We start from the raw sequence: 228,452 nt of genomic DNA on the forward strand, positions 1-228,452 counted from the left end.
CCCGAGGTCGTAGCGGGCGGGCTCGGCGTCGAACCGCTCGCGCATGAGCGCGGCAACGGCCGGTGCACCGACGACCACGTCCGGGGTCTGCTCCGTCGTGATCCGCAGCAGCTCGGCCGGCGAGGGGTGCGGCCCGGGAAGGACGAGGCGGGCGCCCTGCAGGACCCCCGCGTGTGGAACACCCCAGCTGTGGACGTGGGACATCTGCGTGGCCAGCAGATACGAGCGTGACCCCTCGATCGCGACACCACCGGACGCACTGATCGCCATGGCATGCAGCACGGTGCTGCGGTGGCTGTACACCACTCCCTTGGGCAACCCGGTGGTACCGGAAGTGAAGCAGATCGACGACGCGGTGGTCTCGTCGAACTCCGGAAACTCCTCGATCGGTACGGCATCGTGCAGGAGGCGATCGAACGACCACCACGTCACTGTCGCAGACAGTGCGCGATCGAGGCGGTCGAGCGTGCCGAAGACGACCACGTGCCGGATGCGCGGCAGGCGCGGGAGGACTTCGGTGAGCACGGGCAGAAGGTCGGCGTCGATCAGGACCACCTCGTCCTCGGCTTTGTCCATCGTATAGGCGATGTGGTCGGGCGACACCCGGTGGTTGACGGTGTGCAGGATCGCCCCGGACGCCGGGACGGCATAGTAGGCAACGAGGTGTCCGAAGGTGTTCCACGCCAGCGTCGCAACCCTCGTCCCGAACCCGATTCCCAGGTCGTCGAACGCACCGGCGAACCGGCGGGTGGCCGCGCCGAGATCGCGGTAGGTGAACTCCCGGTCGCCGCGGCCGGCGTCGCATGAAACCCCGACCCGGTCGGCGAAGACGTTCTCGGCGTGCCACAGCAGCGAGCTGATCAGCAGTGGACGATCCATCATCGTGGTGAGCATGGCGGTATTCCTCCGGATCCGGTGGGTGAGCGTGCGACCAGCGTCCATGCCGAACCGCCCTGCAGACCGTCCGAATTCGCGACAGCACCCGGATCCACACGCCGCTCTGCAACGCACTGTTGCGTTGTGGGACACCCACACCACAGCGCACGTCGCAAGACTGGGCTCACACCACCCGTACGGGTCAATCGACCTTCGGCGGATGGCACGGCACGTGGCACGAGCAGAACCCAGGAAAGAGGTACCGACATGTCCGATCGTCAGCTCACCGAGATCGCGGCGGGCTTCACCTACACCGAGGGACCCCGCTGGCATGAGGGCCGGCTGTGGTTCGTGGACTTCTACACCCACTCGGTCAACGTCGTGAACGCCGACGGATCCATCGAACGGGTCTGCACCGTCGACCACCAGCCCTCCGGTCTCGGCTGGCTCCCCGACGGACGCATGCTCGTCGTCTCGATGAAGGACCGCAAAATCCTCCGCAGAGAACCCGACGGCTCGCTCGTCGAACACGCCGACATATCCGCCCACTGCCGCGGCTACGCCAACGACATGGTGGTCGCCGCGAACGGACAGGCATACGTCGGCGAATTCGGGTTCGACCTCATGGGCGGCGCCGACCACGAGCACGGCGTCGTCGTCCTCGTCGACACCGACGGCACCTCCCGCGTGGCCGCCGACGGGCTGTCCTTCCCGAACGGCATGTGCATCTCCCCGGACGGAAAGACGCTCTACGTCAACGAATTATTCGGCAACCGCATCTCCAGGTTCGACATCGCAAGTGTCGGAACACTCGGCCACCGAGAAGATTTCGCCTCCTTCGGAGACCTCGGCGACGAACCGAACGTCGAGAAGCGGCTCGCGGCATGCACGATCGCCCCCGACGGCCAGGCCCTCGACGCCGAGGGCGCTATCTGGATCGCCGACTGCGTCAACCAACGCGCCGTCCGATTGGGTGAGGGCGGAGTCGTCCTCGACGAGGTGAGCACCGCACCGCTCGGCGTGTTCGCGGTCGCCCTCGGCGGAGACGACGGACGAACCCTGTTCCTCTCCGTCGCACCGGATTTCGACGAGGCCAAGCGCAGTGCCGCACGGGAGGCCAAGGTCCTCTCGACGACCGTCGACGTTCCGCACGCAGGAAGGCCGTGACGATGCTGAATACACGTTTCACCGAGGCCTTCGGTGTCGAACACCCCGTTGTGTGCGGGGGTATGACCGGCGTGGGCACCGCGGAGCTGATCTCCGCCGTCGCCGAGGCCGGCGGACTCGGGTTCCTCACCGCATTGACCCAACCCACACCCGAAGCACTCGCGGCCGAAATCGTCCGGTGCCGGGAGATGACCGACAAGTCGTTCGGCGTGAACCTCACGCTTCTCCCGACGGTCAATCCCGTCCCCTACGACGAGTACCGCGCTGCAATTATCGACGGCGGCATAACTATCGTCGAGACCGCCGGCAGCAATCCCCAGGAGCACGTCGCCGCGTTCAAGGCCGCAGGGATCAAGGTCATCCACAAGGCGGTGGCAGTTCGGCACGCCGTGAAGGCCCAATCAATGGGCGTCGACGCGGTGAGCATCGACGGGTTCGAGTGCGCCGGCCACCCTGGCAACGAGGACATCCCGGGGCTCATCCTCGTCCCCGCCGCGGCCCGCGTCCTCGACATCCCGATCATCGCCAGCGGCGGGTTCGCCACCGGGGACGGGCTCGTAGCAGCACTCGCCCTCGGGGCTTGCGCGATCAATATGGGCACCCGGTTCGTCGCGAGCGACGAAGCCCCGGTGCATCCGAACGTCAAGGCCCAGATCGTCGCGAACGACGAACGCCAGACCATCCTCGTGTTCCGGGAGTTCCGCAACACCGCTCGTGTGGCCCGGAATTCGATTTCCGAGGAGATCGCAGCCCTTTCGGCCCGGCCGGGCGCAGAATTCGCCGATGTCGCGGACCTCGCATCCGGGGTACGCGGACGCACCGAGGTGTTGCAGAACGGCGACATGGACGGCGGAATGTGGTGGGCTGGCCAGTCCCAGGGCCTCATCGAGGCCGTCCTGCCCTGTAAGACGATCATCTCGGACATCGTGAGCGACGCCGAAGCCGCCATCCGCAGGATCGCCGCCGACCTCACCTGACATGTAGGCAAGGAACAATCATGGAATACACGACCATCCGCCACGAGATCGAGGACGGCATCCTCACTGTCGTGCTCGACCGTTCCGACCACCTCAACGCATTCACCGTCGAGATGGCCGACGAAATCGAGCACACCTTCGTGTCGGTGAACGATAACGACGAGGTCCGAGCGGTGATTGTCACCGGGGAGGGACGCGCGTTCTGCGCCGGCATGGACCTGTCGAGCGAAGGAAACGTGTTCGGTCTCGACGAGTCGAAAAGGCCGTCCCTCGCCGACATGCACGATCTCCACGACCCAGGGCTGCGCCGGATCCGCGACACCGGTGGCCGTGTCACCCTCGCGATCCACGGCTGCCGCAAACCGGTGATCGCCGCGATCAACGGTGCGGCTGTCGGAATCGGCGCGACTATGACGTTGGCGATGGACGCGCGTCTATTGTCGAGCAGGGCGCGATTCGGGCTGGTGTTCGGCACGCTCGGAATCGTGCCCGAAGCCTGCTCGACCTGGTTTCTGCCCCGGCTCGTCGGCCTGCCCGCAGCACTAGATCTGGTATACCGCGCAGAGATTCTCGATGCCGCCGCCGCGCACGAGGCCGGGCTGGCGCAGGCCATTCATGAACCCGATGCGCTGCTCGGTGAAGCACGGGCACTGGCGGACGCGTGGACACTCGACCGGTCCGCGGTATCGGTCGCACTCATGCGCCAGATGCTTCTGCGGAATTCGGCGGCACCGCATCCTGTCGAGGCCCATCGCGTCGATTCCCTGGCCATGTTCCACACGAGCATCGGCGACGGCGACGAGGGCGTGCGAGCCTTTCTCGACAAGCGCCCACCCCAGTTCCGCGGGAGGGCATCCGAGATGCCGCCGTTCTACGAGGCGTGGGTCGATGCCCCTTCCTCATGAACGTCCGACCGAGCGCAAACAGACACAGAAGGGCTACTGGCAGATGACCACGGAACGAATCGTCGTCGTGGACGGTGCGCGTACGCCTTCACAAACAGGTTATTCGGTTTCGTTTATCGGAAACGAGGCATAACCGATACCCGTCACCATGGAAAAGCTTCCTGGCGTGGTCCGGATCCGTCTCGACGGCTCCCACGTTCCGGGAAGGAAGGAACCGCAGTGCTGCTCGTAGGACCCTCATCGCCGCCCACCGAGGAGATCACCCCCGGCGACCGGGACTGGCGGGAGGACGCCGCGTGCCGCGGTGTCGAATCGTCGGTGTTCTTCTCCCCCGACAGCGAGCGCGGGACCGCCAGAGCCCGCCGCGAATCCAGCGCCAAACAGATCTGCGAGGGGTGCCCGGTTCTCGTGCAGTGCCGCGATCACGCGTTGAGCACCGGCGAGCCTTACGGCGTCTGGGGCGGCATGACCGAAACCGACCGACGACACGCCCGCCGGCTGCGTCGCGGCGAGCACCGGCCCCTCCCGCCGCGGCACCTCGACCGACCGACCTCCGCCGGCACCCGGGGACGCGGCCTCCTGGTAACCAGCGGCCTCCCGATAACTACGCGGGACGAGCGCGAAGCCCCCTGCGGAGTGCCCGACGATGATGCGATGCGGCTAAAGTGTCACGAGCAACTCGGCGACCTGACCGGCCGGCTGGCGTCGATGTGCCACCCGGCCGGGGAGGCCATCGCCGCCCTCATCCGGACCGACCTACCGCTGACCGAGCGGGTGTTCGACCTCACCGAGCAGATCGAGCAGTCACACGGTCCGTGCGAGGAGCAGGCCCTGGCGCTGCTGGCGTTGCAGGCCCCGGTCGCCCGGGACCTGCGCCAGGTCGTCACCGGAGTGAACCGTCTGTAAGTGTTTGTAGTGGCTGGCCCGGGGCTGGCTGGCAGGATCGGTGTCGTCGTCGCGACTGGGTGTGACCCCTGAACCGCATGGCCCTTTCGGGGTGCACTTTCCAGGATCTGTCCACTCGGTCGAGACGGCGACGCCGACCCGGTCTCGCTTCGGTGGCTTGATCAGAAGCCTGACCTACCCGTGTGCGCGGGTCGTGGCCCGTTACAGGCCTGCCTCGAAGTGTTCTTCCCGGGCAGACGCCGACACGACGTCACCCTCTGGGAAGGAGATCCGTCGCAATGCCTATCGTTGCGGATCAGTACGAGGGGGGTTCCCCCCTGAATGAGGACATCGTGAACACTGGGTCGTGAGGGCCCAGAGGAAGAGATGTCACCAATGGTCATGAAGGCGTACTCGGCGGAGTTCAAGGCCGATGCCGTCGCACTGTATCTGTCCGATCCGAGCCACACCTTCGACGGCATCGGCAACGACCTGGGAGTCAGCCGCGAGACTCTGCGCAACTGGGTCCGCGCGGAACGCAAACGCACCGGTATCTCCACGGCTGAGCTGCGGGCCAATGGGGCGGCGCGGCCGGCATCGCGGGCAGGCGAGGTATCGTCCGAGTCCGTGTTGGAGGAAGAAAACAAGCAGCTTAAGGCCCAGATCCGGAAGCTCGAAACCGAACGGGAGATCCTGCGCAGGGCCGCGAAATATTTCGCGGGCGAGACCAACTGGTGAGCCGCTTCCAGTTCGTCGACGACCACCGCGACACCGCTCCGGTGAAGTGGCTGTGCCAGATCCTCGAGGTGTCCCGGTCCGGCTTCTACCGGTGGCTTGCCGCCGCACCGGCCCGTGCTGAACGCGCCCACGCCGACGAGGAGCTCGCGACGCGCATCCGCGCCATCCACGACGACTTCGATGGCACCTACGGGGCCCCACGCATCACGGCCGAGCTGCGCGATGTCGGGATCGAGGTCAATCACAAGCGGGTGGAACGGGTGATGCGCGAGAACGGAATCGTCGGGGTGCACCTGCGCAAGACGGTCCGCACCACGGTCCCCGAACCCTCCGCGACTCCGGTGCCGGACCTGATCCGGCGCGATTTCACCGCGAGCGCACCGAACACCAAGTACGTCGGGGACATCACCTACCTTCCGGTCGGTGACGGGCAATTCCTGTACCTGGCAACAGTATTGGATCTGAACTCGAAACGGCTGGCGGGTTGGTCGATCGCCCCACACATGCGCACCGAGCTGGTCACTGACGCGCTGCGGGCGGCGGCCGCCGCCCGTGGTGCCACCGGTCTCGACGGGGCAATATTTCACAGCGACAACGGCGCCCAATACGTCTCGCAGAACTTCGCGGATGTTTGCCGCGAGCTGGGAGTGACCCGGTCGCGAGGCGCGGTCGGAACGTCAGCGGACAACGCCGCCGCCGAATCGTTCAACGCGACGTTGAAACGGGAGACGCTCCAGGGCCGGAAGCGCTGGAACAGCGCGGGTGAGGCCCGCGCCGCCGTCTTCCGTTGGATCACCCGCTACAACACCAGAAGGAGGCACTCCACTCTCGGCCAGATCTGTCCGATCGACTTCGAGCAGCGATCGGCTACGCTGGCCACCGCCGCATAAGAATTGGTGTCCACATCTCGGGGGGAAGCCCCGTGGGAGTGGTCCGACATCGTGGCCCGTATGCACGGATACCGGCCGGGTGAGGTCGAGCCGACCACCGAGTTGTTGCTCTCGCACAAACATCCCGAGGACCATCCGCAGGTCGCCCGGGTTCTCGATCGGATGGTCACCGATGCCGAACCGTTCAGCAGCAAACACCGCATTGTCGATACCGTCGGCAGGATCCGGCACGTCGTCGTCGTCGGTGACCGTGTGCACGACGACACCGGCCGGGTGATCGGCACGAGCGGGTTCTACATCGACATCACCGATTCCCACACCAGCGATGTGAAGGACTCCGTCGACGAAGTGGTCGCCGAACTCACGCAGTCACGGGCGGTGATCGAGCAGGCCAAGGGGGCACTGATGCTGGCCTACGGCATTTCCGCGGACCGGGCGTTCGACATCCTCGCCTGGCGATCCCAGGACACCAACATCCGGCTGCGCACGATCGCTGAAGCGTTCGTCGCCGGTCTTGCCGACCTCGACCCCGACGAGGCCGGGCTCCGCCACCGCGTCGATCACCTGCTGCTGACCGTGCACAGCCGCGGCCGCTGACCTCTCCCCGCGGCCGTGACGGTGACCATACCGGTGGGGTGGCCGCTGCGGCCGAGGCTCCTGGTGTGGCCCACTACCGCGGAGTTTCCACCCAACGCGGTCGGGCAGGCGAGGAGGCAGCGGCGCCGTAGATGCTGCCGGGAGATCCTTCTGTTGACGCAAACCGGGTAGCCGCAGTGTCGTTCCAGCGGGCGCCGTGCACAGCAACACGCCGTCCGCGCGCGAAATGGGCTACTTGAGGGAGCATTCGCAAACCCCGGTCGCGAAGTATTCAGATTGCGAATTGTGGTGGAGAAGGACCGGGTCGAGGTCAGCCTCGACCCGGACACCTCCTCGCGCACGTAGCCGTGCCATCGCAGCGCGGCGCCGCTGATGCATGAGTTGTTTGTGACACATCCGCACGCGGAGCGGAGGGTGGGTTGCCCGAGATATCGGCGGTTTCGGCCTGCCCCGATTGATTCATACTGGAGTATGATTGCGGTATGACGACGAGGTTCACGATCAGTTTGCCCGACGAGGACGCGCGCGTCCTCGACGCATACGTTCGCGACCACGGTCTGGGTGGCCGGTCGGCGGGGATTCGAGCGGCGGTTCGGATGCTCGGGGCGGTGGGTCTCGAGCGCGACTACGCGGCGGCTTTTGTCGAGGGTGGTGTCGACGACGACTGGGATGTCACTTCGGCAGATGACGAATGATCCGCCGGGGTCATGTGCACTGGGTTGATCTTGATCCGGCGCAGGGGAGTGAAGCGGCCAAGCGTCGACCCGCTGTTGTGGTGAGTAATGATCGCGCCAATGCGACAGCGGAGAGGCTCGGTCAGGGGGTGGTTACTGTGGTGCCGTTGACGAGTAACACTGCACATGTGTTCGCGTTTCAGGTTCTCGTCGACCCTGACGAATCGGGTATGCCGCGTGAGTCGAAGGCTCAAGCGGAACAGGTGCGTTCGGTTTCGGTGCGTCGTCTCGACCTTGAGCCTGTCGGGAAGCTTTCAACGAGAACGCTTGCCGCGCTAGAGGAAGCTTTGCGGCTGCATCTTGATCTGCGCTGATCACTGCCGCACATCTCCGCCACAGATCTTGCTGGCACCGTAGAGGTGCTTGTTGGCCGCGTACACCGTGTGACGGCGTGAACGGCGTATGCTCGCTCAGGTCGGTGCCCGAGATGGGTCCGCGCTGCTTGGCCGCAGTTGGTGGTCGACCTCCGCCGCCGCAAAAACGCGTTCGCGGTCTTCAAAATCTCGTTGGCTCTGCGTAATTCGGATACTTCTCGGCGAAGTCTGGCGATCTCGGCCAACACGTCAGGTGCCGAAGACGATGCGCCGGGGGCCTGGCGGCTCTCCTCCCGCTCGATCCAGTTCCGCAGGGTCGCCGGTGCGATGCCGAGCAGCTCGCCCGACGTGGTGACGGACGGCGACCTTCGAGCCGCCGCGCTCGGCGATCCGGTCCCGATACATCCGGACGGCCCGTCCCTGGGTCTCGGCGGCGTACTCTTCGGCGCAGGCATGACCAACATTCCCCTGATAGATCAACTGCCTCCACTCGATCCAGGATGCTTCTATATCCGTCAAGTCATGCTGGGGCCGGGTATGCAGCGGTCAGTGTTCGGAACAGTTGCCGGGTGATGTACCTCTTCAGGCAGCGCATGATCTCCTTGGTCGTGCGACCCTCGCGGCGGCGCCGGGCAACATACGCGCGGGTGTCGGGGTGGGTACGCATCCGGACGAGGACGATGGTGGTCAGCGCCCGGTTCAGTCGTCGATCTCCGCCACAGCTCGAGTCTGTGACGCATCGTGTTCCCCGACGACGCCGGTATCGGGCAGGTCCCGGCGAGGGCTGCGAACGCGGCTTCGGAACGGACACGGCCCGGATGAGACCAGGCGATGAGCACGGAGGCCGCGACCACCGATCCGACGCCGGGTAACTCCGGCAGTTCCGGTGCGACCGAGCTCACGGCAGAGTCGAGTGCCTTCCTGTTGTCGATCAACTCGGCATCCAGGGCGCGGATTCGCTTCGCCAGTCGGACCGCTTCCGGCCGGCACGTTTGCATGGTGACGTCCTCCGATCGGGAACGCCAGGTAGATATCGCATCAATCTGTTTGCGCGTCAGAGCTTTGCGCGCATCGATGCCGAGGTCGGTGATCCGGAGCAGGGCGGTGAGCGCATTGACTGCTCGGGTCCGCTCGCCGGCCATTTGCTCTCTGGCCACGACCAGGACCCGAAGCGCGGCGCGGGGATCCTCGGCGCGCGGCCAGCGGAGCCGGGAGATGTCGACCGCGAGCACCGACCGGGCGATCCGGACGGCGTCGAGTGAGTCGGTCTTGCCGATTCCGCGTCGGTGCGCCGCCGGCATCGCGGCGGGTTCGACGACGGCCAATCCGGAACCGAGGACCCGCTCGGCGAGACCGGCTCCGTAGGAACCGACGCCTTCGATGACCACCAGAGCCGCGTGCTCGCCCACGCGACGACTGATCCATGTCACCGCTCGCTCGAGCCCGGATGGGTTCGTAGGAAACATTGATTGGTCGACGACTGCACCGGTCGCGGCTGTGACAACCGACAGCGAGTGGGTAGCGGCATGGGTATCGACCCCGATGACGAACTCGGGGGCTTCCCCCCGAGATGTGGACACCAATTCTTATGCGGCGGTGGCCAGCGTAGCCGATCGCTGCTCGAAGTCGATCGGACAGATCTGGCCGAGAGTGGAGTGCCTCCTTCTGGTGTTGTAGCGGGTGATCCAACGGAAGACGGCGGCGCGGGCCTCACCCGCGCTGTTCCAGCGCTTCCGGCCCTGGAGCGTCTCCCGTTTCAACGTCGCGTTGAACGATTCGGCGGCGGCGTTGTCCGCTGACGTTCCGACCGCGCCTCGCGACCGGGTCACTCCCAGCTCGCGGCAAACATCCGCGAAGTTCTGCGAGACGTATTGGGCGCCGTTGTCGCTGTGAAATATTGCCCCGTCGAGACCGGTGGCACCACGGGCGGCGGCCGCCGCCCGCAGCGCGTCAGTGACCAGCTCGGTGCGCATGTGTGGGGCGATCGACCAACCCGCCAGCCGTTTCGAGTTCAGATCCAATACTGTTGCCAGGTACAGGAATTGCCCGTCACCGACCGGAAGGTAGGTGATGTCCCCGACGTACTTGGTGTTCGGTGCGCTCGCGGTGAAATCGCGCCGGATCAGGTCCGGCACCGGAGTCGCGGAGGGTTCGGGGACCGTGGTGCGGACCGTCTTGCGCAGGTGCACCCCGACGATTCCGTTCTCGCGCATCACCCGTTCCACCCGCTTGTGATTGACCTCGATCCCGACATCGCGCAGCTCGGCCGTGATGCGTGGGGCCCCGTAGGTGCCATCGAAGTCGTCGTGGATGGCGCGGATGCGCGTCGCGAGCTCCTCGTCGGCGTGGGCGCGTTCAGCACGGGCCGGTGCGGCGGCAAGCCACCGGTAGAAGCCGGACCGGGACACCTCGAGGATCTGGCACAGCCACTTCACCGGAGCGGTGTCGCGGTGGTCGTCGACGAACTGGAAGCGGCTCACCAGTTGGTCTCGCCCGCGAAATATTTCGCGGCCCTGCGCAGGATCTCCCGTTCGGTTTCGAGCTTCCGGATCTGGGCCTTAAGCTGCTTGTTTTCTTCCTCCAACACGGACTCGGACGATACCTCGCCTGCCCGCGATGCCGGCCGCGCCGCCCCATTGGCCCGCAGCTCAGCCGTGGAGATACCGGTGCGTTTGCGTTCCGCGCGGACCCAGTTGCGCAGAGTCTCGCGGCTGACTCCCAGGTCGTTGCCGATGCCGTCGAAGGTGTGGCTCGGATCGGACAGATACAGTGCGACGGCATCGGCCTTGAACTCCGCCGAGTACGCCTTCATGACCATTGGTGACATCTCTTCCTCTGGGCCCTCACGACCCAGTGTTCACGATGTCCTCATTCAGGGGGGAACCCCCCTGCCCGAGCGCTGAATGCACGGCCGCTGCCCCTCGACGCGGGCAGCGTTGGCGGTGGCCACCGGTATTCGCAACCTCGCCACGCGGGCACGGCGCACGCCACGGCAGCCCCATTCGGCCACGGAGGTCGCACACAAATTGTGCCCTACCGCGGTCAGGCAGCGGTGAATTCCTGGCGGGTGGGTGGGACGTCCTCGCCCGGTGCCCACAGGTCGGTGGGCACCGCCACGGTGCCGGGGCCGGCGACCTCGAAGACGAAGGTGAACTGTGTCGTCAACCCCGGGCGCAGCCCGCCGGGCACGGTGAGCGCCACGGTGATCGGCTCATCTGGGGCGGCCGGTTCGGTCAGCTGCTCGACCGGTTGCCCGGCGGCCAACACCGTTCCCGGTGCCAGCGTGAGCGCATCCGGCGGTGCGAGAATGTTCACGGCGGCGGCCGGGGATTCGATGGACACCAGCCGGTCGGTGAGGCCGCGGCTGGTGTTGACGACGGTGAACGCCAACCGGGCCCGGTCGGCGGGATCGCCCGGATCGTGGTCGAGGTAGATGTTGTGCACTTGGATGTGCCCGACCTCGAGGCTGCTGCCGTTCACCGCGGACACCTGATCGGAGGTCTGGGTGATCTGCCCGGCACCACAACCCGCCGCGGCGAGAGCGGCCACCGCGACCGCGAGCAGGCGCGCCCACCCGCCGCGGACGCGGCGGGGACCCCGGGGTCGAGGATGCAACGCGTCCATGTCAGAGGGCTACCCCACTCCCCATCTGGTAAACGTGGAGTAAAGGAATCCGGCACGCACGTTTTTCATGCATCCTCACGGCGGGCGAAACATTCGGTGGCCAGCGAACCCGGCTGATGGCCGCGCAGCCGTCGTCACCGAACGACACGACCGAGTCGGTGCGCGCCGGACAAGGCGGAGATTCTCCGAGCCGAGTTTCGAGGCCCCTGAGCTGTCCCGCCATAACTACTGTGATGGGGACAGACCAGGAAGCGGTCGCGGTCACCGGTTCAGGAAGGGTTTGTGCGGGTGTTGGCACGATGTCCGCGTGTGAGCAGGATTCCGAGCATGACCATTCCGGCGCCGAGGGTGAAGTGGAGCCAGTCGTCGGCGGTGTTGAGCGGAATGAAGTTGGCGGATTCGTCGTCATCGAGTACCAACCCGAAAACCCACAGTCCCAGGTAGATGAAGCCACCGAGGAGCAAGTAGATTCCGGCGGCTGACGCCAGGCGGGCAGCGGTGATACCGGCAACACCGAAGACCACGTGGACGATGTTGTGGAGCACGGATACCTGGAACAGACCCACCAACATCGCGCCGGAGTCATGCCCAGCGCCCGCCAGCTGGTCGAGGTTGGAGGTGATTCCAGGAATGAAACCGAGGATGCCGACGAGTAAGAACACCACACCGAGAACCAGCGAGGCGGTCTGCACTGGGGTGGAGGTCAGAGTCGGACGAGATCGGGGAGTTGCCATCAGCGTCCCTTCGCACAGTCGGTGCAGGATATGTCCCTTCTCACGAGGTTCCCTCTGCGTGTCGTGGACAAACCGTCAGTGGGCCAAAGCTCATCGCCGAACGACTGCTCTGGTCGGGAGACGCAAATCGTCCGATTGCGTCCCGCCTCGATGGGAGCTGAGTCGATGGGTCACGATATCTACCGCCTCTTGCTGACAGCCGCGAGGTGTAGTGAAGTAGGCGAAGCACCGCCTCGGCCCTCGCCACCTTGTCGAGATCGGCAGACACAAGCAACAGCGCGACGTCCCGGGCAGCGCCATCCCGGCTGAGGAGTAATCCGGACGGATTCGGGTATCCGATTTGTGTGCTGCCGCGTTATCACGGACTGCAACCCGCGACAGCCACTCCCTCCGGCCGTCTAACCCCTTCGGCCGGAGGGTCTTGCAACCTTGCACAGAGACACCGTCCCAGCCCGGCAGTTCAGCGAAACAAGCGTTTCGGCGTTGGCAGTGGGCGGGAGGGCGGTGGTCCAATACCGCGGAACGTTGCAGTACCCATTCCCTTTCCACACCAGTGGTGGGTAAGCAGCATGTCGTACAGTGCTGCGGAGCGACGTCGGCACCGCCACTACGATGTATGAGAGCTCGAGGCAGCTCGACGAGATTCCTGCCTCGGATCAGTCACCGCTTCTCGAGTACCGACCGCCGGCCTGGACGGACGGCTGTGGGTTGTTATTAATCGGTGGTCGCGTGGTCGGCGAGTAGTGCGGTCAGCTCCTCGGCGTAGGCGACCTGACGCCGAAGTTTGCGACAGCTTTCCTCCGCCCGGGCATGGCAGTCGGTGACGAACGCCTGCGCCTCTTCCCGATCCTCGCCGGATCGTGAGGAGTCGAGGATGTCGAGCGAGTCGAGGAGTTGGCGCATCTCGTCGAGGGTGAATCCGAGCGGCTTCATCCGCCGGATGACGAGCAGGCGTTGGACATCGGTTTCGGTGTAGAGGCGAAAGCCCCCGGCACTGCGTTCGGAAGGCCGTACCAGGCCGACCTCGTCGTAGTGGCGGATCGTCTTGATCGACAGTTCGGTGCGTTCGGCGACCTCACCGATCTGCATGTGCCGCACTGCCGAACCCTCGAGGCGGTCCGTCATCTGCTCACCCTTCTTCGCATTCGTCCGGGCACTGATGTCAGTGCTCGGCACCCATTCGCCCGCTCAGGCGCACGTGGCGTTCGGCGGAGGCGGCGTTGAGGCCGACGATCTCCGCCTGCTTGCCCCTGGCAGCGTATTTCGTGGTGATCGCGTCGAGGGTCGCGACGGTCGAGGCGTCCCAGATGTGGGAGTCGGACAGGTCGATGATGACGTTCTCCGGATCGCCGACGTAGTCGAATTGGTAGATCAGGTCGTTGCTCGAGGCGAAGAACAGTTCGCCGCGCACCTTGTAGATGCGGGTGTTCTCGTCGGGGTGGGCGACGTCCACGACCTCGGTCAGGTGCGCGACCCGGCGGGCGAAGAGCACCATTGCGGTGATCACACCGACGATCACCCCGTAGGCGAGGTTGTGGGTGGCGACGGTGACCGCGACGGTCGCAAGCATGACCACTGTTTCGCTGCGGGGCATGCGCCGCAACGTCTTCGGGGCGATGCTGTGCCAGTCCAGGGTGCCGACCGAGACCATGATCATCACCGCGACCAGGGCGGCCATCGGGATCAGGGCGACGATGTCGCCGAGGCCGACGACGAGGATCAGCAGGAACACCCCGGCCAGGAAGGTGGAGATGCGGGTGCGGGCTCCGGAGACCTTGACGTTGATCATGGTCTGGCCGATCATGGCGCAGCCGCCCATGCCGCCGAAGAACCCGGTGACAATGTTCGCCACACCCTGCCCCCAGCCTTCGCGGGTCTTGTTCGAGTGGGTGTCGGTGATGTCGTCGACCAGCTTCGCCGTCATCAACGATTCCAGCAACCCAACCAGGGCCATCGCCAACGCGTAGGGGGCGATGATCGATAGGGTGTCCATGGTGAGCGGCACGTCCGGGATCAGCCAGGTCGGCAGGCTGGACGGGAGTTCGCCTTCGTCGCCGACGTTCGGGACGTTCAACGCGAAGATCACGGTGGCAGCGGTGAGCAGCACGATGGCCACCAGCGGGGCGGGGATCGCGGTGGTGAGCTTGGGCAGCAGCACCATGATCAGCAGTCCGGCCGCGACCATCGGATAGACCAGGGTGGGCACGTCGATCAGGTGTGGGAGTTGCGCGGTGAAGATCAAGATGGCGAGGGCGTTGACGAAGCCGACCATCACACTGCGCGGGATGAATCGCATCAGTTTCGCGACCCCGAGCAGGCTCAGGACGATCTGCAGCACTCCGGCCAGCAGGACGGCGGCGATCAGGTAGTCCAGACCGTATTCACGCGAGAGCGGCGCGACGACGAGGGCGATCGCACCGGTCGCCGCAGAGATCATCGCGGGGCGGCCGCCGACGACGGCGATGGTCACCGCCATGGTGAAGGAGGCGAACAGACCCACGCGGGGGTCCACGCCAGCGATGATCGAGAACGAGATCGCTTCCGGGACCAAGGCCAGCGCAACCACCAGTCCGGCCAATACCTCGGTCTTCAATCGGCGCGGGGACCGCAAAGCGGCCCGCACCGAGCCTTCATCACGAACATGGTTGTCCAGCTGTTGTGTTGCCACCAAGGCTCCGTTCACATGGCGCGGTGACGCCGATGCCGTAGATGTTCGGACGGCGCATCGCTGCACCCGTCCCGGGGAAGCGACATCACCGTCGAGTGACAGATTCTGTCGCAGCCCGCGCGTGTGGCGGGTCTTCGCCGGATTCACCGACTCGGAAGCACTCTACTCTCCCGTAAGGGTAGAGTGTGAATCGGTGCCCGCGTCGGTGGGTTGAGCGTCTCCCGTAAGAATTCGTGTGGGTGCCACCGGCTGGGGGCACAGTGCAGGAAGATCGCGCGGTGTCGCGATAGGGTGAAGTCGGTGCGCCGGGAAGTCTGGTCGGCAATGGTTTCGCGACATCCCGACCAGGACAGGACCGAGCATGCGTACCGAGCCATCTGTAGCGCCCTCCCACCCGGCGAACACCATGCCGTCTGCGATCGGGCGGCGGACATGAAGCGCCTTCCCATCGCCACCCACGGGATCTACCGCGACGACGAGGACTGTGTTCCGGTCCGCCGTGCATGCCGCGAGAGACTCGAACGCTGGCACGTGCCGCACGCCCTTCTGCGACTCGAAACCTCACTGGGGGCAACGACGGTCCTGACCGCCGGCACCAATACGGGCAGGCCACCGATCGTGTTGCTACCCGGTGCGGGCCTGAGTGCCGCGAGCGCCTTGGCGACTGTTTGTGCATTGCATGAGCACCACCGGGTTCTCCTTCCCGATCTGCCCGGGGAACCTGGATTGAGTTCGTCGCGGCGCCCGCACCGGCACGCGTACGACGTGTACGGGCGTTGGCTCGACGAGCTGATCCCGCAGCTGCGCCCGGATCCGGTGATCGTGGTCGGCCACGCCCTCGGTGCCGCCATCGCACTTGCCGCCACTCCGAGTGACCGCATCGCCGGACTGGTTCTGGTCAACCCCGCAGGCATCACCGCGACCAAGCGCACCTGGCAACTGACCCGGTTGCGCGCGAAGTGGATGCTGCACCCGACCCTCGACAACAGCGAACAACTCCTGAGGTACCTGAGTGGATCCCCGTTCACCCCGGACATGAGCCTGGTCTGTTGGTACAGCATGATCGCCGAGCACTGTTTCCCCGGCAGACTCCCGCGCCGACTGCCCGCTCGGATGATCCGCCGCTGGGCCGGAGAAGTCCCGGTCATCGTCGCCGACGGTGAGTGCGATCCACTGCTCGACCGGAACCGCCTGCGCCGACGAGTACGGTCCCTGCTCGGGGCCGAGGTTCAGCTCCTACCCGGGTGCGGGCATCTCGGTCTACGTGAGGCGCCCGCATCGGTGGCCAGCCTGATCTCCGCACTTCCTGCTGCCCCGTTCGCACCGTAAGGAGGCGTGTGAACACTCGTCAACCGGCCCGGGCTCCCCTGTTTCCGCGCGGATCGTGGGCGGAAACCTCCCGCATCGCGGAAATTCTCCGGAAGGAAACCGTCGGCGGTGCGCTGCTGCTCGTCGCGACCGTCGTCGCGATGGTGTGGGCCAATTCCCCGTGGTCCGCCGGCTACGACGGGGTGCGTGATTTCATGGTCGGGCCCGAGGCGCTGCACCTGCATTTGTCGATCGGCACCTGGGCCGCGGACGGGCTGCTCGCGATCTTCTTCTTCGTCGTCGGTCTCGAACTCAAACGCGAGTTCGTGGCCGGGGACCTGCGTGATCCACGGCGGGCCGTGCTGCCGATCGCCGCGGCGGTCGGGGGAATGGTGGTGCCAGCAGTAATTTTCGTGGCCGTCAACCTCCGCACCGGCGGGAATGCCCTGCAGGGATGGGCCATCCCGACGGCGACCGACATCGCCTTCGCCCTGGCGGTGCTGGCGGTGATCAGTACCCATCTCCCCGCGACCCTGCGTACGTTCCTGCTCACCCTGGCCGTGGTGGACGACCTGCTCGCCATCACCGTCATCGCGATCTTCTACACCGACACCTTGTCGGTGGTGCCGCTGCTCGGGGCGCTGATCCCCCTGGCAGTGTTCACGTTTGCGGTGCAGCGCCGGATCCGGGCGTGGTGGGTGCTGATTCCGCTCGCCGCCCTCACGTGGGCGCTGGTGCACGCCTCCGGGGTGCATGCCACCGTCGCCGGCGTGCTGCTGGGCTTCGCGGTCCCGGTCATGCGTCGCCGCGCCTCCGGTGGTCCGGATGCCGGCCCGGGGTTGGCCGAGCATTTCGAGCACCGCATCCGTCCGATCTCGGCCGGGTTCGCGGTCCCGGTGTTCGCGTTCTTCGCCGCCGGCGTCACTGTCGGCGGTCTGACCGGGTTGTCGAAGGCCCTGTCGGATCCGATCGTCCTCGGGATCATCGCCGGGCTGGTGGTGGGCAAGGCCGTCGGCATCTTCGGCACCACCTATCTGCTGTCCCGGTTCACCCGGGCGACCCTGGATTCGGGGCTGCGCTGGATCGACGTGCTCGGGGTCGCGGTCCTCGCCGGGATCGGATTTACGGTGTCACTTTTGATCGGTGAGCTCGCCTTCGGTGCGGCCAGTGCGGCGGACGATCACGTCAAGATCGGTGTGCTGTTCGGGTCTGGGATCGCCGCGTTGGTCGCCTCGATCATTCTGCGGATCCGTAACCGCGCCTATCGCATCATCGCCGAGGACGAAGCGCTCGATGCGGACGAGGACGGCATTCCCGACGTCTTCACCGACAACGGCCAGGGCAGGCGGCCGGGCGCGTCCCCCTGACCTGACCGTGGGCGCCACGGCCACGAGAGGCTGTCGTCGGCCACCGGGACGATGGCGAAGAATGTTGAAGACCCGTCCCCGGATCGGTCGGACAACGGGCGCGATTGAGGGTGTCCGACACGATCTCCGTGTCACGGGTCCGTGTCGGCGTCTTTCGCGAGGAGCTGGTCGAGTACCTGGGTCGCGGCGTCGGCGGCGAGGGAGAAGGGTTCGAGGATCACCTCGGTACCAGCGGCGAGCAGTTGTTCGGCGTCGTGGACGGTGTGGGCGGTCAGGGCGATGTGTCCGCGGTATTGGTGGTGGTGCAGGGCGTGCAGGAGCGCCAGATTGGTATCGAGCAACGGGATGGTGCTGATCACGAAGCGGGCCTGCGCCAGGGGCAGGGTTTCCAGAAAATGCACGTCCTCGGCGCTGCCGTAGACGGCGGTGACCCCGTCGCGGCTGTTCGCACCGACCCGGTGGGGGTCGAAATCGACCGCCAACACCGAGTGCCCGGCACGGCTGAGATGATCGGCGACGTGCCGGCCGAAGCGGCCCAGCCCATAGAGAATGGCGTATACCTCGGCATCCTCGTCGGCGATGTCGACCTTCCGGGTTTCGGTTCGCTCGAACACCTTCAGCCACCGCGCGAGCCGGGCGTAGAGCTGATGCGAGTACAGGATCAGGTAGGTGGAACCGCCGATGGTGAGCAGCCCGACGACGGTGATCAGGCTGACCGTGGCACTGCTGATGTGACCCAGGCTCAACCCCAGCGCGGCCAGGATGAGGGAGAACTCGGAAATCTGGGCCACGGTCAACCCGGCGAGGAACCCGACCCGCACCGGGTAGCGCATCACGGCCATGATGAGCACCACGATCAGCGGGTTCCCGATGAGCACGAACAGCGAGAAGATCGCCGCCTCGGGAATCTGATCGGCGGCGTGGGTGAATTCCAGCCGGGACCCCAAATCCAGGAAGAAGAACAGCAACAGGAAGTCACGCAGGCTGACCAGCCGCGCCCCGAGAGCATCCCGGTACGGGGTGCTCGCCAGCGATACCCCGGCCAGGAAGGCCCCGACCTCGGAGCTGAAACCGAGTGTGTCGCTCACCGCGGCGATCGAGACCGCGTAGGACACCCCGAACAACACGAGCAGTTCCTGGGATCGGGCGATGTGGTGCAGCAGCCAGGGCAGCACGTAACGCATCAGCACGGCGATCGCTGCGAGCAGGCCGAGGCCCTTGACGATGACCAGGATGATGTTCAGGGCCAGGCTGTCCCCGCTCTGCCGTCCGAAGACGTTGAGCGCGATCATCACCAACACCACCACGATGTCCTGGACGATCAGGAAACCGACCGCGATCCGCCCGTGCAGCTGTTCTAGCTCACGTTTGTCCGACAGCAGCTTCACGATGATGATCGTCGAGGAGAAGGTCAGGGCGACCGCGACATACAGTGCGGTCACCGAGTCCATCCCCAAAGCGATCGCGATCAGGTACCCGACCACGGAGGTGAACAGGACCTGCCCGAGACCGGTGGCCAGGGCGACCGGCCCGGTGCTGCGGATCAGGTGCAGGTCGAGCTTCAACCCGACCAGAAACAACAAGATGGCGATGCCCAGGCGCGCCAGAAGCTCGATCGTGCTGTCGGCGACCACCCAGCCGGTTCCGGCCGGCCCGACCAGGATGCCGACTCCGATGAAGGCGACGATCATCGGCTGCCGCAGCCGGGTAGCCAGCAATCCTGCGCACGCGGCGATGGCCAGGATGACCGCGATCAGCGCGAACTCGTGTAGATCCGCCATGCTCGATCCCTTCACACCCGCCCGATCGACGCGGCAAACCCCAGCGGCCGCGTCACTTCCGGGGAAAACGTCAATTCAGGCTTCCCCCGGCGGCGAGGTAGCCGTCGATGGCCCGTTGCAGGCGGTCGAGTGCGGTGCCGTAGGCGGTGAAGTCCCCGGTGTGCTGCGCTTCGCGCAGGCTGGACAGGGCCTCGTTGAGTTCGAGGACCGCGGCGGTCAAGTCCGCCGGCCCGGCCGGCGGCGCGGGAATCGGCGCCGCTCCTTCTACCGGCGGCGCGGGAGTGGCCTGCGGGTCCGATGGTGGTGCGGTGGCCGCGTCGCCGCCGGGCGCGGTCGCCGCGCGCCCGGTTCCGGCGCCGAATACCTGGTCGAGGGCTTCGGCGAGCGTGGGTGCGTACCCGACGCGCACTCCCCCGGTTCCCGGTTCCCGGTAGCTGACCAGGACGCGGGACAGTTGAGGGAACGTGGAGCCGTCGACGTTGGTGGACAGCCGCTCGGTGAACAACGGTTCGACGTAGAGGAAGCCGCCGTCGGCGATCGGCAACGTCAGCAAGTTGCCGTAGTGGATACGGTTCGACCGCTCGAGCAGAGTGCGTTCCGATGCGACGCGGGTATCGGAGATCATCGAGTTCTGGGTTTGCTGCGGGCCCTGGGTTTGGGTGTCCGTCGGCAGCTGCAGTATGTGCATTTTCCCGTACCCCTCCGGGTCCGAGCGGACGGAGAGATAGGCGGAAAGGAACTCGCGGTTGAATCCGACCATCGCACTGGTGAGGCGGAAGGAGGGTGCGGCGGTGTCCTGATCGCCGAGGAGAACGTAGTACGGCGGTTGCTGTCCGTCGGTGTCGGAGGTGGGGTCACTGGGCACCGACCAGAATGCATTGTTGGTGAAGAACTCGCGTGGATCGTTGACGTGATACTTCGCCAGCAGTTCCCGCTGCACCCGGAACAGGTCCTCGGGATAACGGAAATGGGCGCGCAGATCGGCCGAGATCGTGTCCTCGGGCTGCACCGTTCCGGGGAATACGTTCATCCACGCTTGCAAGACAGGGTCGTCTCGGTCTACTTGATACAGGGTGACCGTGCCGTCGTAGGCGTCGACGGTCGCCTTGACCGAGTTCCGGATGTAGGAGACCTGCTCACGTGCGAGTGTCAGGCCCGTCTCGGTGGTGACGGGTTCACTGAGGAACGCCGCCTGTGCGTAGGGGTAGTGCTCGAGGGTGGTGTACGCGTCGACGATCCAGGTGATGCGCCCGTCGACGACCGCGGGGTAGGGGTTGGCGTCGGTGGTCAGCCACGGTGCGACATGCTCGACGCGGGTCTTCGGGTCTCGATTGAAGATGATCTTCGAATCGGCCCCGATGGCACCGGAGAACAAGATATTGCGTTCACCGTACTTGGCGGCGAACGCCAGCCGGTTGATCCAGTTCCCGACCGGCACCCCGCCGGCACCGGTGTAGGTGTACGCCGAGGTGTCCGTGTCGTATTCGCGAGGCTCGGCCCCCGGCTGGGCGCCGACGATGGCGTAGTCCGGGCTCGCCTGCGCGATGAGTTCACCGAAGTAGATGCGGGGTTGCTGCACAGGGATGAGTTGCTGACCGGCGGCCTGGGAGGCAATGTCGCTCACGGTGTAGATCGGGTACCCGCTGTCGCTGCTGGCACTCTGGCCGGCGGCGTCCCGCACGGCGGCATTGACCCGGTTGGCCGGGGCGGCGACGAATCCATTGCCGTGGGTGTAGACGGTGTGCCGGTTGATCCACTGCGTCTGGTTGCCGCTGAGGCTGTTCGGGGACAGTTCCCGGGCAGCGACGATGTAATCGCTGAGCTCCCCGTCGATCGCGTAGCGGTCGATGTCCAAGGTCGGGGTGAAGCCGTAGAAATTCTTCAGCTGTTGCTGCTGCGTGAAGGTGCGTGAGAGCACGTTCGGGTCGAGCAGTCGGGCGTTGGCGATGGTGGTGACGTCGGCCGGCAGATCTCGTGGTGGCCGGGTGCCCACACCGGGGTAATCCTCGTACTCGACCTTCTCGGAGCCGATCCCGTAGGCCAGCCGGGTCGCGTCGATGTTGCGTTCGATGTACGGGCTCTCCCGGTCGGCGGCGTTCGGGCGCACCGAGAACTGCTCCATCAGCGCCGGAAACAGCCCACCCACGAGGATCGAGGACAGCACCAGCAGTGCCGCGGCCATCGCCGGGATCCGGAGATCGCGCACCACGATCGCCGCGAAAAACGCTGCCGCGCAGATGATCGCGATCGAGAACAGAATCAGCCGCGCCGGGAGCACGGCGTGGATATCGGTGAACCCGGCCCCGGTGAAGGTGGGTTCCTTGCGGCTGCTCCACAACAGCGAATAGCGGTCGAACCAATACGCAACCGCTTTCAACACGATGAAGCTTCCTGCCAGCACCGCGAGCTGGATCAGCGCCGACCGCGTCAACGCGGACGTGGCGACGTCGGAGTCGGTCTTCTCCTTGAACGAGAGCCGTATCCCGCCGAACAGGTAGTGAGCGCCCACGCTGACGACGAACGCCAGGAACACCGCCACCAGCAACCACGTCAACACCAACCGGTAGAACGGTAAGTCGAAAACGTAGAAGCCGATGTCGTGCCCGAACTCCGCATCCACGATCCCGAAGCTGCCGCCGTGCAGGAACAGCTGCACCCGTTCCCAGTTCGCCTGGGCGTTGAGGCCGAACGGCAGAGCCAGCACCAGCGGAATGCCGATCGCGAACACCCGGAGCCGGCTCATCACCACGGTCCGGTACTGCTCGATGGGATCCTTCCCCGCGGCAGCCGCGGCGTCGGCGAACAGGGGCCGCGACCGGTACGCCCCGAACAACGCCGCGAAGATCACAGCACCCACGAGCACGGTGACCAGCGTGAACAAAATCAGTCGGGTGACAAGGACGGTGCCCCACACACCGCGGTACCCGACTTCCCCGAACCACAACCAGTCCGTATAGACGGCGATCAGACGGGGCCCAATCACCAGCAGCGCCGCGACGATCAACAGTGCCGCAATCCATACGATCGCACGGCGAGACAACGGTCGCACCCGTTCGGACGGTTGCATTGCCCACCTCCCGCGGCGGCACTTGATCTGGGCGGCTGAGACGACGAGAACTACCCGCGCCCAGAAAGCACCTGTCCGTGTGTTCCTTAGTCTAGGGTTCCCGGGCGCAAGCCCAAAGCCGCACAAAGAACCCCTCCGGGCTCCCACGGCCACGCCCATCCGCCGTGAAAATCCCGTGGTGCACTAGTTCTCGGTGACGGTGATCTTCACCTGATCGACGTTGACGTTGTCCGGGTTTGCGATGCCCTCCGCAGAGAGCCGCTCCCGGTCGATCCCCTTGCTTTCGAGGACGTCCGCGACCGTGTTGGCCCGCCGTTCGGCCAGATCCGTCGCCGCGTCTTCGTCACTGTTCGTCGCATAGGCCTCGATCTGCACGTCACCTTCGGTTGTCTTCAAGGCAGTAGCCACCGCCGTGATCGTGGCATCGGAGGCTGCGTTCAGGTCGGCGGCGCCGGGCGCGAACGCGATCGGTACGGCCTCGACAGCGGCGTTGATCGCGTCCTGGGCCGCCTCCCGAGCCGTGGTCAACGCCGCAGAGGCGGTCGCTTCGACACTGGTCATCGTGTCTTCGGTGGTCTCTGGCATCGATGTCGGGGTGTTCGCTGGGGTGGTGTCATCGGCATTGTCGGAACATCCGGCAGCTCCCGCTCCGGCGAGAGTGATGGCCGCAGCAGCGCATGCACTGGCAATTTTTCTCCGCATTGCGTTTCTCCTTCGTACCCGTTCGGGGTGAGTGATTGTTGTGCGTCCTCGGCCGGTGCCGCAGTGGATGCAGACCCGGCCTTCTTACGGCGAGGTGGGCGCGGCGGCCGTGTGTTTCGCTCGACCGGAGGTGAGGAGTCCGAGGCCGAGCATGGCGATGCCCAGGCCCAGATGAAGCCAATTATCTGCCGTGTTGACCGGAATGAAGTTCGCGGCCGAGTCCTGATCGATGATCAGCCCGTAGAGCCACAACAGCAGATAGATCAGGCCACCGCCGAGAAGGAATAGCCGCGCTGCGGCGGCGGTGCGCGCCATCACGACGCCGGCGACCCCGAAGAGCAGGTGGACCGCATTGTGCAGGATCGATACCTGGAACACTCCGAGGATTTCCGCTTCGGAGTGGTGGCCGGCCCAGTCGAGGGTGTCGTAGCCGGTGGTGGCACCGGGAAGGAATCCGAGGATGCCGACCACGAGAAAGAGTGCCCCGACAGCGAAGGCGGCGATCCGGGCAAGCGGTCTGCTGGTGTGGGTCGAGTGTTCAGTCATCAACGTCCTTTCGATCGGCCGATCGTCATCCGGAGAAAATCGCCAACGGACGGCGGTCACCCTCTGTCCGTTTTGTCCCTATTTTCGGCTACGGTGGCCGCCTACCCGCTTTCGTCTCGGTCAAACAGGGAACGGCGAGAAGCGCGGGACCCGTCGGTGCTCCCCCTCTATCTCGGCGCGGGCGGCCGCCGCTACGAACGGTGTACCCGTGAACTGCGCATTCAACATCAATTCGCCATGGCAATTGTGACCGACGCTGGAGTGGGGTTCGACGGACGTACACGAGTCCGAGGGGCCATTCGGTGCTCCTGCGGCGCGCCGGATGCGTGCCTACCGGTGGAACAGCGGGCGGTGCCGGTGGTCCTGGGCGAACGCGTCGAATACCTCGCGTGTCCCTGCCCCGGTATGGAGGTACTGGGCGTCGAGGCGGCGGGCGAGGCGCTCTGCCTGGGTGTCGAGCATGTCCGCCGCCCAGCGCACTTCCCTCCAGGCGGAGCTCGATCCCGCGGCCGCCAACTCGGGCACGAACGAGAGTGCAGCGGCAAGGGAGAGGGCGGGTTCGGCGTCCCGGAAGAAGTAGGTTTCCTGGTACTGCATCACATCCAGCTCGATGGTGGTCAGGGCTTCGGTCACCGAGCCGAGTAATTGTATTGCCGTCCCCGGCTCAACGCGTGGGAGAACCGCGACCACTCCCGTGTCGGCCATCATGGTGATACGTTGCGCGGCCGCGCGCCGTCGGCTCAGCGCTGGATAGATTTGCAGCACCCAGGAGATCGCTGCGGTGAACAGGACGAACCCGATGAGGGCTTGGACCGGGATCAGCATCCGCAGGGCGGGGTAGGCGGGAGTGATATCTCCATATCCGAGCGTCGCGACGGTGACGAGCGAGAGGTAGAGTGCCGCCACGGGTTCGGATGCCACCGTCGGTGGTAGCGCCGTACTGAAGTAGAAGCCGTCGGGCATATGGGGCAGATAGATCGCCGCCCATCCCAGCACCATCATCGCCGACCACGCCAGCACTGTGCTCACCATGGCCACCGGGCCCGCTGAATTCAGCAGTCTGCCTCGGCCGTCGAGTGCACCGAGCACACGCCAGACGAGGGAAAACAGCAACCGGCAGATCGTGCCCAGTCCGCGCGGGTGCCACAGGGTGGAGAAGATGTCACGCAGGGCTGCGCCGATGAGCAGAGAGCCGACCGCGGTCAGTGGCCATGTCATCGGTAGCGGTGCTCCTTACCCGGCAAGACGGCCGACGTGTGTACTTATCCTGTCGGAACAGTCCTCTCATGAGTGGTTCATCGCCGCTCGAGGGTGTTGCGGAGGTGTTGGGCGAGTGTGTCGAGTTCTCTGCGCTCGGCGGCGTCGAAGTTCTGCTGAGAAGCGGTGCGCTGTATCCGGTCGAGTTGGTCGGTGATTGCCCTCGTGTGATGGGAATGTGCGGTGTGCCAGGCGGCTTCGCGTAGCAGCGACAGCAGTCGGCCCAGCACCACCGGATCTTGGGCACCGTAACGCCGTGGCTGGCTGCACACGAGATCGAGGAGTTCGGGCCAGGTCGGGCGCTGCAACCGCACGCGTGGGGTGCCCGCCTCGTCGTCGAGTGTCACAGGGCCGAGCTGATATCCGGCCAGCTCGCACAGCAGGGCAGAACAGGAACCGAGCGCATGGATCGCGGTGGTCGGGTCGTTGATTCCCGGTGACAAGGCCCTGATCGCGACGTCGACGAGTTGCTGCAACCCGTACCCGACGTCCTGGGTGGCGGTGCGTTCGAGACCGGTCCCGAGCGAACGGGTCACCCGTTCGCGCAGAGCATCCAAGCTCTGCGGGTCGAGCGGATCACCGCGGCCCGCTGGATGACAGTCCGCGATCGGTGTACCGGCAACGAGAAAATCCCCGACCGCTCGGTCCATCCATATCACCACGCCGGCGTCGGCGGCGGCGCGAAGAAGCGCCTGTTCGTCGATGCTGACCAGGAATCCCGACGTAGCAGATTCAACAGGGTGCGATGGTGTCGACGGTAGTCTGGTGGCGCTGCCGTCCCCGCCGCGGCGGGGACCGAGGAGGCGCCGGACCACATCCATGCTGTCGGTATAGACATGGTGGAGCATCGTTTCGATGCGAATCTGGCGTACCAGGTGCGCCAGAAACAGCACCAGGGCCACGACGCTGAAAATGGTCAGGACGGACGCGAAGGTGACCGCGATCCTGGGGACGAAAGCAGGGTCGTCGCCGCTGCCACTTCGGACGGTGCGCAGTACCGTCAGTGCATAGACGAACGTCGCCAGAAACAGGGCGAGCGTGCGTTGGACGAAACGATCGGCCGCGAAGGTACGGAGCAGCCGCGGCGTGTACTGGCTGCTGGCCAATTGCAACGTCACCAGGGTCAGTGAAAACGTCAACGCGGTGACGGTGATCAGGGACGAGGCGATTGCCCCGAGGACCTCGCGTCCCGCATCGGCGCTGCCGCCGAACAGGAGGTTTACTGCCGTAGGCGGCAGCGTGTCGTCGACGACGGCATCGAGTTCCGGGAGGAAAATACCGGCGATGAGTGCGGCGGTGACGGCGGCTGCGGGAATCGGCCACAGACGCGTGTGTACGGCGTCCGCGAACAACCGTCGGCGAGATCCCCCCATTCTAAGAGCCCACCGGGGGATGATTGCCGTGACATGCCGCGGACAGCCGTGGGGTGAGCGGTCTGAAGTGCATCATGGGACTCTCTCCGGGAAGCAGGATCACTGGCTCAGCGATGGCCATCGAGGGACATCCGAGAGTGCCGAACCATCACCGACCGAGGCGCGGGAGATGACGCTCATGCTCCCATCGGATTCGAGGACTACCGCCGCGACGGCGGCCATGTCCCCCGCACCCGAGCCGCGAATCGCCTGGCGCACCTGGGCCGCAGTGACCCGCTGCGCGGCCAGTGCATCGTCCAATAACTTCCCGTTGATCAGCAGGAGCGTCGGCGCGGCCGTCATCACCGCCCGAATCGGGCGCACGCGGGAGGACACTGCCGCAGCCAGATACTGCAATGCCGCCAACACCGTCAGCGCCATGACCCCTTCGGTCCACGACACCTCGGAACTGAGCAGAATCGTCGCCAGCGTCGAACCGAGCGCCACCGTCACCACGAAGTCGAACGCATTGAGCTTGGCCAGGGTTCGCTTGCCGGACAACCTGAGTATCGCAATCAACGCAACATACGCGGCAGAACCCACCACCGCCGTGCGGGCTATATCGGACCACGAGTCGAACCACATCCTCTCGGCGTACCCGAGTGCTTCCGCACGAAACCGCATCGCGGTAACCGGAACCGACACGCCCAGTGCACGCTCGATACCACGCAGGATCTCATCACTTCTCAACTCGGAGCGGAGTCGCCGAGTTGAGTGACCTGCTTGCCCTGCGCGGTGGCCCGCCGGTACAGCACCCGACCGAGCACTCCGGTCACACCGAAAGCGACTGTGCTGCAGACAAGCACCAGCGAACCTGCCGCCAGGACCGTGTCCTGCACGCCGATCCGTTTCGCTTCCAGCGTCAGGTAGAACAACGCCGACACACCCACCGGGCCGAACCAACCGAGATAGAGGGCATCGGGCATCGGTAGACGCAGCGGCCGTCGCAGCAACAGCACGATCGGAATTCGCCGCAACACCAGCACCGCCAGTACAAGAACCGGGCCACGCCAACCGAGCTCACCCCACTGCGACCACGGCAATGCCGCCCCGAGCAACACGAACAACGGCAACACCGCGAAGCGGTTGACGGCCTCATCGATAGGTACCTCTGCTGCCCGTTCGGCGCCCGTCCCGGTGCGATTGAAGGCAAGTCCACCGACGAATACGGCCAGAATTCCGTCCACGTGGATCAGGCCGGCGATCCCGAGAATGCCCAAGGCCAGAACAACGGTGAAGAACAGTGCCGGTGCATGCGCTGTCGCCCCATGCTTCTCACCCGAGCGCAGTGCCCGCCCACCGAGCCACCCCATCAGCGCGCCCATCACGGCGGCACCGAGAATCTGCCACAGTGATTCGCCCACCGCCTCGGCCGCGGACAGTGACCCCGCCGCCGCGATCGCGACGATGACCAGTGGTAGCGCCAACCCGTCATTCGCCCCGGACTCGAGGGACAGGATCTGGCGATCGCGGGCAGGCAGATCTGCTTCGGCTGCATCGCCGGTGACCACACTGGACGCCAAGACCGGATCGGTGGGGCTCAGCGCGGTTCCGAACAGCAACGCCGCCGCTATCGGCAGGCCGAGGATGGCCCACGCCAACCCGGCTGAGACGGCCGCCATCACGGGCATCGCGATGATCAACAAGATGACCACGTCCCGCCCCCGGGGGCGAATGTCGCGGATCGGATAGCGTAAGGCGACCGCCATCACGGAGATGGCCAGGAGTATCCGGCTCACCTCGTGTAACAGGGTGTGCTCGACGGTGAGTGGGGGCATCGCGAGGGCCCCGGCGAGGTGCGGCCCCAACAGCACGCCCGCGGCAAGGCCGAGAAGAGGTTCCGAGATCGGCAGGCGACGCATCTTGGCCGATATCGCCGCCACCATGACCCCGAGCACCCCGACTACCGCGAGTACGACATCGAGCTTCATTCGTCACGGGTACCCCGAGTGCGGTCTCGCTCACCCCGGCGAGAGGAGCGATACCGATACTCCCCTCGAGGGGCCGGGAGTGTCGGGGTCAACGCGCCGGTGTGGTTGCGGCATCGGCACAGTGCGTATTACCAGCGGCCCCGTGGGGCGTAGCCGGGCGCCCAGAACGGCATGTACCCGTAGTAGCCGTACAGGCCCGCGTAATACTCGGGCGCGTTCTCGAGTTCCGGATCGTAGGGGGAGCTTCCCGCAACGTTGTCCTTGGTGCGATCGATGTGGACTTCACCGGCTTCTCGCCGGGTGATCGCATCAACGGGTATCAACCTTTTCGTCTTGCCCAGTCCGAGGAATCCACCCGAACCGATCCGCAGGAATCTGACCCTGTTCTCCTGCTCGTCGACGAGCAGCCCGTCGACGTTGCCGATCTCGTGCCCTTCGCGGTCATACACCTTCTCCCCCCTGATGTCCTCGAGCGGATTCGCCAGTGTCAATGTCGTGTCGTCGAGATCGATCAGCGTGGGGTAGTTTTCTGTTTCCATCTGCCTCTCCTTTTCTCGTGGTTCGCTCGAATAACCTGGAGGCCAGGACGATTGATCCGAGGTGATCGATGCCCGTCGAGGCGGTGCCGACGGTGCCACGGCCTGTAACGGAATGGTGGGTACCCGCACGCCGATGGCGGGACCGGCGTCGAAACCGTCCCGGCACCTGCCACGTTTCCGCGGTTCGGACGCGATGTCAACCGACGAGCGTCGGGCGATTTGTCCGGTTTATCCGAATGGGCGTGGGGGTACGCCTCGGGCAGACCACCAATGACCCTACAAACGACGATGGGAGGTGGAGCAGATGTTCCGGAGGATCGCCTATGCCGCTGTGGTCGGTGTCTGTGCCGCAACGTTAGTGGCCTGCGGATCCGACGAACCGGACTACTGCCGCCCTCACGGTGCGATCGGTACCCGCTATGCCGAAATCGGCGCCGAGGCCGGTCCCCTCGGCCGTTGCACCGGTGACGAATACCAGGTCGACGGCGGCCGCATACAAGACTTCGAGCACGGCGCGATGTACTGGACCAGCGACACCGGGGCGTGGGAAGTCTACGGCGACATCGGAAAGAAATATGCCGGCGACGGTGGTCCCGCTTCGCCGGTCGGATGGCCGGTCAGCGGCGAGCTTTCCACGCCCGGCGATGCGGGACGATTCAACCGGTTCCAGCACGGCAACATCTATGCCTCCGCCGCGGGCACTCATCCGGTGTATGGCGCCATCTTCGACGAATGGGGTCGGCACGGCTTCGAACAGGGCCGGTTCGGGTTCTCCACCACCGACGAGTTCGACATTTCCGGCGGCCGGCAAACCAACTTCCAGGGAGGCTGGATCCGATGGCTCGACGAGGGCAACCGAATCATCACGTCCTGACCGGCAGTGATCCTTCCCGGACGGCCCCGCCCCTCCGGAAACGGTTACCTGCGCCCACTCTTGCCGTCCTTGTTGCCGCCGTACTGGTGACTGGCTGCTCGACCGACGCTGAACCCACCGAGACGACGGGAACCGTCCCACCGGTGTGGACCGGTTCTCCTGCCCCATTGACCACCGGTGAGATACCCGGCCACCCTGGCCATTCACCGGGCGGCAATGTCCTCTCCACCGGGTTTCTCGACGCGGACGGCGGACCTGCGGGGACGGTGACCTTCGTTGAACGGGCCGGTTTCGTGGAGGTCCGAGCCGAGGTTTCCGGTCTCGAGCCGGGTTTTCACGGCTTCCACATTCACGAACGAGGACTGTGCGAACCCGACCCGACACCGCCCGGCGGCGGCGAGCCGGGCGATTTCCTGTCCGCCGGTGGACACATGCAGGTCGGCGGCCATACGGGCCACCCCGCCAGTGGCGACCTGACCTCGATCCACGTTCGCGAGGGCGGCACCGGAACTCTGGTCACCTCGTCGGAGGCGTTCACCCTCGACGATCTGCGCAATGACGGGCAAGGGCGGGCAGTGATCGTCCACGCCGACCCGGACAACTTCGCGAACATCCCTACCCGCTATTCGTTGCCGGGCGCTCCGGTCCCGGACGAGCACACGCTGTCGACCGGTGACGCCGGTGCCCGAGTCGCGTGCGCGGTCATCAAGTAAAACGCACTCCCTCGGTCGACGGTGCCCCGCCCGAAACATGAAGAGGTGACAATCATGAATCCGTACTATCCCCTGGCGATCGCGCTGTATGTTGTCGCCGCGCTTCTCCACGGGAATCTGGGGACCATCCTGTGATGGAAGACAACGAGCCTGTCGATTCGGCGGCAGGCCACATGATGGCAAAGGAGCGTAAAAGGTGACTACGAAAGGACCCGGTGGCAATCCGACTGCGGATGAACCGAATTCCGCGAGAAAGGATGCCGATGATCGCGGCACTACCGCACCCACGTCCGCCAAAGTAGATTTGGCGCCCACGCGAACCGGGAGGATGTGGGTGGCGGTGACCGTCGGCGCACTCATCCTCCTCGCTCTGCTGATCTTCATTCTTCAGAACACCGAGCGCACCGCGATTACCTTCCTCGGCTGGAACTTCTCCCTGCCACTTGGCATCGCCCTGCTGTTCGCCGCCATCGCCGGACTGTTGGTGATGGCTTTAGTTGGCGGTGCCAGGATCTGGCAACTGCGACACGCGTACAACAAACGCTGAGCCGGGCGGCCAAGCAGCCCGGCCTCCCGGGGCCCGCACTGCCGAGTAGCCACCTGGAGCACACGCGAGCTGTATTGCGCCGGGCTTCGTCTCGTACAGGTAAGCAGCGACGGCGCGCCCTCACCCGTGCGCCCGGCCCACTCCCGGAGGCCGAGACTGGCGCCGATGTCGCGCTGCCGGTGTCCTGGATCTACCTCTGCAGAACACCGACCAGGCGGTGCCGCCCCGCCGTGAGGACGTCCCCTCGGTCTCGACCATCTTCGCCTTGAAATGTGTGCCCGGGCCCGTACCGTGGGTGTCAAGACCTACCCCAGGCAGGCTCCCAGATATACCCGAGGACTGGAAAACGGACTTCATGACCGACACCTTCAGAACACTGCGTACCTCCACCTCCGCGAGCACCGAATGGATCAAGTCCCACCTGGATCGGATGGACCAGGCAGCGGCGCGGCCGAACCCAGAGAATAATTTTGATGTCGGCAGTGAGTCGCCTGGCCCGAGGGGCGAAAGACGCCCTCCGGCCGAATAGGCCCCACCTCGCACACCGGCGTTCATCCCTTGCCCTGTGCTGCACGAACCACACTCGGCGGCACTGTAGACCGTGGGCCTTCACAGATCAGCGTGGTGGCCGGCGCCAGTGTGGGTATCCGCTCGTTATGAGCATCATCACCGAATCCATCGACGTCGAGGTTCCCATTCGCGTCGCCTACGACCAGTGGACACAATTCGAATCGTTCCCCCAGTTCATGAAAGGGGTCGAGGAAATCCGGCAGATCGACGACACCCACACCCACTGGACGATCGACGTGTCCGGTCATCTCCGCGAATTCGACGCCACCATCACCGAACAACACCCCGACCAGCGGGTGGCATGGAAGTCCGATTCGGGGCCGACCCATGCCGGGGTGATCACTTTTCACCGCCTCAGCGACACCACCACCCGGGTGACGGCGCAAATGGACATCGACCCTGACGGGTTCGTCGAGAATGTCGCAGACGCACTCGGTGTCCTCGATCGCCGCGTCAAGGACGACATGAAGAGATTCAAAATCTTCGTCGAGGACAAGGACACCCTCACCACCGGATGGCGCGGCGACATAGACCGGCCCACAACCTGACGCATACGAGGGTGGTCGAGCCTTACCAGCTGCATTCTGCCCCGCGCTCGGACGGCACTCGGAAGATCCATTCAACCCAGACCGGTCTGTCGCAACCCGCGCGGGTGTGGTGCGGCGCCGCGACCGATGTGACGACCCCTCGCCATCAGCCGGCGGCACCACCTCCACGGTAACTCGGCCACCGTTCGTGAGCCACCGAATCGGCGCAACCGAGAGTCAGCAGGCGTGCGCTGTGCAATTGTTGCCGTGAGGGTGCATGGTAGGAAGATGCCACGGAGGGTAACTCAGCACAGTCCCAAGACCAAGCCGGCTACGGGCACTGCAACAGGCCCGGTGGAGACCGTCGACGCGATAACAGACGCGATGTTGACGGCGTCGCGCCTGCTGGTGTCGCTGTCGGCCCGCTCCATTGCGTCGGTGGACGATTCGATCACTATTCCGCAGTTCCGGGTCCTGGTCGTCCTCGAAACCCACGGCCCGATCAACCTCGCCTCGCTGGCACAAAATCTCGACGTGCAGCCGTCCACCGCTACCCGGATGGTCGATCGACTTGTCTTCGCCGACCTGATCACGCGGGAAGCCAGTCCGCACTCGCGCCGCGAGCTGATGGTCGGGTTGACCAGACGTGGCGCGGCGGTGGTGCGGGAGGTCACGACCCGCCGTCGGCGTGAGATCGCAGCCGTGGTCGAGAAGATGCCACCGACCACCCGCGTCGGCTTGGTACGGGCACTGAAAGCATTCACCGCGGCCGGCGCGGAACCGGACGCGCAGACTTCCCTGGATATGTACTGGGTGTGATCGCCTCGGGCGGCGCAGCCGCTGCCCCGTGCGGCACTGCCCGGTGGTTCACCGCAACGAGGAGGCCCTGCCGTCAGCTCTCGTTCTCTGGATAGCGGCCTTCAATTTGCAGATAGCGACCCGTAGGGGGACTGCGGTCGGCTGGAACTGTGCCGCGGTCATCCCCGATCTCTGAGGTTTCCACTCGCCGGCTCAGTGCACGTCGAGTCGTCGAACTGGAACGCTGGCGGTCAGGGGTCGACGCTACCGCCGAACCTTCGACCTGTATCGGCGCCTGCGAGGAAATACGGACATTTGCGACATAGTTTTTATATGGCACTATGCAATTGTTGCTGTAACGGCGAAACCGCTCGGTCGTGCCGAGCGGGCGAGAGGAGTCCGAACGTAACGACGAAAGCGCGGCACTGAGCTGGGCTTTTCATCCGCACGGCGATTCGCCCCGACCCGCGGGCGCAGGTCCACATGGGTCGGGAAACGTCGCTGTGCAGATCACGACACCGGATCCGCTGTGTCGCCGTGCGGCGAGCGCCCGGTGACCTTGACGAGCCGGACGGTACGACGACGCACCGCCCGGTCCCGACATCGAAATGCAGGTGCTGCTGGAATGACCACGATGACCGATCCGTACACGTCCCGCGTGTCAGGGAGACCGCAGGTGCTCGAACGTCCGCACCCCGTCGTGTGGGGCACGTCCACGACGCCGGATGTGGCGCTCTTCGCCGAACGCGGATATCTTCAGCAGGACCACGCGCTCAGCACCGAGTCCGTCGAGAACTGTCTCGCCGAGATCGACCGGCTCCAGAACGATCCGGACGTTCGCGGCGATGCACGGATCGTCCGGGAAGAAGGCACCAGCGCGGTGCGGTCGATCTTCGACATCGTCGAGTTCAGCGACATCGTGCGGGACGCGGTCGCCGAATCCGGTGCCGAGGACATTGCCCGAGAGATCCTCGGATCCGAGGTCTACATTTATCAGAGCCGACTGAACTACAAACCGGGCTTTCACGGCGGCGCCTTCTACTGGCATTCGGATTTCGAGACCTGGCACGCCGAAGACGGAATGCGGCACCCCCGCGCGGTGAGCGCGTCGATCGCCCTGACCCGCAACGAGACCTACAACGGACCGTTGATGATCATGCCCGGAACGCATCGTTCGTTCGTGCAGTGTGCCGGCGCCACCCCTGAGGACTACTATCGGGAGTCCCTTGTCACCACTGCCCCCCGGGCCGGTGCCCCCGCCGAAAACATCATCGCCGACATGGCCGACAGCCACGGCATCGACGTGCTGACCGGCGCAGCAGGATCGATGACGGTCTTCGACTGCAACGCCCTGCATGCGTCGGGCGGAAACATCAGCCCGTTGCCGCGCGCGAACATCTTCGTGGTGTTCAACAGTGTCGACAATCCGATCGACCGACCGTTCTCCGGCTCGGTCCCACGTCCGTCCTTTCTCGCCAAACGTCCCCCTGCGACCGGGATGGCGGCTGTCGAGTCGTCGACGGCCGCGGACATCTGTGCCACGCGCGAGGGTGGGAACCGCCGGTGAGCGCCGGTCTACGCCCCTCCGTCTTCGACGAACTCGAATCCGAGGTCCGCAGCTACTGCCGGCGTTGGCCGACCATCTTCGCCACGGCGTCGGGTTCGTGGTTGACCGACGAGACCGGGCACGAATACCTCGACTTCTTCGCCGGCGCCGGATCGCTGAACTACGGGCACAACAACCCGGTGCTCAAATCCGCGCTCGTCGACTATGTCGCACGCGACGGAATCACGCACTCGCTCGACACGTATACCGTCGCCAAGCGGGAATTCCTCGAAACGTTCCATCGTGTGGTCCTCGGGCCCCGCGATCTCGACTACAAGGTGCAGTTCCCCGGGCCGACCGGAACGAATGCCGTCGAGGCTGCGCTCAAACTGGCGCGAAAATGCACCGGCCGTGAAACCGTCATCAGCTTCACCAACGCCTTCCACGGGATGACACTGGGCGCGCTGGCGGTGACCGGTAACTCGATGAAACGTGCCGGCGCCGGCGTACCCCTCGTCCATACGACCCCGATGCCGTTCGACCACTATCTGGGTGGGTCCGTCGACGACTTCCACTGGCTCGAGCGTGCCCTGGAAAATTCCGGGAGTGGGCTGGAAAAGCCCGCAGCGGTGATCGTCGAAACGGTGCAGGGCGAAGGCGGCGTCAATGTCGCACGGCCGCAATGGCTGCGGGCGCTCGCCCAACTTTGCCGCGACCGCGACATCCTGTTGATCGTCGACGATGTGCAGATGGGATGCGGACGAACCGGCCCGTTCTTTTCGTTCGAGGACGCCGGAATCGAACCCGACATAGTCACGTTGTCCAAGTCGATCAGCGGATACGGCCTGCCCATGGCACTGACACTCCTCAAACCGCATCTCGATATCTGGGAGCCGGGCGAACACAACGGGACGTTCCGCGGCAACAACCTCGCCTTCGTCACGGCGCGTGCCGCGCTCGAACACTATTGGGCCGACGACGGCCTACAGGATGCCACCCGCCACCGGGGCGACATGATGAGCGCGGCGTTCACCGATCTCACTGCCACACTCCCGACCGTGTCCTCCCGCGGTCGCGGGATGGTTCAGGGACTCGTTTTCGCCGACGCCGCGCAGGCCGCACGCGTGAGCACCCACGCCTTCGAACACGGTCTGCTGGTCGAGACCTCCGGCCCCCGGGACGAGGTCGTCAAATTGCTGCCGCCCCTCACCGCCACCGACGACGAGATCGCATACGGGGTCCGGATGCTCGCCGACGCGGCGACCGCGGCCACCAACCACCGCTGATGCCGCATCGGTCTTGGCGATCGTCGTAGTTCTCGTCAGGCTGATCGCGTTTCCGGTGAGCACGGAGCACGGAGGCTCGTCTGCATCACTGGTCCGACACAGCTGCGGGTTATTCTGCGCGCCCCGCACCGCGGTACCCCGTGTCTTTCGGTCGCTCGTGGTGTCGTCCCCAGATGCCGTCACCGTCCACGGTACGACGTCGTCACGGGCAGATGGGTGCTACCAGGCGGTAGATCTGCTGCGTCTGTTCCGGGGTGGGTAGGGTGCCCCGGTTTTCGGCCTGCGCTGTGATCGTCGCGGTCACGGTCGGCTCGTCGGCGCCGTTGGCGAGATCGATGCACGGTTCGATGGCGATATGCGCGATCGAGTCGTCGTTGCGGTTGCTGGCCAGCTCGGGATAGCGGGTACGGAATGCGGCGACGAACGCGGCGAGATCAGCATTGTAGCGGGCCATTTCGGCGGCACGGTCTCTCTCGTCCTGGGTGCCGGCGGTCTCAGGGGAAGCTGTGGTGGTGTCACGAAATTCGGTGTCTGTGCCGGAGCCGCAGGCAACCAGCACCCACAGGGCGGCGGCGACACCGCACGCGCGGGCGAACCTCATGAGCGCAGGGTTACCACCCTTACGGGGCGGCAAACACTGCCAACCGGCAACCGGTAGTGCGCCGGCACGGGCTGTCTAGGTGCTGGCGAATACGCGGGCTGAGATTCCGAGGTAGATCAGCATGAATACCAGTAGCGCCCAGCCGGTGCCGTGCCAGATCGGCCAGGTGCCCCCGGTCCGCCATGCGCGGTAGGCGCGGACGAAGGCGCCGAGACCGCCGAGGAGCAGGATGCCGGTGGGCACGAAGGCCAGGATGTAGCGGCCCGCGGTGGAGCAGACCATCGTCTGGGCGCCGGTGCACTCGTCCGTTTCCCCGGCGGCCGCCCACACGACGGTGACCACCATGACGGTCAGGGCGGCGCCGATTACCACGCCCGCATAGCGCGCGGCCCGGCGGAAGGTGGCCCCGTCGGACCAGCGTTTCTCGACGTCCTCGGTCATGGCGGACGACCTGTGGTTGCTTCAGCTACCGGCGGCGCGGTCGGCGAGTGCGCTGTGCCCGGATTCGCGGGCACAGTGCGCGCAGCAGTAGATCGTGTCGTCGGCTTCGACGCCGTGCCCGAGAATGCGGCAGCCGCAGTGCGCACACTGCGGCGCCATCGCCTGGGCGGCGCATTCGAAGCTGTCGAACACCGCGGACCGGTCCCCGCGGGTGATGGTGAAGGCCTTGTCGTAGTCGTTGCCGCAAGTCTCGCAGGTGGGCATACCTCTCAGCCCCTTCCGGGTTCGTTCGGCGTCGTGGCATAGACAGCCAGGAGGTCTACCCTCCGGGGTTACCCGACCCCCCGAGGCGTAAAACCGGTGCTCGTGTCAGCGGTTACGAGGCCCTGCTCCTTGCACCGCAGGATTTCCGGCTCCATGACGCTCAGGCTCGATGTCGTGGCGGGCTCAGGCGCACTCCCAGCCAATCCGGTCGGTCGAGGGTCGCGGTGAGGGTCATACCGGCGGTTTCGGCCGCCTCGGCGATCACGCTCGGGTCGACGAAGCCGTCATGGCCGGTTTTTGGGGTCAGCAACCACACGTACCCGTCCGGGCCGAGGAGGGTCTGTGCGTCGAGTAGTTCGTCGGTCAGGTCGCCGTCGGGTTGTCGCCACCACAACAGGGCAGCGTCGGCGAGTCCGTCGAGATCGTCGCCGGTGACGGTTGTGCCGCCGAGTTCGCGGATATCACCGCGTAATTCGTGGTCGACGTCCTCCCGGTAGCCGAATTCGGCAATCAGCATGTCTGAGTGCACGCCGAGCCGGTTCCCGGTGGCGGGTGCGGGGCGTTGTCGGTCGGTCATCATCCTCAGGGTCGTGCGTTTCTCGGGTGTGCCATGGTGCGCCAGGCAGCAGTCCCGGGCGCGGTCATCGCCACCCCGAGACCTTGGCGGGCCCGTGGACCTCTCGTCCGCAGACCCCGCTTATGCAACTCTTGCATAGTGCCATATTGTCGAGTTGTCGTAAATGTCCGATTCGACTGTTGCCGTCGATTCCCGTCCGTTCACGTGCCGGGACGGCGAAACGAAAAGGTGGTGAAGGCTTTGGCTGTGCCGGATCTGTCGCCCGAACAACGTGCCGACGCGCGCCGGGTCGCGCTCGAAGCCAGGACGGTGCGGGCGCGGGCCCTCACGGAGATTTCCGCCGGGCGGTGGACCGTGCCGCGGCTCCTCGCTGCGGCGCAGGCCGAGCGTGCGCTGGCACGGACCAAGGTGGAGGCGGTGTTGCGCGCGTTGCCCGGGGTGGGACCGGTGGGTTCTCGGGTGCTGCTCGCGCGGGCGGGAATCGCCGAGAACCGGCGAGTGGGGGCGTTGACCGAGCGGCAACGCCGGTCGCTGACCGAGATCACCGAGTACCCGATTCGATGGCGGTCGGATTCGGTCGGGTAGCGCGCGTGTAGATGCCGCACACCACGAGAGGCAGACGGCGGGTCTCGGCGCTATCTGCGGTGGCCGTCGCCATCATCCGGAACGGGTGCGAGAAGATTGCAAAGGGACCGATAGTAGTCCAGTAGCGAGATTCGCTGTGTCGGTTCGCCCCAGCGGGCGGGTACCCGGCGAGCGGGCCGTGTCTCGGTGTCGATGCGCCGTTGCCAGTAGGAGGCGAGCCGAGCCGATCGGTTCACCTCGGCTCCCGGCGCACTCATCACGACCCACTCTACTACCCGCATCTGCTACCGAGGCCCGACCGCGGCAGGAGAATGCATCACCGAATAACTGTAGCGGGCAATACTTGCAGTGGCGTTGATATCGCATGGTCTCGGGTTGACAGGCTGGCGAAGTGGGAATTCGGAGCGCGGTGACCCGGTCCTCCGCGGGCCGGGGTGGGGCATGACGGCGAAGGACTGAGGCAGATGACGGAGAGCGAGAACCAGCGCACGCTGATCGATCTGGACGAGGCCGCCCTGATGCTCGAGCATCCGGCCCAGGACATCCGTGGGCGCAGCGTCTACGACCGGGACGGACACGCGCTGGGGACGATCGAGGGTTTGATCGTCGACGAGGCGGAGCGGAAGGTGCGGTTCCTGCGGATCGGCTCGGGTGGGTTCCTCGGGTTCGGCAAGACCGCCCGGCTGGTGCCGGTGGACGCGATCACCCGTATCACCGATGACGCGGTCCACCTCGACCGGAGCAAGGAACACGTCGCCGGCAGTGACCCCTATGACCCGCAGGTGATGCCGGTCTCGGACTTCTACCGGCGCCTGTACGAGCATTACGGGTACGTCCCGTTCTGGGCAGCTGGGTATGTCTACCCGTATCCGCCGCCGCCACCGCCGTGGCCCTCGACCACCACGTAGTCCCCGGACCGGCGATTTCGGTCGGGGCGTACTCCTGCGAGCGCTACGCTCGCCGTCTGCATGCCCGGGACATCTGCAGGGCGCCGGCGCTCCGGTTGGTCAGGGTTCGCCGACGGCGGCCGATTGGGGGGTCTGGGCGGCGGAGGTAGATCGTAGGAAGGGGACGATGCGGTCGGCGATCGCCTCGTTGTAGGTGACCGGGTGCTGGTTGGGGTTGGCGTGACCGGTGCCGTCGAGTTTGACCACCAGCAGGGTGCCCTCCGGTCCGCCGGAGTGGTCGATGAGGATGCGCTGGCTGTAGTCGACGTCGACGACCCGGTCCGCGGCGGCGACCCGGGGACGCAGGAACACCATCGCGGGACGGGGTTTGGGCTCGCGCGGTGCGGCGAGCGCATCGAGGTTGTCGATGGCGCCGGAGGCGACGATGACTCTGAATTGGGACTCGATCAACCCATTGCTCGCCGCCCGCCGAGAGAGGATCTTCTCGCGCAGGACCTCGCCGAGAACCTCACGCAGCTCGGACGGGTCGATGCGGGGGTACCAACTCGAGGGGTCGACGAATCGGTGCTGTCGGGCGGCGACCTCCACGAACAGCCGCAGCACCCGACTTTCGCGGGCGCCGGGAATCCAGCCGATCCACCTCAGCAAATCTTCGCCGGCGTCCCGGCTCTGTGCGCGGACCGCGTGCAGATCGAGGGGCGTGCAATCGAGAATCACCGCGTCGACGGCCAGATCGGTGTCGCGGTAGAGGTGTTCGGCGACTTCGAGGGCGATGACGCCGCCCATGCTGTGCCCGGATACCACGACGGAGCCGACATTTCGGTCGCGGGCATGGGTGGTGATCAGGTCACTGATTACCTTGGTGTCGATACCGCTGTTGTCGTAGCGCACCGCCCACACCTGCCCGATGCGTGAGAGCGTGGGCAGTGAGGTGGCCGTGCGGGTGGCATCGAGGTTGCCCAGTCCGACCAGTTCGACGACCGCGGTGTCCCGTTCCGACGACTGCTGGGCGTCATAGACCGGGTGGATCTGCGGTTGAGTGGTGGCGAGCCGGACCTGCTGGGGCAGCACGTCACGCATCCAGTAGACACTGCTCGCGCACAGCACCGGTACCAGTACCCACACCGCCAGCCACACCAGCGCTCGGCGGGTGCGCCCGAACCGGACCCAGTGATGCCCGGTTCGGGTCTGTCGCAACCGTGCTCGGCGGCGCTCGTCGCTGTAGTCGGCGACGGTGGTGCGGTGGCGTGGGAGCAAGGCAGGCATGGGAATCGGTGCAACGGGCACGGTGGGCGGGAGCGTGGGACAGGTCGGTGGGGCTTTTCTTTCACTGTAGGACCCTTGGCAGGGGAACGCGTTCCCTGTGTCTGCGGCAAAAATGCGTAGCGCTCCAGCGCCACCGTCATCGGCCCAGGCCGTCACCGAGCTCGATGCGCGGCCGGTGTTGTGTGCGAAGCCGCGAGCACACCACCCAGAGGAGGCCGTCGATGGCGACGTTGAGCAGAGCCGGGCCCCAGTAGAGCGCATACCCGAAGGTTTGGGCTGCGGAATCGAAACGGTAGGGGTCGAGGATCACTGGCAGCGACCACGGCAGCCCCAGCGGTAGCAACGGCAAGAGCAGGATCCCGGCACCGATGTTCGCGCCGTCGGTGGGGGATGCGAGCTCGGCGACGAGTAGGAACAGCAGGAGCAGCCCGACCACCAGGGCCGCGTGCGCGCCGAGGATCCACCTCCAGGTTCGGCCGTGTCGCCGACCGGTCGCAGGTCGGGTATCACCCGGAATGGCTGCCGCGGCCGGCGCCGCCGTTCGTGCCGGGGCCGCCGGGTGCGGCGGTGGTTCGGGGTGATCGGTTGATCTCCGACGCCGGGCATGGTCGTGGATGTGGCTGAATCGACGGCGCACACGAGCGTTCAGGTTCATGTCTTCTCCGGGTCGTGCGCGTTCCGGGTGGTGGTGCAGCGGGAGACGCGGACGCGGCAGATGCGGCGGCCGTCGAGGGCGCTGACGGTGAGTCTGTGCCCATCGAAGGTGATGCTGTCACCGAGTTGGGGTACGCGTTGGAGCCTGTGCAGCAGGAATCCCGCGACCGTCTCGTACGGGCCGTCGGGCAGCGCGATGCCGGTGGCGGTCTCGAAATCCTCGATGAGCAAGAGCCCGTCGACGTGTTGGCGATTCGGGTGGCGAGTCGAGTCCGAGGCGGTAGGTGGGCCGAGATCATCGGCCTCGCCGCCGATCTCGCCGATGATCTCTTCCACGAGGTCTTCGAGGGTGACGATCCCGGCGGTGCCGCCGTACTCGTCGACGACGATCGCGATCCGATGATTGCCTCGCCGCATCTCGGCGAGAGCCGCCAGCGCCGGTTTCGATGTGGGCAATTGCAGCACCGGCTGGCAGATGTCCGCCGCGGTGGTGGCGTGATGCTCGTCGGCAAGAAGCAGGTCGCGGGTGTGGACGAATCCGACGACATCGTCAAGTGAGGTTGCGGTGACCGGGTACCGGCTGTGCCCCCAGTGCAGCGCCTGCTGCTGGGCCCGGGCGAGTGGGGTGTCGGCGGCGAGGAAGTCGACGTCGGTGCGTGGGCGCATGACCTCGATCAGGGTGCGTTGACCGGCATCGAACACCTCCGACACTATCTGGCGTTCACTCTCGGCGAGCGCACTGTGCCCGATCAGAAGGTCCCGCAGTTCTTCGTGGGTGATCGCTTGCCCTTTCGCTTTCGGGTCTCCTCCTACCAGGCGCACCAGCAGGTCGGTCGAAGCTGACAGCAACCAGATGACCGGACGCATCACCGTGGCGAACCGGTCCAGTGTCGGCGCCGTCAGCAGGGAGACCTCGGTGGAGCGTTGCAGCGCAATGCGTTTAGGGACCAGCTCACCCAGAATCAGCGACAGATAGGAGATCACCAGGGTGGTGCCGATCAACGCGGTTCCCGAGGCGGCCGCGGCCGGCAGACCCCATGTGCGGAACGTCGGCACCAGCGCGGGTGCGATGGTCGAGGCGCCGTAGGCGGCGGAGAGGAATCCGGCCACCGTGACACCGATCTGCACCGCGGAGAGGAACCGGTTGGGGTTGCGGGCCAACGCAGCGGTGCGTGCGCCGCGGCCACCACGCCGCTCGAGGCGCCGGATCTGCCCCTCCCGCAGTGACACCAACGCGATTTCGGTGGCGGCGAACACGCCACCGACCAGCACGAAAAGGAGCACCAATGCAACATTGACCACGGTGTCGTTCATCGCGGCAGCCTGGATCGGATCGGCCGGGGTCTGTGACGGTTGCCCATGTCCCTTCCTCCACGGAGTCCGTGATCAGCTCCTGGCGGGCTTCAGTGTACGACGAAACCGGACAAATCGGACACCTGGCGGTGCTGGTGATGTCGTCCCGTTTTACGGCCGAGCGCGGGTTGCGACGTTGCCGATTCTCCGCCACGCTCGCATCTGTGCCGCTCAGTGTGCTGATCCAGGTTGTGTGTGTGCTCGTGCTGGTGGCGGCGGGCACGATGATGATGGTCGTCGGGGCCTTCGGGTCGGGGTTGGGGTGCCTGCTCGTCAGCGGGACCTGGTTCTGGCGCCTCTACCGCGACGACAATCCGTGAACAGGGTTTTCGACGCGTCACCTCGTGGACACCGTTGACACCCCGCCGGTTATACGGGCAGGTAGCGTGATGCGGAGTCGACTCGGTGGCGCCCGGCACCGGGGCTCGCCTGTCATTGTCGGAGCGTGATGGGAGTCGACTCGGTGGCGCCCGGCACCGGGCGCGCCTGTCGTTGTCGGGTTGAGCAGAGCCGTCAGTCTCAACCCCTACGACGCCTGCCACGGGTATCGAATCTTGACGCCGCTGCCGGGTGTTTGTGGAAGGATGACTGCTGCCCGGGTCCCGCAATCTCCACAAGAGGTTCCGTGGTTTGCGTTCGGCATGTTCCGATCCATGACGCTTCACGCGCCTCGTCGGCCCACAGAGGAGACCGCCCATGCGCACCTTCGTTCATCTGGTGCTGTTCGTGTGTGCCATCGCGGTCGCGGTCGGCGCGTTCCTTCCCGTCGCCGGTGAAATACAGCCGAGCAACGTCGCGCTCGTAGATCTGCGTGACGGATTCTCCGCCGGGTTCACCGTCGAGCAGGTCGAGGATCAGGCCGTCGACTTCTACCGGTCGATGACGGTATTGCTGCTGGTGGCCGCGGTCCTGCTGCTGGTCGCCGCCGTGGTGGGTTCTCACGCGGCCGGCTGGTTGGCGGTGCTCGTCGGGGTCGGCACCATTGCGGTATTCGGGTGGCGGCTCTACGACCGCTTCGGCGATCTCGTCCGCGACAACTACGACACCTTGCTCGGCGGCCGCTGGGGGTTGTACCTCACCGGCGGCGGCCTGATCGTCGCGCTGTTTGCCCTGCTGGTGCCGAAGGAACGACCGGCCACCTGAGTCGAGGGCGTTCGACGGTGTGCGCGCAGCTCAGACGTTTTCGTCGATGCAGGCCAGCCGGTCACCGGCCATTCCGGCCTGGCCGGGACCGGTCATGGTGCGCTGCGCGTGCAGCACCACCGAGTGGGCCTCGTTATCGCGCACTTCCCAGTCGACGGTCGTCGTCGCCTGCGCGTTGCCGCTTTCGTCGGTGGTGATGTCGAGCCAGATCTCGTTCTGCGGGTTCGCGTAGGCCGGATCCGACGACGGGGATTGCGGTGTGGCGGCGGGATCGACGTCGTTCTGATAGTGCGGTCCCGAATCCGAGGGTGCCGGCCCGCACGGTTGGGTGTGTACATGCACACCGAAGTCGCGGTTGGGGGCCAGGCCGGTCGCGTCGAGGGTGACCGTGGTGCGGCCGTCCTGCTCCTCGGAGTCGATGGTCACGGTCGAACCCACGGGGACGGCGGCTTCGTCGTAAGTGAAGGCGTTATCGTCATCGCCGACTTCCCCAGGCAACTGAAACGCCGCGCCCGGTGTGCCGGGCAGCGGAGTCGGGATACCGGTATTCGTCGTGGTTTCGGCGGACATGGGGGGTGTTTCGACCGTCTCGGTCGATCCGTCGTCGCCGCACCCCGCGGCGACGAGCGCGGTCAGGGATATGCCCGCAATCAGGGCGGCTCGTGGTGTGCTCATATTCGGCGATTACCCCACGGCGAATGCTGGAATCACACGACATCGCAACTCGATTTGCCGGCCAGGAACCCGCGGCACGGGATGAAGAAGTAAGTTGCTCCGACGCGTCCCCGAGTAATGGTGGCGGTCACCCGCAGCGCCGGGTCAACCGGACGAGACTGAGGGCAGCACGCGTGGACCCGATCACGAACTCGTGCCAACCGAGCGGGATCACGAAGTTCGCTGCCATGCTGGTGCCAAAGGAACCGGGGCATCGCCGCCCAGACCCCGAACAGCATGGTGACGGCACCGACCATGCCTCTCGACGGACACGAGGAAGTCCCGGTCGGCCAGCCGTCGGTGTCAGCGGGCGTTTCGGTGTTATCGGGCGACGTTCTCCACGAGCGGCCGCGGACCCGCTTTCGCGGGTCCCTCTCACTGCAGAGACCGTGGCAGAAGCTCGCGATCTCTCCCGTGATTGCGGAGAGATGGTGTGCGGCACTATCCGACGCCTCGGTCACCGCGTGGATGCCATCGCTTGCGGATCCGTTGATGACGCACGCATGTGCCGGGATGTCCCGGGGTACCCGCACAAGAGAGGCCACCTGAATCGGATGTGACGGGCACCGCACCGTACGACGACCGCGTGGGGCAGCGGGAAAGGATCGCATGATGCTCGGATTGGGAATCATCGGCTGGATCGTCCTTGGCGGACTGGCCGGATGGATCGGTAGCAAGATCATGGGCACCGACGCCCAACAAGGCATTGTCCTCAACATCGCGGTCGGCGTCGCCGGCGGGCTGCTCGGTGGGCTACTGGTGGGGCTGTTCGGTGTCGACGTCGCAGGGAGGGGACTGATATTCAGCTTTCTTACTTGCCTGTTCGGAGCTCTGATCCTGCTCTTCGTGGTCAAAACCGTCATGGCTCGGCGCACACACCGCTAACAGCGCCGCCGAATCGGACCTTGCCGCCCCCGTCGATCGCTACGCTGTGGACCACCCGGGCGGTCGGCTCCCCTGTGCGGAGATGCTGGCACATAGTCGGGCTCCGACGTGGTCGACGAAACCAGGGCCTGCTGCGGATCGTCGCCCAGTGCGCGTCGGGTGGTGATATTTCGGCGATCATCCTGATCTCGGGTGCCGGAATCACGTAACACCGGAAGAGCCGGCAAGATCTTTGCGGCAATCTCTGTGCAGCGCGGGTCAAATCCCCTGCTGCGGCCATCGTGGTCGGGTCACCCGGTGTCGCCGGTGGTGGTGAGGGCGGCGCGGGCGTCGACGTGGCCGAGTGCTGTGACGGCGAGGACGGTCACACCGATGAGGACGTCGTTGATGGTGGCGGGGGTGGCCCCGCTACCGAATCCGTAGTCGAAGAGCAGCGGGGAGACGATCAACCAGCCCCCGGCCAGCCCACCGGCAGCGGTCGCGGTCAGCACCCGCAGCGGCCGGGTCAACCGGACGAGGCCGAGGACAGCGAGGGCGGATCCGACCAGGAGCTCGTTCCAGCGGGCGGGGGATAAGAAGTCGGTGCCGGGCTCGTGCCAGAGGAACGGCGACATCGCGACCCAGACGCCGAACAGCATGGTGATGGCGCTGACCATGCCTGGGGTCTGTGGGCCGGGGAGTCGTTGGTGCCAGCGGGCGCTTCGATCGGGGCGTTCGGCCGGATCGAACATCAGCCGTTCGACGAACCCGCGGTGGCCGCTCGCCTCGATCAGGGGTAGCGGTCCGGTCGGTGGGTGGTGGCTGCGGATCATGTCGTTCCTTGTCGATTTTCCCGATTGTCCCGGGGTTCGGGTGGTGGCCCGGCTCTGCGGTTGTGAAGCGCGCGGCGGGACATCTCAGTGGACGTCGACGACGACGGCATAGGTGCCGACCCCGACCAGGCGGACCCCCGCCACCTGCCCGAGGGAGCCGAGCAGGGCGGTGATCGCCCCGGAGCCGGGATCGAAATCGACGTCGGCGACGGTGCCCCACTCGTTCCGGCGGTGGTCAGCACCCGTTTGCCGATCAGGGTGTGGTCGCGGCCGGTCAGCGCGGCGATCGCCGCGTCGGGTTCACCGACCGCGTCCGGCCCGCCGACGATGACGGCATCGTCGCCGAATGTGCCGATGTTCGCCCACGGCACCATGGTGCCTTCTCCGGGTTTTTTCACCTGCACCGCGACCACCCGCCGCACCGCAGGGTCGACCACGAATCCGGCGACCTGCCCGATCGTGTCGGCGGCGTCGGAGCCGACGACCTGCCGGCCCACCGCGGCGGAGAAACGCATCAGGATGCACCTCGTAGTTGCGTCCGGAACGCGTCGACGGCGGCACCGAACCCGGCCAGGTCGTCACGGACGAAACCGGTCGCGCTCGCCGGCACGATCAGATGTTCCCCGGACGCGGCCAGCGTGTCCGGCAGCGGCAGCAGCATTTTGGTTCCTTTGCCCCGCACGGCCTGCGACGATTCGATTTCGTAGCCCACGACATCGCACCGTCCGCTGGCGGGGTCGCCGACCTCGACGATCACATCGACCACGGCGCCGAGCGCGGTGCCGGTGTCGGTGAGCACCTCGGCGCCGAGGACGTCGCTGCCGGATCCGCGGCGGGACGAGGCATGCGCGAGGGCACCCGTCAGCGGGCCCAACGCATCCTCGTCGGCGATCATGACCGCATCGGCGCCGAGCGCGGCCACACGCTCCCACCCCAGTCCCCGATCGAGGGGGCCGGAGAACGGTCCCCGCCCGGCGAGGGTGAACCCGGCGACCTGACCGCCGGTGGGCGCATAGACGATGTCCTTGACCTGGGCCACGGCCTCACCGGCCATCGTCACCACCGGGCGGGCGATGATCTCGCTGCAGCGCATCAGGACGCTCATCGCCTACCCCCACCGCCGGCGTCCTCCGGGTGGTCCGGGTGGTCCGGGTGGTCCGGGTGGTCCGGGTGGGCGATGATGACGCCACCGGCGCGGCGGCGGGCCTGCACGAGCAGGAGCACACCGATGATCACCGCGACCACCGCCGCGATCACGATCAGCCAACTCCACCACTGCATCAAGATCACCCTCCGCTTCGGGGGACCGATGTACCAGGTGTTTTCGAGCGTACTCTCCGCACCGCGGGCCGGGGCTCTCGAAAAGGTCGCGTTTTCACCGCTGGTGGCGGACCGGCGTCCGGAAAGGGCTATTGTGTTCTGCCATACCCTTTTTCGTGTGGGCGACAGGTGAAACAGCAGGACTGCGCGATCGCCGGGCATCCAGATCATGCCTGTGCGGACACGGGGCTGCTCCTAACATGGGTTTCATGGAGGGCATTTCGCCGCCTTCGACACCTCTCGGAGACGTTCTGAAGGTGCGACGACGCCGGACCTATGTCGGCCGCGAGGGTGAGCGTGAATTGGTTCGGGCGAGGCTGGAGTCGGCCGATCAGCAGCTGTCGGTGCTGTACCTGCACGGCCCCGGCGGCATCGGGAAGACGGCACTGCTCGACGTGCTGGCGGAGATCGCGGCAGACGCGGGTGCCACGGTCGTCCGGCTCGACGGCCGCGACCTTCCCCCCTCCCCCACCGCTGTTCTCGACGTACTCGGCGAAACCGTCGAGGTGCCCGTCACCGGGGCGATCGCGCGCGGCGAGGAACGACTCTGCGTCCTCGTCGACACCTATGAGGTGCTGGCGCCCATCGACGACTGGGTGCGTACTCGGTTGCTGCCCCGTCTGCCCGCGACGGCGCTCACCGTGATCGCGTCCCGGACGCCGCCCAGCCCGCAGTGGCGGGCCGATGCGGGTTGGTGCGATCTGTTGCGCGTGGTGTCGATGCGGAACCTCACCCCGCGGCAGTGCCGCCAGTATCTGCGTGAGGTGGCGGTGCCGCCGCAGGTGCACGAGCGGATCTGCCAGATCACCCACGGGCACCCGCTGGCGTTGTCGCTGGTGGCCGATGTCGCATCTCGGGGCGGTGAGGTCGCCGCCGACCCGTTGACCCCCGACCTCATCGGGGTGCTCATGCAACGCTTCATCGATGTGGTGCCCAGTCCGGTGCACCGGCGGGCGCTCGAGGTGTGCGCCCTCGCCCGGGTGACCACCGAATCCTTGCTGCGTGACGTCCTCGAACTCGACGACGCGCACGAGGTGTTCGCCTGGCTGCGGCACTTGTCGTTCGTCGACGCCGGCCCGGAGGGACTGTTCCCGCACGACCTGTCCCGCGACGTCGTGGATGCTGATCTGCGGTGGCGCGACCTCGACTCCTACACGACCGTGTTTCATCGCGTGTGGCGGCACCTCCGCCGCAGGCTGACGTTGTGTAGCGGGCGCGAACAGCAGCGGGTGATCTTCGACCTGAAGTTCGTGTTCCGGAATTTGCCCGGGGTCCTCTCCCCGGTGGACTGGGGTTCGTGGGGCCATCACTATCCGGAGCCTGCACGCGAGGAGGACCGTGAGACGATCGTCGGGATGGTCCGCTCACATGAGGGGGCGGAGTCGGCAGAGATCTGTGCCGCGTGGTTCGTCCGCCAACCCGAGGGGTTCTTCATCGTGCGCCGGCCCGACGGCGGCGCGCGCGGGTTCTTCGGCCTCCTCGATTTGAGTCGCGCGTCCTCCGACGACCTGGCCGCGGATCCCGGTGCCGCGGCTGCCTGGAACTTCGCCCGGGCGCATGCGCCGCCGAGAAGTGGGGAGGCGATCACCCTGACGCGGTTCGTGGTCGACGGCAGCACCTACCAGGACCCGTCGCCCACCCTGAACGCCATCCCGATCATCACCATGCAGCGGTACCTGTGCACCCCGCTGCTGTCCTGGGACTTCCTCACCCTGGCCGAACCGGACCGGTGGAACGAGTATTTCGCTGTCGCCGACCTTCCCCGGGCCGAGGGTGCCGATTTCGAGGTCGGTGCGCGCCGATACGGGTTGTTCGCGCACGACTTCCGGCGCGTCCCGGTCGATGCCTGGTTCGAGCAGGTCGCGGTTCGCGCACTGTCGGAGAATCCCACTGCGCCTGCCCTGCCGGCGGCGCACGTGCTGGTGCTGTCCCAGCCCGAGTTCGAGCAGGCGGTCCGGCAGGCGTTGCACGACTGGCACCGCCCCGACCTGCTTCGGCGGAATCCGTTGATGCGCACCCGGCTCGTCTGCGATCGCGTCGGCGCTGAACCCGATGTCGCCGAACTTGATTCGGTGCTCCGCGACGCGGTGGACGCCTTGGCCGGCGATCCCCGCGACGACAAACTGGTACGCGCGGTGGACCGGACGTATCTGCGCCCGGCCGCGACCCAGGAGGCCGCCGCCGAAATGCTCGGGTTGCCGTTCAGCACATATCGGCGTCACCTCACCCAAGGTGTCGCACAGATCGTCTCGTGGTTGTGGGATCGCGAAATCTACGGGCCCAGAAGTGAACAGAAGTGAGCAGTAATCGGACTGGTGGTTGAGCACCGAATTCTCGCATTCTCCTCGTAGTCGTCGGCCACATCCCCGAGGAGGCTCCCATGACAACGCACATCGGACACCGGACAGTCGTGCTCGGCGCCGGCATCGCCGGCCTACTCGCAGCCCGGGTGCTGTCCGAGGCGTACTCGCAGGTGATCGTGGTTGATCACGATCACCTCCCAGCCAACGCGGTCCCGCGCCGCTGTGTGCCCCAGGGGCGCCACACCCATGTCCTGATCGAACGCGGTCAACAGGTTCTCGAGGAATTATTCCCCGGTTTCACCGCGGAACTGATCGGGCAGGGGGCCCCCACGCTCGACAACGTGCGCGACGTGCGCTGGTGCCTGAGCGGGTACCGGTTTCCGCAGCCGAAGAGCGGAATGACCGTCGTCAGCGCCAGCCGGCCGTTCCTCGAGGACCGAGTGCGTGCCCGGGTGAGTGAACTGCCCGGTGTCACCATCGTGGACCGCTGCGAGTCCCTGGGCCTGGTCACCGCCCCCAACCGCCACCGCGTCACCGGTGTCCGGGTGGTGCGGCATGCCGACGGCAGCGCCGAGGAGGTGCTCGATGCCGATCTGATCGTCGACGCGACCGGGAGGGGGTCACGCGCCCCGAGGTGGCTGACCGAGCTCGGCTTCGAACAGCCGGCCGAGGACAAGGTGCATGTGGGTTTGGGCTACGCGACCCGGATCTATCGGGCCCCGGCGGCGGGGTTGGGCAGCGACCTCGGAGTCGTGATCGGTCCGACACCCGATGCTCCCCGGGGAGGGGCCCTGCAAATGCTCGAGGGTGACCGCTTCCTGGTGACGCTGATGGGGATGCTCGGCGACTATCCCCCCACCGACCCGGACGGTTTCCTCGATTTCGCCCGGTCACTGCGTCTTCCGGATCTCTGCGTGGCGATCCGGGGCGCCGACCCGATCGAGCAACCCCGCTCGTTCCGATTTCCGGCGAGTATCCGCCGCAGGTACGAGCGTCTGGCCCGACTTCCTGCCGGGTTCCTCGTGACGGGAGACGGCTTCTGCAGCTTCAACCCGATCTACGCGCAGGGCATGACCGTGGCCGCGCTCGAGGCCATCACGCTACGCCGGCACCTGAACCGCGGGCCGGAACCGGACGCACGGGCGTTCTTCCGCGACATGTCGAAGGTGGTCGACGTACCCTGGCGTCTGTCGGTCGGAGCGGACCTGGCCTTCCCGGAGGTGGTCGGAGATCGCAATCTCGGTGTACGGATCGCCAACGCCTACATCCCGCGGCTGCACGCCGCGGCCGCACACGATCCCGTGCTGGCAACCGCCTTCCTCCGCGTCGCCGCCCTGATCGATCGTCCCGAACGGTTGATGAGCCCGGGAAACATGCTCCGCGTTCTGCGGCAGAACCTGCCTCACCCCGGCCCGACCGCCCGCCACCGAGCACCGGATCAGGCCAGTGAGGTGAACGCCCCATAACCGGCATACCGACCCCTGGGCAACGCCCCGCCCCCGGAGGGCCACGCGCATACCGCACAGCGCATGGCAGCGCCCGCAGATCCTCCTCGATCAGCACCACCGGTACCGTCGGAAGACGTGGCGCCGGAAGCGGTGACGTAGCTCAGCACCAACCACAAGCCTGTGTGCACCGGGTGACGGCCTCGACGGCGGTCACCCCACAAAGGTTGTCGAGGCCAGACGGTCGGGATGCGATTCCATTCGCCGTCAGCCTGCAGGAGCGGGAAAGGTGGCGGACCAGACTCGCGCCTACGAGGCCGGTTGCGGGTATTGGCAGTCGACGGTGGGGTTCACGCCGGCGTAGTTCAGCGGCCCGGCCACGATGGTGACGGCGATGGTGCCGACGCTGGCGCAGTGGGTCGAGGCGTCATCATAGTATCCGCGTTGCCCGGCGGCGACGGCGCCGATGATCAGCCAGATCAGCACCAGCACGCCGAGTAGGCCGGAGAGCCGGCTTCGGGTTCGCATCGTCTTCTCCTGTCTACGAGGCTCAGTTGGGGATTCGGCGTGCTGCGGCAAGAGCGTCGTCGACCGTGTCGCAGCAGCCCAGCGTGGTGTCCAGGCCAGTTCGGTGCAGTATGTGGCGCACCTGTGGTTGCGCGGCCGTGGTGAGGGTGGCGTTCCGGCGGCGCACTCGGCTCGCGGCGCTGTCGAACAACGCCATACCAGTGCATCCGAGGAACGGCACACGCGTCAGATCGAGGACCAGATCACCGTTGTCGATGGTCACTTTCCGCAGGTACGGCACCAGCACGGGTGCGGTGGTGATGTCGATCTCGCCGCACACAGACAGCACCGCAATACCGTCGGTGCGGTGCTCGATACCGACCTGCAGCATGGGCTCCGTGCTGGCGGTCTTGGACACCGAGTGCGGCCACCCGCGCAGTTCTGGCGCGCATGCTGAAGAAGGTTCGGTGTTCACCAATATTCCGTTCGGTGCGAATCGGTGTGGGGAATCATCGCCCACACATGCAGACCCCCAAGGACACAGGGCTGGGGTACCGCGTGTGTAGATCGTCTCTGCCGTCCACGCTAGTGACCTGTGTCAACGATGGCCAACGCCGAGTGCCCGGTACCGGCGCATGGTTATGTGATTGCAATGCCGAGCCAGCTCTCGGTTCACCGTGGCCGGCGCCGTCCTCACCCCCGTGAGATCCACCGGGCTTCCGGTAAGGGTGCTGTATCGAATAACTGTATCGAGCAACATTTGCTGTGGCGTTCGTATCACCCGTTGCCCGGTTGATAGATCAGGGAATTAGGAACCCGGTGTGTGGTTTGGGGGCGTACTAACCCCGACGATGGCGTCGACCTTCACCGCAATGTCCAACGCGTCACCGTTCGAATGCAAAATCGACGCCGACTGCACCCCCCGATCCACTTCCACAGCCGTGACCCCCTCCGCGAGATGCGTATCCACCCGACTCGGCCACCGTTGGCCGGGTCGATAAGGAGTACGTGCTCCCCGCAGTTCGGCAATCCGGTCCCTCGACACCACGAATTGGTGCTTACCCGAAACATGCACAGGTATACAGTCCAGATTCACCTGCACTAACACCAAATTGAGAAACTGACCGATCGTGCGAACCTACGATCTGTAGGATCCACTGCTCGGTGTCATCAGCTGTGCATCCGACTGCAGGTTCGTAATGTCTTGTCACTGAGAAATTCTCACGAACTTGTCGGAGTCTTCGGGTCGAGGTTTGGCATGTTTACTCCACCATATGGGTACTGGGTCTGGCGGCTCTACCTCGAGGGCGAGCCCTGACGCGAGTCTGCGCCGCTCACGGCCCGCTGTGTGGGCCGCCGGTCAGGCGGCGGCACCGGTGGCCGGCAACAGCCGATGCAGCACGTCGGTGAGGGTGATCAGCCCGGTCACGTCACCTTCGTCATCGAGGACAAGTGCGAGGTGGCTGCGCGTCTCGCGCATGGCGGCCAGCGCCTCGTACACCGGGGTGTCGGCGGGCAGGGTGAGCACCGAGCGCATCAACGCCCGTGCCGTGTACGACGACGGTGCCTGCAGGCTGTCGCGCACGTGCACGACGCCCTCGACCCCGGTATCGCCGCGCACCAGCAGCCGCAGGTGCCCGCTGCGCTGTCCGGCCGCGCGGACCTCGCCGGCCGTCGCCTCCGGCGGGACACTACTCGGCGTCGGATTCGGCCGGACCATCTCGCCGACGGTCAGGGCCTCGAGTTCGAGTGCGCTGGTCAGCTGCCCGTGGTAGCGCTCATCGAGGGTGCCGACGGTCGCGGAATGCTCCACCAGGTGGCGCAGTGCGTCGGAATCCTGACCGGAGCCGACCTGGTCGACCGGCTGCACCCCGACCTTGAGCAGGCACCAGTTCGCCATCTGATTCAGCGCGTGCAGCACCGGCCGCGTCAGCCACATGAAGCCGCGCATCGGGATCGCCAGCATCGTCGCCGACTTCTCCGGATGCGCGATCGCCCACGACTTCGGTGCCATTTCCCCGACGACCAGGTGCAAGAAGGTGACGATGATCAGGGCGAGGACAAAACCGGCGACGTCGGCGAGCCACAGCGGTGCCCCCCACCCGGCGAAGGCGGGGGTGAGCCAGTGGTGGACGGCGGGTTTGGTCACCGCACCCAGGGCGAGGGTGCACACGGTGATCCCGAGCTGGGAGCCGGCCAACAGCACCGACAACTCCGAGGCGCTGCGCAGGGCAGCCCGCGCGGCCTTACTGTCGGGGGCGGCGTCCTCGAGGCGGTGCCGGCGGGCCGCGATCAACGCGAACTCGATCGCGACGAAGAAGGCGCTCCCGCCGATCAGTGCGATGGTGACGACCACGATGACCCAGGGATTACTCATGCCCGGCTCCTGCCTGCGCGGTGACGAGGGTGACGAACAGCAACGACGGAACGTGCTTGTCGATGGCGCGAACCTCGGCGATCAGGTGACGGTTCGGCGGTTCGCTCTCGTGCACCAGCTCCCCCGGATCAGGGGCCAGCCGGAGGGTGACGCGGTCACCGATGGCCGGAAGGCCACCGAATTCGGTGATGACGGCACCGGCGAGGGTTTCGACCTCCCCCTCGGGCAGTCGGTGATCGAGGAGGCGTTCGACTTCGTCGATATGCAGATCGCCGGGCATGAGCCAGCCGTCGGCCGGCGAGCCGGCCGCCGCGGCGGCGAGGACTGGGTCGTGTTCGTCGGCGATCTCGCCGACGAGTTCTTCGGCGATGTCCTCGACGGTGACGATTCCGGCGAAGCCACCGTACTCGTCGATGACCAGCGCCATCTCGTCTCCGACGGTGGACAGTTGGGCCAGCACGTCGGGCAGCGGCAGCGACGTCGGCACGACAACCGCACCACGGGAGCGGGACTGTGCTGTGCCCTGCGCCGGCTCGGTGAGCAGATCATGCAGGTGGATCACACCCCGCAGGTCGTCGGTGGAGGAGCCGACCACCGGGTACCGGGTGTGCCCCGAACCCATCTTCTGAAGCACCGCGGCGACCGGGTCGTCGAGATGGACGGTGTCGACATGCGCCCGCGGGATCATGGCGTGCTCCGCGGTGCGGGTGGGGAAGTCCAGAATCCGATCCAGCAGCGTGGACAACTCCGGCGGCAGTTCCCCGGCATCGCGGGACTGCGCGACAATGTGCTCGAGGTCACGGGGGGTCGCCGAGTGCTCGACGTCGTGGACCGGCTCGATCCGCAGCGCCCGCAGCAGCAGGTTCGAGGACTGGTCGAACAACCAGATCAACCACCCGAACAACCGCAGGTAGAGGGTGGTCGACAGTGCCAGCCACCGGGCGACCGGTTCGGGGCGGGCGATGGCCAGGTTCTTCGGGAACAGCTCTCCGAAGAGCATCTGGACGAAGGTGGAAAACAGGACCGCCAGGACGGCGCCGACTCCGATTCCGACCGCGGTCGGCACCCCGACGCCGCCGAGGAGTTCCCCGAGGCCCCGCCCGATCAGCGGTTCGGCCACATACCCCACCAGCAGCCCGGTGACCGTGATACCCAGCTGGGCACCCGACAGCATGAACGAGGTGCGGCGGGTCACCGTCAGGGCGCGGGCCGCCCCGGTATCCCCGGCCTCGGCGCGCGCCTTCAACCGGGAGCGGTCCACCGACATATAGGCGAATTCCTGGGCAACGAAGTACCCGGTCACCGCGGTAATGGCGACTACGACGAGGACACCGAACGCGATGCCCAGAACGGTCACCATCTGCTTGTCCGCAACCGGGATCGGTGGCTGCGGTCAGCACGGGGCGGGCGGGGTCTTCGAGGTGTGCGCGAAGCGCTGCTCATAACTCTCTCTACAACTCGGCAACAAGAGGTGTTCACCAGATACGACGAACACTGCAATGGTAAAGGTTCCCTTTACCATTGCAGTGCCCCATCCCCGGCGCGGCAACAAGGCCGCCACCCCGGCCCTCGCGGGCGACACGTGGCGGACACCGATCAGTCGAATCGTTCCGAGGGGATCTGCGAGCCGACACCTGTGCGCGACGGTAGAGATCGTGAAGTCGGTCAGAAGAGGCACGACATCAAACCCGATCGTGGTGCATCTAAGTCCGGATAGCGATCGCTGATCGGTTCTCTCAACGGCTGCCAGGGCGTTCTGGGCGGAAGTACTCCTCAGGCGTAACCTCGGGCGGAATCCTGGGAGCCTTGTGGTCAGGGTCGTCGTCGAGGGTGATCGTCAATGACGTGCTGAACGCACCGGTGTTAGGACTCTGGGGGCGGCGATACGGTTCGTCGCCGACGTACCATGCGCCGCTAGCGACGAAGTCGTAGCCTCCTGAACTCCCTCCCCAGGTAGGCGTTCCCATTCGAAGAACACTTGACGACCAAGATCCAAGCCCATGCAAGTCTTCGTCGACGGCGTCGTCGCGTGTATCCAGCAACCACCGGGCGTCTCGGCGGAGTCGATGACGCCCCAGCCCTCGTCGAGATTCCAGCTACGAACGGTTCCGATCGTCGGAGACATAAGTCGATACTGCATCACCACCACGAAACGTTCACTTGCCGATTTTCTACTCGGCCGGCGGCGGTGACGGAGTGATCCCGGTGATGGATCCGTCACTGGTCAGTATTGGCGGGCGGACGAGTTCGAGACGGCGAGCCGCGCTGACCGACTGGACCACCTGGGGTAGCGGCTCCCCTGTGTTCCACCACGCTCGACGCGGTCCTCACCTGGATTCGCCACCCCGGCGATCGCCGAAGACTGGTGTCGGAAAACGTCATATTCCGGGCCTTGTCGACACATCCTGAACAGCTCCGCACGTGTCTCCCGCCCGGACAACCGCCCGTCAGCCAGGCCCCCTTGACAACCAATCATGGTGTAAGCGAAGACTTACCGTTCGTAGACACTTACCAAGCTGGAGACGAATGGGGTGCACTCGCCGACCGCATGAGGCGCACGATCCTCGCGCGCCTGGCCGAGGGACCGTGCGCGGTCGGCGAACTCGCCCGCGAGCTGCCGATCAGCCGACCGGCGGTCTCGCAACACCTGAAGGTGCTCAAGGACGCCGGGCTGGTCCGTGACCGGGCCGTAGGCACCCGACGCATCTATCACCTCGACCCGGCCGGGATCAGCGTGCTGCGCACGCAGCTCGACCGGTTCTGGGCACAGGCCCTGACCGCGTACAAGGACGCGGTCGAACAACCCGCAGGAGAGGTCATGACACAGACACACGCCGAACCGGTGCAGCAGCAGATCGTGGTGAACGCAGGTTTGGAGCGCGCGTTCGCGCTGTTCGTCGAGCGATTCGATGCGATCAAGCCGCGTGAGCACAACATCATGGGGGTTCCGATCGCCGAGACCGTGTTCGAACCCCGGGTGGGCGGTCACATTTACGATCGCGGGGTGGACGGCAGCGAGTGCCGGTGGGCGCGGGTGCTCGCCTATGAGCCGCCGAACCGGGTGGTGTTCAGTTGGGACATCAACGGGCACTGGCAGATCGAGACGGATCCGGACAAGACCAGTGAGGTGGAGGTCCGGTTCATTGCCGAATCCGATCATCGCACCCGGGTCGAGCTCGAGCACCGTAACCTTCAGCGCCACGGCGAGGGTTGGGAAGCGGTCCGCGATGGTGTCGGGCACGACGCCGGGTGGCCGCTCTACCTGCAGCGTTACCTCGAGGTCGTCGCGAACGAGCGGTCCTGATGGCGCCGATCACGACCAGCATCGAGGTCGACCGCCCACCGGGGCAGGTGTTCGCCTTTCGTCACCGACCCGACTCGCTTCGCCCGGTGGCAGAAGGGTGTCGTTAGCGGCCACATGGACGGCGATGGGACCCCGCGGGTCGGCGGGGAATGCCTCACCACCCGCCGCATCATCGGGTTCGCCGAACGGTCGGTCACGTCCGAACTGACGCATGTCGATCCGCCCCGCGCCTGGGGTGTGCACGGGGTCGACTGCCCGATTCGGGCGGTCGTGGATGTGACCGTCGATCCGCTCGACTCGGGGCACCGCTCACGGGTGACGATCGCGGTGGACTTCGAGGGGCACGGGATCGGGAAGGTTCTCGTGCCACTGGCGGTGCGTCCACGGGCCCGCAAGGAGATGCCACGTAACCTGGCCATGCTCGGGCAGCGCCTGGAAGCGCAACCGGCACAGCAGAACTAGACGCCGCACCTCCTCGCCACCCGGAGATGGGGCTCATCCTCGCGGGGTGCGCGGGGTGTTCGTGCGGATGGGTGTGGGGTGGGTTTCGTACATGCGGACCGCGACGGCCACGGCGGCGGCGGTGCTGACCGCGGCGGCGCCCCACACTGCGGCGTGCATGCCCAGCAGGTCGGCGACGATACCGCCCAGGATGGCGCCGACGGCGTAGCCGCTGTCGCGCCAGACCCGGTAGATCCCGACGGCGCGCCCACGCCAGGCGGGGTGGGCGACGTCCCCGATCACGGCGAGGAGGGTGGGATAGACCATGGCGGTGCCGGCCCCGAGCAGCACCGTGCCGGTAGCCCACCCGAGGAAGCCGTGGGAGGCGGCGATCAGCGCCAAAGCTGCGGCTTGCAGGAACATTCCGGCGGTGATCAGGTGCTTGCGGCCGATCAGGTCCGAGAGGGCACCGGTGACCAATTGTCCGGCGCCCCATACCCCGGGATAGAGGGCGAACAGCAACCCGATTTGCCCGGCGCTGAGGTCGGCGGTGGCGAACAGCAGCGGGAACAGGCCCCAGGAAAGCCCGAAGTTGAGGTTGTTGACCAGACCCGCCTGGCTCGCCGAGGACAGGGCGGGCTCGGTAAAACTGGTGGCCACGGCGATCTGCCGGTCGGTCAGGTCCGCGTGCAGGTGATCGTGCGCACCGTCCGCGCGGGGGGTGTGCTGCGCGGCTTCCAGTCGCGCGTAGTCGCGGGTCTCGTGGATGAACACCCCGGACAGCAGCAGCGCGAGGGCGGTGTAGGCGAGTCCGAGCAGGAACGGGGCGGGCCGTAGCCCGTACTGCTCGGCGAGGTAGCCGGCCAGCAGTGAGCTGACGGCGACGGCGCCGTAGCCGGCGGCCTCGTTCAGGCCCATCGCCAGGCCGCGGCGGGCGGGCCCGACCAGGTCGATCTTCATCACCACGGTGGTCGACCAGGTCAGGCCCTGGTTGATACCCAACAGCACGTTGGCGGCGACGACCCACCACCAGTTGGGGGCGGCGATGAGCATCAACGGGACGGGGATGGCGAACAGCCAGCCCACCAGCAGCACCGGCTTGCGGCCGAACCGATCCGACCACGTTCCGGCGAAGTAGTTGGCGGCGGCCTTGGTGAGCCCGAACGCGGCGACATAGGTGAAGATGAATGTGTAACCGGTGAGGGCGAATTCGTTCGCGGCGAGGAGCGGCAGCACGGTCTGCTGTTGGCCGACCATGCCGCCGACGAGGGCGTTGACGGCGACGAGCAGGCCGAACTGGGCAAGGTTGGCGCCCAGGCCGAGCCGGATCGGCCTGGGCGCGACGGTGCTCAGGTGCCGGTCTCTGCTCATGCGCCGGTGGCGAGGGTGCGGCCGGTGGCGGCGGCCCAGTCGTCGGGTCCGCCCTCGAGCACGGGGGTTCCCCCCTGAATGAGGACATCGTGAACACTGGGTCGTGAGGGCCCAGAGGAAGAGATGTCACCAATGGTCATGAAGGCGTACTCGGCGGAGTTCAAGGCCGATGCCGTCGCACTGTATCTGTCCGATCCGAGCCACACCTTCGACGGCATCGGCAACGACCTGGGAGTCAGCCGCGAGACTCTGCGCAACTGGGTCCGCGCGGAACGCAAACGCACCGGTATCTCCACGGCTGAGCTGCGGGCCAATGGGGCGGCGCGGCCGGCATCGCGGGCAGGCGAGGTATCGTCCGAGTCCGTGTTGGAGGAAGAAAACAAGCAGCTTAAGGCCCAGATCCGGAAGCTCGAAACCGAACGGGAGATCCTGCGCAGGGCCGCGAAATATTTCGCGGGCGAGACCAACTGGTGAGCCGCTTCCAGTTCGTCGACGACCACCGCGACACCGCTCCGGTGAAGTGGCTGTGCCAGATCCTCGAGGTGTCCCGGTCCGGCTTCTACCGGTGGCTTGCCGCCGCACCGGCCCGTGCTGAACGCGCCCACGCCGACGAGGAGCTCGCGACGCGCATCCGCGCCATCCACGACGACTTCGATGGCACCTACGGGGCCCCACGCATCACGGCCGAGCTGCGCGATGTCGGGATCGAGGTCAATCACAAGCGGGTGGAACGGGTGATGCGCGAGAACGGAATCGTCGGGGTGCACCTGCGCAAGACGGTCCGCACCACGGTCCCCGAACCCTCCGCGACTCCGGTGCCGGACCTGATCCGGCGCGATTTCACCGCGAGCGCACCGAACACCAAGTACGTCGGGGACATCACCTACCTTCCGGTCGGTGACGGGCAATTCCTGTACCTGGCAACAGTATTGGATCTGAACTCGAAACGGCTGGCGGGTTGGTCGATCGCCCCACACATGCGCACCGAGCTGGTCACTGACGCGCTGCGGGCGGCGGCCGCCGCCCGTGGTGCCACCGGTCTCGACGGGGCAATATTTCACAGCGACAACGGCGCCCAATACGTCTCGCAGAACTTCGCGGATGTTTGCCGCGAGCTGGGAGTGACCCGGTCGCGAGGCGCGGTCGGAACGTCAGCGGACAACGCCGCCGCCGAATCGTTCAACGCGACGTTGAAACGGGAGACGCTCCAGGGCCGGAAGCGCTGGAACAGCGCGGGTGAGGCCCGCGCCGCCGTCTTCCGTTGGATCACCCGCTACAACACCAGAAGGAGGCACTCCACTCTCGGCCAGATCTGTCCGATCGACTTCGAGCAGCGATCGGCTACGCTGGCCACCGCCGCATAAGAATTGGTGTCCACATCTCGGGGGGAAGCCCCCACCGTCAGGTTCCGGTGCCCGGCGCGTTCGAGCAGGCTGGCGGCGCCCATCGCGCGTTCGCCGTGCCCGCACATCACCACGGTCGGTTCGCGGGGCAGGTCGTCGACCCGGCCAGGGAGGGCGCCGAGTTCGATGTGAACAGCGCCGGGCAGGTGCCCGGCCAGATATTCGGGGCGTTGACGGATATCGAGGACCCGCACGCCCTCGACCGCGTCGGGGCCGGTCAGCGCCGTGGTGGCCACCCCCCGTTCGGCGGCGGTCCACGCGGCGAGACCGCCGTCGAGTTCGCCGATCATAGTGTCGTACCCGATTTTCAGTCCCTGCCAAACGATCTCGGCCACGTCCTGATCTGGGTCGCGGACGATGATCAGGGGCCGGTCGGTCGGGGCGAGCCAGCCCAGCCAGCTCGCGAAGACCGGCCGCAGCGGGATCGAGAGGGCACCGGGGATGTGGGCGGCGGCGAACCGAGCCAGTGGGCGCACGTCAATCAGGGCGGCGCCCTCGGCCAACAAGGTCCGGACGGTGTCGACGGTCAGGGACGGCAGCACCGGTTCCCGGTCGAGCAGCGGTGGGCCGACCCGGTTGATCTCCCCGAGCCGGCGGAAGTACGGCGGATAGCTGCCCAGCGACCCCAGCAGCTGGTGCACGAACGCGTCCTCGTCCCGGGCGGCGAGCAATGGGTTCGTGGCGCGCTCGCGGGCGATGGTGCTGGTGCGGTCGGTGCCGGGTTGGGCCGAGCAGAACGAGCCCGCCCCATGCGTGGGCCAGACCGCGACGTCGCCGGGCAGTGCGACGAGCCGTTGCAGGGAGGCGTACTGGGCGCGGGTGAGGGCCTCGGTGCGCTCCGGGGAGATCAGGTCGGTGCGGGCGGCGGAGCCGACCAGCAGTGACCCGCCGGTGAACACCCCCACCTCCTTCTCGCCGTCGAGCAGCAGGAAGCACAAATGTTCGTGGGTGTGCCCGGGCGTCATCAGCGCCCGCAGCCGCAACCCGCCCAGATCCACCTCGTCACCGTCGCGCAACCCGGTGTGCGGGAACTCCCGGTCCCCGGCCGCCGAGGCCAGCACCCGCGTCCCCCCGGTGGCGCCGAGTTGATGTGCACCGGAAAGGAAGTCGGCGTGCAGGTGGGTGTCGGCGGCGAACGCGACGGTCACCCCGCGGCGGTCGGCCGCGGCATGCACCGCCCGAAGATCCCGGCTGACGTCGACTGCCAATGCCCGCCCGTCCCCCAGATCCACCAGATACGCGGAATTGCCGAGCCCCTCGTCGACGAGCGGCACCAGATCGATCCCGGCCATGGCCATCTCCCTGCCTCGGCTTCGCGGACATCCCGGGCGGAACATCCGATCCATGTTCTACACTATTCCAAAGATGATTGGAGAATGCTATGGGTGATCGGATGGCAAAGACGGAACTGTTCGACCAATTCGCCCGGGTCGGCAAGGCCCTGGGCAGCGGCAAACGACTCGAACTGCTCGATCTGCTCGCCCAGGGCGAACGCACCGTCGACTCCCTCGCCCGCGCCTGCGAGCTGGGGCTGACCACCGCGTCCGCGCATCTGCAGACCCTCAAGCAGGCCAACCTGGTCGCCACCCGGCGTGAGGGCACCAAGGTGTTCTACCGGCTCGCCGGAGTGGATGTGGCGCAGCTGTTCGCGCTGGTTCGCACGGTCGCCAACGACCACCTGCCCGATGTCGAGGCCGCCGCCGCCGCGTATCTCGGCCCCGCCGACACCGACCACGTCAGCAAGGACCAGCTGCTCGAGCGGGCCAGGACCGGGCAGGTGACGGTGCTCGACGTGCGCCCCCGCGAGGAATACGAGGCCGGGCACATCCCCGGCGCGATGTCGATACCGTTGGACGAGTTGGCCGATCACCTCGCCGAGCTGCCCGAAGATCAGGAGATCGTCGCCTACTGCCGCGGCGCCTACTGCGTGCTCGCCCACGACGCGGTCCGACTGCTGACCGGCCACGGCCGGGCCGCCTCGCGGCTGACCGACGGCATGCTCGAGTGGCGACTGGCCGCCCTGCCGGTCGACTCCCTGACCTGACCAACCCGCGTCACCGAATCCCCTGTCCCGGAGTCTGTGCGGGCCCACCCCCGAAACCCCGAGGTGATCGATGAGTTCGCAGCAGATCCCGCAGCAGCGCCGCACGCTCGCGGTCCTGGTCGGCGCCCAAGTGCTCAGCGGCGCCGGGCTCGCCGCCGGCATCACGGTCGGGGCGCTGCTCGCCCAGGACATGCTCGAGACCACCGGCCTCGCCGGGCTGCCCAGCGCCATGTTCACCATCGGCTCCGCCGCAGCCGCGGTCACCGTCGGACGCATCTCGCAACGCCTCGGCCGGCGGACGGGCCTGGCCCTCGGGTACGCGGCCGGCGCCCTCGGCAGCCTGGGCGTGGTGGCGGCCGCCGTCATTGACAACCTCGCCCTGCTGTTTATCGCCCTGTTCGTGTACGGCGCGGGCACCGCGACCAACCTGCAAGCCCGGTACGCCGGAGCGGATCTGGCGAGCGCGCATCACCGCGGCCGCGCGGTGAGCACGGTGCTGGTCGCCACCACCGTCGGTGCCGTCGTCGGCCCGAACCTGGTGACCGTGATGGGCAATCTAGCCACCCGGTGGGGCATCCCGGCGCTGTCCGGGCCGTTCCTGCTCTCCGCCGCCGCCTACGCGCTCGCCGCGCTGGTGCTCTGGGTGCTGCTGCGCCCGGACCCGCTGCTGCTGGCACGGACCCTGGCCGCCGACGAAATCGCCCCGGCCGCCCACGAGACCGCCCCGGCGGCGGCGCGGACCTGGTCCCCGGCGGTGGTGCTCGGGGCCACGGTGATGGTGGTGACCCAGCTGGTGATGGTCGCGATCATGACGATGACCCCGATCCACATGCAGCACCACGGACACAGCGTCGGCGCCGCCGGGATGGTCATCGCCGTCCACGTCGGCGCCATGTACCTCCCGTCCCCGCTGTCCGGGCTGCTCGTCGACCGTCTCGGGCCGCGGCCGGTCGCCGCCGCCGCGGCGCTCACCCTGCTCGCCGCCGGCATCACCGCGGCCACGGTGCCCGCCTCGTCGGTGCCCGGTCTTGCTCTTGCCCTCGGCCTGCTCGGCCTCGGCTGGAACCTCGGACTGGTCAGCGGCACCACGATCATCACCGACGAAGTCCCGCTGGCCACCCGGGCCCGCACCCAGGGCACCGTCGACCTGTGTATCGCAGTCGCCGGCGCCGGCGGCGGTCTGACCTCCGGAATGATCGTCGCGGCCACCGACTACACCGTCCTCGCCGTCACCGGTGGGGTGATCGCGCTGAGCATCGTGCCCGCCCTCGCCCTATCGGCCAGAGTGAAGGCGAAGACTGGGTCAGCACCGTCACCGGCGAACGAAACGGTCACCCACGAACTTCGATAGACCTGTCCACGAACATTTCCGATCTGTGCGCCAAGCGGATCGAAAGATTATCCGCTAGTCGACATGGCTCGTTCCCGGACTCGAGGATCGCCGGGTTCAACCCGGCGTGCGCGGAGGTGGTGGGGCCGGACTGGCTCCTACCGACGACGTCACGTTGTAGTTCTTCAATTCAGTTGTCCCCCAGGCGTCGGGTGATGGAATCGGTCGTGCGGTGGTTGGGGCTGCTGGCGGCGCCGATCAGGGCGGCGACCACGGCGGGCGGCGGCGAGGATCAGGTAGGTGTGGGCGTAGCTGCCCGTCCACGCCGACAACGCGGTCCCGACGTGTGCGGCGCCAGATTTGGCCGTCGCGTTCAGCTGCGCCCAGGCCGGCCCGATTCTCGAGTCATGTGCTGTGGTCGGCGCGGTCCATCACTCGGCGAATGTAGAGCAGCTTGTCACCGGCCTCGACAACATCGACTTCCGCCGTGCCGGCGCGGAGCAAGCGGCCGTCACGGACCACCCCGAGCACGATGTCCGGCAGATACCGCGGCGAACCACCGATCTCGTCCCGCTCGACGATGCGTTCAGCGATAGCGAGCCCCGATTCCGGGCCGCCCTCGCCGAGGGCATGCCGTGGGGGCAGGTCGCCAGCCGGCTCGGTGTGCTGCCACTTCTGGCCTCCGGCAGCCCACCCACGGATCCGAGACCGGCAGGATGCCATCGGCGGCCCACGAGAACCCTGGGGAACAGCGTAGCCACGCGGGTGAGAAGACCGTCACGGACGACCCCACCCGATCTCGCCCACAAACCTGAATCCGGCCGTACGTGTTGATGGGTGTCACTTCTCGGCGTCTCCGACCTGCCGGTTATCAACGTCGTGTCAGGGCGTGAATCTCACGAACTTGTCGCAATCCTCAGCCGGTTTCGCTCCATCCCGTAAGGGACGATCCCCGAGCGGCGAGGAACTGACGTCGGCGGGGCGGTTCTGCTGGGGCCGGAAAGACACCCATCTACGTAGGGTTTCCGAATCCGGGAATCTCGAGCCTAGCGGCGAACCACTGGCAGACCGCCAGCGCGTAGAGGTCGGGCGCCTCGACGGGAAGCAGGTGGCCAACGCCATCGATGGGTCGGGGTGTCCAGCCCGGCCGTCGGGCGTGCTGGATGAGCGAGATGGGGTCGACAAGGTGATCGTCCCTTCCCCACAGCACAAGTACAGGCACCCGCACGGAATCGAGCGCCTCGTTCGTCGACCTCTGCGTAATGAACATGGCCTTGACGATCGACGCGAACGCCGTGGCCGTGCCCGGGAGCCGTTCCGGGTGCTCGCGGGCCACTTCGAGGCCCTCGCGCCACAGGTCGACCTGCTCCGGTGAGACACGGCCCGGGTCTCCCCCGATAAGGTCGGTCCGGCCACCTGAGATCGAGCCCGCGTCTTCGAGAGCGGTGCGCTTGACGTCCAGAATGCGCCGGCCCGCCATTCGCAACACCATGCGTGTCGTTGGCGGACCCGCTGCGACGACGAGGCGCCCCAACGTCTGCCACCCGAGCGCCTCGGCTAGGGACGTCCGGCGCCACGGCAGCGCCGGGCCCACCAAGACGACTCCCAGCGTATTCTCGGGCATCATCGTGGCGGCCAGCGCCGCCACCAGGCCGGTAGACCAGCCGTGCAACACCACGTGCCCCTTGAGGCGGAGCTGCCGAACGAAGGCCGACACGAAGCGAGCGTCCAGGTCCGCGCGTGGCCCATGCCGATACGGATCACCGGTGTGGCCGACGATCCCCCCTGGGAGGTCGACGGAAATCACCGGCCCGAGCCGGCGCAGGTGAGGAACGAGATCGATCCACATGCTTGCGCTGCCGGTCATCGGGGGCACCAGCAGGTGAACTGGTGCGTCGGGAGGCGCGGTCGATGCAGGTTCCCCTCGGACATAGTGCACGGGCACGCCGCACACGCTCGTCGACACGCTGCGCAACCCCGCCCACTGCTGCGACCGGACGCCCCAGTCGTCGCATCGCACGGTGAATCCCTTCCTCCATTCCCATGGTATTCGCTAGTTCCCAACGTATTCGGAGGGGTGGATGAGGGCGACGATGGTCAAAGCCGTCCATGCCTGGAGACACGGATTAAGAAATCACGCCTCGTCGTCGCTCGAAGGGACCACCGTCATCCGGGACTCTCGACCCTTGTCGTGCCCGGTGACTACGAGGTTGTCCATTGCCATTTGAAGCGAGGCACGAGCGGTCGTCGACTTGGGTGCCTCAGCAATGTGGCGGAGCGGCTGGCTGATTCCCTGTCACATTATTGAGGTAACCAGCCGCCGGACGGTGCACCAAAGTTAACTAAACATGTAGGTCATGCCCATGAGACGCCTCATATTGGTGGCAGACGTCCCACACTTGCCTCGGACGCAATGGCAATGCATCAGGTCAACTGACAGAGGACACGAAGAATTTAAGGCGGGCCCTCCTTACCGCTTTTCTGCGCCGCCCCGTGTCACTCATGGTTTGTGAGCACTAGGCCGCGATAATTTCAATTATCGCAGCGTCGGGCCCGAAACTGCACGTCACCGCGTTTTTGCTCTGCAGAGCGTCGGTACGCCGATACCGTGCGCCGGTGACGATCGAACCGGTGAACGAGGCCCTGCACGGCCCGTAACAGCATCCGCGGGGCCTTGCTGCCCGGCGAGGTTGCTGACCCGGATCGCCGGCACCATGCAGCGGTCCGGGCCGAGGACCGCCGCGCCCACACCTCGGATTTGGAGCGTTTTGCTCGTGGTATTTCTCCCACGGGCACACTCCCCGGCCGGCGCACCCGACGGTGGTGGCGTGGTATCCGTTGCGTTGGCGTCTGATTCGTCACGGTTGGTGTCAGCCACGGAGACCTACACCGAGGCCGGCGACCGCGCCTACACGTGAGCGACGCTCTCGCGCTGTGTTGGCGCCTTGGGCATCCCGCCCACAGGGACGCCTTCATGTCCTTGACACGCCGCTAATCGTCGCGGCCCCGTTATAGACGTTGGAGGTGCTCGAGCGCCGCAACACCGCACTGCTGGGACTGTCATGACCAGTTCGAAGCCGTCGGCTGTCGGCGAATCCTCGGTGGCTCTGGCTATCGCGGAAGAGCACGGCGTGGCGTGGCGGTGCAGCGTCAGGGATGCAAGTTAACTTGCAATCCGTAATTCGGCAAGGTAACTTGGAATGATGCATCGGAGCCGGTCATCGCCGCGAGCGCCTACAAGCACGGGATCGACTCCGACGACATGGTGCACGCGTTCAACAACGCGATCACCGCGTTCGATCTCGGCGAGGGTTCATCATGCTCGTCGGACCAGCGCTCGACGCGACGTTGCTGGAGATCGGCTACGTCACCAGCACCGACGCCCACGTGATCGTCCACGCCATGAAGGCCCGACCAAACTACCTGAGGTGATGACTATGCCACGCACAACGAAGGACATCCTCGCGCACGCCGACGAACTCGCGAAGCGGTGCGAGGACTACGAACCCCGCGAGGGGGACCGCCGAGACCCGGCCGCGCTCGCCGAGCTGCGCGCCGCAGTAGTCGCCCGCGCCGAAGCCGAGCGTCAGCTCGTCGACCACATCGTCTCGGCCCGCAAGCGCGGCCTGCCATGGTCGACGATCGGCGCCGAGGTCGGCACATCCGGAGAGGCAGCCCGCCAGAAGTATGGGCCACTGCTCGCATCCTGAACGGATACGTCGATCGCCCGGGCGCAGCGATGTGATCACCCACCGGGGCGGCAACAAAGCAGCCAACCCTCGATCGATACGTCGACTACGACTGACACCGAGCGACCCAGCCCACCATCCTTTCCCCTTCTCCGCCCGGGACATCAACGTCGAGAAGGAATCTCGCCGGACCGGGGCACCTGAATTGCGGGCACCATCGTGTCCTGCCCGATCAAAGGCTCGGCGTCCTCATCGTGACCGCTAGTCCTTCCCCGCGAAACAAACCACCACCAACACCGTCAACATCGTCGGCCGAGTAGGGACACCCCGCAGTGCTGTCCGCACACCATTCCATGGGACCTCACACGAGAACGCCACCCACGTCTGCGGGGTGGCCCGGCGTGTGCCGGCGACCCGCAGGGACAGCAGCCGGTTATCGTCGGATACCTGTAGAGAACCAAGGGGGATCGATCATGGCATCACCGACCACGACCGACATGTCGACGCTGCTGATGATCGATTCCGAGTCTGCCCGGGACCGGGACGACGCCTTCTCGGTCATCCCGCTCGACGGCGGCGGGTGGGCGGTGGAGGTTCATATCGCCGGTGTCGCCGACGTCGTCGAATTGGGGTCGGTGGCTGACGAGCAGGCGTTTCTGCGGGCCGAGACCCGCTATCTGCGCAGCCGCACCATTGCGATGCTCGGCGACACGGCCGAACGGTCGGCGACCCTGACCACCGAAGCCGCGAGGACCAGCCTGCGGGTCACCGGCACCCTCACCCCCGGCGGCCGGCTGGTCGACACCGCCGTCGGCCGCGGGCACATCCCGACGGGCCGATGCGTGGCGGTCGATCACGCCGAGGTGCCGAACATCCTGACCGACCCGGCACATCCGCTCCACGCTCAGTTGGCTGCGGCGGATGCGGCCGCGCAGGTCCTGCTGACCGCCCGGCGTGACGGCGGGGCGCTGGCGTTCTACGACCTCACCCAAGGTTGGGCGAGCAACGAGGACGGCGCCATCGTGGCGATCGCCGCCGAACTGCGGACCGTCGCCTACGTCATCGTGCAGGAGATGATGATCGCCACCAACGAGGCGGTGGCGTTGTGGTGTGTGGAGCGGGGGTTGCCGATCCTGTTCCGCAACCACCGGCCCAACCCGGTTGCCGGCAGCACCGACGAGCTGGTGACCGAGATCGCCGCCGCGGCCGGGGACCCAGATCTGTTCGCGAAACTGCGGGGACGACTGCTGTCGACGTTGCGGGCCGCGACGTACGATCCGACGGTCCACGGCCACTACGGATTACGGTTGAGCGCCTATACCCATGTCACCTCACCGTTGCGGCGGGTGGCTGATCTGATCAACCAGCGGATCATCTTCGCCCACCTCGACCACGCTCCCGCCCCCTACACCCCGGATCAGTTGGCCGCCCTCGGCGGCGACCTGAACCGGCGCACCCGCGCCGCCCGGGAGGCGAAGAAGAATCACTTCAAGCACGCCGATCAACGCATCGTCGCCGAGCAGGCCACCGCCGATCTCACCACCCTCGATTCCCGCACCTTCCACAAGGTGCTCAAATCCGCAGCCACCGGACCGCTTCGGGCCGAAGTCGCCGCCGAGCTCGTCCGCCGTGTCGATGCCGACCTGCTGACCGCCCCGGACGTCGCGGTCCTGATCGATGCCGCCGACCCCAACTGGCATCCCCTCCAACTCCGCGTCATCGACACCCTCGCCGATACCCACCTGGAGATGGGCCCCAGCGTCGCGTCGGTGTGGCGGCAAACCCACCCCGACCAACCGGAACCCACGCTCGAGACCCGCCGGAACGGCGCCGTCCACCACCCACTGTTCGCCGCCCGAGCCACCCACCTCGGCATCCGCGGACCCTGGACCACCGCAACTGCGAAGAAACCGGCCGAACAAGCCGCCCTCTGGGCGGGCTTGCGCGCGCAACTGACCGGCACCGACCACGCCGACGCGGAACCGGACTGGCCCACCACCGCGCCATCCCCGCAGCCCACGTCTCCCCCACCGGCGCCGAAGGATCCCGGTTCCACAACCAGGACGGAACCGCAGGGGACGACCGCCCCGGCCGCCCTGAACCTGGACGGGGCAAAGAAGTCCAAGGCACTGTCCAACCCCACCGCCTGGCTGATGAGCCTCGCCCAGAACAACAATCAGCCTCCGCCCGTATGGGAGTTCCGCACCGACGGACCCGCGCACGCACCCCGCTTCACCGCCACCGTGCACCTCGCCGGCCACACCGCCACCGCGGAGGCGGCCGCGAAAACCGCGGCGAAGACCGCATCGGCCACCGCGCTCGTCGAGGCACTTTTCGGCCGGCGATGATGGCGGCGCGCGGTCTTGTATGTACCGCGGCAACACCGGTCGGGCGCCGGTGCGGCTGAATCGCTGCCGGTTAGTCTCCCGCGGGTAGCCGCCTGAGACGCCTGAGGCGCGCCGATGGAACGGGGACGGCCTTTCGTAGCGGCCCGGAGAAGTACGCCGTCGATCGATCGGAGCATCGACCTCCCGACGCCCGTCGGTCTGAAAACAGATGACGCAGGGACCCGTGCCGGGGTTCGGGCGAGCGCAGGTCGTCGGGCAGGCGGTCGAGACACCGCGGATGCGGGATTTCCGACCGATGTGTCAGGCAGTGTCCGCACCGCGGCGTTGCGGTGACGATGACGACCGACCGGTAGCGCCGACGTCGGCGCTACCGGCCTGATCGAGTGTCTTTGAACCCGTTTAGGTGCCCCTTTTCACCCTCACTCCCCCCGCATCGACAACTTGTTTAGCCCCGTTTACCTGCCACTATGCTGCCACTCCCCCACTCCCCACCAGCAATCGGCGCATCTCGGGAGTATGTGTCCCGGTTCGGTGACGATTACGGTGTCGGTTCTCGTCGGATCTGGCGAGTTCGCAGGCAAACTGTCGGAGTAGTGGCGAGTTCTCATCGAATGTGGCGAGTGGGATGCCTCTCGCGCGAGTGGTCTGCCGCTGACAGGGGTGGTGAGCAGGCCGCACTGCGGGCCCCCCGACCGTTCACAGCGACGACCAGTAGCCAACCGCTTGGCTTCGGCTCAGCCCAGGAGCGCCTGTACGACGTCCGGGCGATTCAGAGCAGCAGCACACCAGGCGAAGTGCCCGTCCCTGCCGCCGGCGTCGTACACGTTTGCGGTGATCAGCGAGTACGCCGCGCGGTAGACCAGAAGTGCCTCACGCGGGTATCCCAGGCGCTCCTCGATTTGTTTGTAGAGGCCGAGTTCGGTGTCCAGGGCGGATTCGCTGTACATATCGAAGATCGAGGCGGCCACGGCGGCGTCGAAGACCGGGTCGCCTTCCGTGGTGAAGAAGCCCCAGTCGAGGACTGCGATCGGGGCTCCGTTGTCGTTCACCAGGATGTTGTCCGGGATCAGGTCGCCGTGGATGACGGAGCGTTGTCCACTGTCGATCTCGCGCAGCCGGCGGCGCAGCGCGTCGATCTTCTTATCGAGTTCCTCGACGGCAGGGTCGAGAACCTGTCGGAATCGGGCGAGGCGGCGCTCGGCCAAGGTCCCGAGAGCCTCCGGGAAGTCCTCGGCCGCGTCGTAGAGCGAGATGTCCTCGTCCATCACTGACAGAGCGCGCCCCTCGGGCAGCGGCCCGCTTTCCGCCAGCTCGGCCAGTACGTCGTCAAAAGTGGACCGGGCCTTGTCGAGGGTGGTCCGACCGGCGTGGAGATGGTTGGTCATGTTCGTGCCGGCCAGTCGCTGCTCGATCGTGACGCAGCGGTCCTCTATGACGTGAACCTCGCGGATGCGAGGGGTCGCAAATCGGAAGGGCTTGCCGGCCAACGTGTCGTAGAAGACCTGATCCCGCTGCAGGGACGCCTCCGACTCGCCGAACCAGATCTTCGCGACTCGATCGTGGTCGATCTCGTACACCAGACCTCACGAACTCGGCTATATGGAACTCGACAAACGCGGCGGCGAACTGCTGTTCCAGTTTCTTACCGAGCGGGGGGAGAAGAATCCCGTGGCCATTGCCAGTAAAGACCTCCATCTCTGGCTGGACCAAGACTTTCACCGACTCAAGGCTTTTGCGCGGTTATCGTCGACCGCCTCACCTGGTGGACATAGGTCAGAATGATCCAATGTCACATTTCGGCGGGCTGGGCCGATATCGAGAGTGTGATCAACCGACGAGGACTCGCCGGCCTAATCGCGCTCGTCCTGCTTCCCGCCGGTTGCGCAGCGCCTGATCAGCTCGGGCCGTCTGGCGGCGGCCAAGTCACCACAATCGAGGTTCCCGGCGCCGACGCGAACGCCAAGGAGGGACCGTGCATGTTCTGTCCGAAGCCCCCGGTCGCGCCACCACCGGTGACACAACCACCCGAGCGTGCCCCCGTTCCGCCGACCATTCCCCGGACGCCGACTATTCCCCCGACGGCGGCACCCCTCCCCGGCATGCCGCGGACTCCCGCGCCAATCGACTCGTGGGAACCAACAGCCGTCACCGATATCCGCATCGAGCGCCACGAAGGCTATGACCGGATCATCTACGGATTCGGCGGCACGGCCGTGCCCAGCTGGCGCGCTGAATACCTCGCCGAAGCCACCCCACGAGGACAGCCGACAGCACTACAGGTCAGGGGCGTATCGATCCTGCAGATCTACTTCTTCGCAACATCCACAGCGACCGACACCGGCGGATACAGCGGCCCTACTCCGCTCACCGATCCCTACGCGCGTGCGGTTACTGAAGTGCACCTGGCCCCTAGCTATCAGAGCCACCCGCACAGCGCTGACCTGAGCACCCAGACGTTCATCGGCACGAGCAGCGACCGGCCGCCTTTCAAAGTTGAAGTGCTGTTCGACCCTCTTGCCATGGCCGTCGACATCTTCGGCTAAATGCGGGCCGTGATTCCTTTCGGAGCACTCCGGCCGGGACCGGAATTCGCCGTTGAATCGCTTCGTCCACTGCGCCCGAGGGAGCTACTGGTGAGGTGACAACATGATCAGATGCATGGTTTCGCCGAATTCGGGTGATGGGCGAGTCGGCGGGAAACGCTCTCGATACCTCGCGCGTAATGATCCGGTCCGCAGCAGCTGACCCGACACACCCGCCGGCCAACCTCGAAGATGCAGAACTTCACCGTCGCGGTCGACCCTCACGTCGCTCGGCGTCTTCCTTCGGTCATCGAGGCGCATATCCATCGTAGACCGAGCAGTCCTCTCCGCTCGACCGGGAACAGACGACTAAACGCATCCCGGATCGGGCTCAACGGCGTGCCCTCTTTCACGGCCCAGGTCTTCCATAGCCGCACTCTGCGCGCATAAATACGCTATATCGATGCGCCATTCCCCGTCCGCTTCCCGCACGAACGGAACCTTCCCTGGATCGGTCTCCACGACCTTTCCATTCGGAAATACGTACTTTATCGTCCTCGTGGCAACTAACCGATTTGGTCCAACTGCAGATACTTCTGTCACCTTATTTGTGACAGTAATCTCCGGCCCGATCCCTCTCGGATCCAACGCCGGTCGAGGAGCAGGCCCTGCGCCGGAGATGCTGTTCCCTCTGGCCTCAGCCGACACGCCAGCGCCGTCCACGGCGTCCAATTTCGAGGCCAGAACACTTGCTTCGGGAAGTTGCGGCGACTCGGTAGGTGGTTGAGCCTGAACCACTACAGCCATGGCGGCCGTGACGGCTAATGCCCCGAGACCAGCGGCGATGCTCTTACGTTTCATCATGGACCGCACCCCTTCTACTTCCTGGACCACACGAACAAGTCGATCTCCGTCATTTAGGCATCTCAACCGCGTGCGGAAGCGAGCTGGCCTCTCGCTCGCAATAATACCAAGTCTTGGTCAATGGCAATAGAACGGATTCCGATACCCTTGGGTGGGATCCCAAAGTAAAGCCCAACAACCGGAGTCGAACCACTGGTAGCGGAAAGCAGCGCCCGGAATGCCGAAGTCCGTACAACATCCCTCATTGGAATCGGGATATTGATATTTGCCCTGCTCATATCCGGCACCAGCCCAGAATTCCCATATCATTCCCCAAATTGAATACGCTTCTTGTTCGTAGTTTCTCCAGTATATGTTTCCACGGGTTCCAAAATGTTGGCGTTTGCCGGAGTTGCCCGGGTTGGTCAATTCATCGGTTGTGGGGCATTGCAGAATTCCGGGGACCTGGTCGTACCTGTTCTTTATGAGACCTTGTACCCAATGCCCGCAGAGGTACTGGTTATTGTGGTGATCTGCGCTTGCTACCGGCGTCACTGATGCATTTATTCCACAGGAAACAAGCAGGACGGTCAACAATGCGAAAATTCGCCGGGCCACGCTTCTTCCGAGACTACTCACGAGTTAGCCCTCCCCAGGTTGATTCCGTCGACACTTTTACCCCAAAACGACCGCACCCCGGAACGAAGGCGCCGCATACCGACCGCCAGCGTCGGTATGAGCACCGAGCCAGGCCCAATCGGAGCAACCGCGCCGAGCCGTTCGTGAAGCGAACCTTATGGGATTCGCTACCGGCGATACGGGAGGCTCGCCAGAATTCGACCGCTGGTTTCTCCAGATTGGGTTTCGCCCAAGCCCGGTTGCCCGGTTGCCGGTAGGACCGGACTCCACCTGAACAAAACACGGCGAGAAGACGATCGTTTGGGACTGCCACTGGGAAGATCCATTGATGGCTCTGACGCAAAAGGGAAGTTGATCTGGCGAGTTCTCGGGCCAGTGGTGGCGGCCGCGCGGGAATGGGAACGGCATCTGGTCGAGATCGAGACCGGGTTGCCTCCGGACGCGGCGGCGGATGCGCGGCCACGTCCGGAATACGACCCGATGACCCAGACGATGGCGGCAAGGGAGAAGGCCAAGGCCGCCGAGTTGACCGCGGCGGGGTCCAAGACCGGCGTCCGCACCGTGCAGCGGATGCGCGCCCGCTACCGCGACCAGGGGCTGTGGGGGCTGGTCGACACCCGCTCCGCCCGGGCCGCGAAGCCAACCGGGCATGTCGACGAGCGGGTGGTCACGGCGGCGGCCACGGTGGTCGCTGCGCAGATCGGGACCTCGACGGGCACCAGGTCGCGGGCGATCCGTCAGATCCGTGAACTGCTCGACGACGAGCACGGTCCGGGTGTGGTGGAGCTGCCGTCGCAGGCAACGTGTTACCGGCTGCTCGAGGTGTTGTCGAAGGGGCGGCACACGTTCGGGTCGGCGGTGACGCGTCGCCAGACCGCGAGCAAGCCGCCCCGGCCCTACACCGCGACGACGGCGGCGCGGCCGGGCGAGCAGGTGCAGTTGGACGCGACCCCGCTGGACGTGATGGCGGTGATGGATGACGGGGTGATCGGCCGCGCGGAGCTCGTGCTGTCGATCGACATCGCGACCCGCACGATCTGTTCGGGGGTGCTGCGGCCGGTCGGGGCGAAGGCAGTCGACGCGGCGTTGCTGCTGGCGCGGGCGACGGTCCCGGAGCCGATGCGTCCGGGGTGGGACCAGGCATTGGCGATGGCGGCGTCGCGGTTCCCGCACCAACGTTTGGTCGCGTTGGACGCGCGGATGGCGATGGCGGCCGCCAAGCCGGTGATCGTGCCCGACACCGTGGTCATCGACCACGGCAAGGTGTTCTTGTCGGAGGTGTTTCTGCGCGCCGCGGACACACTCGGCATCTCGGTGCAGCCGGCCCACCAGCAGACGGCGACCGACAAGTCGATCGTCGAGCGCACCTTCGCCTCGATCAACACCCTGTTCTGTCAACACGTCGCCGGCTACACCGGCCGGGACGTCACCCGCCGGGGCACCGATGTGGTCGAGCGCGCCGTCTGGTCGCTGCCCGAGCTGCAGGAGCTGTTCGACGAGTGGGTCATCTGCGGGTGGCAAACCCGCCCACACGAAGGCCTGCGCCACCCGTTCAACCCCGATCAGGCGACCTCGCCCAACGATGCCTACGCCGCGCTGGTCGCGGCCGCCGGCTACGTCCCGGTCGCGTTGACCGGAGAGGACTACATCGAGTTATTGCCCGCGGACTGGCGGGCGATCACCGACACCGGCATCCAGATCGAGTACCGCACCTACAACAGCGCGGAGTTGCGGCAATGGGCCAGACAGAGCTCCGGTGTCACGGCCAAGGGCGGCCGATGGGAGGTTCACTACGACCCCTACGACGTGTCGCGGGTCTGGGTTCGCAACCACCACGGTCAGGGCTGGATCATCGCGCCGTGGACCCATTACACGGTGGTGGGCCAGCCGTTCGCCGACTTCACCTGGCGGGCCTCCCGCAAGATCGCCCGCGCAGCGCGGTGTCGACGACACCAACGAGATGGCCGTCGCGGTGATCCTCGCGGCGCTGCTGCGCCGCGCGGAAACCGGCCCCGGCGCCGACCGGGTGTTGGCGCGCACCCGCACTGCCCGTGAGATGGCCAACCACCTGCCCGCCGAACTGACTGCTCCACCGGCGGCGGCGGTCCCGGCGTTGCCCACCGGGACCGCAGCCGCGCACGAGGGAGCCGGTGAGGAGTCCGGCGCGGTGGAGGTGGCGGTCGGCGAGGTGGTGCCGTTCGGGATGTTCGACCCGTTCGCCGACGACCCGTTCGCCGACGACTCGGGGATCCGCCGGTGACCATCACGCGAACAGAACCCGAGATCCGTCATCCGCTATCGACCAAGCAGGGGTGGGCCTCGTTCGCCGGCCAACCCAACCCCGAGCCGCCGCGCCTGCTGCCGGTGGAGGACTGGCAGCGCCTGGACGGGTTCGAGCGTGAGCTCTACAACGAGGCCCGCCAGGACTACCACTCGGCGTTGTTGCTGGTCGCGACCCCGGACATCCGCAGGGTCATCCACTACGGGTCGAAGCTGGTGGCCAACAACCGCGGCAAGCAGCTCGGCCGCCGCGGGCTGCTGGTGTCGGGCGCCAGCGGCACCGGCAAGTCGACCTCGATCACCCAGTTGGGCAAGAAGTTCCAGATCGACCTGCAACGCCGCTATCCGCCCAACCCCGAGCGAATCCCGGTCGTTTACATCGTCGTCCCTCCGGACGCGGACCCCCGGTCGTTGGCCCGGGAGATGGCGGCCTTCCTCGGGTTGCCGATCGGCAAGAATGACAACCCCCAGTCGATCGCCCACACCGTCGCCGAGGTGATGCGCCGGGTCGGCACCGGCATGGTCCTCGTCGACGAGATCCACCGGCTCGACCTCACCACCCGGAAAGGCCAAGACGCCTCCGACCAGCTGAAATACTTCTTCGACACGATCTCGGCGACATTCGTTTACTCGGGCCTGGACCTCGAGGAGTCCAACCTGCTGTCCGGGATGCGCGGCCGCCAGATCCTCGGCCGATTCGTCCCCATCAAGACAGGACCGTTCGCCTACCGAACCGACCAGGACAAACAGGACTGGGTCAAGCTCGTCGCCCGCATGGAGCAGACCCTGCGGCTGCACAAGCACCAAGCCGGAACTCTCATCCAGCGGGCCGACTACCTGCACGCCCGCACCGGCGGCATGATCGGCAGTCTCGACCAGCTCATCTACGAAGCCGCCAACGACACCATCACCGACGGCGCCGAAAGGATCACCAAGGCCCACCTCGACGCCGTGCTGCTCGACGGCGCCGCCGTCGCCCAGTTCCAGCAGCACCGGCCAGGGAGCGACCGATGACGCTATGGCAGCAACCCGCCCAACTCCTGCCCGTCCGAGTCCGTCCGATCGGCGGAGAAACCGTGGTGTCCTACGTCTTCCGACTCGCCGCCGCGAACGCGCTGAAACGGCCGACCACACTGCTGCGCGCCCTCGGCGAACCCATCAACGGCACCCCCTTCGCCTCGATGATCCACAACCGCGACCTCACGCTCAACGCGCCCGCACTGGCCCGGCTGGAAACCTTCACCGGCCTGCCCGCCGACCAACTGCGCAAAGCACTGCCTAGCCTGTCGAACCCCAGAGCCGACCCATTGCCCCAAACCGACCCGACGATCCGCGTCTTCCGCAGCGCGGCCATCCGCGACCACTGCCACCCCTGCATCGCCCGAATCCCCGGCCGTCCACAGGTCCGCGTGCACGACCGCGACGCACCGTCCATCTGCCGACGACATCGCCGCTGGATCGAAACCACCAGCTATCACCCCGACCAGATCGACCTGTCGGAAAACATCGAGATCATCACCGCCCACCGCCGACTCGGCCGACTGCGCTCGACTGTCGGAGACCATGCCTGGGTTCGTCAACAGCTCAGGCACGCGAGCTGGATCGCCCTGGACTGGCACCTCGCCCGCGCCCTCTTTCAGCCCCAACTACTACACCTTCAAAAACCTGCACACGCGAGGGGACAAACGCGCAGCCACCCTGCCCCAATCCCGAATCGCAACCACACTCCTGGTCATGCCCGAAACCGTCACGCTCGCCGAGATCCTTTGCGATCTCGAATGGAGACGCCATGTCGCCATGGCCGACGACGACCACCACGTGGCCCCGTTCTATCACCACGTCGGCCGACGCCTCGGACAACCCGAGCGATTCGGCGACCGGCTGTCCTCCTCCACCTGGATCGAACCACTCAAGAGCTGGGTCATCGAGCATCGCAACCTATTCCGAACATTCCGCGAGAAGCATTGGAAACGAGTCCACACCCACCGCCCCTACGACCCCTACTACAGCAACGCCATCCTCCCGACAATCCGCCACTTCAAGTGAGAAACGATGCCAATGACAACACCACCCCCAACTGGCGAGCCCCAGATCAACCGACATCAACCTCGCCAGAACAAACGAGAACCGACATACGGGATGGGAACCGGTGGCTGGAGAGTATGGCGCGGCTCGGCACAGGGAGAACTGGGTGTTTGCCGGTGGCCTCGCGCGGAAACCACTGGTGTCCTGTGACAGTCGATCGTCCTTTTTGTCAGTGAATCTTGCTCGTTCCCGTTTCTCTGCCAGTGCAATTTGCTCGGTTCGAGACCATCTCATCTGCAAGAGGGACCCTGGCGGCCAGGGCGCTCTCGTTAAAAGCGCCGGCCAACAGGCTCGATCGGCCTCACTGCGTTCAATCAGGATGCCCGAGTAACTGAGCGCTGAGAACGCCAGTTCAAGCAAGATCCAATGGCGAAATCCTCTGGATCCCCGGTCCAACAGCAGCGTCGACCTAGACCAGTTCGCCACTCAATATTCCTCACCCCAGGTCCAGGCGCCGGCTTCAAGGACGATTCGTTGGCACAGGACAACTGGCCACTTCGAACGTGTAGGAGCTCGAACGCCGGCATCGAAGGGCATCCTCTCCAGCCCAGTCCCACACGCTGGATGTCACTGATCGAGCGAATTCCGAGATCCCGACCTACGCCGCTCCCCGGCCGCGCTTGCGCACGACGTGGCCGCCGGGGTGAGGGTCTTGTCGTCGCCGAGCCTGCATACAGGCGTGATCGTCACCGGTAGGTGGGCGGTCATCGGCTCCGCCAACGCCTCCCACAGCTCCACGACCTCGGATCCCGGGATCATCACCGATGATCCCGAGGTCGTGGCCGCCGTCCGGACATTCATCGACGGTACCGACGAGATCACCGAGGTCGACCGAGTGTTCCTCGACAACGCCACCGCGATCTGGCAGATCTGCCGGGCCGCACCCCTACCCGGGATCGGCGCCCGCAACGGTGCCGAACCCGATTTCTTCCCCATCCCGGTCACTCGAATGTTCCTGTGGCACATCACCAACTACCTACCCGGCGCCGCGGAACAACACGAGCGGGCCGCCCACAGCGGCCGCCGCCGTACGTCCGCGGGGCCGGCGGCGAAGTACCAGCTCGAAGGGTTCCGCATCGACACCCCCGGCGGCCGCGGCCGGCTCCAGCGGGGCGATGTCCGGCTCCAGGTCACCGCCGACAACGAATGGCTCTGCCCGCCCGCGGTCGTGGACTCCGACCCCATCGCAATCCCCCACCCCCGCAAAGCAATCGCGTACCGACGGCGTACCCGAGTCGACCTGGAACCGACCGCGGTGACCGACGCGGAAGTACTGCTCGCGGACCTCGGGCACCCGGATCCCCGGCTGCGCGCCGACCACCCGCATCGTCTCCACCAGCCTGCGGGCCGCCCTGCTCCGACTCTGGAACCTGTGATCGGTCCGCACATTCAGGCAAGAAACCATGACTACGACATGCCCCGCATCGACACTCACCGACCTTGCCGCGGGCAGAGGCTGGAGTGGCCAGACCAACGCCAGCGCGGGGAGGGCGCTTCCCTGCACCGGGGGTACCCACAGATCCCCGGCCGACCGGTGCGCGAGGTCGGAGTAGTCCTTCGCGCTGTCGATTGCTGGTGGGTTCCACCAGTTGTCACGAACTGTGCACCAGGAGCACTCCAACACGCGTCGACTTCCGTGGCAGATCGTCAAAGAGGTTGACATACTCGAGTTAATGACTATCCGGGCAGTACGTGACGGCTTTCCTAAGGATGTGATTTCGATGCGGGCACACCGGTCCGCGGCCTCACCTCTGCAGCTCTACGCCGACTTTCGCCGCCGTCACCCCGCAATCCTGATGCCCGTTGACTACGTCACCGAATGCGGCTTCCGACTGGGACGCTGGCAGGACCGCCACCGAGTGGCCCGCATGCTCGGCACTCCGCCGCCGCAACGCATTACGCAACTCGATGCGATCGGCTTCGTGTGGACCGAGGACAGCGCGCCGCTCCCTGCCGTGCCACCGGCCGACGGTAGGCGGCGACGGATGCTCACCGAAATCGCCGCCTACCGCGAAGAACACGGCGACGCACTCGTCCCCGCAAACTACGTCACCGCAGACGGTGAGCAGGTGGGCCAGTGGCTCTACCGGGCAGTGAAAAAGTGGCGAGCCAACGCACTGCCGGACGACGAGCGGCGCCCCCTCGCAGTCCTCGGGGTGTCCCCCGGGCCGCGCCCACGGGGACCACGACTATCAGCACACCCGATGCGATAGCCCCCCATCACCAACTGTCCCTTAAGACATTTCGACGCTTGCGCCATGAGGTGGACAGGGCGGTAGCGCCTATCCCAGACGGCCACGCCCACGACGAGGTGAAGGGCACAGCGTCCGGACCAGCATCCCGCACATGCTCCGGTGCTCGGCGAGGTGAAGGACTGTCAGAGTCCCGTCGGTGTGGACGGATTCGATGTGCACGGAATGAATCAGAACTGGTCTGCTGCACTCCGGGACGGCTACTGACCGACCCTACGTCGGCCGCGTAGGCCTTCGGCACCCAGCCGGAGAAGTAGTCGTTGAATCACACGCAACTGTGCTCGTCTGTGTGCACGCACTGTGACACGCTCGTCGCCACGCACAGCTTCACGTAACTCAACACGCTGAGCGTCACGCAAATCTAACCGCAGCCTTTCACGCACGCCGTCACGCATATATCGGCTGGTCAGGGATACGTGTGATGACCGCATGGGGAAGTGCCGGCCCCCGGCGCACCCGGTGCCGGGGACTGCCGGCCGAACGGGTCCTTGGGACCGTCCAGCCGCCAGTTCTATTAGTCAGCGCCGTACAGTTCGGCGGTGTAGTGGACTGCTCCCCTTCGCTGCGCTTCGTCCCAGTCGACGCCCATCGCATCGGCCAGATGGTGCAGATCACGAGGAAGTCACCGAAGACCGTCATGGTCTCCTCCTGATCGGTATTGCATGTGCGGGCATAACAGATCAGTCCATCGCCTGCCCGCAGCGCGCGGACGCCGTTGTCGTGGACCTGAGAACCCTCGTCGTAGTCGTCGGTGAAGTTCGGTCGGGTCTTCCTCGCGGATGCGGTCGCCAGCTGAGCTGGCGAGTCGATGTCCGGCAGCCGTTCTGCGCGGAACTCGGTCATGATTTCATCGGACATTGCCCAAATCCCCTTTCATTGTGGTGGGTTGCTACACAGCGGGAGTGCGGTGCAGCGCGGCCAACAGGGTGGTACTGGCGGCGTGCGCGGTCGAGGGTTCGGTGTAGGCGAGTACATCGGCGCTCGCGTCATCGATGACGACGCTCATGTGGGCGCGGTGGCGGGAGAGCATCACGCAGGCGCGGCCCGGATCGAGGCTGAATGGCTCGGCGGTGCGGTATCCGGCCAGCGGATGCAACACCACCACAGCGGCACGCTCGAGCCCTTGCAGAGAGTTCGCGGTGCCGACCAGCACGTCCGGGTGATCAGACAGGAGGGCGCGGATCGCCGCCGCCTGCGTCACGTGGGGAACCACCACCGCGATATCGGCGGCGCTCATAGGTCGCTGGTCCTCGGCGGTGACCAGCTCCGCGCCCGCCAGCTCCTGCGCCCGCTGTGCGCACGCGGTCACCAGCGCCGGATCGGACGGGCCACCGGAAACCGTGACGGAACGGTGCGTCAGCTCGGGCAGCACGACTCCGCCAGCGTTGGTCAGGTGCTCCGGTGGTCGGCGGGAGGTGAACGGCAGGTCGGGGTAGAACAACGGTTGAATCAGGGCGGTGGTGTCCGGTCCGAGTCGCCAGGTGTGGCGCAGCCGGACCACGCCCACCGCGTCGCCGTGTGCGGCTTGCAGCGCGATCGGTCCCGGCAGGTTCGGGGCGGTATCGCTGCCGTCCCAGCGAGACACGTCGCCGGTCACCACCGGGTCGATCTGGCCGGGATCGCCCACACAGACCACCTGCCTGGCCATGGCGCCGAGTGCGCCCAGATCGGCGTAGGTGCATTGCCACGATTCGTCGACGATCAGCACGTCGGCGCCGACCCGGTCGGGGTCCGAGAACAGCCATCGGGCGGTCGTGCCGATCAGGATCGCGCCCACCTGACCGGGCCACCGCACCTTCTGCCCCGAGACCGCTGGCGTCTGCCCGCTGTCGGGTTTCGGCGGTTTCGCTTTCCACATCAGTGCGGCGCGATCGGTGAGGGTGCCGAAGCGCCGCGCGATCTCCACTGCCTGTTCGCGGGTCTGGGCCGCGATGCCGACACGCAGATCCGCACGGTGCGCCAATGCTGCCGCGAGAAGGGCGACCAGTCGGGTCTTACCCGCACCCGGCGGCGACGGGACGACAACGGCGGGATCACCTGACCACACCGAGAACAGCACACGAGCGGTGATCGGATCGGACATGATCTGCGATCCCGGCCACGCCGTGAGCGACGGCGCGCTCGGCCTGGGTGCCGGTGCGCTCGAGGGTGCCGGGTTGGGGATATCGGTTCGGGGGGCGAGGATGCGCATGACGATGGAACCTTTCACGAAAGGTGTTGTGAGGCAGACGGTTTTCGGGTGTCGGTGCAGGCTGCCGGGGCTAGTCCTCTGCTCCCGCGATCAGCACGTCGAGGGGGACCTCACGCCGTGAAGCGACCGGTGTTTGGCCGGTGGAGAGCCAGGAACGGCGGACACGGTAGAGCCGCCAGTATCGGCCCCGACCCGCGCGCATCGTCTGCGGGGACGGCGGCTGCGGCATCAAGCACACCCGCGCACCGGGTGCGGGGGCGTGTGCGCCGACCGAACCGAGACCGAGGACCAACTTTCCGTCCACGACGTGCGCCGAGGTGACCTCGACATAGAACCGCTCGAACGGCTTGTCCGCCGGGGTGCCCATCCAGCCGGTGACCTCGGAGCCGACGCGCAACCGTGAATCGAGCCGCTCACAGGTCACCGACAGCGATGCGTTGCGCCGACGCGATCCTTTCGGCGGCGGGGCCACCGATGCCACCCCCACCGCCACGTGCCCGGTATGGACTGCACGTTGCCGCCAGAGCGGATCATCGAGCAGAGCAGCAGCTTTCAAGTCGGCGGCATCGCATCGGGTGCGCAGTCCCATGGCGGCGCTGGCGGTGTTGTCCGGGCGCGACCAGTCATACCCGGCTGTCGCCGCCGACAACGCACGATCCCACGAATAACGGTCGTCCTCGTGAATCGGCTCCAGGAGTGGCAGCAGCGGTCCGCCGCCGATCCGCGCGGCCCACTCATGCAAGCCGTTAACGCTGTCATCCGAGATGCCGAACCACTGCCGCCACGTGGTCGCTGACCGTTCGGCCTCCGGGGTGGCGCCGAGGACGTACCGCGCCGACGACGCGGCCACCAGATTCACCACCGCCGAGGTGCCGGGATGGTCCGCCCGATCCGCCCACCACGCCACCATCGCCGCCGCACCGGCCACCTGCGGGTCCGGGTGGTGAGCGTGCGCCCGCGCCAAGGTCAGCAGCGCACGCAGGGTGCCGGTGTCGTCGGTGAGCAACGGGGCCGGATCAGTGCGCCCCACCATGGTGCCGCCGTGCACCGCGAGCAGCCCCAGGGCATCGACGTCGCGGGCGCGTTCCTCACCACCACCCACCCCGGACACCGACACCGACACGCCGCCGCCGCGTGCCACCGCACGCACCGCCAGCGCCGCCGCAGACGGGTTGAACGTGGTGTGCGTGAGCCGAGCGACCGGCGACCGGGTTTCGGCGGCATAGAGCCGCTGAGCGAGGTCGAACCATTCCACACTCATGCCGCACCCCGCCCCTCGCCGCTCCCCTGCACCGGATTCGCGGCGCAGTGCCAACCGGCGCGCAATGCCTCCGCCGCCGCATCTGTCGCCGTACCCGCCACTACCGCCGCGACCTGGTGGGCGGCGATCCCGGTACCGGCCAACACCCGGTCGGCGTAGCGGATCAGGTCGCCGCTTCCTGCCGCGCTCATGCGCGAACTCCCGCACCGACCGGCACGTACACCGTCGACGCCCACGACGGTGTACGCCCCGCAGCCGTGTCACTGCCGATCACCGCGCACACCAGATGCGACCGCGACGGGCGATCCGGCCACGGCGTATCCCCGTCCGTCAGGACGATCACCACATGCGGTGCCGGACGCGCAGCATTCGCCGCGTCGATACCCACCCGCATGTCGGTGCCGCCGCCGCCGATCAGTTTCACGTCCGCTATGGACCGCACCGGCTGCGCCGTTGTGCTCGACGCGTCACAGGCCAGAATCCGCACCCGATCACGTGCCACACCGCCAGCCCGCAGCACCCCGGCAACCTCACTCATCGCCGCATCCAGATCATCTGCCGACATCGATCCCGACGTGTCGACCACAATCGAGACCGTGATCGACGGGCCGCGCATCGCCGGGGCGATGATGCCCGGGATCCCGCGCCGCGAGGGTCGCGAATACGTGTAGTTCGTCCGCCCCGCCTGATCCGCCAAGACGCGCCGGATCACCGCACGCAACAACCGATCCCATGCCACCGTCGGCGGTGCCAGTACCTCACCGGCCCACCGCACCAACCCGGCCGGGGCGCTCCCCCGCCCCTTTCCCGAAGACTCACGAACGGCCTGCGCGACATACCGCCGCACCAGGTCGGCCTCCGCGCCGTCGAGACCCTCGGTGACCTCATTCCCGGCCGCACCCAACTCGCCGGGCACAGCAGGGCACCCCGCACCGGACCCGCACCCCGGATCACCATCGCCGTCTGCGGGTTCGCTCGCAGTCGGAGGGGCAGACGGATCTACCAGACTCATGTAGTAGTCCTCCGCGATGCCTCCCGATGCGCACCCGAACGACTCCGGGGTAATCACCCCCTCCGGCAGCCCGACACCGGCCGCGAGAAGGTCATCGTTGATTTCCGCATCGGCGGCGTAGTTCCACGCCAAGGGCGCGACCGGCTTCGGCAAGAACTCCGCGCGCGCGGCATGTGCCCGCAACAAGTGCCCAACCTCGTGCAACAGGACCGCACCCGCCACCGGGACCGGCCACGCGTTCGCACCGACCAACAACGCCGGATCGAGATACAACCGCCACTGCGCATCCACCGCGAATGTGCCCAGCCCCGGCGCAGCCACAGGCCTAGCCGCGAACAACGCCCGCATGAAGTACGGCATCTGTTCGGCAGAAACCAACCGGGCCAGGCGAAACGCGCTCAACTCGTCCGGTTCGAGTACCCGCACCGCGCTCACGCCGCCTCACCGACCAGACCCGCAGCCACCAACATCGGGGCAAACCGCCGCGCCGCAGCCGGAACAGCCGCCTTCGCGGGCCGTGCTTTCGCCAACGTCCGCGCCGCAGCGCCCGCCACATCCGGGGCACCCGCTTCCGCCGCCGCGATCAGCGGACCCCACGCGCTGCGCCACGCCTCGACGGTGCCCCGCCCCGCAGCCCACGCCGTCACACCCGACAACACCGCCCACACCAGGTCCGGACGAGACTGCCAGTCGAACGCCGTTTCCGGATTCTCGATCACCGCCACCGGGTCGGGCAGATCGGCGTTCCTGCGCCATTCCAAGAACTCGACACCGGCCCCCTCACCGATCAGCCCGAACACCGCCGCATTAATCGCCGCGTTGTCGTCGTCACGCAGATGCGGCAACACCGCCGCCAACATCGCCCACGTGCGCCGCGACGGCCACGCTCCCCCGGTCTGCGCCACCGACGACGGGAACGCGTCCAACGCTTCCGGGTTGCGCTGGACATATCCAGTGATCGAACTACGCACCAGCGCCACCCGCTGTTCGTCCGTCGCCACCGCACGCGAGGCGGGCGGCGTGGCCCACCCCGTCGCCATACCGTCCAACCACTCGTCCACAGACGGAGTGAACTCCACATGACAGAACCGATTCGCCAACGGCGCTTCCAGTTCATACCCACCGGCAGCACAATCGGGAGGATTCGCACCCGCAATCACCCGCGTTCCCTTCGGCAATTGCAGATCACCGACCTTCAGGTCCAACGCGACCGCGAGCATCGCCGCCTGCACCGCAGGCGGACTCGTCGTCAACTCGTCCAAAAACAGATAACCGCCACCCTCGGCGGAAATGCGCTTCGCCCAGTCCGGAGCCTCCAACGTCACCCCGTGCTCACGCACCACCGGCAGGCCAGCGAAGTCGGCCGGTTCACGCAACGACCCCAGCACCGTCTCGCACAACACCCCATCCGCCGCCGCCAACCCCCGCACCAGACTCGACTTACCCATACCCGGACCCGAAATCAACAACGACGGAACACCAGCCCGCCCATTCGCATCCAACACCGTCACAGCAGTCGCCAAATCAGCCACAGAAAATCCTCCAGAGTCGAGCGAGTTGGTCAGTCTCGCTACCGAATTAGACTCCTCGATTATACGATTTGACCTGCACAAACAGGAGGTTCTGCGCTCGTCCCGCGTCCCCGGCGCACCCTGTGCCGGGGACGCGGGACGAGGCTTCACTGGGGAACAAGGCAATCTGACAAAGCTCTCCCACCGACGCCACCCTTCATGCCTACAAGTGTGGTTCCGGCAGAACGCCGGCCCAGCCGCCCTCGCCTCGCGAAATTGGCGACGACGGCGGCCCACCGCCAGACTGCTGATCCGCCGATCACGGCTCGTTGGACGGCCAGTCACCGAATCTCCACGGCGACGGGGAGTTCAACACTCAGGCCCGCACGCGAGACCAATGGGTACCGCCCAGTGATCCAACACACAATGCGTGTCTGAACATCACACCGGCATTCGATTCGTACAGTGACACACATGAGGGGGAACGATGGGTAATGCGAAGAGCCGCAGGACCAAGCAGGACAGCCGCAAGACCAAGCAGGAGTGGAATCGACCGTTCGTAACGGGTGAGCAGTTCCGGCATGGCCTGCCGACCCGTCGGCGGGCACAGATGGCGTTGGCCGACTTGAAACCGGCGCAGATGCCGCTACTACTGGACGCACTGGACGAAGCTGCCACACCCGTCCTCAAACACCTCGAGCCGTATGCCTGGTTGGTGCCCGATCTCGAACGGTTCCGCGCCTCGCGAACGATTGGCACCACACTCGCGTGGTTCTGTGAATTCCACGGGCAATCCGCGGAATCGCTGCTGGCCAACGCCCCGCACTACTTCTGCTTCGGGCCGAAGGAGTCCGCCATTGGCGCCATTGAAGAGCGTGTGATGCTCGGGATGTACTGCGCGTATCGGTGCACAAGCGGAGCTACAGTCGATCGGCACGCGTACTACGCCTCCGAGGAAATGACAGCCCTCATCCTCGCCGGCAGTGAGACATCTGCCGAGGTGAGCGTGACTCCCGCAGACCTGCCAGCACCCTCCGGAGTTGCCTACCTCGCCCAAACCGACGGCGGACTCTTCTTACTATGGCAAATCCTGTACGACACCCTTCTGTCAGTTCAGCTCGTATCGGCAGCCGGAATGGAGGAGTTCATCGGCGACCAAGGCGAGCTACGCGAGGGCTTGGTCTACCGATACGTCAACCACGTCTACCTGCCGCTCCCGACCGCGGAAGCCGAACTCAGCCCTCCCGAAAGCGACACTCCGCCGAGCCTGCACTCGATCGGCGGCTTCGTGCCTGCCGCTATGGATTCGGATTTCCCGCAAGAATTCCTCACGATCTACCGCGGATGGACATCCGCCGAGATTCTCGAGGTCTTCATCTCCTTCACCCACATGCTCCGCCAGAAGACAACACAGGTCGAGTCCACGGCAGTGTCGGCCGGGAAGTCCGCGACAACTCGCCGACGTAAGAAGCCCTCACAGATCACGTATCTGTCCTACCGGTCCCGATCCTCAGCGCGACCCACCAATGAGGCAGCAACGCGCACATACTCGCATCGTTGGACAGTCCGAGGTCACTGGAAGAGGCAGTGGTATCCCAGCGAACAACGTCACCATCCGATCTGGATCTCGACCTATATCGCCGGACCGGAAGGCGCACCAATCAAGACGGCCGACAAGGTCACCTTGCTCTAAGCAGTCATGCGACCGCCACACCGGCGAAATTCCGGCTTCTGCGGCGCCAGCATGTGATGGCGCACAATTGGTTGATAGCTGAGTCGAAATTCCCGACCACCCTGCTCACACAGCACCAGGTGGAAGGTGTTCATCGCAGGTGAATCCGAGCGTTTGCCGGTAAGGGCGGCGCAGACGACGATGGCTACCATCGCCCCACCCGCGGCGACACCCCACACCACGGGTTCGACCGTCCCGCCCCGAGGCGGCACCGGACACCGTCGCGGAGGAGCCAGCTGCTGCCGGCCAGGATTCTCGCGCAGTCCACAAGCATCGACTCCGTGATAACACCGCTGATCATCACATTTCCTCTGCCCCAGCACCTTTCATGATTCAGGCTTTCCCGGTCTGCTTGTTCGTTACTTCGCTTACTGCACTCTTGAGCCACCACCGAAGCGTCCGGCTTCCTACCAACCGCGCCCCATCTCCGAACCGGCTTGGTGCCTGCGACGTGAACGGAACCGGATTGCCCTCGACCACAGGCTCTTGCGTCCAACGGTGCGGCGACCCGTAGATCGCATTCAGGGCATCACGGTCGTTTCCCAGCTCTACCAGCTCCTCTTCGGAGATTTCATGGTGATGGAGCGGATCGGGTGCACCGACAATTCCAGCTCGACGATTGAGTTCCGCGTAGAGCCTGACCAGCTCGCCAGCAGCCTCTCCCACCTCAGAATGTCCGCGCAGACGTTCGATAAGGAAGGGCAGCACAGGGATAAGCGCTCTTTCCTCGACGCGGTCGATCCAATCCACTTCCCAGCCGACGGCCCCATCAGGGCTTGTCCTTGGCTCCCCGAAGAGCTGACGCGCTCCATTGACCGTATATCCCTGGTCGTACAACTCTTGGGCAGTGATCCACGACAGCTCCGACATTTCATCTCCTGTTCCTGCTTCTTGGCGTAAAGGGGCACACCTTCATCGCTTCCCCCGTTCGCCGGTTCTCCATTACAACAGGTCCCCACCGGCCTCTGGATCCGGCTGCGCTGACGGGATCCACAATTCCCGCTCGTCCAAGCGGGCGTGAGCAGCAGCGGGGTGGTCCGGATGCGCCTGCGCCCACCGCGTCTTCCGCTCCAGCAACCTGGCTGTGACATAACAGGTTTCCGCCGAGCGCGGCGGATGAACGCCCACCGTCCGCGCAAGTCGACGAAGCTGTTCAGCCCGAAGTGACAGCAGGTCGGCCGGGGCAAGGCCCCGATCCCAGAGGTACCGGGCGAGGTGGATCGCTTTGGTGCGGCGCCGTCCTTCGGCGTGACTGGTGTGTGCGAAGTCCACGGCCATGGCGATCACCGGTGTCGCTTCGGGTAATGCTTGCGGCGCTCGGCCGCGGTCAGCCCACCCCAGATCCCGAACCGCTCATCATGGGCGAGCGCCTCGGCGAGGCAGGCGTCACGAACTTCGCATCTAGAGCACACCCGCTTCGCCGGGCGGCCGTTCTCCCCCGTCTCCGGGAAGAACGCTTCCGGATCGGTCACCCGGCACAGCGCGAAGTCTCGCCACTGGGGAGCGACCAAGGCCATCCTGGGCCGTGTGTCGGTATCGGTCATCTCGCTCATCTCCCTTTTCCCGCAGATGGTGTCTCGGTGGGGCGGACGGTATCCGCTGACCTGGACAGCGCGACTCGACTTCGCATCACGGCCGTCACGCCGTGATCGATGTCCTCCGTCACGGCCATTCGTGTCCTCTCTCAGCGGCCTTATCCCGTCATGAGGAGGAAGATCCGAAATGGATGAGTTGAGTGACATCGCGCGGAGAACATGCACCGAACCGGTACGCGCACAACACTCATCGAGGTAGATGGAGTTGCCTCATTCGGGTCGGATGCATGTACGGCGGCCGCAGACCGGCCAACCCGAACCCAGCGGATTCCGGTTCGAGCTCGGGTACACAGGCCGGTGGTGTGGTGCGCCCGAGAGTGCCGTCGCTATGCAGGTGCGCCGACGCCCACCGGTCGGCGGCGGGACAGTGTTCGAACTCCCACCGCAAGACCCGGCCCTCACCATGGGCCCGCTTCTTACCGATGACATCCAGGCCACCCAGGATCGTGGCGACGGCGTCGAGATCTCCGACTCCGCGCCACGTGACCGTGCGAGTGCTGGTGATCATCAGGGGCATGTAGCGGGCCCGGTAGCGGCCCTGCCGATCAGAGATCACCGCCGGCAGGGTGTGACTGAGTTGCTCGAGCCCGCGGTGATCGGCCCGCGACGCCCAGTGCCGCACCACCGGATCACCGGCCGGGTCCTCGGGGAACGAGCACGTCGCACACCAATGCCAGTCCTCGCCGGCGAGCTCGCATCGCGCCAGTGGTAGCTCGAGGTCGGGCGGGGCGCACTCGGGTGTCAGCGCCGGAACATCCTCGCCTCGGTCGAGTGCCGCGGCCTTGTGATCGGCCCACAGTTCGGCGGCGAGGATCCCGTCGAGACTGATTCCCCACGGCGTCGCATGCGCCAGTCCCGACGATAAGTGCGCCCGGACAACGAACGGTGCCATCTCCTCGGTGCCCGTCATGTCAGCCAGCACAGTGCTTCGATGACCTCATCGCGCAGTGGTGCGAGCTCGACGCGCCAGTCCACTGACTGCGGGTCCGGGCCGGCCAACACCACCCGATCCGATTCGGCGCGGACCCGCCCGTGACCAATCGCGCTGCGCCCTCCGAGGAATCCGTCACGCGCGAATCTGCCCCACACATCGGTGAAGAACGAGATTTCGAGTGAGGTGGCCCGGTCCAGCCGCAAGAAGGTTTCGAAACGGGTTCCCGCAGGGAGTGTTTCGATCTCGAATCGCATCAGCATCGACGAGCCGGCATCTTTACCGGCTCCGACCACCACCGCGGAGGATCCGGGGAACGCCCGGGTGTCGGTGTCGTCGAATCGGCTGTAGCTCTCCAGGGAAACCAACTCGAACTGACTCATCAGCCGGCCGTCATACGCCCGGGTCATGATCGTCTCCGTCTCACGCACCCGCGGGATGACCTTGCCCACCTTCAAGCAGCCGTCGATCGGTGGCTGACCTCCGCCGTTGCCGCCGAACACCCCGATCGGGGGAACCAGCTCCCGCAGTCGCTGCCGCCGGCGGCCGGTCAGACCCTCGCCGGTGACCTTCGTCAGAGAGCCACCGTTGCGTAGCGCGTGCGCGGCCGAGAGTGGGATCTGCTGTTCGTAGCCGATGACATCGCGGAACAGCTCCTCGGCGATCCTGCGTAACCCGCCGCGCAGGGAGTTCCCTGACACGATCGGCACCAGCACCGGCTTCCCGTCCGGCTGGATCACCGGCTCCCGGCGGAACAGTGTCGTCGTCGTTCCGGAGTCCTCCCCCTTCTGGGAGATCGAGGACAGCGCGGTCAGCTCGACATCCCAACGCACCGTCGACCTCATCGATTTTTCCTTCCCGAAGAGCGAGCGGCGGCCACGGCTTCGGCGACGATCCGTGTGCGCAACACGTACGACGTGGGACGCTCACGCAGCAACGTCAGCACCGGCTCGGACTCCTCACGCAACAGGGTCGCCAGTTCCAGCCGCTGGTCGGTGTTCGTCGGTTCCGATTCGAGGGACCGTGAGACCACCGACCACCACCGGTCGAGATCGCCGCCACCGATATAGGTGGCGACCCGAACACGGTTCGGCAGGTGCTGGGTCCAGTACGTTTCCCGTCGCCGGCCGACCCATCCCGAATCCCAGTCGATCCCGTAGTGCAACAACAACAGCAGGCGTTCTGCTGTCGACGCCGGACCCTCGAGCGGCGGCAGCCCCGCAGGTGCGGCCGCGAGCCATCGATCGGTCGGGCTGGTCATTTCGTTCCCTTCGCGCTCGCCGACACGGTGGCTCGCAGCGCGAGCTCCCACCACTGCCCGATCTGGCGGTACGGGGCGAGACGATCCCAGTCCGCGAAGACCGCCGGCCACCGCCTGGGAGCGATCCTCGCGAGCACCGGATACGGGGCCGCAGGCTCGGCGAGCATCCGGGCACCGAACCCCAGCGCCCGCAGTCGGCGCATCGCTGTCACCGCCGCGACATCACGCGCAGTCCACGGCAGGCACGTGTCGTCGACTTTACCGACCGCGGACACCGCATTTTGCTTCTGGCCTGCGCGTATTCGAAGCGTACATGTGCGCGATGATGTCACGGGTTGTTGATGCTGGCGTGTCGGACCACTTTCTCGTTCGAGCTCAGCCCAGCGGTGCGTCCACCGTCCCCAGGTATCCGGGCGCCGTTCGGTCGACAACGTCCCGTGGAGTTGAATCAGATTGTGCTGGAGCTAGATCGGTGATCGCTGGATGGTGGTCGGATCTGCCAGGCGGGTCTCGAGGTCGGCGATACGCCGATCTTGGAACCGCAGGTTGGAACGGGCAGCAGTCAACCGCTCATCGAGGTTGCGGTTGTCGGTGGTGAGTTGGCGGACCCGCTGTTTGAGTGTGGTGTTCTCGGTAGTGATGCGGTGGATGGCTTCCTCGCTCCATTCGGCTTCCATGTCGCGGATTCGGCCGAGGAGTTCGCCGATGCGGTTGCGTTGGGCCAGGATTTCGGCGTTCGCGGTCTTGAGCCCGTTTTCGGCGTTGAGAGCGCGCTCTCGCCAGGTCGCCTCGTGCTGGTCGTGCTGGTGGACAGCCGGGTGGCGGGACTGTTGGCCGGTGTCGGCTTTCGCGGTTTCTACTGCCGTTCTGGCCGCAGGGTTGGTGTAGAGAAACGTCCGAGAGACACCTGCGCGGCGGGCGACGGCGGCGACGGTGACCGGGGCCGGTTCTCGGTGCAGTCGGGCAATGGCCTCATGAACGCGGTCGACCGCGGCCTGAGCGTCGCGGCGCCGGGAGACCAGCGCGGCGGCGGTGCGGGTTTGGGGTGGGTTTTGGCTACTGCTCATGCGCTGGCTTCTCCGTCGGTCTCGTCGGTCTCGTCGGGTGCTGCTGTTATGGCATCGGTGAGGTCGGTGGCACGGAAGGCGGTTGACCAGACCCGGTGAAAGTAGTCCTGGGGTTTGCGAAGGTCCAGCGCGAGCGCCTGGTCGAGCAGGCCAAGCCCGGCCAGGGCCTTCTCGAGTCCGTCGATGGCGCGGGCGGTGGGCTCGAAGTGCTGGTGCAGGTAGTCGGCGGTGGCGTCGTCGGGTGCACCCTCGGCGAGTTGTCGCCATTGCTCGCGTTTGCGTCGCCAATACAGCAAGTCCGCTCCGGACAGGACGAACTTGTCGCAGCCGTGGCAGTTCAGCGCCCAGGGACAGGCACCGCCGTCGACGACGGGTTGGAAGGTGCAGAAGCCGCCTTCGGCAGGGGTGCTGCGCCGGGACAGGTCGATCGCCAGCGTCTGGGCCTGCGTGCGGGTCATCGGTGCGGTGTCGCCGGCGAGGAGTTCGCCGGGGTGGGCGGCGCCGGGACCGGCGACCCAGACCTGTTGCAGTACGTCCTCGAGATCCGAATGCGACAGGTGCACATAGTGTTCGGCCATCCGATCGCTGACCTGGCCCAGATAGGTGCGGATGTGAGTCAAGCTTGCGCCGGCGCGCAGCAAATTCGTGGCCAGCGTATGGCGGGCCTGGTGGGGCACCCATCGGCCGATTTCGAGCGAATCGACCCACGCGCTGAAGTTTCTGTGAAAAAAGGAATGGGTCAACGCGACGGTGCCTTCGGGGTTGCGCTGCGGCGTCGGGAACAGCGCCAGGCGACCGCGTTCGGTGTCGGTGGGTCGGCGCCCGTGCTCGGCGACGAATCGATCCAGGGTCTTGCGTTGGCGTTCAGCCAGCACCTCGTGGAGACGCTCGGGGATCCGGATCGCGACGTCATAGTTGCCGACCTTGGTCTGGTCGTGCCAGAACATCGGTAGGCCGCCGTAGCGGCCCAGACAGTCCCAACGGAGCTGCAGCACCTCTCCAATGCGACGACCGGTGGTGACGGTCGTTTCCCACATATCACGCAGCCCGCGGTCCAGCGGATCGTGGACCTCGTCGAGTCGCCGCAGATTCTCCGGATCGGCGAGCGCGCGAGCGACCTCGTCGGGAAATGGTCGCCGCGCGGTCCGGCCCGTTGATGCCCCGGCCGTAGGAAGTGCGACGATGAACTCCCGCCCCAGACCGATCCGGTCGGCGGCACCGCTGTCCATCGCGGCGCGCAGCATCTTGCGTAGCGCATTGAATACCGTCGACCGTGTCGTAGTGGTGACGACGCTGGCAGTCCCGTCAGGTCGCTTGATGGCCAGCGACGGCGACCCGTCGCGTTCACGGCGGCGTTGGTCGGTGACGAATCGACGCATGTGATCGCCCTGCAACAGGGTGGGATCGTTCCCGCCGTCGGGGGCATCGTGTTGCAGGAATGTGCCCAGTTCCATTGCTGCCCTGAGCAGCCCATCGTGAACGTGGCCGGAACGTGGGCAGCGCGGCGATTGCAGCAGGTCGGCGAGGTAGTCCCAGACCAGATCCCGCAACCAAGTTGGGCCGATGCCGGTGAGGTCGATGTGACTGGCCCGCCGCTTGAACCGCACCCCGAAGTGCTCGGTCTCGAGGAATCCGGCCTCTTTCGCCTGGGCAGGGGTGAAGTAGACCATCCGAAGCTCGTGCAGGATCTCCTTGACCATGGAGCCGGGAAACTCCACCGATCCACCGGCGCCGATCTCGAACCCGATCAACGACTCCACTTCGAGGGTTCGGCACGTCGCCACTAGTGAGCGAAGCCAGCCCAGTTCCCACCGGCTGGGTCGGACTCGCTGCGTGTGGATGAACAGGCCCCATTGAATTTCGGCCCGCACCAGTGGCCGCAACCCGAGCAGGTTGATCTGTCCCGGCCACGGGGATGCGCGCACGGTGGCGCACCAGCGACCGAACGCCTCCTCGTCGTCGTATCCGACCGGGACCGGCCGGCCGTACCGCTCGTAGCGGTGCCACCACGTCGGCGGCAACACCGCCGCGCCGGGTCGGTGCTCACGCTGGTACCGCCGACTGTGCCAGAGACACAACCCCAGCGGCGACTCGGCGAGGTTCACACACACCGCCACCAGGCAGGATCCGTAGCCCGGCAGCGGCCGCTGCCCGGAGAGCCATCCGTCGAAGTCGTCGGACTCACCGGCGGACTTCCGGTGCTCGCGCCACCGACTCATGTGTCGCTGGCACAGCAGCAGGTCGGACTGCGCGGCGGGCCGGTCTGGGCACACCCGGCAAATCAGCTCCTCGATCCGCACGTATCGCTCCAATCCCTCTGCGGCGGTGAGGAACGCGGCCTTACCGCCGCCACGTTCTCGGTCCTTCGCTCGCAACAAGAGATGTTCCGTGCAAAAGTCCGTGGAGTTGGCGCGGGTCCGCTCGCACCGCTCGACAACGCACTCCCACCGGTAGACAGGGTGTTGCTGCGGAATCCGGATCACGTCCAACCGGAAGATCGGGTCGAAGTCGGGGCCGCCGATCAGCGCCGTGAGAATCTCGAGCCGGTCGCGGCCGCCCCGGTCCGGACGATCCCGACACGAGTGCGGCGATCCGGCACGGGTTCTCCCGGCCGTCATCGCCCTTCTCCCCACACCCGCCGCAACGCCGCGTCAAAGGCCGGGTCGTGGACATCGACGTGCCCGTAAACCTCGTCGACCATCGTCGCCGAGGCCCAGCCGCCTGCGTCACGGGCGATCAACAGGTTGCCGCCGGAGGCGTCGAGCACGGCCGAGGTGAACGAATGCCGAAACGCATGGGGTTTCACCGGTCCCAGGCCGGCGCGGTCTCCGGCCCGGCGCAGCACCCGCCGGGCGGCGACCGGAGCCCACGGCCGCCCGACGGCCCTGCCGTGCAGCTGAACCAGCAGCATTCCGTGATCGGTTCGTCCACGCGGATATTCGGTGGTGATGTAGTCGAAGTAGGAGTGGATCATGGCGGGGCTGACCCGCTTGATCAGCCCGCCGGTCACCGTGCCGTTCTCGAGGCGCCAGGGATGCTTGGTCTTGGCCTCGGCCCGATTCGGGTTGCCGGGGCGGTAACAAACGTGCAGATGCGGGGAACGGCACTGGCCGCAGGCCGCGTTCTCCCGCAGGTGCAGGTCGACCAGGTGCAGCCCGCACAACTCGCCGATCCGCAGCCCGCCGTCGGCCAACCAGGTCACCACCATGCGGTCGCGGGCCGAGTTCACCGTCTCGAGCAGTTTCTCCCGTGCGCCGTCGGGCAGCATCTTCGGATGTCGGCGGCGAGGTCCCGTCGGCGCGAGCGGATTTGCCGGTATCGACGTCGTCGTGTGCCCCAAGAATGTGCGGCGTCGATCCGCCCGCGTCGGCAGCCGACTTCTATCCAGTCTCCGACCGAGCTCGGCGTTCACCCCGAGCGCCGCCTGATGCAGATAGAAGCCCTTCAGACAGGCTGCCGTGGTCGACAGCGCCGCATGCCCGTACGGGCGTTTCCCGACCCGCCACGGCTCGCCCAACGGCATCGCCACCTCGGCGCCGACGATGCCCATGTACCGCTCGAGATCCCGCAGCACCACTCTGTCCAACGCCAGGCACTCGCGCTCGAGCCAGCGCAGGTGATCCACCAACAAGTAGGAATAGGTCCGTTGGGTGCCCGACCCGTCGTGCTCGCGCAGGAACCGGTCCGCCTCGCGATGCTCCGTTCCCTCCGGCCAGACGATCGTCCACGACCGCCTCCCATTTCGCCGGTCGATCCGCTGAACCCGGAGGTCCCCTACCACCACTCGCATCGCCACACGCCCTTCGAGTCTCTGTCTGAACATGACGAACATCCCGAACCCTGGTCGGTAAACAACCACGGGACATCCCGAAAGTCGCGCAGGACGAACGGCGTGTACGGATATATCTGCGGTCGGTAAACTCCACAGCAATCCCACCCCACCGCGAGTGCGGCAGGATGTGCTTTCGACCGGGCCGCAAGGGCACCACCACGGCGGTGTCCGGCTCGAGTGGCCGCGACAAAATCCGTTCGAGATCCGCCGCGGTCACTGCCCTCATTGCTGGTCGTGTGGTGACCACATGCATGCTCCTGCGTAGATCCGGGTACTGGTAGGCCCAGGCGCACGACGTGCACAGCCCACCCTCCGCGGGTGCTTTCCACGAATCGAAACCCGTGAACGTTCGGGAGACCACCTTGGTCACCGCCTCCACCCGAACCGGGGACGCTGCGCATCTCGCACACCGACCCATCCTCGCCAGCTCGATTACCTCGCGTGTCTTCGTCGACGCGAACGCCGCGGCGACGACGTCCAGCCGGCCGGCCACCTCGCACAGTTTCCCCACACCACACTCCTCACATGCCCAGGCGATAAGAAACCGCCCCTACGACTGGAGGAAGATCCACCGGGCGGACACTGTGTGACAGAAGCTGCGAGATCTCGATACCGACCGGACAACGTGAGGAGGGCGTGTGGCGGGCAAGCCCGAACCCGACGGCCTGGACCTGAACATTCTCCGGGCACTGCGCCGGCCCCGCCGCGACCTCAGGGCCCTCACCGGGCGCATCGCCGGGCACCTCGACGACCACGACGGGTACCTCGCCTTCTCCGGCGGCAAGGACTCACTCGTCGCACTCCACCTCACCCGGCAGGTCGAACCGAACATTCCCGTCGTGTTCTTCGACTCCGGCCTCGAGTACCCCGAGACCTACACCTACATCACCGCACTCGCCGACACCTGGAACCTGAACCTCGAACCCCACCGAGCCGACCCACCACTGCTGACCGTCCTCGCCCAGTCCGGCGAATGGGACCACCAACAGCCCACCCGGGCCATGAGCCAGAAGCTGCGCGAGATCCTCATCGGTGCACCCTCCCGCGCGGCGCACGCGGCACACGGGCCGGGAGAAATCTGGGGCGTACGCGCCGACGAATCCCCGAAAGGGACCGGACGCTGGTCGCTCTACTACAACGCACTCAGCAGCCACGTCACACGCGACTGCGACGGCTGCTGCACCAACACCACCGAGCAACGCCGACACCACGGTGGCGTCATCGACCGAGCCGACGGAACCCGTGTCTTCGGGCCCGTCTGGGACTGGGACACCGACGAGATCTGGGCATACATCGCCACACACCAGCTACCGGTGAACCCCGTCTACGACAAACTCCGCCAACTCGGCACCCCCGAGGGGCACCTACGGGTCTCCCACATGCTCGACGGCGCCTTCCTCGAACACGGTCGCATCACCCGCCTACGCCGCGGATGGCCGGAGCTCTTCGAAGAACTCGCCCAAGTCCTCCCCCGGGTCCGCGAATTCGTCTGAGGGCGAGCGAGTATCACGGTACCGGGCCCAAGAGAGTCAGCGCGGTGGCGCGTCGTTTGTGGACCTCGGCCGCCCACCCGGCACCACCACCTGTCCAGGACCACCGGCCACCTCAGCCGGGGCCGGGGATTCGTGACGATCAGTGGCCGAACGGGGGCCTACTCAGGTGACCACACCCACCCAACCAGTGCCGCGACTGTGGTTCCGCCGTGAAGTTTGCGAGAATCTCGTGATCACGTAGGGGCTGGACTCACGTGTCGTCCCATTCGAGTCCGAGCAGCCGCATCGCCCGGATAAGGTCACTGTCGTCGGGTGCCACCGGCATCTGATCCAGTGCGGTGACGTGGGGGCTGACCACCGGGTCACCCGGTCGCTCGTAGACTGCCCACAGCCGCAGCCCGTCACCGTGGCGCGAGTCGAACTCGACACCGGTAATCGGATATCCGTCCGGACCGCCAAGGGTGTTGATCCACTTGGAGATTGCCTGTGTCAACGCCCGCGGGCGGCCGTCCCGAATCGCGGCGCCGTCGAGATCATCGAGTCCGTGCCGGATCGCGGCCGACCGAAACCCGACACGCAGCGTGGCCAGCGTCTCCGGATGCCCGGGGACCGCGAACCACCCCGTCAGCGCGCCGTGGGCGGCCAGGCGAGGCACGCACCACGACCGCGGCACCCGGCCGGGTTCGACAGTGGGGAACGCGGCTGCATCCTCGTCGTCGACGACGATCTCGTCCAGATCGGCGATCACCTGCGCGCTCGGCCGGGCGTAGGCGAGGACCTCGAGGTAGCAGGCCAATCGACTGGCACCGACATAGAGGGTGCGCCACACACCGTCCGGGTCGTCCCACCGGCCGGTGAACCGGCCGTCAGTGGCGTACACCCACGGTGTCCATTCCCACGGCGACGGCGCGAACCCCACCCGAAAGACCTCGCACCCATATCGGCGGGCGCACCACATCGACCCTTGCGCCGTGGCGACGAGGGCATAATCGCCCTGGGTCATCCGACCGCGGCGAACTGCCGGGCCGCGGCGAGGACCTGCGGGCCGACATCGGCGAGTTCCCCCTCGCGCAGCAACAAGGCGGGTGCGCGGTCGTCGAGTATCGGATTCAAACCCTGAAACCAGGCCTGCGCCACCGCTGGGGTGTCGCGGGCGGTGATCAGCCGTGCCGCCCGGTACGCGATCCGCAGCCGTTCCACATCCGAGTCGCTACCGATCGTCCGTGTGCCCTCCGCCCACTGGCGCACTGCACGGGTCTCCTTGACGCGCCCCAGATAGGCGACCAGCTTCGCGCCCAGCAGCTCCCGCAACGCGGTGACCAGCTCGGGCTGGGACATACGGGCGGCCTGGTTATACGCCTCCAGATCCGGCCGGGGATGTGCTGCGGTCATCACGAACCACCTCCAGATCCCAGGGTAAATCACAACCAGGAACCCAGCAAGGCACCAGCCGAGAGAGCAGACCCACAAGGGGACTGCTACCGGAACCGCCTCGAACGTGCGGCACGGTGGACTACGCCGGCCGATGGGAGGTAGTGGCGGGGTACACGGTCGTGGATGGCGCCGAGGTGCCCTCCGCGATGCCGAGCAAGACGGTGCGGGCGGCCGCGGCGTCGCTGCGGGCTCGGTGTCCGCCATCGAGCCGAATGCTCTTCTCGGTGCCCTCGGCCTGCGATCGCATCCGCATGATGCATCCCCACATCTCGGGGTCGGCGAGGTGCGCAGGGTCGAGACCGTGCCGAGCACAATCATGGAGAACGCGGCCCTTGTCGAACTCACTGTGGTAGCTGAGCGTCACTCGCCCAGCGGTCACCGCAATCAAAGCCTGGTGAACCGTAGACCAGCCGGGTGCGCCGATCAGATCGGCCGGGGCAATTCCATGCACGGCATACGCGTCCGGGTGGATCGCAACCTCGCCCGGATCGACCAGGGTATCGAGCAGTGGATCCCCGGTCGCGGCGTCCAAAACGCAGATTTCGATGATGCTGCCGTCCAAATTGGTCGATTCAACGTCCAGAACCGCGGCGCGGCCGGGGACGAGCATGCCCCGTGCCCACTGCTGCGGAGACGTCTGTGTACTGGTCATGCCACCTCCTTCTCGTGATCATCGTGACGGCACCCTCCGACATGTGGTACTGACTTCGACACCTGTTCCTGCCCGGGAAAGTTCCTGGTAGCGCTCGGGCGCCGTTCTTTCCGACCAGGATCGGAGGACGGCGCCCGAAAGGGCTGGGGCGCCACACCACCGGACTGCTTCCTAGCTGTAGGAATGCTCAGGTTCGCGCTCGCTGGAGACCTGCCCGTCGGTGCTGGGCGGCTGATCGCCTTCCTGCGGTGCAGCAGCATCTGCGACGTCGGTTGTCTCAGTCGCGTCCTTGCTGGCGCCACCACGCGCAGGCTTACCGGAGGTGTTCTTCCGCTTCTTCGGGGCGGTGTACCCCATGGCCGCGAGCTCTTTGGCTGTCCATCCGCCGTCGATCGCGTTCTCGTGGGCCGTCCTGATTGCCTCTACTGCTGCCTCGCGTGCGGAATCGAGTGCGGCAAGCTCTTCTACTGCTTCACCGATGGCTCCGACAAGCGCGACTCGTGTTTCGATTGCTTTCTGCGCCAGTGCTTCCGCATTCTTTCGTGCGGTCTCGATCGCCTTCTTGTGGGCTGCTGGCGTAATGGTCATGTGGCACTGTCTCCTTCGTCTCTGCGGTCGTGCCGCACGTCGCGACACGACTTGTTGCCGGTCTGGGTTTATGGTGGCGATCGTATTGTTCCGCTTCGGGATCAGCGCGGGGTACCGTCCCCGTTGGCCCGGTTGGGGTCACAGGAAGCGGGCAGGGATCATGTCCGGGCGGACGGCGCTGATCTGGATGCGCTGGCCGGTCTGCGGTGCCTCGATCATTTTTTCACCGCCGAGGTAGATCGCGACGTGGTTGGCTCCGTCTGCCTGCCAGTTCCCGAACAGCAGGTCACCGGGCTGGGCTTGGTCCATGCTGATCTGCTGGCCTGCCCGGAACTGTTCCTGTGAGGTGCGGGGCAAAACCTTCGTGCCTCCGGTGCCGATGTAGTAGGCGAAACGCGTAAGCCCCGAGCAGTCGTAACCGGCGGTAGCTCCTCCGGTGCCGTCGCCCATCGACGGTCCGGTGAGAAGGCCTCCGCCCCATTGGTAGGGCAATCCGATCGCACGTATCGCCTCTTCGATGACCGCACGCGCGAACTCGAGATTGCGGGGAAAGCGGGGATCGAAGGTCAGATCGCGGACTGCGGTCGGGGCGAGCATTCCTGTCAGGGAGGGGATGCCGGCCGCAGTGGTGGATGCCCCGCTGACGACAGGAGGCAGAACTAACGGATTCGTCTCCTGCTGCGGAGCCGATGACGATGCCTGAGCTGCGGGTCCTGCGGGGTTGGCGACACCGCCGGCGGGCCCGGGTCCTGGACTTGGGGCGGGCAGGACCACCTCGGGAATCAGGCCCTGCGCCTCGGGCGGGAGCTGCTCCCTGGCCCCTGCAGCGGCATCCTGGACTTCCGGTGGAATGGCGTTTTCGATCTCGGCATGCCACTCGGCGGGCAGCTGCTCCTGCGCCTGCTGTACTGCATCGACTGCGTCGTCGAGGTAGGGCTGCGGGTCCGGGACATACTGGACGAGAGCTGGCGCCTGGTCCTGTGCGACCGCCGTGACGCTGTCGGTGATCGCGGGGTCCACTCCGCCGCCCTGGGCGGCTGATGCGCCGGCCACTGCGACGCCGACGATGATCGATGCGAAATCCATGATGTCTCCTTTGCCGAGGATGTGGCGGCCAAGGGCGGAAGTACTGTCTCGATGACCGCGAGGGTGTCGTGCGATCACCGACAGTAGAGAGGGACCTGTACAACTCGACCGAACTCACAACCGCGCCAACCCAGTCCGGCATCCACATCGGCCGACAGCGCGTGGAGAATTGGACCGGATGCGAAAGATCAAATAGGGTATGGGTACTGAGAATGCACCGGGTGAGTCGGAGGCACACCATCTTGTAGGTGGCCTCCGACTTTTCTTTCTGCTCACAGCCCCTTGCCATCTCGTCGTCCGGTATGAGCGTCGGCGCCGGAGCCCTCCTTCCCTTGCGTTGTGTCCGCGGCCTGGTCCGCATCGTCGTGTGGCGCGGCTGTCACCACTCTGAATTGCGCGGGCGCAGCGAAGATATCGGGATGAAAGGTCAGGTCGGGGCGCCGGTGGCGCGGCTTGTCCGCAGTCATGTGTGTTCCTTCCGTGAGTTCAATCTGTCTCGAACGCCTGCCTCGACTCGTCATGGCGTCCCGTGATCGACGAGTTGGACGACCAAGCGCTCCCCCGGTGGCTGTCCGGGCCGCTCGTATGGGACAAAATGAGCCCCCACCACCTGAAGCTGCATTCCCCGTGGCAGCAGATGGTGCGAGTTGTCCACGCGGGAAGATTGCCCGTAGTACATGCCCCGGTCGGTCTGGATCTCGAAGACGACATCGGTGGGCCGGGCGGTCGAGTCCAGCTCGTGCAGCGAATGGGTTGCTGCAGTGAACCGGTCGAAGGACAGGACCGTCCCCGGCGATAGCGTCGAGGGCAGATCTGACGGGTTCACGACCGCGTTGGGAATGCTCACCGACGTGTACACGAGATGGCCTCGTCCGGATTCGCGTTCGTATCGTTGGATCGCCCGGTCCACTCGTTGGACCTGCTTACGGCGAGCATCGTCGAGCTCGACAGCGTCGCCGGCCACCGCGGAAAGGGCGTTGTTCGTCTCCCGCCAGGTCTTCGGGTCCGACGTCAACGCCGCCAGCGCCGTGTACTGGGCTTTCGGCATCGCGTCGAGGACGCGGCGCTTCGCCGCGGATCGGGTGTTCCGTTGTCGTGCCGAGAGGGTGCGACGGAGTTCGATCGCCGGTGGCAGCTGCGGGCGTAGCCGAGAGTTTCCGATTGCCGCCGGCGTGGGCCGCGGATAGGCGCGGTTGAGATCCCGTTGCGCCCGGGTCAATCCAGGTAGGTTCTCGGTGGCGTCGTCGAGTTCTCGTGCTCCGCTGCGGAGATCGGCGCGGGTGTCGTAGGCGTGCTGCGAGATCAGTTCGCCCTCCTTGCGGGTGGCGACGTCGCTGTCGCCCCGGTCGGGATCGAACACACCGTCGCCGCGATCTGGGCTGATCCGGTCATGGCTACGGCCCATCAGCTGCACCGATCGAAGCCGGTGACATCGCCGTGCAGCTGTGCCAGCGCCGCTTCCCGCGCCTGATGTAGATCGGCCAGGTCATTGGCCAGGTCACCGATCGCCGAAGCCGCGAGGTCATCGTCAGCCGAATTCACCAGCAATTCTCCGAGCGCCGGTGCGTGAGCGTCGATGCGACCGAGAGCCGCAGTACCGTCGATCGAGTCCTGGAGCATCAGTAGGTCTTGGTGATACGCCCACAACGCTGCGACCCGCCCGATCAGTGATTCTTTGACCTGCTCGAACCACCGTCGCTGCCCGTGGTAGGCGACCCGAGCCGCGTCAGCCTCGGCACTGACACCTGTCGTGGGTTCGCCGACGCTGACCCGGAAAGTTGCCAGCTCACCGCAGTGGCCGAGAATCGCTCGGAGTTGGTCCTCGACGTCGAGCCGGATGCGGTGGATGTAGAGGTCCTCGTGACTCCATCCCGGCACGTCACGAATATCGTCGACGATCGCGGACGCAGTCATGGCCAGACGAAGTTCGAAGAAGTCGCCGCCGGCCGAGACGTAGGCCTCGAGCTTGGCAATGCTGCCGCGGATCATCTGCTTGTCCGCCGCGGTCAGCCTGAGGGGATCGCGGCGGATCCACCACCACATCGCGAGGACCTCCACACCTGCAGCCACGAAGATGAATACCGTCAGATCCGTGATCGGAGACTGAAAAAGCGAATTCATGTTGAGTAGGACAGGAATCATGCCGATCAGAACAGGTGCGATCACGACGAGGGGAATCTCGACGACGACACCGCCGTTCGTCCGCCCGAACGGGACCTGCGTGCGCCACATATTGCGTCGGGGATAGGTATTCACGTCGTGGGCGGCAAAACCCAGCTCCGCTCGCCTTGCGACGATCGTGGCCACCATCGGCGAGAGGAGTTGCAAGTGGATACGGTCGAGCGCCGTCAGAAACTGGTCGCTCTCGGTGTCGATCTCGACGCGGTCGATCAGGTCCAGAACAGCGCGGGCCGCGCGGTCGCCGGCTTCTGCCGGGATCATCGGCGTAGCTCGCTTCGCCCGATGGGCCGCTTCTCGCTGACCTGCCGCGGTTCGGTGTCCATCTTTCCGGGATAGGTCCGTGGATCCGGCCGGCCCGAGGGGTGATGAGGGAAAACCTCGAATGCTTCTACGGCGGTGTCGAACTGCGCATGCTCGCCCGCCCACCGGATGTGACCGCAGCGGCAATAGGTGACGTCTTGCCACGGGTTGTAGGTCTTCGGTTCGTGATGCAGATCGATGCACCGGTGCCGCGCCCCGACCTGCACACCACACGCTGCCACCCGTTTCAGAACATGGCGGGTGTACAACCCCGCGCCGCGGTGAACGCGCTCGTCCGGCCGGTGGTGCGCCTGACCGGACGACAGGTCAACGTCCTGGTGAATACTCAACACTTCTCCCATCAGTGGTTGCCTCGGCAGGTGTCAGGCACGCGCAGATTTCACGCCCCGACGAGGTCGGATTTGGATCTGCGGGTGGTGTCCTGTTCGCGGCGCCCTACCGCGCGGCCGAGCAGTCGATCGAGACCCTCGCTCACCACATCGGGACGCTCGAGGCCGATGTGCCGCGCTCCGCTCACCGGGATCAGTTCGGCGAGGGGAAGAGCCGCGGCGAGTCGCTGTGAGTGCCCGATCGGGGTCACCCTGTCCCGGGTTCCACAGATGATCGACGCCGGCACCTTCGCGAGCACGTCGAGCGCCGGGGAAGCGTCGTAGATCCGCAGATCACGCAGGAAGGCGGCCACGGTGGGGATCGGCGTCGCGTGGACCATCCCGTAGGACGTGGCGGCGGCACGGACACTTGCACTCGGAGCAAGCGGGCACGTTGCGCCGACCACCGGCGACAAGATGCGACGTGAGAGATTCCAGCTGCGCCCGAGGAGCCCCGGGGCGTGAGCGGATGCCGTCCGCAGCACCGTCACCGCCGGCGTATTCAGAGCGCGCCCGATGCCGGCGCCGGCGACATTGTCGACGGCGGTCGAGATCAACCCGACTCCCACGATTTGCGCGGCCGCGGCCTCTTGGTGGTGGGCGACGTAGGACATCACGGACATCCCACCCATCGAGTGCCCGACGAGGACAATCGGACCCTGTGGCGCCACCGTGCGAATCACCACATCCAGGTCCCGTCCAAGCTGGCTGATCGTGTAACTGTCGGTGTCAGCCGCGCCGGATCCACCATGGCCGCGGTGATCGAAGAAGACCAACCGGGCACGCCCCCGCCAGACCTCGGCCAGGTAGGCCCGTTGCGGTGCCCAGGCGTCCATGTGGAGACAAAATCCGTGCGCGAAAATCACAGTGACCGGCGCCATCCGGGATCCGATCTCACGCACCGAAAGAGAGGTGCCGTCGGCGGTGAGGATGAGGTGTGTGCGATCCCCGGGGGCCCTCATCGCTGGTCATCCAGACCTCGAGCCAACCATCCGCATCCATACTGGTCCGCGCGGGAACGCCCAGTGAGGGACTCTGGATGAGGTAACCACCAACGATGAAGGTGGCGGATCTTCTTCGCGTCCGTCGGGCGGATGCGGCGAACCTCAACAATCATCGGTACCACTCCTTAGCTTAGTCCTCACGACAGCAATTGCGAGGACCATAGGTCCGGACCTTGACTGCCCCAACCGGGCCGCGAGCGATCGGCCACTCCGCCACAACAAGCACACCTCCGCCTAGGAAGTGCCGCCACTCCCTCTCATCTGGAGGAAGATCCCGCCACCGGGGTTGTGTGACATTGTTTTGGACAGCACCGCTCGGTCACACCATTGACAGCGTCACTTTGTTAGACAGCCGGAGTGTCCCGTTCGTCGCCCCGACTCGGGAATCTTCACCGGACGGGGCTACCGAAACTGCGCACCTCAGCGCGTTCCGGCCACGGGGCGGCTTTCGGGACGTGCCCGGTCGGCGTTCGCCTTTCGGAGCACCGGAGGACGCTGGGGCTACTACCTCAGTGCGCGTGGCCGCATCCCCCGAGGACCCTCACCTTTCGAGGACAGCCACAACCTGAATGCTTCGGCCGTCGCCGCCTGCAAAGTCGTCCCACGGGCGGCTACTTCGATCTTCATCTGCTGTAGCAAGTCTGGGTCCAAGCGGGCGGAGAACTGCGTAAGCGTCCTAGCACCCCCGGACGTGGTAGCAGACTTGTATGAAGTCTTCGGCACGCGCACCCGGGTGGCATGCTCGATGAAGTGGCCGATCTGCTTGCGGAACTCGCTGGCGTGCTCGTCCTTCAGGTCGATCTCGTACTCGACACCGTTGACCGCGAAGGTGATCTTCTCGCCTTCTTCGCCGAACACAGTCCCGTCGATATCGTCGACGAGTTCGACAACCACCTTGCGCGCCACAGTTCCCCCCGATGCCTCACGGACCGTCTCGATACAGCATGAGCGCACAGTACTGGGAGCTGCGCGAAAACGGGTGGACCGCTCAGGGACGTGTCCGAACGCGAATGGGTGGTGAACTGCACGAATGATCGCCTCGAAAGCAGACTCATGCAGCTATAAATCCCAGTTGACTGGCGGAGATGCAGTTTTCTATCGAGGTGTTCGTGTGCCTGGCGCCATTTGCGGATCGTCGACCGGGTCGCGGATCCTTCAGAGTGCCTGGCGTCCTTGATGTGTGGGGCTCGGTTGACAGGGCCGCGCCAGCTGGACGAACGTTGACGTAGGTCGGGGTGGCCGCGAGCGCTTGCCGTGTGATCGACGAGAGGGTCTCCGATGTCCCCTTCCCCGATGTGGTACTGGCTCGGTGACCATTACTGGTACACGGTGTACCCACTGGTCACGATCTTCGGCCCGATCTTCGGCTGATTGCGATGATCGGATTCGGTGACGACGTTTCTTCTGGTGGCCGTGCCTGTCACCGATAGAGCGCTTTCGGACGCATCGATACCACTTACCGATCCCCCTCCCGGCGCTCGATGAGCGACTGGCGGCAATGTCGGGTGCGGTGATGTCGAGCAGTACGCACGTTCCGCCGGTCAGATGCGGTCGGCCCCGATCCGTCGCCGGGTGGCAGGATCAGTGTTATCGAGATCGGGAACTCGATGTGAGTACCCGGATCGAGGTCGTAGGGAGTATCGGCATGGCGCAGGGCATAGTGAAGTGGTTCAACGGTGAGAAGGGCTTCGGTTTCATCGCACCCGACGACGGAACTCCGGACGTCTTCGTGCACTATTCGGAAATCTCGGGCAGCGGCTTCAAGTCCCTCGATGAGAACCAGCGTGTCGAGTTCGAGGTGGGCCAGGGGCAGAAGGGCCCGCAGGCCACGAACGTGCGGGCTGTCTAACTAGTCGGCGGGACCGCATCCGGTGGGTGCGGTCCTCCTTCGATACGGCCCGCGTTCGAGAATACGGAAACACATGGGGTCACTCGTCGTGCTCATCAGGCGGAGCATCGGCCTCATGGGCAGAGCGAACAGCCCGGTAGTAGTCGGCGATCGACGCCTGTTTCCCGGCCGGTGCCGATCGAGAGCGTTCCCGGACTCGGCGGCCGTGCTCTTCGGTCGAAATCTGCCGCTCCCAATCCGCATCTGATCGTGCCCGCGGAACGCGCATTGCGGTCAACTCCCCATTGCGCCCCCAGAGGAGTTGCTCTCCACACAGATCACGCGCTAGCGAACTCGTCTGTCGCGACCCCGACGCGTAACGAACCCTCATTCCTTTGTAATGGTTCGGGCCATCGGAGTCACTACCCGAGGGGCGATAGCTTCCCACTCCGGGAATGCCTCAGCGTGCGCGGCGCCGACTCCAGGCCCTCGACCCCGACTCGTAGCACCGGAAGCGGATCCTCTTGGGGGGCACCGAAGGTGGCCGACCGCCGGGCAGGCGCGCTGCTGAGCTGGGCCGCTATGTGGTCGGTCCTTCGCTGATGGCATCGGCGGTGACGATCATGTTGGCTCTGGCAGTCTGAAGTGGCCCCGGTCGGGCGGCTCGAGTTGGACCCAGTCGACCCTTATCCGGTGAGGGGTGTGACGGCTCGAAGTGGCCCCACCGCGACACGCCCGGGGTGGCTGTTTTCGTCGGTGTGAATCCCGGTGACGGGTGTGGGCGCGATGATCGAGACGAACCACACCGCTGGCCGTGAGGGGTTCGGGTTGGAGTCTCGGGTGCAACTGTTCGAGGACATCCGCCGCGATGCGCGGTGTGAGGGCCTGTCGATCCGCGCGCTGGCGGACCGCCATGGTGTGCACCGGCGGACGGTGCGGGCGGCCTTGGAGTCTCCGATCCCGCCTCCCCGCAAGAGGCCGGTGCGGATCGCGGTCAAGCTCGAACGGTTCAAGACGGTGATCGATGACATGCTGATCACGGACCTGACCGCGCCGCGGAAGCAGAAACACACGACCAAACGAATCTGGACAAGGCTGATCGACGAACACGGCTGCGAGGCCTCGTACTCGTCGGTCCGGGACTACGTCGCCCGCCGACGCCCGGAGATCGTCGCCGAGTCCGGGAGGGGAACCGAGACGGCCTTCGTGCTGCAAGACCATCTTCCCGGCGCGGAGGCGGAGGTCGATTTCGGGGATGCGTGGATCGATCTGGCCGGGGTGCGGACGAAATGCTTCCTGTTCACCCTCCGGTTGTCGCACTCGGGCAAGGCGGTGCACCGGACCGTTGACCGCACTAGCGGCGTGTCTTGCGCAAGATCGGCTGCGTAGTCGGCAACGCTCCGTCCGGACGATGACCTCGGAGGACGGAGTGCTGGGTGAACCAGGAGCAAGAGATGGTGCGGCGGGACCCCTCGGGGATCGTGGTGGCCAGGACGGGCGAGGTGACTCCGACCGACGACCCGATGCTGCCGTGGGTGGTGCGCGATGGGGTAGGAAAGCCGATCGAACCGGTCAGTGAATTCCTGCGGGACCTGTTGGCATGCGCGAACAGTCGCGCCTCGTGCCGCTCCTATGGGTATGACCTGTTGCGGTGGTTCCGGTTTCTCGCTGCCGTCGGTGTCCCCTGGGATCGTGCCCAACGGGCGGAGGTGCGGGACTACGTGCTGTGGCTGCGGACGGCGCACAATCCGGCGCGGGACCGGCGACGTCCTGACGCGCCAGTGGCGGGTTCGTTGAATCCGCGCACCGGGAAGCCCTACCTGGGGGCAGGATATGCTCCGGCCACCATCAACCACGCCCTGTCGGTCGTCGCCGCGTTCTACGACTTTCACCTGCAGACCGGGGACGGCCCGGTGATGTCACCGGTGCCGGCGACGTCCCGGTCCGGTGCACGACTGCACGCGCACCACAACCCACTCGAACCCTTCCATCCGCATCGCCGCGGCAGGTACCGGCAGAAGCAACCCGATCTTCCGCCCCGCGCCGTGCCCGACGACGTGCTCGACGAGCTCTTCGGCTGCTTGGGGTGCAATCGGGACCGGGCGTTGTTCAGCATGTTCCTCTCCAGCGGGGCTCGCGCCGCCGAGATACTGGGGATGACGGTGGCTGACGCGCATCCCGGTGACGGCCGGATCTATGTGCAGACCAAGGGACTCGGTGGAGTCAAGCAGGCGTGTCCGGCCGCGCCGGAGGCGTTCGCGTGGATGACCCTCTATCTCGGCGAACTCGCCGACGAGGGGCATCGCCCCGAGCCGGCGGAGCCGCTGTGGTGGACCCGGCGCCGGCCGCTGCGGCCTTTGACCTACACCGCCCTGCGGGCTGTCCTGACACGGATCAATGACCAGCTCGGGGCCAACGTCAGCCTGCACGATCTGCGTCACACGCTCGGTTTGCGCCTGATCGCCGACCCTGATGTCACCCTCGTCGACGTCCAGCAGGTACTGCGACATCGGCAGATCACCACAACGGGCCGCTACCTGCGTCCCCGGATCGATGAGGTGATCGCCAAGGTTCACGAGCACTACACCCGACCGAAGCCGGCGGAGCACCCGTTCGACGGTTGGTCCTTCGACCCGCAGGACCTGGCCGACGTGTTCGGTCCCGCCTGATGGGCAGTCGGCACGGCAAGGTGGCGCGGACCCCGGTCAGCACCCGCGACCCGAACCTGCTCATCGCGCCACAATCCGAACCGTCGATGCCGGTCGTCACCGACCACGACAGGGCGAGGGCCACCCGGCAGGAGGTGAGCACGTTCGCCGGGACGCTGCTCGACCAGCCGAGCTACCAGCAGCGATGGAGGCATGAGCTCGCGCTGACGCGCATCCTGGACTGGCTCGAGAGTTTCCCAGGAGAGGACTGGCAGGACCGCTGGCTGCTCAGCGGCGCCGAGGAACACGGCAGGGAATGGGGCCCAGTCAATCTCACACCCGCCCAACGAAATCGACTGACCGCCGGTCTGAGAATCATGATCGTGTTGCGCGCGGTCCGACCGTCCTACGCCTGGTTGTCGAGCAGCAGAATGTTGGGCGTCTACGCAGCGTATCGCCGGCACAACCAGGCCGAGACCTTCGCGGTCATCGAGCGTCACGCCGCCCGCCGCAACGGTCACGACCACGCCGCCGAGGCAGTGAATGCGTTGACCCGCATGGTGATCGTGACGGGCAAACCCTTGCGTGAACTGCGCGTCGCCGACTTCGACGACTATGCGGCCGCTCGGCAGGCCTGCGGCAGCAGGGTCGGCTCGCTCCCGATGGCCTACGAGTTGCTGCGCGCAGCTGGCGGGCTCGAGGGTTCGCCGGACACGCTGCGCGCGGCTCAGGCGCGGGGGCAGTTGTCGGTGGCCGAGCTGGTCGACCGCTACCCGGTCGCCAACAAAGAGATACGCGACATCCTGGTGCACTACCTGGTCGAGCGGTCGGCAGCACTGGACTACGGGTCGTTGGTCAATCTCGTCCAGGTGCTGGTGGACCTGTTCTGGCGAGACCTCGAGCGTCACCATCCGGGGATTGATTCACTGCACCTGCCCGAGTCGGTCGCGCAGGAATGGAAACAGCGGATCCGCAGCTTGCCGAACGGGCAGCCCCGTCGCACCGTGCACACCGTTCTGCTGGCCGTTCGCGCCTTCTACCTGGACTTGCTGCAGTGGTCGTTGGAGGATCCGGCTCGATGGGCGCGGTGGGCCGCTCCCTCGCCAATCGGAGACAGCGACATCCGCGGCTACATCAAGGAGGCTCGCCGTCGCCAGGCGCGCATGCAGCAGCGCACTCGCACCCTGATCCCGGTGTTCCCGCGGCTCATCACCGCGGCGACGGATGAACTCGAACACGCCGGTCGCCTGCTCGCCGCCGCCCGCCGAGCGGCAGCCGGTGAAGTGCTCGTCGTCGACGACCAGGCTTACCGCCGAGCAGGGCGGGGCGGCAGCACCTGGCGGCCGGCCGCGGTGTTCGTCACCCCCGTCGACCGGGAAGGCGCCCGATTCGATGTCGAACGGTTGGAGGACAACGCATTCTGGACATTTGCCGCGGTGGAGGTGTTGCGCAGGACCGGCGTGCGGATCGAGGAACTGCTCGAGCTCACTCACCTGAGCCTGCGCCAATACCAAGCTCCGACCGGCGAGATGGTGCCCCTGCTTCAGATCAGCCCGTCCAAGACCGACATCGAACGGGTCATCCCCGCCGACCCGGACCTCGTCGCGGTCCTGGCCCGCATCATCCGCCGAATCAAGGACCAGGACGGTCAAGTTCCCCTGCTCAGCCGCTACGACACCTACGAACGCACCTTCGGATCGATCCTTCCACACCTCTTCCAGCGCCTGACCCAGCACCGACTTCAGGTCATCCCAGCGGACCGCATTCGAGGACTCCTCGCCGGCCTCGCCGAGAGAGCGCGTCTTACCGATGTCGACGGTGCCCCACTGAAGTTCACACCGCACGATTTCCGGAGAATCTTCTCCACCGAGACCGTCAACGGCGGACTCCCGATCCACATCGCGGCGAAATTATTAGGCCATCTCGACCTGAATACGACTCAGGGATATGTTGCCGTCTACCCGGAGGAGGTGATCCGGCACTACCGCCAGTTCGTGGACCAGCGTCGAACCCATCGCCCCAGCGAAGAATACCGCGAACCCAGCGACGCCGAGTGGGAGGAGTTCCGGGACCACTTCAGCCTCAGAAAGGTCGCGCTCGGCCACTGCCATCGCCCCTACGGGACACCGTGTCAGCACGAATCAGCCTGCGTGCGTTGTCCGATGCTCCGCCTCTCCCCGAGTCAGGTGCCACGGCTACTCGATATCGAACGCAACACCCACGACCGGTTGGAGGAGGCGCAGAAGCTGCAATGGCTCGGTGAGGTCGCCAACTTGCAGGAGACACTGCGTCATATCGCGAACAAGAAGCAGCAAGCCGACCGCTTACAACAGCACACTGGCCGCGGCGAGAGCGGCGTTGATGCGCTCGCCTGACCCGCAATCCATTCCGAACGAACGAGTTTGTGGTCGAGTTAGTGCAGAGAAGGGTATTCGCCTCACAGGGGCAGGAGGCCTTCGTCGAGGGCCATGTGATCGCCTTCGCCACGATCGGCGGTGTCCCGACCGGCAAGATCCGGTACGACAATCTGCGGTCTGCGGTGCGTCGGGTATTGTTCGGGCGCAACCGGTCCGAGTCGGATCGGTGGATTCTGTTCCGGTCGCACTACGGCTTCGATTCCTTCTACTGCCTGACTGGTCTCGAGGGCGCCCACGAGAAGGGCGGTGTGGAGGGCGAGGTGGGGCGCTTCCGCCGTAACCACCTGGTCCCGGTGCCGAAGGTCGACACCCTGGACGAGCTCAACGCCCGCCTCGCCGCGGCGGATCGGGCGGACGACGGCCGGCGGATCGAGACCCGGATCCGGACCGTCGGCGAGGACTTCGCCACCGAACAGCCCTTGCTGCGGCCGCTGCCGGCCGAGGAGTTCGAGCCCGGCCTGTGGTTGACGCCGCGGGTGGACCGGTATTCGCGGGTCACGGTGCGCCAGTGCCACTATTCGGTGCCGATCTACCTGATCGGACGGCAGGTGCGGGTCTCGCTGCGGGCCAGTCAGGTGGTGATCTTCGACGGCCGGCGGGAGGTCGCCCGCCATCACCGCCTCGCCCGCAAGGGCGCGCAGGCCTTGGTGCTCGATCACTACCTCGAGGTCCTCGCCCGTAAACCTGGCGCCCTACCTGGGTCGACCGCGCTGTCCCAGGCGCGGGCGGCGGGGACGTTCACCGCCGACCACGAGGCGTTCTGGGCGCTGGCACGATCGGTGCACGGGGACGCCGACGGCACCCGCGCACTGGTCGAAGTGCTGCTGCTGCACCGGAACATGGCACACGCGGATGTGGCCGCCGGGCTCCGCTCCGCGGTCGCTGTCGGTGCCGCCTGCGCGGACGTGGTGGCCGTCGAGGCCCGCAAGGCCGCCGCCGACCGTCCCGACGACGCGGTCATCCCAGTTGCGGCGGCACCGTCGAAGGTGGTGTCGATGACCGCACGCAGGTTGGCCGATCCGGAGGCGGTGATCGCTGGCCTGCCACCGGATTCGCGTCCGCTTCCCACCGTCGCCCCCTACGACGAGTTGCTGCGGCGGCGGCCGCCACCATCGGACGCCGTCTCTGCACGTGAAGGAGCATCATCATGACCGGGTCGACCCCCACCTCACCGGCCGCCGCACGGCGCCGGCGCGGACTCACCCCCGAGGCCGCCGCCACCGCGATCGAGCAGGCCTGCCGTGATCTGCGGCTACCGACGGTGCGCACCCGGTTCGAGGACATGCTCACCGTCGCCCACAAGGAGCAACTGACCTACGAGGGCTTCCTCGCCGACCTGCTGCTGGCCGAATGCGACGACCGCGCCCGCCGCCGCAGCATCCGCCGGGTCAAGGCCGCCGGATTCCCACGCCAGAAATGGTTGGCGGACTTCGACTTCGATGCCAACCCGAACGTCAACCCGGCCACCATCAACAGTCTCGCCAGCTGCGTCTGGGTCCGCAAGGGTGAACCGTTGTGTCTGATCGGGGATTCCGGCACCGGCAAATCACATCTGCTGATCGGTTTGGGCACTGCCGCCGCTGAGGCCGGTTTCCGGGTCCGCTACACCCTGGCGACGAAGCTGGTCAACGAACTCGTCGAGGCCGCCGACGAGAAACTGCTCGCCAAGACCATCGCCCGCTACGGGCGGGTGGATCTGCTCTGCATTGACGAGCTCGGCTACATGGAACTCGACAAACGCGGTGCCGAGTTGTTGTTCCAGGTATTGACCGAACGTGAGGAGAAGAACTCCGTGGCGATTGCGTCCAACCAGTCATTTTCGGGTTGGACCCGGACGTTCACCGATCCGAGACTCTGCGCGGCCATCGTCGACCGACTCACCTTCGGCGGCGCGATCATCGAAACCGGCACCGACAGCTACCGGCTCGCTCAAACCAGGGCAGCAGCCCAAACCGCGAGCTGATCGGAGGCCATGCCGGACGGGACGGACAACACCGTCGACGTCGCGGCGTCCAGCCCGGACATTCGACCAACCCAGAACGCCCAGTTCACCGCATCAGGGTGGGGCCACTTCGAGCCGTCACACCCTCACGGGTAAGGGTCGGCTGGGGCCAACTCGAGCCGACAAGGTGGGGCCAGATCGAGTTGACAGAGCCATCCCCGCCGACGCGCGTCCGAAGCTGGCTGAAGCGACGGAACTCACCGCAGCGGCGCGACGCTACGACTCGATGTATCACACCGAATTACATTGGTGGGCGGGTCATTCGATTCCAGCGGGAGGAATCCCACCGGCTGCGCTGGCCACCGCCGAGGAGCGGGCACGCGTCGGCATCGGCCGCAACTTCCCCTCCGGAACCGACACACACGGAACCGACTCGACGCAGATCGATCAGTCGACCGTGGTGGTGCTGAGCACCGGAACCGACACTCGGATGGACTGGTTGCGCTGCGGTGAAGCCCTTTCCGCCGTACTACTCGACGCAACGGTAAACAAAGTTGCCACCTGCCCGCTCACCCACGTGACCGAGGTCCCGCAGAGCCGGGCGATGATCGGAGATCTTCTCCCCGAGCCCTGCTTCGCCCAGGTCTTGGTTCGCCTGGGCACGGTCGGGAATCTTGCTCCGCGGCAGAATCCCCGGCGTGGGGTGGATACCGTGCTGTCGGTGAACAGGTCTCGGCGAGAAGACGGTAGCTGACGGTCACGTGAGAGAGGAAATACCGTGCACACTCTCGATCTCGATGCTCACGATCTGCGGTACTTCTGGCTGGTCGCCGCTGCACTCACCGGTGGTGCCGCACTGTTCGCAACCTCCGCACTCAATGTGCTCGGTTGCGCGTCGGTGATCGTCTTCTGCGGATTGGCCGCGAGTCACAGCGCCCGGTACCGCAGTTGGGGTCTCACACTGATCTCGATCGGTGTCGGCCTGATGGTCCCGGGGTGGCCGGCTCTTGTTCTGCAAGGCGCCAATTCCCTCTGACCACGCAGTTACCGTCCTTATGGTCCCGTTTCGCGGCGCTACGGTCGCCAGGTTCGGTATGTCGCCTTGCCCGTGTCTTTCCGAATAATCGTGGGGTGGCGGCCTTGTGGCATTGACGGACCGCTCAGATTGCAGGCGACTCCGGCAGCAGTGAGTGCGGCCGCGCCTACGAGAGCGTCACGCCGTGCTCGTCAAACGACGGCGAACGCGCCCAGCGTGGCCGTCACAGCGACCGCACGCACCCCACATGGGTGCACGCCTCGCGACCGACATTCTCGCCGCGCTGGACGCGCGGAGGGTGAGGGTGCCCGGTAGCAATGCCACGCAGATCGTCCTATGGAGCCTTGCCCTCTCCGGGTTCCAGTCCCCGTGTGCTGCCCCCCGGGCGACCGACTATCCACGGCTACTTCGACCGCAAACGCACCGAGAGGAAAAGGGTCGTGGTCGCCGCCTTGATCCGTCTGGACCCACGCCGATGCGGCGTCCTCTACGCCATGCTCGTGGACAAGGCCCGCTATCACACCCTCCGTAACCGCTGCCTTGGGCGAACCCTAGCGACTCCACCGGTTGCGACTTGCGCCCGAATCGGCGGGAGGCTTCAGCTGCGGAGGTGATGACCTTCTCCTCTACGGAGGTCGGTCACGGATAACGACGATAGATGTCGAGACAGAAACTTATCGCAGAGCAGTCCGGAGGAGTACACCATGACCGGCCACCGCCCGATCGTTGTAGGAACAGACGGCTCACCCTCATCGCTGCAGGCGGTGTCCTGGGCCGCCAAGGAAGCCGCGCTCCGTAAGCTGCCTCTGTCGCTGATCACGACGACGTTCGTTCCCGGCGCCTATGGCGTCCCGATCGGAATGCCCGCCAGCTTCTTCGAAGACGAGCAACGCGACGGTCGGGAAAGATTGGTGCGCGCAGAACAGATCGCCCGGGCCGCGGTGCCTGGGCACAACATCGAGATCGTCGCCACGCTGTGCACCGGAACTCCGGCCGGTGAGCTGATCGGGCGCTCGGCGACGGCGTCGATGGTTGTGGTCGGCGCGAACAGGCAGGGAATCGTCGAACGCGCCTTCCTGGGCTCGGTCAGTGCCGCGGTTGCCGCGCACGCTCATTGCACCGCTGCAATCATCCGGGGAGCAGCTGATCGTGATATCAACGACCTTTCCGGGCCCGTCGTCGTCGGCGTCGACGGCTCACGGCACAGTGAATCCGCCATCTCGATGGCCTACGAAGAGGCCGCCCTGCGGCAGGCGGAGCTCGTGGCTGTGCACGCGTGGTCCGATATCACTTTGATAATTGCCCCCGACGGCGGCAGCGACGCCGAGTGGAGACGGGCCGCGGAAAACGAGACCGCTGTGTTGTCCGAAAATCTAGCCGGTCGCGCGGAGGAATACCCGGATGTGAAGGTGCGCACCGTCGTCGTCCGGGATCGTCCCGCAAGGAACCTGAGGGAACAGGCCGACAACGCACAACTCCTCGTGGTGGGGAGCCGGGGGCGAGGCGGATTCACCAATATGTTGCTGGGATCGACCAGCAGGGCGTTGATGCACTCAGTCGCCTGCCCGCTGTTCATCGTTCGCTAGCGCTCCTCGATGACGACGATGCTGCCGGGCAGGGCGGGGCAACTCCAGCGGGTGAGGCCAACGCTGAGATTCTCGCGCAAATCGCATGCACTCGGTACGGGCGCCGCGCCTGTTGGCGCTGCTCGTACCGAGTGCGCTTAGCGGCGGACCCGCGGAAGCAGCCCTTCGCGGTGGCGAGGGAGCTCCGCGTCTGCCGCGGCGCCTATTCTTGTGGTTCTCAACTCATCTCGGTTTGATTTCACGGTGTGGACGACGGCGTGATGACGGCGCGGCCACGCAACGTTCCCACGGCCAGCCGCCGATACGCCTCCACACCGTCCTCGAGCGCGAAGCGTTCCACGGCGATGTCGAACACACCCTGGTGGGCCATGTCGACCAGCTCGATCAGCTCGTTCCGTGCACCCCAGTACGGGACGGCGACGTTGACTTCGTACGCGCCGCGGAAGAAACCTACCTGGGCGGCTGCCTGGCCATCACCCAGTCCGACGATCGCGACGTCGGAACCGACCCCCGCGACCGCCATCGACAGATCGAGGGTCGGTTGCATCCCCACGAGATCGAGCACCAGCGCCGCACCGGCGGGTCCGGTGATCGTGCGGACATTCGCAGCGGCGTTCGAGTCGGACAGCACCGCCTCGTGGGCGCCGATCGCCCGGGCGAACTCGAGTTTGTCTTCGCTGACGTCGAGAGCGACGACGCGGGCCGGAGACAGGTGCCGCAACAGCTGAATGGCGACGTGGCCGAGTCCCCCGGTGCCGATCACCACCGCGGTCGAGCCGGGACGGAGTTTGCCCAGCGACCGTTTAATCGCGTGGTAGGGCGTCAGCCCGGCATCGGTCAGCGGGACCGTCGTCACCGGGTCGAGGTCCCCGATCGGCACGACGTGGCGGGGCGAATCGACCACCATGTATTCGGCGATCGCCCCGGGCGCGCCGAGCCCGGGCGGCAGGATGTTCAGGTCCGCGGCCCGCGAGCAGTAGTTCTCCATGCCCTGGGAGCAGTGCCAGCACTGTCCGCAACCCCACGGCCCGTAGACGAGCACATTTGTGCCGACTTCGAGTCCTTCCACACCGGCGCCGACGGCGGCGACGCGTCCAGCGCCCTCGTGACCGAGTGTCAGTGGCAGCCCGAAGGTGTATTGCTCCTCGGGCAGCCCCATGATGAACGCATCGGAGTGGCAGACCCCGGCCGCGGTGATCTCGAGGAGGATCTCGCCGGGGCCGGGTTCGGGTGTGGGGATCTCGACCAGTTCGGGTTCTGCGCCGATTCGTCGGTACTGAATCGCCTTCATGCTCTCTCCCTCATGATGCTGACGCTGTTTCCTCTGACGGCTAATTCACTTCGGACAGGCGGGCCGCCGCCAGGAGCGATGCCACGCCGTGTTCGATTCCGTGGGCCAAGTCGGCCAGGTCGGGGTTGGTGTCGTAGTCACCCGTGACACCGAAGGTGAGGTGGTCGCTATAGCTCAAGACAGCGATGCCGATGCGTAACCGCAGTGCGATCGGCACGTAGGGGAAAATTTCGAGGATCTCCCGGCCGAGGATGTGGCGCGTCTGACGGGGCCCGGGAATGTTCGTGGCGACGGCCACGACGCTGTGCTGTGGGAACCACATGGCCAGGCGTATCGCCCATGCCAACGGCATGAACGGCCCGTACTGTGCCAGCGCTGTGAACGCTTTTCCGCCTTCCGCCTCGTTGCCGGCTTTGTGCGCGGCGAGGCGCCGGTGCACCGCAGTGAGCTGCTCGACATGGTCCTCGATGTCGACGGGGAGAAACGGCAGCATGAGAGAAACCTCGTTGTGCACCGGGCCCCCACCCGGGAGGTCGGTCCGCACGGACACGGGGACGAGGGTGCGGACGGTACGGGCTTCCGGGATCTCGCCTCGTCGCAGGAGGAGCGTGCGCAGTCCGCTGGTGATCGCGGCAAGAGCGACATCGTTCACCGTGACTCCGTAGGCGGAACAGATTTCGCGGACATCCCCCATGCGGGTGCGGGCGGCACAGTATCGCCGCTGACGTCCGATGGGCCCGATCAACGACGTGCCGGACGTTGACGTCACCATCTCGGCGAAGAGGCGAGCGAAACCGAGGGTGGCGCCGACAGTGGCCGCCACGAACCGCTGCGGTGCGGTCAGTACCGTTGTGAACATTCGAAATTGACGCACCGGCGAGAGAACTCCGGTGATCGTGTCGATGATGCCGGCGGGGGTCTGCTTCCGGGAGACGATTACCGGTGTGGTCCGTGTGATGGCCGGCGGGTCCTCGTCGCACATCGCTTCGAACAGCCTGGTGCCGGCGATGCCGTCCGCCATACAGTGATGCATCTTGGCGAGCACGGCCCAACGCTCCCCGGTGAGTCCTTCCACCACCCAGCATTCCCACAACGGATGATCGCGGTCGAGGCGATGCCCCATTACCCGGGCCACGAACCCGAACAGCGTCTCCTCGTCCCCGGTCTGTGGGAGCGCCACCCGGCGCACGTGGTGGCCGAGGTCGAACACCGGGTCCTCCACCCAGGACGGTTTCCCGAGATCCAGCGGCACCATATGGAGTTTGTCTCTTGCGTGCGGTAGATCGACCAGCCGCGCCACTACCGACTCACGGAACTGATCCGGAGTCGGTGCCGGGCCTGCGAGAATCGCCAACGCGCCGATCGTCAGGCTCGCGTGGTCATCGGAATCCTCGGTCTCGAGGAACCCCGCGTCCAGAAAACTCAGTGTGTCATCATCCATCATTCCCGCCTCACCACGTCAGACGTGCATATCGACCACTGTGCCGCAGACAATCCGGGCACGGCAGAGTCGAACTGTGTGCTACTGACCATCTGGAACCTGGCCGAAGGCGTGTGAGCCGTTCGCGGGTGGCTCGACGTACACGGCAGCGCCGGCCGTCACGCCCGCACCGGCGGCGATGATGAGCGTACGAGTGCCGGCACGGCGGCGACCCGCATCGAGTCCGGCCACCAGCGCGGCGGTATGGATGTGTTCGTCGCCGGCGACCAGCACCTGGAAATCGAACAGGCCGAGGTGGCGTACCAGGGCCGAGCGGAATCCCGGGCGGGGCGGAGCGAGCACCACGGCAGCGATATCGGCGAGGGTGAGGCCGGCCCGGGTGAGGGCTTCGGTGGCGGCTGCCGCGGCCGCGGCGGCATAGCGTTCGTCCATCGAGGCCGACTCCCGAAACCGCAGCACGTTTCGGGCGTCGATCTGCCCGACGGTGGCGGAGAACGCGTCGGAGCCGTCGAAGTCGTTCACCCAGTGCACGCGGCCGAGACCGTAATCCTCGTCGGTCCAACTACACAACACCGCGCCCCCGGCCGCAGAGAACGTGAAGTTCTCGCTCATCCGGTGGCCGGGGTCGGCGTCACTGGCGACGACGAGGGCGCAGTCGATCGTCCCGGAGCGTAAGAATCCGTCGACGATCTGCAACCCGGTCAGCACACCACACGTTCCGTTCGCGATATCGAACGAAAACGTGCCGTGCTCGCCGACGTGCGGGTCCTCCGGATGTGCGCCGATGTCCTCCTGGATCATCGCGGCGAGGGCGGGTTCCCCGAGATTGCGGTCCCGATACAGCCCGGCGTTGACCAGAAGGTCGACCTCGTCCGGGCTCCGTTCGGCATTCTCGAGACAGGTCTTCGCCGCGGCCACGGCGAGGCGCAGTGCGCTGTGCCGGTTTCGCCACCCACCCGAGGTGACGTCAACCCGATCAATGATCGTGCCCATAACCAGCCACCAATTCCTCATCCAGTTCCAATAGAACGACCCCGATCTCGAGACCGGAAGCCAGCGAGATCAACGCCACGGTCTCCCCCGGCTGAATATGTCCGGTCTCGAGTTCCTCGACCAACGCCACGGTGTGCGTCGTCGACGCCGTGTTCCCGTACCGGTCGACGGTGATCACCGCGTCGTGCCGGGGAACATCGCCGAACGATGACTCGAGTTCGGCCATGCCTTTTCGGATGGCCCGGGCGGAAGTTTGATGGGTGATCACGTGATCGATGGCGTGCATGGACATCCCGAGCGTGTCCAGGACCTCGTGCAACAGCAGCGGTGTGTCCGCGATGGCGGCTTTCTGGATGCCACGGGAATTGGTGAACATGCGCGCGCCGGGTTCGTTGCCCTTCGGGTAGGCCAGGCATAACCGGCTGTAATCGGCGACGGTGGTGAAGCCGGCGAACCGAATCCCCGCCGATCCGGCCGGAGCCCGCTCGAGGACCAGTGCGGCACCCGCATCGCCCAGCGTCAACGACGCCAATTCTTTGCTCATGATGTTGTGGATGTGCCGCGCCGCGTTCTGCCCGAGCTGCGAGATGTATTCACCACTGACGATCAGCGCGCGTTCGATGATGCCCTGCCGAATCCAATTGTCGGCCACCGTGACTCCGGTCAGCATTCCGGCGCACGCATTGGACACGTCGAAGGTCATCGCCCGATCCGCACCGATCGCCCGGGCGACCGCACTGCTCATCGTCGGCTCGAGCCACTGGGTGAGTCCACCGCGGAACTTGGTGATGCTGCAACTGATGACGGCGTCGAGGGAACCCGCATCCCGACCCGAACGCCTCACAGCGTCCTCCGCGGCGGCCGCTGCGAGGGTATAGGAATCCTCGTCTCCCACCGAGACCCGCCGCTCGCGAATTCCCGTCAATCGCTCGAGGTCGATGTGAGTGGTGTGACGGGTCGTTGCCATCAGATCCTCGGTCGTGAGCCGTGTGACCGGGAGGTGCCTGCCTGCACCCGCCACCCGCGTGCGGTAAGGGGTCCGGGCATCCTCTCCCCCAGCTTCCATCAGGAGCCAATGCTTGATCATGGTTGCCACCTCCGTACCCACCACGATCGTCCCCTCACGCGGCCGCGGACCAGGGCACTTCGGCCCTTACTCCCCCTAGATCGTCACCGAGCTCGGCAGCGGCACCCGATGTTGCGTCTCGAGTAACGACGAGAGGGCTTGTCGACTTCTGTCACGGCACCGAGACGATTGCGGTGTCGGGTGCGGGCGAGCACAGGGCCAGGACGGCGCGGAAACCGTCCGCCAGGGAGTCGGTCAGCGTCTCGAGGTCGGGGACGGCGCCGAGGTCGGTGTTGATGCCCACGCAGCAGTGCGACGTGTAGGACATGAGGGTGACGTTGAACGCCGACCCGAGGGTGGGGCTGAAGGCGTAATACCGGATGATCTGCGAGCCGGCCACGAAGAGCGGAACCGGTGAGCCCACCACGTTCGACGCCACCAAGTCGACATGCTCGAGCATGTCGCCCAGAAGCGAAGCGGGGAGCAGATTCAATGCTCCGGCAATGTGTGACGACAACGCAATCGCCGGTTCTTTGCGCCAACTCTCCACAACGGCGTGAACCTCCCGTATCAGCTGGGCGGGGTCGTCGATGTTCGTCGGCAGGGCGAACCGCGCCAGAGTGATGCGGTTACCACCGAGCGGGTCGGTGTCGGTGCGCAAGCTGATTGGCAATGTCACTCTCAGTGCCGCAATGTCGGCGCCGTGAAGCCGGTGATACTTCGCCATACCCAGCAGGATGGCGGCGAGGAAGCCGTCGTTGAGTGATCCGCCGGCGGACTCGGCGGCCCGGCCGAGCGGTTCGAGCGGGGCCTCGAGGACGGCGAACCTGCGGCGCGTGGTGCGCGTCCGCATCACCGGGGACAGCGTGGTGCGAACAGGACGGGTCAAACGCATCGTCGAAGCCACGACATCAACCGACCGGCGAAACGAGTCGGCCGGACGTCGGATCAGCCCCTCGCCTGCACGCACCATCCCTATCGACAGCCCTCGTACGGTGCGCCCCGTCATATCCCGGTACCAGGCAAGAGAATCGATCGGCCCGGGCCTTCGCCCGTCGTGCGGTGCCACCACCTCGGCGTCGTCTGCTCGCACGGTTCCTTCCCGGGTGAAGTCCACGATCTCCCGGGCGATCTGCATGCCGCCGACGCCGTCGGTGAGGCAATGATGAACCTTCATCACGAGGGCGGCGCGGTGATGGTCGAGCCCGCCCAGCACCGTGAACTCCCAGAGGGGACGCTCCTTGTCGAAGGCGGCCATACCGGTGGTGCGCGCAAAGTCCAGCACGGCGTTCCAATCGCCCGGTTCCGGAAGGGTGCAACGTCTTACGTGCCAGGCGAGGTCGAAGTCGGGGTCCTCGACCCAGCGGGGCGGGGCAACGCCCACCGAAGCGGTGATCACCTTGCGCCGAAAGATCGGAACCCGCTTCGTTCCCCGCTCCATCATGTCGACGAACCGCGGCCAGTCGGGAACCCGGTCGAGGACGGCGACCGCAACAATGGTCGAGCGCAGGATCGGATCTGCCTCCATCCGCCACGACATGTAGTCCGTCTGCGTCATATACCTGTTCGTTGCGCTCACCGTGATCACCTTGCAGTCCAGTACTGAAAAGGCTGTCGCTTCGTTCCGGCCGTTACATCGGCATCATGTGCATCGGCATGTGCGGCAGTATGCCGGCACCATGCAGCCACATCATGAACTCGTGCGGCAGTAGGCCGGCGCCATGCAGCCACATCATGAGCTCGTGAGCCATCTGCAGTGCATCCATGTCGATCACCTCCTCACCGACGTCGTCATCACTCGGTCAGGACGCTGTCTCGGCGCGCAACGTCGCCAGACGTGTCCGGTACTCCGCCTCGTCGATCTCACCTCGCGCGAACCGTTCCGCCAGAACCTTTTCCGCGGCATCGCGGGCAGACGGCACATTGTGGGGGGTCTGCATTCCGTGGCCCAGATAGCGGATCATCGCGACGATGCCCACGATCAGCAACCCCCAGAAGAGGGCCATCCCGACGAACATCAACGCGTATCCCCAACCGCTTGGATCGTTGTGGTACATCGCGCTCAGTCCTCCAGGCTTCTCGGTGCCGGCGCATCAACTCGGGTCGGTACAGCACGGCTCGTACCTCGAGTGTCCCCCGCCAGGCGGTCATCACCACAGGGTCTTTCGCCTCTCGTGACCACCGGCTCCTGGGGGACCCGGAGAACCATGGGTGCCGACGAAGTGCCCTTCGGCCCTACCTGTACCTGACGATGATCCCGGATTCTGGACAGGAGAGCCGCTCACATCGACAGGAGCCATCATGCGAGTAGACCTTCCCATCGTCGTCGGAGTCGACGGCTCCGCCCATGCACTCGACGCCGTACGTTGGGCGGCACACGAGGCCGTGGTCCGCGGCGCCCCGTTGCTGCTGGCTTCCTCCCTGGTGGTGCGGCGCGGAACCTACGGTGACGCCATCAACCTCTCGGCGGGTGCCTTCACGGATCTCGAGTACGCCGGGAAGCAGCGCCTGGAGAGGGCGGCGGAACTGGCAGCCAAGGCGGTCGGTGACGCACCGCTGACGGTGCGCACCGCGCTTCGGGAGGGCAGCCCCGCGACTGTCCTTCTGGAGTTGGCGAAATCGGCCCGCATGCTCGTCGTGGGATCCCGCGGGCTCGGCGGTGTCGCCGGGGGCCTCCTCGGCTCGGTGAGCATAGCGGTCGCCGCCCACTCGCCGTGCCCGGTGGTCGTGGTTCGCGGCATGCCCGACCCGGTCGACGCCGTCCTCGACGGCCCGGTAGTGGTCGGGGTCGACGGTTCGGCGCGCAGCACACCGGCGATCAGCGCGGCGTTCGACGAAGCCGCTCTCCGCGACTGCGACCTGGTCGCGGTGCACGCGTGGAGTGATGTCGACTTGTCGACCGTCTTCACCACCGACGACGCGGACCATCACGATCTGAGCTGGCCCGCGATCGCCGTCGCGGAAGAGGCCGTACTCGCCGAAAGCTTGGCCGGCTGGCACCAGTCCTACCCGGGCGTCACTGCCCGCAGGGTCGTCGTCCGGGATCGGCCGATCGACCACCTCGTCGAACTGTCCGAGCAGGCGCAACTCGTCGTCACCGGCAGCCGCGGACGCGGCGGCTTCACCTCCCTACTCCTCGGGTCCACCAGCCGGGCCGTACTCCATGCCGCCCGATGCCCGGTGATGATCGTCCGCAAGTAACCCGCAGTTCGCCCCGCATCGCGACCGCAGGGACGGCCTAAGACCTCAGCGACGGGTTTTCCTCACGTAAGAGTGCGATGAAGGGGGCATCGCACAGCAGCGAATCCGGGTGCTCGGTGAAGACACTCCCGCGCACCTCCGCGGCGTACAGACGACCGCCCACGAGCACGTGTTGGCTCTACGCATGATGTGGCGGCCGGATATCGATTCCGCATTCGCCGCGAGTGAAACCAGCCAAACACGCATCCGGTCACTACGGGCTCCGGGGGTCCGGAGCCTTCGCCGATCCGCCCCTCGGGCCGTCGGCGGCCTTCATGACCAACCGAATGGGCAACAACCAGCGGAATCCATCGCGCAGCGTCTGTGACGGCGCGACACAACAGGTCCCACGGCGGATGTTCGGGCGGACCTATTTCTGCGGAGGCCCCGACTTACCGCGCACCGCAATGTATGACGTGACAATGGCTGTCATAGAAAAAATCAGCGCTATCAACACGAGCGCCAGTGGCCAGGTCATCCCTTCTCACTCCTCGGTGGACGGCAGATCGTGATGGGGCACAATGCATGGTGCAGAAGGTTCTGGCTGGTCGACCCCAGCAGCGATCCGGCGAATCGATTGTGGCCGTGACTTCCCACGACGACGAGTTGTGCGTCGCGCGCATAGTGCAGCAACAATTCGGCAGCGTTCCGCTCATCGATAACCGTGGTGACTTCCAGGTCCGGATACTTCTCGCGCCAACCGGCAAGATTTTCCGCCACCAGTGCCGTCTGCTCTTCTGCCATGGCAGCCCAGTCCACATTGGTCGCAGTGGAGCGGCCTCGGGACATGTCACCGGCGCTCCATGCGTGCACCGCAAGGAGCGGGACCTCGAAGAGCACTGCGAACTCGACGGCGGACCCGATCGCCGTGATGCTGAGCGCACTTCCGTCGACGCCGACCACGACAGGCCGGTGATCGGGCACCGGTGACTCGGAGTCGGATCGGAAGACCGTGACAGGGCAGTGTGCGTGGTTGACCACCCGCACCACGGTGGACCCCGTGAACAGTGACTCGACCATCCCGGCGCCCGTGGAACCGACCACCACCATTTCCGCGTGCTTGCTCAGTCCGGTAAGCGACATCCCTGCCGGTCCCGGATGGATGCTCGAGGACACCCGGACATCCGGAAACTCCTGCCGCACTCGCCGCTCGGCGCGCTCGAGAATCTCCTCGGCCGATTTCCGGACTTGCTCGGCGAACTCGTCCTGAAACAGCAGGGCAGCTTCGCTGTAGTGGTAACCGGGACTCGGGAGAGCATGGGCAAGGCGCAGCGGCGCGGATCGTCGCCGCGCCACCGCGGCCGCCCACACGGCGGCCCGCATCGCGCGTTCGGAGCCGTCGACACCGACGACCACGGACTGGCGGTTCGCAAGAGTGCTCATTGTCCAACTCCAGTTGTCGCAACACACTTCCGGACTTGCGCCGAACAAACTTCAGGATCGGACACCGGCGGCCGGGGCCGATAGGGCACTAGGTCATCACACCCAATGTCGAGTGACGTCTGCACGCTGGAAGGGACTTTCGGATGACCTTATGCCCTCGGCCGGCACCTCGGCCGGTGAAAGACTCGAACGTGAACCAGATGTGACGGGCTGAACCCCGTGCGGTTCAGCTGGTACCGAACAAGACGAACCAGGAGGCAGCGACATGCGAACACTGATTATCTACGAGTCGATGTACGGCAATACCCATGCTGTGGCAGAGGCGATTGCGCGAGGATTCGCGCCTGCGGGCGACGTCACGACGATCCCCGTGTCGCAGGCGCCCCAACAGGACGTGTCCTCATACGATCTTCTGATCGTGGGCGGTCCCACCCACGTGCACGGAATGAGCCGTGAATCGACCCGGCGCGGTGCGGTCGAGGCCGCCGAGAAACCGGACAGCAACCTGACACTGGAACCCGATGCGGCCAGTGCGGGAATTCGTGAGTGGCTCGACGGGCTCACCGTGGACGTGGGGAATGCTGCCGCGTTCGATACTCGCATCGACAAGCCCGCACTCATCACCGGACGGGCATCGAAAGGAGTTTCGAAGAAGTTACGGCATTTGGGTTTCGAGCTGGTTGCCGATCCGGAGAGCTTTCTCGTCGATACGAAGAGCCACCTCGTCGAGGGTGAGGAAGCACGGGCGCAGCAGTGGGGTCAGATGCTGGCGAAGCAGTCCCCGGCGCACACCTGAGCGATGCGTCTTCAGCCCGGGTGCTGTGTGTGCAGGCCACACCACCCGGGGACAGGCGATCACAGTGCGGCGCGCCTCCCGCGCGTGAAGTAGACGACCGGCCCGATGAAATTGATAGCGATGACCGCCGCCCACCTTCCCTTGCTGCCGTTGATTTCTCGAGGATCGCGGCGAGCGAGATCCACCCAAGCGGCGACGGCCAGCACCATCTGGACGATCGTGAGCACCACCAGCCCGCCGCGCTGACGATCTGTCATGTCACTCCACGTTTTCCGGCTACTTCTCACTTGTTTCGCCTTCCTCATCTTTGTGGAATACCGTCATGTGGCTGAACGATCTCGTCCGGCCCGGGTAAGAATCGTCCGGTGATCACGCCCAGCACCGTCCCGGCAACCAGCCCGGTCACTGTTCCGAGTGCGGTAACGGCGGGTATCGACCAGGTGCTGCCCGGGGTCGTCGCTCCGACGAAGATGACCGCCATCGCGAGAGGCCAGCCGGCCACGTTGGCCAGGACCCATCGGCCCGGCCGGCGAACCAGACCGCGCAGCACCAGCGCCTGCACTGCGCCGAGCACGGCACCCATCACCGCGCCAAGAGCCACTGCACCGGCCAACACCACGAGCAGCGGCGGCCCGTCGCCGCCGTCCGAACCGAGCACACCGGGCACGGAGGCGCCGGCCCAGCCCAGCCCGGCGACCACGGTCGTGACCACCACCCATCGGCCCGCATCGAACCGGGGAAGCAGCCGGCGCAGCCCGTGCGCCTGTAGGACGCCGAGAGCGACCCCCTCGACGAGTCCCCCGGCCACCACCACGGCGAGCGCCAGCGCTGCATCGCGCCCCTGCGGAGCGTCACCCGATATCCGTTGTGCCAGCTTCGCGGCGAGGGCGGCGGCGGTCATGCCGACAGCTTCCGCTGCGGCACACAGAGCTGTCCACCGGGTCGACGACAGACCGGGGACGCGAGGTGCGGAACCGCCGAGGCCGCCATCGATGGGCGCTGACTCGGATGCTCTCATTCGCCGCGTACCTGGGCATCTCGGTGATGGATGGACTCCGCCCACTGATCGATGTCTGCCCAGTCGCGGGCGTCGCCGTAATGCCCGCCCATCAGCCGGAAGAGCACCCGGCCGAAGCCCGGCCAGTCACCGGGGCCGATGGCCCCGGCGAAGAAGCGGTGGCCGCGAACATCCGCGGCCTCCCGCAAGTGCTGCACCACCCGCGGTTCAGGGGTAACCCGGCGAAGATAGGACGCCACCCGGTTCGACAGGATCGTGCTGGTCGCCCCCACCGAGGACACGGAGTACGCCCACACCGCCCGGCCGCCCAGCTGCGGGCGGAGTCGCCCGACGGCGTCCGCCGCTTCAGGAAGCCACTGACCACTGTGGACGGCGCTCCCGACCACGAACGTCTCGTACTCGCGCACCGAGGTGATCTCGCTCAACCGCTGTACGTCCACTCGCTCACCTGCGGATTCGAGGTGCGCGGCAATGCGCTCGGCCACCCCTCGGGTCGATCCTTTCGCGGTCGCATAGCCCACCAGCACAGTCATCGGGTCGACTCCTGAGGGTGACCGGCGGCCGGCTGGTCGTCCGGTGACGGTTCTGGTGGCGCGGTGTGTTCGTGGGGTTCGCGTGGCCCCTGATCGAAGCGGAAGGGTGGATACTCGTCACGCAGGAGCGCGACATAGGCGATGACACGGTAGACCCAGCGGTTGATACCCATGACGAAGTCGAAGAGCGGACGAGGATAGCGGCCGGTGAACAAGATGATGATCGCCGCGACCAGGATCAGGACACCGAGCAGCGAGCCGAACAGCCAGGGCTGCCCGGGGACCCCGACGTCGCCGCTGGTGACGCCGAACCGCCAGCCGCCGAACCAACCCCCCGCGAGCACGGCCAGAATTAAGTAGTGGGGTATCGCCAGCAGCCACCACTTCACCAGGACCAGACCACGGGAGAGCCGCTCGGGATACTCGACATCGAAGTCAGCCGGGTAGTCGGTGCGCGCCAGTGTGAAGGGCGGATACCGGTCGGTGCCCAGCGCGGAATAGGTGTAGAACTGCACCCGCCAGAGCCAACGCAGAACTCCGACGTTGAAGTCGAACAAACCCCGCGGATACCGCCCGGTGAAGAGAATCGCGAATCCTGCCACCACCGTGGTCACAAACAACCCCAGACCGAGGAAGACCAACACCACGTAGTGCGGAATCGCGAGCAACCACTTGACCAGCCACAACCACCGTGACACCGGTTGGTCGAGATCGCCTCGCAGGTGCGCGGGATAGGGCTTCGGCGGTGTGGGTGTGTGTTCGGTCGACGGTGTGGCGGGGGCGGACGCCGCGCCGGTTGTACTCGTGTGTACCGGCCAGTGTGGTTGGGGTGGACCATGTCGGCCGAGCCCGAGCGCTCCGACCACCACTAGTGGTATGCCCACGACGAGCATCACCACGGCGGCGAGGAGCACACCGAGCGCGAGCGGGCCGAGGAAGTCGAGCCGTGCACCGGCCTGGATATCGACCGAGACGCCGGGACCACCGTCGGCGTTCATCACCACAGCGGTCCAGGACCCGCGCTGAAGATCCCACTGCACCTCCTGGGTGCCGGCCCCCGTGGACGAGACGGACCAGAATGTCTGCGTCGAAGGGGTTTCCGGTTGCCGGTCACCGGTGATCTGACGGTAGCTCGGCTGGAAGGGGCCGAATTCGACCTCCGTCACCTCGGTCCGCGGGACACCGGAGAGATAGCGTTCCACCGCCTCACGCGGGCCGATTCCGACGAAAATCTCCCGGTTCGACGGGTCCGCGGTGACCCGCAACAACACCCGGCCGAGATTTTCGGTGCTGAAGCCCTGGGGAAGGTCGGCCTCGTCGAAAAGGTCGATCCGCTCCGACACCAGGGCATTCCCCGGCGATTGATACCTCTGCGTGGGTGAGGTGACATGACCGTCGTCGTTCTGCGCGAAGTATGCCCATCCGAGAAACACTGCACCGCTCAGAAGGGCGAACCCGAGCAAGGCACACAGGCAACCGATGACGAGCGCCACGATTCTTCCAGGTTTCACTGTCCGCCTCCGGGATCTGAGTCCTGCACCTCAGTGTGGTGGCGCACGAGCCGCGACGTGAGGGCCATTGGTCACCACTCGCCGCCGTCTCGGGTCTCCGCTAGGCAGCACCCGCCCGAATAGGGCGTGACGTGGACCGTTGGCCCTACTATCCGGTGGTGTAGCGCCGTTCATTTCCCTAGGAGGCGACACCCGGATGAGGAGGAATCGTCATGGGTGTCTTGTCAACCGTCTCGAGCGTGCGCCACCCCCCTTTTTCCGGAGCGGCCATTGACAGTGTCCGGGCGCAGTCGTGCCGAGAACTATCAGCCCCATTGTGATGAGCGCGTGGGTGGTGCTTGTTGTGATCGGTGTCGTGAGTTCCGCATTGTTCGTGGCCGTCGCTGCGAGTGCTGTGATAACGGGTCTCCTGCAGCTTCTGAAAGCAGTCACCAGAACCCATTGAGACAACACCGCCGCCCCATCTTTGCCCTTCACGTCCGTGGGTCCACGTACTCTGGACCCCACTCGACAAGCACCCGGACAGCTCTGCACAACGCGAAAGCTGAACCCATGACCGGACCTGTGATCGATCTGCGCCGGCACGCGGCCGTCCTCTTCGACCTCGATGTGGTTGTCGACACCAGGTCCGGGAAGCCTGTGACCGTCGATTCCACCGTCATGCTGGTGCGCCGGCTGCGTGCGCTGGGCATCGACACGGCCGTGTTCTCCCCGAGCGGCGATGTGAAGCCGGCAATCGAGGACACCGGAATCGCCGACTTGTTTCCTGCCCGCACCGATGGTGTGGCGCCGGCCGAGGCCGCACACCGGCTCGGAACCCAGCCCGCCGCATCAGTCGTAATCACTCGTTCGGAAGCGGCTGCGACAGCAGCTGAGCGGAGCGGGTTCGCCTTGGTCGTAGGGATCGGCCCGGAAAAGGATTCCTGGGGTGCCGACCACATGGTGACCGACCCGGCGGACATCACGATCCGCCAGGGGGATCGTCCCCTGTCGCAGATCCCCGACGCGATGACCTCCCGGCACGAACTCACCGCACTTCTGCGTATCCGGCGGCCCGCGGTCTTCCTCGATTTCGACGGCACCCTCGCGGATATCGTCAGCGACCCGTCCGCCGCAGTCCTCGTCGACGGCGCCGCAGCGCAACTGGCCCGACTGGCCCGCGATTGTCCCGTGGCCGTGATCAGCGGCCGCGATCTCGAGGACGTCCGGTCGCGCATCGGCATGGAGGGGATCTGGTACGCGGGCAGCCACGGTTTCGAACTGAGCGGGCCGGACGGGGAGCACTACGAGAATCCCGAAGCGCTCACCGCGGTGCCGCTGCTCGCGCAGACTGGACGACTCGTCGAGGAACAGCTCCACGGAATTCCCGGTGTCCTGGTGGAATACAAGCGGTTCGGGGTGACAGTCCACTACCGCAACGTCGCCGCAGCCCGCGTCGACGAGGTGATCGCGGCAGTGTACGAGGCCGCACACGGTGTTGATGGTCTGCGCGTCGCAGCGGGCCGCATGGTCGTCGAACTACGTCCCGACATCCGCTGGGACAAAGGCCGGGCATTGGAGTGGATTCTCGGACACGTCCTCGATTCGAGGCAACTGCTTCCCCTGTACGTCGGTGACGACCTCACCGACGAGGACGCTTTCGACGCCGTGGCGGCCACCGGGGTGGGAATCGTGGTCCGCAGCGACGAGGCGGGCGATCGGCGCTCCGCCGCCCGGTTCGCGGTCAACGGACCTGCACAGGTGTGCGAGCTGCTGCAACGATTGGCCGACCTACTCGCGCGGGATCCGAAAACGGTCTCGCGGGCGGACGCCTGGATCCTGTTCTTCGACGGATACGACCCGACTGCCGAGAAACTGCGTGAGGCGCTCTGCACCGTCGGAAACGGCTACTTCGCCACCCGCGGGTGCGCACCCGAGTCCGGTGCCGGCGCCGTGCACTATCCGGGCACCTACCTCGCCGGCCTCTACAACAGGCTCAGCGACGAACGGTCCGGAATGACCATCGTCAATGAAAGTCTGGTCAATGCGCCGAATTGGCTTGCTACCACCTTTCGTATCGACGGCGCGCCGTGGTTCGACATCGATGCGGCCGAACTCCTCGACTACCACCAATATCTCAATGTGCGCCGTGCCGTCCTCACCCGGCGATGGCGTTATCGCGACGAGGCCGGCCGCACCACCTCGGTAGTCCAGCGGCGCTTCGTCGCGATGCACCTGCCCCACGTGTGTGCGCTGGCGACGACGATCGTGGCAGAAGACTGGTCGGGGCAGCTCGAAATCCGGTCGGTGCTCGACGGTTCGGTGGGTAACACCCTCGTCGAGCGTTACCGCGAACTGGCCAGCGACCACCTCACTGCCCTGCGCGCCACCGAGCTGACGGACGACTCCGTACTGTTGTCGATGCACACCGGGCAGTCCGGAATACCGGTGGCGATGGCCGACCGAAACCAATTGTGGCGCAACACCGAGAGAGCTGAATGCCGCTACCAGCTGTTCGCCGACGACAGGCAGGTCGGGCACGACATCGCCGTCGAGATGACCCCGGGCGAATCAGTCACGCTCGAGAAGATGGTCACGGTCTTCACGGGCCGTGACCATGCGGTGTCACATCCCGCGGACGAAGCTCCGCGCCCGCTCGCGGAACTCGGCCGCTTCGACGAGGTGCTCGACGGTCACGTCCTGGCATGGGAACACCTGTGGGACAGGGTAGGAATCGAACTCAAGGACTACGAGGACGCCTCCCGCATCGTGCACGTCCATCTCCTGCACCTGCTGCAGACGGTCTCCCGGAACACCGCCGACCTCGATGTGGGGGTGCCGGCCCGTGGACTGCACGGTGAGGCCTACCGCGGGCACATCTTCTGGGACGAATTGTTCGTCTTCCCCGTACTGAACCTGCGAGTTCCCTCCCTCACCCGGTCACTGCTGCGCTACCGGTACCGCCGGCTCCCCGAGGCCCGGCGCGCCGCGAAAGCGGCCGGCTACCGGGGTGCAATGTTCCCCTGGCAATCGGGCAGCGACGGCCGGGAAGAGAGCCAGCAGCTGCATCTCAATCCGGCGTCGGGGCGGTGGCTACCGGACCCGAGCTGGCGCCAGCACCACATCGGGGTAGCGATCGCCTACAACGTCTGGCAGTACTACCAAGTGACCGGCGACCTGGAGTTTCTCACCGAATGCGGGGCCGAACTGCTGGTCGAGATCGCACGGTTCTTCACCAGTCTCGCCACCTACGACCGGGTGCGGGCCCGGTACGTCATCAGCGGGGTCATGGGGCCCGACGAGTTCCACTCCGGCTACCCGGGATCACCATTCGGTGGAATCGACAACAACGCCTACACCAACGTGATGGCCGTGTGGGTCATCCTGCGCGCTCTCGAGGCTCTCGACGCGCTTACGCCGGCGGACCGGGTCGACCTGGTCGAGAACCTGGCAGTGGACGCGCAGGAAATGGCACGGTGGGAAGACGTGAGCCGCCGAATGTTCGTGCCGTTCCATGATCAGGTGATCAGCCAGTTCGAGGGGTACGACAACCTCGCCGAACTCGACTGGGATGCCTACCGCGAGCGCTACGGCAACATTCAACGACTCGACCGGATCCTCGAGGCCGAAGACGACGACGTCAACCGCTACCGCGCCTCCAAACAGGCCGATGTGTTGATGCTCTTCTACTTACTGTCCGCCGATGAGCTGCGGGACCTGTTCGGCGGACTCGGCTATCACCTCGAACCCGAGGCCATTCCGCGGACGGTCGACTACTACCTTGCCCGCACCTCACACGGTTCGACCCTGAGTGCGGTGGTGCATTCCTGGGTTCTCGCGCGCGCCAACCGCGACAACGCCCTGGACTACTTCGAACGGGTACTCGCCTCCGACATCGCCGACATCCAGGGCGGTACGACGGCCGAGGGCATACACCTCGCAGCGATGGCGGGGAGCGTCGACCTACTCCAGCGATGCTTCACCGGACTCGAAACCCGTGGCGATCGTTTGGTATTCGGCCCGCAATGGCCGGAGGAACTCGGCGCACTGAAGTTTCCCATCGTCTACCGAGGACTCCAACTCTGGCTCACCGTCACCGGCAGAAAGGTCCAGGTGAGCGCAGCAGACGGTAACCAGCGACCGATCGAGATAGTCTGCCGCGATCAGGTTGCCACACTGGAGCCCGGGAGCATTGTCACTCTCGACTGACGCTTATGCCACCCGACAAAAACACCTCACACCTCCGGTAGCGGGGCCGCCCACGTCAATCGAGTCCCGCCCGTGTCCCTGGGTGCAACCGTGAAAGTTCCACCGGCCTGCTCGGCTCGAGCAGCGAGATTGTGCAAACCGCTACGTGCCACTTTCGGTGGGAGGCCGATGCCGTCGTCGAGGACGTCGACGGTGAGGTCGTCACCAACCGAGACGGTGACAGAGACCGCGCGGGCTCGCGCATGGTGCACGACGTTGCTGAGCGCCTCCCGCACTACCGCTTCGGCATGGTCGGCGAGAGGACCGGTGACCACGTTCAGCGGCCCGGCCATCCGGACAGTGGTGCGCAGGCCACTGTTTTCGGTCTGCTCGGCAACCACGGCGTTGAGTACCTGCCGCAGCTGACGGGAGTTCTGATCGATTCCGCGATGCAGATCGAAGATCGTCGTCCGGACGTCGGTGATGATCTGCTGCACGTCGTCGATCATGTCCTCGAGTCGCGCGCGAATCTCGGGCGCCCGAGTGCGTGCCTGGGTGCTCTGCAAATTCAGGCCGTGGGCGAACAGACGCTGGATGACATGGTCGTGAAGGTCCCTCGCGATCCGGTCGCGGTCCGAGATCAGCGACATGTCGGCCAGCTGCCGTTGATCATCAGCCAGCTTGAGCGCCAAAGCAGCCTGATCGGCGAACTCGGCGGCCAACGATTGTTGCCGATCGTCGAACGAATCCGCCCCGAGTTCTCGGATGATCGCCAGCACCCCGGTTATCGTGTCGACGGATACCCGCAGCGGCAGCAGGAGCGCAGTGCCGTAGCTCCTGCATTCCGTGATCTGCGGAACGCGCATCTGCTCACCGGTGCGAAACGCTCGTCCTATGTCGGAGCAGTCGACGGGAATCTGCCGGCCGTGGAAGGCGGCGGTCGCGTCTCCGGCGTATGCAGTGACCGTCAGCGTGGTGACTTCCGCCGTCTCGACATCGGGATCATCGGGTTGGGCGATCAGTACGTGGTCGGCGCCGGCGAGTGTGCGCGCTCGCTGGGCGATGAGGTCGAGAACTTCCCCGGTATCGGTGGCCGCGAGCAGCTCCCCGCGAATTTCACTGGTCGCGTGCTGCCACCGCTGTCGCAGCCGGGCATCCTCGAATAGTCGAGCATTGTCGACGGCGATACCCGCAGCGGCGGCGAGTGCTTGGACGACGACCTCGTCGTCCTCGGTGAAGGACTGCCCACCCGCCTTTTCGGTGAGGTAGAGATTCCCGAAGACCTCGCCGCGCACCCGCACCGGTACGCCCAGGAATGTGCGCATCGGTGGGTGATAGGCAGGAAATCCGGAGGACGCCGTGTGTGCGGCGATGCTGTCGAGACGGATGGGCTTCGGCTGCTCGATCAACAACCCCAGCAACCCGTGGCCGGTCGGGAGTTCACCGATCAATTCCCGGGTGTGCTCATCTATACCCTCGTAGACGAATTCCTGGAGTCGGTCCCGAGAAGGATTGAGCACTCCGAGGGCGCCGTATCGGCAGTCGACCAACTCGATCGCCGCGTGCACAATCCGTTTGAGGGTCGCATTCAATTCCAGTCCGGACGCGACGGTGAGCACCGCTTCGAGCAGAGCGTCGATCTGGTCGCGGGAGTCCATCACCTGGCCGATGCGGTCCTGAACCTCGACCAGCAGCTCTCGCAGCCGCAACTGCGACAACCCACCTGTCAGTAACGGTTCCTCGTCGGCGCTCATCGTTCGCTCCCACTTACCGAGTATCGACACTCACCACCATCACACCACGACCACGCAGGCAGGCACGGCGGTTCACCCGCCCCTATCACCTAGCTCGAGGAGGACGGGTCAACGAGTACAGCCCGAATCTCCCCGGAAAATGTGGTCAGGACGCTCGAGGGCCACAGTGACGACTTTGTCCTCTGTTTGCGTCCTGGCAACAGACCCGATGCTGGTGGGGTCGGTACTCACCACCCGCGGAAGAAGCAGTCATGTATCAGGAAAAACCACCCGTGGTGGCCATGAATTCGGACGGTCCGCTCCCCACTGCCGAATGCCGAAAGTTGCTGCGCTCGGTTCCAACCGGCCGGCTCGTCTACACCGAGGACGCCCTGCCCGCGGTGCGGCCGGTCACCTTCGCCGCCCTCGACGGCGATCTCATCATCCCCACCGGCAACAACCCGTGGTTCGACCGGTTCGACCGGGGGGTGCTCGCGTTCGAGGCGGGGACCATCGACCCGGCCACCCGCACCGGCTGGAGTGTCCTGGCAATGGGCAGGTCACGGGTACTGTCCGGCACCGACGGGTTGATCGGGTTCGCCGACCCGGCCCGCATACCGTGGAGCAGCTCTCATGACGACCGCTACCTCGTCATCGGCATCGAACAGATCAGCGGGCACCGCACCACGCTGCTCCGCCCGGCAGGTGATCTCCGCTGACACCCATTGCGGTGATTTTCGAGACAGCAATTACGCGTCTGCCTCATCACGTACCCTGTCATACAGGGCGCTGACCACCGAAAATGGAGTTCTGAGCCGCATGATCACAGTCTTCCTCGTCGATGATCACGAGGTCGTGCGCCGGGGTATCGCGAATCTGCTCTCCACCGATCCGGAACTGACCGTCATCGGCGAGGCCGGAAGCTGCGCCCAGGCTCTTGCACGAATTCCCGCACTGCAACCCGACGTCGCAGTCCTCGACGTGCGGCTACCCGACGGCAACGGCATCGAACTGTGCCGCGATCTCCTCTCCCAGCTGCCCGAACTGCGGTGTCTGATGTTGACCTCCTTCACGGACGAACAGGCCATGCTCGACGCCATCCTTGCCGGTGCCAGCGGGTACGCCCTCAAAGACATCCGCGGCACCGAACTGGCCCACGCCGTCCGCGAGGTCGGTGCCGGGAAGTCGCTGCTCGACAATCGTGCGGCCGCCGCCCTGATGGAAAAACTGCGGACCAAACCCACCGAGGAGGAAGGCTTGGTCGCCGGACTGACCAATCAGGAACGCACACTCCTGACTCTTCTGGGCGAAGGATTGACCAACCGGCAGATCGCGGAGCGCATGTTCCTCGCGGAGAAGACCGTGAAGAATTACGTCTCCCGGTTGTTGAGCAAGCTCGGCGTCGAACGCCGCACTCAGGCCGCCGTCATCGCCACCAAACTTCCGCGCACCCGCACCAAGCCGCGGTGACATCGCATCATCACAGGCCCGGCTGCGGCGGGAGCTAGCTAAGTTTCCGGGTCGGACCGCTGTTCCGGTCCCGCTGATACGTCAACTGCCAGGGTTGTTTTCCGTGGCCGAGGTACTGCCACCCGTCGTCCTCGATCTGCTGCCGCAACTCGGCGAGGCTTTCCGTCATCCCGGGTGCCCATTCCTCTCGCGGGGGGATCGATCCCCAGGTCCGGGGAACGGGGAAAGTTGCGCTGAAGTACCACGGTTTACCGTCGACCACCCCCACGAACCGCATGTACGCGTTGCCGTACTGGGCGGACAGGGTCGCGAGGAGGGCGGCCCACCAGTGCCGGGCACCGACCTCTTCCAGGTCCACTCGCAAGGTCTGCACTCCGGGCATACGGCCCATTGTTCTCCCCCAAACCGCCTTCCTCTCCGTGATGTGCACCCACGGTTTTCGGAGGTGTTCTTTCCGACTGCCATCTACCGCGCTGACTCGTGGCCCTCGTCGAAAACCTGGAATTGTTCGTGCAGGGCTGCGGCGAGGTCGTCGATCTCCGGTACCACATCGGGGTCGGCGATGATCGTGACCGTGAGTGTGCCGGCATACGACAGTGCCGCGAACGCCACACCGACATTTCCCGCAGTGACGGTAATCGGCACCATCGACGCGATCGGAACCCCGGCGATGGCCAGTCGGGACGGCGGACCTGGCAGGTTGGACAAAAACGAGTTGACGAGCCGTTGACGGTCGACGAACCACCGAAACAGCTTCACCGCTGCCAGAAACCGGAAAAGGGGCCCGATCAGTGCCGCCGAAGTACCACGAGTTCTCCTCTTCTGGACACGGGTAATCCCTGAAATGGCGGTTAACCGCTCCGCCGGACTCCCGGCCAGCGGTACCCGGACCGGCATCACCCCCACCTGATTTCCCAGGTTCCCGCTCGTTGTCGACCTTCGGGCAGAGACCGGTACCGAGACCACAAGCTCGAGCGGGAACTCGCCCCGTCGGTGCAGGAGTACGGCCAGGACCCCGGTGATCGCGGCAAGGAGGACATCGTTGACGGTTGCCCCGGAACTCCACCCAGCTTCCCGAAGAGTCCGGAGGTCGGTCTCCACCGTCGTCACCCTACGGCGCGGCCCGGTCGGCACATTCAAAGAACAGCGGGGTGCGGGGCGACCGATACTGTGCCCGAGCTCATTCCAGCCCCCGCGCACCCGCGCCACGGTCCGCGGAATCTGCCGCAACGTGCGCAGGCGCTCGACGGCGCAGTCAGCGAGAAGCTCCATCGGCCGTGGCGGCGGGGACGAAATGGGGATCTCGTCCACCGATCCCGCCGCGGCCATGCCATCGACCAGATGCGCCAAGATCGCCAGGCCACCGATTCCGTCGGCGAGAACATGGTGCAGCACCATCACCAGGCCGACGGCACCGAAATCGCCGGCAAGGTCCGTGATGATGATCGCTCTCCACAGCGGCCGTGAGCGAGGCAGCGGCTGAATGACTGCCTCCACCGCCATCGCCAGAGCAGTGGCGCGGTCACCCGGGGCCGGGCAGCGCACCCGTGCGAAATGGGCACCGACGTCATAGTGTTCGTCGTCGGCCCAGTACGACCGGCCCAGGCCCGGTGGCGGGTCGACCAGACATTGCCGCAACCGGCGTATCCCGCTGATCCGCTTCGTAAGGGTGGCCTCGATGGTCGCCAAATCCACTGTCCCGTCACCGGCTGTCCCGTCACCGACGAGGAAGAGCACGGCACCGACATTCATGGGCACCGGCCCGACGTCCGAGGCGAGTTCGGTCAGGTCGCTCGGGCCTAGGCGCTCAACTCCGCGCTGTTCCGCCATGATCCGAGGATGCCAGACATGTTCCCTCCGCAGGCAGGCTTGCACAGTTGCACCCAACGCGACGTGCGGCTGTGGCGTCATCGAAACGGCTGTCCACGTGCGCTCGATCGTCGGGCCTTTCGGCGGCCAGTCATATCGGCCGTACCGATGCCATTTCTGGAGACGCTTCGCCACCGGCAACAACCGTTGCAACCTGGTCACCACATCAACCACCTGAGCATCCGGGCCAACCAACACCCGAGCCGTACCCCGCTCGACCCCCGCAGGATCACCCGTGCAGCCTCGCCGGGATCCGTTCTGGCGATAAGTTCCTCGAACGACCGCGCAACCTCGTCACCATCGACGCCCACCGCATGACCAGCCGTACGAGCGATCGAGGTGCGCACGCCACCGGGAACAACACCGGCACCTTCACCGGATGGCGACCTACCTGCCTCTCTTGGTGCAGCGATCGCACGAGATCGTTCGACACTGCTCAGCTCATCGAGAACCTCATCGAGCGCGGTCGTCGGGATGCGAAAGTCTCACCCTCGGACGCACAAAGTCGTCCGCGTATATGCGAGCATCGAGTCCACACTCGGGTTCGATCGCTCACGGCCTCATCCTGCCCTGAGCGGGCGGTCATCAGAGCGCGCCGCTCGACACACACGAGAGGCACCGTCAGTGCGGCGCAACATCCTTGCCACGAGGGGGGACTTGGCGTTCGAGCAACTCAGCACGCTCCTCGATGGTGACCTCCACGGTGCCGAACATGGGATCACCCGAGACGGCATGCCGCGGCGACAGGAGTCGGTCGGTCACGCTCATCAGCGGACCCCCACCCGTTCAACCGAGCGGGAGCGGCAACTTTGCCGCAGCGTCCTGGAATGCTCGCACAATCGCGGCCGAAATCCGACCGCGGACGGACACTTCACGGCCCTCCCCGATTGCCCACTCGCGAATCTCCTTGGTCGTCGCCTTCGCCGGAGCGGTGCCCGCCGCCGCTCCGGTCACCGGAGCCTTCTTCGCGGCCGTCGCTTCCGCAGCCGACTCCGCAGCCGCCGACCTCGCGCCCGACGTCTTCGCCGGAGCCTTCCTGGCAGCCTTCTTTTGTCCGGAGGTCAACCGACCAAGGGACGGTAACTCCCGAGCTTGAGGAGGGACCGCACGTATCCCGCCTCGGCTACCGCCGTCACCTCGTCGAGGTAAGCCAGGGCGGCCGGATCGGCGGCCTCCAGGTCGAGGCACATCTGCTGCGCGATCCACCGTCGGATCGCCTCGTGGGAGGTCATCTCACATCACCATCTATGGGGTACCCACCGTGGTCGGCGCCCACCCATCCGGCCTGCCGAAAAAGGCGTCCAAACGATGAGCCTTCCGTAGAGGCGATTCCCACCCGCGCCGAGGCCAGAGCAAGACTCCCAACCGTGGTCGCTTCCCAGCCGAGAGCACCGACATACGAGTTGCACTCCGCTGTCCCGCTTACGCTGGTGGAAAAGCTCGACGACGAGGAATTTCAGGCCTCACTGCGCCACCGCGATGTGTGGTTGCGGACGCCGATCACCGAACATCCACGATGAAACCGAAGTCATCGAGGAACGAGTCGACGACACGTGCTCATCCGCGGTCGGCAAGAGCACCTGCGGCATCGATGATGATGTCCGGTGGTGTACCCGTTCGACCAGTATCACGGCGCGTTCGTCTCGGCCGCGCCGGCACCGCGCCGCGGTCGGGATACCGACCAGGATGGTCGTGCAGGTCATCCGCGAGTCGCGGTAATCGCGCCACGCGCACCCGGCCGGCGAGTCGTTCCTGGTTGATTGCCGCCCACCCGGTGGCCTGCGTGTCGAGGACCGCGACCGTGATGTCCTCACCCACGCCCCGCCCCATTGCACAGCAGCTTGCTCCCTATATTTCCGTGTACCGCGTCTTCCCTCTTCTCGACGAACGACCGATACCCAGGTTGAGATGGAGAGCGGACGTGTCGGCACACCCGGGTTCACCACTCGGCAAACGGATGGGACAAGATCGCGCCCCGCCCCCGATCACTCCGGGCAGTCACCACACTGGCCTGCCTATGGGTGTCGACGCAGAGACAAGGCTCGGCGATCCCCGCAACCTCGAGATCATCTCCCGGAACGTCGGGCGACAGCACCGCAGATTTCGTCGCACAATCGAGGAAGAAGGAAGAAAAGCGGAACCTGCTGGGGGTGAGAGAAATGCGCCCGGAGGAATCGGCTCCTGTTCCCACACCGATCCGGTGATGGCGGCTCCGTCCCTGGAGCAGCAACCACCTGATGCGCCGAAGCGACCGCCTCGAGGCCATCCTGGTATTGCTCGCCGCACTACTGGTCCTGTTGGCGATTCCCGTCGCCGCGTTCGGAACTGCGACACATACCCGGCTCGAAGACCAGACCCAGGCACTGCGCGCCGGCGTGCGTCAGGTGCCGGCCGTTCTGCTCGAGGACACACACCCCGCACCCGACAACCTCTCGGTTCGCTCCGCCGGCACAGAGAACACTGCCCAAGCCCGCTGGTCCACCCCGCACGGGCACCGCACCGCACCAGTGCCCACCGACGCGAACGCACAGTCGGGTCAGACGATCACCATCAGCGTCGACGCCGACGGCAACCTCACCGACCCCATCCCCAGCAGCCGGGACAACACCGTGCTGGCCGTGAGCGCCGCATTCGGAGTATGGGCAACCGCCGCCGGCGCCGTCCTGCTCCCCACCGCCCTCGCACACACACTGCTCAACCGAAACCGGTTGCGGCAGTGGGGACAAGAGTGGACACAGTTCGACATGCCACCGAGATAACCCACCACCCACAACGCTGGACCGGCCACTCCCCGCCGACGGGACGCGCACCGCCACAGCGTCCGCCGGGCGCTGATCTGGCAACGCGATAGTCCAGTCCAGTACTGGACGGGGATGACCTCTCAGCTGGTCTCTGGCGGGGTGGGTTCGATGTCACCATCGTCGACGAAGACCAGCCGTCCGTCATCGGCCGCCACGGCCCACCGGCGCACCGGGGCCCAATCGTGCCCGGCACCACTGCCCGCTTCGGCGGCGTAATCGTCGACAACCACCCCCAGGACCCAGTCCGAACCGGCGGCACTGCCGCCCACCCGGACCCGCACCCGCGCCCCCGGCACGATCGCGTCATGGTCCTTCTCCGGTGTGTCGGGCATGGACCTGATTGTCGCATCCGACCCCGCTCCGGGAAGGACGGAGCGCTACGCGTGGTTGCTGGTCGGTACCGTGGCCGGAAATGGGCCCGATCACGAGCCACTGGCCCAACAACAGGTACCTCCCTCCCCCGGCTCGGTACCCGAATGCTCGACCAGGGCTGCGCAGCGATACCAAGAGCGGTGCAACGTCGGGCAGGAATTCGCGGGGCTAGCGGATCGAACGTGCCCAACTCCATGCCCTCATATAGCGACTCCTCCCGCACCCGACGTGACAGACTTCCCATAGATGCTTCGTGCTGCGAACAACACGAAGAATGGGAAACGGATCGGTTGTGGGTGTGGATCGCACGGTGGATCAGGTCTTCGGGGCAGGTGACCCACAGCGGGTCGGAAGCTTCCGCTTCTACCTCGACGGCGAGCGGTGGGAATGGTCCGATGCCGTGGCACAGATGCACGGATACACCCCCGGCACCATCACCCCCACCACCGAACTACTCCTCTCCCACAAACACCCGGACGACCAACGGCAGGTCGCGAAGATCCTCGAACGAATGATCTCCGACGCGGAACCGTTCAGCAGCCGGCACCGCATCATCGATACCACCGGCCGCACCCGTCACGTCATCGTCGTCGGCGACCGCCTGCTCGATAACACCGATGCGGTGATCGGCACCTCCGGGTTCTACATCGACGTCACCGACACCCTCGACACGGACCTACAGGAATCGGTGACCGAAGCGGTCGACGAGCTGGAAAAGACGCGGGCCGTCATCGAACAAGCCAAAGGGGCGCTGATGCTCGTCTACGGCATCTCCGCCGACCGCGCCTTCGACGTGCTGACCTGGCGCTCGCAACACACCAACACCAAGCTCCGGGCCATCGCCACCCAACTCGTACAGGAACTGGCAACCAATGCCGGCAGCCCGAGCGAGTCATTCCGTGCACGATTCGATCATCTCCTGATCACCGTCCACGAACGCATCCCACAACAATGAGCGCGGCCCCGCGGGCTGGGAACACAACCCGCGGGACCTTAATCAGCCCCTGAACCGGTATCAGACCCAACCCTGTTCCGCGAATGCCCCCCAAATCTCGATGCCACACACGTGAGGAGCCTGAAAAAAAACCCGGAGCGGGTTCGCGCACCGAATTCGGCGTGGGTGTGGTGGGGGGCCAGAGCACAGGAATGACGCCGTCCCGGCCGCCTCGTTTCGGCGGCCCCGGGCACCTTCATCACATTCCGTGCTCGAAACCTGATCGATGACCGAGGATCATCGGTGTCATGCGCAGATGGCGGTGGCCGGCGCTTGCACCACCAGCGACCGGCGGGAACCGGGTACACGGCCCCAGCCTTCTCGCCGCCTCACCCTGCGTCCGGCTCGAACTCTCGGAAATCGTCGCCTACCCCAGCGGCATGCAGCTACTGCTCGCCCTGACGGCCACCGATATCAGCGCCCAGATCGCATGCCACGAAACCCGTGCCCTGACCGACCGCAACGACTTCTCCGCGCACTGGTCCTACCTGACCGTCCAGATCGGGGTGGACGATCTCCACGGTGAAGCCGACCCGTACTGCCCCGTGACCACGGCAGCCGGTTCGGGGACGACAACGTTCTACCGAACCGTGCCGGGATACTGGATCCGCACCCCCACTTCCGGCGTTGTCACCCTCACGGCCGCGTGGCCACTGATCGGACTCGAACCCATCACCACCACCCTCGGGGTCGCCACAGTCGTCGAATGACAACCGGCCAGACACGACGCTCTCGTCGACCCCGCCGCCGAGGCGATGCTGCCCGAGTTGCTTCGCGCCCGGTTCGACCACCTGCTCCTGACCGCACACAAAGACCCGATAGATGACTAGTGGCACAGGATTGACGTGGTGCCCAGTCGATGAGCAGTCAACCCGCACGCTTCGGACCGAGACCTGCGCAGCGGGAAACTCGTCTCTTCCGAACTTCCCAGCCAAGCCACCCGTCGCTATGTGGTGGTGATGTCGGGTGGGTCGGGCAGGTCGACATCGAGAACGAAGTCGAGCCAGATAATCGCGTCGGCCAGGGTTTCCGCCCGTAGGGTGATGTCGAATTGTTCGGCGGCGGTGAGCAACCGCTTCCCTTCCGTGAGATCCTCGGCGACGAAGGCCGACACCGTCCGCAGCACCCAACGCTCCGACGCGGGCAAGGCCTCGACGTCGACATATCCGCCGCCGTCCGTGAAGCGGAGTTGCAAGATCAATTCCTCTCCTGGGCCTGCGGCACCCAGGCGCGCGATGATGACGCCGACGATGGCATCGACGACCCAGGTGAGGACGTCGCGATAGGCTGGCCGACCGTTGGTGGGGTGCGGTTCGACGCACACTTCGGAGATCTCACGCGAGAACCGGGCGGCATCACGGTCGCCGACCAGCTGCATCAGCCGACCGCCCAGAGCTGCGGCCGGCGGGCTGGTAGGGCGGCCTGCGTTCGATCCCATACCCGAGAGTGCCCGGTCCCGGGCATCACCACGCAACTCGGTCGACGCCCCCGTGTCCCTTGACAGCTTCGTCGACAAAGGTCTTGATCCGGCCCCAGCAGTGGCAGGGGTCCTCTCGGCGACTGGTTCCATGAGGGTGGCAGAAATCAGATCGGGACGGTCCCATGCGCGTAGCAGGCGACACCGTTCTCCCGCGAACAGAGACAAGGAGGCATCACGCACGCCGCGGCCCCCGCCCCGTCCACTTGCTGTGTCAGCTATTCGACTGACATAGGCCACCCAAACATGTCTGTGACCCGCCACCACAGGAATAGCAGGATCGGCAACGGTAGTTAATATGCGACCTCCCAACACTTTTCGCAATCGATTCACGACTCTCGCGAGTTCCGAAAGAGGAACCGTGACCGCGCCCCTTGGGGTGCCACAGTGTGGCGGAACTCAACACGGTGAGATCGAGGATGCCCCCACGACAGAGCGTTGGTGATCGGTGACTCGATGTCCTTTCGGGGTGTTTCAGCGAAGAGAGACGGCCAGCACGATCGCCAGGACAACGGCCATCAGCTCGATAGTTCCCAAGATCATTGCGGCCACCGCGAGACCGGACCCGGTTTCGTGCTCGCGGCCAGGCCCATACCGCCCGCCGGCCACCCGCAGCCAACGGCAGTGACGAAGATCGGGAACTGCATCCATCGGCATCGAAGAGCGGCCTCCTTCACAATGCCGCTACCGAGGTCGCGACGACCGAGCATCCTGTGCCACAAACGGTTGGGCGCCTCCGGAGAGTGCCGCCCGTACCGCGGCCAGTTTGAGTGTCGTTCACCCCGCCAGCACGGACGCCGCCCCTCGAGGGTGCGCAATCGACACGTCGAACCGCAGCGGGCGGGCGCCACGATGGACCTCGTACGTTCGGCGCCAACCTTTCAGCGCGAGCCTGTAACGACCCGTATGCCCGAAACGACTTTCACGGCGACTCCGCCGACCGGACCCCCGACTTCGGTCGGCGGCGTCACCGAAGCAACGACACAACGCCCTTAACCTCCGTTGCCCCGAGTCCGGGAAGGAACCGGAATCGCGTGAGAGCGTGGGAAACGAGTGGCCTCCAGCGGTCGGGGTAACTGCGCGGAAAGTAGGACATGTCGGTCACTCGACCGATACCCGGCGCCCTGTTTGTCTGATTACCTTCCAGGGTGAAGAAGACGATCCTCGGGATGGCGGTTGTGGCCCTCGCTGCACTCATCAGCGGCTGCGGCAGTGATGGCACACAGTCCGACAGCACGCCGACCACCACGGCAACCATCGCACGACTGGTCGACGCGTCGAGTGCCCGGCCAACGACCACCGCGAGCGCAACGTCGACCACGCCCGCCGCGAACCTTCCTCTCACCAGCTCCGCGGCAGTCCTACCGCCCGTGGCCCCCGTCGCCCCCACCACCACCGTTGCTATTGCCCCACCACCAGCACCCATGGTGATCCCGCCGAATCCCCCGGCACCGATCCCCACCGTCCCGCAGTCATCCGTCAGCTACGGGTCCTGCGCCGACGCGAAAGCAGCCGGGGCAGCACCGATCTATCAGGGCGAACCCGGATACTCGACGAAGCTCGACCGCGACAAGGACGGCATCGCCTGCGACAAGTGACCGGCCCCGTCGCGATCACCGGACTTTCTGACCGCACACACCATCCAGCCGAAGTTACCAACAGCGTTCCCGGAGCCAGGACCGCGGACACCGCACACCGCTGCAGTCGAAAGTGCTGATGTCCGCACCCGTGATCATCCGGATGAGCGACACTTCGGCGAAAGCAGTGCGGAGAGCAGCGCGGTCTTGGAGATGTCGCTGCCGCAAAATCCCCTCGGCCACAACCGCACCCACCGATCACCCGACGTACAGGTAGCCGCCGAGGTGTGATCCACCGAGTAGATGTGGTTGTCGTGGACGGGTCGAACTCGGCCCTGCCGCGGCACCCGCATCGTGCGGGGGTCGATGGCAGTCGAGTGGAACACCGTTCGGGAAGGGGCTGCCCGCGCGGTGGAACCGCCACAACTCGGTGCCAGCCGCGGTGTGCACGGGTGCGCCGTGAGAGGTTCGCACTCGCTCACACGCCCCCGACGGACCGCGTCGAGGACGTTGTCGCCCGCAATCTCGGTCAGCTCACCAGCCTCGAGATCCTCGAGCGGGCTGCGACCATCGAGGATCTCCGAACCCGTCGGCCACCACGACGACGCACCGTACAGGCCCTGCGCCCATCGCGAACCGCCGGTTCGCGTACTTCACCAGGTCATGGATTTGCGCCGCGCCCGGTCTAACTGGAACGCAGGGCACCGGTAGTTCAGGGGGTCCCGATCGGTAATCCGATCAGCTTCCCTTCTTTACGCCGCTTCTGTGCGACGCTGCGGATCGGCTCACTCGTCCGTGGTGTCCGCACTCGTCCGGGCTCGTCGCCGGCGCGGTCGTCGTCCTGCTCGCGCACCTGATTCAGAAACGGAAGAAGCGCGCCACTTGGCCGCGGTGGCCGACACCGCCCGCCCACCGCGTCGCCCGAACTTCGCTCCGTTCACGCGCGGGGCAACAAGTCCCGGCACCCGTCACATAACGATGCGCTGCAAGGCTTTCGCCGAGTCGAGGATCGCCGGATGCTCCAGGTCCAGGGGTTCGACCCGCACCAGTTCGGGTCGCAGCGGGGAAGCCAGCACCGACCACTGCGGGCGGTGATACGACCACCACGACACCGCCTGCCACGCCCGATCCCCCGTGTGGGGTTCGGTCTCCGACCAGATCCGATGCCCCCACCCCTGAGTGACCGTCAGATTCCGGGTCACCACCTGGGTCGGTCGCAACCCCAACCGCACCAACTGCGCCGGATTGTCCAGATCGAGGACCCGCAGATCATCGGGCAACTCGAACACCCCGAGCGCGCGCCGGGACCCCGGCAGCAGCGGGAACTCCAGCATCGACGCCTCCCAGCGGGCGAGGTTCCCGAAACTTTCCCCGCAGGCCGCCTCCGCCAGTCGGGAGAGGTACCAGACGTGATAATCCGGGTGATCGATCCGGCCGCCGCGCTGCGGCCGATGCTCATACATGGGGTGCCCCGGCTGTCCCGGTGCCGCCGCGGACAGATACGGGAAGATGCGGTAGACCAGCACTCAGGCGGCCCCGCCCCACGCCTGCGCATCCAACGCTTCGAGCACCGGAGCAGGCCCGGACAGCTGCAGCACATCGAGCGGACGCGCACCGTCGAGATACGCGTTTGCGCTCTCGAGCCAGGTGTGGGCGGCCGTCTCCCCCCAGACCAGGCGGGCACGGGCCAGCACATGCTCGAGGTCGATCAACAACGGCGCAGCGGCCGGACCCGGCCGCTCCACACCCTTGATCCACCGCGAGGGCTGTGACCGGTTCACCCCGACGATCGCCGCAAGCTGCGCTCCACCGAAAGCGCCGGTCAGGTACCGCACCCGCTCCGCCGACAACGGATCATCGGCGGCCACCCGCGGCGACCTCCCCGCGTGGCCGCTCGCCCGCGCCGCACGCCCTGCGGCCTTCTTCGCCGCAGCCGCCGTCACTGCCTCGTCTCGCGCCTTGACCGTCGCCATACACCCATCCTACCCAACATTTGTGTTGGGTAACACCCGGTCCCCGCGGCCGTGACCCTGAGCCGGGACGGACCACACCGAAGGACCACCATTAAATGGCTAGCGAACCGCCTGACCTGCTCCTGATTACGCCAGAATCCTCGATTCCCGATCAGTCACCCGAAGCGGCCGCTCGACATGGGACAACGACTAACGTGAGGACACACTCTCCGCACCTTCCCTGAGCAAGGAGTCCGACATGGCCCCGCCGATCCCCTCCGGACGGCATACCGGCGCCGCCCTCGCTTCGGCCGCGGCCACGGTTCTGATCGGCTCAACCCCCGCCGGCGCCGACCCCGCCACCCCGCCGATTCCTCGCGGCTCCCTCGTGTTCGTCAACGACGTGCTCGGTCCGCAGGACCCCGGCTTCTGGAACCCCGACGTGCCGGGAACCCGCGTTCTGACTCCACTCGAGCCCGGGGTGAGCGTGCTGTGCACAAGCGGCTTCGAACCGACCCCCGGCTGCTCGACACTCGACATGCGCGACTGGACCTCCCCGCAGCGCTCCCTCGTATTCGTCGACGTACCCGTGATCGGACGGCCACCACTGCGCGTGTGGATGGACATCCTCCCCCGCCTGTGATGAGGGCGCCCTGGGACAACTAATGGAACACCTCTTTGCTCGTTGACACAGGGCCTTCCCCGGTGCGTGCCAGCCGCCACCCTCGGTGGGCTACGAAAAGCCCCGTGCGCCAACCATCGCCGCGCCAACGAGAACGAAAAGCGATGACCAGATAGAGCCGCGGGGAGCCGCCAGGGTCGTATCCGCTTCCCGGGCGCGAACAGATTCACCGGTAAACAGTCTCCGCGGTTGTGGGTGGACACCTCATTTCTGCAGGCGCTTTCGCGCCGGCAACAACGTTGATACGCAGGCCCGAGCAACCTGATCACCACATCAACCACCCGAGCATCCGGGCCAACCAACACCCGCGCCTTGCCCCGCTCGACACCCCGCAGGATCACCCGTGCAGCCTCGCCGGGATCCGTTCTGGCAGTGCGTTCCTCGATCGACCGCGCAGACTCGTCGGGTCCCGAGACATGCCGCATGACCCAGCCGTACGAGCGATCGAGGTGCGCATGCCGCCGCGAACAACACACGTCAAGGTCTGCTGCGGTTCGATCGCCACGGCCTCATCCTGGCCTGAGCGGGCGGTCAGCAGAGCGCGCCGCTCGACACACACGAGAGGCACCCTCAGTGCAGCGCAGCATCCTGGTCACGGGGAGGGACTTGGCGTTCGAGCAACTCAGCAGGCTCCACGATGGTGCTCCCCGCGGTGCCGAACATCGGATCACCCGAGACGGCATGCCGCGGCAAAAGGAGTCGGTCGGTCACGCTCAACAGCGGCCCCCCACCCGTTTCAACCGAGCGGGAGCGGCAACTTCGCCGCAGCGTCATGGAATGCTCCGAGACGCGGAAGGCCCGGACTTCCGGATTCCGACCACCGCCCTCGACCAGGTCCTCGACGAACTCAACCGCCACGACCGACAACACTGACACGCGCCACCTGCCCGTTCTCAGGGACGAGCCGGGTACCGCACCAGCACCACCCCATCGGCGGGGAAGAAGCAGTGATGTCGGACCCCGCCCGTACCCGCACGGACGGGAGGAGGCCGCGATGACGACCGCCACCGACCCGGCGCTGCCCCCGCCCGGAATGCCCTCCCCCGTCCCCGTCCGGTCGCTCGAGCAACTCGCCCTCATCGGGTGCGCCGCAACCAATCCGTGCTCCGGAACGGTCGTGGCGGTCCTGGCTCGACAACCCACCGTGGTAGCCCGGTTCGAATCCAAACGCTACCGAAGGGGTGAATCACAGTGCGCGCCATGGATCGGCGGGGTGAGCTCGACCGGGCACGGATCCTTCCGAGCCGCCAGCCTGCCTGGACCGTCCCGCCGCGGCACCGTCCCGGCCCACCTGTTCGCGCGCGTCGAGTCACCCGTCGACGAAGTCGGACATAATCTTCCTCACGCTCTCGCCTGCGGACTGTAGCAAAATGGGACACTGCCACCGATGTGAGCCAAGTTACATTGCCGGGAGAAAATCGGGCTCCGGGAATCCCCTGACCAGTTATGTAAGGTGGTTATGAGTATCGACAAGGCGCGCCGCGGGCCATGGAACGAACGTGACCGACTCTGGACGAGCGAACGTGACCGATTCTGGACATCAGCGCCATCACGAGAGAACCCAGAGTTGAGCAATCTCCGACCCGAGATCGAAGCGTCGTGGCGGCGGTGTGAAGTTATCGGCGTCTCGTCCGGCGATGACGACCTTCCCTACACGCCGGACGTGGATCGCGACAGCCGGTTGAGAAGAGCCGCCGATCCCGTGATCGACAACCTCGTCCTCCATCTGCTGGACGCCCCCGCGACCATCCTGCTGGCCGATTCCGCCGCGCAGATCGTCGACCGCAGGGCTGGCAACGCTGGGTTGCGAGCGCGTTTGGACCGCGCCTACGTGGCACCCGGATTCCGGTATGCCGAGGAGGACACCGGCACCAACGGGATCGGCACCGCGTTGGAGGAGCGACGACCGTTCCAGGTCAGCGGTGGCGAGCACTACCGTGAGGCGCTACAGAGCCTGGCGTGCGTCGGTGTTCCCATCATCCATCCGATCACCCGCACCGTGGAGGGGATACTCGACATCACCTCCAACCTGTCGGATTCCAACGCGCTGATGGGCGCCCTGGCGAAATCAGCCGTTCGCGAAATTCAGTCGCGCCTCTATGCCGAGTCCTCCGATCGCGAGCAACGGCTTCTCCAGTCCTTCCTGCAGGCCTCTCGCCGCGGCTCCTCCGCAGTGGTGTCCTTGAACCAGGATGTCATCATGACCACTCCGATGGCCGCGCAGATCATCGACACGTCCGACCAAGCGCTCCTCTGGGATTGGGCATGCCGAATGCTCGCCGGCCGCGACGAATTCATCGGGGAAGTCAGGCTCGCCGACAACGTCACGGTATCCGCGACTGCACGTAGAGTCGGAGACTCCCGATCGCCGGCGGGCATCGTCATCGAGATGCGGCAGCATCTCCGCGATACGAAGAAGTCGTCCGCCCGTCAATTGGCGTCAGCCTCCGCCGTCGAAAAACGCGCGGAGACTGTCAAGATTCCCGGCCGCAGCTTGTCGACGAAACGACTGCAGACCGAACTCGAGCGGCTCGCCTCGATCGACGCGCCTGTCCTCGTCACCGGAGAACCCGGCGTCGGCAAGTTCTTCGCCGCAAGCGCCCTCCACCGGATGCAGGATGCCGACGGCCGTTTCACCGTGTTCGACGCTGCTACCGCCTCTGTCGACCCCGACGCGTGGATTACCGGACTGATCAATTGGAACAAGGTCGACGGCGCCCTTATCATCCGGCACCTCGATCTCCTGCCGGAAAAACTGGTCCCCAACGTCTGCGCGGTCCTCAGTGAGGCAGTCGACCATCGCGCGCAGATCATTGCCACCGCCGGCGAAGCGATCCGTCAAGGTCCCGCCGGACGACTGTGCGATCACTTCATGCGCCGCATCGAGATCGATCCACTGCGACTCCGGTCCGAAGATATCGCCGACATCAGTGTCGCCCTACTACGTAAGCACTCCCCCGACCGCAACGGCCTGCGACTGCAACCCGCTGCTCTGCAACTGCTGGTCGCGCGGGACTGGCCGGGAAATGTCCGAGAACTCGAATCGGTTCTGGCGTCCTCGCTCCTGCGGTCGATGGGCTCCGACATCGGAGTGCAGCATCTACCCGACGGATACCGCGACGGTGATCTACGCCGCCGAAATGCGTCGACATCTCTCGAATTGGCGGAGAGTGACGCGTTGCTCAAAGCACTCGTCGAGACCGACGGCAACAAACTACTGGCTGCGCAACGCCTGGGGGTAGCTCGCTCCACCCTCTACCGCAAAATGCGCGCCCTGGGGATCGACGGAAGCCGGTTCCTTCCGCAGTAACGCCAGTCGATGACGGAACCGTGCCGAGCGCGAGATGGAGCGTCAGTCACCGGCTCGCGCCCAGGCCTCGAGCATCCGCCTCGCAATCGAGGCTGCACCGGGCAACAACATGTGCACCTCCGTCGAACTCGTCCAATCCCCGGCACAGCCGGTGACTTGCAGTGACGCGTCGCGCACAGCGCGATTAACAGCGCCATCACACGGCAAGATCAGCGCATTACCACACGGGCCATCGAATTTACCTTGATGCACCAGCTAATTGTCAACGACCGCGTTGGCCATCGCGGGCGGAGTACGGCAGTCAGAGCCAACGGGAACTACGGGGTAACGGAAAAGTACCAACGCAAGCAGAATCAAGGCGGAAACTAGAAACCATTCTTGCCAGCTCGTACTCGCCTCGTTCGGATCCACCCTCGCAACGAACGGCCTAAGAAGGTCGAATGCTGCTGCCTTGCACCAAAGATCGGCGACGACTGCGATGTCGACGACGATTCCTATGCGACATCCTTCGAAGCATCACCAGAGGCAGGCGCAAAATAGAAACGTTACTACTATTGCTGTCTTGAGGGTCTCCGGCTATCGTTATCCCACAACATGGGTGAGGAGCATCACGTGTTCGAACCCACCACACGCTTTACATGACGGACTTCAATAGTCCCCGAGATCTGAGGTGGGATGGGCGTGCAGATGCAGCAGCAGAGCATTCCGGCAGTCAAAGGTGGGAGCAGACTCCACGTGTTCGATATGGACGGGACGCTCCTGATGGGTGCTGCAACGGTAGAACTTTCCCGGTTCTTAGGCTGCTTTGATACCGCATTCGCCCTTGAAGAGGCGTGGCTGCGTGGGGAGATCAGCGAGGTTGCCTTCTGGAACAAGGCCTTAGAGTTATGGGCAGGAGCCAGCGAAGACCAGATTGATGGGGCCTTTGAGGCGGCCGTTTGGCTCGAAGGCATACCTGAGGTCTTCGCTGACATTGCTGCCCGTGATGAGCGGTGCATAGTGATTTCGCAATCGCCCTACTTTTTCGTTCGAAGGTTGGAACGGTGGGGGGCACATGCAACATTTGGGTCGCGAATAGAACTAGGAGGGGAAGTCACTGAAAACTCAACCTTGACCCTCGAAGATAAAGTGCTCATCACAAAGCGCATGCTTAACGACTGGGGACTGACTGCAGCCGAGTGCGTTGCGTACGGTGATTCGACTTCAGATATCTCTCTTTTTGAATGGCTCCCGAACACGGTTGGCGTCAACGCGAAGGACCCCATTCGCAGCCTCGCAGCCAAACTCTATGACGGCAACGACCTCCGACACGCCTACAGCATCGGACGTCGTCTCATCGCTGGACCACAAGCACTCTGACCGGAAGCAGTGGCGGATAGCTCCGCCCCTCCATTTACCGTCACGTTCGTTGATCCACATTTATTATCAACGTACTGCCAGCATCGTCCAGCGGCCTGGTATGACCACGTGCTCAAGCGGAGCCACGCCGTTTCGCGAATTATGGTAGCAACCCAGAGAGGAATACTCATGCCCAATACGCATACGTCCACCACAAAATCAGTGGGCGCGGAAATTCGAGCCTCATTTCCGTCCCGCCCTCAACGCTTCCCGAAAGTGATCAATTTCAAGGAGATCGAGAGTATGCCGCGCCTGCCCTTTTCGAGGGGTTGTGCGAGTGGAGTTTTCATCTCTCGCGAACGCGAGGATTCTCGTTACTACACACAAGGATACTGCTTCCACGATTCGGATATGGAAGACTTTGTCTGGGACGAGACCGCATGGGATGAGGCCTTCTACTGCGTGAAGGGTCAGCTCCGATTGCACGCTGTGGACGCTGAAGGGGCCGAGGCCGACTACGTCGTCGACGAAGGTGACCACTTCTGGGCACCAGCTGGCTTCAAATACACCTTCAAAGCCTCAGGTGTGGACTCGATCAACTTCTGGACAATGGCACCGGTGCAACAGTCCGGGTGGAAATTCACAGGCGACGATCCGTCCTACAGTGACGCACTGATCGCGATGCGCGACAACCCTGAACTTTGAGGAGACTAAATCATGGCAGTTTCACTAAACGAATTTGTTCCACTCGACGGGATCGGACGGTGGGCATACCTCCAACGAGCTCGCAAGGTTCGGCTAGCTACCTCCGATGATGCCGGCGCTATTCACGTAAGCGCCGAGTGGTTCGTGACCGACGAGGAAACGCTTTACATTCCTCTCGACGGTGCGATTGGCGACCCAGGAGCCACTACTACACCGGCGAATATTCACATCAGCAACATAAGCCGAAACAAGGTAGTTTCCGGCGTCGTCGATGAAGGTGACGAAATTACCGAATTCAGGTCAGTGCACTTCCGCGGAACCGCACATATCATAGAGGGCGAAATTGTGGAAACACTGCTCGACCTCTCCGCCGCGAAATATTTCTATCACACTCATCCCCACCTTGAGTTCTATTTTAGCGACGGCGCTGTGAAGAACCGACGTTGGTACCGAATCGACATCGACGAAATGAGCGGCTGGGATGCACGCCTGCTCGCACAACCGCCTATCAATGAACGCAGGCTGCTTCCCAAGTAGGAAAATTCGACGTCACGTCCCATTTTAAGTGCATGGAAAGGCATATTGATGTCAGATCTTGATCCTCAGGCTCAGAATGCTCGACGTTATCCTCGAGCGATAGCCGAAGACGAAATCGAGTCTCTTCCCCAGATGAACTGGAACAACGGAATTGGGACCAAAATCTTTCTCACGCAAGAACGAGATGATGCGAGGTACTTCCGGCATGGAATGATGTACGTAGAGCCCCAGCATGGCGAAGTGCATTGGTTCCAAGCGAACTTCGACGAAACCCAGTATTGCATCTCGGGAATGATGCGGGTTCGGGCACAGGACCGCGGCGGTCGCGAGGTCATTTTGGAGATTGGCCCCGGCGAAGTCCTATACCTGCCAGCAGGATTCACCTACACCATGGAGCCGACGGGACAGGAGAGTCGCCTTTTGTTCACCAGTGGGCCATCGCCACGGCCTGGAATTGTCGAGCAAAAATCGTACAGCAAGCAGTTGCGGAGCCTGCGGGGACAGGGGATGGAAAAATGAGTGAAGACGTGCCAGCCGTTACCGCCAGTGTGGCGGCGCCACTGCGAGGACAGAAGAGGTGGGCCTACCTAGCCCGTCAGCCAATGATCCGGCTGGCTACCTCCAACGAAGACGGAACGATCTACTTGTCGTCGTTGTGGTACGTAGTCGAAGACGAAAAGATCTACCTTCCCATTGACGCCGCCGGGCGCCACGCAGCGAATGTGAGAGCCGGCCGCGCCCTTTCCGCGCTGGTAGATAGTGGTGACGAGTACGCCACCGTCGCCGGCGTACGCATTCTCGGCGCTGCCGTTCCCGTAGAAGATGATCCCGAGCGTGTGGCCCACCTCGAGCAACTGGTGTACGACAAGTACTTCTACACCGGCCATCCCTTTGCAGAGCCGTACTTTCTGTTCGGCAAAGTTGCTGGAAGAACCTACTTCGAACTGAGGCCGGAAAAGATGATCGGCTGGGACACACGGGAGACGACAACCCCGCAGGTTACAGAGGTGCATGAACTTCCGGATTTTCTCAAAGATCGCAGGATCTCAACAACGGACTAGTTCTACGTGACCTCCGAGGACTTTTGGTCCACCTCATCGGGCGTCCGAGTGCGCTATCAGCATCCGATCGAGTTCTAATCTCCCCATCCCCGTAGGAGCATTGCATGACCACCAGAACTGGCTTCACTAATCTGTTGACCAATACTGACAACTATAAGCACACCCAGTTTTTCCAGTATCCGCCCGGCACCGAGTATGTCTCGAGCTACATCGAGTCCCGAGGCGGAGCCTTCCCAGCTACACTTTTTTTCGGGCTACAGGCATTCCTCCGGGAGTATCTCAGCAAGCCGTTCACTGTTGAAGACATTGATGAGGCCGAAGCAATTATTCGCGGTACAAATGTCGAGTTCAATCGGCAAATCTGGCTGGACCTGCTGGAGGACCACGGAGGCTATTTGCCGATCGAGATCGAAGCCGTTCCCGAAGGGACAGTAGTTCCGACAAGGAACGTGATGCTGCAGGTTATCAATACCGATCCCAAGTACTTCTGGGTGCCGAGCTTCTTTGAAACTGCGCTTCTGCGAGCAGTATGGTATCCGACTTCAGTCGCCTCCTTGAGTTGGATGTTGAAAAAAATCATCTGGAACGCCCTGGAACGTACCTCGGACAATCCCGATCTAGCGGGCCACTATCTGGCTGACTTCGGCGCGCGCGGTGTGAGTTCCCTGGAGTCGGCAGCATTGGGAGGGATGGCGCATCTGGTTAACTTCGACCAGAGCGAGACGGTGCCCGCAACAGTTGCCGCAAAGAAGTACTACGACGCAGCGACTCCCGCATTTTCGGGTGTACACATGGAGCATGCAAGTATTTCTTCCTGGGGTCCCGACGGGGAGGCGGAGCAGATGCGACGTATGCTCGACAGGAAATCTCCCATTGTCAGTTTACTGACTGATACTTTCAACCACGAGAACACGGTCCGGAATATCGTTGGCGTCAAACTAAAGGAGCAGGTAGAGGAATATCCTGGACTCGTGGGGATACGTATCGATTCGGGCGATGTAGTGCAGGTCACCTCCGACACGGTCGAGTGGCTGATGGAGGCGTTCGGGTATGAAGTCAATAGCAAGGGGTTCAGGGTTCTCCCGCCCTATATTCGGGCTCTCCAGGGCGACGGCTTGACAATTGAGAGTTTGCGACAGGTCTACGATGAGCTCGAGCGCCGAGGCCTTTCGGCGGAAAATGCACTGTGCGGTATGGGTGGCGGGCTGCTGCAGCAAATAAATCGCGATACGTTCAATTTCGGCCAGAAGGCAAATGCCATTTGCATCGATGGTAAGTGGAAGGACATTGCCAAGAGGCCGACCGGGAACCTGATGAAGCATTCCAAGGCTGGGCGGTTGGCGCTGTGCAAGGTCGACGGTGACTTCAAGACTGTTCCAAGAGGGCAGGTCTCGCCCGAAGAGAATTTGTTGGTACCCGTTTTCCGAGATGGAAGAATCCTGCGGACGTTGGCGTGGGGCGAAGTTCTCGAGAACAGTAACCGTGAAGTTCCCGCCTACTACTACGACGAGGTGCTCTCGAAGGACAGGTCAACCCTGGAAATCGGCTAGTTCACCCGGTTGGCACAGGGGGACACCGAAGTCTTCTTCGAGATCCAGGCGACCGCCACGGTTCGCGCCATCGGCGCCCATCCTGCGAGGTTTAATTCTGTGTGGCGCTTGGCCGTTAACCGAACACGAGAATTTTCGCCTCGCTCACTTCACGGTAGCCAAGGGTATCGTGTGGCAACTGTTCCGGCCGGGGTCGGGTTATAAGACAGTTCTGGATCAGTTCGAGCGCTGCGGACACAGGCTACTCGGAAGGTGGTAGCGCGATTAGTTTTCTATGCCGCGGCGTCGGAAACTTGACTACCAGCGATGGAGAAGGTCGCCAAAGCGAGCAGCCTGCTCGTGAGCGATGGGTGAGACAGGAGAGCTGATCGGGATGTGCAGCAAGCGCTATGGTGCGCTACTTGACGACCAGGAAGCTCCGAATGGGACCCAACAAATCGTCATAAGCTCGGTAGCCTCCAGCCGCACGCGAACACGCCCGTTTCATTGAGCCCTCTCCGCGCCAGCACTCGTAGTGGCGAAGGTGAACGAGCAGGCTTCTGCTTCTCGCATGTTCCTCCCGGAGACCGACCTCGGACGGTAAGCGCTCCGTTCGGCGCGACACCGTATCCCCTCACATGAGTTTGCATGTGCAGGGTGATATCGAGGCGTTCGGCGGGTCCTGCCGTGACTCGCATCCGCCGCGGTCCGCCCTTCGGATCGTCAATCGCCACAAGCGAAGAACCGAAGGGTGGCCCGCGCCATCGATCCAGCTAGAGCGGAGATATCCGCGCGAACATCTCGCCATATCAGGCTCTGCACGCGACCCTCCCGTAACGACCTCAGTTCGGGCGGGTCGGTTGCGTCCAACAATGCGGTGTACGGATCGGAATCGGATCTGACCGGCGTGAGGCGATCACCACCGCCTCCGATAGATTGACTTGCATCAGGTCCTGACCGATCGCGTCACCGACGCCAGCCCTGATCTGCTGCGTAGCCCGCTGTCCACGTTCATCGATGCGCTGATGGGCGTCGACTCTGATAGTTCGCGATGTGACAGCTGAGGCGAGCGCCTCGGGGAGCGTACCAACAACCGAAACGGGTACCGCCACTCCACTGGGGGCGTATGCGATAGAAGTCGGGCGCATCGCTGATTCTGTACGTTCACCGGCACACTTTTCGGGGGAACAACGGTGTGATGGTGATATCAGGGCTGAACCTCCTTCGATGGGTGCTGCGAATCTCGACTGTTTTCGCGGGATACGTGTCCTGGGCGGAGGGCGCCGTGTGGGGAAGAGGAGATCTCAGAATTCGATTAGTGCATCTGCGGGATCAACTGCTTTGCGGGGCTCCGGCGGCTGAGCCGCGTAGCCGACAGCCACGGCACCCAAGGGGCGCCACTCTGTCGGAAGGTTGAGCTGGCCGCGCACTACGTCTGGAGCGAAAATTGTTGAGCCGATCCAGCAGCTGCCGATTCCCTGGGCAGCCAAGGAGACCAGCAACCCCTGAACGGCAGCGCCTCCTGACACGCTAAACATCGTCGCCTCTGCCCGCTGTCGGCGCAGGTCAGGATACTCATGAGCACCGTCAGGTACGCAAAACGGAACGATCACTTCGGGCGCGTTGAATAGGATGTTGCCACGTTCAACGCGTCGGTTCACCAACTCCCGCGGTAGTCCATCGCCGGCCAGATCTGTGCGCCACTGCTCACGCATGGCGGTAAGTAGGCGTGCGCGAATAGTATTGGAACGCAGCCAGACAAATCGAACGGGACGAGTGTGGTGCGGCGCAGGAGCCGTAAGGGCATCGGCAACTGCCGTTCGGATCGCTTGGGGGTCTACCGCTTTGTCGGTGAAAGAACGAATTGACCGGCGGAGCAGTAGTGCCTCGCGGCGCCCCTGGATCAGCGCCTCGGAGGTGCCGAGCCAGAACATGTCTTCCGGGCCGCGTCGGAGCAGATCAACCGCGCTGGTGCCGTCATCCTGCAGTGTGAGTCCGCGCACGACAGCGATCGGATTCCCCGACAGCTTTCCTTTCACGAGGTCTGCCGCGGCGGCAACTTCATCGGCGACTGCTACCTCGGTGACTTGCAACTCGTTTCCCTGAGAGTCTTTGGTACCGGCATATCCGTGCAGCACCGCAATTCCGGCGCTGCCAATCGCCGCATCGATTTGCCCCTTCCTCCAAGCCCGGCCCATCGTATCGGTGATCACTACTGCCACTGTAACTCCGAGCCGTTCCTTCAGCCCTTCTCGAATTGAGTGTGCGCTGGCATCGGGGTCACTCGGAAGTAGGGCCAGTTCGTTGGAGAAGACGTTGGATCCGTCTATTCCAGAAGCGGCTTGGACGATGCCGATCCGATTCTCTGTGATGAGGGTATGACCCCTTTGGGCGACTACGCGTACCATCTCCTGCTCGACGAGTTGATGCCGGATGGCCTCTCGCTCGTCGGTGTCACCCGGCACATCGACTATCCGACCCTCCGCCTTCGATACGATCTTGCTGGTGACCACAACGATGTCGTCGTCGACCAGGAAAGACGCGCGTTGAGCGATATGTGCCACAAGGTTGTCCCCCGGCCGGAACTCAGGTAGGCCGGTCACGGGTATTACTTGCAGTCCATTCATCGCCCCGTGGTCATTCGTCTGTACACCGGTCATTGTGAGCGCTTCCTATGTCGATGGCGTTGTTCGGCGAATTCGTCCGTACGAGTTCGCTTCGGGTGGGCAGATGAACCGATACCTCAGGTTGTGGCCGGCTGACTCCACCAAGAGGGCGCCACAGGGCTGCGGCATCGCATGGGATGGTTGGTCTCCCAACAGGTAGGCTCACGATCGAAGCTCAGTACGTATGAATCATGAGTATGTCGGAACGAAGTGGTCACGCATTGTCGCGTCAAAGCTCACGCTCAGTGCTTGTGCCAACCTTCGTCTTCCTCGGTAGTACGCCCATAAGCGAGTTGGAGCATCGATTCGCGCTGGATGGAACTCAGTTTGGGGGTGACATCCGGTGAGAGCAACTTGATGAGCCGCTCGAAATATGTACGCGGGGTGATACCGAACTGGATAAAGATCTCGTCGTTGCTTCCACCACCGAACGGAGTCCAGTGCTGCGCGAAGCGCAGCATTGCGACTTCGTGTTTATCCAGCATCATCAACTCGTAGTTTGATCGGAACGCTGCGATCCGGGCGGCCGTGCAGTGACCGACTCCCAAATCTCGCGCCGTCCGGAGATCTGCCGCCGTATCCACATCCGATTCAAGCGAAGGCCAGTGGCCGGCCAACTGAATCGCTCCGGAGGAAAGGTGTGCACGTGCCGACCCACTGCCGAACTGAGGCTGCAGGCGCTCACCCCGAGCGGAGAGCAGCAACGTCGTGCCAGTTCCCGCCCGATCGGCACAAATCGCGCGTCGCCCCCCGGCGGCTGAAATGAAGGAGGACAGTTCGCGGGGACGCAACGCTGGGAGATCGGCGAGCAGTGCGCCTACTATATGGCCTGACTCGCCGGCGTGGAGTGCACTCGCCCCGTGATCGAGGGCAGCGTTGAGGCCCCCTCCAGGCTCGCTCTGCAAGACGGTTGCGCCTCGGCGCCCAACGTTCTCGGCTACCTCGGGATCACGAGTAACAACCAAGACTTGGCGAACTGCGCGGGTTCGGAGAACTGCGGTCACTGTGTCGGTCACCATGGCAAGAACAAGGCTTTTGTGCCAGGTGGCGTCGCCCATTCCTCCGTCGGCTGCGCCCAGAAGACGGGTCTTGGCTTCACTCAACGCTTTTACCGGGATCACCATGTCGACCCGCAAACCCTCTGGAGGGTGAACCTGCACAGATTCAACTGTCGGCATCCGTCAACCGCCTCATTCAGTTGCTACTTCATCGGCACTTGTCAGCAAGCTGGCCGCGGCCGCGTCCAGGAACATCCTGGTTGCGCTCAATCCCTGCGCGCCGGCTGCTGGGAGTTGCTGAGCGGGCAACTCCTTCTTCATCAGTGCCGAGACGGCAGCCGCCTTGGCTCCGCCGGTGGTCATCATCCACACTTCGCGGGAGCGCGTGATCGCGGACAGGGTCAGTGAGATCCGGGTGCTCGGTGGTTTCGGGCAGTTGTATACCGCCACCACCTCACGTTGCATGTCCAGCACGGCCGGTGAATCCGGGAAGATCGACGCGACGTGACCTTCCTCGCCCATCCCGAGGAGGCAGATGTCGAACAGGGGCGCCCTGTCCGGGCGACCGTACGCGCACAGCAGCGCCTGGTAGGCGCTCGCCACTGCGGTGGCGTCATTGCCGAAGCCGCCGTCGGAGGGCGCCATGACGTGCACACGGCCCGGGTCCACGGGCAGGTGGTCCAGCAGGGCCTCACGCGCCTGCTTTTCGTTACGGTCGGGGTCATGTCGGGGCACGAAACGCTCGTCGCCCCAGAAAAAGTTCACTCGCTGCCAGTTGACGATGTCGCGATTCGGATCGGTGCGTAGTCGCTCGAGCACCGCGGTCCCGGTTCGCCCTCCCGTGAGCACCAACGACGCGTAGGCGCGCTCCTTCTGTGCCTGGGCAAGTGTCGAAAGCAACCTTGACGCAACGTGGCGGGCGAGCTGTTCAGCGTCGTTATAGATGTAGGGGATCGGCTTCGAGCGACCGGAAGCGGTTCTTGTTGTTGTCATCTGAGGATCACCTCTGGTGAGTGTGTCGGCGCACCGTGCAGATCGAGTTGGTGTGTGGGGGGCGTGAGGTAGTTGGTCGTTCGCCGTCGCAAGCGGCGGCCGATTCCCTGCACCACCTCGTCCAGGTCTGTCTCGTCGAGTTGCTGGCCGTGGGCTGCGCCGGCGGCACGGCTGATGTTCTCGTCCATCAACGTCCCGCCGACGTCGTTCACTCCGGCTTGGAGCAGTTGACGAACGCCTTTTAGTCCGAGCTTGACCCACGACGCCTGCACGTTGTCGATCAGCCCGTCGTAGACGATTCGCGCAATCGCGTGGATCAACACTACTTCTCGCCAAGTCGGACCACGGCGCGCACCACGCTTGAGGTAGATCGGCGCCGCCATGTGCACGAACGGAAGACCAACGAACTCGGTGAACCCGCCCGTCTCACGCTGGAGTTCTCGGGTGCGGAGCAAGTGCCGCGCCCAGTGCACGGGTTCCTCGACGGTTCCGAACATCATCGTCACGTTCGACGTCAGGCCCATTGAGTGGGCGACGCGGTGACATTCGAGCCACTCCTCGGTGTCGATCTTGTCTGGGCAGAGGATTGCCCGGACGTCGTCGTCGAGGATCTCGGCAGCGGTGCCCGGTAGTGACTTCAGTCCTGCGTCGACCAATCGCTGTAGGTAATTCTCGAGCGGCTCCCCGAGTCGCTTGGCTCCTTCCGTGACCTCGAGGGCTGTGAATCCGTGCACGTGGATGTCGGGCGCTGCTTCCTTCGCCGCGCGGCAGACGTCGATGTAGTAGTCGCCGTCAAAGGACGGGTGGATGCCGCCTTGCAGGCAGACCTCGGTACACCCGAGGTCCCACGCCTCCCGGACACGGCCGGCGACTTCCTGAAGCGTCAGAAGGTACGGCTTACCCCTCAGATTCAGCGACAACGGCCCCTTGGAGAACCCACAGAAGGTGCACTTGAAGGTACAGACGTTGGTGTAGTTGATGTTCCGATTCCGCACGAATGTCACGTCGTCACCGACCGCCCTGGCGCGGAGCTGATCGGCGAAGTCTGCGACCTCAGCGACCTCTCCCCCGCGAGCTCCGAACAGCGTGACGATCTCGTCCACTCCAGGTTGCTGCCCCGAGGCGATTCCGTCGAGGACGTCCGTGACGGGCCCGCCGAACCCTCGCCGGCGGCTCGGCACAAGTTCGGTGGGCGCGAACTCCGACCCGGCACTCCAGACGGTCGAGCGTCGACCGATCTGGACGACTTCCGCCCCGGTGCCGACGTTCTTCGCGTCGGCGTGGCTCTCAGGGAACATCGCACCCGGGTCGTCGCGGCCGAGCGACTCGGCGTCCGACCGATCCATGATCGCGAAATGCAGTCCGGGGTCGATCCATTGGTGGGGGCGGCGCGCGAACTCGGGGTAGACGGTGAGTCGGGGTGTGAGGAACTTGCCGTGCCGTTCGGTCACCTCGCGGAGCCGGTCGAGCGAGGGCCACGGTCGTTCCGGGTTGACGTGATCAACCGTCACAGGGGACACACCACCGAAGTCGTCGATCCCCGCATCGAGCAGCGGACCGAGGTCTTCCGACAGGTTGGGGGGCGCCTGCAGGTGCACATCCGGCGGCAGGATCAACCGCGCCATTGCGATCGTGCGCAGCAAGTCGTCCTGCGGGCAGGCGGGTTCGTTGCGCATCACAGTGTCCGGTTTCGGCACAAAGTTCTGCACAATCACTTCTTGGACATGCCCGTAACGCCTGTGTACACCAGCGATGGCTCGCAGCGCCGTCACACGGTCCTGCGGAGACTCTCCGATGCCGACGAGGATCCCGGTCGTGAAGGGAATCGCGAGGTCGCCCGCGGCTTCCAGCGTGGCCAGCCGGCGTTCCGGTGTCTTGTCGGGCGCACCGCGGTGGGCCATCAGCGTCGGGTTCAACGACTCGATCATCATGCCCTGGCCGGGGCTGACGGTCCGCAGCAGCGACAGAGCATCCGGTGCGAGAGCACCGGCGTTGGAGTGCGCCAGCAATCCCGTCTCCGCGGTCACGAGGCGGCACATTGCGGCCAGGTACTCGACGGTCGAGCCGTAGCCGTGATCGGCCAGCCATTCCGAGGCGACGTCGTATCGGTCTTCGGGCTGTTCTCCCAGTGTGAACAGCGCCTCGTGACACCCGGCCTGCGCCCCCTGCACCGCGATCGCGAGCACCTGGTCGGGCGTAAGGAAAGGCGCTTCGACGCGTGCGGGTGAACGGGAGAACGTGCAGTAGCCACACCCGTCGCGGCACAGTGAGGTCAACGGGATGAAAACCTTCGGCGAATACGTCACCCTTGTGCCGAAGTGCGCGTTACGTAGTTCCGCTGCCCGTTCCATCAGCTCCGAGAGCGGAAGGGTGAGGACGTTCGCGTCATCGACGGAGAATGCGTTGAGGGCGCTCCTTGTGGTGCCGATCTGGTGGATTGTTGATTTCGTACCTGTATCGAAGCTCATGGTGGGATGCTCTCTACGCCTCTACCGGTAATGAGAACCCTCGAGCACGGCTCGACGGCTCCACTTCTATCGATCAGAACAACTGGTACTCACTGCCGAACACTTCGCTGACGGATCCGCCGCGGAAGACCTGGCTGATCGAGTCGGCGAGAACGCCGGCGCAGGACAGCACGCGCACGTTGGCCGGTGCCTGGGGCGACAGCGCGATCGTGTCGGTCACGACGATCTCTTCGAACGGTGCCGCGGCGAGGTTGTCGTAGGCTTGGCCGCTGAACACCGGGTGGGTGGCTGCGGCGAAGACCCTCGACGCTCCTGCCCTCATCACCATCTCTCCCGCAGCACGGAGCGTGCCGGCGGTATCGATCATGTCGTCGACGATGATTGCAGTCTTGCCCCGAACATCCCCGATCACGTGACCTATCTCGGCCACCTGATGTCTCGGGCGTTCCTTGTCGAGAATCGCGAGATCGGCGCCGACACACTTGGCAAAGCTCTTGTTCAGTTTCACCCGGCCGGCGTCGGGTGCCACCACCACGAGATTCTCCATCTCGAGATCGATGAAGTACTGAGCGAGCAACCTCATTGCGGTCATGTGGTCCACCGGTATCTTGAACATTCCCTGGAGCTGTCCGGCGTGCAGATCCATCGCCAGCAGACGGTCCGCTCCAGCCGATTCGAGCATTCGGGCAACCATGCGCGCCGATATTGGTTCCCGCGGAGCACTCTGTTTGTCCTGCCTCGAGTACCCATACCACGGCGTCACTGCGACGACACGGTGTGCGCTGGCGCCCACCGCGGCGTCAATCATCACCATCAGCTCCATCAGAGCGTCATTGGTGGTGACCCCGGTAGCGGAGTTGGTACAGGTCGGCTGGACGATGAAGACGTCGGCGTCGCGGATCGACTCTTCGAACCGGCAGTACACCTCACCGTTCGAGAACGTCTTCAGTACCACCGGACTCAGCCCCACGTTCAGCTCGGCACCGATCGCCTTCGCGATCTCGGGGTTCGCTCGACCGGTGAACAGTTTCAAACGCTTGCCGTAGTTCATGGGCATGCTTGTTGCAGCACCCACGGGTGTAGCGCTGTCGGCGCCACCCGCCGGACTCGAAGTCAGAACGTCCACAGCTCGATGCCTCACTGTCATGTACTCGTCTAGGGGTTTTCCGTATGTGTAAGTCTTGAGTCCGCTGGCTGGGCCACAAATCAGCCCTTACCTGGATGGCGTCATTTCGACCTCGAGCTTGCACAGTATTCCGCTGGCCGACCGTCAGACCGAGTCAGCGCGGTGGTTCGACAAACATCGAAACCGTGCCGCAGCCTTCCACGCTAACCCGAACCAGTTCGGCCACTAAGCGCCGTCTCTCCCAATAAGTCAATCAGGATCCGCCCGTACTACACCCCCCACCCAGTACCGGAGACACGACTTCGACAACCCCAATCCACGATCTTGAACTCTCAAGAGCAAAGTGGAACCGTTTCTATCTGTCCGGAGCTCGTTTCAGCCTTCTCCTACAGACATCGGTAGTTGGTCTTAGTCTTGAGACCGTCTGATCCCTATCCTCGGCCCGAGTAAAGGATTCCCATCACCCGACTTGACCTGCGCTCTTGTCGATCTCGACCTTTCAGTTGTCCCGCACTGACATCGACCAGCCAAGGCGCGGAGAGGCAACTGCGCTCGGTTACCGCAGCAGACAATCTCCCAACAACCGAATGGTATCGTTTCTACTCTGCGTCGCGCAAGACTGCGGGCGCTGCCGTGGCCAGCTCTACAAGCTCCGCGAAAGAAGGCAATCGATGCCCAGCCCGAGACCGCTCATCATCGATACAGACCCGGGAATAGACGATGCATTGGCAATAGCATTGGCGATCGCCAGCAGTGAAGTCAGAGTGGTCGCGCTGACCAGCGTGGCGGGCAACTCCCCCTTGGACATCGCGACCACGAACGCCGCGGCGTTGCTTACCGCATTTGACCGCGGCGACATTCCCATCGCAGCGGGAGCAGCACACCCTCTTGTCGGCGGCTACGAGCGGGTCAAAGATTCGCCACACGGCGACAATGGGCTAGGTGGAGTGATGCTCGAAGGCATGGGGCCACAACGGCGATCGCAAAGCGCGACCGACCTTATCGCCAATGTATTGCGGGATGCCGAACCTCGATCCGTGGACATCGCCGCCATCGGGCCTCTGACCAACATTGCGATCTTCCTCGCTCAGTATCCGGATCTCACGGACCGAATCGCGCGGATTACAGTGATGGGTGGCGGGACGGGGCCAGGAAACATCACCGACTATGCCGAGTTCAACATCTGGCATGATCCCGAAGCGGCCGCCCAAGTGTTCAGCAATGCGGCAGTCGCAGAAATTGTGGTGGTCGGATTGGATGTAACCCGCCGGGCGACTCTCGATCCTGACGATCTCGCACGTTTGCGGCGAAAGTCACGAAGAGGAGCCCTACTCGCCCGAATGATCGAGGCATACGGCGACATTCACGAAGGCGGATGGCCAATGCACGACGCGCTGGCCCTGGCGAGCATCGTCCACCCGCCGGTGATCAGCAAAACACCTGCGACGATCGAAGTCGTTACCGCCCCAGGAGAACGCCGAGGTCGGACCCTAGTCCAGTTCATAGACGCAGGCCAACCCCCGGCCTCGGGCCCACGGATTCAGTTCGCAACAAATGTCGACGTTGCGCTCTTTCGAGACCTAGTACAAACGCGCGCAGCTGGGTAACGGCTCCGTTTCTCGCACTCCGCCTGCGGAACTTGCGTATGCGTGGCACTTACCAGTGGGTTGCGAATACTTGACGGCATTCGGACATCGGACCTAGGATGATGTAAACGTTTCTACAAGACTCACCGCGCGACTCGGGTTTTACCAGTACCAAGATCGAACGACTGGGGGGCGTTGACGGACACCAAGGTCGCAGGCGCCCCGAACGATGCCTAAAACCAAGCCGGATTCTGCCGTTGCCGGGCCCGGGATGGACAGTAGGGAGTCTGTGACGCAGTACGAAATCTTTTTAAGGCACAACCTACGTACCGGCCGGCACCTTCATCGCGACTCGAACAAACATCCACTTTCCATAAGTTAGGACTTTCTATGGCGAACTTGGCGGGCGACTACCCCACGCCATGCGGTGCCACGCTCCTCGTGAACGGCATGTGGACTAGCTCCAGTTCCATATTCAAACGATTCGATCCTGCCCACCTCAGCGAGGAGACGGGAACCTTCGCCGAGGCAGATGCACATCATGTTCAGGAGGCTTACGCTGCTGCTGCAGCAGCAGCTTGTGGTTGGGCGGCGATGCCGGCGGGTCAACGAGGAGCAATACTCTCTCGCGCTGCTGATTTGCTCGAAGGCCGAACCGAAGAGGCCGCACGACGTCTTACTGCCGATATGGGCAAAGCCATTCGCGACGCCCGCGGTGAAGTCCGGCGAAGCGTCGCAGTCTTTCGCTATTTTGCCAATGAGGTTTCCCAACCCATAGGAGACACCTATCCCGGTTCCAGCGCCGATACCTTCCTGATGACCGTCGAGGAACCGGCGGGAGTGGTGTGCGTAATCACTCCCTGGAATTTCCCTTTAGCAATTCCCGCATTCAAGCTCTCCCCCGCACTGGCATTCGGCAACACCGTAGTATGGAAGCCTGCCGAGGCCGCGTCCGGCAGTGCAGTACTGCTGACCGAAGTATTGCTGGAGGCCGGTGTCCCTCCCGGTGTATTGAATATGATTACCGGAAACGGACGAACCCTGTCTCCCGCTCTCACCGGCGACCCGAGGCTGTGTGCCCTGACCTTTACTGGCTCCAATGCGGTCGGAGTCCGCTTACGGCAAGCGGTTGCCGACCGCAACGTGAAGGTCCAGCTCGAACTAGGCGGTAAGAACCCTGCAATTGTTCTTTCCGATGCGGACGTCGACGACGCTGCGACCCAAATATCCCGTGGCGCGATGCTTTCTGCTGGTCAGCGGTGTACCGCAACAAGCCGGGTTTATGTTCAACGGGACGTGGCTCGGAGTTTCTGTCATCGTCTGGTCGAAGAGGTTGAACGTCTCACTGTGGGCGACCCCTATCAGGAAACTACCGATGTAGGTCCGCTCGCATCTGTCGACCAATGTGGCACGGTCGGCGGATACCTCAGGCTCGCTTACGACGAAGGGGCCACGTTCCTCACTGGTCGTGAGCAAGACGAAGTTGGGCACGGCGACGGGAACTGCTTCGTCACTCCCACCGTGCTCACCGGTGTCTCTTCAAACAGCCGGTTGATGCGAGAAGAGATTTTCGGTCCAGTGGTGGTCGTTACCGCAGTCGATGACTACGAAGATGCCCTCACAGCCGCCAACGACACCGTCTTCGGACTTTCGGCTGCGATATTCACGTCCCGTATCGGTACGGTAATGGATTTTATCCGGCGCAGCAGATCCGGTCTGGTTCATGTCAACCGGGAAACGGCCGGTATTGAGCCGCATGTTCCCTTTGGTGGTTTGAAGGCCTCCAGCAGCATGAGCCGCGAATTGGGAAAGTCCGCGCGCCATTTCTTCACTAATAGCAAGACCGTTTACCTGAGATCTCGAGTTGAATAGGGATTCGGATCCTCTTCACTTTTCGAACAGCGCCAGCCAAGTTAAAGAAGCATCAACCAACGCACCGAACGAAGGAAGCACCATGGAGAATTCCAAGAAATTCTACATCAATGGGGCATGGGTGAACCCTGCCAGCTCTGAAACACTCGACGTCATTAATCCCGCGACGGAGAAGCCTTTTGCCACCATCGCACTGGGTACAGCGGAGGATGTTGATCGTGCCGTAGCTGCGGCCAAAGCTGCGTTTGACTCCTACTCGATTACAACCCGTGACGAGCGGATTGAATTGCTGGAGAACATCATCGCCGAGTACAAGAAGCGCGCCGACGATCTTGCCGGGGTGCTCAGCGATGAGATGGGCGCACCGACTGGTCTTGCTCAGGCCGCGCAGGTTCCTTTCGGCCTCGGCCACTTCATCACCACACTTGAAGTCCTACAGAACTTTGAGTTCGAGGAGAAGGTCGGCACAACCACCGTCGTCCGCGAGCCCGTGGGCGTGTGCGGATTGATCACCCCGTGGAACTGGCCTTTGAACCAAATTGCGGCCAAGACCGCACCAGCCCTGGCTGCTGGGTGCACGATGGTGCTCAAACCATCTGAGATTGCTCCGCTCAACGCGCTTATCTTGACCGAGGTCTTCCATGCGGCGGGGGTGCCAGCAGGCGTCTTCAACCTCGTCAACGGCGCGGGTCCGGCGGTCGGTTCAGCGCTATCGTCGCACCCCGACGTCGATATGGTCTCCTTCACAGGGTCTACCCGCGCGGGGATCGACGTGGCTCGCAACGCGGCTCCCACGGTAAAGCGCGTCGCTCAAGAGTTGGGCGGCAAGTCTGCGAACATCGTGCTCGACGATGCGGACCTCGAGGAGGTCATCACGCGCGATGTGAATGGCATGGTTCTCAACTCGGGCCAGTCCTGCAATGCCAGTTCTCGCATCCTTGTTTCAGAGTCACAGATCGACGATGCGATTGCCATTGCCAAGGCGGCGGCGGACGGTATCGTCGTCGGCCCGCCCACGGCGGACGGAACCACGATCGGCCCGGTGGTATCTCAGGCCCAATTTGACAAAATCCAGGGACTGATCCAGAAGGCAATCGATGAGGGCGCAACCCTGGTGACCGGTGGACTTGGACGCCCAGAGCACCTGACTACGGGTTACTACGTGAAACCAACGGTCTTCGCCGACGTAACCAACGACATGACCATCGCCCAGGAAGAGATCTTCGGGCCCGTGATGACGCTCATTACGTACCAGAATGAAGATGACGCAGTTCAAATCGCGAACGATAGCTGCTATGGGCTGGCCGGCATGGTTTCCTCCGGCTCCCACGAACGAGCGCGACGAGTCGCCCGCCGCATGCGTACGGGAATGGTCCACATCAATGGCGCGCCCCTTCTTGCAGATGTTCCTTTTGGCGGCTACAAGCAGTCAGGCAACGGCCGAGAGTTCGCAAAGTTTGGACTCCACGACTTCCTTGAGCTGAAGTCGGTCTATGGCGACAATGACGCCTGACCGGTAGCTCACAAGATCAGGAATTGCCAGGTTCCCATCGAACCTGGCAATTCCTGCCTTTGCCTATGTCTGAGCCGCGCAAGGAATATTGATCGCAATTGGTCCTCGGAAGCAAGATACCGACAGAAAGCCAGGAGATTTCGCCGCTATCCCGGGGACCGGCAACAGTGCGCTGCTAGTAAGGGACTCTCCGGTTATCCGCACACCTCATTCCCGGTGAAGGTTCGCGAGCAGGTATCGCAAAGCTGATAGATCACCCGGCGCCCTTGCGTCACCAGCAGTAACCGCCCGTCACGGTCGACGGGGCTGATGAATCTTCCATCGACAGGCCACCGCGAGAGCGGCCTACCACGTGGCCAGTCGGCCCGAGGTGCGGATTCGTGCTATTCGATCCAGCCCCTGTAGCGGAGGATGCTCGTTGCATACTGGTGGGCGCGAGCGATCGTCGATTTGCCGACACCACCCAGTGGACCATCCCAGACGCGTCGGCCGTGGTCAGAATCCGTTCGAGTACACAATCACAGGTACCGTGACCGGCGATCCGCCGCCGCCGGGTCCAGATCGTCTGCCAACGGCGGCGTCCGACAAGGGTGTAAAGCGTTCTACAGGACGATGTTCGGGTGACCCAGTTCAGGTATTGGCGGATAAGCAATGGGAGTGATCCCGGAGTTGTTGCCGTGCCCGTACTGGTCGGCGTGGTCGTCCGTTCGCCGATGTACCCTAGCCGACATATCACCTCTGCCTGAGCGCGCCGTAAGTCGGACTACTCTCCGACCGAGGCGCCCGTAATTTTAGAACTCCGCAGCCGTGACTCTGTCCAGGCCCAAGCGATAATGCGGGCGATTGCTAAAATACTCATATAAAAAGAATACTATCGAGTAACGATAAGTGCTGGTGTTTTCAATCGGAAACCACGATATTTCGGTATCAATAAATTATCGATTCACCATCTCAGGGCTCTCCAATCTGCGCGGGCCACCAGGGACTCGAGGGTGTTCGGCGCGGTCGTCCGGCAGACCCTCGGTCTTCAGAAATCGGGATGCTGCAAAACATCAGGCAACGGAGGGACGAAGAGCGTGGTCGAGAGCACGACAGTGCTGTTTTGGGCTGTCAGGAGTACCAGTAAGCAGCATGTCCTTGACCCGGCGGCGCCCGGTTGGTCGCGTTGATCATCGACGAGAACACCGCGCCGGCGTGCCCGTCGTGCGGGGTGTTCTGACCTTCGTCAAGGAACGGGTTCCCAGACCGAAAGACATCCCCTACGATCGAGATCGAATTCTGGTGCGAACTCAGGGAATTACGCTTCCAGCGACAAGGACGGCTGGAGATGGTCGCCGGACCCAGGTCTATCCGGCAACCTGCTCAGTGATGCACCTACAGAGTGACGAGGCGCCGGAAGTTGTCATTCCACGCAGCATCAGTCAAATCTCAGAACCGAGGGGCCCAGCCGCCCCGTTTCGGGACACCTGGCGTCAGGTTTTGAGTTCGGCTTCGATCTCCGTCACACGAGGCATCCCTGCCCGAGCACCGACGTGCGCAACAGACAGGGCGCCTGCGGCATTCGCGTACTGTACGGCATCCTCGAGTGGGTCGCCGGCCGCAAGCCGGTTGATCAGAACGCCGTTGAATGTATCGCCCGCGCCGGTTGTATCTCGTGCCACCGTGCGCCGTGGTGGCACATGGTTGATGTTTCCATCTGGCGTTCCTACCAGGGCACCGTCGCCTCCCAGTGTTACGACGACCGAGGCGCCGGTTCTAGCCATGATCGCTTTCGCAGCTGTTTCGTAGTCCGGCGAAGCATCGCCCAGGAGCGTCTGGGCGAGTTCGATGCACTCGCCGGAGTTAGGTGTCAAGATCGGCCCAAGGCCGAGCAGCCCGACGATTCCGGGTATGGGCGGGGCCGGATTAAGGACACAACGTACCCCGGCTAGGGCTGCAGTCTCGACAGCGGCAGCCACCGCGGCCTCAGGTATTTCCGTGCTCACCAAGACGTAATCCGTCCGCCTGAGTTCGGACTCGAGGGCCAGCGTGACGTGTTCGGCGCTTAACGCTGCATTGGCTCCCGCACCGACGGCGATCTGGTTTTCACCGGCCGGATCTACCACGATCAACGCGACCCCGGTGGCTTCCTGCTCCAGGACGGTGACGCCGCTTACACTGATCCCCTCGGCGACGAGCTCACTCAACGCCTCCGTGCCGTTCGCGTCCGCACCCACCGCCCCGACGAGATGCACTTCGGCTCCTGCCCGCGCGGCTGCAACCGCGGCGTTGGCACCCTTTCCGCCGCCGTACCGTTCGACGCGAGCCCCCACGACGGTCTCCCCCGGACCCGGCAACCTCTCGGCGGCGACGACAAGGTCGACGTTGATTGCGCCGACAACGAAAACCCGCCTCCTGGCGGTACCCGCGTTCGGCGGCGTACTCATGAACTACCTCGCGGTGTGGCCACGGAGTCTCTTATCTGTAGCAGCGCTGGGAAGGGTTGTGGAGTTTCTAGGTCGTCTTTGCCATCGATCAGGTCGAATAGGACACGTGCGGCGCGCTCCCCCATGTCCCGGGCCGGTTGGCGGACTGTCGTCAATCTCGGCGTTAGGAGCGAAACCAGTGGTAGATCGTCGAAGCCGACCACACTGAGTTCTTCAGGAACCTGAATGCCCTCGGTTCGGCAGTATTCGAGCACGCCGATCGCCATCAAGTCGTTCGCGCACAACAACGCTGTAGGGCGCTTCTCCGACGGCCCGGACAGCGCTTTCGCCGCAAGTTCGGTGCCTGAGTTCTGCCGATAGTTTCCGCAGAAGACCGGAACGCTGTCGGGATCTATTCCGGCCGCTGCCAACGCTTCCCGGTAGCCGGCGAGTCTCTGCTGCGCCGTCCACAGCCCCTCGGGACCTCCTATGACGGCAATATTCCGATGACCGGCTTCGAGCACGTGCTGGGCAACTTCACGAGCACCCCGACGGTTGTTCGACACAACTGCCGGTACGTCAAATCCGGGCACCTGTTCGTCCACCAGCACGATCGGCCCGAGGCGGGTGAGCTCGAGAAGCGACGTCGGCGACGTCGAGGCTCCCGACAGATAGATGATGCCATTCAGTCTCTGGCTGCGGAGCAATCGGCCGTTGAGCGACTCTGCCCCATCGGTGGCTTCGGGAGCACACAACACGACAAGCACTCCATATGCAGCGGCAACCTGCTCCACCCCTTCCGCCAGGAGCGCGAAGAACTGGTTCGAGAGTTCGGGAACGACGAGCCCGATCGTGGGCGCCGAGCGCCTCTTCAGCCCCCGTGCAGCCTCGTTGGGTGCGTAGTTAAGTACCCGCACAGCGTCGAGCACACGTGCGCGACGTGCGGGCGCAACTGGTCCGCTGTCGTTCAGGACGTAGCTGACCGTGCTGACTGAAACGTTCGCATGCCGAGCCACATCTTTCATCGTCGGAGGCTGACTACTGTTCATAAACTCTTCAATCTACCGCAGCAGTTGCACGAGCCGGTGACGCGACGGATGTACTCGCGCCGGCCGCCCAGTTCACAATCGAGGTCCAGAGCGCACGGTAGTGCTGCCACTGCACAAACTCCGTTGGCGCCCAATGCGGTGCCAGATCTGAGGCAAAGGCAACCGTGCGTCCGACACCGGCGGTGCCGACCACCAGCAGCGGATCGTCACCGAAGCGCGTTACCACCGTGGCATCCGGCTTGGCGATGACTCGGTTGTAGCCGAGAAGCATCGGCCATTCCGCCGGGGTTCCGCCGAGAATCTCGTGGCCAGGCTCGTCGAACGTGGCATCGAGTCCCTCGGGCACCTCGACCCGGTCGTCGTAGTCGAGCATTGTGACAGGAAGAACCGAAGCCAGCGGGCTCATCCCATAGCGTGCCTTACCATCGATGCCGGTGAAGGACATGTAGCCACCCACCATGATCAGGCCGCCGCCAGCTTCGGTGAAATCCACTAGTAGCGCCAAGCGGTTGACGCTGCGCTCGGATCGCAGAAAAGTCTCATCGGCCAACAGGAAGGAGTTTGCTCCGATGTCGCTGAGCACCACGACATCGAACTGCTGTAGCTCTTCAAGCGTCTTCGGGAACAGACCCGAGATCTCATGTGCGCGCATGTACGTCACCTCGAGACCGGAAGCCTTCAGCGAGTTCAAGAAGACGCCGCCGCCTTCCTCGTACTCGACCGTCCGGAACTCGTCGAAGCCCTTGATGTGCACCGTGTGTTTTATCCACGATTCGCCGACCACGAGCACTCGAACGGCTGCGTCCTTAGTCGAACTCATACCTACTCCAGTTCCAAAGATGTTCATAACTCAACTCTTGAGCCATTGCGGGGGACTGCTCCGCGCGATATTGGGAGGGCGAGCTTGGTTGAGCGCGTTTCGCACCTCCGAGAGCACTAGGCCGATTCTGCGCCCTCGGCTTCCCTTCGAAACCGCACTCCCCTTAGCCGATTGGTGGCCGAGTCGTCGGCCCAGAGCAAGAATCGATTCAATATTCGTCTATCTTCTCCCCCAAAACTGGGGCTTCAACGCCTGTTGATTCGTTTCTAATTTACAAGAGCGGCTTCTGGCCGTCAAGCGGAAAACCTGCCCGCCACCCTCGACGAGCCAGACTCGGCGCCGAGCCAGAAGAGTACTTAGAACTCTACCGAGAACCGCCCGGGTTCCTTGCCTATGCTCCAGCCAATTGCTCCCAAAAGGGCTTAATGCAGAGCACTTTGCGACGAAGCAGGGATGATCCAAAGACGCGATCAGGTGGTGGCCGGCGGTATAGCTGGGCGGCCCAATCGATCTGCCACCCGTGATCCATGTCAATCCGACGGCGGTACGTGCGTTTGTCAATGCCGCAGAATTGTAAAGGGCGTTGAAACAATCACCACAACTGTAAAGATTTTGGAAACGACGACGTCGAGGGTTCCACTCTGATCGAGTCCATCCAAACGCACGTTGCGCCTGCGAGGAACCTGAACCTACCCGACCAAGGACTTGGTGAACTCCGCCGACGACGTGCGCAACTGCGCGAACGTCTGTCCTATTTACTCGTGTACAGGTGCGTATAGCCGTGATTTCCATCGAGACCCGCGGCGTCGGCAAGCCCGGTCAGCACCCGAAGCGCAATCCGCGTCGATCAAATTCGTCGAGAAGCATGGAAGGCAGTCCGTCAACACTGAGGAGAAGAGCCCGACTCACCCCGGATCGCCGAGACAACTCCCGAAGTGGTGTTCCCTGGATGCGGTCTGGGCGCTCTTCTGAAGGGCTCACTGGGGCTAATGATGTACCGGGATTGGACCAGCTCCCATCCCCGCTCAACCTTGCTACCAGCGGTAGATGCGCGAAAGGCTGCTGAGGATCGGCCACGATCTCGTATCTGGACGGGACCGGCACCCGGACCGCTCAGCTGCCCTGGGACGGTGGACGCGAGGTTCCACAACGCCGTGCAACGAACTACCTCCACCGAGTTCTCGTGTGGCGCGTCTTCGCCACCGACGAAGTCGCCTAGACGAAACGCCTGCACAAATTGGTTTCCCATCAAGGCCTCCTTGACCGTTGCAGCATCGACATTTACTCTATGTAAACGATTCTACTTTGGAGGATATCCCACCACATGCCTCACAGCTTTGGCCACTTGCTGCTCCCCGACGGTGCAACTCTCTTCACATGGCGGGGGGTGAGCAGCGTGAAGACCGTTTCAATCGATTCGACCCGTTCTGTTTCCGCTCCTTGTGGGCGCTTTCGACTGAGTAACAGCCCGCTCACATGAACCGGGTGGTCGCGTCAGCTGTCGGCGCACAGTTCGGTTGGTGGCAATTGCCGGCCATCAAGCGCGCGAATGTTCTTCCGGCGTGCCGGAGAGCCGCTCGAAATGCGGATTGAGAAGGGAGCTCGCCGGCTCACCGCCGACACGGGGAAGTTGATCCGTGAGTCCCCGGGCAACTCTGCACAGCGCACCGCTTCTGCTCCGAGCCCGGTCGCGCCCATCGGCGCTTCGAATCCTCAGGCAGCATGTGGCGGCGGGCAGGTGCAGCTCGGGAGTTCTTACTGCAGCGGAGACACTGGTGGGAGCGCCAAACCAGCGTCTCGAACGCACGCGGAGACGGCAACTGGGGTCCGCCTTGCATGGACCTCGAGAAGACGGAGGAATCGACGAACGTTGCATACTCTCGCGAGAGGGAGATGGGCGGGGAGCCCGTCACTGCATCTCCTTTTCGAGACCACACCTCTGCAACGGAAAAGCTGATCACTGAGAACTGAACCGGATGTCCCACACGTGCTCGCCACTGCGCACCAAACGAACGAAATCTGTACCGCCGCAACTGGTGGCCCGGGTACTAAGACGTGTGCGTCGCCGTCTCCTACACACACGAGCAGGTTACCGAAGTCAGCGACTGACTCCTGTTGCAGATGAATACCTGCTGGAAACCAAAGGCGATTTCAACAAAATCACAAATTCGAGATACCCCGCGTGGCCCGAGAGTTGTGTGCTCTTCGATCTCGGCCGAGCGGGCATGCTCTATCGATTTCGAAAGGCTCCACGCTATGCAGATCGGGCTTATCGGACTGGGAAAAATGGGCCTCAACATGCGCGAACGGCTCCGACGTTCGGGGATCGAAGTCATCGGGTACGATCCGTACGTCGATACCTCCGATGTGTCATCGATCGACGCGCTCGTCGAAACACTCCCGTCCCCGCGAATCGTGTGGGTGATGGTTCCGGCCGGCGGGCCGACGCAGGAGACGATCACTCATCTATACCAAACGCTTTCCGCCGGTGACCTCGTCATCGAAGGCGGCAATTCACACTTCAGCGATGACGTCCACCACGCCAAGTCTCTCGACACACGCGCAATCGGCTACCTCGACTGCGGTGTGTCAGGCGGAATCTGGGGCCTCGAGAACGGCTACGCGTTGATGGTCGGCGGAGCCGAGGAACACATCGCCCGGGCAATGCCGCTCTTCGACGCCCTCCGACCCGAAGGTCCTCGCAGTGAAGGCTTCGTTCACGCTGGACCTGTCGGTGCCGGCCATTATTCCAAGATGGTGCACAACGGAATCGAGTACGGGCTGATGCAGGCGTACGCGGAAGGTTTCGAACTTCTTGGGGCCGCAGAACTCATCGAGAACGTCCCCGCGGTCATCGAGGCCTGGAGTCGCGGCACCGTGGTGCGATCGTGGCTACTGGATCTCCTGGTGCGGGCAGTAAAGGACAACCCTGATCTGGCGGGAGTCTCTGGATGGACCCAGGACTCGGGAGAGGGCCGATGGACCCTCGAAGAGGCGATTCAGAATGCTGTGCCGGTCCCGGTTATCTCAGCCGCACTGTTCGCCCGATTCGGGAGCCGTCAGAATTCGTCACCAGCCATGAAGGCGGTCTCAGCCCTACGGAACCAATTCGGGGGACACTCCACGAGCAGCGGAGAAGCCGCCGCCGTTCAACTAGAGGCGGCCACCCGATGACTGTGTCGAGAACGAACCACGGAGAGAAACCGGACCGTAATCTCGCGCTGGAACTGGTCCGAGTGACGGAAGCTGCCGCGATGGCAGCGGGACGCTGGGTGGGGCGGGGAGACAAAATTGGCGGCGACGGTGCCGCGGTCGATGCGATCCGACAACTCATCAATTCGGTCTCCATGCGCGGAGTCGTTGTGATTGGTGAGGGCGAAAAGGATCACGCACCCATGCTCTACAACGGCGAGTCCGTCGGAACTGGAGACGGTCCCGATTGCGACGTCGCAGTCGATCCGGTGGATGGCACGACCATGCTGTCTAAGGGAATGTCCAACGCCATCGCCGTGCTCGCGGTATCTGAACGTGGAACAATGTTCGATCCATCCGCGGTGTTCTACATGGAGAAAATCGTGGTCGGTCCCGAAGCCGCCGACGTCATCGATATCACGGCGCCTGTCCGCGAGAACATCCGACGCGTGGCACGCGCAAAGAAGTCGTCGCTTTCCGACGTGACGGTGGCCGTACTCGACCGCCTCCGCCACGGTGACCTTATTGCTAGCGTGCGCGATGCCGGGGCCAGGGTCCAACTACTTGCCGACGGCGACGTTGCCGGGGCCATCGCGGCCGCGGACCCTCGTTCCGCCCCGGATATGTTGCTGGGGATCGGCGGTACACCCGAGGGCGTCATCGCGGCAGCAGCGCTCCGGTGCATGGGCGGCGCGATCCAGGGCGTGCTGGCGCCCACGAATGATGCCGAGCGCCAACGCGCGATCGAAGCTGGGCACGACCTGGATCGGGTTCTATTCACTGAGGACCTCGTGTCCGGAGACAACGTTTTCTTCTGCGCGACTGGCGTCACCGACGGTGATCTGTTGCGCGGTGTGCGTTATGCCGCAGGTGGAGCCGCCACGCAGTCGATCGTCATGCGGTCAAAGTCGGGCACGGTCCGCATGATCGACGGACAACACAGCCTGAATAAACTCCGAGAATACTCGACAGTGAATTTCCACGGCTGACGCTTCGTTCGCACAGACAGATCCGGCCGCCCCGCGCAGGGCGGTTTTCAGAAATTCGAAACGATTGGTAGGAAGCTGAAATGACTTCAGAACTCCGGCTCGGATACAAGGCTTCGGCGGAACAATTCGGACCACGTGAACTGGTCGAACTCGCCGTCCTCGCAGAACACCACGGCCTTGACAGTGCCATGGTGAGCGACCACTTCCAGCCCTGGCGGCACAAGGGTGGACACGCCCCCTTCTCCCTGGCATGGATGACGGCCGTCGGCGAGCGGACCACGAGGATCCAGCTCGGCACCTCGGTGCTGACACCGACCTTTCGGTACAACCCCGCAGTTATTGCGCAGGCATTCGCCACGATGGGGCTGCTCTATCCCGGGCGGGTGATGCTCGGCGTCGGTACCGGCGAGGCGCTTAACGAGATCGCGACCGGGTTCGAAGGCGACTGGCCGGACTTCAAAGAGCGATTCGCCCGGTTGCGCGAGTCCGTGCAACTCATGCGCGAACTGTGGAAGGGTGGCCGAGTCGACTTCGAGGGCGAATATTACCGCGCTACGGGAGCATCGATATATGACGTTCCTAGAGAGGGAATTCCGGTGTATGTTGCGGCTGGCGGTCCGGTCGTCGCCCGCTACGCCGGTCGCGCAGGTGACGGATTCATCTGCACCTCCGGTAAAGGCATGGAGCTGTACAACGACAAGCTGATGCCGGCTGTCGCGGAAGGCGCCCGAAAGGCCGAACGTCAGGTCGATGACATCGATCGACTGATCGAGATCAAGATTTCATACGACACCGATTCCGCACAGGCACTAGAGAACACCCGATTCTGGGCACCGCTGTCCCTGACCGCCGAGCAGAAACATGACATCACTGATCCGATCGAGATGGAGGCCGCCGCGGATGCGCTTCCCATCGAACAGGTAGCCAAGCGGTGGATCGTCGGTTCCGATCCGGACAAAGTGGTCGAGCAGATCAAGCCCTACATCGACGCTGGCCTGAACCATCTGGTGTTCCATGCTCCCGGGCATGATCAGAAGCGTTTTCTGGAACTGTTCGAGCGTGACCTCGCGCCACGGCTGCGCAAGCTCGGCTAACTCCCCGAGTCCCGTCACCGCACCGTCTAGCCATAGACGGTGCGGTGACCGTCGCAGTGCAGGGCGCACTGCGCTGCCACCAGCCTGGTGCGCCGTTGCACTCCGAACTCGTTCACCCATGTCAGGAGACTTCTGCCCGTGTCGATCACAGACGACATCCACGTCCTCACGCAACCGGTTCACCCAGCAGACTGGACCGAACTGGACACCAAGGCCGTCGACACCATCCGCGTACTCGCCGCGGACGCGGTGCAGAAGGTGGGTAACGGCCACCCAGGCACGGCCATGAGCCTCGCACCCCTTGCTTACACGCTCTTCCAGCGCGTCATGCGCCACGACCCCACCGACGCCGACTGGATCGGCCGCGATCGTTTCGTCCTCTCCTGTGGGCATTCGAGCCTGACGCTCTACATCCAGCTCTACCTCGCCGGCTACGGCCTCGAACTCGACGACCTGAAGCAGCTGCGCACGTGGGGCTCGAAGACCCCGGGACACCCCGAGCACGGTCACACCCGCGGCGTGGAGATCACCACCGGTCCACTCGGTCAGGGTCTGGCCTCTGCCGTCGGCATGGCGATGGCGGCTCGCCGCGAACGTGGCCTGTTCGACCCGGAGCCCGCACCCGGGGAGAGCCCGTTCGATCACCACATCTACGTCATCGCCTCCGACGGTGACATCGAAGAAGGTGTGACCTCCGAGGCGTCGTCGATCGCCGGCGTGCAGCAGCTGGGCAACCTCACCCTGATTTACGACGACAACAAGATCTCCATCGAGGACGACACCGCGATCGCCTTGTCCGAGGACACCGCCGCCCGCTACGAGGCGTACGGCTGGCACGTGCAGGTCGTCGAGGGCGGCGAGAACGTCGTCGCGATCGAGGAAGCGCTCCAGAAGGCTCGCGACGTCCTCGACCGCCCGTCAATGATCCTGCTGCGGACCATCATCGGATACCCGGCGCCCACCAAGATGAACACGGGTGCCGCCCACGGTGCGGCGCTCGGCGCCGACGAGGTTGCCGCAGTGAAGACGGCACTCGGCTTCGACCCCGACAAGACGTTCGAGGTCACCGACGAGGTCATCGCGCACACCCGCAAGGTCGTCGAGCGCGGCGCCCAGGCGCACAAGGAATGGCAGGCCGGCTTCGACGAGTGGGCTGTGCGCGCCCCCGAGGGCAAGAAGCTCCTCGACCGCCTCACCGGTCGCGACCTGCCCGCCGGCTGGGCCGACGTACTTCCGACCTGGGAGCCGGACCCCAAGGGTGTCGCCACCCGCAAGGCGTCCGCTGCGGTCCTGAACGCTGTTGGACCGGTGCTCCCGGAACTCTGGGGCGGTTCCGCCGACCTCGCCGAAAGCAACAACACCACCATCAAGGGCTCCGACTCGTTCGGCCCCGCCTCCATCTCCACGTCGATGTGGAACGCCGACCCCTACGGCCGGACCCTGCACTTCGGTGTCCGCGAGCACGCCATGGGGTCGATTCTCAACGGCATCGCCCTGCACGGGCCCACCCGCCCCTATGGCGGCACCTTCCTGGTGTTCAGCGACTACATGCGTCCCGCCGTGCGGCTTGCGGCGATCATGAAGACCCCGGTCACTTACGTCTGGACTCACGACTCCATCGGTCTCGGCGAAGACGGCCCGACCCACCAGCCGATCGAGCACCTCGCCGCGCTGCGCGCCATCCCGGGCCTGAATGTGGTGCGCCCCGGTGATGCCAACGAAACCGCCCACGCCTGGCGGGCCGTCCTCGAGAAGGGTGCCGACGAGGCGACCCGGGCGCCCTCCGGCCTGGCCTTGACTCGCCAGGATCTGCCCGTCCTCGAAGGAACCAGCTACGAGGGAGTGTCCCGTGGTGGCTACGTCCTCGCCGATGCCTCCTCCGGTGTTCCCGAGGTCATCCTGATCGGCACCGGTTCCGAACTCCAGATCGCCGTGGCCGCCCGCGAGACCCTCGAGGCCGAGGGTATTCCCACGCGGGTGGTGTCGATGCCGTGCGTCGAGTGGTTCGACGCCCAGGACGAGGCCTACCGGGACGGTGTGCTGCCTCCGACCGTCAAGGCCCGCGTCGCCGTCGAGGCCGGCATCGCGATGCCGTGGTACCGCTTCGTCGGCTCGGATGGCGAAATCGTCTCGATCGAGCACTTCGGCGCCTCTGCCGACTACAAGACCTTGTTCCGCGAGTTCGGTTTCACCGACGAAGCCGTCACCGCGGCCGCACAGCGCTCGCTCTCCCGAGTGAAGGGATAGAAAACCGTCATGACTCAGAATCCGAATCTTCAGAAGCTCTCCGAGGCCGGGGTCTCCGTGTGGCTGGACGACCTCTCGCGTGACCGCATCGAGTCCGGCAACCTGGCCGAACTCGTCGCCACCAAGAGTGTCGTCGGCGTCACCACCAACCCGTCCATCTTCCAGGCCGCGCTGAGCAAGGGCCACGTCTACGACGCGCAGGTCAACGAGCTGGCCGAGCGCGGCGCCGACGTCGAAGCCACCATCCGCACGGTCACCACCGACGACGTGCGCGCCGCCTGCGACATCCTCGCCCCGCAGTACGAGGCGAGCCACGGAGTCGACGGCCGGGTCTCCATCGAGGTGGATCCCCGGCTGGCGCACGACGCCGACAAGACCGTCGCGCAAGCGGTGGAGCTGTGGAAGATCGTCGACCGGCCCAACGTGTTCATCAAGATCCCGGCCACCGAGGCCGGCATCCCCGCCATCGCGAAGGTCATCGGCGAAGGCATCAGCGTCAACGTCACCCTGATCTTCTCGGTCGAGCGGTACGAACTCGTCATGGGCGCCTACCTCGACGGGCTCGAGGCGGCCAAGGCAGCAGGACACGACCTTTCCCGCATTCACTCGGTCGCGTCGTTCTTCGTCTCCCGCGTCGACACCGAGATCGACAAGCGACTCGAGGCGATCGGTACGCCGGAGGCACTCGAACTCCGCGGCAAGGCGGCGCTCGCCAACGCACGACTGGCGTACGCGGCCTACCAGCAGGTGTTCGAGGTCCAGCCGCGGTTCCAGGGGCTCCTGGGCGACGGCGCGCGGCCCCAGCGTCCGCTGTGGGCGTCGACGGGTGTCAAGAACCCCGACTACTCCGACACCCTGTACGTCACCGAGCTGGTGGCACCGAACACGGTGAACACCATGCCCGAGAAGACGCTCGACGCCGTCGCCGACCACGGTGACATCACCGGTGACACGGTGTCCGGCACCGGAGCCCAGTCGCAGGAGGTCTTCGACAAGATCGCCGCCGTCGGCGTCGACTTGACCGACGTCTTCCTCGTCCTCGAGAACGAGGGCGTCGACAAGTTCGAGGTGTCGTGGAACGAGCTGCTCGAGGCCACCGCGGAGCATTTAAGGACCGCATCCAGAACTCGTTCTGCCGGCGGATATCTGGTCAACTCGTTGTAGTCCTACGAAGTTGCGAACGGCATTGCTCACAATAGGGTCGGGACCTCCGGTGGCGAAGAAATCAGTGCCGCTACCAGGCTGGCGACCCGACGGCGATGGATGATCGATCCTCGCGTCCGCAACCTCGGCAACCGTCACAACAGGAGGAAGGGCCGCGATTACGCCTTCCACCATCATGTGGTCGACGACCATTCCCGATTAGCGTGCCCAGACGACCACTCTACGAACGCAAGTCGACGGTCACCGCATTGAGGGAACAGCCCGCCGGTTCTTCGCCGAGAACGGTATTGAGTGCGGGCGATGTTGGCTGACAACGTTCTTGATATCACCCCACTGCTTCCAGCCGCGCTCGGTCCGACCTCAAGCACCGCTACACGGCCCTGGAACGTCCGCAGACCAACGGGAAGGCAGAGGGAATCAGCCGGACACCGGCCGCCGAGTGGGCATACGTCCAGACGTGTCTGCCCGCCGAGGCCCGCTCGGTCATCTACCAGTCCGGGCTCCATCACTACGAGTACCACCGAACCTACAACCGGAATTTGTTGCACCCCGGCTTCAGCAGCGACTCTCGACGACCGCTCTCTATTGTGTGAAACTGGTGGCATTGTATGAATGCTATTAGGACTGTGCGGCTTTCGACGGGCGGGATCATCCTGATCTGGCCGTAGACTCGGCGATCGTTGAACCAGTCGATGTCTTCGGTGACAGCCTTCCGAGGTCATCGATCGATCCCCACGGCTCTCGATCAGGACGAGGTCAGCGTGCCTTTTCCTGCCCACTCCGCAAACGACACCCCCTTCGTGCTGCACACCAACGCGGCTGCAACCGCATCCGAGAAACTCCCTATATACGTAATCCTTCACTCTATTGCGTAGCCGATATCCATACGGGCATAATCGTTTGCACTGCCCCACCCGTAGTCACAGCGAGAAGAGGACTCAATGCAGCTCACACCAGGCGCTCTCGACGGTCTGCGCATCATTGACCTGACGACGGTGATCATGGGCCCGTTCGCCACCGCCACATTGGCAGATCTGGGGGCGGACGTCATCAAGGTGGAGAACCTCGAGGGGGACATGAGTCGAAGCGTCGGGGCTCAGCGCCACGCGGGGATGAGTGCGTTGACAATGAATTTGCAGCGAAATAAGCGCAGCATCGCGCTAGACCTCGCCTCAGAGGACGGCCAGCAGATCCTCGACGACCTGGTCCGTGACGCGGATGTGCTGGTCACCAACCTGCGGCCGCGCTCCCGCGTCAAGCTCGGCTTAACCTACGAGCGCCTGGCACAGATCAATTCTGGTCTGGTTCTGTGCACCGCCCAGGCGTACGGCTCCGGAACCGATTACCGGGATTACCCCGCCTACGACGATATTGTTCAGGCCGCCTCCGGTGCCGCTAAGCTCTCCGAACTCATTGACGGCGAACCGCGTTATGCCCCCTACGTCATCGCGGACAAGGTCGTCGGTCTCTACATCGTCATCGCCATTCTCACCGCCGCGATGGAGAAGACCCGTACCGGCCTCGGCCAGGAGGTCGACGTACCGATGGTCGACGCGATGATCGGCTTCAACCTCGTCGAGCACTTCGGTGGGCACACCTTCGCCCCCGCCGAAGGGAACTTCGGATGGGCGCGCGTGCTCACGCCGGAACGAGCCCCTCACCGGACGGCCGACGGCTGGATCTGCATCATGCCGTACTCGGCGAAGAACTGGAACGACTTCTTCACCCTAGCCGGCCGCAACGACATGGTTCATAACCCCCGCTACGCGACCGTAAACGACCGCCACCGACATATGGGCGAATTACTCTCGGCAATAGGAGAAATAACACCTCGGCGCACCACCATGGAGTGGCTGGCGCAGTGCGAATCGCTCGGCATCCCGGCCTCGGATCTGCTCGACCTTTCGAACGCGCACGAGGATCCCTATGTCCTCAGCCAAGAGCTGATCACCAGGCGCGAGCACCCCTCCGAAGGCGAGTACTACGCCACCCGCACACCATTTGCGATGTCGCGGACCCCGGTGGTCTTCAACCGACATGCCCCACAGCTCGGCGAAGATACCTTCCCGATCCTCGAGGAACTCGGCTATTCCGCCGACCGCATCCAAGCGCTGACCGATGCGTCCGTTGTCACCGCGATATCACCTACGGCCGCCTCCTCCTGAATGGAAGACCCCTACTGGGACGACCTGTGGCTACCACCGACCGAAGCGGGGTGGGAGAATCTTTGGGGTCCTCAGCAGTGCTGTGCAGGGTCCCGCTACCCGCTGTTCAAGTGCGCTCCGTTTGCAGTGTCGCCACAGCAGTGAACGACTTTGTCCGCCTACCTTTCGAATGGTGGAACCACCGAATGGCTTCCGAAACACGTACTCGGATACTCGATGGCGCCCTGCACCGATTACGGCGCGGAAGCAGCGTTGCGCTCGAATCGACGGCGCGTGAAGTCGGGATATCGAAGCCCGGGTTGATGTACTACTTTCCCACCAAGGAAGCACTAATGTTGGGGCTTGTCGATTACGTTGCCCTGCAGTGGGAGAAACAATTGATGTCCCATCTGCACGGACGGATCGAAGAAGCCTCGCCTCCCCAGCGCATCCACGCGTACGTCGATTTCGCCTTGACAAGGAATTTCGATCGCACAGACATCGTAATGCTCAGTGACCCGCGGCTATGTGAGCCGCTATCGGCACGGTGGTCCGAGCAGATCGCGCCTTGGGTTCATCTGCCGGACGAATTGTCTGCCGACCAACGTGCGAAGCTGACGGCAGCACGCTTATTGGCCGATGGGGCATGGTTTGTCGGGGCAACCAATGTCTTCACCCCCGACCATAGCGCCCGCGAGCGGTTGCGGGCGATAGCCCACGCACTCATTGAGGAAGCGTCATGAAACATGACCCTCCCACTGGGTGATCGCCTCACAAACACGCCATTGTCTTGTCGACCGTCTTCGGTGGCGGTAGCGGTGACGATGGTCAAATCGTTCAGGCTCAGGCCGGAGAGTTGCCGCGGAGCGCCCAACGCACGGCTGAGGAGGGTCATGGCAAGCCCAGAGGACGAAGCGACGGTGCCGCGCGGGTTCAGGAGCAGTTTCGCGTTATTGACAGTGGGCGATGCCCCAACTGGCCGTCGGGAAAGTGCCAGAAATCGAGTCCACCCGTAGCGGGGCCTCCCTTCAGAATCGATGCGCCCTTCCTTCGAAATGGTCGCTAAAGCAGGCTCCAGGTACAAACACAGCAACCGTGCTGTTCGTAGGGTTAATTTTGAGTAGCGACGGACTAGTGCAGTTCAGTGGCGGCCTTCGTGAGGTTCAGTTGTCACTTGCGATGAGTTCAGCCACCCGGGTCCCAATTTCGATGGTTATCGGCGCTTTCCACGACAGCCCCTCGACCTGCAACTGTGGCGTCCGAATAATGATGTCCTGCATCTCAGAGACCTCATGCTTTCCAACAGGGTCTGGATCGACCATCATGGCTCCCACGGCGTTCGCCGCCCGCAGGCGGTCCGTGTCGACGATCTTGTACCTGGGGTAGTCGCCCGTGTAGACCTTGCCCGCGCGGATGCGTTCCATCTCTGCCGGAGACGTGGCCCTGCTTCTTACGACAACGTTGACCACTTTGATGTTGTGCTCATCGGTCCACAGGCAGTCGAGTACCGAACCCTCGTCATCAGCGGAGTTCGCATTATGCGCCGGCGACAGCCCTTCTAGAAATTCCGAAATTGCCACCCCGATGGTCGAGCAGTTGAGCGCAAAACCCGCCGAAGGCCGATCATTCCCGAGGAGGTCCTTCGGGAAACGGCGGGTGGTGATCCCCCGCAAGGCATGCCGCTGCTTCGCGCTGAGGCCGCCTATCCGCTGCGCGTCGGCTATCGACAGCTGCTCGAGGATCCGAGTGGCCCACATCGCATCGGCGCCCGGAAGCGCCTTCATCACCACGCTCACCCTGGTCTTACTCACGATCGCACTGGTTTCCGCCTGCTCGAGTACGTCGGAAACCGTGAGCTCACCGGCCTGAACTGCTGCGAGAAGATTACTGCGTGCCTTCCGGATCGCGGCGGCCTTCGCCCACGCCTCCGCGCGTTCCTCGGAAGACAAGGCTGGTACGTCCATCGAAGTATGCCTCCTCATCGCTTCGATCAACAGAAACCACTCGCAAATCGACCGCTCTCACGTGTTCAGTCATTTTCGGGCTAGATTCCGGTACGCACGGGTGCACCACGCTCGACGGTGAAGTTCTCGGGTGTCGGCAAGGCCACACGCTCGTCATCTCGTGGGACCGCCGACCGAGGCACTGGAGCCCAACGGTGCACGCCTTCCTTGGTGGCCGCCACTTCGCCGTAGTCCGCGACGATCGCACTGGGCGCCGCCTCACGGAACTGGCGCAGGACCACACTGGGACAGCCCGCGTCAACGCAGTACACACCGCCTTCTCGCTTTTGGCGCATCCATCTCAACTTCCTACGGGTCGGTGTTACCAGGCGGCCGACGGCGTGACGCCTCCGCACCACTTCACCTGTGTGTCAAGATCGTTCCAAGATCGTCAGTTACTGGACCGGTGGGATAGTGGCCGCCGCGCACCGTCCGCCGCATTGCGCTTCCCTCGCCTATGGCGAATGCGACGGGGACCGCCACCGCTATCGCTATCAAGGCGATGCCTGCATCAATACCCAGCCGCATCACACCAGCAGCACAGGACACGCTTTCTCGGAAACTCATCAGTAATTGCCCTCCGTGATAGTTCGCCGCACCCGGCGCGTCCGACTGCGAACCACTTCGCCCAAAGAATATACATAAACGATTCTATTTACAAGAGATATTTTCCTGTCTAGAATATTTTACTTACATGCAGCGCAACGATTGGTATATGTTGATTCTGCCACCTCCCCCGAAGCTGGTGGCATGGCAGGGGCCTCGCCGAAGTTGTACCGCCAGTGACGCGGTGGGGCCCCTACCTTTCCATGCCGAAGCCGCGCATTGTGCGAACAGTGCTAGCACCCGGTCCGATAGCGGCGGGGTCGAGAATAACTGCCCGGCATGGTCGTGCCAGGCAGTGTTTCCAGGAACCTGAATCTAAGAACTATCGCAGATCTAGAGAATCGATTCCACACTGCACGCGGATTCGACGGACCCGGGTTCGACACCGCCATCGACGCCAACGTCTGGGTCACCAACTACGGCAGCCAGTCGATCTCGCTGTTCGACAAGCCCGGTAAAGCGCTTTCTCCTCTAACGGCTGCACCTTCGACCAGCCGGTTCCAATGGCGTCGAGCAATGTCCTCCCATGTCGCTACCGACTACGCCGCCACGCTCGAGAGCATCAAGCGGCTCGTGCATGAGGCGCGCTACATCGCCCAGCGCCGAGTGAACACCGAACTGCTCAGGCTCTATTGGCAGATCGGGGCGACGATCATCGAGCGACAGAGGACAGCCCCGTGGGGCAGCAAGGTCCTCTCCCGGCTCTCCGCGGATCTGCGCACAGAGTTTCCCGGTGCGAAGGGTTTCTCGCCGGCGAACCTCAAGTACATGCGCAGGTTCGCCGAGGCGTGGCCCGACCCCGAGGCAATCGGTCAACGACCCGTTGGCCAATTGCCCTGGGGTCATGTCATCGAGTTGCTCGAGAAGCTCGATGACGCCGAGTTACGCGACTGGTACAGCGCCAAGGACATCGCACATGGCTGGAGTCGCCCCGTGCTGGCGCACCAGATCAAGACCCAACTGCGCCAGCGAGAGGGTGCCGCCCCGTCCAACTTCCCGCACGCCCTCGAGCGCACCGATTCCGAGCTCGCTCAGCAGATCACCAAGGATCCATTCACGCTCGAGTTCCTCGCCATCGACGGGGACGCCGCCGAGCGACAACTCGAGGATCGACTCGTCGAACGCATCATCGACACCCTTCGCGAGCTCGGCCCCGGATTCGCGTTCGTGGGCCGCCAGGTCCACTTCGATGTCGAGGACGATGATTATTTTCTCGACCTACTCTTCTTTCACGTCGAGCAACTCCGGTACGTGGTCATCGAACTCAAGACCACGAAATTCGACCCACGCGACGCCGGCCAGCTCGGCTTCTACGTCGCCCTCGTCGAGGACAGACTGCGCAGGCCACAACACCAGCCCACGGTCGGGATGCTCCTGGTAGCGGACAAGAACGAGTCCGTCGTCCGGTACGCACTGGCCGGCACCACCCAGCCGATCGCCGTCTCCCGCTACGATCTCTCGCCCGCCGAGCAGGCCGCGCTCCCCGCCGAGGACGCCCTCACCCGCGCGGTCGCCCTCGAGCTCGACGACCACACCCCGCAGTCGACGAAACCCCAGCGGAACCACTCGTCACGCGATGGATCCGGTGTGTGATGTCGGACGTTCGTCTCCGATAGGGGATCCCGTTTACCCACCGCACACCGCATTTGACGTGGGTGTTAGGGCGTCCGGATCGCCCGTCGCGGCAGGGCATCGGCAGGTACGGCGAGGGCGTTTCGCTGATGGTGTCGGCGGTGACGATCATGTCGGGTTCGAGCTGTCAATGCCCGCGCGTCGGTGCCCTCCACGGTGATCGCCGCCAACCACGGGTCGTCGGGTCTGCGGAGGAACTCGGCCAGCTGCGCCGGAAGATCGCGGCGATTCCCGCCCGGGTCCGAGGGCAGCATCACCGCGGGCATGGCCGGTTCGGTGGCACGTGGTCGCTCGGCGACTGTTCTGCTGTGGTACCCGGGGTATGCGCCCCCGTCGGGCTCATCCCACAGCGGACCCTCCGCTGGTATTCCAACGGCGGGGATGCGGCCGCGGGAGGAGAGCTTGTGCCCCTGCTCGGTATTTACGGCCCCACCCGGGTGGAGTAGGCGATGTAGTGACTCGAAGGTCTCGCGGAGCTCTTTCGCGTGCTCCTTCTTCCGATCGATCACAGACTCGACCCCGTCGACCCCGTCGACCGCGTCGACCGCGTCGCTGATGCTCGCGTGCCGTCGATGTCGTCGAACAGCTCCACCACGACCGGTGCCTGCCACAGAAGATCCACTTCTCGCGTTCTTCGTCGGTACGAACCAGACGACAGTACTGGAAGTACCAGGCACAGCCCCGCCAGCTCGACAGGGCGGAAACCCGCGATTCGAAATCCCCGGTCACGGGTACTGCGACCCTATGCATCCGCTGCACAGCACCACAGTCCTCGCAGGCGTGTCCCTGACCGCCCTGATCGTCGCCGGATGCGGGAGTAACGATTCGACGGAGGAACCCGCCGTACAAACACCGCCCGCATCCTCGGAAACGAGCACCGACATGCTGCCGGTCCCCGACACGTCCGGAGGCGCCTTCCAGCCACCCGGAACCGCCCTCGCCGAAGACAACGCCTTCACCTACAACGAAGCCGCCGTCCCGGTGGGATCGACCGTGAATATCGACTCCGACGAGGACAACAGCCGCACCACCATCACACTCGACGCCACCGGCCTCGCCCCCAATCGCGACTTCGGGGTCCACGTCCACACCCAGCCGTGCGGGCCCTCCCCGGCCGATTCGGGACCGCACTACCAGAACACCGTCGACCCCGCCGCCACCCCGCAAGCATCATCGTCCGATCCCGCGTATGCCAACCCGCAGAACGAGATCTGGCTCGACATCACCACCGACCCGAGCGGCAACGCCCAGGCCTCGACGACGGTGAACTGGGAGTTCCGTCCCGGCGAAGCCAAGTCCGTGGTGGTCCACGACCAGCACACCCAGACCGGCCCCGGGCAAGCCGGCATGGCCGGTGACCGACTGGCCTGCATCGACGAGGACTTCTAACCGCACCCCCGACAGCGGCATCCACTGAGACTGTCGGCACCCGACACGGGGGGGTGCGCCGGTTCACACTCTCCGACGCAGCGACCCGAGCGCACACCACCCCGCAGCACCACGCACGGGACAAGGGTTCGGGAGGTGGGTTACGGGCTCAGACTGACCATATGGACGGTCGGCGGTCGCTCCACGAAAAAGGTGAGACGACACGCACCCGGATCGTCCGGGCAGCGGAAACACAGGCGATGCGTCGAACCGGGCGAACCATTCCTCCCACAAAATGTGTTCGAAATAGTGACCCGAGCGGGCACCGAGGACGCCGACGAGCATAACCTCCGCCGCCCCGGCCGCCGCCATGTCCGAGACCCGGCGCCCTGGTGCAGTGGGATCCCCCGGCGGATCTGGTCGTGATCGACGGTGTCACACACCCGCACACTCATCCGCGCCTCTAGTTTTGGTCCCGGACGTGGGAGGTGGCCATCGTCCGCCCCGATTACGGCGGCGTCGCGCAGGTCGTGCCAGCAGAACGGACGCACCTTCCGGTCGCCGCTATCGCCCGGACGCCGTTGGGGCACAGTGCCATGGCGGCCGTGGCCGCCGAGCCAGGTGGTGCCGGAGAAGGGCACCTGCTGCCTGCGGCACCGGCTGCGGTTGCGGTTGCGGAGCCGATGTCCCGGTTGCGGACTCAGTGAAGGTGGCGTGTGCTCAGTGGATTCGGCGAGGGACAGTACGTGGACGCGATGCGGAAGGCGGCCAGGCAATGGCTGAACCGACGTGGCCTGAACGCGACCGGCACTCCGGAATGCCGGGCCCATCTGAAGAACGCAATCCCCATCTCGGCCGCGCCCGACACGGTCCGGGTGGGCTGCTACGCCTCGCGGGCCTACTCGGTCTCGTCGGACTCGAACGTCGAAACGAGCCGACCGTGCGCACCAGCGTCGGGACCGACCCGACGAGTCGCCTCTGACCTTCCACCATGCTGATGGCCCGGCCTCGGGGCCGGGGCATCGTGTGAGCCACATGAATACTTCGCGACCCGGAGTTGCGAACGCTCACCTCGAGTAACCGCATCTCGAAGGCTGACAGCATGTTCCGCGGAAAGTCCGCGCGAGCGGACCACACCCATGAGCCTCGGCCGCAGCGGCCACTTCCACCACCGTGTGGTCACCGGCACGGCCGCGGGGAGAGGTCAGCGGCCGCGGCTGTGCACGGTCAGCAGCAGGTGATCGACCCGGCGGCGGAGCCCGCCCTCGTCAGGGTCGAGGTCGGCAAGACCGGCGACGAACGATTCGGCGATCGTGCGCAGCCGGATGTTGGTGTCCTGAGAGCGCCAGGCGAGGATATCGAACGCCCGATCCGCGGAAATGCCGTAAACCAGCATCAGCGCCCCCTTGGCCTGCTCGATCACCGCCCGTGACTGCGCGAGTTCGGCGACCACTTCATCGACGGAGTCCTTCACATCGCTGGTGTGCGAATCGGTGATATCGATGTAGAACCCGCTCGTGCCGATCACCCGGCCGGTGTCATCGTGCACACGGTCACCGACGACGACGACGTGCCGGACCTTGCCGGCGGTATCGACAATGCGGTGTTTGCTGCTGAACGGTTCGGCGTCGGTGACCATCCGATCGAGAACCCGGGCGACCTGCGGATGGTCCTCGGGATGCTTGTGCGAGAGCAACAACTCGGTGGTCGGCTCGACCTCACCCGGCCGGTACCCGTGCATGCGGGCGACGGTGTCGGACCACTCCCACCGCTGGCCGGCGAGAAGGAACCGGAAACTACCCACCCGCTGCGGCTCACCACCACCGACCACCTGCTCGGAATTCACGCTTATTTCTAGCGCATCAGTAGCGGAAGGATTGCGAGGTGTCCCCGCCGGGTGTCGCCGGCCGAGGCAGCGAGTGCACCTCTACGGAGGTTCGTGGCGTGAGCCGCGTGCTGTTTGCGGTCGCTGTTTGCGGTCGCGCTGCCGGGGAAAGTGTGGGAAATGAGCGCCGAACAGAACCCCGCTCGTCTCGACGACGATCACACGGTGTCCGTGCTCACCCGCACTCGTACCCTGTGCGGGCAATGCTCGGACGACATCGGTGTCGACGGCGCGGCCGTCGCGGTAGTAGCCAGCGACACCAGTCGGGACCTGGTGTACGCCACCGACATCACCGCCGAACGGATCGATGAACTCGAGTTCACCCTGGGTGAGGGCCCCGGCCTTACCGCGTATCGCTCCTCGGTGCCCGAATCACACTCCGATCTGACGGATCCCGCCGCAGTGACACGGTGGCCGATGTTCGTCCCCGAGATACTCGACCTCGGCGTTCGCGCCGTCTTCGCCTTTCCACTCCGTTTGTTCAACGGTGCCCGCATCGGTGTCCTCGAGCTCTATCGCACCCAGCCCGGCCGGCTCGACGCCCAGCACTATCGGGCCGCGGCCGGCTACGCCGCTGCCCTCGGCCCGATGGTGGTCGATGAACTCGATCCCACGCGCAACCCGACGCTGGTCGATCCCGCCCTGTTTCCGCGCGGCACAGTGCACGTGGCCGCCGGAATGATGGCCGTCCAGCTTCGGGTCTCTCCTGCCGCTGCCCTCGCCCGACTGCGGGCGATGGCGTTCGCGCAACACCGCAGGATCACGGTCATCGCCAGGACATCCTCGCCGCCCGACTCAGGTTGCGCCCCGAGGATCCCGGCGGCAACTGAACTTCACCGACGGCATCGCAGTTTCACGCACCCTTGCTGGGACTGATCGGACGGAACCACTTCATGCGGATCCACGGCAGCGACCGCTGTCGCGACATGACCCCCCTTCGTCCTACACGTAGCTGACCTCGACCTCTCTGGCCTGGCGCGCATCCAATGCTGTCCCGAGTGACACGAAACCTGCAAAATGACACGCGCGTGACACGATATTTGGACAGTGAAACGGATTCTCTTCATGGTTGAAATTTGTCTCATCGGCCACTTCAGCTGCGTCACCACGGGGCTCCACCGGATCAGTCCTGGGCCACCCTGCGACACAAAGAGCGACGAACTCGCCACCTTACTCGCCGCCAAGTCTCGCGAATGCCAACTGTCTCATCGACTCGACGACACTGCGATCGCCGTCTTGCACTAGGGCGACACACTGCTGCACCGAGACCTCGGCCACCGCGATCAACTCGTCGCTCACCGCGGCCACGCCCTGATGGCAAGCCCGTCCAGCCGAGTGAGGCGACGTCTCACGGTGCAGTCCCTCGCTGACCAGCCTCGGCGCCAGAGTCTGGATGTCTCATGAGACATGCAAATTCTGGAGAACACCGCTTTGCCGAACCTACAAAACTGGTGTAGGTTCCACGTCTCGGTGTCAGTCCTCTGCGCACCTGACCTGCAGGTTCATAAGGTCGTGCCAGTGCTTGATTCTCGCTAACTTGTCGAAATCCTCAGCCCGGTCGCTGTCCCGTAAAACGATCGATCACCCGCCGATTGATGGTCGGTTTGCCCGGATGGGTCGATTGGCAGGTGTATACCGACCACGCCAGATCCCGACGACTGCGCCCGGTCGTGTCGAAGGTGCATTCTCGGACGCTAGTGGAGGTGTCTCCCGGACCGAGCCAGCGGAGATCCGCAGCGCTGATCGACTCGAACTCACTGCCTGGAGTTTGGGGGCAGTCCGGACGGGTACGCGTAGGCGGTGAAGGCGAACGAGCACCTGCAACCCGATGCAGCGAGTGAGCAGGTCTCGGTGCTGTTGATCGCGGATCCGGGTGAACCAGCTGCTCTCGCGGAACGCATCGCGGAGTACCTACCGGGACGCCTGCGTAGCCCTGACCGGCTCGAGCGCCGGTGGACGACGTGCGTGCGCCAGAAGCCCTACCTCGCAGACGAGCAAGCGAACTTCGCAGATGTCATCGACGCGGTCGATCCGTCCTCCGAGGAGGAGGACATCGTCGTGTACCTCACCGATCTACCGCGCCGCGAGGACACCCTGCCGGTGGTGGCCGACGTCAGCGCCGACCACCTGTTTGCGCTCATTTCCGTCGCCGGAGTAGGCGGCGTCCACATCGCGCACCGCGTCCGCTCCGTCACCGAACTCGCGATCGCCCGTATCCTCGATGAACCGGAACTTACGCCGCCTGGCGCGGCGCGACGGTTCCCGTGTGTGCAGATCGAGGACGGCATCCGGTACTTTGCGCCCTCGGGATTGCGGCGACTGCGACTGCTGTCGGGGATGGTGCGGGCCAACCGGCCGTGGCGACTGGTCACCGGACTGTCGAAGGTGCTCGTCGGCGCCTTCGCCACGGGCGCTATCGCACTGGCCACGAACACGATCTGGTTGTTCGCCGACACGATGGGTCCGTGGCGTATGAGTGCGGCGACGATCCTGTCGATCGTGGCGATGATTCTCTGGCTGATCCTTGACCACGAACTATGGGAGCGGCCGAAGTCGCCGGCCGAGCGGGATCGTTCGGTGCTGTACAACACCGCGACCGTGGTCACCCTGGTCATCGGCGTGATCGTCCTGCACGTGGCCCTGTTCTGCCTGCTGCTGTTCACCGCGTGTCTCACTCTTCCCCCGGAACTGCTGTCCCGCATCCTCGGACACGGGGTGAACTTCTCCGACTACCTCACGCTCACCTGGCTACTGGCGTCCATCGCGACCATCGGTGGAGCGCTCGGGTCGGGTCTCGAAGACGACGCCGCCGTCAAGGAGGCGGCGTACGGGATCCGGCAGCGGCAACGCCTCGAGGAGACACGACAGCCGTCGAATGAGGCGGGATGACCTTCGCCGGCGAAGCTGCACGCCTCAGCCCTGGTGATTCATCGGGATGTTCATCGATACCCGTCGAACCGGCAAACCGTGAACGACTTGATAAGGATCCACGGCAGCGACCGTTGTCGCGACAGGACCGCCGTCGTCCTGCACGTACCTGACCTCGACCTCACTGGTCCTGGGCACGCATCCAGTGTTGTCCCGAGTGACACCAAACCTGGAAAGTGACACGCGAGTGACATGAAATTTGGAAAGTGACACCGCTTCTCTTCATGGTTGAGATCTGTCTCATCGGCCGCTTCAGCTGCGCCACCACGGGGACCCACCGGATCAGTCCCGAGACACCCGCGTCGCTGCCTGCGCGCAAGAGCGATGAACTCGCACCTTCCGCGCCGCCAAGACTCGCGAATGCCAACTGCCCCATCGACTCGACGCCGCTGCGATCGCAGCCTGCACCAGGGCGGCACACTGCTGTACCGAGGCCTCGGCCACCGCGGTCAACTCGTCGCCCTCGGCGCTCACCGCGCCGTTCCTCTGCATGGACACGCCGGTGGAGCCACGCCGCGATCGTTGGTACCTGGATGGCCGCCAAGACCTCCTTCATCGAGCGACTGGCATCCCTCACGGCGGGGCACTCCTGGCCCGCCCGCACGGAACGCCGACCGAATGGTGGCCAACCCTGTGCGGAACCTGTTGTGGCAATCCGCGTCCCGGTCCAGGACGCGCCCGCATCAGACACAGTGGATCGGCGTGCCGAAACTCGTTCGGTAGATCCGTAGGACACGGAGGTATACAGCTCAAGCGGCGGTGTCGATCGGCGCCGTGTCGACCGAACCATGGTCCGAATCCGCATCGACCATTCGCCACTCGGCCCGCTGTTCATACTCGTCAGCTGTGATGGTTCCAGCCACATAGTCGGCCAGGTCCGCGATCTCGCCGCGGCTCGCATCGCTTGGCGGATCATCAGCCAGTGCCTGCGACAGCTCCCACCGCTGCGACTGAGTCAGTGGTTCCCACAACTCCGGCCAACGCCTCGCGTACACGCACGGCTTCCACACCATCGGGACCTCTCCGCCCCCCCGGTTCGGCACTCGCCGCACTCTCTGAACATGTAATTACCCTGGCTGGGCGGCGCGCGTCTACACCACAACCCGAACATTAAGGAAACGCTCAGCTATGCGGCGCCAGCGCGCCGGGATCTCGGCCACACCACCGGCCGAAACGTGCATGCCACCAAGCGCGCCCAGCGCGAGCGCGGCGGCGCCGGCGGCCCCCCGGTCCGGACACGCCGTCCGCATGACCCCCGGGGGAGTGTAGCCAAGCGGTTGCCTCGATTCGCCTGTCGTTTACGGTTCGATCAGTCCGGCGCGGATCGCGTAACGAGTCAACGCGAGTCGGTCCCGCAGTCCGAGTTTCTGCAGAATGTTCGCGCGGTGCCGGTCGACTGTCTTGGCACTGATGCTCAGGGTGTGCGCGATCTCCCGGGTGGTGTCGCCCTCCGCGATCAGTTTCAGTATTTCCTCCTCACGGGGCGTCAAAATGGTGGCCGGCAGTGATTCTCCGGTCCGGTCCCGGTGCAGGTAGTCGCGGATGAGGGCGGTCACCGCACCGGGGTAGAGGAATGGCTCCCCTCGCAGGGTGGCCCTGCAGGCCTCGAGGAGGTCGCGGTCGGCCACAGATTTGAGCACGTAACCGGACGCGCCGGCCTTGAGTGCTTCGAAGAAGTACTGCTCGTTGTCGTACATCGACAAAATGAGGATCCGAACCTGTGGGTGGGACCGGTTGATCTCTCGCGCTGCTTGCAGCCCCGTCATCCGCGGCATCGCGATGTCCAGAATCGCAAGGTCGACCAGGGTGTCGTCGAGCGCACCGATTGCCTCATATCCATTTGCGGCCTCGACCACCACCTGGAGGTCCGGCTCGGCATCGAGGATCATCCGCAGACCGCTCCGCACCATTGCATGATCGTCGGCGAGCAGTATGCGAGCACCTCGACCATTCATCGCACGCTCGATTCCACGCGCAAGGGGACGACCAGCCGAACCTTCGTGCCCTCACCGGACGGCGAGTCGATGCCGAGCGTGGCGCCGACCAGCAGGGCACGTTCGCGCATCCCCTTGATCCCTGCCCCGTCGGCGACGACGCCGCCCTTGCCGTCGTCCACGATGCACAACGTCAGGTGATCGTCGGCGACGTGCAGGTCCAGGTGCACTTCCTGAGCCCCGGCGTGGCGGGCGATATTGGTCAAGGCCTCCTGCGCGACGCGGTAGCAGACCAGCTCGATGTTCGGATCCAGGCGGGCGAGCCTGGGGTAGATGTGTCTGACGACATCAATCCGCGTCGCCTGCGTGAACTCACTGCACAGGGCGTTGAGTGCGCTGTGCAGTCCGAGGTCCTCGAGCACGTCGGGGCGCAACCGGCTGGCGATGCCCCGGACCTCGTCGAGGCTGGCGCGCACCGCCTCCTGGGCGTGGTGAAGGTCGCCGCGCAGCTCGATCGGCGCCTTGTCGACCGCGCGTTTGAGGGCGAGTAGAGCCACGGTGAGGCTTTGGCCGATCTCATCGTGCAGCTCCCGCGCAATCCGCGCTCGCTCACCTTCCTGCGCTGCGAGTGCCGACCCGGTCGCCGAACTCCGTTCGGTTTCGAGCCGGTCCAGCATGGCGTTGAACGAGGCGATGAGATCGTGCAGATCGCCGTTCCCGCGATCGTCGAGGCGGTCGCTACGGTGTGGCGGATCCACCCGGCCCATCGAGCGGGCGAGGTCGTCCAACGGGGCGAGGCTCGAGCGCAACAGAAACGCGTTGGCAGCGAGGATCACAGCCAGCCCCACCACGAGCACCGGTATCTCGGTCAACCTGATGCGGGCCGACACCGTCGCCGGTGACAGCGCGAGCGCGAGGGTTCCGAGGGTGAAGACCAGTCCGTTGATCACGAAGAGTCGCCGGAACAGCGCCCCGGCGGGTGTCCGTGTCCGCCCCCGAAACCTGCTCACGACCGATACGCGAGGGTTCACCCCACCAGAGTGACCGCACAACGACGGCATTGTCCATACATGTCGCTGCCCCACAGAAATGGGTGTCGCACCCCATTGTGACGGGATCGATCGTCCGCACAGACTGAGGTTCATCTCCAGCAGGGAGGTGCTATGCAGATCGATCGGACGACGGTCCCGGGCAAGGGTGTGCTGCATCAGCTCGTCACCCGCGCCGGCGGTCGACTCTGCCTGCTGGTCGATGCCCACAGCACTCGGCACGTGCTCCTCTACGACGAATCCGATCGCGACGTACCGGCCCGGTCGATCGTTCTGGAACCCGACGAGGCCGATCAGCTGGCCGAGATCCTGCACAGTCGGCCGATCACCGATCGGCTCGCCGCGGTGGAACGGCAGGTCGGCGAACTGATGCGAGAACGAGGACGATGATGATGACGACCAGTTCAGCCTGCACGCAACGGAACGAAGCCATGCAAGCACACGAGATCGCGGTGAGCCCACCCACCGTTCGGAGGAATGATCCGGTGTCGAATGCGGTCCGGCTGATGGTCGTCAACCGGCTGCCGGGGCTGATCGTCGTCGACGACGCGGACCGTCCGATCGCCGTGCTACCGGGTACACAGGTGCTGCGGCTCGCCATTCCCGAGTCGTATCAGGACGACCCCGCGCTGGTCCGCACCATCGACGAAATGCACGCCGACCTGTTCTGGCGGGAGGCCGGCCGGCTGACCGTCGGTGACTGCCTGCCCGATCCCATTGCCAAGCCGACCAGTGTGCCTCCGGAGGCGACGCTGCTCGAGATCGCCACCGTCATGGCGAAGAAGCACAGCCCCCTGATTGCCGTGGTCGACCCGGCCGGCAAGCTGGTCGGCGCGGTAACGCTGGAGCGGCTTCTGACCAGCCTGGCGGTGGCCGGGCCCGGTGACTGATCCCGAACCAGCAGACCCGGTCGCGACGACAGGTTGAGCGATGGCCCCCGTACTCGCATTGTTGATCTTCGTCGGGTCTCTCTGGTTCATCGCGACCGAGCGTGCACACAAGGTCAAAACGGTCCTCGTCGCCGCGGCCCTGATGGCGGTGCTCGGGCTGATCCCTGGGGAGCAGGTGTTCTATTCCGAGCATGAGGGGATCGCCTGGAACGTCATCTTCCTGCTGTTCGGGATGATGGTCATCGTCGGGGTGATCAAGCAGACCGGTGTGTTCGACTATCTGGGTATCTGGGCGGCGAAACGGTCCCGCGGCAAACCCTTCCGGCTCATGGTTCTGCTGATGTTGATCACGGCCATCGCATCGCCGGTTCTCGACAACGTCACCATCATCATGCTCATTGCACCGGTGACCATCGTCGTGTGCGCGCGCCTGCGCATCGACCCGCGGCCCTATCTGATCGCCGAAGTGCTCGCCTCGAACATCGGCGGCGCCGCCACCTTGATCGGGGATCCGCCGAACATCATCATCGGAAGCCGGGCAGGCCTCACGTTCAACGACTTTCTCATTCACATGGCTCCTGCCGTGATCGTGATCTTTGCCCTGTTCGTGGTTTCCACCAGGGTGCTGTTCCGCTCCGCGCTGCGCACCGACGAGGTGCACCTGGGCAAGGTGATGGCCCTGCAGGAACGACGCGCGATCAAGGACACCCGGCTGCTGATGCGGTCGCTGGCGGTGCTCGGTCTCGTCATCATCGGATTCGGGCTGCACTCGGTGCTGCATGTCGAGCCGTCGATCGTTGCTCTCGTCGGGGCCGGCGCAATGCTGGTGGTGACCGATATCGACGTGGCCGAAGTACTGCCCGAAGTGGACTGGGCGACCCTGGTCTTCTTCATCGGATTGTTCGTGATGGTCGCCGGCCTGGTGCACACCGGCATTGTCGAAGCCGTCGGCACTGCCGCCGTCTCAACGTTCGGCGACAACTATTTTTCGGCTGCCACCTCGCTGATCTTCGGATCCGCGATCCTCGGCGCGTTCATCGACAACATCCCCTACACCGCGACAATGGCCCCCGTCGTCGAGGGCATGGCCGGTCAGGCGCCGGACGCCGAAACCGGCCGTGCGCTGTGGTGGGCCTTCGCTCTCGGCGCATGCTTCGGCGGCAACGGCACGGCAGTCGCCGCCAGTGCCAACGTCGTCGCGATCGGTATCGCACACCGCGCAGGGCATCCCATCACCTTCTGGCATTTCACCAAGTACGGAATAATCGTCACCCTGCTGAGTACCACCCTGGCATGGGGGTACGTGTGGCTCCGCTACTTCTGACCACGGGCCCCGGGAGGTGGTCGCCGACTATTACCGGATTCGATGATGGACTACGACGGAGCCGCCGCACGGCCCAACCTCCGCCCCCGTGTCATCCACGCTCCGATCACCGCAGCTGGGCGTAATCTGCTCGACGAACGCTCGGATCGAGAGTGCCGCCGGGCGAAAGGAGTGAAAGAGCCTCTTCCCCAATCCTTTTGGTACGCCGGTAAGGAATATTATGTCAGCTAGTAAGTTGGTTATTCGCATGTCCCGCGAATACGACCACTGGTGGTAAGGCTCCTCCGCTGCCGTCGCTGCGGGTATTGACCTGCGGCCTTTACGGATTGGGGAACGCGGTGACATCTACGATGCGCAGTTCGTCGGCGGCCGAGCCGAGCGAACAGAACAGCATCTGACCTGGCTGTTCACCTCCAGCGATTGCAGGATATGCATTTCGAATGCAGAATTTGCACGGACTGAGGGGGCTGGATGGGGCGGTTGGTGTACCTACCGGCGGGCGCGGCTGGCCCGGATCCGGAAGCGTTTCTCGACGATGTGCTGTCCGGGTGGAGGCAGGCCCATTTGGCGCAGAACTTCTCGGACGACACCGTGCGTCGACGGGCCAGTTCGGTCAAGCAGATGACCGAGTTCGTCGGCACCTATCCATGGCAGTGGTCACCGGTGGATGCGGACGACTTCTTCGGGCACCTGCGGGGAGTCCGGAATCTCGCTCATACCACGGTTCGGGCGTATCAAACGGACGTGAAATTGTTCTTCGACTACGCGAGTGACCCGTCCTACGACTGGAACGAGCATTGCGGACGGCTGTTCGGGACGGTGTTCTCACAGGTCATCACCGAGTTCAATCGGGCTCGACACGTGCAAGCCAACGACGCGCGGCCGGTGAAGCGGCCGTTCACCCCCGTCGAGCTACAGCAGTTCTTCGATCTGGCCGACCTCGAACCGGAGCGAATCTTGCGGTCCGGCCGCAAGGGCGCCTTGACGGCGTGGCGTGATGCGGTGGCGTTCAAAACCCTCTACGGATGGGGCCTGCGCCGCAACGAAGTCCGGCACCTGCAGCTGGTCGATCTCTCCCGCAACGCCCGCGCACCGTTCTTCGGCGAATGGGGCCTGGTACGTGTGCGGCACGGCAAAGCGATGCGCGGCGCACCCGCCAAGCAACGAACCGTGCTCACGGTGTTCGACTGGGCCGCGGAGGCACTCGCCGACTGGTGCGAGCGCGGACTTCCCCGCTACGGCCATCCGATCGACACCCTGTTCCCGACCGAAAAGGGCGGCATGATCCCGACGCGCAACCTCTGGCAACGAATGCGTTGTCTCGTCGATGAACTCGGCTTCCCACCGGGCCTGGACTTGCACTCGTTCCGCCGCGCCTACGCCACCAACCTGCAAGTCGAGTACGGCTACGACGTCAGCTTCGTACAACTGCAACTCGGCCACGAACACGCCGCGACCACCTCGCTCTACACCCTCGCCGCACCCGACTATCGAGCGCGCGAACTCGACCGAGTCCTGACCGCGACCCTCTCACGCAGCAACGCCAGCCTCACCGGATCACCACACCCGAAGGAGCCGGAATGAAACGCGAGATCCACTACCACTGGCGCGTGCGCGAACTCATGGCCCGCGCCGGCATGAAAAACAGCCGCGACCTCGTCGGACCACTACGCGACCGAGGTATCACCCTGTCCGAATCACAGATCTACCGCATCGTCGGGCAAGAACCCGACCGGATCGCGTTCAAGGTCCTGGTCGCACTCTGCGACATCTTCGGTGTCGAAGCCGGCGACCTGATCACCTACACCGCGACCGATGCCCGCCAATCCCGCAGCAAGACCGCCAACTCCCCCGCCGACGTCCCCCTCCTCAACGCCTACCGTCCCGTCCGCGCCCGCATCATCACCGACGATGACTGATCCCCGCCCACGCGGACGACCCCGCAGCACCGGCACCCTCGAATGCGCCCGGTGCAGCAACCTCGTCCCCAAGTTCCGGGTGCACTGGCCCGACGGAGCCATCTGCGGCGCCTGCTTCACCACCGCCGCCCGCACCTACGCCCCCTGCGCGTTCTGCGGCGAACACCGCCTCGTGCCTGGAAGATCCTCCACCGGCGCCCACATCTGCCGCGACTGCGCCGGCATCACCACCAAACTCGACTGCGACCAGTGCGGCCGCGAAGCCGAACGCCTCCGCGGCGGGCACTGCGCCCGCTGCGTGCTCACCCACGACCTCGAACGCATCCTCAACCCCAGCTCACCACCGGATCTGCGGATCAAACGACTCATCACCACCCTCGCCGCCGTTCCCCGCCCAGAAAGCATCCTCACCTGGATGCGTCACCCCACCACCGCCGACCTACTCGCCCGCATCGGCAGTCGCGAACTTCACCTGTCCCACCCCGCATTCGACGCCCTACCACCATCCCGCAGCGCCGAACACCTACGCGAAATGCTCGTCCACCACCACATGCTGCCCAGCCGCGGCGACCCCCGCCTGGCCCGCTTCGAAACCTGGCTCGACCACCGACTCACAACTCTGCAACCAATGCCCGAGATTCACGCGCCCATAGAGCAATTCGCCCGCTGGCATCACCTACGACGACTGCGCGTTCCCGACACCGGTCGCAACATGGACAACGCCACCCGCACTGCCAAACAAGAGATCACCGAGGCCACCAAGTTCCTGACCTGGCTGCGCACCGAACACCACACCACCATCGCTCACCTGCGACAAGCACACCTCGACGCCTACCTCAGCGAAGGCACCACCACCCGCCACACCATCCGCAACTTCATTCAGTGGCGCCACCGCACCGGCATCGCAGCGCGATTCACCATCCGATACCGCACAGCGCGGACCACGCCCCTGGCCGCCTCCACCACGCGACTCGAACTCATCCGCACCACCATCGAAGCCGACCACATCACCCTGTCCACCCGCATCGCCGCACTCCTGTTCCTGCTCTACGGCGTCCCCGTCCGCAAGATCGCCGAACTCACCCTCGACGACATCACCACTACCCCGCCCCGACCCACCGTCAGGATCGGCACCCTCCCGGCCCCACTGCCCGAACCCCTGCTCCCCCTCTTACAACAACACCTCGACAGCCGCGCAAACCAGAAGACGACCAACCACGATTCGCACTGGCTTTTCCCCGGTACCCGCGCCGGACAACACCTCACCGAACAGACCCTGATGCAACGACTCCGAAAACTCGGCATCAACATCCAAGCCATCCGCAACGCCGCACTGCACGACCTCAGCAAAGAAATCGACGCCGCATCCCTCGCCGCCCTACTCGGCTACACCCCCAACACCATGAACATCCACGCCGCCCGCGCGGCAATCCCGATGGGCAGCTACCCCGCCATCAAACACCCCAAACGATGAGCGTCCCCGCCCACGAGATCGACATAACTTGATAAGTCCCTTATCCAGTCGCGTGCGCCAAGCTCCCTTACAGATTTCCGTTACTCGTCCGGTGCCGGTGGCGATCGGCGCTCATCAGGCGCGGTTCCGATCTTCAATCCGCTCTGGCTCCTCCAATTCTCGACAGCAGGACCCGCGTCGGCGACCACGATGTCTTTGGGTTTGATCGTCGTTGCGGCGCATCCGCCTGCCCCCGCACCAACAGCTCCCGCGCCTGCGGCTGCGCCCGCAGGCTGACCAGCCATCATTCCGCCGCGGGAGGAGGAACAGGCTCATCGACGCTGCCCCGACACGGCTGCCACTGCGGGCGTCAGGCCAACGCCAGAAACAGCTTCTCGAGTTCGGCCTCGGTCATCGGTTCGGCGTTCTCGGTGGTGTTGCCGGTCAGGCACTCCCGCAGACCGGAGGCGACGATCTTGAACCCGGCCCTGTCCAGGGCCCTCGAAACCGCGGCCAGCTGGGTGACGACGTCCTTGCAGTCACGGCCCTGCTCGATCATCGAGATCACCCCGGCGAGCTGTCCGTGCGCCCGCCGAAGCCTGTTAAGCACCAATGCAACGCTGTCGTCGTCACCGACCATGACACTTCCTTCCGTAAGAGAGATGCCCTAGGCTACCCCCCGGGGTATATAAGTGTGGAGTGCGTGGTCTACGCCCGCTGCCCGTCATCGCACCGCGAGCACCTCGATCAGGACGAATCCCGCCACCGCGAAGATCAGGGCGGCGAACCAGCGTTGCAGCCGGGTTTTGTCGACGTGTCCGCCGTACCGGCTCGCGAGAAGTGATCCACCGATGGCGGTCACGGTGAATACCGCCACCAGCGCCCAGTCCAGGCGCAGATGGCCGAGGTAGGCGATAAGCCCCGCCCCGGAGTTCACGGCGACGATCAGCAGGGACGTCCCCACGGCGACGGCCATTTCCACCCCGAGCAGCAGGACGAGGGCGGGAATGATGAGGAAACCGCCGCCCACCCCGAAGAGCCCGGTCAAAAACCCGACACCGAGGCCCGCCGGGATGGAACGGGACGTGCAGCGGCGCCAGTCGATGGCCGAGGCGCCGTCCGTGCGGCAGGCGGTGCCGACGCTCTCGGTGCTCGACAGCATCCGGATCGCGGAAGCGATCATCACCACCGCGAAACCACCCATCGTGACCGCCGGCGGGAGCAGCCGATTCACCGCGCTGCCGGCGAACGCGGCCGCGACACCGGTGATCGCGAAGACCGCCATGACCCGCCACTGGATCTGCCCCGCCCGGATCTTCGGCACGGCCCCGAACAGCGAAGCGGCGCCGATCACGAGCAGCGACATCGGCACCGCCTGTTCGAGCGGAATCCCCAGGCCGTACACCAGGCCGGGGACGGCGAGGATCGAGCCACCGCCGCCGAGGAGCCCGAGCAGGATCCCGATGACGGCACCGAGCGTCAGGGCCAGCACAACCGTCACCGGATCCTCCTCGGACCTCGGACCGGTATCTCGCGCGCGGTGGTGTGCGCCGACCACCGGTCGCGGGGCGGGTTCGCGGGGATCAGCGGCGGAAAAGGGAGCCGAAGAAGCCGGTCCGCGGCGCGGGTTCGGACACCGGTGCACACGAGCACGACTCGGATGCCGGCACCGACCGCATGACGTCGTCGACGTGCCGGCCGCAGCCTCCCCAGGTCGTTTTTCCGCATCGACCGCACGCGACGGGATAACACATGATCAGTCCTCCTGGTAAACAAGGGTGTTGGTGTAACCCGGCGATGGCCCGGGAAATTGTGTGCGGCGCAGCCGATTCCGGCACCGGCCCCGGTCAAGGCCGCCGCCGGGTTCGGGCGCCGGGCACATCGGCTGTGCGGGAGGGCGGAGAAGGTCAGGCCGGCATCGACTGTTCGGCCCAGGCGTTGTAGCCGCCGGCGAGGTCGCTGACCTGCTCGATCCCCTGTGCGCGCAGCAGTGACGCGGCGACGCTCGACCGCCAGCCGCCGGCGCAGTGCACCACGATCGGCTTGTCGCCCGGCAGGTCGCCGACGCGGGAACGGAGCTGCGGCAATGGGATCGGCACCGATCCCGGGATCACACCGACGTCGCGTTCGCCGGGATTGCGGATGTCGATCAACGTGATCGCGCCCTCGGCCAGCAGGCCGTCGAGTGCGGCGGCGGTGGTCCGGGGCGCCGTCCGGACGAGATCGGCCAGCTCACCGGGAAACGTTCCGCCGGCGTCGGTGTTGAAGTAGCCGATCACGGCGTCGGAGCCGATGCGGGCCAGCCGCATGGCCGCGTCCTGCTCCTGTCCGGGGTAGGTGATCAGCACGATGTCCTCACCGATGTCGGCGACCATTCCACCGGTTTCGGCGAACCGGCCGTCGAAGCCGACGTTCACCGATCCGCGTAGGTGCCCGGCGGTGAAATCGGCGACGCTGCGGGCATCGAGCACCCGGACCCCGGCCGCGAGCGCGGCGCGCAGCTGGGCCGCGGTCACCGCGGGAACCCGGCGCTGCCGATCCAGGACCGGGCGGGCGGCCTTGTTCAGGGCGGCATCGACCGAGAAGTACGCCGGCGCCGCCGGTTGGCCGTCGGTGATCACGGCGACGAAGTCGGCTTCGCTCATCGGCTGCACCGACGGATTGGTGCGGCGCTGCTCCCCGATGGTCGAGGTCAGCTCCGCCGACAGATTCTTCCCGCAGGACGACCCGGCGCCGTGTGCGGGCAGCACCGTCACCGCATCCGGCAGCGGCAACAGCACCTGGTGGAGGGTGCGGTACATCGCCCGGGCCAGGTCGATGGTGCTGCCGCCCCCGAGGTTGGCCAGGTCCGGGCGGCCGACATCGCCGATGAACAGCGAATCCCCGGTCAGCACCGCGGTGGGGACCGCGCCCGGGGTCTCGCGCACGAGCAGGCTGATCGACTCCCAGGTATGCCCCGGGGTGGCCAGCACCTCGAGGTCGACCTCGCCCAGCGAAAGATGCTCGCCGTGCGCCAGCCGGCGGATCGGGTACTCGGTCTGCGCCGCTTCCCCGAAGCCGATCCAGCCGCCGGTCGCCGCCAGCAATTCCAGGTGCCCGGAGACGAAGTCCGCGTGGAAGTGGGTGTTGATCACGCCCTCGATCCGCAGCCCATGTCGGCGCGCGTCGTCGAGGTACTCGGTGACATCCCGGCGTGGATCGACCACGATCGCCCGACCCGTCGCTTCGTCGCCGATCAGGTACGACGCGTGCGACAGACATTCGATGTAGTACTGCTCGAGAATCATCCGGTCTCCTCCTAGGCAAGGAACTTCACTGCGATACGACCAGGTTGCCGCATACCCCCAGGGGCATGCAAGTACCCCGTGGGGTATCTAACAGCGTGGGTGCCGCGGCGACTTCCGCGGCAGACTAGATAGGACACCGCGGGTAAGGAGGTCGCCTTGCTCGATCAAGGGCCGGTCGATCGCACGGAAATATCCGCTGACCGCGAACGCGCCCGGCGGTCGCTGCACGAACTACCGGGTAGCGCCTCGCCGGGGGATTCGATCGCCGCTCGGACGGCACCCGCTGGACCAACGAACAGCTGTGGCGGTTTGAGACATTCGTCGGTTCAAAGGCCGCCGATCGGATATCGCGCCGAGGAAGCCAAATGGGATCTATTGCAGTAGCTGCAGAATCGCGCATCACGCAAGGCGCGTTCGAGTTCGTAGCCAAGCGCTACCCCCTTGGTCGGGCCCCGCCCGCCGGTCCTGGTGCCACCGGAACGGATGCATGCAGCCGATCGTGGCACTCTGGGACACTCGCTTTCCCATTGAGGTATCCGCGGGAAGAGGAACTCAACGACGAGAAACGGATGGCGATGCGTGAGATCGACTATTTCGGTGACGACGGGACCCGCTTGTTCGCCGCCGGGTGTGGAAGCGGTCCGGTCGTCGTACTGCTGCACGGCGGTGGTCCGGATCATCACAGCTTGCTGCCGATGGCGAAGCGTCTCGCTGATCGGTTCACCGTTGTCGTGCCGGACGTGCGGGGATACGGCCGCTCGGTGTGCAGGGATCCGGCGTTGCACACGTGGAGTCGCTACGCCGACGACGTGATCGCCTTATTGGATCACCTCGGCGCACCGGAGGCGGTGGTCGGTGGGACCGGGCTGGGCGGCACCATCGCCTTACGCACCGGCCTGGCCTTCCCCGCACGAGTGCGGGCGGTGGTGGTGATCAGCGCCGAGGATATCGAGGACGACGAGGCGAAATTAGCTGAAACCGCGTTGATGGACCGCTTCGCCGAGCGGGTGCGAGCAGAGGGTATCGAAGCGGCGTGGGAATTGTTCCTTCCCCACCTGCAACCGCTGATCGGGAACCTGGTGCGCTCTGCCATTCCGCGCGCGGACCCGGGGAGCGTCGCCGCAGCAGCTGCCATCGGGTGTGACCGCTCGTTCCGCACGCTCGACGAACTCGGCGCGCTCGAGGTTCCGGTGCTCATTGTCCCCGGCGCCGACGATCGCCATCCGGCTGCGGTCGCTGAACGCATGAGCGCGGCTATTCCGAAGGCGACCCTCGCACGGAACGTGTCGTTCGATGTGCTGCGGACAGCGGACGACCTCGCCGACGCTGTCGTCCCGGAGATCCTGCAGTTCCTCGACAACTGAGGACGGGCATCTGGCCCCGTGTGTGGCCGAGACACGGTCTCTGATCGGCGCGTGGACACGGACTCTTTCACGCTCCGCGTTGCACGTACGTCACGTCGGGCTGGGGTTCTGCAGGGTGTGCCCGGTGTCTCTCTATCGGCAGCGGGGGTTCAGCGTGGACGTGGACACTTGCAAGCCCTCGTGTGCATCGGAATCGGTATCCGAGAAACGGGGGTGTATACACATCGTCAATCAATAGGATCAGCGATGAATGGACGATGCCGGTGAGACCGCCCTTGAACGGGTTTCAGCCCCACGCTCTCGAACTCGCGCGCACCGCTGCAGGGATGTCGCGCACCACGCTTGCGCGCGCACTCGGTGTCGATCCGTCCACCATCCATAATTGGGAAACCTCGCGATCGCACCCCGAGCCGGAGCACCTCGCCCGGATTACCGAGGAGCTGGGAATTTCGCTGGACCGCCTCGTTGTTGTTCCGCGGAACCGTCGGGTCCTGGCCGACCTGCGGATTCTTGCTGGATTGACGCAAAGGCAAGTCGCGTACCGAGCCGGAGTCAGCACCACCACCATCGGCAAGATCGAGCGGGGCGAAGCATCCCTGTCCGATCGCCATGCCGCTGCCCTCGCCGACGCCCTGGGTCTGGACGAACGAACGATCCGGGCCGCGTATCTCCGGAATCGGCCGCTCCCCCAGTCGCCATAACCCTGGGCCCCTCACTCATGGGGTTGGTGGCGTGTCGGCACCCTCCGGCCCATGCACCGCCGCCCCCACACTTTCCGGGGTGGTCTGGAGCAGATCCCGAAAAGTGCGTCGATGTGCCCGGGAAGGGGGGTCTGCGCGCCCATGCACTCAGCAGTCAGCGTTGTCGTTGTCGGCGTGCGGCACGAGGATCGGTACGCGTGTGGTGGGAGCCGGGCCTTGCCGACTCCCACCACCGTGTTCGTTGTGTCAGTGCTGCTCGAGCACCGGTTCCCGTGCCGTGTCCGGTTGGGGCGTGCGCATCGATACCGCGGTGACGCCAGCCCCGGCCAGGGCGATGACGGCGGCGCCGAGGAACGCGGCGGAGAATCCGTTCGTCAACTCCGGGAGGTTACCGATCTGGTTGGCGCCGAACGAGGCGGCGACCGCGGTCATGGTTGCCAGGCCGAGTGCCGAGCCGACCTGGTAGCTGACGTTGACAATGCCCGACGCCAATCCGCCCTCTTCGGGCCGTGCGGCGGAGATCGCCGTGCCGAGGGAGGGAATGAAGGCGAGCGACATACCCGCTGCGGCAACGAGGGAAGCCGGAAGCACGTCGACCCAGAAATTACCGGTGGGCCGGACCAGTGCCATCCACCCCAGCCCAATCGCAAGAACGATCAAACCGGTCACAATCATCGGTTTCGCCCCGAACCGCTGCATAGCCCGCGGCGCGATGACGATCATGCCGAGCATGATCAGTGTCGTCATCGGAAGGAGTGCTGCGCCGGCGGGAAAGGCGCTGTACCCCAACACCTGCTGCAGGTACAGGTTCAGGAAGAACCACATCGGGATCCACGCCGCACCGAGCAGCAGCTGGGCGATGTTCGCGGCGGCGAGGTTGGGGGCGGCGAAGATTCCCAAGCGCATGAGGGGGTCACGGCGCCGGGACTGGATCAGCACGAACGCGGCCAGCAGCACCGCGGACGCGGTGAGGTATCCCCATGTTTGACCGGAGCCCCAGCCGACCTCGGGAGCCCGGACGATGGAGTAGACGGCGAGCGCCAGTCCGGCGGTGACGGTCAGTGCGCCGAGAATGTCGATCGAACCGGATCGGGCGGGGGCGTTGGGCATCAGCAGCGGTGTCGCGGCGAGGGCGATCAGGGCGATGGGAATGTTGATGTAGAAAACCCACGGCCAGCTGAGATATTCGGTGATCATTCCGCCGAGGAACACACCGGCGGTACCGCCGGCGGGTGCGGCGGCACCGTAGACGGCGAGGGCCTTGGTCAATTCCTGTTGGTTGGAACCGAACAGCATCATCAGCAGCGTCAGTGCCGAGGGTGCGATCAATGCGGCCCCGGCGCCCTGGATGGCGCGTCCGGCCAGTTCGGTGCCGACGTTCCCGGCGGCGCCGGCGGTGATCGATCCGGCGAGCAGAACCACCCAGCCGGAGGCGAAGATGCGTTTGGCGCCCCACAGGTCGGACAGGCGTCCGCCGAGCAGGAGCAGTCCACCGAAGGCGATGACGTAGGCGTTGAACACCCAGGTCAGGTTCTCCTGGGAAAAACCGAGGTCGGTCTGCATTTCCGGTAGCGCGATGCCGATGATGGAAGTGTCCATGATGACCATGAATTGGGCTGCGGCGATCAACGCCAGCGCCCACCACTTGCGTGTGGATGAAACCTGCGTAGACATGACAATCATTCCTTACCGGTACGGGGTATTTGTGAGCTGAACGATGACGAGTGCGGTGGCGCGCTTACCCGCAACATCGAAGCCACTGGCCCCAGGCGGCCGCGGAAATCGCAATCTGATCGGATCTTTCGGGCGGATTACTATCTTCTGTGCACATCGCAAATCCTCCTAGATACCGCTCGGAACTTCAGCGATATCGGTACCATAGGGGGGTATCGTACGATCCGCAAGAGGCGGTCGTTTCGAAGCCACCGAGAGAGTTCCGTTCCCCGAGCGGGCTGGGCCGTGACAACACGCCGGCGAACGATCGACGGGGTGTCTCGCGCCGCGAACTCCTTCGGCCCCCCGACCCGCGGGACCAGCACTGCCCCCTTTGTTCACGCGAAGACCCCACTCCCGGTTTCCTGGCTGCGCCACCACCGGGATCCCGCGGGCACTCTCCGGGGGCATGAACCCGGTGAGCACAGGTCCTCATACCGTCGCTGTTGCATACGGTAGGGGGGTATGGTAAATCTGTAGATGGGTCGCGGCACCCCGATCGCACCTGGCGAACGAATCGAAGAAAGAAGGACATCGATGAGCACCACCACCGTCACCGTCACCGGAATGACCTGCGGGCACTGCGTTTCCTCGGTCCGTGAAGAGATCGGCAACATCCCCGGCGTGACCGCCGTAGACGTCGACCTCGCCAGCGGCCGGGTCGCTATCGACTCCGACTCCCCGATCGAGAAGGCATCGCTCGCCCGGGCAGTCGACGAGGCCGGCTACCAGCTCGCCGGCTGACCGGCCGACACCCAGACCCGGACAGGAGATTCCCACGATGAACGCATCGTCGAAGTTCGCCGGATTCACCGTCGGCCTGGCCGCGGTCTTCGCACTCGCCCTCGGGGCCGGGGCCGCCTTCGGCCCCGAGGTGCCCGCACCGGCCGACACACACGACACCTCAACCCACGACGCCGGACCCGGTTCGATTACGGGCGCACCGGTCGCCGAACAAGCACCTGGAGGACTGATGGTCACCGACAGCGGATACACCCTGGCATTGGACACGGCGCAGGTTCCCGCCGGCGCTGACGTGCCACTGCGGTTCCGCATCCTGGGCGCCGACGGAGCACCCGTCACCCGCTACGTGGAGAGCCACGACAAGCAACTACATCTGATCGCGGTGCGCCGCGACCTGACCGGATACCAGCACGTGCACCCGGTACTCGACGCCGCCGGAACTTGGTCCGTTCCGCTCGATCTGACCCGCGCCGGGGCGTACCGGGTGTTCGCCGACTTCACCTCCGCCGGCGGTGACGGCGTGACCCTGGGCGCCGACCTGCAGGTCGCCGGTGCCTACGATCCGCAGCCCCTGCCCCCGGTTGCCGCAGCCGCCGTGGTCGACGGGTACACCGTCACCCTCGACGGCACCCTCACCCCGGGTCAGGCGTCGAAGGTCACCCTGTCGGTGGCCCGCGGCGGGCAGCCGGTGACGGATCTGCAGCCCTACCTCGGCGCGTACGGTCACCTGGTGGCCCTGCGGGCCGCCGACCTCGGCTACCTGCACGTGCACCCGGACGGCCATCCCGGCGATGGTGTCACCGCACCAGGTCCGGGCATCGACTTCTATGTCACCACCCCGAGCGCGGGCGACTACCGCCTGTTCCTGGACTTCCAGCACGATGGAGTGGTCCGGACCGCCGAATTCACCCTGACCGCCGGGCAGAGCTCCGGCGCCGCAGTGCCCCCCGCCCCGGAGCCGATGCCCGCCGGGCACGGGCACTGACGAAAACCACCACCGGAGAGGAGGAACGATGAATTCCGTCACGCAGCACCCGACCGCCGACGGCCGGGTCGAGCTCGAAATTGGTGGCATGACCTGCGCCTCGTGCGCGAACCGGATCGAGAAGAAGCTCAACAAACTCGACGGCGTCACCGCCACGGTGAACTACGCCACCGAGAAGGCCCGCGTCAACTACGTCGGTGCTGTGTCGACCGAGGATCTCGTGGCCACCGTCGAGGAGGCCGGCTACACCGCCAAGGTCCCGGCGCCGCCCGCCGCCGATACCGCGGCCGGCCCCGCCGCGGAGCCGGACCCCACGGCCGCACTGCGTCAACGCCTGCTCGTCTCGCTGGTGCTCAGTGTGCCGGTGATCGCGATGGCCATGGTTCCGGCGCTGCAGTTCACCCACTGGCAGTGGCTTTCGCTCGCCCTCGCCGCCCCGGTGGTGGTGTGGGGGGCGTGGCCGTTCCACAAGGCCGCCTTCACCAATCTGCGGCACGGCACCTCCACGATGGACACCCTCATCTCGATGGGCACCCTCGCCGCCCTGGGCTGGTCGCTGTATGCGCTGTTCTGGGGCACCGCCGGAATGCCGGGCATGACCCACCCGTTCGAGCTGACCATCTCCCGCTCCGACGGGGCCGGCAACATCTACCTCGAGGCCGCCGCCGGGGTGACCACCTTCATCCTCGCCGGCCGCTACTTCGAGGCCCGCTCCAAGCGGCGCGCCGGTGCCGCCCTGCGGGCGCTGCTCGAACTCGGCGCCAAAGAGGTCTCGGTGCTGCGCGGCGGTGTCGAGCAGCGCATCCCTGTCGATCAACTGGCCGTCGGTGACGAGTTCGTCGTTCGCCCCGGGGAGAAGATCGCCACCGACGGTGTCGTCACCGACGGCTCTTCCGCGGTGGATGCGTCGATGCTGACCGGCGAATCCGTGCCCGTCGAGGTCGGACCCGACGACCAGGTCGTGGGCGCCACCGTCAACGTCGGCGGCCGGATCACCGTGCGTGCCACCCGCATCGGGTCCGACACCCAGCTCGCGCAGATGGCGAAACTCGTCGAAGACGCGCAGACCGGTAAGGCGCAGGCGCAACGGTTGGCCGACAAGATCTCTGGGATCTTCGTCCCGATCGTCATCGCCCTGTCCGTCGCCACGCTGGGTTTCTGGATCGGCACCGGCGGCGGCCTCGCGGCCGCGTTCACCGCCGCCGTCGCCGTACTGATCATCGCCTGCCCCTGCGCCCTCGGCCTGGCCACCCCGACCGCGCTGATGGTCGGCACCGGCCGCGGCGCCCAGCTCGGCATCCTGATCAAGGGGCCAGAGGTCCTCGAATCGACCCGCCGCGTCGACACCGTGGTGGTCGACAAGACCGGCACCGTCACCACCGGCAAGATGACCCTGCTCGATGTGATCACCGCCGACGGCGAAGACACCATGCAGGTGCTGCGCCTGGCCGGCGCCCTCGAGGATTCCTCCGAGCACCCGATCGCCGCGGCCATCGCCAAGGGCGCCCGCGACAAGGTCGGCGCCCTGCCGAAGGTGGAGCAGTTCACCAACATCGAAGGCCTCGGAGTGCAGGGCATGATCGACGAGCACGCGGTTGTCGTCGGCCGGGCCCGGCTCCTCGCGGACTGGGCACAGCACCTACCCGCCGATCTCGAAGCGGCCATGACCGCAGCCGAATCCGAGGGCAAGACCGCCGTCGCAGTCGGCTGGGACGGTAAGGCCCGCGCCGTGCTCGTCGTCGCCGACGCCGTCAAGGCCACCTCGGCCGAGGCGATCGGACAGCTGCGCAGGCTGGGCATGACGCCGATCATGCTCACCGGCGACAACACCGCCGCCGCCCGCGCGATCGCCGACCAGGTCGGTATCGACGAGGTGATCGCCGAAGTGCTGCCCGCCGACAAGGTGGACGTCGTCAAACGGCTACAGGACCAGGGCAAGGTCGTCGCAATGGTCGGCGACGGTGTCAACGACGCAGCCGCCCTGGCGCAGGCCGACCTCGGTCTGGCGATGGGCACCGGCACCGACGTCGCGATCGAGGCCAGCGACCTGACGCTGGTGCGCGGGGACCTCCGCGCCGCCGCGGACGCGATCCGGTTGGCCCGCAAGACGTTGGGCACCATCAAGGGCAACCTGTTCTGGGCCTTCGCCTACAACGTCGCCGCCCTCCCCCTGGCCGCGGCCGGACTGCTCAACCCAATGCTCGCCGGTGCGGCGATGGCATTCTCGTCGGTGTTCGTGGTCAGCAACAGCCTGCGGCTGCGCCGATTCCGGTCCCTCACCGGATAACCGCAGGCAACGCATCCAGGAAGCGCGGGGTGGGCGGCGCGTGCAGGCGCCGCCCACCCACATCCCGTCATCCCATGCACTCCCGGAAGGAGAGGACCATGTCCTCGGTGGCAACGACGTTGGTGCGGATCACCCGACACCCCGCGACCCGGGCGGCGGTGAAGTGCGCGGTGCTGTGCGCCGCAGGGGCGGTCGGCGCCCGCCTGGACGGCCCGCATCCCAGCGGGGATACCCCCAGCGGGCATAATCGGGGGTGCTCGACATGATCGTCGGATACCAGGAGGACACCATGGCCACGACTCCCACTCCCGCGGCCACCCACGCACCTGCCGAGACCGATGGCCACGACCACAGCGGCCACGGGTACATCACCGAAAAAGACGCCTACCTCAAGCGCCTCAAGCGCATCGAAGGCCAGGCCCGCGGACTGCAGCGGATGGTCGAGGAAGACAAGTACTGCATCGACATCCTCACCCAGGTCTCCGCGATGACCAAAGCCTTGCAGGCCGTCGCCATGGGACTGCTCGAAGACCACATCAGTCACTGCGTCGTCGACGCCGCCGTTGCCGGCGGTCCCGAAGCCGACGCGAAGATCAAAGAGGCCACCGACGCGATCGCCCGGCTCGTCCGTTCCTGAGCTCCGATACCGGTATGCCCGGTGTCAATCGTCATCGTCCGCGGCGTCGGTGCCGTCGGAAATCTCGATCAGACGGCGCAGGCAATGCGCGCGCAGCGGTTCCGGAAACCCGTCCGCGAGACGGTAATAGACGGTGCGGCCCGCCTTGCGGCGGGTGACCATTCCGGCGGTGCGCAGGATCCGCAGGGCGTACCCCACGGCGTCCTCGCCGAGGTCGAGGGTCAGGGCGATATCGCCCACACACAGTTCTTCGGCCAGGTCGAGCGCGTAGATCACCCGGGTCCGGGTGGGGTCGGCGAGCAGGCTCAGAATGCTGCTCAACCGGGCGGCGTCGTCGCGGCTGAGCAACCGCTCCCGGGCATGCGTCACCCGCTCCGGATCCACCGGGTGCCCCTCGGTGATGGACGCGTGACTCATGCACCCATTCTGACTCACGACACACCCGCCCCGCGGCCCGACCGACTGTTTACCCGTACGGGTTTACGGGTATATGGTGGCGGGGCCGACGTTGTTTCAGCGGCTTCCGCCGCCGACATGCCCCCTTCAGGAAAGGGAGTCATTGTGAGCACAGCCGAGAGAATGCTCGACAGCTATCCGAAGAATCTGGGGCACATCGACAAGGCGAAAGTTCTGGCCTGCATCGAGGCGTGTGTGGAGTGCGCGCAGACCTGCACGGCCTGCGCCGATGCGTGTCTGAGTGAGCCGTCGGTGGCCGACCTGACCGCGTGCATTCGCACCAACCTGGACTGCGCCGACATCTGCGAGACCACCGGGCGAGTGCTCTCCCGCCACACCGGTTTCGACCCCGATCTCACGGCCGCGGTCCTCGAAACGTGTGTCACGGCCTGTAGGTCGTGCGCAGATCGGTGTGCTGAGCACGCCTCGATGCACGAGCACTGCTCGGTCTGCGCCGATGCGTGCCGGCGGTGTGAGAGCGCCTGCCGCGAGCTGTTTACCGCACTCGACTGACCCCGTCTGTGTCACCGCATCCGCCGAAAGAAAGAGAGAAGGTAGTTGTCGATGAACAAGTCCCTCGCCCTCGGCGCCGCATCGGCGGCGCTGCTGCTCGCCCTGACCGCGTGCGGTGACTCCGGCACCGAGGAGAGCGCCGCGACCACCAACTCGGCCGCCACCACCTCGGTAAGTGCCGAAAACGGTGCCGCCGAGCACAACGACGCCGATATCGCCTTCGCGCAGGGGATGGTTCCCCACCACAGCCAGGCGATCGAGATGAGTGACCTGCTGCTCGCCAAGCAGGGGATCGACCCGCGGGTGGTCGACCTCGCGCAGCAGATCAAGGCCGCGCAAGGCCCGGAAATCGAGCAACTCAACGCCTGGCTGACCGCGTGGGGCGAAGGCACCGCGGCGACCACCACGACCGGCATGAACATGACCGAGTCCATGCCCATGGGCACCGGGATGCAGATGCCCGAGGCACCGGGTGTGGTACCGCCGGCGGGCACTACGGGGATGGACATGCCCGGGATGGAGAGCGGCGACGAGATGGAGGGGATGATGTCGGCCGAAGACATGGCTGCCCTGCGCGACGCCCAGGGCGTCGATGCCGCCAGACTCTTTCTCACCCAGATGATCGAGCACCACAAGGGTGCCATCACCATGGCCGAGGCCGAGGTGGAGGACGGCCAGAACGCTCAGGCGAAAGCGATGGCGCAGAACATCATCACCACCCAGCAGCAGGAAATCACCACCATGGAACAGATCCTGTCGACCCTCTAGACCGATATGCGGCTGCCCCACGACCCTTCCGTCCCGCGGTCGTGGGGCGGGAAGGACTTGTCGTGAGCATTACCAACACCTATGCGGTCACCGGGATGACCTGCGAGCACTGCGTCAAAGCCGTGCGTGAGGAAATCGAACAAGTCGACGGGGTGAGCGCCGTCGACATCGACCTCACGGTCGGCGGCAGCTCCCGCGTCGCCGTCACCGCCGACACGCCGCTGCCGCTCGATCAGATCCGCGGCGCCGTCGAGGAAGCCGGTTACCACCTCGCCACCACGGCAAGCTGACCCACACGATGAAGGATTGACGATGGCGCATCCGAGCGGGCATTCCGAGACCGGCGTCCACGCCGGTGATCACCGCCACCACGCGGAGCAGGCGGCCGAACACCACGGTGCCGGGCACGAGCACGGCGGACACGATCACGGCGGTGGCCGGGACAAACACAAAGGCCACGGCGCCCACGGGGAGGTGTTCCGCCGCAAGTTCTGGGTGAGCCTGGCCTTGTCGATCCCGGTGGTGATCTTCAGCCACATGGTCGCCGACCTCCTCGGCTACTCCATGCCCGAATTTCCCGGCGTGATGTGGATCGCCCCCGTCCTGGGCACGGTGATCTTCTTCTACGGCGGTATGCCCTTCCTCACCGGCGCCTGGAGCGAGCTGCAAGCCCGCCAGCCCGGAATGATGCTGCTGATCGGCATGGCCATCTCGGTGGCCTTCATCGCCTCCTGGATCACCACCCTCGAGCTCGGCGGGTTCAATCTCGACTTCTGGTGGGAGCTGGCCCTTCTCATCGTGATCATGCTGCTCGGGCACTGGCTCGAGATGCGCGCCCTCGGCTCCGCGTCCGGGGCGCTCGAGGCCCTCGCCGCGCTGCTGCCGGACACCGCCGACAAGATCACCGACGACGGCGTCATCGAGGTCCCGATCTCCGAGCTGACCACCGGTGATCTGGTTCTGGTGCGGGCCGGGGCCCGGGTTCCGGCGGACGGCACCGTCACCGACGGCGTCGCCGAGGTCGACGAATCGATGATCACCGGCGAATCCAAGCCCGTCCCCCGGGCGGTGGGCGACACCGTGGTCGCCGGCACGGTGGCCACCGACAGTGCCCTGCGTGTGCAGGTGTCCGCCGTCGGCGAGGACACCGCGCTGGCCGGGATCCAGCGGATGGTGGCCGACGCGCAGGAATCTTCCTCCCGCGCCCAGGCTCTGGCCGATCGGGCCGCCGCCTTCCTGTTCTACTTCGCCACCGTCGCCGGCATCATCACGTTCGCGGTCTGGACGCTGATCGGCAACCTCGACGAGGCGGTGGTCCGCACCGTCACGGTCCTGGTCATCGCCTGCCCCCACGCCCTCGGCCTGGCCATCCCGTTGGTGATCGCCATTTCCACCGAACGCGCCGCCAGGGCGGGGGTTCTGGTCAAGGACCGGCTCTCCCTGGAACGGATGCGGACCGTCGATGTGGTCCTGTTCGACAAGACCGGCACCCTCACCCAGGGCAAGCATGCCGTCACCGGAGTCGCGGCGAGTGCGGCCATCACCGAGGAGGATCTCCTCACGCTCGCCGCCGCGGTCGAAGCCGACAGCGAACACCCCGTGGCCAGGGCCATCGTCGCCGCGGCCACGGTTCCCGCCGGAGCGGGTAGCTCTGCCACCGATTTCCGGTCCCTGCCGGGCCGCGGGGTGAGCGCCACCATCGACGGCGCCGACGTGTCGGTCGGTGGACCGGCAATGCTCGCCGACCTCGGTATCACCGCGCCGCCCGAGGTCGCCGCGGCAACCCAGCCGTGGGTAGGCCGCGGCGCGTCGGTGCTGCACGTGGTACGCGACGGCGGCGTGGTCGGCGCCCTCGCACTCGAGGACACGGTGCGGGAAGAGTCCCGCCAGGCCATCGACGCCCTGCACCAGCGGGGCATCAAGGTCGCCATGATCACCGGTGACGCCCGGCAGGTCGCCGACGCCGTCGCCGCCGATCTAGGTATCGACGAGGTGTTCGCGGACGTGCTCCCGGAGAACAAGGACGCGAAGGTCGCCGAATTGCAGGCCCGCGGGCACAAAGTGGCGATGGTCGGCGACGGCGTCAACGACGCCCCCGCCTTGGCCCGAGCCGAGGTCGGCGTCGCGATCGGCGCGGGCACCGACGTAGCGATCGAATCGGCCGGGGTGGTGCTGGCCGCCGACGACCCCCGCGCGGTGCTCTCCATCATCGACCTCTCTCGGGCCAGCTACCGCAAGATGTGGCAGAACCTGGTGTGGGCCACCGGATACAACATCATCGCCGTCCCCCTCGCGGCCGGTGTGCTGGCCTTCGCCGGGGTCGCCATCTCCCCCGCCGTGGCGGCAGTGCTGATGTCGGTCTCCACCATCGTCGTCGCGCTCAACGCGCAGCTGCTGCGCCGGATCGACCTCGACCCGGCCCGGCTCGCCCGACACTGAACCGGGGCGAGCACCCCGACCCGCCTCTTCCTACGTTCTCCGGGGCAGAAGCGCCGACGCGGGCGGTGACCCCTCCGATCGCGCAGACTCAAGCGGCCCCCGACCCTCCCGAAAAAGGGAGTGCACCAGTCCCATCCGTCGGCGACGCAGCATTTTCACGGTTTCGGTCGAGACCGACGTGGGCCTCCTTTCGCGCGGTGTCATCACCACTGCGAACGCATCGGCCCCGCACGACATCAGCGGCGGGATGAACGGCGCTGCGACGGGCAGCCACGCTCGCTCGGATCCCCTGGCCGCCCAACCCCGAGGTGGGTCGCCGTGCGGGCGGGGATCCGCGAGGGGTGATAGCCGGGCCGTTGCCGGAGATGGCCGGAGCACATTCGGTGCCGTGCGGATCGGTCCGGAGCAGGCGAGCACCATCACCGGCCGCTGGTGACCCCTGTGAGGTATCACGTGGGTTTCTCAGTCCGCGTCCGGCTTTCGCGTCCAGGTCTTACCATCTTCGGCCGGTGAGCCGGGGCGGCTCACCAGTGATCTATCCCACTCTCGAAAGATTTGACGGGGCACCGGTCGGAAAAGTTAGGTAGGACTGCCACACCGAAGTTTGGTTAGCCTAGCCGAATTGTTCGGTTGTCCAGTTCATCTCGAGGTACGGAGCCCCGTTTGACCCTCTATCTCACCGCACTGAACCCGACCGACGCTGTCACGCAGGGTGTTCTGCCCGCCGCCGCCCGGCTGGGCTTGCGAACCGTGGTGCTCACCGATGACCCGGACGCGCACCGTACCCGTTACGCCGACCACCCGCACCCCCCGGCGGCCGTGGAATTGGCGGACGTACGCGAAGCGGGATCGGTGGCGGCACGGGTCTTCGCGCTGACGGAGCGGTACGGGCCTGCGACAGCGGTGCTGAGCAACAGCGACCATCTGCAAGCCGCGACCGCGCAGGCGGCCGAACTCCTCGGTCTGCCCGGCAAGGACTGGCGGGCAGCGCTGCGCTGCAAGAACAAATCCCTCACTCGACGCGCGTTGACCGAGTCCGCCCTGGACACCGTGGCCAGCGTGGAGATCGGCCCGGCGGACGACGTGCGCACCACTGCGGCCGAGCTGCCGTTCCCCGCGGTGATCAAGCCGCGGGAGGGCGTGGCGAGTGAGGACGTCCTGCTCGTCGACGACCTGGAAGGGCTCGAGGCCGAGGTGGCGCGCGTGCGGGCGCGGCGCGGCGCGGTCGCCCTGGTCGCCGAGGAATATCTACCGGGGGAGCTCTACACCTACGACACCCTCGGCGACGGTAAACAGCTGCACCATTTCGGATCCTGGCGAACCACCCTCGGCGCGCCACCGTTCTTCGCCGAGCACCGGCGGGAGTGGCATCCCCGTCTGCCCGCGGCCGTCGAAACCCACCTGCGGGCGCAACTGGCCGCCCTCGGTGTGGGTTTCGGGGCCTGCCACACCGAATTCGTCATCGACGGCGACCGCGCGCGGATCATCGAGGTCAATTACCGGCTGATCGGCGACACCATGGACCTGATCTGCGCCGAACTGCTCGGCATCGACCTGTTCGCCGAGCTGATCCAGCTTCACCTCGGACGGCCACTGCCCGGCGACCTGCCTGACCCAGTCAGGCTGGGGCGGCATGCGCGGATCGACTATGTCACCGCGGACCGGGCCGGCACACTCACCGAGGCACCGCCGACCCTGCGCACCGCACTGCCGGGCGGAATCAGCCTGGGACATCGGCAACTCCGCGAGATCGGGGTGAGCGCCCCCCTGCACGGCACCAACCGCGACTACCTCTCGGTGGTACACGCCATCGGACCCGCCCCTGGCCCGGTGGACACCGCGGTCGAGGACTACCTGGCCAGCCACACCTGGACGGTGACCGCGTGAGCACACTCGAACTCGTCGTCCCCGACACCGATGCGACGCCGGAAGCCGCACTGCTGCTCCGCGTGCTCGACACCCTGTTCCGGGAGGATCACCTCGGCATCCATACCGCCGGGGAACTGACCGGCGCTCCCGGCGACCGGTTCGGGCATTCCCTCTGGTGGCGGGCACCGTTGCCGGGTGGGCGGATGGTCCACCTGCCGGTGCGTCCGGACGGTTTCCTCGCCGACCACGCATTGGCCGCCGCCACAATCGTGGTCACCGACACCGCCGGCAGCGCCCACGAGGAGTCGAGCCTGACCGGCGTACTGGCCGCACTGGCTCCCCGGGACGACGCCGAGGCGGAGGCCGGGTGGGCGGCGTTCACCGAGGAATGCCGGCAGACCGCCGAGGTGGTGCGGTTGCATGTCACGGCCGAACCCGCCTTGCACGCCCGGGTGGCCACCGCCGACGGCGACGGGTTCGGTGGGCTGCTGCGGCACGAGGCACTGGCCGCGCTGCGCGATCATCCCGTGCACCCGACCGGCCGATGCCGCTGGGGCATGACCGCCGCCGAGGTGCGCAACTATGCCCCCGAATACCTGCCGACCTTCGCGCTGCGCTGGACCGCGGTTCCCCGTGAGCGGATGCGACTGTCCGCCGCGCTGACGGCCGGGCTGCCCGAGTGGTGGCCTACCGCGCAGGCGCTGGGCCTGCCCGCCGATCACCTTCCCGTGCCGGTTCATCCCCTCACCGTCGAACGCGAGGGCCTGGTCGTGGTCGCCGTGTCCGGCCCGGACGTGCTGCCCACACTCTCTACCCGCACGGTGGCGTTGGCCGGTGACCCTCGGGTGCACCTGAAGCTGCCGTTGCCGACCTCGACGCTGGGTCAGCGTAATCGGCGCACCATCAAACCCGGAACTCTGGCGAACGGGGACACCGTGCACCGGCTGCTAGGGGCGGTGCTCGAGCGCGAAACCACCCTGCGCGCTCGGGTGTTGCTGGCCGACGAGTCCTGTTGGGCGGACAGCGACGACGAACTGCTCGCGTTCCTGATCCGCCTCTACCCACCCGAGGTCGCCGATCACACGCTGGTGCCGGTCGCGGGGCTCCTCGCTGCCGATCCGGTCCGGCCCGGCCACCGGATGATCGATCGGCTGGCCGAGCAGACCCCCGGAGGAGACGTCCTTGCCTGGTTCGATGCGTACCTGACCGCACTGTTCGACTGGCACGTGGCGTTGTGGCTGCGTTACGGAATCGCACTCGAGGCGCACCAGCAGAACATCACGGTGGCGCAGGCACCTGGTGGCGCGCTGCGGCTGATCTACAAGGACAACGACAGCGGCCGGATCGATTGCGTGCGGCTGTCCGCCGCCCTCGGTCAGACCGTGCGGCCGCAGGACTTCACCGATCCCCGCCTGGCGATCACCGAGCCGTCCGAACTGGCCGACATGTTCACCACAATCACCCTGCATCTGTGTGTGGCCGCGCTGATCGTCGAGGAGTCCGGCGGCGACCGCCGGCGCCGGGTCGAGCTGTTCGACCTCGCTCGCACCCGACTCGAGGAGGCGCTGGGGCGCTGGCACGACCCCGGCGATCGCGGCTCGCATGCCGCCGCCGCACTGCTGCGCTCGCGGGTCCTCGACGCCGATCGGCTGCCGATCAAGGCGATGGTCACCGCCGGAACGCTGCTGCCCAAGCACCGACTCGACTGTTCCGATGTCAACAAGTACTACCTGCGGTGCGGGCCGAACTACCTCAGGGCGGGGCAGCCGTGACACCGCCCGGCCCACCACCGCTCGAGGCGGTCGACCGGCCCACGCCGACCACCGGGCTGCGCCGCGGACACGTCGGCGCCATCGCGGTGTCGCATTGCGCCACCTCCTTCGCCGCGCTGGGCCTGCCGCCCTACCTGTCGCAGTTGTTACCCGAACTCGGTGACCCGCACGCGCGGTGGGCGGGGCTGCTCTACGTCCTTCCCACCCTCTGCACCGCCCTGTCCGCACCCGTCTGGGGTCGGCTGGCGGACCGGTACGGGCGCAAGCGGCTGCTGGTGCGCGCCCAGCTGGGACTGATGCTGGCGTTCGGGATGGCGGCGCTGGCCGAGAGCATCACCACGTTGGCCATCGCGCTTGCCGCGCAGGGCCTGCTCGGTGGAACCTATTCCGCCAGTACCGGTTACCTGGCCGCGGGACTGCGCGGTCATGCCCTGGCCCGGGGGCTGGCGATGATGCAGATCTCGGCCCGCACCTCGTTGGCGGCTGCCCCGGTCGTGGTCGGAGTGCTGTCCACCACCCTCGATATCCAGCAGATGTACGGGCTGGCTGCGTTGTTGCCGGCAGTGGCCGCGGTCGCGGTCATGCTGCTTCCGGAACCGACCGACGGCGGCAAGGCCGATGACCGGGCCGCGGAGTCGCCGCCGCCCGGCGAGAAGGACCGACGCATCACCGTCGCCGGCCTCGGCCTGGCCGAGGCCGGGTTCGTGTTGGTCACCGTCGTGACCTACCCGTACTTCCTCCCACTCCTCGCTCAGGTCGCGCCGGGCCTCCCACCGGTGGCCGGAGGACTGTTGTTCGCCGCCCCGCACGTGTGCTACATCGTCGCCTCCACACCGGCACTGCGTTGGCTCCGGGACCGCGCGAGGACGGGCTTGATCGCCGGTTACGGTCTCGCCGCCGCCTCCGCGGTGACCCATCTGGTGCCCGTGCTCCTCCCGTCGGCGCCCGGTCTGGTGTTCGTACTACTCGGCCGAGTGCTACTCGGTGCGGCCCTCACCTTCGGGCTGACGTCGCTGTCCCTGCTCGCCGCCGAAGCGGTGGCCTCGCGCCGACCCGGCCGACTGTTCGGCACGGTCGAGGCCTGTTCCAAGGGCGGCGCCGTGGTGGCCGGAGTCAGTGCCTCCGCGCTGGCCGCGGTCGGCGCGGGCGCCCCACTGGTCGTGTCCGTCGCCGCCGGAATCGCACTCGCGGCCGGCGTCACCCGCTTCACCGCATCCCGATCCCCTCTCCCGCACGACGATTCCGAACGGAGTTCGCTGTGACCCACCCCCTTGCTCCCGCCCCGTATCTCACGGTGCCGGCCGCCTCGCACACCCCCGCCGGCTTGATTTCGGCACATACCCTCCTCGGCTGCCTCGTGCGTGAGGTCACCGGGCCGGACGGCCAGACCGCGATCGATTCCGACCATCTGCTGATCCGGCTGCCGCACACCGGCGAGCTGCTCCGGGCGCGGCTGCACCGGATTTCCACCGTGGGCGCGCATCGGTTCGACGGTCCGGTCGAGCAGCACGACGAGGAGGCCGGTTGGATTGCGGTCGAACTCGACACGCTGGCGGCGTTGATCGCCGCCGAACTGACCGCCCGCACCGGCTACGGTAACGACGAATTCACCGGACAGGTCCGCGCGAGCCGCGATGCGCTGGACGACATCCTCACCTCCCGTCCGGCCCACCCGCAGCGACCGACCACCCAGCCCGCCGCCGACTACCTCGATTCGGAACAGGGACTGATCGCCGGCCATGCCCGTCATCCCGCCCCGAAGTGGCGCTCGGGTGATCCGGGGCAGTGGCGGCGTCACTCCCCGGAGACGCGGACCTGTTTCCCGATGCACTGGCTCGCTGTTCCCGAGGAACTCGTCCACGAACACGCCGCGGGCGGCGACTTCGACCGGCACGCCGAGACCGCGACGCTTCTCGGCCCCGAACGCGAACGGGTGCCGGCCGGCTGCCGCCCACTTCCGGTGCACCCGTGGCAATTTCGGTTGTTATCCACCGATCCCCGGCTCGGACCGGTGCTGGGTGCCGCGCTCGCCGACGGCGCGGTACACGACCTCGGCCAGTGCGGTGCCCCGCTGCATCCGACTGCCAGCGTGCGGACCCTGTACCAACCCGAGGCCGATGTCTTCCTCAAGACGAGCCTGCATGTGCGGATCACCAACTGTCTACGCAAGAACGCCTCCTACGAACTCGCCGGCGCCGTCGAGCTGACCCGCCTCCTGACCGAGCCGTTCGCCGAGGTCGCGCGCGCACACCCCGGGTTCGGGTTTCTCCCCGAACCGGCCGCGCGCAGTGTGGATCTGCCGGACCGGTACGGGTCGGCGCAGGCGCGGCACGAGCTGTTGGAGGGGTTGGGGGTGATTGTCCGCGCGGGGATATCCGGCCACCTCAGCCCGGGAGAACGGGCGCACCTGGCCGCGACCCTGGCCGCCGGACAACCCGACTGCGTGGGCACCCGAACCCGACTGGCCGATCTCGCCGAGGCCGGCGGCACCGCCGACCCGGTGCACTGGGCCCGCCAGTGGTGGCAACGCTATCTGGCGCTGCTGGTGCCACCGGTACTTCGCCTGTGGGCCGAGTACGGCATCGTGCTCGAACCTCACCCACAGAATGTGCTGGTGGTGGTCGCCGCCGACGGAATGCCGACCCGGGTGCTGGCCCGCGATCTCGAGGGAACCAAGCTGCTCGCCGACCGGCACACCACCACCTTGGCGGGATTGCCGTCCGATCTGGCCCACGCCGTGGCCTACGACGAGGAACGCGGCTGGAACCGGATCGCCTACTGCCTGTTCGTCAACCACCTCACCGAGATGGCCGGCGCCCTGGCCGACCTCGCCCACGGGTCCGCACCGCACATGTGCCGGTTCGAGGACGAGCTCTGGGACACGCTGGGGGAGGCGGTCGCCCACGCCAGCGTCGAGCTCGGTCACCCGCCGCGGCTGCGGGCGCTCCTGGCGGGAGTGCCGCTGCCGGCCAAGGCCAACCTGCTGGTGCGGTGGGCCCGCGACGCCGACCGCCGTGCCGGGTATGTGCCGTTCGCCAACCCCTTCGGGACCGATCCGACCGACCCCAACCCTTTCGGAGGCAATCGATGACGCGCACCGCCCCGTATCCCCCGGCCGTCGCCGCCGAACCGTACGTGGTCCCCGCCGGAACCCCGGTCACCGCCGCTGTTGCGGCGGCCGCCCGGACCCT

The 228,452-nt window shown here is 65.3% G+C and carries 210 protein-coding genes and 13 pseudogenes (2 of these 223 only partly in view); 109 read left to right on the top strand and 114 right to left on the bottom strand.

From position 1 onward, the window contains the following. Positions 1-894, bottom strand: the 5' portion of a protein-coding gene (locus GFS60_RS30515) for a long-chain fatty acid--CoA ligase (RefSeq protein ID WP_159927844.1). 687 nt of this gene lie to the left of the window's left edge; the window shows 894 of its 1,581 coding nt (coding positions 1-894); its start codon is at positions 892-894; its stop codon lies off the left edge, out of view. Positions 895-1,143: 249 nt separating this feature from the next. On the opposite strand from GFS60_RS30515, the gene GFS60_RS30520 reads away from it, so the two are divergent. The 8 genes and pseudogenes from GFS60_RS30520 to GFS60_RS30560 all read left to right on the top strand — a co-directional run bounded on the left by GFS60_RS30520 (position 1,144) and on the right by GFS60_RS30560 (position 8,083). Then, positions 1,144-2,043, top strand: a complete 900-nt coding sequence (locus GFS60_RS30520) for an SMP-30/gluconolactonase/LRE family protein (RefSeq protein ID WP_159927846.1) — start codon at positions 1,144-1,146, stop codon at positions 2,041-2,043. Between the two features lie 2 nt (positions 2,044-2,045). Continuing rightward, on the top strand, positions 2,046-3,020 hold the full coding sequence (locus GFS60_RS30525; RefSeq protein WP_201453676.1) for an NAD(P)H-dependent flavin oxidoreductase: 975 nt from the start codon (positions 2,046-2,048) through the stop codon (positions 3,018-3,020). Between the two features lie 20 nt (positions 3,021-3,040). Next, positions 3,041-3,925, top strand: a complete 885-nt coding sequence (locus tag GFS60_RS30530) for a crotonase/enoyl-CoA hydratase family protein (protein ID WP_159927850.1) — start codon at positions 3,041-3,043, stop codon at positions 3,923-3,925. A gap of 219 nt (positions 3,926-4,144) precedes the next feature. Next, a pseudogene (locus tag GFS60_RS30535) lies at positions 4,145-4,444 on the top strand (WhiB family transcriptional regulator); the annotation flags it as partial. A 762-nt stretch (positions 4,445-5,206) separates the two neighbouring features. Beyond that, positions 5,207-6,438 (top strand): IS3 family transposase gene (locus GFS60_RS30545; protein ID WP_159927925.1). Its coding sequence is split into 2 segments (ribosomal slippage): positions 5,207-5,528 and positions 5,528-6,438, totalling 1,233 coding nucleotides; the frame shifts between segments, so codons are not numbered across the junction. Between the two features lie 60 nt (positions 6,439-6,498). Next, complete coding sequence (locus tag GFS60_RS30550; RefSeq protein ID WP_159929025.1) at positions 6,499-7,035, top strand: PAS and ANTAR domain-containing protein; 537 nt, start codon at positions 6,499-6,501, stop codon at positions 7,033-7,035. A gap of 482 nt (positions 7,036-7,517) precedes the next feature. After that, positions 7,518-7,730 carry a ribbon-helix-helix domain-containing protein gene (locus GFS60_RS30555; RefSeq protein ID WP_159927852.1) on the top strand — a complete coding sequence of 71 codons (213 nt, stop codon included), beginning with the start codon at positions 7,518-7,520 and terminating at the stop codon, positions 7,728-7,730. Beyond that, positions 7,727-8,083, top strand: coding sequence for a type II toxin-antitoxin system PemK/MazF family toxin (locus tag GFS60_RS30560; protein ID WP_159927854.1), 357 nt, complete (start codon positions 7,727-7,729; stop codon positions 8,081-8,083). Before GFS60_RS30555 ends, GFS60_RS30560 begins: the two co-directional genes overlap by 4 nt. Before the next feature lie 249 nt (positions 8,084-8,332). On the opposite strand, the gene GFS60_RS40435 is transcribed toward GFS60_RS30560, so the two are convergent. From GFS60_RS40435 to GFS60_RS30595, 7 genes and pseudogenes are all read right to left on the bottom strand, one after another. Next, positions 8,333-8,602 (bottom strand): hypothetical protein, encoded by a 270-nt coding sequence (locus tag GFS60_RS40435; protein WP_159927856.1) that lies wholly within the window; start codon positions 8,600-8,602, stop codon positions 8,333-8,335. Between the two features lies 1 nt (position 8,603). After that, positions 8,604-9,666 (bottom strand): annotated as a pseudogene (locus tag GFS60_RS30570) (IS110 family transposase). A 3-nt stretch (positions 9,667-9,669) separates the two neighbouring features. Beyond that, positions 9,670-10,901 (bottom strand): IS3 family transposase gene (locus GFS60_RS30575; protein ID WP_159927925.1). Its coding sequence is split into 2 segments (ribosomal slippage): positions 9,670-10,580 and positions 10,580-10,901, totalling 1,233 coding nucleotides; the frame shifts between segments, so codons are not numbered across the junction. Positions 10,902-11,125: 224 nt separating this feature from the next. Beyond that, on the bottom strand, positions 11,126-11,707 hold the full coding sequence (locus GFS60_RS30580; RefSeq protein ID WP_159927858.1) for a hypothetical protein: 582 nt from the start codon (positions 11,705-11,707) through the stop codon (positions 11,126-11,128). A gap of 269 nt (positions 11,708-11,976) precedes the next feature. Continuing rightward, positions 11,977-12,441: a DUF4383 domain-containing protein gene (locus GFS60_RS30585; protein WP_159927860.1), complete on the bottom strand. Its 465-nt coding sequence runs from the start codon at positions 12,439-12,441 to the stop codon at positions 11,977-11,979. Between the two features lie 714 nt (positions 12,442-13,155). Then, positions 13,156-13,566, bottom strand: coding sequence for a MerR family transcriptional regulator (locus tag GFS60_RS30590; protein ID WP_201453677.1), 411 nt, complete (start codon positions 13,564-13,566; stop codon positions 13,156-13,158). Between the two features lie 37 nt (positions 13,567-13,603). Next, a complete protein-coding gene (locus GFS60_RS30595; RefSeq protein WP_236603561.1) occupies positions 13,604-15,109 on the bottom strand; it encodes a SulP family inorganic anion transporter in 1,506 nt (501 codons plus the stop codon). A 432-nt stretch (positions 15,110-15,541) separates the two neighbouring features. Between GFS60_RS30595 and GFS60_RS30600 the strand changes: the two genes are divergently transcribed. Together GFS60_RS30600 and nhaA are read left to right on the top strand one after the other, a co-directional pair. Beyond that, positions 15,542-16,438, top strand: a complete 897-nt coding sequence (locus GFS60_RS30600) for an alpha/beta fold hydrolase (RefSeq protein ID WP_159927862.1) — start codon at positions 15,542-15,544, stop codon at positions 16,436-16,438. 8 nt (positions 16,439-16,446) lie between these two features. Then, a complete protein-coding gene (nhaA, locus tag GFS60_RS30605; protein ID WP_159927864.1) occupies positions 16,447-17,784 on the top strand; it encodes a Na+/H+ antiporter NhaA in 1,338 nt (445 codons plus the stop codon). 131 nt (positions 17,785-17,915) lie between these two features. Here the strand turns inward: nhaA and GFS60_RS30610 are convergent, their stop codons facing one another. From GFS60_RS30610 to GFS60_RS30650, 9 genes are all read right to left on the bottom strand, one after another. Continuing rightward, the gene (locus GFS60_RS30610; protein ID WP_159927866.1) at positions 17,916-19,565 is read right to left on the bottom strand and encodes a cation:proton antiporter; all 1,650 of its coding nucleotides are present in this window, start codon (positions 19,563-19,565) and stop codon (positions 17,916-17,918) included. 70 nt (positions 19,566-19,635) lie between these two features. Beyond that, positions 19,636-22,632 (bottom strand): UPF0182 family protein, encoded by a 2,997-nt coding sequence (locus GFS60_RS30615; RefSeq protein ID WP_159927868.1) that lies wholly within the window; start codon positions 22,630-22,632, stop codon positions 19,636-19,638. Between the two features lie 183 nt (positions 22,633-22,815). After that, positions 22,816-23,334 carry an OmpA family protein gene (locus GFS60_RS30620; protein ID WP_159927870.1) on the bottom strand — a complete coding sequence of 173 codons (519 nt, stop codon included), beginning with the start codon at positions 23,332-23,334 and terminating at the stop codon, positions 22,816-22,818. Between the two features lie 84 nt (positions 23,335-23,418). Beyond that, positions 23,419-23,880, bottom strand: coding sequence for a DUF4383 domain-containing protein (locus GFS60_RS30625; protein ID WP_159927872.1), 462 nt, complete (start codon positions 23,878-23,880; stop codon positions 23,419-23,421). 330 nt (positions 23,881-24,210) lie between these two features. Next, positions 24,211-25,098 carry a potassium channel family protein gene (locus tag GFS60_RS30630; RefSeq protein ID WP_159927874.1) on the bottom strand — a complete coding sequence of 296 codons (888 nt, stop codon included), beginning with the start codon at positions 25,096-25,098 and terminating at the stop codon, positions 24,211-24,213. Between the two features lie 77 nt (positions 25,099-25,175). Next, positions 25,176-26,510, bottom strand: coding sequence for a DUF2254 domain-containing protein (locus GFS60_RS30635; protein ID WP_159927876.1), 1,335 nt, complete (start codon positions 26,508-26,510; stop codon positions 25,176-25,178). A gap of 99 nt (positions 26,511-26,609) precedes the next feature. Beyond that, a complete protein-coding gene (locus GFS60_RS30640; RefSeq protein WP_159929031.1) occupies positions 26,610-27,134 on the bottom strand; it encodes a DUF421 domain-containing protein in 525 nt (174 codons plus the stop codon). 101 nt (positions 27,135-27,235) lie between these two features. Continuing rightward, positions 27,236-28,480 (bottom strand): cation:proton antiporter, encoded by a 1,245-nt coding sequence (locus GFS60_RS30645; protein ID WP_159927878.1) that lies wholly within the window; start codon positions 28,478-28,480, stop codon positions 27,236-27,238. A 128-nt stretch (positions 28,481-28,608) separates the two neighbouring features. Beyond that, entirely contained in the window at positions 28,609-29,019 is a 411-nt protein-coding gene (locus GFS60_RS30650; protein WP_159927880.1) for a PRC-barrel domain-containing protein, read from the bottom strand. A 304-nt stretch (positions 29,020-29,323) separates the two neighbouring features. Between GFS60_RS30650 and GFS60_RS30655 the strand changes: the two genes are divergently transcribed. The 7 genes from GFS60_RS30655 (at position 29,324) to ectB (ending at position 35,880) form a co-directional block, all read left to right on the top strand. After that, positions 29,324-29,893 carry an LGFP repeat-containing protein gene (locus tag GFS60_RS30655; protein ID WP_159927882.1) on the top strand — a complete coding sequence of 190 codons (570 nt, stop codon included), beginning with the start codon at positions 29,324-29,326 and terminating at the stop codon, positions 29,891-29,893. Beyond that, positions 29,857-30,606 carry a superoxide dismutase[Cu-Zn] gene (gene sodC, locus GFS60_RS30660; RefSeq protein WP_159927883.1) on the top strand — a complete coding sequence of 250 codons (750 nt, stop codon included), beginning with the start codon at positions 29,857-29,859 and terminating at the stop codon, positions 30,604-30,606. Before GFS60_RS30655 ends, sodC begins: the two co-directional genes overlap by 37 nt. Before the next feature lie 328 nt (positions 30,607-30,934). Beyond that, entirely contained in the window at positions 30,935-31,153 is a 219-nt protein-coding gene (locus GFS60_RS30665; protein WP_159929033.1) for a LapA family protein, read from the top strand. 656 nt (positions 31,154-31,809) lie between these two features. Beyond that, positions 31,810-32,271 carry an SRPBCC family protein gene (locus GFS60_RS30670; protein ID WP_159927884.1) on the top strand — a complete coding sequence of 154 codons (462 nt, stop codon included), beginning with the start codon at positions 31,810-31,812 and terminating at the stop codon, positions 32,269-32,271. A gap of 363 nt (positions 32,272-32,634) precedes the next feature. Next, positions 32,635-33,069 (top strand): MarR family transcriptional regulator, encoded by a 435-nt coding sequence (locus GFS60_RS30675; protein ID WP_230990280.1) that lies wholly within the window; start codon positions 32,635-32,637, stop codon positions 33,067-33,069. A 604-nt stretch (positions 33,070-33,673) separates the two neighbouring features. Further along, positions 33,674-34,615: a phytanoyl-CoA dioxygenase family protein gene (locus GFS60_RS30680; RefSeq protein ID WP_159927886.1), complete on the top strand. Its 942-nt coding sequence runs from the start codon at positions 33,674-33,676 to the stop codon at positions 34,613-34,615. Beyond that, a complete protein-coding gene (ectB, locus tag GFS60_RS30685; protein WP_442972222.1) occupies positions 34,582-35,880 on the top strand; it encodes a diaminobutyrate--2-oxoglutarate transaminase in 1,299 nt (432 codons plus the stop codon). Before GFS60_RS30680 ends, ectB begins: the two co-directional genes overlap by 34 nt. Before the next feature lie 202 nt (positions 35,881-36,082). Here ectB and GFS60_RS30690 read toward each other — a convergent pair whose 3' ends face one another. The 4 genes from GFS60_RS30690 to GFS60_RS30705 form a co-directional block, all read right to left on the bottom strand. Next, the gene (locus GFS60_RS30690) at positions 36,083-36,481 is read right to left on the bottom strand and encodes a hypothetical protein (RefSeq protein WP_159927888.1); all 399 of its coding nucleotides are present in this window, start codon (positions 36,479-36,481) and stop codon (positions 36,083-36,085) included. Positions 36,482-36,556: 75 nt separating this feature from the next. After that, positions 36,557-36,922, bottom strand: a complete 366-nt coding sequence (locus tag GFS60_RS30695; protein WP_159927889.1) for a hypothetical protein — start codon at positions 36,920-36,922, stop codon at positions 36,557-36,559. Between the two features lie 21 nt (positions 36,923-36,943). Further along, positions 36,944-37,186: a hypothetical protein gene (locus GFS60_RS30700; RefSeq protein WP_159927890.1), complete on the bottom strand. Its 243-nt coding sequence runs from the start codon at positions 37,184-37,186 to the stop codon at positions 36,944-36,946. Between the two features lie 160 nt (positions 37,187-37,346). Next, complete coding sequence (locus GFS60_RS30705) at positions 37,347-37,763, bottom strand: DUF3052 domain-containing protein (protein ID WP_159927891.1); 417 nt, start codon at positions 37,761-37,763, stop codon at positions 37,347-37,349. 246 nt (positions 37,764-38,009) lie between these two features. Here GFS60_RS30705 and mihF (GFS60_RS30710) point away from each other — a divergent pair, with 246 nt between their 5' ends. Continuing rightward, positions 38,010-38,348, top strand: a complete 339-nt coding sequence (gene mihF / locus GFS60_RS30710) for an integration host factor, actinobacterial type (protein ID WP_268962670.1) — start codon at positions 38,010-38,012, stop codon at positions 38,346-38,348. Between the two features lie 464 nt (positions 38,349-38,812). Further along, on the top strand, positions 38,813-39,256 hold the full coding sequence (locus GFS60_RS30715; RefSeq protein ID WP_159927895.1) for a PRC-barrel domain-containing protein: 444 nt from the start codon (positions 38,813-38,815) through the stop codon (positions 39,254-39,256). 99 nt (positions 39,257-39,355) lie between these two features. Here the strand turns inward: GFS60_RS30715 and GFS60_RS30720 are convergent, their stop codons facing one another. The 3 genes from GFS60_RS30720 to GFS60_RS30730 form a co-directional block, all read right to left on the bottom strand. Beyond that, entirely contained in the window at positions 39,356-40,522 is a 1,167-nt protein-coding gene (locus GFS60_RS30720; protein ID WP_159929035.1) for an alpha/beta fold hydrolase, read from the bottom strand. 136 nt (positions 40,523-40,658) lie between these two features. Beyond that, positions 40,659-41,177, bottom strand: a complete 519-nt coding sequence (locus GFS60_RS30725; protein WP_236603562.1) for a hypothetical protein — start codon at positions 41,175-41,177, stop codon at positions 40,659-40,661. Continuing rightward, positions 41,174-42,490, bottom strand: coding sequence for a hemolysin family protein (locus GFS60_RS30730; RefSeq protein ID WP_159927897.1), 1,317 nt, complete (start codon positions 42,488-42,490; stop codon positions 41,174-41,176). The genes GFS60_RS30725 and GFS60_RS30730 overlap by 4 nt, the downstream gene beginning before the upstream one ends. 203 nt (positions 42,491-42,693) lie before the next feature. On the opposite strand from GFS60_RS30730, the gene GFS60_RS30735 reads away from it, so the two are divergent. Further along, positions 42,694-42,849 carry a hypothetical protein gene (locus GFS60_RS30735; protein WP_159927899.1) on the top strand — a complete coding sequence of 52 codons (156 nt, stop codon included), beginning with the start codon at positions 42,694-42,696 and terminating at the stop codon, positions 42,847-42,849. 376 nt (positions 42,850-43,225) lie between these two features. Further along, the gene (locus tag GFS60_RS30740; protein ID WP_159927900.1) at positions 43,226-43,672 is read left to right on the top strand and encodes a hypothetical protein; all 447 of its coding nucleotides are present in this window, start codon (positions 43,226-43,228) and stop codon (positions 43,670-43,672) included. A 30-nt stretch (positions 43,673-43,702) separates the two neighbouring features. Here GFS60_RS30740 and GFS60_RS30745 read toward each other — a convergent pair whose 3' ends face one another. Then, entirely contained in the window at positions 43,703-44,347 is a 645-nt protein-coding gene (locus GFS60_RS30745; protein WP_159927901.1) for a superoxide dismutase family protein, read from the bottom strand. Positions 44,348-44,998: 651 nt separating this feature from the next. On the opposite strand from GFS60_RS30745, the gene GFS60_RS30750 reads away from it, so the two are divergent. Next, on the top strand, positions 44,999-45,271 hold the full coding sequence (locus GFS60_RS30750) for a GlsB/YeaQ/YmgE family stress response membrane protein (RefSeq protein WP_159929039.1): 273 nt from the start codon (positions 44,999-45,001) through the stop codon (positions 45,269-45,271). A gap of 290 nt (positions 45,272-45,561) precedes the next feature. On the opposite strand, the gene GFS60_RS30755 is transcribed toward GFS60_RS30750, so the two are convergent. Genes GFS60_RS30755 through GFS60_RS30770 form a run of 4 tightly spaced genes read right to left on the bottom strand, consistent with a single transcriptional unit; the run spans position 45,562 to position 47,364 of the window. Continuing rightward, the gene (locus GFS60_RS30755; RefSeq protein ID WP_159927902.1) at positions 45,562-46,083 is read right to left on the bottom strand and encodes an SPW repeat protein; all 522 of its coding nucleotides are present in this window, start codon (positions 46,081-46,083) and stop codon (positions 45,562-45,564) included. After that, entirely contained in the window at positions 46,080-46,598 is a 519-nt protein-coding gene (locus tag GFS60_RS30760; protein ID WP_159927903.1) for a PRC-barrel domain-containing protein, read from the bottom strand. The genes GFS60_RS30755 and GFS60_RS30760 overlap by 4 nt, the downstream gene beginning before the upstream one ends. Beyond that, positions 46,598-47,188, bottom strand: coding sequence for a PRC-barrel domain-containing protein (locus tag GFS60_RS30765; protein WP_159927904.1), 591 nt, complete (start codon positions 47,186-47,188; stop codon positions 46,598-46,600). Before GFS60_RS30765 ends, GFS60_RS30760 begins: the two co-directional genes overlap by 1 nt. Then, positions 47,185-47,364 (bottom strand): hypothetical protein, encoded by a 180-nt coding sequence (locus GFS60_RS30770; protein ID WP_159927905.1) that lies wholly within the window; start codon positions 47,362-47,364, stop codon positions 47,185-47,187. The genes GFS60_RS30765 and GFS60_RS30770 overlap by 4 nt, the downstream gene beginning before the upstream one ends. A 248-nt stretch (positions 47,365-47,612) precedes the next feature. On the opposite strand from GFS60_RS30770, the gene GFS60_RS30775 reads away from it, so the two are divergent. Both GFS60_RS30775 and GFS60_RS30780 read left to right on the top strand, forming a co-directional pair. Beyond that, entirely contained in the window at positions 47,613-49,703 is a 2,091-nt protein-coding gene (locus tag GFS60_RS30775) for an ATP-binding protein (protein ID WP_159927906.1), read from the top strand. A gap of 80 nt (positions 49,704-49,783) precedes the next feature. After that, complete coding sequence (locus tag GFS60_RS30780; RefSeq protein WP_159927907.1) at positions 49,784-51,172, top strand: NAD(P)/FAD-dependent oxidoreductase; 1,389 nt, start codon at positions 49,784-49,786, stop codon at positions 51,170-51,172. A 288-nt stretch (positions 51,173-51,460) separates the two neighbouring features. Here GFS60_RS30780 and GFS60_RS30785 read toward each other — a convergent pair whose 3' ends face one another. The 5 genes and pseudogenes from GFS60_RS30785 to GFS60_RS30800 all read right to left on the bottom strand — a co-directional run bounded on the left by GFS60_RS30785 (position 51,461) and on the right by GFS60_RS30800 (position 55,395). Further along, positions 51,461-51,679, bottom strand: a complete 219-nt coding sequence (locus tag GFS60_RS30785; protein WP_159927909.1) for a hypothetical protein — start codon at positions 51,677-51,679, stop codon at positions 51,461-51,463. 22 nt (positions 51,680-51,701) lie between these two features. Continuing rightward, positions 51,702-52,076 (bottom strand): STAS domain-containing protein, encoded by a 375-nt coding sequence (locus tag GFS60_RS30790; protein WP_159927911.1) that lies wholly within the window; start codon positions 52,074-52,076, stop codon positions 51,702-51,704. Between the two features lie 423 nt (positions 52,077-52,499). After that, positions 52,500-52,703, bottom strand: a pseudogene (locus GFS60_RS39400) (hypothetical protein); the annotation flags it as partial. Positions 52,704-53,018: 315 nt separating this feature from the next. Next, a complete protein-coding gene (locus GFS60_RS30795) occupies positions 53,019-54,035 on the bottom strand; it encodes a hemolysin family protein (RefSeq protein ID WP_159927913.1) in 1,017 nt (338 codons plus the stop codon). Then, complete coding sequence (locus tag GFS60_RS30800; RefSeq protein WP_159927915.1) at positions 54,028-55,395, bottom strand: hemolysin family protein; 1,368 nt, start codon at positions 55,393-55,395, stop codon at positions 54,028-54,030. Before GFS60_RS30800 ends, GFS60_RS30795 begins: the two co-directional genes overlap by 8 nt. Before the next feature lie 1,101 nt (positions 55,396-56,496). Between GFS60_RS30800 and GFS60_RS38740 the strand changes: the two are divergent. The 3 genes and pseudogenes from GFS60_RS38740 to GFS60_RS30810 form a co-directional block, all read left to right on the top strand. Continuing rightward, positions 56,497-56,835 (top strand): annotated as a pseudogene (locus GFS60_RS38740) (ArsR/SmtB family transcription factor); the annotation flags it as partial. Positions 56,836-56,853: 18 nt separating this feature from the next. Next, positions 56,854-57,339, top strand: coding sequence for an SRPBCC family protein (locus GFS60_RS38745; RefSeq protein WP_201453702.1), 486 nt, complete (start codon positions 56,854-56,856; stop codon positions 57,337-57,339). 114 nt (positions 57,340-57,453) lie between these two features. Beyond that, positions 57,454-57,801: an SRPBCC family protein gene (locus tag GFS60_RS30810; RefSeq protein WP_159927919.1), complete on the top strand. Its 348-nt coding sequence runs from the start codon at positions 57,454-57,456 to the stop codon at positions 57,799-57,801. A gap of 33 nt (positions 57,802-57,834) precedes the next feature. Here GFS60_RS30810 and GFS60_RS30815 read toward each other — a convergent pair whose 3' ends face one another. Continuing rightward, a complete protein-coding gene (locus GFS60_RS30815) occupies positions 57,835-59,151 on the bottom strand; it encodes an MFS transporter (RefSeq protein WP_159927921.1) in 1,317 nt (438 codons plus the stop codon). Between the two features lie 132 nt (positions 59,152-59,283). Here GFS60_RS30815 and GFS60_RS30825 point away from each other — a divergent pair. Then, positions 59,284-60,515 (top strand): IS3 family transposase gene (locus GFS60_RS30825; protein WP_159927925.1). Its coding sequence is split into 2 segments (ribosomal slippage): positions 59,284-59,605 and positions 59,605-60,515, totalling 1,233 coding nucleotides; the frame shifts between segments, so codons are not numbered across the junction. On the opposite strand, the gene GFS60_RS30830 is transcribed toward GFS60_RS30825, so the two are convergent. Beyond that, positions 60,425-61,846 carry an MBL fold metallo-hydrolase gene (locus GFS60_RS30830; RefSeq protein ID WP_236603563.1) on the bottom strand — a complete coding sequence of 474 codons (1,422 nt, stop codon included), beginning with the start codon at positions 61,844-61,846 and terminating at the stop codon, positions 60,425-60,427. The genes GFS60_RS30825 and GFS60_RS30830 overlap by 91 nt on opposite strands. A gap of 89 nt (positions 61,847-61,935) precedes the next feature. On the opposite strand from GFS60_RS30830, the gene GFS60_RS30835 reads away from it, so the two are divergent. After that, positions 61,936-62,598, top strand: coding sequence for an ArsR/SmtB family transcription factor (locus GFS60_RS30835; protein WP_159927927.1), 663 nt, complete (start codon positions 61,936-61,938; stop codon positions 62,596-62,598). A gap of 70 nt (positions 62,599-62,668) precedes the next feature. After that, positions 62,669-63,949: an MFS transporter gene (locus GFS60_RS30840; RefSeq protein ID WP_159927929.1), complete on the top strand. Its 1,281-nt coding sequence runs from the start codon at positions 62,669-62,671 to the stop codon at positions 63,947-63,949. A 384-nt stretch (positions 63,950-64,333) separates the two neighbouring features. On the opposite strand, the pseudogene GFS60_RS30845 reads toward GFS60_RS30840, so the two are convergent. Beyond that, positions 64,334-64,540 (bottom strand): annotated as a pseudogene (locus tag GFS60_RS30845) (potassium transporter Kef); the annotation flags it as partial. 400 nt (positions 64,541-64,940) lie between these two features. Beyond that, positions 64,941-65,948, bottom strand: coding sequence for an alpha/beta fold hydrolase (locus GFS60_RS30850; protein ID WP_328799840.1), 1,008 nt, complete (start codon positions 65,946-65,948; stop codon positions 64,941-64,943). Positions 65,949-67,365: 1,417 nt separating this feature from the next. Here GFS60_RS30850 and GFS60_RS30855 point away from each other — a divergent pair. Next, positions 67,366-67,638 (top strand): hypothetical protein, encoded by a 273-nt coding sequence (locus GFS60_RS30855; protein ID WP_159927933.1) that lies wholly within the window; start codon positions 67,366-67,368, stop codon positions 67,636-67,638. Positions 67,639-68,090: 452 nt separating this feature from the next. Beyond that, a complete protein-coding gene (locus tag GFS60_RS30860; RefSeq protein ID WP_159927935.1) occupies positions 68,091-69,965 on the top strand; it encodes an RNB domain-containing ribonuclease in 1,875 nt (624 codons plus the stop codon). A 734-nt stretch (positions 69,966-70,699) separates the two neighbouring features. Here the strand turns inward: GFS60_RS30860 and GFS60_RS30865 are convergent. Continuing rightward, positions 70,700-71,542, bottom strand: coding sequence for a phosphotransferase family protein (locus tag GFS60_RS30865; protein ID WP_159927937.1), 843 nt, complete (start codon positions 71,540-71,542; stop codon positions 70,700-70,702). Positions 71,543-71,552: 10 nt separating this feature from the next. Between GFS60_RS30865 and GFS60_RS30870 the strand changes: the two are divergent. Both GFS60_RS30870 and GFS60_RS39405 read left to right on the top strand, forming a co-directional pair. Continuing rightward, positions 71,553-71,728: pseudogene (locus GFS60_RS30870) on the top strand (ATP-binding protein); the annotation flags it as partial. Between the two features lie 15 nt (positions 71,729-71,743). Further along, a complete protein-coding gene (locus GFS60_RS39405) occupies positions 71,744-72,508 on the top strand; it encodes an AMIN-like domain-containing (lipo)protein (protein WP_236603564.1) in 765 nt (254 codons plus the stop codon). 960 nt (positions 72,509-73,468) lie between these two features. On the opposite strand, the gene GFS60_RS30880 is transcribed toward GFS60_RS39405, so the two are convergent. Beyond that, positions 73,469-73,885, bottom strand: a complete 417-nt coding sequence (locus GFS60_RS30880; RefSeq protein WP_159927939.1) for a hypothetical protein — start codon at positions 73,883-73,885, stop codon at positions 73,469-73,471. A 435-nt stretch (positions 73,886-74,320) separates the two neighbouring features. On the opposite strand from GFS60_RS30880, the gene GFS60_RS30885 reads away from it, so the two are divergent. The 7 genes and pseudogenes from GFS60_RS30885 (at position 74,321) to GFS60_RS30905 (ending at position 80,547) form a co-directional block, all read left to right on the top strand. Next, entirely contained in the window at positions 74,321-76,024 is a 1,704-nt protein-coding gene (locus GFS60_RS30885; RefSeq protein WP_236603565.1) for a Mu transposase C-terminal domain-containing protein, read from the top strand. A 1-nt stretch (position 76,025) separates the two neighbouring features. Beyond that, positions 76,026-76,229 (top strand): hypothetical protein, encoded by a 204-nt coding sequence (locus tag GFS60_RS39410; RefSeq protein ID WP_236603566.1) that lies wholly within the window; start codon positions 76,026-76,028, stop codon positions 76,227-76,229. Beyond that, complete coding sequence (locus tag GFS60_RS30890) at positions 76,226-77,263, top strand: TniB family NTP-binding protein (protein WP_159927941.1); 1,038 nt, start codon at positions 76,226-76,228, stop codon at positions 77,261-77,263. Before GFS60_RS39410 ends, GFS60_RS30890 begins: the two co-directional genes overlap by 4 nt. Further along, a pseudogene (locus GFS60_RS40440) lies at positions 77,260-77,637 on the top strand (TniQ family protein); the annotation flags it as partial. The gene GFS60_RS30890 and the pseudogene GFS60_RS40440, both read left to right, overlap by 4 nt. Before the next feature lie 346 nt (positions 77,638-77,983). Next, a complete protein-coding gene (locus GFS60_RS39420) occupies positions 77,984-78,295 on the top strand; it encodes a hypothetical protein (RefSeq protein WP_236603568.1) in 312 nt (103 codons plus the stop codon). A gap of 646 nt (positions 78,296-78,941) precedes the next feature. After that, a pseudogene (locus GFS60_RS30900) lies at positions 78,942-79,710 on the top strand (phosphatidylserine/phosphatidylglycerophosphate/cardiolipin synthase family protein); the annotation flags it as partial. Positions 79,711-80,055: 345 nt separating this feature from the next. Beyond that, positions 80,056-80,547: a helicase associated domain-containing protein gene (locus GFS60_RS30905; protein ID WP_159927944.1), complete on the top strand. Its 492-nt coding sequence runs from the start codon at positions 80,056-80,058 to the stop codon at positions 80,545-80,547. A gap of 426 nt (positions 80,548-80,973) precedes the next feature. On the opposite strand, the gene GFS60_RS30910 is transcribed toward GFS60_RS30905, so the two are convergent. The 6 genes from GFS60_RS30910 to GFS60_RS30935 all read right to left on the bottom strand — a co-directional run bounded on the left by GFS60_RS30910 (position 80,974) and on the right by GFS60_RS30935 (position 86,582). Then, positions 80,974-81,444, bottom strand: a complete 471-nt coding sequence (locus GFS60_RS30910; RefSeq protein ID WP_236603569.1) for a hypothetical protein — start codon at positions 81,442-81,444, stop codon at positions 80,974-80,976. A 31-nt stretch (positions 81,445-81,475) separates the two neighbouring features. Beyond that, positions 81,476-82,777 carry an AAA family ATPase gene (locus GFS60_RS30915; protein WP_159927946.1) on the bottom strand — a complete coding sequence of 434 codons (1,302 nt, stop codon included), beginning with the start codon at positions 82,775-82,777 and terminating at the stop codon, positions 81,476-81,478. A 70-nt stretch (positions 82,778-82,847) separates the two neighbouring features. Further along, a complete protein-coding gene (locus GFS60_RS30920; protein ID WP_159927948.1) occupies positions 82,848-84,038 on the bottom strand; it encodes a hypothetical protein in 1,191 nt (396 codons plus the stop codon). Continuing rightward, the gene (locus GFS60_RS30925; protein WP_159927950.1) at positions 84,035-84,229 is read right to left on the bottom strand and encodes a hypothetical protein; all 195 of its coding nucleotides are present in this window, start codon (positions 84,227-84,229) and stop codon (positions 84,035-84,037) included. The genes GFS60_RS30920 and GFS60_RS30925 overlap by 4 nt, the downstream gene beginning before the upstream one ends. Beyond that, a complete protein-coding gene (locus tag GFS60_RS30930) occupies positions 84,226-85,485 on the bottom strand; it encodes a vWA domain-containing protein (protein WP_159927952.1) in 1,260 nt (419 codons plus the stop codon). Before GFS60_RS30930 ends, GFS60_RS30925 begins: the two co-directional genes overlap by 4 nt. Beyond that, positions 85,482-86,582 (bottom strand): ATP-binding protein, encoded by a 1,101-nt coding sequence (locus tag GFS60_RS30935; protein WP_159927954.1) that lies wholly within the window; start codon positions 86,580-86,582, stop codon positions 85,482-85,484. Before GFS60_RS30935 ends, GFS60_RS30930 begins: the two co-directional genes overlap by 4 nt. Positions 86,583-87,048: 466 nt before the next feature. Between GFS60_RS30935 and GFS60_RS30940 the strand changes: the two genes are divergently transcribed. Next, the gene (locus GFS60_RS30940; protein WP_159927956.1) at positions 87,049-88,254 is read left to right on the top strand and encodes a hypothetical protein; all 1,206 of its coding nucleotides are present in this window, start codon (positions 87,049-87,051) and stop codon (positions 88,252-88,254) included. Here GFS60_RS30940 and GFS60_RS30945 read toward each other — a convergent pair. The 11 genes from GFS60_RS30945 to GFS60_RS30995 all read right to left on the bottom strand — a co-directional run bounded on the left by GFS60_RS30945 (position 88,251) and on the right by GFS60_RS30995 (position 96,970). Continuing rightward, positions 88,251-88,445, bottom strand: a complete 195-nt coding sequence (locus GFS60_RS30945) for a hypothetical protein (RefSeq protein ID WP_159927958.1) — start codon at positions 88,443-88,445, stop codon at positions 88,251-88,253. The two genes, GFS60_RS30940 and GFS60_RS30945, sit on opposite strands and share 4 nt — an antisense overlap. 181 nt (positions 88,446-88,626) lie before the next feature. Beyond that, a complete protein-coding gene (locus GFS60_RS30950; protein WP_159927960.1) occupies positions 88,627-89,163 on the bottom strand; it encodes a hypothetical protein in 537 nt (178 codons plus the stop codon). Between the two features lie 72 nt (positions 89,164-89,235). Further along, a complete protein-coding gene (locus GFS60_RS30955) occupies positions 89,236-89,571 on the bottom strand; it encodes a hypothetical protein (protein WP_159927962.1) in 336 nt (111 codons plus the stop codon). A gap of 5 nt (positions 89,572-89,576) precedes the next feature. Continuing rightward, the gene (locus GFS60_RS30960) at positions 89,577-89,846 is read right to left on the bottom strand and encodes a WhiB family transcriptional regulator (protein WP_159927964.1); all 270 of its coding nucleotides are present in this window, start codon (positions 89,844-89,846) and stop codon (positions 89,577-89,579) included. Between the two features lie 229 nt (positions 89,847-90,075). After that, positions 90,076-90,798 (bottom strand): hypothetical protein, encoded by a 723-nt coding sequence (locus GFS60_RS30965; RefSeq protein WP_159927966.1) that lies wholly within the window; start codon positions 90,796-90,798, stop codon positions 90,076-90,078. Next, on the bottom strand, positions 90,795-91,664 hold the full coding sequence (locus tag GFS60_RS30970) for a hypothetical protein (RefSeq protein ID WP_159927967.1): 870 nt from the start codon (positions 91,662-91,664) through the stop codon (positions 90,795-90,797). Before GFS60_RS30970 ends, GFS60_RS30965 begins: the two co-directional genes overlap by 4 nt. Continuing rightward, positions 91,661-92,080: a hypothetical protein gene (locus GFS60_RS30975; RefSeq protein ID WP_159927969.1), complete on the bottom strand. Its 420-nt coding sequence runs from the start codon at positions 92,078-92,080 to the stop codon at positions 91,661-91,663. The genes GFS60_RS30970 and GFS60_RS30975 overlap by 4 nt, the downstream gene beginning before the upstream one ends. Beyond that, the gene (locus GFS60_RS30980) at positions 92,077-92,355 is read right to left on the bottom strand and encodes a hypothetical protein (protein WP_236603570.1); all 279 of its coding nucleotides are present in this window, start codon (positions 92,353-92,355) and stop codon (positions 92,077-92,079) included. Before GFS60_RS30980 ends, GFS60_RS30975 begins: the two co-directional genes overlap by 4 nt. 189 nt (positions 92,356-92,544) lie before the next feature. Further along, positions 92,545-93,147 carry a DUF6262 family protein gene (locus GFS60_RS30985; RefSeq protein ID WP_159927971.1) on the bottom strand — a complete coding sequence of 201 codons (603 nt, stop codon included), beginning with the start codon at positions 93,145-93,147 and terminating at the stop codon, positions 92,545-92,547. Beyond that, positions 93,144-95,765: a tyrosine-type recombinase/integrase gene (locus GFS60_RS30990; RefSeq protein ID WP_236603571.1), complete on the bottom strand. Its 2,622-nt coding sequence runs from the start codon at positions 95,763-95,765 to the stop codon at positions 93,144-93,146. Before GFS60_RS30990 ends, GFS60_RS30985 begins: the two co-directional genes overlap by 4 nt. Next, positions 95,762-96,970: a tyrosine-type recombinase/integrase gene (locus tag GFS60_RS30995; protein ID WP_201453678.1), complete on the bottom strand. Its 1,209-nt coding sequence runs from the start codon at positions 96,968-96,970 to the stop codon at positions 95,762-95,764. The genes GFS60_RS30990 and GFS60_RS30995 overlap by 4 nt, the downstream gene beginning before the upstream one ends. A gap of 647 nt (positions 96,971-97,617) precedes the next feature. On the opposite strand from GFS60_RS30995, the gene GFS60_RS31005 reads away from it, so the two are divergent. Further along, the gene (locus GFS60_RS31005; protein WP_159927975.1) at positions 97,618-98,472 is read left to right on the top strand and encodes a phosphoadenosine phosphosulfate reductase domain-containing protein; all 855 of its coding nucleotides are present in this window, start codon (positions 97,618-97,620) and stop codon (positions 98,470-98,472) included. Positions 98,473-98,722: 250 nt separating this feature from the next. On the opposite strand, the gene GFS60_RS31010 is transcribed toward GFS60_RS31005, so the two are convergent. From GFS60_RS31010 to GFS60_RS31060, 11 genes are all read right to left on the bottom strand, one after another. Next, the gene (locus tag GFS60_RS31010; protein WP_159927977.1) at positions 98,723-99,475 is read right to left on the bottom strand and encodes an RES domain-containing protein; all 753 of its coding nucleotides are present in this window, start codon (positions 99,473-99,475) and stop codon (positions 98,723-98,725) included. Next, positions 99,472-99,864 (bottom strand): hypothetical protein, encoded by a 393-nt coding sequence (locus GFS60_RS31015; protein ID WP_007299950.1) that lies wholly within the window; start codon positions 99,862-99,864, stop codon positions 99,472-99,474. Before GFS60_RS31015 ends, GFS60_RS31010 begins: the two co-directional genes overlap by 4 nt. 121 nt (positions 99,865-99,985) lie before the next feature. Beyond that, positions 99,986-100,558: a 3'-5' exonuclease gene (locus tag GFS60_RS31020; RefSeq protein WP_159927979.1), complete on the bottom strand. Its 573-nt coding sequence runs from the start codon at positions 100,556-100,558 to the stop codon at positions 99,986-99,988. 171 nt (positions 100,559-100,729) lie between these two features. Beyond that, positions 100,730-101,146 (bottom strand): hypothetical protein, encoded by a 417-nt coding sequence (locus GFS60_RS31025; RefSeq protein WP_159927981.1) that lies wholly within the window; start codon positions 101,144-101,146, stop codon positions 100,730-100,732. A gap of 138 nt (positions 101,147-101,284) precedes the next feature. Beyond that, a complete protein-coding gene (locus tag GFS60_RS31030; protein WP_159927983.1) occupies positions 101,285-102,232 on the bottom strand; it encodes a C40 family peptidase in 948 nt (315 codons plus the stop codon). Positions 102,233-102,504: 272 nt separating this feature from the next. Continuing rightward, complete coding sequence (locus GFS60_RS31035; protein WP_159927985.1) at positions 102,505-102,699, bottom strand: hypothetical protein; 195 nt, start codon at positions 102,697-102,699, stop codon at positions 102,505-102,507. Between the two features lie 50 nt (positions 102,700-102,749). Further along, positions 102,750-103,637 (bottom strand): hypothetical protein, encoded by an 888-nt coding sequence (locus GFS60_RS31040; protein ID WP_159927987.1) that lies wholly within the window; start codon positions 103,635-103,637, stop codon positions 102,750-102,752. After that, positions 103,637-104,674 (bottom strand): hypothetical protein, encoded by a 1,038-nt coding sequence (locus GFS60_RS31045; protein WP_159927989.1) that lies wholly within the window; start codon positions 104,672-104,674, stop codon positions 103,637-103,639. The genes GFS60_RS31040 and GFS60_RS31045 overlap by 1 nt, the downstream gene beginning before the upstream one ends. Beyond that, positions 104,671-105,066 carry a hypothetical protein gene (locus tag GFS60_RS31050; protein ID WP_236603659.1) on the bottom strand — a complete coding sequence of 132 codons (396 nt, stop codon included), beginning with the start codon at positions 105,064-105,066 and terminating at the stop codon, positions 104,671-104,673. The genes GFS60_RS31045 and GFS60_RS31050 overlap by 4 nt, the downstream gene beginning before the upstream one ends. Before the next feature lie 47 nt (positions 105,067-105,113). After that, positions 105,114-106,064, bottom strand: a complete 951-nt coding sequence (locus GFS60_RS31055) for an alpha/beta fold hydrolase (RefSeq protein WP_159927993.1) — start codon at positions 106,062-106,064, stop codon at positions 105,114-105,116. Positions 106,065-106,610: 546 nt separating this feature from the next. Further along, entirely contained in the window at positions 106,611-107,012 is a 402-nt protein-coding gene (locus GFS60_RS31060; RefSeq protein WP_201453679.1) for a histone-like nucleoid-structuring protein Lsr2, read from the bottom strand. Between the two features lie 739 nt (positions 107,013-107,751). Here GFS60_RS31060 and GFS60_RS31065 point away from each other — a divergent pair. The 9 genes and pseudogenes from GFS60_RS31065 to GFS60_RS31105 all read left to right on the top strand — a co-directional run bounded on the left by GFS60_RS31065 (position 107,752) and on the right by GFS60_RS31105 (position 117,563). After that, positions 107,752-107,955: a cold-shock protein gene (locus GFS60_RS31065; protein ID WP_073365012.1), complete on the top strand. Its 204-nt coding sequence runs from the start codon at positions 107,752-107,754 to the stop codon at positions 107,953-107,955. Between the two features lie 807 nt (positions 107,956-108,762). Next, positions 108,763-109,275 (top strand): annotated as a pseudogene (locus GFS60_RS31070) (IS21 family transposase); the annotation flags it as partial. A 95-nt stretch (positions 109,276-109,370) separates the two neighbouring features. Continuing rightward, positions 109,371-110,603: a tyrosine-type recombinase/integrase gene (locus tag GFS60_RS31075; RefSeq protein WP_159927995.1), complete on the top strand. Its 1,233-nt coding sequence runs from the start codon at positions 109,371-109,373 to the stop codon at positions 110,601-110,603. Then, positions 110,603-112,957 (top strand): site-specific integrase, encoded by a 2,355-nt coding sequence (locus GFS60_RS31080; protein ID WP_159927997.1) that lies wholly within the window; start codon positions 110,603-110,605, stop codon positions 112,955-112,957. The genes GFS60_RS31075 and GFS60_RS31080 overlap by 1 nt, the downstream gene beginning before the upstream one ends. Positions 112,958-113,007: 50 nt before the next feature. Then, positions 113,008-114,150 (top strand): annotated as a pseudogene (locus tag GFS60_RS31085) (Mu transposase domain-containing protein); the annotation flags it as partial. Continuing rightward, positions 114,147-114,962, top strand: coding sequence for an IS21-like element helper ATPase IstB (istB, locus tag GFS60_RS31090; protein WP_159927999.1), 816 nt, complete (start codon positions 114,147-114,149; stop codon positions 114,960-114,962). The pseudogene GFS60_RS31085 and the gene istB, both read left to right, overlap by 4 nt. A 265-nt stretch (positions 114,963-115,227) precedes the next feature. Beyond that, entirely contained in the window at positions 115,228-115,695 is a 468-nt protein-coding gene (locus tag GFS60_RS31095; protein ID WP_159928001.1) for a hypothetical protein, read from the top strand. A gap of 24 nt (positions 115,696-115,719) precedes the next feature. After that, positions 115,720-115,977, top strand: a complete 258-nt coding sequence (locus GFS60_RS31100) for a hypothetical protein (RefSeq protein ID WP_159928003.1) — start codon at positions 115,720-115,722, stop codon at positions 115,975-115,977. Positions 115,978-116,681: 704 nt separating this feature from the next. Next, a complete protein-coding gene (locus GFS60_RS31105) occupies positions 116,682-117,563 on the top strand; it encodes a universal stress protein (protein ID WP_159928005.1) in 882 nt (293 codons plus the stop codon). A 238-nt stretch (positions 117,564-117,801) separates the two neighbouring features. On the opposite strand, the gene GFS60_RS31110 is transcribed toward GFS60_RS31105, so the two are convergent. The 7 genes from GFS60_RS31110 to GFS60_RS31140 all read right to left on the bottom strand — a co-directional run bounded on the left by GFS60_RS31110 (position 117,802) and on the right by GFS60_RS31140 (position 124,411). After that, the gene (locus GFS60_RS31110) at positions 117,802-118,854 is read right to left on the bottom strand and encodes an NAD(P)-dependent alcohol dehydrogenase (RefSeq protein WP_159928007.1); all 1,053 of its coding nucleotides are present in this window, start codon (positions 118,852-118,854) and stop codon (positions 117,802-117,804) included. Positions 118,855-118,894: 40 nt separating this feature from the next. After that, positions 118,895-120,295 carry a WS/DGAT/MGAT family O-acyltransferase gene (locus tag GFS60_RS31115; protein ID WP_159928009.1) on the bottom strand — a complete coding sequence of 467 codons (1,401 nt, stop codon included), beginning with the start codon at positions 120,293-120,295 and terminating at the stop codon, positions 118,895-118,897. An 81-nt stretch (positions 120,296-120,376) separates the two neighbouring features. Beyond that, entirely contained in the window at positions 120,377-121,288 is a 912-nt protein-coding gene (locus tag GFS60_RS31120; RefSeq protein ID WP_159928010.1) for a 3-oxoacyl-ACP synthase, read from the bottom strand. After that, the gene (locus tag GFS60_RS31125) at positions 121,272-122,375 is read right to left on the bottom strand and encodes a 3-oxoacyl-ACP synthase III family protein (protein ID WP_159928011.1); all 1,104 of its coding nucleotides are present in this window, start codon (positions 122,373-122,375) and stop codon (positions 121,272-121,274) included. The genes GFS60_RS31120 and GFS60_RS31125 overlap by 17 nt, the downstream gene beginning before the upstream one ends. Before the next feature lie 151 nt (positions 122,376-122,526). After that, positions 122,527-123,912: a wax ester/triacylglycerol synthase domain-containing protein gene (locus tag GFS60_RS31130; RefSeq protein ID WP_159929047.1), complete on the bottom strand. Its 1,386-nt coding sequence runs from the start codon at positions 123,910-123,912 to the stop codon at positions 122,527-122,529. A gap of 73 nt (positions 123,913-123,985) precedes the next feature. Continuing rightward, a complete protein-coding gene (locus GFS60_RS39995) occupies positions 123,986-124,120 on the bottom strand; it encodes a hypothetical protein (protein WP_257792470.1) in 135 nt (44 codons plus the stop codon). A gap of 36 nt (positions 124,121-124,156) precedes the next feature. Continuing rightward, the gene (locus tag GFS60_RS31140; protein ID WP_109328373.1) at positions 124,157-124,411 is read right to left on the bottom strand and encodes an SHOCT domain-containing protein; all 255 of its coding nucleotides are present in this window, start codon (positions 124,409-124,411) and stop codon (positions 124,157-124,159) included. Positions 124,412-124,655: 244 nt separating this feature from the next. Between GFS60_RS31140 and GFS60_RS31145 the strand changes: the two genes are divergently transcribed. Beyond that, positions 124,656-125,555 carry a universal stress protein gene (locus GFS60_RS31145; protein ID WP_159928013.1) on the top strand — a complete coding sequence of 300 codons (900 nt, stop codon included), beginning with the start codon at positions 124,656-124,658 and terminating at the stop codon, positions 125,553-125,555. Between the two features lie 513 nt (positions 125,556-126,068). Here GFS60_RS31145 and GFS60_RS31150 read toward each other — a convergent pair. Beyond that, on the bottom strand, positions 126,069-126,977 hold the full coding sequence (locus GFS60_RS31150; protein ID WP_159928014.1) for a universal stress protein: 909 nt from the start codon (positions 126,975-126,977) through the stop codon (positions 126,069-126,071). Positions 126,978-127,242: 265 nt separating this feature from the next. Between GFS60_RS31150 and GFS60_RS31155 the strand changes: the two genes are divergently transcribed. After that, positions 127,243-127,773, top strand: coding sequence for a flavodoxin family protein (locus GFS60_RS31155; RefSeq protein WP_159928015.1), 531 nt, complete (start codon positions 127,243-127,245; stop codon positions 127,771-127,773). A gap of 59 nt (positions 127,774-127,832) precedes the next feature. Here GFS60_RS31155 and GFS60_RS31160 read toward each other — a convergent pair whose 3' ends face one another. Genes GFS60_RS31160 through GFS60_RS31175 form a run of 4 tightly spaced genes read right to left on the bottom strand, consistent with a single transcriptional unit; the run spans position 127,833 to position 130,835 of the window. After that, complete coding sequence (locus tag GFS60_RS31160; protein WP_236603572.1) at positions 127,833-128,030, bottom strand: PLDc N-terminal domain-containing protein; 198 nt, start codon at positions 128,028-128,030, stop codon at positions 127,833-127,835. A 44-nt stretch (positions 128,031-128,074) separates the two neighbouring features. Beyond that, on the bottom strand, positions 128,075-128,791 hold the full coding sequence (locus tag GFS60_RS31165; protein WP_159928017.1) for a hypothetical protein: 717 nt from the start codon (positions 128,789-128,791) through the stop codon (positions 128,075-128,077). Then, on the bottom strand, positions 128,788-129,324 hold the full coding sequence (locus GFS60_RS31170) for a flavodoxin domain-containing protein (protein WP_159928018.1): 537 nt from the start codon (positions 129,322-129,324) through the stop codon (positions 128,788-128,790). Before GFS60_RS31170 ends, GFS60_RS31165 begins: the two co-directional genes overlap by 4 nt. Continuing rightward, a complete protein-coding gene (locus tag GFS60_RS31175) occupies positions 129,321-130,835 on the bottom strand; it encodes a DUF4389 domain-containing protein (protein WP_159928020.1) in 1,515 nt (504 codons plus the stop codon). Before GFS60_RS31175 ends, GFS60_RS31170 begins: the two co-directional genes overlap by 4 nt. A gap of 552 nt (positions 130,836-131,387) precedes the next feature. Here GFS60_RS31175 and otsB point away from each other — a divergent pair. Further along, complete coding sequence (gene otsB, locus GFS60_RS31180) at positions 131,388-135,023, top strand: trehalose-phosphatase (protein WP_159928021.1); 3,636 nt, start codon at positions 131,388-131,390, stop codon at positions 135,021-135,023. Between the two features lie 26 nt (positions 135,024-135,049). Here otsB and GFS60_RS31185 read toward each other — a convergent pair whose 3' ends face one another. Further along, positions 135,050-136,756 (bottom strand): sensor histidine kinase, encoded by a 1,707-nt coding sequence (locus GFS60_RS31185; protein WP_159928022.1) that lies wholly within the window; start codon positions 136,754-136,756, stop codon positions 135,050-135,052. A 251-nt stretch (positions 136,757-137,007) separates the two neighbouring features. Here GFS60_RS31185 and GFS60_RS31190 point away from each other — a divergent pair, with 251 nt between their 5' ends. Both GFS60_RS31190 and GFS60_RS31195 read left to right on the top strand, forming a co-directional pair. Next, positions 137,008-137,454, top strand: a complete 447-nt coding sequence (locus tag GFS60_RS31190; protein ID WP_236603573.1) for a pyridoxamine 5'-phosphate oxidase family protein — start codon at positions 137,008-137,010, stop codon at positions 137,452-137,454. 100 nt (positions 137,455-137,554) lie between these two features. Continuing rightward, complete coding sequence (locus GFS60_RS31195) at positions 137,555-138,205, top strand: response regulator transcription factor (protein WP_159928023.1); 651 nt, start codon at positions 137,555-137,557, stop codon at positions 138,203-138,205. Between the two features lie 34 nt (positions 138,206-138,239). On the opposite strand, the gene GFS60_RS31200 is transcribed toward GFS60_RS31195, so the two are convergent. The 5 genes from GFS60_RS31200 to GFS60_RS38755 form a co-directional block, all read right to left on the bottom strand. After that, the gene (locus tag GFS60_RS31200) at positions 138,240-138,587 is read right to left on the bottom strand and encodes a hypothetical protein (protein WP_236603574.1); all 348 of its coding nucleotides are present in this window, start codon (positions 138,585-138,587) and stop codon (positions 138,240-138,242) included. A gap of 83 nt (positions 138,588-138,670) precedes the next feature. Continuing rightward, entirely contained in the window at positions 138,671-140,035 is a 1,365-nt protein-coding gene (locus GFS60_RS31205; protein ID WP_159928025.1) for a wax ester/triacylglycerol synthase domain-containing protein, read from the bottom strand. A gap of 660 nt (positions 140,036-140,695) precedes the next feature. After that, positions 140,696-140,842, bottom strand: coding sequence for a hypothetical protein (locus tag GFS60_RS38750; protein ID WP_201453680.1), 147 nt, complete (start codon positions 140,840-140,842; stop codon positions 140,696-140,698). Positions 140,843-140,860: 18 nt separating this feature from the next. Continuing rightward, positions 140,861-141,139 carry an Lsr2 family DNA-binding protein gene (locus tag GFS60_RS31210; RefSeq protein ID WP_236603575.1) on the bottom strand — a complete coding sequence of 93 codons (279 nt, stop codon included), beginning with the start codon at positions 141,137-141,139 and terminating at the stop codon, positions 140,861-140,863. Next, positions 141,136-141,306, bottom strand: coding sequence for a hypothetical protein (locus GFS60_RS38755; protein WP_201453681.1), 171 nt, complete (start codon positions 141,304-141,306; stop codon positions 141,136-141,138). The genes GFS60_RS31210 and GFS60_RS38755 overlap by 4 nt, the downstream gene beginning before the upstream one ends. Positions 141,307-141,441: 135 nt before the next feature. On the opposite strand from GFS60_RS38755, the gene GFS60_RS38760 reads away from it, so the two are divergent. Continuing rightward, on the top strand, positions 141,442-141,594 hold the full coding sequence (locus GFS60_RS38760) for a hypothetical protein (RefSeq protein WP_201453682.1): 153 nt from the start codon (positions 141,442-141,444) through the stop codon (positions 141,592-141,594). Between the two features lie 37 nt (positions 141,595-141,631). Here GFS60_RS38760 and GFS60_RS31215 read toward each other — a convergent pair whose 3' ends face one another. After that, positions 141,632-141,904 carry a hypothetical protein gene (locus GFS60_RS31215; RefSeq protein ID WP_236603576.1) on the bottom strand — a complete coding sequence of 91 codons (273 nt, stop codon included), beginning with the start codon at positions 141,902-141,904 and terminating at the stop codon, positions 141,632-141,634. 395 nt (positions 141,905-142,299) lie between these two features. On the opposite strand from GFS60_RS31215, the pseudogene GFS60_RS31220 reads away from it, so the two are divergent. Continuing rightward, positions 142,300-142,833: pseudogene (locus GFS60_RS31220) on the top strand (Rv1733c family protein); the annotation flags it as partial. Positions 142,834-142,955: 122 nt separating this feature from the next. Here the strand turns inward: GFS60_RS31220 and GFS60_RS31225 are convergent. Then, entirely contained in the window at positions 142,956-143,207 is a 252-nt protein-coding gene (locus GFS60_RS31225) for a hypothetical protein (protein WP_159928026.1), read from the bottom strand. A 314-nt stretch (positions 143,208-143,521) separates the two neighbouring features. Between GFS60_RS31225 and GFS60_RS31230 the strand changes: the two genes are divergently transcribed. Both GFS60_RS31230 and GFS60_RS31235 read left to right on the top strand, forming a co-directional pair. Then, the gene (locus tag GFS60_RS31230) at positions 143,522-144,202 is read left to right on the top strand and encodes a PAS and ANTAR domain-containing protein (protein WP_159928027.1); all 681 of its coding nucleotides are present in this window, start codon (positions 143,522-143,524) and stop codon (positions 144,200-144,202) included. 287 nt (positions 144,203-144,489) lie between these two features. After that, positions 144,490-144,951 (top strand): hypothetical protein, encoded by a 462-nt coding sequence (locus GFS60_RS31235; protein WP_159928029.1) that lies wholly within the window; start codon positions 144,490-144,492, stop codon positions 144,949-144,951. Positions 144,952-145,187: 236 nt separating this feature from the next. Here the strand turns inward: GFS60_RS31235 and GFS60_RS31240 are convergent, their stop codons facing one another. Then, on the bottom strand, positions 145,188-145,679 hold the full coding sequence (locus GFS60_RS31240) for a hypothetical protein (RefSeq protein ID WP_159928031.1): 492 nt from the start codon (positions 145,677-145,679) through the stop codon (positions 145,188-145,190). 513 nt (positions 145,680-146,192) lie between these two features. Next, positions 146,193-146,375: a hypothetical protein gene (locus GFS60_RS31245; protein WP_159928033.1), complete on the bottom strand. Its 183-nt coding sequence runs from the start codon at positions 146,373-146,375 to the stop codon at positions 146,193-146,195. Between the two features lie 491 nt (positions 146,376-146,866). Here GFS60_RS31245 and GFS60_RS31250 point away from each other — a divergent pair, with 491 nt between their 5' ends. Beyond that, a complete protein-coding gene (locus GFS60_RS31250; protein ID WP_236603577.1) occupies positions 146,867-147,316 on the top strand; it encodes an excalibur calcium-binding domain-containing protein in 450 nt (149 codons plus the stop codon). Positions 147,317-148,263: 947 nt separating this feature from the next. Here the strand turns inward: GFS60_RS31250 and GFS60_RS31255 are convergent. Then, a complete protein-coding gene (locus GFS60_RS31255; protein WP_159928035.1) occupies positions 148,264-148,821 on the bottom strand; it encodes an RES family NAD+ phosphorylase in 558 nt (185 codons plus the stop codon). Then, the gene (locus tag GFS60_RS31260) at positions 148,822-149,268 is read right to left on the bottom strand and encodes an antitoxin Xre/MbcA/ParS toxin-binding domain-containing protein (protein ID WP_236603578.1); all 447 of its coding nucleotides are present in this window, start codon (positions 149,266-149,268) and stop codon (positions 148,822-148,824) included. A gap of 238 nt (positions 149,269-149,506) precedes the next feature. On the opposite strand from GFS60_RS31260, the gene GFS60_RS31265 reads away from it, so the two are divergent. Beyond that, a complete protein-coding gene (locus tag GFS60_RS31265) occupies positions 149,507-149,890 on the top strand; it encodes a hypothetical protein (protein ID WP_159928037.1) in 384 nt (127 codons plus the stop codon). 609 nt (positions 149,891-150,499) lie between these two features. Here GFS60_RS31265 and GFS60_RS31270 read toward each other — a convergent pair. Further along, positions 150,500-150,787 carry a hypothetical protein gene (locus GFS60_RS31270; RefSeq protein WP_159928039.1) on the bottom strand — a complete coding sequence of 96 codons (288 nt, stop codon included), beginning with the start codon at positions 150,785-150,787 and terminating at the stop codon, positions 150,500-150,502. Between the two features lie 175 nt (positions 150,788-150,962). Between GFS60_RS31270 and GFS60_RS31275 the strand changes: the two are divergent. From GFS60_RS31275 to GFS60_RS31310, 8 genes and pseudogenes are all read left to right on the top strand, one after another. Then, positions 150,963-151,229 (top strand): annotated as a pseudogene (locus GFS60_RS31275) (hypothetical protein); the annotation flags it as partial. A 267-nt stretch (positions 151,230-151,496) separates the two neighbouring features. Further along, a complete protein-coding gene (locus GFS60_RS31280) occupies positions 151,497-153,239 on the top strand; it encodes a sigma-54-dependent Fis family transcriptional regulator (RefSeq protein ID WP_236603579.1) in 1,743 nt (580 codons plus the stop codon). A 687-nt stretch (positions 153,240-153,926) separates the two neighbouring features. Continuing rightward, on the top strand, positions 153,927-154,598 hold the full coding sequence (locus GFS60_RS31285; protein ID WP_236603660.1) for an HAD family hydrolase: 672 nt from the start codon (positions 153,927-153,929) through the stop codon (positions 154,596-154,598). A gap of 168 nt (positions 154,599-154,766) precedes the next feature. Continuing rightward, on the top strand, positions 154,767-155,282 hold the full coding sequence (locus GFS60_RS39430) for a hypothetical protein (protein WP_236603580.1): 516 nt from the start codon (positions 154,767-154,769) through the stop codon (positions 155,280-155,282). A 12-nt stretch (positions 155,283-155,294) separates the two neighbouring features. Further along, positions 155,295-155,819, top strand: coding sequence for a pyridoxamine 5'-phosphate oxidase family protein (locus GFS60_RS31295; protein WP_159928041.1), 525 nt, complete (start codon positions 155,295-155,297; stop codon positions 155,817-155,819). Positions 155,820-155,867: 48 nt separating this feature from the next. Continuing rightward, positions 155,868-156,338, top strand: a complete 471-nt coding sequence (locus tag GFS60_RS31300; RefSeq protein WP_236603581.1) for a cupin domain-containing protein — start codon at positions 155,868-155,870, stop codon at positions 156,336-156,338. Further along, positions 156,335-156,880 carry a pyridoxamine 5'-phosphate oxidase family protein gene (locus tag GFS60_RS31305; protein WP_159928043.1) on the top strand — a complete coding sequence of 182 codons (546 nt, stop codon included), beginning with the start codon at positions 156,335-156,337 and terminating at the stop codon, positions 156,878-156,880. The genes GFS60_RS31300 and GFS60_RS31305 overlap by 4 nt, the downstream gene beginning before the upstream one ends. A gap of 104 nt (positions 156,881-156,984) precedes the next feature. Beyond that, positions 156,985-158,430, top strand: coding sequence for a nicotinate phosphoribosyltransferase (locus GFS60_RS31310; protein ID WP_159928045.1), 1,446 nt, complete (start codon positions 156,985-156,987; stop codon positions 158,428-158,430). A 1,283-nt stretch (positions 158,431-159,713) separates the two neighbouring features. Here GFS60_RS31310 and GFS60_RS31315 read toward each other — a convergent pair. The 5 genes from GFS60_RS31315 to GFS60_RS31335 form a co-directional block, all read right to left on the bottom strand. Next, positions 159,714-161,069, bottom strand: a complete 1,356-nt coding sequence (locus GFS60_RS31315) for a coenzyme F420-0:L-glutamate ligase (RefSeq protein ID WP_159928047.1) — start codon at positions 161,067-161,069, stop codon at positions 159,714-159,716. Positions 161,070-161,317: 248 nt separating this feature from the next. Further along, a complete protein-coding gene (cofC, locus tag GFS60_RS31320; protein ID WP_201453685.1) occupies positions 161,318-162,253 on the bottom strand; it encodes a 2-phospho-L-lactate guanylyltransferase in 936 nt (311 codons plus the stop codon). A gap of 12 nt (positions 162,254-162,265) precedes the next feature. Beyond that, positions 162,266-163,066 (bottom strand): 6-phosphogluconolactonase, encoded by an 801-nt coding sequence (gene pgl, locus GFS60_RS31325; RefSeq protein ID WP_159928049.1) that lies wholly within the window; start codon positions 163,064-163,066, stop codon positions 162,266-162,268. After that, entirely contained in the window at positions 163,063-165,534 is a 2,472-nt protein-coding gene (gene cofH / locus GFS60_RS31330; protein ID WP_159928051.1) for a 5-amino-6-(D-ribitylamino)uracil--L-tyrosine 4-hydroxyphenyl transferase CofH, read from the bottom strand. Before cofH ends, pgl begins: the two co-directional genes overlap by 4 nt. A gap of 73 nt (positions 165,535-165,607) precedes the next feature. Next, a complete protein-coding gene (locus tag GFS60_RS31335; RefSeq protein WP_159929065.1) occupies positions 165,608-166,585 on the bottom strand; it encodes a ribose-phosphate diphosphokinase in 978 nt (325 codons plus the stop codon). A 746-nt stretch (positions 166,586-167,331) separates the two neighbouring features. Between GFS60_RS31335 and GFS60_RS31340 the strand changes: the two genes are divergently transcribed. From GFS60_RS31340 to GFS60_RS31350, 3 genes are all read left to right on the top strand, one after another. Continuing rightward, positions 167,332-168,267, top strand: a complete 936-nt coding sequence (locus GFS60_RS31340) for a nucleoside hydrolase (RefSeq protein ID WP_201453686.1) — start codon at positions 167,332-167,334, stop codon at positions 168,265-168,267. A 369-nt stretch (positions 168,268-168,636) separates the two neighbouring features. Then, positions 168,637-170,118, top strand: coding sequence for an aldehyde dehydrogenase family protein (locus GFS60_RS31345; protein WP_236603582.1), 1,482 nt, complete (start codon positions 168,637-168,639; stop codon positions 170,116-170,118). A gap of 82 nt (positions 170,119-170,200) precedes the next feature. Next, on the top strand, positions 170,201-171,631 hold the full coding sequence (locus GFS60_RS31350; protein ID WP_159928053.1) for an aldehyde dehydrogenase family protein: 1,431 nt from the start codon (positions 170,201-170,203) through the stop codon (positions 171,629-171,631). A gap of 322 nt (positions 171,632-171,953) precedes the next feature. Here the strand turns inward: GFS60_RS31350 and GFS60_RS40445 are convergent. The 4 genes and pseudogenes from GFS60_RS40445 to GFS60_RS31365 all read right to left on the bottom strand — a co-directional run. After that, positions 171,954-172,202: pseudogene (locus tag GFS60_RS40445) on the bottom strand (hypothetical protein); the annotation flags it as partial. 901 nt (positions 172,203-173,103) lie between these two features. Beyond that, on the bottom strand, positions 173,104-174,057 hold the full coding sequence (locus GFS60_RS31355) for a ribokinase (RefSeq protein WP_159928055.1): 954 nt from the start codon (positions 174,055-174,057) through the stop codon (positions 173,104-173,106). Next, positions 174,054-175,061, bottom strand: a complete 1,008-nt coding sequence (locus GFS60_RS31360; protein WP_236603583.1) for a LacI family DNA-binding transcriptional regulator — start codon at positions 175,059-175,061, stop codon at positions 174,054-174,056. The genes GFS60_RS31355 and GFS60_RS31360 overlap by 4 nt, the downstream gene beginning before the upstream one ends. Positions 175,062-175,092: 31 nt before the next feature. Further along, entirely contained in the window at positions 175,093-175,905 is an 813-nt protein-coding gene (locus GFS60_RS31365) for a glutamine amidotransferase (protein WP_159928057.1), read from the bottom strand. 2,121 nt (positions 175,906-178,026) lie between these two features. On the opposite strand from GFS60_RS31365, the gene gnd reads away from it, so the two are divergent. The 7 genes from gnd (at position 178,027) to GFS60_RS31400 (ending at position 187,478) form a co-directional block, all read left to right on the top strand. Continuing rightward, positions 178,027-179,079, top strand: coding sequence for a phosphogluconate dehydrogenase (NAD(+)-dependent, decarboxylating) (gnd, locus tag GFS60_RS31370; protein WP_159928059.1), 1,053 nt, complete (start codon positions 178,027-178,029; stop codon positions 179,077-179,079). Continuing rightward, positions 179,076-180,086, top strand: a complete 1,011-nt coding sequence (gene glpX, locus GFS60_RS31375; protein WP_159928060.1) for a class II fructose-bisphosphatase — start codon at positions 179,076-179,078, stop codon at positions 180,084-180,086. Before gnd ends, glpX begins: the two co-directional genes overlap by 4 nt. A gap of 80 nt (positions 180,087-180,166) precedes the next feature. Next, complete coding sequence (gene fgd, locus GFS60_RS31380; RefSeq protein WP_159928061.1) at positions 180,167-181,180, top strand: glucose-6-phosphate dehydrogenase (coenzyme-F420); 1,014 nt, start codon at positions 180,167-180,169, stop codon at positions 181,178-181,180. 138 nt (positions 181,181-181,318) lie between these two features. Beyond that, positions 181,319-183,427, top strand: coding sequence for a transketolase (tkt, locus tag GFS60_RS31385; protein ID WP_159928062.1), 2,109 nt, complete (start codon positions 181,319-181,321; stop codon positions 183,425-183,427). Between the two features lie 9 nt (positions 183,428-183,436). Then, a complete protein-coding gene (gene tal / locus GFS60_RS31390; protein WP_159928063.1) occupies positions 183,437-184,591 on the top strand; it encodes a transaldolase in 1,155 nt (384 codons plus the stop codon). 941 nt (positions 184,592-185,532) lie between these two features. Continuing rightward, entirely contained in the window at positions 185,533-186,756 is a 1,224-nt protein-coding gene (locus GFS60_RS31395; protein WP_159928064.1) for a CaiB/BaiF CoA transferase family protein, read from the top strand. 185 nt (positions 186,757-186,941) lie between these two features. Beyond that, positions 186,942-187,478: a TetR/AcrR family transcriptional regulator gene (locus GFS60_RS31400; protein ID WP_159928065.1), complete on the top strand. Its 537-nt coding sequence runs from the start codon at positions 186,942-186,944 to the stop codon at positions 187,476-187,478. Positions 187,479-187,898: 420 nt separating this feature from the next. Here GFS60_RS31400 and mihF (GFS60_RS40160) read toward each other — a convergent pair whose 3' ends face one another. Both mihF (GFS60_RS40160) and GFS60_RS31410 read right to left on the bottom strand, forming a co-directional pair. Further along, complete coding sequence (gene mihF / locus GFS60_RS40160; RefSeq protein ID WP_328799841.1) at positions 187,899-188,699, bottom strand: integration host factor, actinobacterial type; 801 nt, start codon at positions 188,697-188,699, stop codon at positions 187,899-187,901. 80 nt (positions 188,700-188,779) lie between these two features. Beyond that, on the bottom strand, positions 188,780-189,034 hold the full coding sequence (locus GFS60_RS31410) for a hypothetical protein (RefSeq protein ID WP_201453687.1): 255 nt from the start codon (positions 189,032-189,034) through the stop codon (positions 188,780-188,782). An 826-nt stretch (positions 189,035-189,860) separates the two neighbouring features. Between GFS60_RS31410 and GFS60_RS31415 the strand changes: the two genes are divergently transcribed. Then, entirely contained in the window at positions 189,861-190,937 is a 1,077-nt protein-coding gene (locus tag GFS60_RS31415; RefSeq protein ID WP_159928066.1) for a PDDEXK nuclease domain-containing protein, read from the top strand. A 65-nt stretch (positions 190,938-191,002) separates the two neighbouring features. Here GFS60_RS31415 and GFS60_RS39435 read toward each other — a convergent pair whose 3' ends face one another. Next, positions 191,003-191,587, bottom strand: a complete 585-nt coding sequence (locus GFS60_RS39435; protein ID WP_236603586.1) for a hypothetical protein — start codon at positions 191,585-191,587, stop codon at positions 191,003-191,005. A gap of 133 nt (positions 191,588-191,720) precedes the next feature. Between GFS60_RS39435 and GFS60_RS31425 the strand changes: the two genes are divergently transcribed. The 3 genes from GFS60_RS31425 to GFS60_RS31435 all read left to right on the top strand — a co-directional run bounded on the left by GFS60_RS31425 (position 191,721) and on the right by GFS60_RS31435 (position 193,326). Further along, complete coding sequence (locus GFS60_RS31425) at positions 191,721-192,365, top strand: superoxide dismutase family protein (RefSeq protein ID WP_159928067.1); 645 nt, start codon at positions 191,721-191,723, stop codon at positions 192,363-192,365. A gap of 467 nt (positions 192,366-192,832) precedes the next feature. Continuing rightward, positions 192,833-193,051, top strand: a complete 219-nt coding sequence (locus GFS60_RS31430; RefSeq protein ID WP_159928068.1) for a hypothetical protein — start codon at positions 192,833-192,835, stop codon at positions 193,049-193,051. 68 nt (positions 193,052-193,119) lie between these two features. Continuing rightward, positions 193,120-193,326 carry a hypothetical protein gene (locus GFS60_RS31435; RefSeq protein WP_159928070.1) on the top strand — a complete coding sequence of 69 codons (207 nt, stop codon included), beginning with the start codon at positions 193,120-193,122 and terminating at the stop codon, positions 193,324-193,326. Between the two features lie 222 nt (positions 193,327-193,548). Here the strand turns inward: GFS60_RS31435 and GFS60_RS31440 are convergent, their stop codons facing one another. After that, on the bottom strand, positions 193,549-194,190 hold the full coding sequence (locus GFS60_RS31440) for a PAS and ANTAR domain-containing protein (protein WP_201453688.1): 642 nt from the start codon (positions 194,188-194,190) through the stop codon (positions 193,549-193,551). A gap of 159 nt (positions 194,191-194,349) precedes the next feature. Between GFS60_RS31440 and GFS60_RS31445 the strand changes: the two genes are divergently transcribed. Together GFS60_RS31445 and GFS60_RS31450 are read left to right on the top strand one after the other, a co-directional pair. Continuing rightward, a complete protein-coding gene (locus GFS60_RS31445) occupies positions 194,350-195,105 on the top strand; it encodes a GAF domain-containing protein (protein WP_159928072.1) in 756 nt (251 codons plus the stop codon). A gap of 924 nt (positions 195,106-196,029) precedes the next feature. Continuing rightward, positions 196,030-197,118, top strand: a complete 1,089-nt coding sequence (locus tag GFS60_RS31450; protein ID WP_159928074.1) for a hypothetical protein — start codon at positions 196,030-196,032, stop codon at positions 197,116-197,118. A 788-nt stretch (positions 197,119-197,906) separates the two neighbouring features. Here the strand turns inward: GFS60_RS31450 and GFS60_RS31460 are convergent. From GFS60_RS31460 to GFS60_RS31470, 3 genes are all read right to left on the bottom strand, one after another. After that, complete coding sequence (locus tag GFS60_RS31460; protein WP_159928078.1) at positions 197,907-198,170, bottom strand: hypothetical protein; 264 nt, start codon at positions 198,168-198,170, stop codon at positions 197,907-197,909. Positions 198,171-198,455: 285 nt separating this feature from the next. Continuing rightward, positions 198,456-199,112, bottom strand: coding sequence for a response regulator (locus GFS60_RS31465; RefSeq protein WP_159928080.1), 657 nt, complete (start codon positions 199,110-199,112; stop codon positions 198,456-198,458). Next, positions 199,109-200,152, bottom strand: coding sequence for a sensor histidine kinase (locus tag GFS60_RS31470; protein ID WP_159928082.1), 1,044 nt, complete (start codon positions 200,150-200,152; stop codon positions 199,109-199,111). Before GFS60_RS31470 ends, GFS60_RS31465 begins: the two co-directional genes overlap by 4 nt. Before the next feature lie 102 nt (positions 200,153-200,254). Here GFS60_RS31470 and GFS60_RS31475 point away from each other — a divergent pair, with 102 nt between their 5' ends. The 6 genes from GFS60_RS31475 (at position 200,255) to GFS60_RS31500 (ending at position 205,747) form a co-directional block, all read left to right on the top strand. After that, complete coding sequence (locus GFS60_RS31475) at positions 200,255-200,530, top strand: hypothetical protein (protein ID WP_159928084.1); 276 nt, start codon at positions 200,255-200,257, stop codon at positions 200,528-200,530. Between the two features lie 41 nt (positions 200,531-200,571). Beyond that, positions 200,572-201,030 carry a CBS domain-containing protein gene (locus tag GFS60_RS31480; RefSeq protein ID WP_159929075.1) on the top strand — a complete coding sequence of 153 codons (459 nt, stop codon included), beginning with the start codon at positions 200,572-200,574 and terminating at the stop codon, positions 201,028-201,030. 40 nt (positions 201,031-201,070) lie between these two features. After that, positions 201,071-202,354 carry an SLC13 family permease gene (locus GFS60_RS31485; RefSeq protein WP_159928086.1) on the top strand — a complete coding sequence of 428 codons (1,284 nt, stop codon included), beginning with the start codon at positions 201,071-201,073 and terminating at the stop codon, positions 202,352-202,354. A 471-nt stretch (positions 202,355-202,825) separates the two neighbouring features. Next, positions 202,826-203,938, top strand: coding sequence for a tyrosine-type recombinase/integrase (locus GFS60_RS31490; protein WP_159928088.1), 1,113 nt, complete (start codon positions 202,826-202,828; stop codon positions 203,936-203,938). Then, on the top strand, positions 203,935-204,273 hold the full coding sequence (locus GFS60_RS31495) for a helix-turn-helix domain-containing protein (RefSeq protein WP_159928090.1): 339 nt from the start codon (positions 203,935-203,937) through the stop codon (positions 204,271-204,273). Before GFS60_RS31490 ends, GFS60_RS31495 begins: the two co-directional genes overlap by 4 nt. Continuing rightward, positions 204,266-205,747 (top strand): hypothetical protein, encoded by a 1,482-nt coding sequence (locus GFS60_RS31500; RefSeq protein WP_159928092.1) that lies wholly within the window; start codon positions 204,266-204,268, stop codon positions 205,745-205,747. The genes GFS60_RS31495 and GFS60_RS31500 overlap by 8 nt, the downstream gene beginning before the upstream one ends. A 349-nt stretch (positions 205,748-206,096) precedes the next feature. Here GFS60_RS31500 and GFS60_RS31505 read toward each other — a convergent pair whose 3' ends face one another. The 3 genes from GFS60_RS31505 to GFS60_RS31515 form a co-directional block, all read right to left on the bottom strand. Next, positions 206,097-206,366: a metal-sensitive transcriptional regulator gene (locus GFS60_RS31505; protein WP_159928094.1), complete on the bottom strand. Its 270-nt coding sequence runs from the start codon at positions 206,364-206,366 to the stop codon at positions 206,097-206,099. Between the two features lie 84 nt (positions 206,367-206,450). Then, the gene (locus tag GFS60_RS31510; protein ID WP_159928096.1) at positions 206,451-207,227 is read right to left on the bottom strand and encodes a sulfite exporter TauE/SafE family protein; all 777 of its coding nucleotides are present in this window, start codon (positions 207,225-207,227) and stop codon (positions 206,451-206,453) included. A 406-nt stretch (positions 207,228-207,633) separates the two neighbouring features. Next, complete coding sequence (locus tag GFS60_RS31515) at positions 207,634-209,013, bottom strand: MBL fold metallo-hydrolase (RefSeq protein ID WP_159928098.1); 1,380 nt, start codon at positions 209,011-209,013, stop codon at positions 207,634-207,636. Between the two features lie 569 nt (positions 209,014-209,582). Here GFS60_RS31515 and GFS60_RS31520 point away from each other — a divergent pair. Both GFS60_RS31520 and GFS60_RS31525 read left to right on the top strand, forming a co-directional pair. Further along, positions 209,583-210,377, top strand: a complete 795-nt coding sequence (locus tag GFS60_RS31520; RefSeq protein WP_159928100.1) for an alpha/beta fold hydrolase — start codon at positions 209,583-209,585, stop codon at positions 210,375-210,377. 257 nt (positions 210,378-210,634) lie between these two features. Continuing rightward, entirely contained in the window at positions 210,635-211,078 is a 444-nt protein-coding gene (locus tag GFS60_RS31525; protein WP_159928102.1) for a helix-turn-helix domain-containing protein, read from the top strand. A gap of 246 nt (positions 211,079-211,324) precedes the next feature. Here GFS60_RS31525 and GFS60_RS31530 read toward each other — a convergent pair whose 3' ends face one another. Then, complete coding sequence (locus tag GFS60_RS31530) at positions 211,325-212,752, bottom strand: MFS transporter (protein WP_159928104.1); 1,428 nt, start codon at positions 212,750-212,752, stop codon at positions 211,325-211,327. Positions 212,753-213,328: 576 nt separating this feature from the next. On the opposite strand from GFS60_RS31530, the gene GFS60_RS31535 reads away from it, so the two are divergent. The 5 genes from GFS60_RS31535 (at position 213,329) to GFS60_RS31555 (ending at position 217,444) form a co-directional block, all read left to right on the top strand. Then, on the top strand, positions 213,329-213,535 hold the full coding sequence (locus GFS60_RS31535) for a heavy-metal-associated domain-containing protein (RefSeq protein WP_159928106.1): 207 nt from the start codon (positions 213,329-213,331) through the stop codon (positions 213,533-213,535). 37 nt (positions 213,536-213,572) lie between these two features. Then, the gene (locus tag GFS60_RS31540) at positions 213,573-214,520 is read left to right on the top strand and encodes a hypothetical protein (RefSeq protein WP_159928108.1); all 948 of its coding nucleotides are present in this window, start codon (positions 213,573-213,575) and stop codon (positions 214,518-214,520) included. Between the two features lie 28 nt (positions 214,521-214,548). Beyond that, a complete protein-coding gene (locus GFS60_RS31545; RefSeq protein WP_159928110.1) occupies positions 214,549-216,807 on the top strand; it encodes a heavy metal translocating P-type ATPase in 2,259 nt (752 codons plus the stop codon). A 98-nt stretch (positions 216,808-216,905) separates the two neighbouring features. Then, positions 216,906-217,073 (top strand): hypothetical protein, encoded by a 168-nt coding sequence (locus tag GFS60_RS31550; protein WP_159928112.1) that lies wholly within the window; start codon positions 216,906-216,908, stop codon positions 217,071-217,073. A 23-nt stretch (positions 217,074-217,096) separates the two neighbouring features. Further along, entirely contained in the window at positions 217,097-217,444 is a 348-nt protein-coding gene (locus GFS60_RS31555) for a metal-sensitive transcriptional regulator (RefSeq protein WP_159929076.1), read from the top strand. 24 nt (positions 217,445-217,468) lie between these two features. On the opposite strand, the gene GFS60_RS31560 is transcribed toward GFS60_RS31555, so the two are convergent. Next, positions 217,469-217,861 (bottom strand): ArsR/SmtB family transcription factor, encoded by a 393-nt coding sequence (locus GFS60_RS31560; protein WP_159928114.1) that lies wholly within the window; start codon positions 217,859-217,861, stop codon positions 217,469-217,471. 144 nt (positions 217,862-218,005) lie between these two features. Between GFS60_RS31560 and GFS60_RS31565 the strand changes: the two genes are divergently transcribed. The 9 genes from GFS60_RS31565 to GFS60_RS31605 form a co-directional block, all read left to right on the top strand. Next, the gene (locus GFS60_RS31565) at positions 218,006-218,413 is read left to right on the top strand and encodes a four-helix bundle copper-binding protein (protein WP_159928116.1); all 408 of its coding nucleotides are present in this window, start codon (positions 218,006-218,008) and stop codon (positions 218,411-218,413) included. Between the two features lie 51 nt (positions 218,414-218,464). Then, positions 218,465-219,181: a DUF305 domain-containing protein gene (locus GFS60_RS31570; protein ID WP_159928118.1), complete on the top strand. Its 717-nt coding sequence runs from the start codon at positions 218,465-218,467 to the stop codon at positions 219,179-219,181. Positions 219,182-219,243: 62 nt separating this feature from the next. Next, positions 219,244-219,471: a heavy-metal-associated domain-containing protein gene (locus tag GFS60_RS31575; protein ID WP_159928120.1), complete on the top strand. Its 228-nt coding sequence runs from the start codon at positions 219,244-219,246 to the stop codon at positions 219,469-219,471. 22 nt (positions 219,472-219,493) lie between these two features. Continuing rightward, entirely contained in the window at positions 219,494-221,620 is a 2,127-nt protein-coding gene (locus GFS60_RS31580; RefSeq protein ID WP_159928122.1) for a copper-translocating P-type ATPase, read from the top strand. A gap of 663 nt (positions 221,621-222,283) precedes the next feature. Beyond that, positions 222,284-223,507, top strand: a complete 1,224-nt coding sequence (locus tag GFS60_RS31585) for an ATP-grasp domain-containing protein (RefSeq protein ID WP_159928124.1) — start codon at positions 222,284-222,286, stop codon at positions 223,505-223,507. Beyond that, the gene (locus GFS60_RS31590; RefSeq protein WP_236603587.1) at positions 223,504-225,261 is read left to right on the top strand and encodes an IucA/IucC family protein; all 1,758 of its coding nucleotides are present in this window, start codon (positions 223,504-223,506) and stop codon (positions 225,259-225,261) included. Before GFS60_RS31585 ends, GFS60_RS31590 begins: the two co-directional genes overlap by 4 nt. Further along, on the top strand, positions 225,258-226,523 hold the full coding sequence (locus tag GFS60_RS31595; RefSeq protein ID WP_159928126.1) for an MFS transporter: 1,266 nt from the start codon (positions 225,258-225,260) through the stop codon (positions 226,521-226,523). The genes GFS60_RS31590 and GFS60_RS31595 overlap by 4 nt, the downstream gene beginning before the upstream one ends. Beyond that, on the top strand, positions 226,520-228,352 hold the full coding sequence (locus tag GFS60_RS31600; protein WP_236603588.1) for an IucA/IucC family protein: 1,833 nt from the start codon (positions 226,520-226,522) through the stop codon (positions 228,350-228,352). The genes GFS60_RS31595 and GFS60_RS31600 overlap by 4 nt, the downstream gene beginning before the upstream one ends. Beyond that, on the top strand, positions 228,349-228,452 hold the start of the coding sequence (locus GFS60_RS31605) for a type III PLP-dependent enzyme (protein ID WP_159928128.1). Its footprint extends 1,210 nt past the window's final position; only the first 104 of its 1,314 coding nucleotides appear in the window; it begins with the start codon at positions 228,349-228,351; its stop codon lies off the right edge, out of view. The genes GFS60_RS31600 and GFS60_RS31605 overlap by 4 nt, the downstream gene beginning before the upstream one ends.

Origin of the sequence: Rhodococcus sp. WAY2, assembly GCF_009859915.1 — a bacterium.
Taxonomy (GTDB): domain Bacteria; phylum Actinomycetota; class Actinomycetes; order Mycobacteriales; family Mycobacteriaceae; genus Rhodococcus_F; species Rhodococcus_F oxybenzonivorans.

Excerpts from the sequence above, each read along its gene's own strand:
- GFS60_RS30520 (WP_159927846.1), top strand. The coding sequence starts at position 1,144 with ATGTCCGATCGTCAGCTCACCGAGATCGCGGCGGGCTTCACCTACACC.
- GFS60_RS30525 (WP_201453676.1), top strand. The coding sequence starts at position 2,046 with ATGCTGAATACACGTTTCACCGAGGCCTTCGGTGTCGAACACCCCGTT.
- GFS60_RS30530 (WP_159927850.1), top strand. The coding sequence starts at position 3,041 with ATGGAATACACGACCATCCGCCACGAGATCGAGGACGGCATCCTCACT.
- GFS60_RS30550 (WP_159929025.1), top strand. The coding sequence starts at position 6,499 with ATGCACGGATACCGGCCGGGTGAGGTCGAGCCGACCACCGAGTTGTTG.
- GFS60_RS30555 (WP_159927852.1), top strand. The coding sequence starts at position 7,518 with ATGACGACGAGGTTCACGATCAGTTTGCCCGACGAGGACGCGCGCGTC.
- GFS60_RS30560 (WP_159927854.1), top strand. The coding sequence starts at position 7,727 with ATGATCCGCCGGGGTCATGTGCACTGGGTTGATCTTGATCCGGCGCAG.
- GFS60_RS30580 (WP_159927858.1), bottom strand. The coding sequence starts at position 11,707 with ATGGACGCGTTGCATCCTCGACCCCGGGGTCCCCGCCGCGTCCGCGGC.
- GFS60_RS30585 (WP_159927860.1), bottom strand. The coding sequence starts at position 12,441 with ATGGCAACTCCCCGATCTCGTCCGACTCTGACCTCCACCCCAGTGCAG.
- GFS60_RS30590 (WP_201453677.1), bottom strand. The coding sequence starts at position 13,566 with ATGACGGACCGCCTCGAGGGTTCGGCAGTGCGGCACATGCAGATCGGT.
- GFS60_RS30600 (WP_159927862.1), top strand. The coding sequence starts at position 15,542 with ATGAAGCGCCTTCCCATCGCCACCCACGGGATCTACCGCGACGACGAG.
- GFS60_RS30610 (WP_159927866.1), bottom strand. The coding sequence starts at position 19,565 with ATGGCGGATCTACACGAGTTCGCGCTGATCGCGGTCATCCTGGCCATC.
- GFS60_RS30615 (WP_159927868.1), bottom strand. The coding sequence starts at position 22,632 with ATGCAACCGTCCGAACGGGTGCGACCGTTGTCTCGCCGTGCGATCGTA.
- GFS60_RS30620 (WP_159927870.1), bottom strand. The coding sequence starts at position 23,334 with ATGCGGAGAAAAATTGCCAGTGCATGCGCTGCTGCGGCCATCACTCTC.
- GFS60_RS30625 (WP_159927872.1), bottom strand. The coding sequence starts at position 23,880 with ATGACTGAACACTCGACCCACACCAGCAGACCGCTTGCCCGGATCGCC.
- GFS60_RS30630 (WP_159927874.1), bottom strand. The coding sequence starts at position 25,098 with ATGACATGGCCACTGACCGCGGTCGGCTCTCTGCTCATCGGCGCAGCC.
- GFS60_RS30635 (WP_159927876.1), bottom strand. The coding sequence starts at position 26,510 with ATGGGGGGATCTCGCCGACGGTTGTTCGCGGACGCCGTACACACGCGT.
- GFS60_RS30640 (WP_159929031.1), bottom strand. The coding sequence starts at position 27,134 with ATGTGGTTCGACTCGTGGTCCGATATAGCCCGCACGGCGGTGGTGGGT.
- GFS60_RS30645 (WP_159927878.1), bottom strand. The coding sequence starts at position 28,480 with ATGAAGCTCGATGTCGTACTCGCGGTAGTCGGGGTGCTCGGGGTCATG.
- GFS60_RS30650 (WP_159927880.1), bottom strand. The coding sequence starts at position 29,019 with ATGGAAACAGAAAACTACCCCACGCTGATCGATCTCGACGACACGACA.
- GFS60_RS30655 (WP_159927882.1), top strand. The coding sequence starts at position 29,324 with ATGTTCCGGAGGATCGCCTATGCCGCTGTGGTCGGTGTCTGTGCCGCA.
- sodC (WP_159927883.1), top strand. The coding sequence starts at position 29,857 with ATGGCTCGACGAGGGCAACCGAATCATCACGTCCTGACCGGCAGTGAT.
- GFS60_RS30665 (WP_159929033.1), top strand. The coding sequence starts at position 30,935 with ATGTGGGTGGCGGTGACCGTCGGCGCACTCATCCTCCTCGCTCTGCTG.
- GFS60_RS30670 (WP_159927884.1), top strand. The coding sequence starts at position 31,810 with ATGAGCATCATCACCGAATCCATCGACGTCGAGGTTCCCATTCGCGTC.
- GFS60_RS30675 (WP_230990280.1), top strand. The coding sequence starts at position 32,635 with ATGTTGACGGCGTCGCGCCTGCTGGTGTCGCTGTCGGCCCGCTCCATT.
- GFS60_RS30680 (WP_159927886.1), top strand. The coding sequence starts at position 33,674 with ATGACCACGATGACCGATCCGTACACGTCCCGCGTGTCAGGGAGACCG.
- GFS60_RS30690 (WP_159927888.1), bottom strand. The coding sequence starts at position 36,481 with ATGAGGTTCGCCCGCGCGTGCGGTGTCGCCGCCGCCCTGTGGGTGCTG.
- GFS60_RS30695 (WP_159927889.1), bottom strand. The coding sequence starts at position 36,922 with ATGACCGAGGACGTCGAGAAACGCTGGTCCGACGGGGCCACCTTCCGC.
- GFS60_RS30700 (WP_159927890.1), bottom strand. The coding sequence starts at position 37,186 with ATGCCCACCTGCGAGACTTGCGGCAACGACTACGACAAGGCCTTCACC.
- GFS60_RS30705 (WP_159927891.1), bottom strand. The coding sequence starts at position 37,763 with ATGACCGACCGACAACGCCCCGCACCCGCCACCGGGAACCGGCTCGGC.
- GFS60_RS30715 (WP_159927895.1), top strand. The coding sequence starts at position 38,813 with ATGACGGAGAGCGAGAACCAGCGCACGCTGATCGATCTGGACGAGGCC.
- GFS60_RS30720 (WP_159929035.1), bottom strand. The coding sequence starts at position 40,522 with ATGCCTGCCTTGCTCCCACGCCACCGCACCACCGTCGCCGACTACAGC.
- GFS60_RS30725 (WP_236603562.1), bottom strand. The coding sequence starts at position 41,177 with ATGAACCTGAACGCTCGTGTGCGCCGTCGATTCAGCCACATCCACGAC.
- GFS60_RS30730 (WP_159927897.1), bottom strand. The coding sequence starts at position 42,490 with ATGAACGACACCGTGGTCAATGTTGCATTGGTGCTCCTTTTCGTGCTG.
- GFS60_RS30740 (WP_159927900.1), top strand. The coding sequence starts at position 43,226 with ATGCGCACCTTCGTTCATCTGGTGCTGTTCGTGTGTGCCATCGCGGTC.
- GFS60_RS30745 (WP_159927901.1), bottom strand. The coding sequence starts at position 44,347 with ATGAGCACACCACGAGCCGCCCTGATTGCGGGCATATCCCTGACCGCG.
- GFS60_RS30750 (WP_159929039.1), top strand. The coding sequence starts at position 44,999 with ATGCTCGGATTGGGAATCATCGGCTGGATCGTCCTTGGCGGACTGGCC.
- GFS60_RS30755 (WP_159927902.1), bottom strand. The coding sequence starts at position 46,083 with ATGATCCGCAGCCACCACCCACCGACCGGACCGCTACCCCTGATCGAG.
- GFS60_RS30760 (WP_159927903.1), bottom strand. The coding sequence starts at position 46,598 with ATGCGTTTCTCCGCCGCGGTGGGCCGGCAGGTCGTCGGCTCCGACGCC.
- GFS60_RS30765 (WP_159927904.1), bottom strand. The coding sequence starts at position 47,188 with ATGAGCGTCCTGATGCGCTGCAGCGAGATCATCGCCCGCCCGGTGGTG.
- GFS60_RS30770 (WP_159927905.1), bottom strand. The coding sequence starts at position 47,364 with ATGCAGTGGTGGAGTTGGCTGATCGTGATCGCGGCGGTGGTCGCGGTG.
- GFS60_RS30775 (WP_159927906.1), top strand. The coding sequence starts at position 47,613 with ATGGAGGGCATTTCGCCGCCTTCGACACCTCTCGGAGACGTTCTGAAG.
- GFS60_RS30780 (WP_159927907.1), top strand. The coding sequence starts at position 49,784 with ATGACAACGCACATCGGACACCGGACAGTCGTGCTCGGCGCCGGCATC.
- GFS60_RS30785 (WP_159927909.1), bottom strand. The coding sequence starts at position 51,679 with ATGCGAACCCGAAGCCGGCTCTCCGGCCTACTCGGCGTGCTGGTGCTG.
- GFS60_RS30795 (WP_159927913.1), bottom strand. The coding sequence starts at position 54,035 with ATGAGTAATCCCTGGGTCATCGTGGTCGTCACCATCGCACTGATCGGC.
- GFS60_RS30800 (WP_159927915.1), bottom strand. The coding sequence starts at position 55,395 with ATGGTGACCGTTCTGGGCATCGCGTTCGGTGTCCTCGTCGTAGTCGCC.
- GFS60_RS38745 (WP_201453702.1), top strand. The coding sequence starts at position 56,854 with ATGACACAGACACACGCCGAACCGGTGCAGCAGCAGATCGTGGTGAAC.
- GFS60_RS30810 (WP_159927919.1), top strand. The coding sequence starts at position 57,454 with ATGGACGGCGATGGGACCCCGCGGGTCGGCGGGGAATGCCTCACCACC.
- GFS60_RS30815 (WP_159927921.1), bottom strand. The coding sequence starts at position 59,151 with ATGAGCAGAGACCGGCACCTGAGCACCGTCGCGCCCAGGCCGATCCGG.
- GFS60_RS30830 (WP_236603563.1), bottom strand. The coding sequence starts at position 61,846 with ATGGCCGGGATCGATCTGGTGCCGCTCGTCGACGAGGGGCTCGGCAAT.
- GFS60_RS30835 (WP_159927927.1), top strand. The coding sequence starts at position 61,936 with ATGGGTGATCGGATGGCAAAGACGGAACTGTTCGACCAATTCGCCCGG.
- GFS60_RS30840 (WP_159927929.1), top strand. The coding sequence starts at position 62,669 with ATGAGTTCGCAGCAGATCCCGCAGCAGCGCCGCACGCTCGCGGTCCTG.
- GFS60_RS30855 (WP_159927933.1), top strand. The coding sequence starts at position 67,366 with ATGCCACGCACAACGAAGGACATCCTCGCGCACGCCGACGAACTCGCG.
- GFS60_RS30860 (WP_159927935.1), top strand. The coding sequence starts at position 68,091 with ATGGCATCACCGACCACGACCGACATGTCGACGCTGCTGATGATCGAT.
- GFS60_RS39405 (WP_236603564.1), top strand. The coding sequence starts at position 71,744 with ATGATCCAATGTCACATTTCGGCGGGCTGGGCCGATATCGAGAGTGTG.
- GFS60_RS39410 (WP_236603566.1), top strand. The coding sequence starts at position 76,026 with ATGGCCAACCACCTGCCCGCCGAACTGACTGCTCCACCGGCGGCGGCG.
- GFS60_RS39420 (WP_236603568.1), top strand. The coding sequence starts at position 77,984 with ATGCCCGAAACCGTCACGCTCGCCGAGATCCTTTGCGATCTCGAATGG.
- GFS60_RS30905 (WP_159927944.1), top strand. The coding sequence starts at position 80,056 with ATGCGGGCACACCGGTCCGCGGCCTCACCTCTGCAGCTCTACGCCGAC.
- GFS60_RS30910 (WP_236603569.1), bottom strand. The coding sequence starts at position 81,444 with ATGTCCGATGAAATCATGACCGAGTTCCGCGCAGAACGGCTGCCGGAC.
- GFS60_RS30915 (WP_159927946.1), bottom strand. The coding sequence starts at position 82,777 with ATGCGCATCCTCGCCCCCCGAACCGATATCCCCAACCCGGCACCCTCG.
- GFS60_RS30920 (WP_159927948.1), bottom strand. The coding sequence starts at position 84,038 with ATGAGTGTGGAATGGTTCGACCTCGCTCAGCGGCTCTATGCCGCCGAA.
- GFS60_RS30925 (WP_159927950.1), bottom strand. The coding sequence starts at position 84,229 with ATGAGCGCGGCAGGAAGCGGCGACCTGATCCGCTACGCCGACCGGGTG.
- GFS60_RS30940 (WP_159927956.1), top strand. The coding sequence starts at position 87,049 with ATGGGTAATGCGAAGAGCCGCAGGACCAAGCAGGACAGCCGCAAGACC.
- GFS60_RS30945 (WP_159927958.1), bottom strand. The coding sequence starts at position 88,445 with ATGGTAGCCATCGTCGTCTGCGCCGCCCTTACCGGCAAACGCTCGGAT.
- GFS60_RS30950 (WP_159927960.1), bottom strand. The coding sequence starts at position 89,163 with ATGTCGGAGCTGTCGTGGATCACTGCCCAAGAGTTGTACGACCAGGGA.
- GFS60_RS30955 (WP_159927962.1), bottom strand. The coding sequence starts at position 89,571 with ATGGCCGTGGACTTCGCACACACCAGTCACGCCGAAGGACGGCGCCGC.
- GFS60_RS30960 (WP_159927964.1), bottom strand. The coding sequence starts at position 89,846 with ATGAGCGAGATGACCGATACCGACACACGGCCCAGGATGGCCTTGGTC.
- GFS60_RS30965 (WP_159927966.1), bottom strand. The coding sequence starts at position 90,798 with ATGACGGGCACCGAGGAGATGGCACCGTTCGTTGTCCGGGCGCACTTA.
- GFS60_RS30970 (WP_159927967.1), bottom strand. The coding sequence starts at position 91,664 with ATGAGGTCGACGGTGCGTTGGGATGTCGAGCTGACCGCGCTGTCCTCG.
- GFS60_RS30975 (WP_159927969.1), bottom strand. The coding sequence starts at position 92,080 with ATGACCAGCCCGACCGATCGATGGCTCGCGGCCGCACCTGCGGGGCTG.
- GFS60_RS30985 (WP_159927971.1), bottom strand. The coding sequence starts at position 93,147 with ATGAGCAGTAGCCAAAACCCACCCCAAACCCGCACCGCCGCCGCGCTG.
- GFS60_RS30990 (WP_236603571.1), bottom strand. The coding sequence starts at position 95,765 with ATGACGGCCGGGAGAACCCGTGCCGGATCGCCGCACTCGTGTCGGGAT.
- GFS60_RS30995 (WP_201453678.1), bottom strand. The coding sequence starts at position 96,970 with ATGTTCAGACAGAGACTCGAAGGGCGTGTGGCGATGCGAGTGGTGGTA.
- GFS60_RS31010 (WP_159927977.1), bottom strand. The coding sequence starts at position 99,475 with ATGACCCAGGGCGATTATGCCCTCGTCGCCACGGCGCAAGGGTCGATG.
- GFS60_RS31015 (WP_007299950.1), bottom strand. The coding sequence starts at position 99,864 with ATGACCGCAGCACATCCCCGGCCGGATCTGGAGGCGTATAACCAGGCC.
- GFS60_RS31020 (WP_159927979.1), bottom strand. The coding sequence starts at position 100,558 with ATGACCAGTACACAGACGTCTCCGCAGCAGTGGGCACGGGGCATGCTC.
- GFS60_RS31025 (WP_159927981.1), bottom strand. The coding sequence starts at position 101,146 with ATGACCATTACGCCAGCAGCCCACAAGAAGGCGATCGAGACCGCACGA.
- GFS60_RS31030 (WP_159927983.1), bottom strand. The coding sequence starts at position 102,232 with ATGGATTTCGCATCGATCATCGTCGGCGTCGCAGTGGCCGGCGCATCA.
- GFS60_RS31035 (WP_159927985.1), bottom strand. The coding sequence starts at position 102,699 with ATGACTGCGGACAAGCCGCGCCACCGGCGCCCCGACCTGACCTTTCAT.
- GFS60_RS31040 (WP_159927987.1), bottom strand. The coding sequence starts at position 103,637 with ATGGGCCGTAGCCATGACCGGATCAGCCCAGATCGCGGCGACGGTGTG.
- GFS60_RS31045 (WP_159927989.1), bottom strand. The coding sequence starts at position 104,674 with ATGATCCCGGCAGAAGCCGGCGACCGCGCGGCCCGCGCTGTTCTGGAC.
- GFS60_RS31055 (WP_159927993.1), bottom strand. The coding sequence starts at position 106,064 with ATGAGGGCCCCCGGGGATCGCACACACCTCATCCTCACCGCCGACGGC.
- GFS60_RS31065 (WP_073365012.1), top strand. The coding sequence starts at position 107,752 with ATGGCGCAGGGCATAGTGAAGTGGTTCAACGGTGAGAAGGGCTTCGGT.
- GFS60_RS31080 (WP_159927997.1), top strand. The coding sequence starts at position 110,603 with ATGGGCAGTCGGCACGGCAAGGTGGCGCGGACCCCGGTCAGCACCCGC.
- istB (WP_159927999.1), top strand. The coding sequence starts at position 114,147 with ATGACCGGGTCGACCCCCACCTCACCGGCCGCCGCACGGCGCCGGCGC.
- GFS60_RS31095 (WP_159928001.1), top strand. The coding sequence starts at position 115,228 with ATGTATCACACCGAATTACATTGGTGGGCGGGTCATTCGATTCCAGCG.
- GFS60_RS31105 (WP_159928005.1), top strand. The coding sequence starts at position 116,682 with ATGACCGGCCACCGCCCGATCGTTGTAGGAACAGACGGCTCACCCTCA.
- GFS60_RS31110 (WP_159928007.1), bottom strand. The coding sequence starts at position 118,854 with ATGAAGGCGATTCAGTACCGACGAATCGGCGCAGAACCCGAACTGGTC.
- GFS60_RS31115 (WP_159928009.1), bottom strand. The coding sequence starts at position 120,295 with ATGGATGATGACACACTGAGTTTTCTGGACGCGGGGTTCCTCGAGACC.
- GFS60_RS31120 (WP_159928010.1), bottom strand. The coding sequence starts at position 121,288 with ATGGGCACGATCATTGATCGGGTTGACGTCACCTCGGGTGGGTGGCGA.
- GFS60_RS31125 (WP_159928011.1), bottom strand. The coding sequence starts at position 122,375 with ATGATCAAGCATTGGCTCCTGATGGAAGCTGGGGGAGAGGATGCCCGG.
- GFS60_RS31130 (WP_159929047.1), bottom strand. The coding sequence starts at position 123,912 with ATGACGCAGACGGACTACATGTCGTGGCGGATGGAGGCAGATCCGATC.
- GFS60_RS39995 (WP_257792470.1), bottom strand. The coding sequence starts at position 124,120 with ATGGATGCACTGCAGATGGCTCACGAGCTCATGATGTGGCTGCATGGC.
- GFS60_RS31140 (WP_109328373.1), bottom strand. The coding sequence starts at position 124,411 with ATGTACCACAACGATCCAAGCGGTTGGGGATACGCGTTGATGTTCGTC.
- GFS60_RS31145 (WP_159928013.1), top strand. The coding sequence starts at position 124,656 with ATGCGAGTAGACCTTCCCATCGTCGTCGGAGTCGACGGCTCCGCCCAT.
- GFS60_RS31150 (WP_159928014.1), bottom strand. The coding sequence starts at position 126,977 with ATGAGCACTCTTGCGAACCGCCAGTCCGTGGTCGTCGGTGTCGACGGC.
- GFS60_RS31155 (WP_159928015.1), top strand. The coding sequence starts at position 127,243 with ATGCGAACACTGATTATCTACGAGTCGATGTACGGCAATACCCATGCT.
- GFS60_RS31160 (WP_236603572.1), bottom strand. The coding sequence starts at position 128,030 with ATGACAGATCGTCAGCGCGGCGGGCTGGTGGTGCTCACGATCGTCCAG.
- GFS60_RS31165 (WP_159928017.1), bottom strand. The coding sequence starts at position 128,791 with ATGAGAGCATCCGAGTCAGCGCCCATCGATGGCGGCCTCGGCGGTTCC.
- GFS60_RS31170 (WP_159928018.1), bottom strand. The coding sequence starts at position 129,324 with ATGACTGTGCTGGTGGGCTATGCGACCGCGAAAGGATCGACCCGAGGG.
- otsB (WP_159928021.1), top strand. The coding sequence starts at position 131,388 with ATGACCGGACCTGTGATCGATCTGCGCCGGCACGCGGCCGTCCTCTTC.
- GFS60_RS31185 (WP_159928022.1), bottom strand. The coding sequence starts at position 136,756 with ATGAGCGCCGACGAGGAACCGTTACTGACAGGTGGGTTGTCGCAGTTG.
- GFS60_RS31190 (WP_236603573.1), top strand. The coding sequence starts at position 137,008 with ATGTATCAGGAAAAACCACCCGTGGTGGCCATGAATTCGGACGGTCCG.
- GFS60_RS31195 (WP_159928023.1), top strand. The coding sequence starts at position 137,555 with ATGATCACAGTCTTCCTCGTCGATGATCACGAGGTCGTGCGCCGGGGT.
- GFS60_RS31200 (WP_236603574.1), bottom strand. The coding sequence starts at position 138,587 with ATGCCCGGAGTGCAGACCTTGCGAGTGGACCTGGAAGAGGTCGGTGCC.
- GFS60_RS31205 (WP_159928025.1), bottom strand. The coding sequence starts at position 140,035 with ATGGCGGAACAGCGCGGAGTTGAGCGCCTAGGCCCGAGCGACCTGACC.
- GFS60_RS38750 (WP_201453680.1), bottom strand. The coding sequence starts at position 140,842 with ATGAGCGTGACCGACCGACTCCTGTCGCCGCGGCATGCCGTCTCGGGT.
- GFS60_RS38755 (WP_201453681.1), bottom strand. The coding sequence starts at position 141,306 with ATGACCTCCCACGAGGCGATCCGACGGTGGATCGCGCAGCAGATGTGC.
- GFS60_RS31215 (WP_236603576.1), bottom strand. The coding sequence starts at position 141,904 with ATGGGGCGGGGCGTGGGTGAGGACATCACGGTCGCGGTCCTCGACACG.
- GFS60_RS31225 (WP_159928026.1), bottom strand. The coding sequence starts at position 143,207 with ATGCCCGACACACCGGAGAAGGACCATGACGCGATCGTGCCGGGGGCG.
- GFS60_RS31230 (WP_159928027.1), top strand. The coding sequence starts at position 143,522 with ATGGGAAACGGATCGGTTGTGGGTGTGGATCGCACGGTGGATCAGGTC.
- GFS60_RS31235 (WP_159928029.1), top strand. The coding sequence starts at position 144,490 with ATGCGCAGATGGCGGTGGCCGGCGCTTGCACCACCAGCGACCGGCGGG.
- GFS60_RS31240 (WP_159928031.1), bottom strand. The coding sequence starts at position 145,679 with ATGGGATCGAACGCAGGCCGCCCTACCAGCCCGCCGGCCGCAGCTCTG.
- GFS60_RS31245 (WP_159928033.1), bottom strand. The coding sequence starts at position 146,375 with ATGCCGATGGATGCAGTTCCCGATCTTCGTCACTGCCGTTGGCTGCGG.
- GFS60_RS31260 (WP_236603578.1), bottom strand. The coding sequence starts at position 149,268 with ATGGCGACGGTCAAGGCGCGAGACGAGGCAGTGACGGCGGCTGCGGCG.
- GFS60_RS31265 (WP_159928037.1), top strand. The coding sequence starts at position 149,507 with ATGGCCCCGCCGATCCCCTCCGGACGGCATACCGGCGCCGCCCTCGCT.
- GFS60_RS31285 (WP_236603660.1), top strand. The coding sequence starts at position 153,927 with ATGCAGCAGCAGAGCATTCCGGCAGTCAAAGGTGGGAGCAGACTCCAC.
- GFS60_RS39430 (WP_236603580.1), top strand. The coding sequence starts at position 154,767 with ATGCCCAATACGCATACGTCCACCACAAAATCAGTGGGCGCGGAAATT.
- GFS60_RS31295 (WP_159928041.1), top strand. The coding sequence starts at position 155,295 with ATGGCAGTTTCACTAAACGAATTTGTTCCACTCGACGGGATCGGACGG.
- GFS60_RS31300 (WP_236603581.1), top strand. The coding sequence starts at position 155,868 with ATGTCAGATCTTGATCCTCAGGCTCAGAATGCTCGACGTTATCCTCGA.
- GFS60_RS31305 (WP_159928043.1), top strand. The coding sequence starts at position 156,335 with ATGAGTGAAGACGTGCCAGCCGTTACCGCCAGTGTGGCGGCGCCACTG.
- GFS60_RS31310 (WP_159928045.1), top strand. The coding sequence starts at position 156,985 with ATGACCACCAGAACTGGCTTCACTAATCTGTTGACCAATACTGACAAC.
- GFS60_RS31315 (WP_159928047.1), bottom strand. The coding sequence starts at position 161,069 with ATGACCGGTGTACAGACGAATGACCACGGGGCGATGAATGGACTGCAA.
- cofC (WP_201453685.1), bottom strand. The coding sequence starts at position 162,253 with ATGCCGACAGTTGAATCTGTGCAGGTTCACCCTCCAGAGGGTTTGCGG.
- pgl (WP_159928049.1), bottom strand. The coding sequence starts at position 163,066 with ATGACAACAACAAGAACCGCTTCCGGTCGCTCGAAGCCGATCCCCTAC.
- cofH (WP_159928051.1), bottom strand. The coding sequence starts at position 165,534 with ATGAGCTTCGATACAGGTACGAAATCAACAATCCACCAGATCGGCACC.
- GFS60_RS31335 (WP_159929065.1), bottom strand. The coding sequence starts at position 166,585 with ATGAACTACGGCAAGCGTTTGAAACTGTTCACCGGTCGAGCGAACCCC.
- GFS60_RS31340 (WP_201453686.1), top strand. The coding sequence starts at position 167,332 with ATGCCCAGCCCGAGACCGCTCATCATCGATACAGACCCGGGAATAGAC.
- GFS60_RS31345 (WP_236603582.1), top strand. The coding sequence starts at position 168,637 with ATGGCGAACTTGGCGGGCGACTACCCCACGCCATGCGGTGCCACGCTC.
- GFS60_RS31350 (WP_159928053.1), top strand. The coding sequence starts at position 170,201 with ATGGAGAATTCCAAGAAATTCTACATCAATGGGGCATGGGTGAACCCT.
- GFS60_RS31355 (WP_159928055.1), bottom strand. The coding sequence starts at position 174,057 with ATGAGTACGCCGCCGAACGCGGGTACCGCCAGGAGGCGGGTTTTCGTT.
- GFS60_RS31360 (WP_236603583.1), bottom strand. The coding sequence starts at position 175,061 with ATGAAAGATGTGGCTCGGCATGCGAACGTTTCAGTCAGCACGGTCAGC.
- GFS60_RS31365 (WP_159928057.1), bottom strand. The coding sequence starts at position 175,905 with ATGAGTTCGACTAAGGACGCAGCCGTTCGAGTGCTCGTGGTCGGCGAA.
- gnd (WP_159928059.1), top strand. The coding sequence starts at position 178,027 with ATGAATACCTGCTGGAAACCAAAGGCGATTTCAACAAAATCACAAATT.
- glpX (WP_159928060.1), top strand. The coding sequence starts at position 179,076 with ATGACTGTGTCGAGAACGAACCACGGAGAGAAACCGGACCGTAATCTC.
- fgd (WP_159928061.1), top strand. The coding sequence starts at position 180,167 with ATGACTTCAGAACTCCGGCTCGGATACAAGGCTTCGGCGGAACAATTC.
- tal (WP_159928063.1), top strand. The coding sequence starts at position 183,437 with ATGACTCAGAATCCGAATCTTCAGAAGCTCTCCGAGGCCGGGGTCTCC.
- GFS60_RS31395 (WP_159928064.1), top strand. The coding sequence starts at position 185,533 with ATGCAGCTCACACCAGGCGCTCTCGACGGTCTGCGCATCATTGACCTG.
- GFS60_RS31400 (WP_159928065.1), top strand. The coding sequence starts at position 186,942 with ATGGCTTCCGAAACACGTACTCGGATACTCGATGGCGCCCTGCACCGA.
- mihF (WP_328799841.1), bottom strand. The coding sequence starts at position 188,699 with ATGGACGTACCAGCCTTGTCTTCCGAGGAACGCGCGGAGGCGTGGGCG.
- GFS60_RS31410 (WP_201453687.1), bottom strand. The coding sequence starts at position 189,034 with ATGCGCCAAAAGCGAGAAGGCGGTGTGTACTGCGTTGACGCGGGCTGT.
- GFS60_RS31415 (WP_159928066.1), top strand. The coding sequence starts at position 189,861 with ATGTCCTCCCATGTCGCTACCGACTACGCCGCCACGCTCGAGAGCATC.
- GFS60_RS31425 (WP_159928067.1), top strand. The coding sequence starts at position 191,721 with ATGCATCCGCTGCACAGCACCACAGTCCTCGCAGGCGTGTCCCTGACC.
- GFS60_RS31435 (WP_159928070.1), top strand. The coding sequence starts at position 193,120 with ATGGCTGAACCGACGTGGCCTGAACGCGACCGGCACTCCGGAATGCCG.
- GFS60_RS31445 (WP_159928072.1), top strand. The coding sequence starts at position 194,350 with ATGAGCGCCGAACAGAACCCCGCTCGTCTCGACGACGATCACACGGTG.
- GFS60_RS31460 (WP_159928078.1), bottom strand. The coding sequence starts at position 198,170 with ATGGTGTGGAAGCCGTGCGTGTACGCGAGGCGTTGGCCGGAGTTGTGG.
- GFS60_RS31465 (WP_159928080.1), bottom strand. The coding sequence starts at position 199,112 with ATGAATGGTCGAGGTGCTCGCATACTGCTCGCCGACGATCATGCAATG.
- GFS60_RS31470 (WP_159928082.1), bottom strand. The coding sequence starts at position 200,152 with ATGCCGTCGTTGTGCGGTCACTCTGGTGGGGTGAACCCTCGCGTATCG.
- GFS60_RS31475 (WP_159928084.1), top strand. The coding sequence starts at position 200,255 with ATGCAGATCGATCGGACGACGGTCCCGGGCAAGGGTGTGCTGCATCAG.
- GFS60_RS31480 (WP_159929075.1), top strand. The coding sequence starts at position 200,572 with ATGCAAGCACACGAGATCGCGGTGAGCCCACCCACCGTTCGGAGGAAT.
- GFS60_RS31485 (WP_159928086.1), top strand. The coding sequence starts at position 201,071 with ATGGCCCCCGTACTCGCATTGTTGATCTTCGTCGGGTCTCTCTGGTTC.
- GFS60_RS31490 (WP_159928088.1), top strand. The coding sequence starts at position 202,826 with ATGGGGCGGTTGGTGTACCTACCGGCGGGCGCGGCTGGCCCGGATCCG.
- GFS60_RS31495 (WP_159928090.1), top strand. The coding sequence starts at position 203,935 with ATGAAACGCGAGATCCACTACCACTGGCGCGTGCGCGAACTCATGGCC.
- GFS60_RS31500 (WP_159928092.1), top strand. The coding sequence starts at position 204,266 with ATGACTGATCCCCGCCCACGCGGACGACCCCGCAGCACCGGCACCCTC.
- GFS60_RS31505 (WP_159928094.1), bottom strand. The coding sequence starts at position 206,366 with ATGGTCGGTGACGACGACAGCGTTGCATTGGTGCTTAACAGGCTTCGG.
- GFS60_RS31515 (WP_159928098.1), bottom strand. The coding sequence starts at position 209,013 with ATGATTCTCGAGCAGTACTACATCGAATGTCTGTCGCACGCGTCGTAC.
- GFS60_RS31520 (WP_159928100.1), top strand. The coding sequence starts at position 209,583 with ATGGCGATGCGTGAGATCGACTATTTCGGTGACGACGGGACCCGCTTG.
- GFS60_RS31525 (WP_159928102.1), top strand. The coding sequence starts at position 210,635 with ATGCCGGTGAGACCGCCCTTGAACGGGTTTCAGCCCCACGCTCTCGAA.
- GFS60_RS31530 (WP_159928104.1), bottom strand. The coding sequence starts at position 212,752 with ATGTCTACGCAGGTTTCATCCACACGCAAGTGGTGGGCGCTGGCGTTG.
- GFS60_RS31535 (WP_159928106.1), top strand. The coding sequence starts at position 213,329 with ATGAGCACCACCACCGTCACCGTCACCGGAATGACCTGCGGGCACTGC.
- GFS60_RS31540 (WP_159928108.1), top strand. The coding sequence starts at position 213,573 with ATGAACGCATCGTCGAAGTTCGCCGGATTCACCGTCGGCCTGGCCGCG.
- GFS60_RS31545 (WP_159928110.1), top strand. The coding sequence starts at position 214,549 with ATGAATTCCGTCACGCAGCACCCGACCGCCGACGGCCGGGTCGAGCTC.
- GFS60_RS31550 (WP_159928112.1), top strand. The coding sequence starts at position 216,906 with ATGTCCTCGGTGGCAACGACGTTGGTGCGGATCACCCGACACCCCGCG.
- GFS60_RS31555 (WP_159929076.1), top strand. The coding sequence starts at position 217,097 with ATGGCCACGACTCCCACTCCCGCGGCCACCCACGCACCTGCCGAGACC.
- GFS60_RS31560 (WP_159928114.1), bottom strand. The coding sequence starts at position 217,861 with ATGAGTCACGCGTCCATCACCGAGGGGCACCCGGTGGATCCGGAGCGG.
- GFS60_RS31570 (WP_159928118.1), top strand. The coding sequence starts at position 218,465 with ATGAACAAGTCCCTCGCCCTCGGCGCCGCATCGGCGGCGCTGCTGCTC.
- GFS60_RS31580 (WP_159928122.1), top strand. The coding sequence starts at position 219,494 with ATGGCGCATCCGAGCGGGCATTCCGAGACCGGCGTCCACGCCGGTGAT.